Here is a 230686-nt window from a genome sequence, read left to right as displayed (position 1 = left end):
TGCGCTCCAACAAAAAGAAGTGGCGCCGCAAGATAGAACAGGCGTGTCAGTATGGCTGTTGTACGGCGGCGTTTCTTTTGCCGTCGCTCGGCATTTTGTAATTTTTTATATCACTGCTTTAATTTTTGTGCTTTTTACTAAAAGTGGGCTATCCTATAATAAATGAAATGCGTTTTTTTGAAAAAACCGTCCGCTGTAACATTTCGCGGACATTTTCCTGTTATACTATCTGCAAAAGCAGAGGAAGTGATGATATGAAGCAGATTTTAATTGTCGAGGACGACAGTTTTTTGAATAAGATGTTAGCCTATAACCTGACTGCAGACGGCTACGGTGTGACTTCTGTCCTAAATGCCAGAACCGCAGCCGAAGCCCTGCGCCAGCGGGAATTTGACTTAGTGCTGCTGGACATCAACCTGCCGGATGGGAACGGCTTTGAGCTGTGCAAGCTGATAAAGCCTCAGTACCCGGATACCATTGTGATTTTTCTGACTGCCAACGATCAGGAAAGTGACCAGATACGGGGCTATGAAGTGGGTGCGGTAGACTACATCACCAAACCCTTTGTGATCGGGGCCTTGCAGCGGAAAATCAAAGCCATGTTTTCCATGCTGGAACACTACAAGCCAGCAAAGGATATTTACGACGACGGGCGGCTGTTCTTAGACTTTTCGGAGCAGGCGGCTTCTTTAAACGGTAGACCCCTGACCTTATCCCCGATGGAATTTAAAATGTTAAACCTGTTTCGCAGAAACCCGAAGCAGGTGTTGACCCGTGGGCAGCTTTTGGAAAAGCTGTGGGATGTAGAGGAGAAGTTTGTGGATGAACATACCCTGACTACCTCTATCAGCCGGATTCGCAGCAAGATTGAATCGGACGGCGGCACGCCCTACATTAAGACCATTTACGGCATGGGCTATCAATGGACGGGAGGCGAGGCAAAATGAAGATAAAAACCCTTTCGGTAAAGCAGCTGTTTGGCTTGGTGGCAACGGGGCTTCTCCTCACTATGTCCGGGATTACCATAGCCCTGTTTCTTGTAACAAAGCAAACGGTGGTGCTGTTGACTGGCGGGGCGCTGCTGCTGTGCGCCCTTGTGGGGATTTTCGTACTGACGCAGTCGTTTGGAAAGCGGCTGTCGCAGTTTACCGCTGACCTGTGCCAGACCTTAGACCACATGATTGCCGGAAATGAAGCGCCAAAGCGCCCAGAGGACAGCGAAACCCAGCTTGCCAGAATCGGCCACCGACTGGCAAGACTCTATCAAATCATGCAGGAGAACCGCCGCCAGGTAGACGAGGAACGGCAGGAGTTACAGACCCTTGTATCGGATATTTCACATCAGGTGAAAACACCGGTAAGCAATCTGAAAATGGCGACGGACACGCTATTGGAAAAGCCCATGACTGAGGAGGAACGCACCGACTTTATCCAGGGAATCCGCAGCCAGACGGATAAGCTGGACTTTCTCTTTCAGGCGCTTGTGAAAACCTCCCGGCTGGAAACGGGCGTGATTCAGTTGGACTGTAAGCTGTGCCGTCTTTTTGACACCGTGGCACAGGCCATGAGCGGCATTGTGTATGAAGCGGAGAAAAAGGAAATCGCCGTGTCCGTGGACTGCACGGAAGATCTGACGCTTGCCCATGACAGCAAGTGGACAGCCGAGGCCCTATTTAACCTGCTGGACAATGCAGTGAAATACACCCCGGCGGGCGGGAACATTTCTGTGTCGGTGATACAGTGGGAAATGTATGTGGAGATCAAAGTGGCTGATACCGGCAAGGGCATTTCCGAAAGCAATCAGGCTGCCATCTTCCGGCGTTTCTACCGGGAGGAAGAAGTACACGACCAGCAGGGTGTGGGCATCGGTCTGTATCTGGCCCGCGAAATTGTAACGCGGCAGGGCGGCTATATCAAAGTGGTTTCGGAGCCGGGGATGGGTTCAGAATTTTCCATCATGCTTCCTGTAAAATAGAACGTGGCGGACAGTTATTCCCGGCTGTCCGCCGTAAATTTTTAGAAATGTCCGAGCGCTGTAACATTTCACCCTCATTTTCAATGAAATTTTTTGGCCGCTGTAACATTTCGCGGACATTTGGATTTTACAATATCCTTATCAACAGGCGGGAAGCCTTGAAAGGAGTTTTGAATATGTGCATTTTGCAAACTATTGATCTGAAAAAATATTACGGCACGAAGCCAAACATTACCCGCGCCCTTGACGGTGTGAACTTTTCCGTAAACGAGGGCGAATTTGTGGCCGTTGTGGGAACCTCTGGCAGCGGAAAATCTACACTGCTTCACATGATGGGTGGGCTGGACATTCCTACCAGTGGAACCGTGATTGTCCGGGGCGAAGAACTGGCAAAGAAGAACGATGAACAGCTTACCATATTCCGCCGCCGCAACATCGGTTTTATCTTCCAGAATTATAACCTTGTTCCTATCCTGAATGTGTATGAGAACATCGTCCTGCCGGTGGAGCTGGATGGGGACACCGTAGATCAAAAGTATCTAAATGAGATCGTTCACCTGCTGGGGCTGGAAGATAAACTGAAAAATATGCCGAACAATCTTTCGGGCGGACAGCAGCAGCGCGTGGCGATTGCCCGCGCCCTGATTACCAAACCGGCTATCGTGCTGGCCGATGAGCCAACCGGCAACCTTGACAGCAAGACCAGCGCTGAGGTGCTGGGGCTTATTAAGCGTACCAGTGCAGAGTTCCGGCAGACCGTCGTAATGATTACCCATAATAACGATATAGCCCGTCTTGCAGATCGGATTATCCGCATTGAGGACGGTAAGATCGTGGAGTAAGGAGGTGACAGACTATGATATGGCCTTTTGAGAATGATACCAGAGCCATTACAAAAAAGCTGGCAAAAAATAGCCTGAAGTCCGGGAAAATGAGAAACATTTTGATTGTCCTGACAATCTCACTTTCCATTGCACTAATGTCTGGACTGGCTCTGTATATTTCCTCTATGCATACCGCAAATACTCGTCAGTTGGAAAATTTGCAACAGGTATTTTTTTATGACATTACAGAGCAGCAATGTGACACCCTACGGCAGGACAGTCGGATTTCAGAGATGAGGGTGACAAAATACGGTAAGCGTTCCGAAATAGAAAACTATATGATCTGGCCGATGTATATTGAACAATCCGAGGGGAAAATTCAAGGTGCTGAAATTGCAGAAGGACAATACCCTATGGCTGAGAATGAAGTTGCTGTTGATGTTTCTTACTTAGAGCGGATTGGCGAAAATCTTAAAATTGGCGACACAGTTTCCTTTTCTTTTTATGATGGGACGCAAGAATCTTTTGTACTTTCTGGTCTTACAGATACTGGCTCTACTTCTGATGTGTACCCGATCTATTTCTCTGAACAGTATGCAGAAATGGGAAGCCAGTTGAAAGACACTTTATTTGTGGCTGCAGCACAGATACAGGACGCCCAAAGTATGACGGCAGATGAATTTCTTGATACCATTCATGCAATTGGAGCTGATTGCAGCATTGACCGCTCAAGTATTGGTGAAAACAGTGCTTTTGTCCAGTCCTTGACCTTTAATCCGAAAAATATGCTGATTGCCCTTTGTATTGGGCTTGTAGTGCTGTTCGCCGGTGTGATAGTGATATACAGTATTTTCTATATCTCCATCATTAACCGTATTCAGTATTTTGGGCAGTTGAGAACAATCGGAACCACTGGCAAACAGATTGAAAGGATTGTAAAACGGGAGGGAACTTTACTATTCGGCATGGGCGCACCATTGGGGTTAGTCATTGGCTCAATTTTTGCATGGATTCTCAATGCTGAGGGATGGTCATGGATAAACTTTCTTATTTTGGGCGGTTTGATTATTTTAGCGGAATATATTGCCGTGTTATATTCCATCAGTAAACCTGCCCAAATTGCGAGTAAAGTATCTCCTATTGAGGCGTACAAGGCAAAAGGAGTTTTACAAAGCTGCAAGACCACTAAACGTCAGACCAGAAAGCTCACGCCTTTTTCAATGGCAAAAATGAACACTTCCCGCAATAGAAAAAAGTTTCTTATGACTTCTTTTTCCCTGGCAATCAGTGGCATAATCTTTATGGTTGGCTCTACCTTTTTGACCTCTTTTAATCAGGAAGCATATGCACGAAACGGAATCATGGAGCATGGAGAAGTTAGGGTTTATTTATCTGAAAATGCAGCACAAGTAAATGAACAAGGGTATGCAGGGGTACAAGTCAACAATCCACTCAACGATACCTTTATACGGGAAGTTTCTCAAGTAAGCGGAGTAAAGGGAATCATACCGTTTGAGAAATTATATTGCACATTTGAATATAATGACCGCCGTGACGAAGATTTTATTGTTCCATTTACAGAAGAAGAATTTACACATCTGTCACGGTATATGGAAACAGAGGATAAGAATTATTCAGACATTGTAGAAAACAGAGAAATCTTTGTTTTAAAGAATGACGCGGTGGAAGAAATTTATGGCTGGAAATTCCAGCCCGGCGATACAATAAGGTTTGAATGGTTTGATGGTACAGAATACCATGAAGATACATTCTCTATTGGTGGAGAGATTACAAGTGAAAAAGCATACAGCGATCCAGAGTGTTTTACCGCGCTCGGCGTGTCCGGATGGTTTTTAATGCCGGATGAGCTTGTTCGTGCCATGCTGCCAAAGGGGTATAATATCAATTCAGAGGTACTTCTCTCGACAGAATGGGATTCCAAAGAAGCAGAAATCACCCAGCAGTTAAATACCATAATTGCCAGCTCAGATGATCTGCAGATGCGTACTTTGAGGGATTCTATCAATAGCAAGGCAGGAATGTATAACACACTTTTAACCTCAATTATTGGCATTAGCATTTTTATTATGATGTTCAGCTTGATTAGTCTTATCAATACGCTGGTGACAAATATTATGACCCGAAAGCAGGAATTGTCTGTTTTACAGTCTATTGGTATGACAAAGCGGCAGCTTGATCATATGGTACAATGTGAGGCCGGATTGATTGCTGTTTGGAACATCATTATTACCTTGTTAGCAGGTGGATTTTTAGGGGTTATGCTGATTCGCGGCCTGAACAGTATAGGAATGAGCTATTTGCATTGGGATTATCCGGTATGGTTTGCACTTTTCTANAAAGTCTATTGTAGAGAGATTAGGAGAAATCAAATAAAGTATTAAAAATATCTGAAAAATGCGGCGGCAAGCCTTGGTGGCTGCCCGCCGTAAAATATACCCTTGCAGGGCTGTCCTACATCAACCGGGAGAAAATCGACACTATCCGCGAAGGCGGTGAAAAAATAAAATTTTTTGAAACAGATTTGATATAGCGAAGTCTTATAGATGAACAGGAGGTGAGAAAGTGCAGACGCCCGATTTTGAAAAAATATACGCGGAATATTTTTCCGAAGTTTATAGATACATCTTGTCGTTATCTCAAAACGAAACAGTTGCGGAAGAAATTACGCAGGAAACATTCTTTAAAGCAATGCGCCACATAGACAAATTTAACGGCAACTGCAAATTATATGTGTGGCTCTGCCAAATTGCAAAAAACTCTTACTTTTCTTATTGTAAAAAAGAAAAGCGATTTTTCCCAGAGGTTGATACCGAATACCCTGATACTACATTTGATTTAGAAAAATCATACCTTGATAGTGACACAGCAAAAAGATTACATTATTTACTGCATAATCTTGACGAACCGTATAAGGAGGTTTTCACTTTGAGAGTTTTCGGTGAATTGCCATTCTCTCAAATAGGGGAACTATTTGGAAAGACGGACAGTTGGGCAAGATTGGTTTTTTATAGAGCAAAAAAAGAATTACAGGAGGAAATAAAATGAATATTTCATGTGAGATCATTAAAGATTTGCTTCCACTATATCATGACGGTGTATGCAGCGTAGATAGCACAAAAGCTGTTGAAGAACACCTTGAACATTGTGAAAGCTGCCGTGATGAACTAAGGGCTATGGATAGCAAATTGCCTATCGCAAACAGAACTGAAAACTTAGCAGAAGCCGAAGCAGTAAAAAAACTGTCTAAGCGTTGGAAAAAGGGAATGATTAAATCAGTTTTAAAGGGAGCATTTTTTACCCTTGTAACGGTCATTGTTGTTCTCTTGATAATTTACCTTTTTATTGGTATCGAAATAGCTTAATGGAGAATTGGAATGACAAATAATATTACAACAATCAACTATAAAAACAAAGAGATAACCCTAATCGGGACAGCTCATGTTTTACATGAAAGTGCGGAACTGGTAAAGCAGACGATTGACAGTCTTTTACCTGATACGGTCTGTATTGAGTTAGATACGGAGAGATATAAAAATCTCCAAAATCCAGAGGCATGGGAAAGCACTAATATCGCTGACGTTATCAAGTCAAAGAAAGTAGGATTGCTGTTTGCAAACATTATATTAAGCAGTTACCAAAAACGGGTTGCAAAAAAATTAAACGCTACTCCCGGTCAAGAAATGCTACAAGGAATTGAAAGCGCAAAAGAACACTCTTGTGAATTAGTCCTTGCAGATAGGAATATTCAGACAACATTTTTGAGGGTTTGGCGCAAGCTCTCTCTTTTTGAAAAATGCAAACTGTTTTCTGGTTTGCTTACAGAAAATCAATCGGACAGTGAAGATGTTGACCTTAATACGCTCATGGAAAAAGATAATTTAGAAGCAGCAATATCAAGTATGGGGAAAGAATTTCCTAAAATCACTGAAATACTTATCAATGAGCGTGACCAACATTTAGCTTATAAAATTAAAACTGCACCGGGGGAAAAAATTGTTGCTGTTGTTGGTGCAGCTCATGTTTCAGGAATACAAAGAGAAATATTGTGTCAACAGGATATAGAACGTATAACGTCCGTCCCGGCATCTAATCGTTTTTTTCGGGTGTTTGCATGGATAATTCCAATCGCTATTTTTCTCTTAATCGCTTACGGTTTTATTAGTAACTATCAAACAGGATTACAGCAGCTTAAATCATGGGTTTTATGGAATAGTGTGTTGGCTGGAATTTTTACAGCAGCCATGTTTGGACACCCTTTCAGTATTTTAACCGCTTTTATTTCCGCACCAATAACATCACTCAATCCATTTTTGGCATGTGGTTGGTTTGCCGGTCTTACCGAAGCTACATTCAGGAAGCCGACAGTTGATGATATAAACCGAGTGCCGGACGATATATTTCACATTACCCGTTTTTTTAAAAACCGCTTTTTAAAAGCTATAGCAATCGTAATATTCGCAAATGTAGGCAGCTCACTTGGTACACTTATTGCGGGAGCTGACATTATCAAAAGTTTATTTTAGGAGGACAGAAACTTGAATTGTAACATTTTAACTGGTGAACACATTAACAAAAAATATGGAAACACCACAGTCCTGCATGACGTTTCCATTCATATTAAGCAAGGCGAGGTTTACGGATTGATTGGGAAAAATGGTGCAGGAAAAACTACTCTGCTTCGTATACTATGTGGGCTTATTCCAAACTACGGAGGGAATATTACGCTTGCCAATGTTGGTGAGGGCAAATGTAAAATAGCGGCAGTCATAAACTCTCCTGCACTTTTTCTGAATATGACCGCATTTGAAAATTTAAAAGAACAATCTGCTTTATTAGGATTGCATACTGACACAAAAATTAAAGACATACTTAAAGTCGTAGGACTGGAAGATTATATAAATAAGCCAGTAAAAGGCTTTTCGTTAGGCATGACACAACGTTTAAAACTGGGAATGTCTTTGCTTGAAAGCCCTGATCTCTTGATTTTAGACGAGCCTGTAAATGGTCTTGACCCTACCGGAATTGCTGACTTACGCGATTTGCTGCACCAGTTAAACAAAGAATTTGGTATGACTATCTTAATTTCGAGCCACATTCTAAGTGAACTGGAACATACGGCTACTTGTTTCGGCATTCTACACGACGGTGTGATGGCAAAGGAAATATCCACACATGACATTCAACAAAGCAATACAACGTTGGAGAATCTTTATATGCAATATACAAAAGGAGGGCAAGAGCATAATGCTTAATATCATAAATGGTGATTTCTATCGTATCAAAAAAAGCATACTTTTTTATGGCGTAATTATCTTTGCAGGACTGATTTCATTTTTGCTGATGATACTTAATAGGCAAGATATTCGTATTGGTATCTCGATTTTTGGAAACTTAACAACTTTTATTTCACCAGAAGATGTAATTGCCCTTGGTGTTCAATATCAAAAAGGTCTTGGCATTATTGCTGCTGTCTTTATCTCTGTTTTTATTGGACAGGAGTATCAATGGAATACTTGGCAGCACAAGTGGCTTATCAGTAAAAACCGATTTGGTATGTATTTATCAAAAGCAATTTTATCCGCAATAGTATCAGCCCTAACTTTTCTCGTCTTTGAACTTTGTGCATTGTTATTTTCGGGACAAATAAGTGTCATGCTTGCAGGAGGCTATATCACGACCGTACTTTGTGGAAGTTTGATTTATATTGCTCTTGGAGCTGTTCTCTGCTTTATTTCAATGCTGATTAAAAACAACACAACTTCGGTTATTGTAACTTTGTGCTATATCCTGTTTAGTGAAACGATTGTGACTGTTCTGCAAAACATTGGGAGCGTTTCAAAAGCTACTGAAAACATTATTGCATGGTGCGTTCAACATTCAATTTATGGTATGTCGTCAGCCCTTGCAACCGCTTCTATGACCCCGGAGGTAATCAGCACCACTGTAATTAGTTCTTTTGTCATTTTTATAGCTACTACGATTATAGGTATGTTTCTTTTTCGCAAATATGAATTGTAATAAAAAGCGCTTTTGTTACCGGATTACTGCAGGATGCAGCGGCAACGAAAAATATTGACTTAAAGTTACACAAGAAAAAGAGATAATGTATTTGAAAAAGCGCCACATATTTTCAGTGGCGCTTTTTGTTTGTAAAAGAACGCAATGACAATGTAAGAAACTGCAAAGAAATGGGAGTAATACAAGCACCGGGTGCAGAAACTATGTGTAAAGAACCGGATCGATGGTGTGGTTCACCTTAGCCGGGTACGGTTAATTCCGAAAGATGCGGATAAACTGGCAAACGGATGTAGAAAAGAAATATTTCAAAAACTATTGACTTTGACGTTCCGTCATACCGTAGAATGAAGTTACAAAATATCGAAAGGAAGTACAAAATATGAGTAACTTAAAAGTACAGGCCGTTCGTTCTGACGGTATCTACAGAAAAATCATGGAAGCGCCAGTTTCTAAAAAGAATGATATTTATCGCTATGAAATGATGAAGCCTTTTGAAAAGAAATGGGCCTGCTACAATGTGCCAATGAAGGCTGCACAACCGAATGGCTATGATGTTATTATGGCAAGTGGTATGTTAGGCTTTCTTCTGCCGGAAAAAATTGATGAAACATGGTCCGAAAGTATAACACTGTTAGATGATAACCAATTTTGGGATAACTGTCAAAAGTCTATCGTGCGCTCCTTAAAGTGTTTTACTGATGCAGAAATTGAGTTGCCGATAAAAGAATATCTCTATACCATTTTGCTGGCTGATCCAGAGAACCCTTATATGATAATGAATGATAATTACTGTGGAGATGGAGGAATTCCCGGCTACATTTTTACATGGCTTGTTCCATCTGAACACACTAAGAGCAGACTTCCTGTAGCGTTGGCACATGAAACAAATCATAATGTCCGTTTCCAGTTTATTAAATGGCACAATGACATTACTCTTGCTGAAATGATGATAAGTGAGGGACTTGCTGAAAACTTTGCTACTTACCTATATGGTGAGGAAAATGTAGGGCCGTGGGTAAGTAAGACAGATTTGGAAACTTTGAATGGATATATCAAGCCTATCATTAAGGGCGGTCTTGATGTACAGGGCTTAGATAACCTGACAGCATATCTGTATGGTGATGAAATGGCAAAAATGCAAAATTATTTTCCTGTTGGTCTACCCTATTGTGCCGGATATGCTTGTGGCTATCATATGATAAAATACTATCTGGAAAAAACAGGAAAGTCTATCATTGAGGCTACCAAGATTCCTGCTGATGAAATACTGAAAGAAGTGGAGGGATTTTGGGATGAATCCTAAAAAAATGATGATTCACGAGGTTGCAAAGCTGACCGGCATTACGATACGTGCTTTGCATTACTATGATGAAATCGGTCTGCTGGAACCTACCAAAGCAGATAAGACAAAATATCGTTTATATTCTGAAAATGATTTAGAGAAGTTACAACAAATTCTATTTTACCGTGAAGTGGGGTTTTCTCTAAAAGAGATCAAGGCATTATTATCAGCGCCCGTATATAATAAACCTTCATTCCTAAATTTTTCTTGTAGAGCAGAAATTTCTGCATTTGAGAATGCTGTTTTATCGAACGTTGGGGCGGCACCCATGAGTATCTCACATGGAATGTTGCGGAATTTTTTGGTGAAGCAATTAAAGTCTATTGCTGTAATAGCTAATAAACTATTATATCTGTCCAGCGGCAAAAAAGAAAAACGCTGTTGGGCAGCTCCTTTCCCACACTCATATTACATTTTGCTGGCGGCGGCTCTGTTTTCAAAGCCGTCGTCCAGCATTTTGTAATTTTTTATATTACTGCTTTGATTTTTGTGCTTTATACTAAAAAGTGTGCTATCCTATAATAAATGAAAATAGTTAGAGCAGGTGGTGAAACGATGTTTAGGATAGGAGAATTTTCAAAGCTGGTGCAGGTATCTATTCGTATGCTTCGCTACTATGACGAGGTAGGACTTCTGACACCGGCAGAGGTTGACAAGTGGACAGGACACCGACTGTATTCAGTAAAGCAAATACCGCGTCTAAATAAAATTCTGTATCTGCGGGATAGTGGGCTGAATGTCTCGGAAATTGCGCTTGCCCTGACGATGGACGAGCAATCACTTCTTGCGCAGCTCGACAAAAAGCGCATAGAGATAGAAAATACAATACAGGCTGAACGAGAAAAACTGCGGAAGATCGAACTTACAAAAAGTGAAGTGCAGGGTGGTAAAGGAGAACTGCACTATAACATATCCGTTAAGTCAATCCCGGCGAATCAGGTGCTATCCTTGCGGAGAATTGTACCGAATTACTATTCTGAGGGCGACTTATGGAAAGAACTTTCTACTTTTACAGAAGCGCAAAAAATCGAAATAACGGGCAATACATTTTCCATTTATCACGATACAGAATTTCGAGAGACGGATGTTGATATTGAGCTGTGCGCTCCGGTAAAGAAAATGGGAAAGGCAAAAGAGCCATTTTGTTTCCACATGACAGAACCAGTCCCGTATATGGCTTGCACAATGGTCTATGGCGATTTTGCAAATATAAAAGGCGCCTACCTTGCCTTTGCCGAATGGTTGCAGACAAACAGCGAATACAAAATGTCTAACCCAATGCGTCAGATCGTGCATAGAGGTCCGTGGAATGAGAATAACCCTGAAAAATATTTGATTGAGCTTCAAATACCGCTGGAACATGCATGATTGTATAGACTTTGAAATGTCCTGCTAAAAATGCAGGGCATTTTTTATTTTTCCCCATTGCATCTCACATGATGTGAGGTCTTATACTGGTTTTACCAACAAAAGCAAGGAGGAAAAATATGACCTATCAATTAAAAGCTATTGGCAAAGTAAAAAATGATGAAAACGGCACATTTATTCAGTTAGAGCCGGAGTACATTCCCGGACTGCAAGCCTTAGAGGGCTTCAGCCACATCAATGTCTTTTGGTGGTTCAGCGATTGCGACAACGACGCAGACCGGAATGAATTGCAGACAGAACAGCCCTATAAAGGTGCACCCGAAGTCATGGGTGTATTTGCGACACGATCTCCTTCTCGTCCGAACCCTATTGCATTAACAGCGTCCGAAATTATTAACATTGATTTCACCAACGGCATAATTCGTGTTACATTCATTGACGCAAATGACAATACGCCCGTACTTGACATCAAGCCCTACACACCGAGTTTTGACAGAGTTGAAACGCCCGGTGTTCCCGTATGGTGCAGCGAATGGCCGAAAAGCACAGAAGCGTCCGGCTATTTTGATTGGGGACAGGTGTTCAAATTTTAAGAGGGGGTGGCTTATGAAATTACAGGATTATGCGCAGAATAAGCCTGTTCTTGAAACGGATCAACTTATCCTACGCCCTCTGCGAAAAGAAGATGTTTCAGATTTGAAAGAATGGTTGGGTGACAGTTCCATTTATCAGTATTGGGGAAAACGCCCCGGGAAAAGTGACTTAAACCCGGAATTGCTTTTTCAAAAGCCGGAGAAACCCACAAAAAGTTTTCATTGGGGTATTGTTCACAAACAAGATTATAAAGTCATCGGGGATATGTGGGTGTATCTCATTGAGAATGACCGCATGGCAAAAGTAGCATTTCGCCTTTCTCCTGCCTATCAAGGCAACCGACTTATGACAGAAGCACTGGCGAGAGTAGCTATCTTCTGCTTTGAAGAAACAGAATTGCAGCGTCTTTGGGCCGATGTTCACATCTGCAACATTGCGTCATTCAAGACTCTTGAAAAAGCGGGCTTCAAGTGTGAAGGGCTTATTCGTGAGGGAAAAATGGTAAACATCTACTGCGATTATTATTTATATGGCATGACAAAAGCTGATTACATTGAAGTGATGGATAAATTCCAGCACCACAGCCGGAACAGTCCGTGATCCCCGTTATGGGCAAGGATACTCCAGCCCGGCCTGCGCCGCAGGCTGAGGCCGAAATAGTGGAGAAATCCCCCGCGCTAATACCGGCGGTATGTATAGTGCTGGTCAGTCATGTGGCAGCAAGTGCTGCGGCAACTATATCGGAAACGATACTCGTAAAGAATAAGGAGAGCGTGAAAGCATAACGAAATTTTAATGCTTACTGCCCACAACACTATATTTTCTATTTATATACAAAGAATGATAGCGCATGATTCGACATGCCTTGGGGAAGATAGCAACATTATGTAAGAAAAAGTGATGCGCATGAGCTATAATGATATAATTAGAGTAACTTCGTGGAGGTGACTTATGGATAACTCTGATAGCAGAATTGTTTTTGACGAAAAATTGAAGATAGAGGTACTAACACTGACAGGAATGATAGAGAATCTGCCACCGCATTTCCATGATTACTATGAATTAGGTTATATCGAAAGCGGAAACCGACGGGTAATCTGTCAAGGCAAAGAGTATACAGCAGAAAAAGGTGATCTGCTCCTGTTTAACCCCAATGACAACCATACCTGTTTAGAGTTGAAAAAGGGACTGTTGGATTTTAGATGTTTTCACATCACGACTGAGCGCATGGAAGAATTGGTGCTGGAATGTATAGGATATTCCATATGTCCATATTTTGAACCGCAGATTGTTCACCAGAGCGATCTTATTCCGCAAATAAAAGAGTTGATTGACTTGATTGAAAATGGATCGTATTGCGATCTGCAAAAAGAAGAACTGCTTTATATGATCATCGGCGATTTGGTCGCAGGTCATGCTCAATCACTGGAATGCGAACAAATGGAAATTTCGGATAGTATAGAACGTGCCTGCGGGTATATTGAAAAACATTATGCCGCAAATATTTCATTATGCGATTTGAGTTCCTTTACCGGATTTAGTAAGTACCATTTTATTCGTATGTTTACGAAAGAAAAGGGCATATCCCCTTATCGTTATATCGAATGTATTAAAATGACAGAGGCCAAAAAATTGCTGAAGGCCGGGGAAGACTTATCAAATATTACCTATCAGCTTGGATTTAGCAGTCAGAGTCACTTTACTAATTTTTTCAAAAAATATGCCAGAGTGACTCCGAAACAATACAGCAAACTTTATAACGCTTAAAATGATTCTCTACAAAACTTGTATCAGCAAAATAAAAGAATGAATACCTGCATTGACGGAGGAGGTGATAACATGGGAAATTAGCTGTATTTGATATATCTGAATCGGGCGGTAAAATTGCAGAAAAACTGCTTGTGCTGTTAAATACCCGTCAGAGGCAGGAGTTAGTAAATTATCTTCTTGCTTCAAAAGGGCAACAGAGTAATCCGGCCGACAGCCCATGTGATATTCCCGAAACTTATAGGGTGCAGGCAGCCATTGAGGAACCTTTTACAGAGATTCGCATGGGGGATTTATATTTCTGCCAGGAGCAGCGGCTTGTATGTATGGGCGGACAGGTAATTGAATTAACCGCTAAGGAATTTGACATCCTTGCTTTGCTAATTACGCACCCGAAGCGGGTATTTACCTATGAGCTGATTATGGAATTGGTCTGGAATGAGGATCATTCTTATTACTCTCGCAAGGCAGTCAATAACCATGTAAGCAATCTGCGGAAGAAACTGAAAATCGCGCCGGATTCCCCGGACTACATCAAAAGCGTTGTCGGCGTTGGATATAAATTTGAAGTGCCGTAAATGACTATGGAATCAGATGACAGTTGGATACATCTAAGGTGTGGCTGCTATATCTATCTGTTTCGCTTAATGTAAGGAATCGTCAAGATTAGGAATGCGTTGTCTTGACGATTATCTATCATTATGCTGATAATGTAACAGCGTTTTGGTACATAATAAAGATAGATAGTTTGTGCAGGAAGGAGCAATGCAATGAATGAAAAAATTTTAGTGGTTGATGACGAAAAAGAGTTGGCAGATTTGGTTGAAGTCTATCTGAAAAACGATGGATATACCGTTTATAAATTTTACAATGGTACGGATGCGTTAAGGTGCATTGAGTCTATCCACTTAGATTTAGCCATATTAGATATTATGCTCCCGGATATTGATGGCTTTCAAATTTGCCAGAAAATCCGGGAGAAATTTTATTTTCCTGTGATTATGCTGACAGCAAAAGTAGAAGATGGGGATAAAATCATGGGGCTGTCCGTTGCGGATGACTATATCACGAAGCCGTTCAACCCACTGGAAGTGGTTGCCCGCGTGAAAGCGCAGTTAAGGCAGTATATGAGATACAGGCAGCCGCAGATCAAGCAGGAGGATGAATGCAGCGAATATGATATAAGAGGAATGACAATCAGTAAGAAAAGCCATAAATGTATCTTATTTGGAAAAGAACTTCAGCTGACGCCGACAGAGTTCTCGATTCTCTGGTATCTGTGTGAGAACCAGGGGGAGGTTATCTCAACGGAGGAATTATTTGAAGCGGTATGGGGAGAAAAATACATGGATAACAATAATACTGTTATGGCCCATATCGGCCGGCTCAGAGAAAAAATGAAGGAACGGGCAAAAAACCCGAAATTCATAAAAACTGTGTGGGGAGTGGGATATACCATTGAAAAATAGAAAGAAAACAAATTTTGAAAATGACTATTTGCTTTTTGAAAACAGATTATTCATGAAGATGCTGCTGATGATGGTATGTTCCCTTCTGGTTATAGCAGGTGTTTATCTGTTTATTTTAAAAGACAATTTTGCAAATGCCGTAGTTTATATTTTAGAGCATTTTATTTACCACGACCGTGATGAGGCCGCAGTCGTCTACCTGAAAACCTTCAAGAGGTATGAAATCTGGCTTTTCCTGCTGGCGATTTTGGGCGTGTTTTTTGTGGTTTTTCGTATATTTGTGGGCAATGTTTCAAAATACTTCAAGGAGATTAACCGTGGCATTGATTCTCTTGTGAATGAAGATGCCCACGATATTGCTCTGCCGGCAGAGCTGGCGTCAACAGAAAGAAAGATCAATTCCATACGGCATACCCTGACGAAAAGAAAAACGGATGCCGAGCTTGCGGAGCAACGGAAAAATGACCTTGTTATGTATCTGGCCCATGACTTAAAAACGCCGCTTTCATCGGTGATCGGTTATTTGACACTATTAAGGGATGAGGGCCAGATTTCCGATGAGCTCCGGGAACGGTATTTATCTATATCGCTGGATAAGGCCGAGCGCCTTGAGGATCTGATTAACGAATTTTTTGAGATCACGCGGTTCAACCTTTCCAATATAACGCTTATATACAGTAAAATCAATCTGACGAGGATGCTGGAACAGTTGGCATATGAGTTTAAACCGATGCTGGCCGAAAAGAACCTGAAACTGGAATTTGAAATGCAGCCGGATATTTTTATTTCATGCGATGCAAATAAAATGCAGCGTGTATTTGATAACCTGCTGCGAAATGCTGTCAGCTATTGTAACGCAGACACGAGCATTAAGATAGCTGCAGAGCAGATAGAAGATCATGTTTCAATCAAAGTCATGAATGAGGGAAATACCATCCCGCAGGAACGGTTAGAAAGAATATTTGAGCAGTTTTACCGCCTGGATGTATCACGAAGCTCTGCAACGGGCGGAGCCGGTCTGGGACTTGCCATTGCAAAGGAGATCGTTGAACTTCATCACGGGCAGATTACCGCCCGAAGTGAGGACGGTTTTACCTGTTTTGAGTTGTCATTGCCGGTCGTAGGAAAATCGTAAGAAAGTCCGTTAAAAATCATATATTATCCGCAAAGGAAAGCGAAAACATAAATCGCTCCATTCTGATATGCTATATATCGGGTGGAGCGATTTTTTTTACTTCCAGAAAGGAGTTTAAGATAACGATGGAATATCAAAACAATAACGGAAACTACGACAACAGGAACAGGAGAAAATCAAAAAAGAAAAAAAGAGTCTATTACAAAGCTGTATGTATTGTGCTTTGTTTACTTATAGCCGTTGCAGCATTGGGAATTGTGAATCTGATAAGGAGTGGCAAAGAATCCCCTATCCCCGAGAAAAAAGTTACTCAAAACAATGAATCTTTTTCTTTGGGGGATAGCGGACAAAAGGAAACGGTTTCACCCATCCTTGACTCTGATAATGCTCTTTCCGTGAATGTCACAGCAGCCAATGCGATTGTAATCAATACTGATACCAATGCAACATTGTATCAGAAAAATGGTACAGACAAAATTTCACCGGCCAGCACGGCTAAAATGATTACAGCTTTGACCGTATTGGACTACTGTTCCCCGGACGATGAAATGAGGGTAGGCGCAGAGATCGAAATGATGCATGATGATTCGTCAAGAGCATGGCTTATGAAGGGTGATACTCTGACCGTCAGACAGCTCTTAATTGCCCTTATGCTTCCTTCCGGCAATGATGCAGCGTATACGCTTGCAGTGAATACGGGAAAGAAAATTGACGGGGATAAGGGCCTGTCTGATACACAGGCTATTGATGTATTCATGGATAAAGTAAATGAGAAGGCAAAACAGCTTGGTGCGAAAAACTCGAATTTTGTAGTGCCAGACGGATATGACGCTGATGGACAGTATACCACGGCCTATGATCTTGCCATTATTGCAAAGGCATGTTTGGATGACCCATGTATTTCCGATATCGTGGCAACCTATTCGTCTTATGAAAGATGGACCAATGGCCGGGAGGTCACATACAAAAATACAAATGAACTTCTCAATCCAGACAGCAAATATTACCGGCCTGAAGTGATCGGTCTAAAAACGGGAACCAGCAGTCGTGGCGGCGCCTGTATCATTTCAGCAGCGGTCATTAACGGAAACACCTATATCTGTGCAGTCATGGGGTCAACTGAGAACGACAGATTCCAGGACAGCGTTGATATTATTGATGCAATTAAATTGCAATGAACAACTAAGGAGTGAAGCAATGAAGAAAGAGATGAATATTACTGTTTTTGGATGTGAGCCGGATGAGGCGGCGGTTTTTAATAGACTTTCCTTTGAATTTGGCGTTACGGTCTCACTCATAAGAGAAGCAGTATCAGAAAACAATGTAAATTTAGCTGATGGATGCCAGTGTGTCAGCATAAGCCATAAAGCGGAGCTGTCGGAATCCCTCCTTCTTGCGCTGAAAAACGCTGGCGTAAAATATATCTGCACCCGGAGTATCGGTTTTAACCATATTGATATACAGGCAGCCGGACAAATGGGAATGACCATTGGCACAGTAGCTTACTCGCCGGGGAGTGTCGCCGACTATACCATCATGCTGATGCTTATGCTGATGCGTGGAACAAAATCCGTAATGCACAGAGCAGAAACACAAAATTATTGCCTGAATGACCTTCGAGGCAAAGAATTACAGGATATGACGGTTGGCGTGATAGGAACCGGACGGATCGGACAGGCAGTTATGGAACGCCTGAAGGGATTCGGTTGTACGGTGCTGGCGTATGACTGCAATCACAAAGCCGGAGCAGACTATGTTCCATTATGTGAGCTGCTGCAAAGCAGCGATATTATTACACTCCATGTTCCGCTGTCAGAAGATACTTTCCATATGATTGGCCGTGAGCAATTAAAAATGATGAAGAAAGATGCGCTTCTTATCAATACGGCACGGGGCGCATTAGTGGACACAGAGGCATTGATAGATGAGCTGGAGGATGGGAGAATTGGAGGCGCCGCTTTGGATGTACTGGAAGGTGAAGAAGGAATTTTTTATTATGACTGTACGCAAAAGGTGTTGAAACATCCCTTTTTATCAGCCCTCCAGAGGATGCCGAATGTAATTGTTACGCCGCATACGGCCTACCATACGGACCGGGTGTTAGTTGACACAGTAAGCAATACGATTCAGAATTGCCTGAATTTTGAAAGGAGTCTTGGAAATGTATAAGATAAACGTTGCGGTCCTGTTTGGTGGCTGCTCGGAAGAACATACTGTATCTATAAAATCGGCAATGGAGCTTGCCGCAAACATGGATACGGAAAAATATCAGCCTTTTTATATCGGCATCACAAAATCCGGCATTTGGAAATTATGTGAAAAACCTTGCCTGGATTGGGAGCGATATGCAAAATATTCAGTCGTCTTTTCGCCGGGGAGAAATACGCATGGGCTGCTGATACAAAAAGATGCGGGATACGAAACCCAACTTATAGATGTGGTGTTTCCAATGATTCACGGCAAATTTGGGGAAGACGGCTCAATACAGGGTCTGCTCGAATTATCCGGGATTCCCTATGTTGGCTGTGATATTCAAAGCTCTGTGATTTGCATGGACAAATCGCTTGCTTATACCACTGTAAAAAATGCAGGTATTGAAGTTCCTGATTTCCAGATTATTCAGGACGGCGACAGCCCGGAAACAGAGAGATTTGGTTTTCCTCTTTTTGTAAAACCTGCACGCTCCGGCTCTTCTTTTGGAGTAAATAAAGTAGAGAAAGCGGAAGATTTATGCGCGGCCATAAACGAAGCAAGGCAATACGACAGAAAGGTATTGATTGAGCAGGCGGTTTCCGGGAGTGAGGTCGGCTGCGCTGTATTGGGAACCGGCACAGATCTGATTGTTGGTGAGATCGATCAGATCAGTCTGAAACACGGCTTTTTTAAGATTCATCAGGAAGCACAGCCTGAAAAGGGATCTGAAAACGCAACGATTCAAGTTCCGGCTGACCTGCCGGCAGAGGTAAGGAAACGGATTCAGGAAACGGCTAAGAAAATTTTTCAGGTACTGGGCTGCAGAGGACTGGCCCGTATTGATTTGTTTTTGCGGGAGGATGGGCAGATTGTGCTCAATGAAGTCAATACCATGCCCGGCTTTACTTCGTACAGCCGTTATCCCCGCATGATGACTGCGGCCGGCTTTACCCTTTCGGAGCTTATTGATCGTTTGATTGAACTGGCGCTCAGGAGGTAGACATGATGAAACAGAATTTTATTTTTTTAGACGAAATGCTGCCTGGCATTCGTTGGGATGCCAAATATGCCACATGGGATAATTTTACAGGCAAACCGGTGGACGGATATGAGGTAAACCGTATTGTGGGAACAAAAGAGTTGGGAGCTGCTTTACGCAAAGCTCAAAAACTTGCCAGGAAACAGGGATATGGGCTGCTCTTATGGGATGGTTATCGCCCTCAGCGTGCCGTGGATTGTTTTCTGCATTGGGCGTCACTACCGGAGAATAATCTGACGAAAAACCGGTATTACCCTAATATAAAGCGGAATGAAATGGTGACAAAGGGATATGTGGCCTCACAGTCCAGCCATAGTCGCGGAGGTGCGGTTGATCTCACGATTTTTTATATAGGTACCGGTACGCTTGTTCCTATGGGCGGAGATTTTGATTTTATGGATGAACGGTCCCATCATGCGGCAAGTGGATTGACAGAGGAAGAGTCAAGAAATCGGGATGTTCTAAGGCATATCATGGAAAGCAGCGGATTTGAAGCCTACTGCAATGAGTGGTGGCATTATGTTCTGGCAGATGAACCGTACCCAAATACATATTTCAATTTTTGCATTGCATAGCAGGATTGGCTTGAAGTAATCTTACAGAGACAAGCAGCGTAAGGTATTTCAAGTTTTTATATAGAATCACGATTTCCTGTATGTTCGTGGGTAAAATATAGAAAAATGATATACAGGAGGTCTATGATCATGAATCTAATAACAATGCAAAAGATACAGGCGTTTAAAGAAAGCCTGTATCTGAATGAGAAATCCAAAGCGACTGTGAGCAAATATCTCCAGGCCGTTCGGAAACTGGCGGAGTATTTGCGCGGGGAGGAACTTACCAAACCCCGGCTTTTGGAATACCGGGAGATACTACAAAGCCGGGTGAAGGCTCAAACTGTCAACGGTGCCCTGTCGTCCATCAACGCTTTTCTGGAGTTTTGCGGTTGGCAGGACTGTAAGATAAAGCTCCTAAAGGTACAGCGGAAAGCATTTCTGGATGAGACGCGGGAGTTATCTGAGGCGGAATACAAACAGCTCTTGGAAGCGGCTCAGGCCAAAGGAAATGAGCGGTTGTATCTGGTGATGCTGACCATATGCGGCACAGGCATCCGGGTCAGCGAACTGCAATATATTACAGTGGAAGCGGCCCAAAACGGAAGGGCAGAAATTTGCATGAAAGGGAAAAACCGCACCGTTCTTCTGCAAAAGGGGCTGCGCGGCAGGCTGTTGAAATACGCAGAGGAGCTGGGCATAGACAATGGCCATATTTTCCGAACCAGGAGCGGCAGGCCCCTGGACCGGACGAATATCTGCCATGATATGAAAAAACTCTGTGCCAGCGCCAGAGTGGATTCCTGCAAGGTGTTTCCTCACAACCTGCGGCACCTGTTTGCCCGCAGCTTTTATGCCATTGAGAAGAACTTGGCCCATTTGGCGGACATCCTTGGACACAGCCGCATTGAGACAACACGGATCTATGTAGCAGTCAGCGCCGCAGCTCATGAGCAGATTTTGAACAAAATGAGACTCATTTTATAAAAAAACCACAGATTGACTCATCTGTGGTAAATGCTATCACACCTGTACCGCAAAGTACGCTACAAGTACATATAGTATAGCGTAAAGTTCTTATGTTTTCAAGTGGTACATAAGTAAAATCAAGGGAAAATCCTACATAAAATAATATTTGCGCATGACAAGAAAGCCTGCATCTGCTTTTTTATATGCAGGCTTTTTTGTTGTGGCAGAAAGGGCGATTTGCAGTCAGGGCAAATCGTCTTTTTCTGTTTTCCGTATGAATTTTCGACCTGTAGTTATGCCAAAGTTACCACAGATGAGTCAATCTGTGGTATTCAGTCGTATGTTGGGCAAAGCTGGCGGCAGGCACAGCAACAAACCGCCGCCAAAGGAAGGCAGGTAATCGTATGGATTGTAGACTGAAACCGACTGCAAAAACAGGGAAGGTTTCTGCACTTAATACAGAGGCTTATGAGATACTGCTGAATGTGTCTCAAGCCTGCAAGATAGAACCTCTGCCTAATTGCCATGCATACTTTGAAAAAGGCGAGCCAGAAAGCTTTTCGGGAAGGAGGTGTATGAATGGGGTGAAAACAGGTGCAATGGGTCTGCTGGATATCCTGGCAGCCAAAAACGGCTGTATGTATCTGTCCAATCTGGCGGGAGCGGGATCAAATATGTTTTTGTTCCACCACCTGTATGAAATTAGTGCGCAGGATTTTAGCCTGCGGGAGTGGGAGGACGCAGTTTCCTATCTGACCGGGCAGAACCGAACCTTTGCAGACCCGGAACAGGCGAAACAATATTTATTCGGATGCACGTTGAACCAGCGTGCAGAAAACCATGAAAAGAGGTAAACACTATGAAACAAGCAAAAAAGAGCAGACTGCTGGCCATGCTGCTGGCGGTTATCATATTGCTGAGTATGCTTCCTACCGTGGCTTTTGCGGAAGAAAATGAAAGCAAACTGGCGGAGCAATGCACCGTCACCGAAGGCTGCACGCTGGAGGAGGGGCATGAAAGAGAGTGCGCTTTTGCAGAATCTGAAACGGAGTCTGCTGCAGAGCTGGCAGAAGCAGAAGATACAGAAGAGGCTGTTGAAGAACAAGTAGAAACTTTATCAGAAAGTGGAATCACTACGTTTGACGAACTGATTATGGCTATCAATAATGTTGAGAACGGTGGAACTGTTACACTTGCGGGCGATATTGCTGGTAATGTGGAGGTCTCGTCAAATAAGCAGTTTACATTGGACCTAAATGGAAAAACATTAAACGGCCAGATCAAAATCAGTAATGCAGATGCAAATGTATCTATTCAAAATGGTACAGTTACTCATAACGGAGAAAATTTAGCAGCTGCAACAATTTTAATATCAGCAGGGAAAGCAATACTTTCAGATAATCTGACAGTTAATGCAACTTCAACTAGTGGTAAATCAATTGCAATTGCTGTTGTATCTACTGGTGAGTTAGAAGCCAATGGGGTTAATGTGGGCTCTAATGATTGGGGTATAGGATTGTTAAATTCAGCACAAGCAAACCTCACCAATATGAATGTATTGACTGGCGGAAACCCGATTTCTACAAGTGCTGCTCAAAGTGACCCAAGCATGAATGTTACGATTGATGGCGGAACATATAAATGTACTAATGCAAATGGTAACTGGTCTTATGTAGGTATTTACTGGGCAAGTCATGGTACATTGAACATTAAGAATGGTACATTTACATCACTATCACCAGAAGCTGCTTCATTATTTGTGAAAAATGGAACTGTAAACATTGATAATGGTAATTTTACGGGAACAAAGGATGGATTAAAAATCACTTCCGAACAAGTAGACTCCACAGAGATTGAAGTAAATATCAATGGTGGAAATTTTGCAGGCATCAGATCAGGTTTGTATATTAAAACAACTGCCACCGGCAACGCTAAAAATGATAAATTCAGCGTAACTGTAAAAGATGGTGTTTTTGATAATATTTACACAAGTATAAAAGATTTTAGCCCACAAGTATCTTTTGAGGGAGGTTCTTTTATTAAAGGAGATGGATGGTTTTCGGATGAAACAAATCATTGGTATAATCGCAATGACAGCGATGCAATAGCATATAAAGCAGAACACATATTTAAGTGGATTGTTGACAAAGGAGCAACTGCCGCGCAAAATGGCAGCAAGCATGAGGAATGCACTCTTTGTCATTATCAAAAAGCAGCTGTAGAGATTCCTGCACTTGGACATGATTATAAAGAAGAATGGTCTTCTGATGAAACAAACCATTGGCATGATTGCAATGACTGTGATGAAAGAGCAGATAAAGCAGAACATATATTTAAGTGGATTGTTGACAAAGAGGCAACCGCTGTGCAGAATGGCAGCAAGCATGAGGAATGCACCGTTTGCCATTACAAGAAAGCAGCTGTAGAGATTCCTGCACTTGGACATGACTATAAAGAGGAATGGTCTTCTGATGAAACAAATCACTGGCATGATTGCAATGACTGTGATGGAAGAGCAGATAAAGCAGAACATATATTTAAGTGGATTGTTGACAAAGAGGCAACCGCTGCGCAGAATGGCAGCAAGCATGAGGAATGTACCGTTTGCCATTACAAAAAAGCGGCTGTAGAGATCCCTGCACTCGGCGGAAACACGGGCAATCCCGGCAAGCCGAGCGGCGGAAATACAAGCAATTCCGGTAAGCCGAGCGGTGGCAGCCCGCAGACAGGAGATAATAGCCATGTAGCACTCTGGATTTCTCTGCTGGCAGTTTCGTTGATCGGCCTGCTTGCAACACTTTTGGCAATGAAAAAGAAAAACTATCGTGGAAACGGAGAGAAATAATCTAAAGTACGGCGGTGTGGGAATGGCCCCGCACCGCTTTTCTAAAAATTTACAAAAAATAGAATAATATTAGGACAAATCAGGAAAGAAAACAGAATCCTCCCTGGTAGAATTTACTCAGCAAAAGCGGATGAGATCTGCCGCATAGTCAGGTAAATTGTAAGGGAGGAGGGGCTGTGTATATATAGAAGATAGAAAATCTCCTTACATCGTTGTCCGTGGTTCGGTATAAGTCTTACAATAGAATATTGTTTGGCGGCCTGTTCAAAAGCGTAAACAACAAATACACCGATGCCTGGTTTTATATTGGGTATCGGTGCTTTTACGTTATTGCTGTTCAGGATGAAAGGCGAGCCATTTAGCTTCATAAGTATCTAAATAAAACCGGTTTCCATACTCATTTTGAACGTAATGTTTTTTTACCTGATACCAACCGCGTAATTCCGTCCGCAGATCTGAGTCTGGAGAAATGGGTTCCAGCCATATCTGAGTAAATTGCCGGATCTCAGATAAGACAAGAGGCTTTCCGGATGGCAGACTCGGTTCGGAAAACAGCTGTGGCAGCGTAAACAGCTTTTGGGCATCAGAGAACGGAATGGTTTGCCCGTTTGAGAGCATCAGAGTATGATTGATGGTGTTGACCAGCATCCAACCATGCTTCGCGGACCAAACCGGTTTTCCGTGAAAAATTGGAAGCGACTCTGAAGGAACTGGTACAGATTGAACTGAGATTCCCTGCTCCGACCGTCCAAGAAGAAAATCGGTTGTAACGCCGTAGAGATCGGACATTTTCTCAAGTCCTTCAACAGAAGGGGATTTGCGTTCTCCCTCCCATGCACTTAGAGTTGGTTGGGAGATGCCGAGTTTTTCGGCAGCCTCAATTACTTTCAAATTATTAATTTGCCTTGCTTTCTTAAAATATCTCGGCATTTGCCCACCACCTTTATCTTAACAATCAGCTGTTATTCAAGAGTCCAGAATCTTCTTGCTTGCGAACGTTTTCTTCTTCGGCTTTTTGATTCGTGAAAATACTTTTGAATGTCAGTCTACTATGTACATATTATTGTAGATATCGAGAATCGAATCTTTGGAACGGGAAATACCGATATCTGTTAGTCTAATATCAGTTTCACGTATCTGTGCAATAAAGTTTTGGATGTCCTCTCCAACGGAGGATGGTACTGGAATCCTCAGGTCTTCCCGAATTAACGGAAAAAGGCGAAATACATCCAGACGATGCTTCCGAATGTCACGGGAATTCACATGGAATCCCTGCGCCTTTTTGTCTTTGAGATCAAGCCAAGCTTTCATTTTCAAGGGAATGATGTGCTCGGCATCTAAGATGGATATCCCATCCGTGACGGTTCGGCCATCTAAAAGAAAATGATAGTAGTCGTCATTAAGAAGAATTGCGGACAGACTGGATACCTCATCATCAATATGCAGGGGCATGAGATGGGTATCAGGCTGAAGCTCCACATGATTCTGCGGTCTGGAGAAAAGCTCTATCATCTTAGGGTAAGAGGGATTGGCCGGGTCAATGAAGCGGTAAAATTCAGGCTGTCCTGTGCTTCTCTGTCTGGCATGATAGCCTCCGGCTTCTATGAAATCCCAAAATGCTTTTGCAAATTCTGTTGTCAGTGCCTCCACGATAATTACCATGTCGATATCAACGGTCTGGCGGAAGTCAAGACCGGCATCTGACATAAGCAGATCGCAGGCAAATCCTCCAATAACCGTATACTGGTCTGTATAATTGTCGAAATGTTCTCTGAAAATATCTATTCCGTTTACCATGTGTATTTCTCCTTATTATTCCTCATGCTTGATTGGAAGTTCGTGTTTTTCTCTTATATCGTCCAGACCCATTTGAATCCGTTCATTTGGATTATCTTCTAAACTTAACAGCAATGAGATATCATCAACCCGCCCGTTATTTGCCAACAAAATCGGATCATAGCGCCATACTTCAAGAATGTGCCCTCCAAAATCCCGGAAATCCTGCTCAGAGATAATTTCTGCAGACGGGATTTGTGTGCCGGCTTTTTTTGAGATGGCAGTTGCCCCATCCTGTTCGTTTGCCCCAACCATTGAAATATCCGCCAAAGCAAGGATACCGCTTTTGGGCGATGCCGAATCATAGAAGGGGGTTCTGACGTATATAAGTCGTTCTACCGGTGATTTTAAGCGGGGATAACCTTTCTTTAAAAATTCAGGCTTTTGAAAGGATGGAGAAATCCATTTGTTTGTTCCCTCGGTCCTGTAAGTAATAAGGCCGGATACGGTGAGATCATCAATTGCTCTGGTGCAGGTAGCTTTGGAGAGCAGAAGATCTCTGGATATTTGCGTCAAATTGACTGTATCAGTAGTCTGCAAATAATACAGATACAGGAACACGAGCTGGGTTCCGGGCGCCATTTTGTCAGGAACAGTTGTTTCCGCTTTAAATTTTTCCCAAAAGGAACAGCCCCAGAATGGGAGATAAACCTGTTGGGATGGTGAAATAAATGGTATATTGCTTTCAATCAGGTTACGCCGCTGCTTGGATGTTATGTTTTCAAGACACAGCGCACAGGGGAATTCGCATATCTCCTGAAATTTAATTAACTGCTTTTTTAATGTTGGAAGTCTCCAGGAAGAATCAATGGGAGACAGCAGTATACACTGGCTTTTATTCCAGGACAGGCTTTGAATCTTATATCCGTCACGAATATAAAAAGGCGTTTTGGCCGGACAATCAAATTCTGAAACTTTTATATTGTCCCCAAATATCGTTTCCAAAAAATCAAACATATTTTTCCCCCTTTCAAGACTCTGGGAATTTGTTTCATTGAAAAGGCATTATACCACATATAATGAAACATGTCAAATACGAATGAAACAATATGGAGCTTTTAAGAGTCTTTAATTATAAAAACTCGACTTATATATTATGTGTAAGGCGAGCAGGGATTATCAGCCAAACAGTTTTTGTTTTTAAATACAGAACGACCTCGATATAATGCTAATTATATTGAACTCGCAGAACGAATGAGTGGCAAAGTCTGCTCTCAGTTAAACACAATCATAAAGATATCCTGCCTAAATGAGTTAAATATAATCAAATCGGTTGTAGATTGCCTTGATGGATCGTGTAATAACAATGAGGAGGCGAATCAAATGATCGAAGAATTTACTGCTCATCTGCAAAGCTTGGGAAAGTCTGAAAACACAATCCGGACGTACAGTCATGATGTAACGATGTATCTGCATTGGTGCCGGGACAGTTTTGGAGAGGAGCCACAGCTTTTATACCGTGCCAATATTTTGGATTACATTTCCTATATGCGAAATATTCGGGGTTATCATCCGCGTACCGTAAATAACCACCTTTCTTCCCTGAAGAGCCTAAATGAGTATCTGATTATGAGTGGGCGGCAGACGGAAGCTGCTGTGCTGGACAGCGATTTTATGAAAATCCAGATACAGTATGCCAGTCCCTGCACTGTGGAGAAAAAAGATGTAGAGGCATTCCGCCAACGCCTTCTGGAGAGTGGAAGTAAACGGGACTTTTGTCTGGTCACACTTTATGCCTATTCCGGTATGCGGCGGAGTGAATGCGTCAATCTCAAGCTGGATCAGGTTGATCTGACAGCAAAGGAAATCCGGATTGTCGGCAAGGGAGACAAGCACCGCCTGGTCTATATCAATGACAAAATTGTTTACGCGATTCGGGAGTACCTAAAGGTGCGTAATTCGGACAGCCCATATCTGTTCGTCAGCCGCCAGAGTGAGAAGCTGAATCCTTCCCGTATCAACCAGATATTTAACCGATACTCGGATGTCATTACACCGAAGACGCTGCGGCATTATTTCTGCTCCAATGCTCTGGAGAACGGATATTCCATTCACGAAGTCGCCAATCAGGCAGGGCACAGCAATGTGCAAACCACACTCATTTATAGTAACCCGACGGCAAAAGAAATGAAAGACAAAGCCAATCGACTGTGAGGTAAGAACATGAAGATAAAAAGGATTATTTGTACTATACTGATTTTGATATTTGCAAGCGGTATTGTGATAGGTGCCATCCAATTATATAAGCAGCACCGTGAGTATTCGGAAGGCGAGGACTCCTATACTGATATGGACCATTATGTGAAGCTGCCTGAAGAGCCTAAAGAACCTTCCCCATCTCCCACAGATGAAACTGAGTCTGGAGGACGGGAATGGCCGGTTGTAGATTTTGCTTCCCTGCAGGAAATCAATCCGGATATCGTGGGGTGGATTTATATTGAAGGAACAGAAATCAATTACCCGGTTGTGCAGGGCAGGGATAACCAGTATTATCTAAAGCATTTATTCAGCGGAGAGTGGAACGGATCCGGCTGCATATTTCTGGATAGCAGAAACAGATTGGATTTCTCAAATCGACACAGCATCATCTATGGGCATCATATGAAAAATGGCACCATGTTTTCCGGGCTGACGGAGTATAAGAAGCAGGAGTATTATAACAAACATCCCATTGCCCTGTTATTGACGCCGGATAAAAACTATGAGATAGAGATTTTCGGCGGGTATGTGGCCAGCGTTCAGGATAAGGCGTGGGAAGTGGCATTTCCCTCAGACTCAGATTTTACAGAGTGGCTGGATAAAGCCAGAGAGCGTTCATGTTTTACCAGTGAAATTACCCCGGCAGTCACAGACCAGATTCTGACGTTCTCTACCTGCAGTTACGAATTTAACAATGCCAGGTTTGTATTGCTGGGCGTATTAAGGCCGGAAGAGTAACTGATTCAGAGGAAAACAGAGTAATTGATTGAATCAGGAGAATGCTATTACGAAAAATGGTGCAATTCCCTGTTTATTCGTAATGGAGATTGACATTATTCTGCTCTTGAAAATCTGAAATAAATATGCTATACTTTTTACATCAGTATCAGTAATTGCTTTCGAGCGATTAGAGTTTTCCGGTTACACAGTGTCTGAGAGTATATACTTTCAGGCACTTTTTTTGTTTCTTTTGCTTCTTTACTAAGAAGCACAGAACGGGGAGTGCGGAGGCACAAATCCTCCGCCCATCTGTTACAATTTCATATCAGGCCCTCGGGCAATAAAGGCACTCAGAGAATTTCGGTTCTTTGGGTGCTTTTTTTATATAGATCGGAGCTTTTATGGCTCCCCTAATTTTTGTTCCGGGGAGCCTTTCGGCATACCCGTGTATATAGATAAAACCACGCAGGAATGCAGAAAGGAAATGCCTATGATTCTTTATTTGGATGCCAGAACCACCGTCAAGGATTTGATCATTGATTATATTGAGGTGGAATTGGCAAACGGAGAAACTGCATCTCTTAATTGGGATGAAAGCGAAATTGAGCGTACTGGCAATGGTTTCAGTGCCCGATACAAAGGGGTGTGTTTTGGAGAAGTCTATGCCAATGGCAGACTGGAGCAGCTGCAGGATATGAAAATAACCGATATCGGTTTGTATTCTGAAAGCTGTGATCCCCTCAATATCTGTATCACTTCAATGGAGTTTGAAGACGATGGCAGATTGTTGAAGCTTGAAGTTCCCATTTTACATGGGAACATTGTTTGCCAGAACGAAAGTGATGAGGTGATATCATGTTGAAACGTGGAAAATATATCGCCGAACACGATAACGGAATACTTGACCAATACCGGATTGTGATGTCCGTAAGGGAAACGGAGAAGTCATATGTTTTTGAATTGCTTGAGTATGTAAGCCGGTATAGTCCGGCACAGATGGATATGCTGTTAGACAAGAATAAAAGAGTCGTGATTTCAAAGTCCAAAGGTGGCCATGCCATGCGCATATGGAATGACCATGATTTTACACTTTACCCATATCAGGCCGGGATTCCGTTCCATTTTGAATGGGTCGGTGAAGGCGGCAATAAGGAAGGGAGTGTTAAATGTGGTTAAAAAGAAAACATATCAAGATGAGTTGGTTGATGAAATCAAGAATCTGGCGCAGTCACAGGGGTTGAATCATGTCTTTACTACCTTTTTGGAGATTGCAGCAAACTGTATCTCTGCGCAGATGGATCCGTCAAACGCAGAAGAGCGTGAGAAGCGGTATGAGGAGATGGCATCCACGATGGAACCTAAAATCCTTAACTGCTACGCGCGTATGCTTGCTCTGCTTGCCCTTGCTATTTATGAGCATGAGGAGGATCCCTGCGATATTCTTGGCAGTATTTATCATGAGCTTCGCTTAAATAACGAGTGGAACGGACAATATTTTACTCCGGATCATATCTGCCGGTTGATGGCTGAGATTGTAGATCCAGTGGATGAGCATTCAGAAGCGGAAGAACCTATCATGATCAACGAACCAGCTTGTGGCTCGGGTACGATAGTGATTGGTGCAGTATGGGCAATGAAGCGGAAAAATTTCGATTTTCGGCACAAGAGTTTTTTTGTTGCCCAGGATATTGATATCCGCTGCGTGTGGATGGCGTATATCCAACTCAGTCTGTACGGAATTCCGGCTGTGGTCATTCATGGCGACACTTTAGCAATGAAAGAATGGTCCCGGTGGTACACTCCATTGGCGTCAGTTCCTTTCGGAAAAAGGAAATGCACTGCCTATAGCACAGAGGAAGGGGTGGCCAAGATTGGATAATACAGAAAAATCATTGGACGCTTTGACCTTTTCTGATCTTCGGGTTCATTACGGAACCGGACGTGCTTTTCTGGTCAGACAGGAGGGCAGAAAGAAAATTTACGGATACCGAAAAGGCATTAAAACGGATGTGGGAGATCTGGAGGAAAAAGACTGGATACAGCTGGCTTCGGATTTGATTCTGAAAAGTGGAGAGCAGCAGATGCAGAAAAATCTGTTGGAATGGGAACAAGAGCATAATTATTGTCATAGTTCCCGAAAAGAGATGGAGATGACTGCACTGGAACTTCACATGGCCAGAATTTTTGATGATCCGCTCTGGGTGGACTACATCCCGTTCAACCGTAAGTATCGTCCTGAAGTTCTCCATGCCGCCAGACTGGTTTGGGTAAAAACAGAATGCTGCGGGATACCCGGGCAAATCACACAGGAACAGTTGGACAAATCTGCTGGAAATACTTTAGGAATTCCATGCCCCAATTGCGGTCGATGGTCTGCATTCCGGATCTGCTCGCCTAAGGAGGTGAGCGAAAATGGATAGACTGTTTATCATTGTGAAGGGCGGCAGCGTAGAGGAAGTCTACAGCACAAAATCATCAAATGAGCTATATGCGGAGGTTCTTGATTTCGATTCGACAGAAAGAACGGAAGAGGAGGAAAAAGCGCTTCAATTCCGGTATGAGGCAGTTCGGGAACTGATGCACAGAATTGACTGAAAGGAGAATGCACATGAGTGCAAAATATAAAACAAACCATGAGCGTATGCTGGAATTGATTGAGCAGCTCACAAAGGCAGACATTGCCTATTACCGGGATGATAATCCCATTATGTCGGACAGGGATTACGATATCCTGATGGATGAATTGAAAGACATTGAGAGCCGAACCGGGTTGATCCTTTCCGGTTCCCCGACTCAAAAGGTGTCCGGCGAAATATTGGAAAGTCTGGCTGAGGTGCGCCATAGTAAACCTATGCTTTCAGCGGATAAGACCAAATCTGTTGAAGATCTGGTGAAGTTTGCGGCAAAACAGCCGGTGCTGATAAGCTGGAAAATGGATGGTCTGACACTGGTACTCCGCTATGAGAATGGCGAGCTGATTCAGGCCATTACCCGTGGGCGTGAAGGCATTATTGGAGAGGATGTAACGCATACTGTGCGCAATTTTCTTAACGTGCCTCTTACCATACCCACTAAGGATTCATTTGAGGTTCGAGGTGAAGGCGTCATCTCATGGACAAACTTTGAGAAAATCAATTCCGGTCTGGAGGATCCCTATACTCATCCCCGAAATCTTGCATCTGGCAGCACGCGCAAGCTTGACGCCGGCGAGGCAAAAAAGAGATTACTTGAGTTTTGGGCGTTTGAGCTTGTGAGCGATTATCTTGAGCCGGAAAGTAAACTTGCTCAGCAGCAGTTTTTAGAGCATAACGGTTTTTCGGTTGTACCATACATTTATCTGGATGCACTTCATAATGAAACAATGATTCGTGATACAATTGCCGCTATGGATCCTAAGAAGTTCCCTTACCCAGTAGACGGAATTATCATGGAATATGATGATGTTGCCTACGGAAAAGGTCTGGGAGCCACAGGGCATCACGAAAACCGTTTGATTGCATTGAAGTGGGAAGACGAGCTGTATGAAACCACATTCATTGGTCTGGATGTGGCGGTCACTCGTACTGGGATGGTCAGTCTGACAGGTATCTTCGAGCCGGTGTCTATTGACGGCACTCAAGTCAGCCGGGCATATCTGCATAACTATGAGAATTATCTGGACCTTGCCTTGGGGCGTGGCGATAAGATTCGCGTGTATAAGGCAAACATGATTATTCCGCAGATTGCAGAGAATCTCGATAAGACCGGAACCTGCTGTGTTCCGCTCAGCTGCCCCTGTTGTGGTCAGATGCTGAGTTTTCGGAAAAGCAACGGCGGTATTCGCCAGCTATTCTGTGAGAATCCGCATTGTTCTGCCAAACTGGTGCGAAAGTTTGTCCACTTTTGTGAGAAAACGAGAATGAATATTGAGGGCCTGTCGGAAAAAACTCTGGAGCAGTTTGTAAGTCATGGCTGGATTCGGACGTTTGCAGATTTATATGCGTTGGAGCAATATCGTGATGAAATTGTCCAGACGGAGGGCTTTGGGGAGAAATCCTTTGAGCGGCTGCAGACATCCATTGAAAAAAGCCGCCATTGTACGTTAGCAAAATTTATTGCAGGCGTGGGAATTCCTATGGTGGGAAGACATGCCGGACGTGATTTGGACAGCTATTTTCATGGATCGTGGGAAGCGTTTGAACAGGCCATTGAGGACGGCTTCGACTTTACACAGCTTCCGGATTTCGGCGAGACGATGCACAACAACATTTATACATGGTATGCGGATACAGAGGAAGAAAAACTCTGGCGTCCGCTGCTTGAAAAAATTGAATTTGAAAAGGAGAATTTTGATATGAATACAAATACAACAAACCCATTCTTTGGAAAAATCGTAGTGGCAACCGGGAAACTGGAGAATTACACCCGTGACGGTATTCAGATGAAGCTGATGCAGCTTGGCGCCAAACCGGCAAGCTCGATTACAAAGAAAACAGACTATTTGATTGTTGGAGAGAAGGCCGGCAGCAAGCTTGCGAAGGCGCAGCAGCTCGGTATCAGGACACTGACAGAGGAACAATTTGAGGCGATGCTGGCGTAAATTCGTCAGAATAACAGTGGCGGGGCAGATTTTCTGCTCCGCTTTTCACTTTCATAAAGGAGGTAATGGATATGAACCCACAAAAAAGGAATCTTGAAATCACTGGCAGGCTTATCTGCCCATTAACTGTTGGAACTGCCGCTTTTATCGCCGAAAACAGAGGGATGCGCAGGACAAGTAAGGTTCTTCAGATGGAGAAGATTTCTCTGGATGAGATCTGTTTTGAAACGTGTAATACCAATTACCGCCTGCATCTTATCCGGCAGGAGGTGGCAGTATGAGCAGTGAAATCTTTTATGATAAGGCATTCATACGTGTCGGAGAAAAGTATATTCCTATCGTAAATCATGGATCATCAAACTGTTTTGATATTGACAGGCGAGGACGTGAGATTCCAGAAAAGCGCTGGTCGGTTCTGAACTATCCCCATACTGGGAGGATGCTGTTTACTGCAGAGGAAATGCAGGAGATAGCGTCCATCTATGAGGAAGCCAACATGAATAACCGGGGCGGGACACGCAAAAGCAGGAACCGCACTTTTGAAGAAGGCGAGTTCGGACGCTGGATTCTGGCAGGGATGAAATCGGCACATACCGTGGAGGACTACAGAAAACATGGGAATGCCGTGATAGTGGTTGATTATGACCATGAGTATTGGCAGAGGCACTATGTCGCTACAACAGAGGAACTGCTGGATAAGATTGATGAGCTTTCTGGCCATAGCATTACAGTATCCTTCAGGAATAACCGCCATGTTATCCATCCGCCCATGAGGCGCAAGCGGACCCCATTTGATTTCGGTACACTGTCGGAATTTTATGTGCTTCGGGCAGAGCAGGGATATTTTGTGAAGCGGAGCAGCCGGAAAATTTGGCTTGCGAGGATTCCGGAGCCGCAGTCACAGATAGTTCGGAAGTTCAAGACCGAAAAGGCGGCACAAGACTACTTGGACAGAAATCAAAAATTTTTTTCAGGATGTGTATTTGAAATTGAGTGTGTACAAAACGGAGGTGTCCTATCATGAGTGAGTCAAAACAGGATTACTTCCGATGTGTGGTGGAAACTCGGGATAATAAAATCCCCCAGACGGAATATCCGACTATTGTACTGCCTCTGCCGGACGGAACCAGTCTTAGGGCAGTGGCAATCGACGATGAGAATTTCCCTGCAATCAATGTGTACTGGGATACAGAAAAGCCGGAAATTGCCGAGCCAATCTGTTTTGCAGAATACAATCCTGAACGCGGCCCCTGCCACGAGGTTTGCATAGGAGCTTACCAATCTGACAAAGACGACACAGTTTATTACAAGCCATATATGGCAGAAAGGGAATCAAATGAGTAATTACACATATTGCCGTACACTCAAACTGGATTGGAAAGAAGCCTCCAGATTGATTGGAGAATGTGCAGGCAAAATTTTAGACAGAACGATTCATGGCATAGCGGGTTATGAAGATGATCATTACTGGGGATTTCAGGCCACCACTGATCGGTTTACCATTGCCGAGATAGATAAGCTTATCCGGTTTGTCAATGGGAATGAGGAGATGGAAAAGGAAGCAATTCCTCAAGACTCCGGAGAATCCGCTTCAATCGGTGAGAGTTTGTCTCGTGCACTGTTGGAAAAAGCTTTAAGGCTGTTCTGGTGTCATGAGAGTACCACGAAATCGGCTCTTTGGCTGGTCAACGTCCGGGAAAAACGGCCGGCAGTCTATAGACGGATTGTTGAGATCAGTCCGCATGATATTTGTTTGGATAACCTTAGGAGCAAAAGTGAATTGATTGCTTATCTCCACGAAAACGGTCCAACGCATTCCACGCTGATGGATTTCTGCGCGGATTACAGGGAGCGGTATCACAACGAACTCTGCTGGAACTATCCAATCTCTGATGGGCTGCATCTTGGCACGTTTTTCGTTCTCGTAAAGGAAGGCGTTCTGGCTCTTCCTTATGACGATGCAGATAAGGTGGACTATGAGCTGCTTTGTCTGGACGATGCCAAAATGTGTGACAGAGAATCTATGGAGAATCTCATAACTGAGTGGGATAGCTTCGACCGGGATTTACGCTCCGCCATGCAGGGCATGTTGGCGTTTTACCGCAGAGAGGAGGAGCAACATGGATCAGAAAATTGACTGGCTCATCCATCTGGTGGCCAATGGCGCCTGTGATGAATGTGGTGAGGTAGAAACAGACTTTTTGCCCTATATGTGCAATGCCCACACCCACGGGCTGGAACGCTATGGGCACTTGGATTTCCAAATGGTACTTTTTTTGCCGACGGAGGAGATTGGACGAATCCTCAATACTTTGGGGCTAAGAGTTCAGTCTGGAGAACGCTTCCAGTCTGGAGATATGGTTTCCGGAATTTATGAAGACTGCAATGTGCGCTTGGATGAGTATGAGGAAACCGGGCGCAAGGTTTTGCGGGTCATCATACCGGATGCGAACAATATCTTCCCAGGGGAAGGAGATTGTACGCTCCCATACTGTCTGCAGCTCTTGAAGACAGATGAGCTCTGCGCAGAAAGGGGGATACCATCGTGAAAATCACGTTGTATCAAATCATCCCGGAACCGGAAAACAGATACTTGATATTCAGCGATTTGAGAAGCGTCCGGGCGGTAAGTGGCGGACATGTCCCGGCTGAGATTTACGAAGCCGTATTCAGCGGGGATTTGGATATCGCCGTGCCCCGGAATGCCAAAAACAAAATGGATCAAGAACTTGCCGAACTGGAAGCGGTATATGTACGTTTTAACGTATCGCATCCGGAAGGCTTCCGTGGACGGTCCATGACCATGTCGGATGTAGTCGAGGTCATCCGTTCCGAAAAGGAAAGCAGATTTTTCTTCTGCGACCGGTTCGGGTTTGAGGAGATTGCATTTGAAAAGGAAAAAGCTGATTTTGGGCGCCTGTAGGGCGCAGAAAGGATACAATCATGAAGAAACTGATATTGAACTATAAAGGGCGCGACAGTTGGGACAGACCGGTTTATGAATCGGAAGGCTGTCTGTATGTGGATGTGGATCCACGCAAAGGCTGGAAACCGAATATCTGTACGAAATACAACAATGAGTTTGATGGAGAGCCGGATACGCCGATTGCCGAAGATACCGTTGTGGAGTTTGTTCCGTGCCGGGATATCTGGTAAGCGAGGAGGACGTATGAAAGGATTCATGACAAAAATGGTTCCTGTCAATCTGTCAGACCGATTTCCATTCAAATGCAGGATGTGCGGCGCTTGCTGCCGGCATGTCAGGGAAAGCGTGCCGCTGGAGAGTCTGGATGCTTTTCGGTTGGCTAAACATCTGAGAGACAAGGGTGAAAAAGTGAACAGTATGGAAGATGTGCTTGCTGCCTATGCGGAGCCTGTCTTGCTTAGTGAAAATGGATACACGGTATTTATGCTGAAAACAGTTGGAGCGGATGATGCGTGCATTTTTCTGAAAGATAATCGGTGTACGATTCATTCGGTTCATCCAAGGGCGTGCCGTACATATCCCATTGCTGTGGGACCGTATGAACTTGGCGGATATGAACAGTATCTCAGTATGGAACAGCCGCATCACTATTCTGGTCCGCAGATATCCGTGAAAAAATGGATTCAGAAGCGCTGCAGCAAGCAGGATTTTGAATTTTTGAACACGGATATCGGTTCGGTACAGGAAATCGAAAGATTACTGAAGAGAATTCCTGAGCAAAATCGGACCAGGGCCGTGATGATGTTCCTTTTCTACAAGTATTCGGATTACGATCTGGATAAGTCTTTCTTTCCACAGTTCAAAAGCAATAACGATAAGTTGCTGGCTGCTTTGCGCAAAATGGCAGATGACGGAGACAAATAAATTTTCAGGTCAGTATGATATAACAACAAGGCGTCGGAATTCGGCGCCTCTATTATTTTTAGGAGGAAAAACTATGGATACAAGATTAAAAAATATCGTTAATAATTTAGAAACAATGAAAATCGGTGTGGATGAGCCATTTCCGTTTCACTGCACTATGTGCGGTAAATGCTGCATCAATCGGGAGGATATTCTTTTAACGCCGAGAGATATTTATAACATGGCAAAGGAGCTTGGGATAACGACTAAAGAACTGTTTGAAACCTACTGCGAGACTTTTATTGGCTGCGACTCCCGTATGCCGATAGTCAGATTGAAGCCTCGTGGCTCCATAAGAAGATGCCCGTTGATGAAAGATAGAAAATGTTCTGTCCATAAGGCAAAACCAACGGTATGCGCGCTGTTTCCAATAGGAAGATGCCTTATATTTGAAAAGGATATAAATCCTTCGGAGAAAATTTCGGTAAGCCAGATACAGTATATTTTTACCAATCCAGGGTGCGGTGATAATTCTAAAACCCATACGGTACGTGAATGGCTTGAGGAGTTCGGAATGTCGTTAGAGGATGAGTTTTTTATTAAATGGCAGCAGACAATTGTGGAATTAGGGCAGTTTTTCCGTGAAGCGGAAAAGACAGCCAGTGAGCGTATTATGGAGCTTTCATGGACAGCGGCTTTTATCGGATTATATCTGCATTACGATGTGGATCAGGATTTTATGCCGCAGTTTGAAAAGAATGCACAAGAAATCACTGCATTGCTGCAACTGGCACCCATAAAGGAAGGCGGTGGAAAAAATGAATGAGGATCGTAACCAGCATCAGATTATCCGAAAAGATGCCCGCAATTGTTTTGTGGAGAGTCTGAATGATGCTTTTAAGATTGGAAAAATTCATCTCGCCTTTGCAACTTATGATTTGAGTCGTCCGACTGGACAACGGCAGACGAACAACATCCATATTTATATTGCGGTGGATGAGTTCTTGGAACTATGCCGCAAGTTGGAAGGTGGGGAGCTTCGTTATCTTCTGAAGAACAAGAAGACAACAGGGGATAAAACACCTCTTTATCAGTGCTTGGGCGGAACTTCTGCCGAGAAGCTTGCAAAATACGGACGTTCCCGTGCAGATGGGAAAAGTCTGTCCAGAACAGCACAGCTATTGGCAGGAAGCAAATCAGATTTCCTGTTTGTGGCGGATAGCGGGCCCGGCGAAACAGATCAGAAAGGCTTAATTGTGCCTAAATTCGGCAGTAAACCGGAAAATCATGTAGCAGTCAGTATGACATATGAGGTATTCAGTGAGTTATTACTCATGACAAGAATGCATTATACAGCATGGCTTAGTGCATGGTATGCAGATCAATATCATCAGGTCAATCAGCGAACAGCGCAGCCACAGGAGAACTCACAGTATCAGGAGAATGAGGGAGAAGCAGAATACGCTTCAGATCCAATGTTCTAAAGTTAAGAATGAAAATGCGGTGCAGTCTGATGATTGCGCCGCATTTTTTCTTGATAATGACCATGTGGTGAGATATTGCAGTGAAAAACTTCATTGGCTCGGTATGGCAAATAAAATGGCACAAAAGTGGCATAAGAAATGCCGATGACATGGAAAAGAAAAACTGTTATACTTATATCGTCTACAAGTGGGTTCTCAGGAATCTGCTTGTTTTTTTATTTTCAGGAAAGGAGTTCGATACTATGAAATACTGTCCATATTGCGGCGGAGAACTTGCAAATTCAGCAGCATCCTTTTGTACGGAATGCGGGAAATCGTTATCCCCTGTGACACCGGAGGTTGTTCCGGTTGCCGAAACGCACGGGGAGAAGAAAAAAAGAAGCAAGAAACATGTAAAGAAAAGAAGATATTCGGAAAAAACAAAAAGACCAGTTGCTCCTGCAAAAGCCAGTGAAGTATCTGATCCGGTGAGAGAAGATGACTATGATGGCTATTATGATGATGTCCGTCCCTTTGATGAAGGGGGAGGCCGTGAGGAGATTGACAAGACATTGGTTAAAAAGATTATACTGGTGGTGGCTTGTGTTCTGTTAATTGCCGGAGTCTGTGTTGCCCTTATGTACTTGATATAAGCAGCGTAATAAAATGTTGTAAATCACCTTATCCAATCGTGTAATGTAATTGAAAGGTCAAAGAGGTGATGAACATGATTTATTTATCCAAAGGGATTGTAAAAGAAAACTCTACGGAACATCTTCTCCAGGTGGTGAGATGTGGTCAGGAATATAGCTTATCCGGAGAACAGGCGGCGCTGTGGCTGAATGGGAGATTGGAATTTTCCCAGGCAAAAACAGAGTCGGAGAAGCGGACGCTTGGGCATTTAGTAAGAATGGGTCTGACAGAAACAGAAGCGGAAAATACGGATGTGGCAAGATACAGAATCCTGACACAGTGTATTTGCTGTCCGGCGGTTAATACAAAACCGGAGTTCTTTTTGGGTCATGCGGAAAAGGAAACGTTAACCTGGCTTCGGAATGCGGGACTTCGGTTGACAGTAGCAGAACTTATCTTTCTTAGAGAGCATAAGATCAGACCTGAACCCCGATATCTCCATTCTGAAAACCGACAGGCGTTGGTGGAGGCGATCTACACAAAGAATACCATCGTAGATAATTGTCTGGAGCAGATCATGGAATGTGCAGAATGCAGGGATGAAACCGTAAGGATATTGCTCGTGCTGTTGAAGAAAAAGAAACTAATAGTATTGTGAGGTGAAGCGGATGAAGGAGAGATTTTATGAGTTACCAGTGCCTTTACAGAAGCAGATTGCCATTAGACTTGTAGGGGGTGCTGTTTTTCTGCTGTTATTTATTATCATCTTACTTGGCTTCCAGGATTTCTATTTCAGCCTTCCCTGTTTGCTGTTGTCTGGGTTTCTGCTTATAAATGGGATTCGACTATGCTATAATAGCTTTGCGGGGAACTATATGTGCATCCAGGGAACCTGCGAGAAAATTGAGACGTCCGGGATCCGAAAAAGAACCAAAGGGATTTGGGTTCAACTGGAGGAAAACATAGTGAAGATTCCTATTCGGCAAAGAATGAAGACGCTCTCCATTGGTGATACTGTTATTATATACTTATCAGACAAAACCCCGGTATATGAGCATGAGAGCGGCTATATGATATGCAGCTACTATGCACTGGGAACAGAAAAGAGAGGTAATTAAAATGGAAGCAGATAAGGAGATGTTAAATCGGCTCTTGAATGAAATTCAGGAGTTAGTCAGAGAAAACGAAAATGAAGATGGCACCTACCGATTTGACTTGTTGAAGGCAGTCATTGCTTTGGATTTTGCAAAAACAGAGATTGAAAAAGCAATTTTCAAGTGATTTTTCGGATGGATTGACTATTGAAGCTGCATATGCTATAATATCTACATCAGTTTCAAGATTTCCAAAGAGGAATCATGAGTTTCCGAGTTTTCAAAGTGTCAATTAGCACAATTGTGCTGGTTGGCACTTTTTTTGTTTCTTTTGATTTCTACCTGCAAAGCAGGTTTGAAATAAATAATTTTTTATAGCAGGCAACCCCTGCAAGAAAGGAGATTTCCATGTTAAAAGTTTTTGCAACACAAGTCGTCGTATCCAAAGGTTATGACAACACGCCAGCTCTTCGCTTTTCTGAGAATGGAGATTCTGTGAGGTTCCGTATTGGCAAGAAGGTCTATGACCCTCATGCTGAAAACGACAGCCGCTGGATCAACCTTCCGGTTAAGGCGTTTAACGGCGTATGCGAACGCATCAAGAAGATGCAGCTGAAAGAGGGTTCTTATGTGAATCTGATCGGCAGACTGGACGAAGATTCCTGGGAAGATAAGGATACCAAAGAACTCAGAAAAATGATGGTTATCATTCTGGATGACATTGAGTATGCTTCCGGTGGAGGAAAGTCCAAGGAGAACCAGACAGCTGCAGGACAGCAAAATGCAGCTCCCCAAAATGCGGCTCCCCAGAATACAGCTCCGCAGAATGCTGCGGCAGCTCCTGCGACAGGTGCTGAAACGTCCGGAAATTTTACCGGATATGAGGCATTTGGCGGCGGATCATTCTTTGATGAAAACTGATTGGAGCAATAATTGAATCCGGCGTTTTAAGGCGCACATGAGTTACAGACATTGTATGCTCATGTGCGCTTTTTTGCGTTTTAAAGGAGGTGTCTTATGACAAATGAAACCTTTTGCCTTCTCTCTGAGGAGGAAAAACACACAAAATTTAAGGCTGCAATGAAGGGAAAGACAAGAGGATGTCTGAATGAAGAGGAACTTCATTGCATTCTGATGAAGATTTCTTTGAACAGACAGTATGCTATTTCGGTCTACCGTGATGGGGAGGAGTTTTGCCGTGTTTTGACAGCAACGGATGGTCTCAAAAGAAGAATCATTCTTGGTCAAGTAGCCGCAGGTATTGAAGGAATATCGGTAGAACAATTTGACTCATCGCAGGCAGCGGCAGTAATTTTGCATGATGCTGTTGATTGCAGTAATGCAAACTGTCTCTATATCTTTATCCCAAAGGAACGGAGTCAGAAAGGAATAGAATGATGAATAAGAAAGATCAAAAAAGGCACATGGCTTATGAGGCGCTGGTGCTGTTAGGTATGCTGGCTTTGCTTACTTTTATATGCCGGCTATGGCCCATCCTGTTACTGATTATTCTCGGTATTTTTGCAGCAGTGATAAGACTGCTTTTTCTTTCGTCCAGAAAGATTGAAGTAATCGCACCATTTCCTCTTTTACCGGAACCGGTAAAGGAAGCGACCGAGAAGGATGTGCAGGTGCTTGCGTATTCGGTCATACTCAGACGGGTTACAGAGCTTGTATTATCTGAGTATCCGGAAGCAAGATGGGTCTGGGAAGCGCCGAATGCTGAGAAACTTATTCGGGAAAACCAGGAAGTTTTTATTCTGCTCAATCGCGCGGGTGGATATCGGCGTGCTAAGGTTGTAATCCGAAATCTGCAGGTGGTTGGAATTGATTACAATCCACAGACTGAGGAGGAGGCAACTTTAGAGCCGGAAAATAATGTGCCGGATTCTGATGAAGAACCAGAGGTGCAGAATTACGAATTACTGGCCTTTGAGTGGGCAGATGCTCATATCTTTGAGCTGAATGCCAGATGCAATGAAGCAATTGGAGAAAATCTCTCAGAACTGATTTTGCTTGCGGAAGAACTTCCGGTCCGTGAGAGCTGGGCGGATATCTGCCGGGAATTGATAAGAGCCGGCCTGGAGGATGTCCAGTGTGTGCCTGAGGGAATCAAAATTAATCTTACGCAGTCAAATGCAGAAAGGAAATAACGTATGAGTGCATATATGAACAATATTTTCAATTACAGCCGTTCCTTACCGGAACCGTTTGATACGCTGACGAACAAAAAGGTGTCAGTGTCATCGAAATATGGAGATGGGACAAATGCAACTTTGTGTTCAACAGTCATAAAAGCGGTACATGCAGTTTGCCGCTGCATGGATGGCAGCGCCGAAGGAGCTGTCGGGGTCATCGACCACAGGACAGTTGCTGAATACAAATCGTCCATGGGGCCTGATGATTATCATCTGGTAGTATATGACAGCAATTCCGGTTCGTTAATGGCAAGTGTGTATGACAAGAACACGGAAACTTTTGAAAACTATGTGCTGAACACATCAGGGCGTGACGGAGCTGCCGTTATGATGGCACTATTTCCAGTGCTTATGAATGACGAGGAATTCAGTGATAATTTTGAATTGTACCGCGATCAGTTTAGTCATGGATTTTCAGATTTACCCTCGGCTATGGAGTATATGGCCATGCTTTGTGACAACGCTTACAGACGTATCAAGAATACCGCTTGTACAGCAGCCGTCAAGGTGAGTGTGGACAAGGCCGGAAATCTGATGCGTGTATCTCAGGTGCAGCTGGATTCCGGCGCTTTTGAGCCTACCCATGTGATTGCGGGGGAATTTACAATCTTTGCGAAGACAGAAAGGGTTACTGTAAAAAAAGCAGAGGAGATCGTTGAACACGCAGATTTTGTCGGAAAATATAAATTGCATTCAAGGACTATGAGCAGCCAGGAAAAGCAGCTCATACCGGTGCTCCCGGAATGGTACATCATTCCGCAGGAAGTCGTTGATATCTGTAAACATGCTCAGGCAACTACCGGGAAACCGACGCAGATGAGGAATTTCCTCCTCCGTGGACCGTCAGGAACCGGAAAGACCAGAAGTGCAAAAGCGATTGCAGCAGGACTGGGGCTTCCGTATATGGCATATACCTGCTCAGCAGGAACAGAGATATATGATTTCATAGGTCAGATTTTTCCGGATACCGATTCGGGTTCTACCGGGGATGCACAGCTTGATCATGAAAAAGCGATTTTGGCGAGTATGGGTGGAATCAACTATGCCAACGTATCCAAAATAATGAATCTGCCGGATTTGGATGATATGGATTATGATCCGGCGGGGGTATATCAGGCTCTAACTGGTGTAGAAAATGCAGCCGCAACATCTCAGGACTGTATGAGCATTGTGCTGGATCGCGTAACGGAGAAGGTGTGTGCCCTGTCCAGACGAGATGAAAATTCCAAGAGCAGTGGTCAAACCTATACTTATATTGAGACAGATTTTATCAAGGCTCTGAAGTATGGGTATGTCATTGAGATCCAGGAGCCTACGACAATTGTCCAGCCCGGCGTTTTGCCAGGACTGAATTCTCTGCTGGAGCAGACCGGGACAATCACGCTTCCTACCGGAGAGGTGATAGAGCGTCATCCGGATGCGGTGGTCGTAGTAACAACTAATGTCGGATATGAGGGATGCCGCAGCATGAACCAGTCTGTTATCGACAGAATGAGTCTGGTACGGGATGTGGAACTTCCGACGCCTGAAGTTATGGTGCAGCGCGCCATGGCCGTCACGGGCGCAACAGATGAGTATCAGATATCCCAGATGGTGCAGGTGGTCAACGATCTGTCGGAGTATTGCCGAAAGAACAGTATTACGGACGGCTCTTATGGTATGCGCAGCCTGATTGACTGGATTGTGAGCAGTGAGATTACCGGCGATGTATATGAGTCGGCATTGTACACGATTATCAGTAAAGCAACAACGGATGAAGTAGACCGTGAGGCGCTGATCAGTGCTGTTCTGGAACCGATTTTCACAAAGAGGCGAAGAAAAGCAATCGCATAAACGTATTTAGAAAGGAGGTCAACCCTGTATGGCGAGGGTGAATCATAAGTTAGTAAAACAGCGGCTCAATGAGCAGCGCAGTAAAATCTCAGACCGACAATTCTTCTCGTCCCGTCTTTTGGCGGGACATTTTGAAGATTTGGCGGCAGCACAGACGAGGCGGTATCGTTATAACCGACGGGTCCGCGTTAATCTTTACTGGAAACCGAGAGAAAAGCATGTGGCATCAACAGATAATATGCTTATACGTATCAATGCCGGGAATTCTATGGTCACGAAGGTAAAGGGGCGGGAAAACCGCTACCAGATCGTATGCGGCATGTTCGCACATGAACTGGGTCATGTCCTTTATACGGACTTCTTGGCGGCGCAGACACATACCAATTATTTGGGAAGTTACCGTTGGTATCCTTATCCGCCGGATCTGAAAACGACAGCGGATGCACGGAACGAAAAGGCATTCTGGAATTATGTGAAAACCGATCCAAAAAATCTTGAGATGGTGCAGATGGTTTCCCATTATATTTCCAATGTAATTGAGGATGGGTATATCGAAAACAGGATGTTGAATAATTTTCCGGGCACATTGGGATACGGCCTTGAAAAGCTGCGGGAGCAGCATTTTGAACATATTGAAACAGTGACACAGCTGATTGAAAATGAGGATGAGGGAAAGCATATTTTTGAAAGCGTCCTTCAGATTATGTTGTCTTATGTCAAATTTGGAGAAATCAAGTATGGAGACGAACCGCTAAGCGACGAAAGGATTCAGTCAGTGTTTGGCCTGATTACCGATATTGACAGTGCTTTAATGAGCAAGTCCGGAAAAGACCGGTTGAATGTCGTCAATATGGTACTGGTAAGGTGCTGGGACTATATCGAATCTTTTTGTGAGGAATGTAAAAAACGTCAGGAAGAGGCGGAAGCCTCCGGCGGTTCCACCAGTCTTGCAGAAACCTTATCGGAAGTGCTGGGAGCGATTGCCGGCGGTTCTGAAATGGGTGAAGGAAACAGCACACCGGTACCGGAAGCTTCTGGTGAGACAGAAGAATCTGCGACGGCAGACAAACGTGCACAGACCCATGCAGACGCCGAGAATGAGGATGATTCCCAGACTGACTCTGAAACGGAAGAAAATCCATCTGGGTCTGGGGAAAGCGATAATTCTTCAGATGAAGACGCAATCCCGCTGAATGGGAGGAATTCTGGTTCAGGAAAAGAGGAAACTTCGGATAATGAGCAAGGGCGTATTCCTTATCACCAGTCAGAATCGCTCTCAGAACCTGTTGGTGGTTCCGTGGAAAAAAACGAAGATTACGAGCGGGAGTATTACGACCGTGCGGCGGCTGATATTGAACGCCTTCTGGATAAAATGGCGGAAAAGGCGGCCTGCGCGCAGCTGGAGAATGAAAGGATTCAGGAGCTGAATGATGTCGCTCAGAACATTTCCTATGGGAATATCCATGAAGGAGTACCTATCCGAATCAACCGGATTGCCTCTGTGGATGAGGAGCTTATAGAACAGTATAATGCTATTGCGGGGCCCTTGATCAATATTTCCCGCCAGCTGCAGAAGAGTTTGCAGAAGCAGCTCAAGGAAAATCGAAGAGGCGGCAAGCTAACCGGTCTTATCATGGGCCGACGTCTGGATGTGCACGCATTGTGCAGGAACGATGGGAAGGTGTTTTACAAAAATAACCTGCCCAATGAAATTCCGGAACTGGCAGTCGGTCTGCTTCTGGATGAGTCAGGCTCCATGTGTTCCTGTGACCGCTGTACTTATGCAAGAGCCTCGGCTATCATTCTGTATGATTTCTGTCAGAGCCTGGACATTCCGGTAATGGTCTATGGTCATTCCACCGATTATACCGATGTTGGAAATACGGTGGCACTGTATTCCTATGCGGAATTTGACGGCTTTGACCACGATGATAAATACCGTATGATGGACATTGCGGCCAGAGGCAGTAACCGTGACGGAGCAGCGCTTCGTTTTGTAGCGGAACAGCTGTCTAAGCGGCCGGAAGCAGTAAAAATCCTCATACTGGTTTCAGATGGGCAGCCTGCTGACAGTGGATATAGCGGTTCTGCAGCTGAGGAGGATCTACGCGGCATCAAACAGGAATATCAGCGCAAAGGCATTTTATTTGTAGCTGCGGCAATTGGAGATGACAAGCAGAACATTGAGAGAATCTACGGAGACTCATTCATGGATATCTCGGATTTAAAACAACTGCCCACAAAACTGACCGCTGTAGTTAAGCGGCATATAAGGGTATAACGACATCAAATTATAAAAAACACAACGGGCAGCCGGATTTCTACGGCTGCCCTCTTGTTATCCAGAAAGGAAGGTAATTATGCACTTTTTAACATTAGCAATTTTAGAAATTCCTGAGGTAAGGGAAGACAAGGAACTGGACAAACAGATAGTGGAGGCCCTGAAGGAATTAGAACTTCAGAAACAAATAGAAACAAAGAACTTTATGCTGGACTTTACGATTGGGAGGTTTCAAAACCTTCAGTCATCATTTTCCCGTGCAGTAAATGACGGCGTTTCTGAGCTGATGTATCCTTATTGCGCATCGATGGAGGATCCGGAATATCTGGAGTTTGATGACCGGACAGAAAAACTGCGTGAAGAATACAAGAGTGCGGTTGACTGTATCAAACTTCCCCAAGGTACAATTGTGGAGCAATACGGCGATCCTCTCTGGGGCAGATTCATTATCCGTGACGGAAAAGTATTTCAAAGGGATGCGGGACCGCTTCACCATGAAAAGCGTACTAAGAAAGCAAAACGAATGATAGCTCTGTCCAATTATCCCCGCAGGAAACTTTATAAAAGTTTTGAGGAATATGCGGAAGAAAGATGCGGCTTTTCTTTTGACGAAAAGCATCAAGGCTATGGGTATTACTATAATCCAAATGCTATATGGGATTGGTATTCCATTGGCGGACGCTGGCCAGAGAGGTTTCTGGTAAAAGACAGCTGCCTTGAGTATTCCATTGGTGAGACAAGCTGGTGCAATTCGGGCGAAAAAGCTGAGGCGCCGGAGGGATACTTATGGGTATGTGCAGCCAGAAAAAAGGATATTGCGTGGGAGGAAATGCGGAATTGGAGAAATCAGAAAGCAAAAGAGCGTTTTTACAAGCTTGAACGAATGTTTTTGGCTGGTAAGACCGATTCCGACTTTGACGGAGAAATTGTTCCGGACGGAGTTATGCACTGGGGCAGATACGTTTACCGAAAAGGCTCTGCGCTGGAGGAATACCTTGAGGAGTATGGAATTCCAAACAGCTGGAAGTACCCGATAGGCTCACACGACATTGTGGATGCAGGCCAGTGGTTGAGTATTGAAGACAGCGTGTTGGATCCGGAATCCGGAAACTATGTTCCGGTAGACTGGCGCAGTTGCATTGACGGACACATTGATGAGATGGATGAGGATGCGGTATTGGCTGCCGTAGACTACCACATTTAAGGAGGACACAGATGAACACATATGTCGTTTGCATGGACTCGTCATGGGTTCGTGATTCACAAATGTTTGATATTGTTGGTCTGACAGATGATGAGCTGGCGGATCTGGATATGTGCGGTACAGACAACGAAGGAAGATGGCACGATATGGAGCCGACGCCGTTTATTGCAGTCATAAAAGCGGAGAACGAAGAGGAAGCCTGTAAGAATGCGGCTATCGAAATGCGCTATGATCCACGTTGTCTGTTTGCGATAAAAGTTTCGGAATAAAGGAGGTATTAAAATGATTATCAATCGAATCGGTGCTGAATTTGAATATGAAGGCACAACCTATGTTGTCGGCGCTCCCATTGTGGGAACGTCGGGAAGCGAGTATGAGGGCCTGTATGGAACGATTACGGAAATCCGTGATGGAGAGGATAAGGAAACGGAAAATGAAACGCCGGATATATACTGCTCTTTTGAAGTTCCAGCACTGCCCTATGAAGTAAAAAAGCTGGAAGATGTTTTTTCTGAACTGTATGGCCAGAAAAAGACTATTGACGACATCATTCTGGATTTTGTCATCATGGCTCCGTCTATGGTGGAGCCGCTTGATGATCTGAAAGAATGCCGTCAGCATCCGAGGATTTATATTCTTTTGGAAGATTGGGCGGTAGATGGCGAACAGGGAAATTCATCCGAAGTTTATACGGATTTTAACGATGCAAAACGCTTATTGGTACAGAAGCTGAAGGAAGAACAGGAAAGCGGTTGTATTCCCCAATGGACAGATAATGAGAAATTTGTGGAGTATTCCACGGAGTCTCTTTATGAATGTTACATTGACGGTGAACACTGCGAAAGCCACTATCATATTGCTATTATCTCTCAGCAAATCTGCGTATCCAGCCGGTTTGTCAGAGAGATGGCGGAGATTTACAAGACATCCTGTCAACTGGAAGATTTTGTATCTCAGATATCAGACTGGGATGAGCTGGATAAGCTTACCAATGAACAGTATAACCGTATGATTCAGGACCCGCATTTCCCAGAAAGACTTCAGAACAAACTGGGCAAAAATGATTCCTACTGGGAATCTTACTGGCAGACTGTATCAGAGGTTGCACATGAGTTTGTGGATGAGTATTTGAAAGAAAATACGCATCCGGATTGCTATACACCGGAACAGGACAATCCATACCCGCTGTGTGTCGGAAATGGAAGTGAAGCATGTAAAGAGTGCTGTCTGTATGCAAAAATGGAGGCCAGACCATGGGAACCATAAATACACAGAGGGAGGTGGCATTATGCCTTATAAAAGCGAATCAAGACCGTTGACCAGCATTGTTTCCTATCCGGAGCGTGGTGAGGGCGGCAATAACCGTTATCGGGGGAACTGCTCTCCCAGACTGATTGAGGATCTTCTGGGATTCTTCAGACCGGAAGAAATCTGCGACTATATGTGCGGCAGTGGGACGACCAAAGCAGCGGCGGACAAACTGGGTATTGGCAGCCATATTTATGACCTGCACAGCGGCTTTGACATCATGACCTGCGATATCCCGGAGCGTCCAGAATTTATTTTCTGGCATCCTCCATACTGGGATATTGTCACTTATTCGGATGTCATGTATAAAGCCTCAGATGTCCAAAAGAACTACGGCTATGACCCGAGGCAGCATGATCTGTCGCGCATACCGGACTGGGAATGCTTTGTTGAAAAAATGAACTACGCCATGATGAAACAGTTTTCAGCTCTTGAGAAGGGCGGCAGGATGGCGGTTTTAATGGGTGACATTAAGAAAAAAGGCGTGCTTTACAGTATGCTTTCCGAAATTATCAAGCCGGGGTCTTTGGAAAATATTATTATCAAAGCCCAGCACAATTGTTTTTCAGATCAGGTCCAGTATAGCGGTAAATTCATTCCGATTCTGCATGAATATGTGATGATTGTCCGAAAGGATTCACCGCTTCTGGTTCCTATTATTATGGCAAAGAAAGCGGAGGTCGATATCCGGGATATGCCGGGTGCAACATGGCGGGACGTAGTTGCTGCTGTTTTAGAACAATGCAGCGAACCGGTGACACTCACATTTCTCTATGAGAAAATAGAGCCGCATAAAAAAGCACAGGCAAACAAATGGTGGAAAGAAAAAATCCGCCAGACGCTGCAGATCAATCCCGCATACTTCTTTCATAATGGAAGAGGAATGTGGTCTATAAACAAAAAAGCAGCATAGTATCTGGGTCTGGGGGATGTCTTTAGGAGGCATCCCTCAGTTGCTTTAATAGAGATAGAAAAAGGATGATTCTTTTGCTATAATGCAAATATATTATATGAATAGGAGGCAAAATATGTCTGTTTATTATAATCCTGAAACGTATAAAAAGATTATCAGAGATGGAAAAGAATGCTGGGTATATGATTGGGGCAAAAACATGAGTATAGATAAGTTTAATTATATGCTTGACAGATGGGAAGGCGAAAACCAGCGGTTTTATTATAATGGCGATACCCAACAGTTTTTTCTCATCAACAAACAAGAACGCCTTGTAATGGAAATAATCAACCCTGCAGTTGTAAAATTTCTGAGTGAGAATATTTATATGGCGAATATTAATGAAACTTTTATTGAACTATTCACTCTGGTTGGCGGGTTCAAAGAAACTATATACGAGTAAAGCAGCGCACATTAACGTAGAAGTATAATAGCCAACTACGTGCTCTTTTTCAAATAGATTGACTATGGAGATAAATTCTGCTATAATATTTATACCAGTATCAAGTTTAGCCAAGGCTGAACACAGTTTAACAGAGTTTATCAAAGTGTCATTTGCAATTTTGCAGATGGCACTTTTTTGTTTTCCGGCCAATTTATATTTGGGCATAAGCCAGCAGTCTTTTTGGATTGCTGGCTTTTGTTATATATCAAGGCGGCAATCCCGCCAGAAAAGAAAGGAGCATGTAATATGCAAAAACAATGTCAGGATGGTTTTTACACCACATTCAGTTCCTATCGCAGAATGCTTGATTATCACCAGGAACAGTCTATGAACAGCCGTTGGGTGAAAGCTAAGGTCAGCGACCTTGAGATTCAGCCGTTGGGAAAAGGTTCTGTTCTGAGTACAAATCTATCAGCTTTTGCGGCAGGAACCACACAGGATGCTGTGGATGACACAGTTGAAAATCTTGGTCTGGCCATGCGTATTAATGGAGAACTTTTCCCGATACGTATGACGGCCTACAAAAGTCTGCTTGACCGGGCAAAAATCGGAGGCACAGCGCTGCCTAAGCTCAGTCGTGAGGCTCTGGCAGAGGTATTAAATGCCTGCATGGAACTTTATTCGTCAGAAGCGCTTCTTCTCATTCGTGATGAGAAGGTGGCAGCAGTTCATTCTGGAGATGCGGTTGATTATTCAGTGTTGCCAGTCGATGAACTTCTTGTTGCACTGAAGGGAAAGTTGGATGCACAATTCAACGGAAATGTATTCGAGTCTGGATACTGCGATCATGCCATGGTAAGCGCATCATGGACGATGCCGGATCAGAAAGAGGATTTACTGGAGGTGTATACAAAGCTGCTGGATTCTCAAGGGAAATCAGCGATGGCCTCCAAACTGACTCCGGGTGTTCGTTTTATGAGTTCGGATACCGGTGTGGCTTCGGCAAAGGTCTCTGCTCTTTTGGTGAGCGGAAAGCGCTCCATCCATATCGGGGGGTGTATTGCAGTTGACCACAGGCATCAGTCTAAGGTTTCCGATTTTGATGCGGCGTTGGATCAGCTCTTTGCCCAGTTTGGGGATAGTATTGCCAAATTACAAAAACTGCTGGAGGTTCATCTGGATTATCCGATAAACGCAATGACCAGGGTTTGCAAAAAACTGAGTCTGCCAAAAAAGGCTGCAGTTGAGGCCATAGCTATGTACGAGATGGCATACGGAGGTGGTCCGGCGACAGCCCACGACGTATTTCTTGCTATGCAGGAGATCCCGTTTATTTTGAGGACGGAGAACACGCCGGAAAGCAAGATGTTGGTCATAGAAGAAAATATGGCCCGTGCGCTCTCACTCAGATGGAGCGATTATGACCTTGCAAAGGCGGTGAGTTACTGATGGCAAAACCGATTATTCTTTGCGACACCGCCGGTATGACCAATGACAGATGGCTGGAATGCCGTATGCATGGTCCGAAAGGAAATATTCCCTATACTGTGGGAGGAAGTGATGTAGCAGCCATTTTTGGCGTATCACCATGGACGACTCCACTGGAGCTGTGGAAAATCAAAAAAGGGCAAATGAAGCCTGCTAAAAAAAACAATGCCAACCAATTGCAGATGGGGCATCTTTTAGAGCCGATTGCTGCCTATTGGTATGGTGCAAAGACAGGCAACACCGTTATTGAAGATACTAATCTGTATCAGCACGCAGATCATCCTTACGCTCTCGCCAATTTTGACCGGCGCTTTATACGGGCATCCGATAGCGAGCCGGGAATTTTGGAGTGTAAAAGCTGCACGTATCACAAAGCGGCTGAATGGGCAGATGGAGCAATTCCGCTCTACTATGAACTGCAGCTGAGGTTTTATCTTGCAGTAGCGGATGTAAATATCGGCGCCTTTTCCGTAGTTTGGGGAAACAATCCGGACAATGATCTGGCAATGCCAGAGATTATTCGTGATAAGGCGAAAGAGGATATGATTTTTGAACGTTTGGACGAATGGATCTGGAGCTTGGAAAATGACAAACCGCCGACCATGGCGGATGTTGCCCCAAAACTTGCTTTGGAGTCACTGGCAAGGATTTATGGTACGAGTCAGGCCGGGCTTCCGACAATAGAGTTTTCACGTAAGTACGAATCGCCTTTGCGCAGAATCGCAATGCTTCAGGGAAAAATCTCTGAATGCAATAAAGAAATCAAAACATATGAAAAGGAGATTGAAGCACATAGCGTGCGAATTGCCGAAGTCATGAAGGAGCATGAGCATGGCGTCTTAGAGACGAGCAGCGATAAGCTTCTGATTGATTTTGTAACCAAAACAACTCGCAGGCCCGATTCCAAAGCCTTAAAGGAAAAATACCCGGCAATCTATACCGATGTTCTGAAAGCCTCGGAAAGCCGCAAGGTAAAGGTGTCGGTCCAGCCAATTTAGGAAGGAGACTATAATGGAAAATATTTATCATGATTATTGGGAACAGGAATTGCTTTATCAGTTTCTGAAAAACGACAGGTGTAAAAAACGGGCGTATATCTGCTCGCCTCTTAGCGCAGTTACGGATGAGGAGATGGTAGAAAATATAAAAATAGCAAGAGCATATATGTATTATGCCATGAAAAAAATGGGTATGAATGCAAGTGCGCCTCATGCGTATCTTCCGATGCTTTTATGCGACAAAGTGCCGGCGGACAGATCCATCGCCCTTCAATTTGGATTGGAGCTGTTGGAAGAAAGTGATGTTTTGCTTATATGCGGGAATCGGATCAGCAGTGGGATGAGTGGGGAAATTGCTCATGCGGCATACCTCAAGATGCCTATGATGACCTTTGAGGAAAGCATATATCTGGAAGTGCAGAAAAATTTGACAAAGCAGGGCTATGATAAACACAGCGTCCATCTTGATCGAGAAAATGTTCTGATGGGTTGTTCTTCTCCCATGGCATATCTTGAAAAGGCGGGGATATTCTGATGAAAAAACAACTGACTGCAGCTATATAAAAAACTCCCATTGAATTTTTGAATACGATTCGGGAGTTTTTTGTATTTAAAACACGACTCAGAAAGGAGTAAAAATTTTGTTATGTGAATTTGAAAAACTCATATATCCGCCAAGCATTGCGACTGTTGATGATAGTGGTTATATGATTGCGCTCTACCACCCATGCGAAACGATTAAAGATAGCACAGGTAATCTGATTACGCAAGTGAAAGCAGTAGGATATTGCCTGCCTGTTTCGAGCAGCCTGCGTTACGACATGCGTGGACATTGGAGTAAAAATTCCAAATTTGGCCTTCAATTTGAAGTAGAGAGCTATAACGAAGTGATAGTACCGACGAAGGAAGGCATTATTGCATACCTTTCTTCCGGGCAGATTAAAGGGATCGGTTCCAAGATAGCGGAGAAAATTTACGAAGTTTTCGGTCAACAGTCTCTGGAGGTGTTGGATAAAGAGCCGGAAAAGCTCCTTGCCATACCAGGTATCAGTGAGATAAAACTGAAAAAAATTTGTGATTCTTATCTGGTCAATCGTGGTGCACGGGATGTGGTGGCGTTTTTGTCACCGCACGGCATTACGCCCAATCGAGCGGTGCGCCTGTATAAAGAGTATGGGGATAAGACGATGGATATTGTCAAAAAACATCCTTACCAACTCTGCGATATGGCCGGGATCGGTTTTAAGACGGCAGACCATATTGCTCTGAGCATGGGGTTTGACCATCTTTCAACAGAACGCGTGGATGAAGGAATCCTGTATACGCTGTCAGAGGCGGAAGGTAAAGGGCATCTGTGCCAGGAGAAACATGAATTTGTAAAAAACTGTCTAAAAACTCTGGATACGCCTGCACTGACGGCAGATATGGTGGCGAACCGTGCCGCCAGACTGGTTTTCAGCGGACAGTTGGTGTCTTATCAGGGCAAAGTGTACAGGGCAAAAACCGCATATGTGGAAGAACAGCTTGCCTATGCCATTCATCAACAGATGAAGCACTGGAAAATGCACAATTACGGAGATCTGGATGCTGCCATAGATGCGGAAGAGCAAAAGCTGAAAATGAAGTTTGCACCAGAGCAGCGTGAAGCAGTAAAAATAGCATTGACACAGGGGCTTTGCATTATCACCGGAGGACCCGGAACCGGAAAGACATTGATACAGAGAGCAATTTTGGATATTTACCAGAAAAGTAATCCGAAAAATGAAATCTGTTGCTGTGCTCCTACTGGAAGAGCAGCAAGGAGAATGGAGCAGGCAACTGGTGTTGTGGCTTCAACCGTCCATAAGGCTCTCGGCCTGATGGCAGATGAGGATGGAGACTACGATGCCCCTGACGCACTTACTGCAGATTTGATTGTGGTAGATGAGGTTTCCATGCTGGATATTTATTTAGCTGAATACCTGTTTAAAGCAGCGAAATATGGTGCCCAGATGGTGCTGATTGGAGATGCGGACCAACTGCCCTCGGTAGGGCCTGGCGCAGTGCTCAGCGAGATGATTGCCAGCGGGTGCATCCCGGTCGTGCGATTGGACAAGGTGTTCCGTCAGAATGCGGGAAGCCGTATAGCGGCAAACGCCAAGCTGATACGCCATGGGAATGTGGGTCTGGAGTATGGGAGCGATTTTCGGTTTATCAATTCTCCCAGGCTCGCTGATTCTGCCGAACTCATTGTAGATCTATATCTGCAGGAAACTGAAAAGTACGGTGTTGATAATGTGGCTTTGCTTACGCCATACCGACAAAAGACGGAAACCGGAGTCAATGCGTTAAATGAACGGCTGCGTGAGAAGGTAAATCCGCCAGATGCGCAGAAAGCGGAAGTTGTTTTTGGAAACCGAAAATTCCGGTGCGGGGACAAAGTCATGCAGATCAAAAACCATGATGATGTCAACAACGGAGATATTGGGTATATCAGAAAAATTATCCGTACCGGTGATGAAACTACGGTTCATGTGGACTTTGGTGATGGGCGTGTAAAAGAGTATGATTCCAGTGAACTGGAAATGCTGAATTTAGGTTATGCCTCTACCATCCATAAATCACAGGGATCAGAATACCAGTCTGTTATCATCAACCTTCAGTGCGCACACTCCATCATGCTGACAAGGCCGCTCGTTTATACGGCAATTACACGTGGAAAAGAGCGTGTGGCTATTGTTGGGGAGAAAAAGGCACTCTGCATTTCCATTAGAAAAACTGACACAGAAAAACGCGGCACCTGCCTCGCTAAGCGGTTGCAGGAGCTTACTTGAAGAAAGGAGCAGCTATGGCTACAATTTTAGATCAATATCTTGAGAAACAGAATACTATCAGGTCACAGATTGCTGAGAATAGTCTTCCGCCGGAAGACCTGTTGATTATGCAGGAGTTGAATTACCGCATTTGTGTCTTGGAGACATTTCAATCGTTTTGTAAGTCCGCACCAATTACTATGGATACAAAGGTCATGGGCTATCACTTTCAAATGGTAGATGCGTATGTACGTTTCACCTTAACTGAAAGACGATTCGGATTGAAAGCCGATGCAGAGGGTCAGAAACGTCGTGAAACAGCACTTAACTCTTTTGAGCATGTTGTGCAGGAGGGCAGAAAGCGGTTTTCCAGTTTTAAGGCAGGGACACAGGAGCAGTACAAAACAAGTATCAGTCAATATGTTCATACGATTTTGCCAGTTTGGATGCAGTATCGGAACACATATATCAATTTATAAGGAGGCTATGATTATGAGTCAGAATAACTCGAATGAGAAGGCGGCAATGCTCGCCAAAATCGAAACCATACATAAGGTGGATGGATTTGATCCGACGCCGTTTGCTGTGGATTATACGGATTTGGGAACTGGAGAGGTGCGTAAGCGCCTTCCGGTAATGATACAGATGGCGTGGTTTCGCTTGAAATATCCGGAAGGACGAATTGCTGTACAGGTGAATTCTGCAAAGGATTGTTTCGTAGCAACAGCTCGCGTGTATCCGAACTATAAGGATGCTGCTGACTGCTATCTGGCAGAGGCAACGGCCTCCAGAGGATACTGTGAGGAGAAACCTTCTGTTTCCCCACGGGAATGGGCACAGACAGCTGCTGTCGGAATTGCTCTTAGAAACGCAGGTTTTGGTCTTCAGTTTTCTATGGCAGGTGAAGATTTTGAGTCTGCTGCAGTGGATGAGTTGGGAATCACTGCTGCTCAGCCTCAAACAGAAGCTGCAAAGAAACAAGAAACATCAGAACAAAAATTGGAACCGGCGCAAGAGGAGTATACTGTAAACGAATCGGTGCAAAAGGAGCTGACTCCGGAAGAAAAGATGGCGCAGGCAATGAGTGTGCCTTGCCCAATCTCAAAATTCAATGGAAAAACGCTTGGAGAGGTATTAGCGTTGGATCCTGGCGCAATCAAGTGGGTGGCAACGAAATTCACCGGTGGTGAGGAAATTAAAGAAGCTGCCCGGATGATTTGTGAGTATGCAATGCAACAGGCGACGGCGTAACGGGTTTAAAAATAAGGGGGACGGCTTTTTTGGTCGTCCCCCAGAAAGGAGGCAGTATGGAGATATATCATATGTGGGATGTAATCTCACTGCTTGGAATACCGATGCCGCCGTCTGGAAAAAGTTCCTATTATGTTCAGTGTCCTTGTTGCGATGAAAATCCTCGAAAAAAACACTTGAACATCAATTTGAAAAAAGAAGTGTATCGCTGCCCGCGGTGCGGAATATCTGGTGGTATATTTGATTTATATTCCTTATATACCGGGATTCCGCGTGACAAAGTGCGAAAGGCTTTGGTGGAGAAACTGGGAATGCCTGATAACCGGCCAAAACCTAAAAAGAGGATACAGCCGCAGGCAAAACCGGAATGTCCAATAACGGATGTTGATACCCGTCACGCCACATACAGTGCGCTTCTTAGCAAACTGGCACTGGCAGCAGATCATAAAGAAAATTTGCTTGGCAGAGGGCTGTCAGAAGATGACATCCTCCGGCTTGAATACAGGACAACACCTGTGGTCGGTATGACAGCGATTGCCAGCAAACTTCAGTCTGAAGGGATGTACTTAGCTGGGGTTCCTGGTTTTTATAGGAATGAAAATAGCACATGGACTTTCATCCATGAAGAACGCGGTATCTTAATCCCAATGAGAGACCGGTTAGGAAGGATTCAGGGACTCCAGATACGCAGAGATAAAGTAAAAAAGAGAAAATTTCGCTGGGTATCCAGTACAGAGCGGCCGGATGGTTGCCCTGCCGAAGGATGGACGCATCTTGCAGGCCCGGTTAGATCTATGTTGGTACTGACAGAGGGACCAATGAAGGCCGATATCATACATGCACTGACTGGTTTGACGGTGCTGGCGGTTCCTGGTGTTAATTCCCTGACGCAGCTGGAGAGGACGCTCAGTGATTTGCGTGCAGAAGGGGTAGTAGAGATTAAGACCGCTTTTGATATGGATTTTGCAACGAACAGCCATGTGCAAAACGGTTATAACAATCTTCTCAGCCTTCTTGATATTATGGGATTCCGGTTTGGTACTTACCTGTGGGATCCACGCTATAAAGGGCTGGATGACTACATCTGGGAATATTGTTTTCAAAAGAAACGTTAAGAACTGGGGTGGAGCAAAATGCTTCACCCTTTTTCGTGTGCTTTTTTTAATCAAATGCGTATAAAAGTTGTAAATACGCATAGCAAATCGTGTAATGATAAGTATAAGAATAAACTTTGCAGGAGGTATACATATGTTAATCGCAATCGACCATGGCAATTACGCCATAAAGACCACAAACCACTCTTTTATTTCAGGGCTTTCAGAGCATACGGTTAAGCCGCCTATGACGGATGAGATTCTGGAGTATGGAGGAAAATACTGGACCCTGAGCGGACGCCGCCTAAGTTATATGAGAGACAAAACACAGGATGACCGTTATTTCATCCTGACATTATTCGCAATCGCCAAAGAACTGGAGAACAGAGGGCAATATACGCCGGTAGAGCAGATTCAGCTGGCTGTTGGTCTGCCGCCGGAGCATTTTGGGGTTTTAAAAGATAAATTCGCTCGTTATTTCAAAAGAGATGGAATTATCAAATTTGTTTATGGTGATAAGCCATACAGTATTAAGATAGACCGTGTCATGGTGTTCCCGCAGGCATATGCCGCTGTTATTCCCCAGAGTAGTTTGGTTGTCCATACTGTTCGTATGTTTGTCGTTGACATTGGCGGCTATACCACAGATGTGCTGCTCTTGAAGAATGGAAAACCAGATCTGCAGTTTTGCCGAAGTCTGGAAACTGGCATTATTACTATGAACAACGAAATCATACGAAAAGTTGGTGCACTTCATGATATGCGTATCGAAGATGAGCATATTAGTGCAGTTCTCCAGTCCGAGAATACCATTCTGCCGGAGGATGTCAAAGAGACAATTTGTGAAGCAACGAAGTTACATGCACAGGATATTCTGAATCAGCTTAGAGAATTGCAAGTGGATCTGCGTTCCAATCCTGCAGTTTTTATCGGCGGGGGAAGTATTCTTTTAAAACATTTCCTGATGAGCTCGCCTTTGGTAGCAAAGGCAGACTTTGTTGAATCTCCGAATGCGAACGCACTGGGGTATGAAATGCTGGGCAGGAAAACGCTTTCACTTCGTCCGCTTGGATAAGGGACGGAGGGATGTATAATGAAAAAGGATGGAAAATATCGCTTTTCGCTTCAATTTGGCGCAGATTCAGAGGAACAAGTAAAGGCTGGAGAGTTGCTTGAAAGGCTGGGAAACAAAAAAAGTGCAGTTGTTGTTGCAGCCCTTAACGATTATCTTAATTCTAACCCGGATTTGCAGGATACACATTGTAAAATAGAGGTCAAGCTGACGTCTGGCTATAATCGGGATGGAATTGAAGAAATCATACGGCGCATTGTTGAGGAGAGACTTGCAACAGTTCATCAGGACGAATCATTAATCGCATTTTCAGAGGGAAATGGGACAGATACTCTGGAGGCAGACATTGCACAGATGTTGGATAATCTGGATGTGTTTTCATAAAACTACAGTGCATCCGATAGGATAATGATGGTTATTTAACACACTTAATAATAGAAAAGTCCATGTGAAAAAGTTTATATTCCACTTATAGTGCGTGTATTGGAACGTTGAGTTCTTCAATTCCATTGCCAGATTGTATAAAATAAAAATGTAAGGAGAATGTAGAACCATGGACTATGTTATTTTAGGTAAGAATATTAGGAAGTACCGACAAATGCGCGGAATGCGCCAGGAAGATTTGGCGGAGCTTTGTGACTGTGGTAACAGTCATATCGGCCAGATTGAAAATGCGAGAGGAATTCCAAGCCTGGATATGATTGTACGTATTGCAAATGCTCTTTCTGTAACGGTAGATCAATTGCTCAGGGAGTATTATACAGAACCTGAGAAGGTCTATTTGCGAGAGATTGCAGAGCGCATCGAGAAGTATCCGGTAAAGCAGCGTGTATACGCTTGCGAAGGTCTGGCTGAATTTTTAAATACCATTGAAAAGTTCAGTCATACGGATGAATGATGAGCATATAACAAAACAGAAAAAGTTTACGCTTTATAGAACGGCTATGCTACATGAAAATGTAGTATGGTCGTTTTTTGTTATCTGAAAATAAGGAGGTGATCCCATATGGATTAAGCCATTGACAACTGTAAAAAGGTAACAAGTTGAAAATTAAGGCACGCCACTACGGCGTGTCTTGACTTTTGCCCTGGTGGTGTGCCCCGTAAGGAGGTACAAATATGAACCATCAGCAAAAGTCTGAACATGACGAGCTACGGGCCAGATTCACAGCATGGCTGGAAACAACAGTTTACCGCGCCAGACTCAAATATTTGGAACGGGAAAAACCCAAGGTAAATATAGTTTCAATTGAGGAATTGCCAGAGAGCGCTTTAGCTGTTTCTGAAAAAGCTGCATATTATGCGAATCCAAAATCCGCTTTTGACTTTGAAGAGGAACGGTTGGCAGAGGCATTTGCAAAATTGCCGATAAAGCGGCAGGAGATACTGACAATGCTGTTTGTGGAAGAGAGAAAACCGGAGGAAATTGCACGGATATTGAACTGTTCTCCGCAGCATGTTTACGACCAGCGCTATCAGGCATTGAAGAAGCTGCGCATAGCATTGACAAAGGACGGTGATAAACTATGAATCACATGGAATTTGAAAAGATGCTTCAGGCGGCAGTTTCCGGCAGTCATGAGGCGTTAGAGCAACTATTTCTACTGTATGCACCATTAATTGATAAGCACAGTAAGGTTGACGGGCAAATAGATGAAGATTTAAGACAGTATATTTTGATACATATTGCGCTCAATATTTCAAAGTTTGTCTTTTAGACGAAGGCGGTCTCAGATTTTTCTGAGACCGTTTTCATTTTTTTTTGAATTCTGTTCGAGATTTGAGAGATGATGAGGCTTTTTATAGGTAAAGGCATCCCCATGCCATGGTACCTTGACAATTTCATAGCTTCCAACTCTACGTTCCCGAACCGAGAAGCGGCTATCCGTTTGTGTGGCGAGCAAAACCAGGAGCACTGATATATGGGCGGCACCCATATAACGCAATGATCCGGCCGGGGATAATGATACTTCTGTAATTCGCAGCCCGGCCATAATGCAGGTGGGGAGATGAAATTTCTATGGACCTGACAGCCACAGGCGGAGAAGGGGGCATTTATTTTGATTTTAATAGTAAGGAGGCTGATTATGGGCTATAAAAGGAAAGACGTAGAGCAAACAAAGCAGTATGCAAAAAAGTTTGTGCGCTACAAAGAAGGAGCAGAGAAGTACAGCCTTGGGCTGACAAAGTTTCAAGAACTCGCAAAGGAAGCAAAAGCTGTTTATAAGATTGATGGCATTGCTTTAGTGAATTGCGAAATTTTTGAAAAATTTTTGGAGTCATTCCGAGAGTATTAAAGTAGGTGAGACATTATGGCTTTTTTATATAGAGGGACTTTAAGCACTTGGGGACTTGACTTTCTGTCTTACGATAAGTATAATGAAGACATGTGGAGGTAGCGATATGACAAAAATGGGTAGACCAAAGGAGGACAATGCAAAGCGTAAGTCCATTACGGTTCGATTATCAGAAAAAACCCATGCTGAGTTGACCAGGTATGCTGCTGAACACAAGATTACAATGACAGAGGTTGCCCTGCGAAGTTTGGAAGAGTATTTGTCCAAGCGAAAGTAAGTGCTGTGAGTCCCTTCTTCATTTTATGAAGGAGGTTACAGACATGGCAAAGACACGAAAAGATGAGCGGGGAAGAGCACTCAGGAAAGGAGAAGTACAGAGGGCATCAGATAAGCGGTATATGTACACCTATACTGATCCGTTGGGCAGGCGTAGGTCCATATACGCGCAGGATTTGGCAACGCTTCGAGAAAAAGAAAAGCAGCTGATGAAGGATCAATTGGATGGACTGGATCTGTATGTTGCAGGGAAAGCATCCATAAATGATACCTATGATCGGTATATCTCTACGAAGTATGATTTGCGGGCGACCACCCGTAGTAATTACGATTATATGTATGATCGTTTTGTCAGACATACATTCGGAAAGAAAAAAATCGCAGACATTAAGTATTCAGATGTACTCCAGTTTTATTGCTATTTACTTAAAGAGGAAGAGTTATCGTTAGGGACACTGGATTCGATTCACACCTTGCTGCATCCGACGTTCCAATTGGCGGTTCGAGATGAAATTATTCGGAAAAATCCGTCAGACGGAATTATGAAGGAAGTTAGCAAGAAGGCGGATAAGTCAAGAGGTGTGAGACATGCTTTAACGATTGAGCAACAGAGAGTATTTCTGGAGTATATATCCAATCATCCGGTGTATTATCATTGGTGGCCGTTGTTTACGGTTTTACTTGGAACTGGATGCCGAATTGGAGAAGCACTTGGTCTCCGCTGGGAAGATCTTGATTTTGATAATCAGATTCTTAGCATCAATCACAGTCTGGTTTATTACCCGGTTGGAAAATCAAGAAAGTCTGTTCTGCGAATATCGAAGCCAAAGACAGATGCAGGTATCAGAACGATTCCGATGCTTGATATTGTATGTGACGCCTTCCACATGGAGCATGAGGAGCAGGAAGAAACGGGATTCAATGAAACCGAGATCGATGGAATGACGGGTTTTGTATTTATCAATCGTTTTGGTTCTGTTTTAAATCCGCAGGCGGTGAATCGTACTATCAAACGGATTATCAGCGGGTACAATGCGGAAGAGGTCATCAATGCCAAGCGCGAGCGGAGAGAGCCAATTATTCTTCCAGATTTCTCCTGTCATCACTTGAGGCATACCTTTTGTACAAGACTCTGCGAACATGAAACAAACTTAAAAGTAATTCAGGCAATTATGGGCCATCGGAATATCGAAACTACGATGGATATCTATGCCGAAGCTACAGATCAAAAGAAAAAGGAATCTTTTGAAAACTTATCCAAATTGGACATCTTTTAGGAAGGGTTCTCAGTGTGAGTAAGCTGACAACAAACTTTCTGCGAAGACAACAATTTGACAACGATTTTCTTTTTTCCCTGATGTGATACGAAGCACTGTGAAGAATGGGAAAGTAAAGAAATGAAAGGATTTGAATCGTTATGACGGCATGTAAATTAGTTGGGAAACTTTTTCCTACTATGAAGACGCTGGGCGGTTCTGACGCTCCGAAAAAAGCAGAAAAGGTAGAAGCAAAGATAGAAGAAAAGGTTGACTTTTCTAATGTGAAAATCGAGCCGTTGTTTGAAGAGTTCGTTGATTTTGAGACATTTGCAAAATCTGATTACAGGGCCGTAAAGGTAAAAGCCTGTGAGGCAGTGCCGAAGAGCAAGAAGCTTCTGAAGTTTGTCTTGGATGACGGAAGTGGTACAGACCGTGTGATTTTGAGCGGTATTCATGAGTATTATGAGCCGGAAGAGTTGGTCGGAAAGACTTGTATCGCAATCACAAATCTGCCACCAAGACCGATGATGGGAATCGACTCCTGCGGTATGCTGATTAGTGCGGTTCATGAAGAAGACGGACATGAAGGACTGAATCTACTGATGGTGGATGACAGAATTCCGGCGGGTGCGAAGCTGTACTAGGAGAGTAAGAAATCTTCGTAATTTGACAACAAATTTGTATTCTAACATGAATCATCATGAAGAATGGTGGCTAGTTGTCAGTTAAACTACTCCAACAAGATTGATTGTTGAGGGCACTTTTTGAAAGAAAAATCTTTCAGAAAGTGCCCTTTTTGTGCGCCTTGCGGCGCACGTTTCTAACGCGTGAAAGTCCCCAATCCGCCCTAGTAGTGGGAAGGATACAGCCAAGACCAAGACCTGCTAAGATTTGTCAAGGTATAAAGGGAGATTTTTTCAAACTATTTTATGACACAACAAATAGGCTGCCTTGTTCGCCAGCCTTAAAAAAGATATGATCCCCCCCTTGCTGTTCGGTGGAATTCTTGTGCAAAGAAACTGGCTCATCGGATACCGAATTGCTGAGGAAGAATTGGGTGGAGAGGGGCGTTCAGAATATGGACTTCAAGTTATAAAAAAACTTTCAAAAGAGCTGACGAATCGCTATGGTAAGGGATATGATAAAGGCACTTTGTATCGTTGTTTGCGTTTTTATAGAATGTTTCCGGAGATTGTTGCCTCACTGAGGCAACAATCTAGAGTGCTACTTTCTTGGACATATTATCGCATTCTTTTACAAGTGGAAGATAAAAAAGCTCGTGCTTGGTATGAGAAAGAAGCCATAGAGCAGACATGGAGTGTCAGAACATTACAGCGTAATGTTTCTTCACAGTATTACTACAGTATGCTTCAGACGCAGAAGCAGGAACTTGTAGAAAATGAAATGAAAGAATTGACAGCCGAGTATCAAAACGACAAGCTGGAGTTTATAAAAAATCCGGTAGTAGCAGAATTTTTAGGATTAGCACCTAACACAGATTTTACCGAAAGTGACCTTGAAAGAAGCATTTTGACCAATTTGCAGAAGTTTCTTATGGAACTTGGCAAAGGATATGCTTTTGTTGCAAGGCAGCAGCATATTCATACCGAGAAAAAGGATTATTATATCAATCTTGTGTTTTATAATTATATTCTCAAGTGTTTTGTTTTGATAGACCTAAAAACAAAGGAAATTACACATCAGGATGTAGGACAGATGGATATGTACATTCGTATGTACGATGAACGCAAACGAAGCGAAGGAGATAATCCAACAATCGGAATTGTACTGTGTTCTGATACAGATGAAGATGTTGCAAAATATTCCGTGCTTCACGGAAATGAACAGCTATTTGCTTCCAAGTATAAACTGTATTTGCCGACCGAAGAAGAATTGAGAGCAGAGATTGAAACACAGAAAGCAATCTTCCTCCTGCAACAGCAGGAAAATGAGGTGGATGAATAAATTTTGGGAAGAGTAGTATGATATATTTATCTGAAACAGGTTGTATCAGAAAGAGAAAAACACGAGGTATGTCATTATGAGAAGCGAGAGCCAAAATTGATGGATAAGATATTGAAGTTTGCAGAAGAGCAGAAGCGTTCAGATTTCGAGAGTCTTGACTTATGAATATAAAATTATATAAAATATAGACTTGTTCGTGCTAATTATACCAATTTACAAAAAGATATTCACGAAACAACAGAGTACCTTGAGCTATTTCTTAGAAATCTTCTTTTGAATGAAAAGAATGAGCTAAACAATCGTAATCTACACATAAGTGGACTTTTCAGGGAGGGAAAAATAGACATTCAAAGTAAAAAAGTAGACATTGAGAGTATACTTTCACGAAAGGAAGTAGATTTCTCAGTTAAGACAATCACTCATATCCATAAAATGTTTGAAAAGTTTGGTTTTGATGAAATTTTTGGTAGGAGCGCAGTCGTGGAGTTACTTGAACTGCAAAATTCAAGTGCATCTAAGCTGATTTCCAAATTGGTGCGAGCGGGAATTATTGAACCTGTGTCAGGTCGCGGGAAAGGAAAATATAAGTTTTCAAAAGAATAGTTGAAATTGAGGTGTCGGCAAAAGCTGACACCTTTTTTCTGAATTATTAAAAAAGTATAAACATTTTAGCGTTTTAATAACTGTTTTTTCTTTTTTGTCGTTATTTGGTATATAATGGAAGAAAGTATTTAGGGGGAGGACGGATATGTTTGAATTTTTGAAAAAAATAACTCTGCGGGCGTCTTATGAGTGTCAAGAATCAGGTACTTTACCGGGGTATCTTGGCTCTACAGTAAGAGGAATTCTGGGGCATTGTATTCGTGATTTCTGTTGTGACCGACAGCAGGAACAATGCTTTCGATGTGAGAAACGGGGGACCTGCCTTTATGTCCAATGCTTCAGTAATACTGGAGGCGAAGCGGGAGCAGTAAATCCATATACACTGTATGTTCATGGACAAGGAAAGGAAAATTGGGAGAAGGGGGATGTGTGCACATTCGATCTTACGTTACTTGGAAAAGCTGCGGAACAGGCAGGTGTCTATCTGGATGCGCTGCAAGCGGTTGACCAAAAGGGATGGGGCGCTAAACGGCTATCATTTAGGCTGAGGCAGGTAATAGAACCGGAATCAGGAACTCTGATTTATGCCGGAGGGAAAAGCTGGATTCGCAATTTATACCCCAAGCCGCTCATGATAGCGGACAGAAAAGTTTCCTATGCATGTCTTACATTTGATACGCCGCTTAGAATCGTATCAGGTGGGGATTTATTTGAGACATTGCCGTTTGAGGTGCTAATGCAGTTTATGATTCGGAGAATATCATTATTGACGACAGCCTATACCGATTTTTGTATGGAGTGGGATGAGGAAAATTTGCTTGCACATGCGAAACAAATCAGAATCGTGTGTGAAGACTGGAAGGATGTGGAATTTTCCAGATACTCAATGAACCAAAAGACGGGAAAATTGGAGCTTCCGTCTAAAACAGGATGGGTATTGTATGAGGGGGATTTATCCGGTTTTGTGCCGATATTGGAGGTCGGACGGTATCTGAGAGTTGGGAAAGGGGCAACGATTGGATTTGGGCACTATGAGATATCATATGATAGATAGAAGGAGAAAATATGGAAAATACAAAGACTTACACAGATGTTATGAAGATGCTTGCTCAGAATTACGAAAAGATAGAGCATTCAATTGTGAATCAATTGATGCTGGACGTTTTCAATCATCATTTGACAGAAGGGATGTATCGGGAAAACGTATGGAAATCTTTATTTGAAAGGATTATACCTAAAAAGTATTGTATTGAACAAGGGGTATTCATTATTGACTCATATGAAAACAAATCAAGAGAAGTTGATTTGGCTATTTACGATGAATTATATACCCCCTACATTTTTAATTATGAAGGGGTCAGATTCATTCCCATAGAGGCAGTGGCTGCCGTGGTGCAATGTAAGAGTAATTGCATAGAACCAGAAGATATTTTAGAATGGGCGAAATCAATAGATAAACTTCTCACTTCATTGGATTCGGTCACAAGGATGGCAACGGGAATGGCAGATAATTATACGGACACAAGGGAGGTGACTCAGACAGCTACCCGCCCAATCAAAATTTTGTGCGCGCTGGCGGAAAATATTACAAATAAAAACTTAAAAAAAGAGTTTGATATCATACTGACAGTAGATAAAGATAAGAAAAAACTAATTAAATTTGTCAGAGAGGAAGAGGGCTCATTAAATACGTGGAATCGTTCCCTGAATCATGCAATGGAAGGAACAGAGCCGGAATCTCGTGAATTGAGAAAAGAGAAAGCTTGTAGACAGGCAAGAATATACAACAAAGATGAAACAAGCAATGCGAGACCGCGGCTTCTCCAAGATTTAAAAGTCGGACAGGCAAAAGAAGGCAAGGAAGGTGAAGTGGAAGAAAATGTCCTCCTTTCCCTGATTTTCCAATTGAACCAGCTCCTCATGGTTCTAAATAATCCGATGCTTTTTCCGCACCGGGCATATGCAGACATGTTTAATAGGATACTGAAAGGTTATGATAGAGAACAAGGAGAGGGGCAGGAAAAGGAACATGGACAAGAAAAGTAATGATTATATTTTAGCGAAATATGATGTGAGTGGGATTCAGAGCTATATATTTGCAACGAACCGTCTCCGTGAAAACGCAGGGGCATCCTATCAGGTAACAAGGATTCTGGAGGAATTTCTTCCTGAGGCAATGGAAGGGGCATTGTCTGATAAAGGTGAAGTTAAAACCGTAATAACTAAGTGGGACAGGCAGGATAGCCTAAGTCTTCCGGAGGATGATGGGATTCAGGCTGAGATTGTCTATATTGGCGGCGGCAATGCAGTCGTTTTATATAGAACAAAAGAGCAGTATATCAAGGTGGGGCAACGTTTGGGCAGAAAAGTAGCTGAGAACTGTCAGGGGCTTTATCTTGCGGCCGCTTGTATTGACACAAAGCTTATAGACTTTCGGTCTGATGTCAAGCGGTTAGATGATAGCTTGGCGGAATATAAGCAGAAAATGGTCCGTCAGCCTGTCTTGGCGCTGTTTCCCGTTGTGGAGCGGGATAATTCATCGCATCATCCAATTACACATAGTATATGTCATGTAAAAGAGGACGGGGTAAGCATTGAGTATTTGACTGAAATCCAATATCAGAAGCAGAATGCATATGAGCAGATACACGGCGTTCAAAAAGATGGAGAGCAGGAGGGCGATTCTTCCAGTTATGGCTTCAAGTGGCTATATCCTGAGATTGGGGAAGGAGCTGAATATGTATATCCGGAGGAAGCGGATATGCTGTGCAGGAAGACCGGGGAAGACAGCTATATTGCAGTAGTACATATTGATGGAAATGGAATGGGAGCGCAGGTTAAAGAGATAATGGATATGCACACGGAATATAAAGAAGGGGTTCCGTTGCTCCGTAAAAAGTCGAAAGAGATAGCCATGCTTTTCGGAAAAACCTATGAAGAAGTACTTCGGAAATTATGGGGGCATCAAAATGAATTGATGAAAGAAAGCAAAGAGGGGGAGAAAATACTGCCTATGCGTCCGATTCTGCTGGACGGGGATGATTTTACATTTATATGTACGGCAGATTTAGCAATCCCGATAGCCGCAGGATTTATGGAGCAGCTATCCCTTTTGCAGAAGGAAAAAACAAAAAAGATAACGGCATGTGCCGGAATTGCATTTGTGCACAGCCATTTTCCTTTTTATGAGGCATACAAGATTGCCGAAGAATCTTGTTCGAGGGCAAAGAAAAAGTGGTATAGCGAAAGTGGAAACCCGGAAGCGGGATATCTTGACTTCGAGGTGATTAAAGAAAGCCAGATAGGCGCGTTTCGGGGGAATGAGGAATGGCAGGCCAGACCTTATGCGGTCGGTGGACAGATACAAGAGACAGCGCCGGGAAGTCTGAATGTTTTGTACGAGGTGCTGAAAAGGATGGAAGACTGGCCTGCGAACAGGCTGCATAAGATTTATCATGCAATACAAAGGGGCAAAGAGGAAGTGGATAACTTACAAAGAGAGTATCTGTCTAGGGGATATCATATTGAGAAGCTGGCAGGAAACCTAAATTTGCAGGAATCGCCGCTGTTTGATGCTTTGGAAGTCAGGGGGATGTGCCGGTTGGATATACTGAAAGAATTTTTAAATATACAAGAAGAGGTAAGCCGATGAAGAGATGGGATTTAAAGATTGTGCTAAAGAGCGATTTATGTACGGCGACCGGTGAGAATGTGCCGGGGATTACCAATGTAAAGACAGCCTTGGAATATGGCATCCCTTATGTTCCGGCAAAAAGGATTAAGGGCTGTCTGGTGGAGGCGGGCCGGGAAATGGCTGACAATGGGATTATAGAAGCAGATGTGCTGAAGCAGCTATTTGGTGCTCCGGGCTTAGAATGTGAAAAGGGTGTATATATACAGGATGCCCATTTATATTCTGCGCCTAAGCATCTTTTTGGGTTGAATGAGGAAGGAAGCTTCATTATCAAAGACTATGAACAGTTTCGGAAGGCGGCAGAGAGCTGTCTGGAGATAGATGAAAGTTTTTTGGAGGAGGTATTTACCGGAAGGCGTGCGCGTACTGCTGTTGATGCAGAATTGGGGAGTGCACAGGCACATTCTCTGCGTACCGTCCAGACTGTTCCGGCAGGAATTGTGCTGACAGCCTGGCTGGAAGGTGAACTGAGCGATGAAGGTGAAAGGGCATTGGAACTTTGCGCTAAGGGATTTCGCCATATGGGGCTCGGGATTACCAGAGGGTTCGGGGAGGTACGATGTTCGTTAGAAAAGGTTTTTTCCGGAAATCAGGATTGTGCAGTGCCTGTGAAGCAGGATAAGAGAGAACTGCTAGAAAAATTTTCTCCGGAGGAGGAAGTAGAACTGGCGTATGAAATCAGACTGGATTCCCCCGTAATTGTGGAGACGGATTCCGAGGCGCAGATGGATTGTCTGCCGGGGACAGCGGTATTAGGGGCGCTGGCAGGTATGTATATCAGAAAATATTCGTTAGGAGCGAATTCGCATGAAGACGAGAGCTTCAGGAGAATATTTCTTAGGGATGGGGTACAGTTCGGCTATGGTTTCCTAAAAAGGGGAGACAAACAGTATGTACCGTGCCCGAAGGCATTGGCAGTGAAAAAGGATTCGCAAAGCGAATGGTTTAACATATGGTGTGAAAATCCCCGCAGGAAGGAGATTGGTGGCCAGATATTTTTGGAAGACAGCAAATTGCATGTTGCCGTACCGCAAAAAGAGATACACTTTCACCACGCACGCCCGGCAGACAGAGGAATTGCCCATGCATTAAATGACCGTGCAGAGGATACCACCCACCAGACGGGGCAGTTCTTCGAATATATTGCATTGTCAAAAGGACAGGTGTTTGCAGGGACTTGGAAAGGGATGACAAAAGACATCAAAAAACTTACGGAATGTCTGGCGGACAACGCATGGCGTCTAAGGCTTGGACGCTCAAGGACAGCAGAGTACGGGGAATGTACTTTCTGTATAAAAGGCATAAATCCGTCAGGGCAGGGGAAAGGCTCAGCAGTTACGGGGAAGGAATGGCTGGTATGGCTTTTGAGTCCAATGATTCCGGAGGATGATAAAAACAGCGGTCCTTTTATTGAATGGAGCAGTATAAAAGAACAGGCAGAAAAAATAATAGGATATTCGGTTAAGGGCTTTCAGTCGGCCTGCAGCTATACAGTGGTGAACGGTTATAACAGCAAGTGGAGGATGCCCTCCGTTTCCTATCCGGCATTAGCGGCCGGAAGTGCATTTTACATCACATTAGATACAGATAAGGAAATCAGGATAAGCGAACTGGAAGGGAAAAGATGGGGGCTGATGACCGGAAAAGGCTACGGACAGATAAAATTAGAGCCTTGGTCGAGCGTGAGTAAAGGGGGAAGTATCTGTAACTCGGACGAGGGACAGCCTCCTGTTCAGGATAGGTCAGAAAGCCAATTCGATGACGGCATGCTGGCACAGTTATGCAGTTATTGTGAAGAAAAGAAAAAATGCGAAAACCTTTCATTAGATAAACTGGATGAAATCCCCAAAAAAGAACTTCCGCCTTCTTCTTCCATAGAGCTTCTGTTGCAGATACTGCGTAGCCGGAATGGGGAGTCCGGACTTTATGAAGAGATGAAGTTACAAGCTGAGATGATAGTCAAAGAGAGCAAAAAGGAACGGGTGCTGAAACTGCTGGAGCCTTGTCAGGGCGAGTCCTATGAATTTATGAAGCATTATTTGGAAAATGCAAAGTGGAAAGCGAGAAGCAGGGATAAGGAGGAAAATGATGAATTACAGTGAGTCTTTTGGATATAACAAAATCTGCGGACGCCTTTGTATTGAACTGGAAGGAAGACTTGCATCTGCCTTGTCTGTCGGCTCAGGAGAACAGGAAGAGACGGATTCAGATGTGATACTGGATAGTAAAGGAAATCCTTTTATTCCGGGCAGCGCACTGGCCGGGGCACTACGGGCATATACAGGTGAAATCGGACGGGAAAAAGAAGCAAATCAGCTTTTTGGAAAACCGAAGGATGAGTCTCCGGGTGCAGAAAGTGACCGCCAGAGCCGGATATTCGTATACGATACGAAGATACAAAACGCACAGATGGGAATCCGTGATGGGGTAAGGCTTGGAGAGGCAAAGACGGCGGAGCCCAAATCAAAATATGAGATTCAGATTATCGAGAGCAATGCGAATTTTAAAATGAGGCTGGAATTTATAGAGCGGGAATCTCAAAAGGCGCAGAATGATTTAAAGCAGCTTATGGATGAGGATTTGCGGCTGGTATGGAGCTGGGTGTATGGGTTTACAACAGGGGAACTCCGGTTGGGAGCAAGGAGCCGGAGGGGATTTGGACGATTTCACATAGAAAAGGTTCGAATCAAAAAGTTTGATATGGAAGAACAAGCATCTTATTTGGAGTGGCTGGAATGGGATTGGGAGAATCCCGATGCATTTCTTCCGGAAGAATCCATAGATGTAACGAAAGGGGCAGAGGGGCAGTATGCCAAATGGCTAACCACAGAAGGGAAGGATGGAGCCCGAAAATTTACGCACTGTTTCGAAGTGCCTCTGGACATCCCTTACACGTTATTAATCAGGACATACAGCACGGCCTTTAAAAAAGAGGACGAAATGCCGGATTACGGACAGTTGACGACGACAGGGGGCAGCGCGCAAGCGGCATTGATACCCGGCAGCAGCATAGCAGGTGCGTTCCGAAACCACATAGCCAAGATAATAAAAGAGATTGCGCATCTTGAAAGTTGGGAAAAGGCACAGAGCAGGCTGAGCCCTTTCTTTGGCACATGGGTGAAAAGTGATGGAAAGAATGACGGGAATGGTGAGGATATCGTCGTCTCCAGAATCATATTTGAGGAGACGGTTGTAAATGGCGGAGGGGCGCTTCCGATATTTCGCAACGCCATTGACCGGTTCACAGGAGGGACTGTGGAAGGTGCCTTATATCAGGAGGTTCCTTGGGCAGGGGGGAACGTGCTTTTGAAAATCTTCTTACAAAAGGGCAGACATAAAGAGGGGACGCAGGATTCGGACGATATCATCTGCGGACTGTTGTTATGGGCGATTCTCGATTTGCAGGCAGGCATCCTTCCGATTGGCGGTGAGACGGCGGTCGGCAGGGGAATCTTTAGTGGTTCAGGTAAAATAGGAGAGGGAATCTTACTGGATGGACAGCCGCTGAGTGAGCAGGAAAAAGAAATGTATTTGCAAAGGGCAGTGCGATGGGCAAAGGAGACAGAGGATGAACGTACAGAAGGATAATGTCGGAGAAGGATATAAAAAGATAGAGTCAACATCAGAAGCGGAGATAAAGGAGACGGTTAAAAAATATTTTCCGAATGGAGCCAATCTTTATGTTGTGTTAGATTATGCGGTTGGTTTTGGGAAATATCAAAACGGAGAATTCTACGTAGGCTTAGGAAACCATACTGCGTTAGAGCCTCTTCCGTGGGAGTATACAAGGGAATTGCGTATTTTTGATGAAGCTGTAGAATTATGGCTGAAGCCGGCCGGAGACAAATGGAAAGGGCGGTTTCGCGGAAGTTCGGATAGGATACATGCGGTTGGGGAAACAGAAATTACTGACGGACTAAAATCCGACGAAGAGACAGAATATTACATGGATGAAAAGCAGAAGCTTTGGGGGGAAGTGAGAAAAGAAAATCAGGGAGGAATCTCCGGTTGGAGCCTGCTGACATCCGGCAGGGGGACACAGATACAGATACCGATGAAGCTTCAGAAACCAAAGAATCATGAAGTTTGTAACCGGGTTGGCGCTGCCATAGAGGTAAGACGATATATGCGGATTCCAAATGCTGAAAATCAGGAACTGGTTTATCAGACAGACATACGCATGAAGGGATTCTGCCAATGGGAGCATGAAAGGTGGATAGGGGGGATAAAATGAACAGATATAGCATAGATGAAGGTGAAATGCATAACAGAAAAAAAGATTCTAAAAAGAAAGACCCTATAAGAACAACTAACCCCTTCCCTGCAAATGTGGGAGGGCAAAAGAAAAATTATAAGAACAGAGGCAAAGAACAATCCTGCAAAAACGGAAATACACCTTACGGTTTAGCGCAGCGTAAGCCGGAAAAATATGAAGAAGGAGAACGGTTTGTAAATCCATATAATTTTATACCTTTTGAAGGACAATGTAAGCGTGAAAGTTTAGAAGGGAAAAAAGATATAGGCTATATGGGGTATTTTGACTGCAGCCTCCGCTTGTTGACACATTTGTTTATCCCTAACACATCAGCTTATAAAATTCTTACCAATAAAGATGAGGTAGATAATGCAAAGAATGATTCAAAAGACTATGTAGTAAAGGAGTATGATTTTTTTTCTTATGATGATTTGTCAAAAAAAGGACCGTATACAGATGAGCTACTGCTTCCGCCAAGCAATCCGGTAATACCCGGCAGTGAAATCAGAGGTGCTGTGCGCAGCGTATATGAAGCAGCTTTTAACGGATGTATGTCCTCCGTTGATGGAGAACGTGATATTTCTCGGAGGGTGATTGAGGTCAAACAGCCGGGGATTTTAAGAAAAAAATCAGGAAGGTGGTTCCTAAGACCGTGCAAAATGGCAAGGCTTCGGGTCGAGCAGGAGGAAGAGAAGAGAGAGAATCAAGAAAAAGCCAATACATCTAACAGAGGAAGCATGGTAAAGAGAACGGTTTATAACACATGGAAAGAAGGAAAGGAAATATGGGTTAAAACTGAAAAAAATAAGGTAATTCAATATAAATCTTACAATCCTAATTTAAAAGGAGCAGAGGCGTTTAAAAAGGGTTATCTTCATAAGGGTGAGTATATTAAAGAGAAAAAGCATGAGGCGGTTTTTCTTGAGGTTCAAAAAAATAGCGGGAAAGATATTCCGGTATTAGACAGGGATGTAAAACTATTACAAGTTTTGCTGGATGAGTATAGGAATGAAAAAAAGAACCGAAAGGCTGAAGGTGGTAAATGGTATAATGAGTATAAAGTATCAGAGAAGGGGACGCTTGTTTACTATGCAAAAACAGAGGAGGGGCGTTTGTACTTGTCGCCTGCTTGTATCGGGAAAGAAGTATTCACGAAAAAGATAAGTTCGATACTAAAGAAGAATGGGGAATATCAGCCTTGCGTAGGGGAAGCACTTTGCCCTGCCTGCCAGATATTCGGAATGTTGGAAAAGGCAGAGAAACCTAAAACATTTGCGTATGGCTCCAAAGTAAGAATAACAGATGCTAAATTGGCAAATCCCCCGGCAAATATAAAAGAAATATTCGAAGAACCTGTTGTTTTGCCGGAACTGGGAGAGCCCCGCCCAAGTGCCGTTGAATTTTATACACAGCCACCTTATCAGGAATCTGATGGTTGCAATATAGGGCAAGAAAAAGGGTATTGGACTTATGAATATAAGTATAAGTATGAGTATAACTGCTCGGAAAAGATTAAAAAAACAGAAAGGGTAGACTTGGATGATTCTCAGCCGAGAATTAGAGGCAGAAAATATTACTGGCATCATGATGTAAGGATGGAAGATTACAAAAAGGGTAACAGCCTTAATTCCATGAGACAGAGAATACGTCCGATGAAGCCGGCAGATAATTTAGATTCCGAACCTATCTTTCAATTCCGAGTTTATTTTGAAAGTCTCAGCAAAAAACAGTTAAATCAGCTAAAGTGGGCGCTTGATTTTGGAGACCCGGATTGCGCACATAAGATAGGGAGGGCGAAACCGCTGGGATTTGGCAGTGTAAGGATTAATGTTGACGAACTCCATATAAGAAAAATTGATGAAACTACCGGACGGTGGTATATGATGGATATTGGCGCAAATGGCAATGAGAGCTTCGAGAAATTCTTTGAAGATTCGCCTGTTGATATTGCCAAAGTGCCACAAGCACTTAAGGTGATGGCCAACTGGGAAAAGAGACCTGATAATGTCAGATATCCGTTTGGAGAGGATAAATCGAGAGATGTTCAAGGTAAAGAAAATGCCAGTGGTTCCCACCAATGGTTTACAATTAATAAAGGGGAAGATAATTTGCATCATAACTTTATCAAGATTCTACCTAAGGCGGAGGAAGAGATTGATAAAAATCTATGTGGGAAAAAGGCACTACGTGATTTAACTAGAAAGAGGAAATGAATGTCAGGTGCGAATGGGAAGTGGACATAAAATCCCCGAGAGATTCGCACCTGATAAACAGTAACAAAGAGGGAAATAAATAAGGTAGAGGGGGGATAATGGGTTGTAATGTTAATAGAAATGGTATAAAATATGGTAGAAAAGCATAATTTTGGATTGGAAAAATTGTGCAATTTTGCTGTCACTTCCTGTATGGAAGTGTGGATTGAAACATTATCGCTGTATAAATCTTCTAATCGTTTTTCGTCACTTCCTGTATGGAAGTGTGGATTGAAACATGAATGAAGACGGGACAGAATGGGAATGGTCGTCACTTCCTGTATGGAAGTGTGGATTGAAACACCAGCACGGAGGGAAGAAGAGACCGTTGCAAAAGTCACTTCCTGTATGGAAGTGTGGATTGAAACAATACCCAACTATTAGCCAATGGATTCCCAGAAGCGTCACTTCCTGTATGGAAGTGTGGATTGAAACGTCAAAAACAACTATCCGGCGATGGTGAAATATGTCACTTCCTGTATGGAAGTGTGGATTGAAACCCACCGTCCCGGACATTACCAGCGTGTACGATAACGTCACTTCCTGTATGGAAGTGTGGATTGAAACATGTGCGCTGCTATAAGGTATGAGTTAAACATAGTCACTTTCTGTATGGAAGTGTGGATTGAAACTTGTGTTACTTTTTCTCCTTCTTCATTTTCGCCCAGTCACTTCCTGTATGGAAGTGTGGATTGAAACTTCACTTTCTTTTGCTTCTGTAAGGTCGTCCTTGGTCACTTCTTGTATGGAAGTGTGGATTGAAACACTTAGGTTGTATTCTTCATCATAATCAAGTTTTGTCACTTCCTGTATGGAAGTGTGGATTGAAACGACTTGCTTCCCGTAAGTCATCCCGCCAAAGTGCGTCATTTCCTGTGAGAAAGTGTGGATCGAAATGCAAAAAAGTAATCATCAATAAGGAACTTCTTATGTCACTTCCTATGCGAAAGTCCGCCATGAAAAGCTGATGATAAAGTTACGCATCATTATTGCTGCAATCGGAAAAAACTATGTTCGACAGTAAATGCAAATTGACTGAAATAATCTGCGAGCATTGAAATTTCTTGAAGCGATTGACAGGGATAAAGTGAAATGATATATTTTAAGTTAGTGGAGTGTCAATATTATTACAGAAAAGGCAAAACTGTCGTGAGGCAGTGACGCAAAGCCACAGATCCTGTGTGTTGAGCAGGATGGCTGGGCCGCAGATGTACTAATGAGAGAAGTCCATTCTTTGTGGATGGCAGCTTTAATTAGGGGGTAGAACGGAATAAGGGGGATTCAGCTTTTTCTGGCTATCAGTGCGCATAAATCTGCAGGCGGTATCAATGCCTTTTTGATACCGTCTTTTTTGTTGTTTATTGAGGAGTAAAGTTATATTGAGGAGGAAAAGCATATGAGGAAAAAATTGGCATGGCTGTTGATATTGTGCATGACGCTGCAGTTGTCATCGGCCACCGTCTATGCGGAAGAAGAAGGGGCGAAGGCGCCTGAAGTGTCAACAGAGACAGTGACCGGGGAGCAAGAACAGCCGGAAGTGGATACGTCTGTAGAAGATGGGGAGCCGGGAGAAGTTCCGGAGGCAGAGACTGTTGGAGAAGCAGAGCAGACACAGGACGGATCTGTGGATGAGGAGCAGGTAAACACAATGTCCGAGCTGGGGGAAAAGCTAGGAAATGTAGCGATAGATCTGACCTGCAGCCTTCCTATCGCAGATTTGAAGGCTCGTTTAGAGCGTGTAAAAGTGGTGCTGTATCACGAGAATACAGAAGCGGCCAGAGGGAATTTAGCCGTATCTGAGAAAGAGGACGGTAAAGCATCTGTCGAGTTTAAAGGACTGGCAGAAGGAAACTATCGTCTGGAACTTGCCGGAGCAGGATTCGCCTACAGCCAGAATATTGACGTTCAGGTGATGAACCAGCAGATCCGTCTGGCGGACAGAACGACTGTCATCGATAAGGAAGCGGCACATCCCGGCACATATATTTATGGGGACATCAATGAGGACGGCGCTTTAAATGAAACGGACCGCGTACTTTTACTGGAGGCGCTGAGTGCAGTTTCCGAGGAGGCGGTTTATGATATCAATGGGGACGGCAAGGTGGATTTGGCCGATCTCCAATGTTTTACATACAGTTATGGGACCGAATCTACAGAGGCCACTGTGGTTAGGACTGCCTTGATCGATGAGGCCAAAGTGGAGGCGGAAGTAGGGCAGGGCACACAGCTTGCAAGTGAGGGAAGCGTGAAGGACGTCCTCACAGGTGCGGGAAGCATATCCGTAAAGCCTGCCTCTGACAAGGTGATTTCAAAGGATAATCCGGTGGAAATCAGTTTTGACTTGTCGGCACAGGAAGGGCTGTCGGCGGGCGGCATCACAATCGCTCCAGTCCAAGGCTCGGAGAATACCATAAAGGAAGGCTCCGTCGAGGTCACATATGAAGATGTTAATGGGGAAGAACAGACAGAGACTCTTATCATCGGAGGAAACAGGAAGTATCTGCGCACAAGGGCCGCTGCCGCGATTACGCAGGAGCCTGACGGCACGTTGGTGGTGAATCTTGGGAATCAGGTGGCCATAAAGAAAATCACGATAAAAGTGACCGATACCGGAAGTACAAAGCTCGCCGATATTGGCAAAGTAGAATTTTTAAATGATATGGAATCAAGGATTCCGGCGCCGGTCATGAATGTACCGGAGAAGCTTGCGGTGACGCCGGGTAATAAAAAGTTTACGCTTACATGGGACGCACAGCAAAATGTTTCCGGCTATGAAGTCGAGATTACATACGAGGGAAAAACTGTGGTGGTGCCGGCGTCGGTGAACCGTCTCACAGTCACTTCTTTCGGAAATGATAAATTGAAAAATAAAGAAGTATACCGGGTCAGGGTACAGTCGGTGAACGGCGAGTGGAGCAGCGGTTACAGTGACGCGGTGGATGCGGTACCGGTGGCGGACAAAGCGCCCGATGCGCCGGAAAATGTAAGTATCAAGGGCGGCTACCGCCTGCTTGACGTGTCATGGAAAAAGATGGAGGACACGGACTATTATACTCTTTACTACCGAGTAAAGGGCGAAGGCGAGTATCAGAAGGTGGAGAAAATCACCAAGACAAGCTGCCGGCTTACCGATTTGGAGACAAAAAAGACGTATGAAGTATATCTGACCGGGACAAATGAGTGCGGAACAAGTGGAAAGTCAGTGGTGTATATCGGAACTACTATAGATATTGAGCCTCCGGTCACGTCTAATTACAAACTAATCAACACGGATAACGGCGTTGGAAATGCCACTGCCCACATTACTAAGGTTGAATATCCGCATAACCGGCCTGAAAATGAGACGACGGTGGTGGATAATGACTACACCTCCTCTTGGAGCATCGACTCATGGGATGCGGGCGGATACAATTCCGGAAAACCGTCTCCGATCGTGGAATTTGATCAGGCCTATGAGATGAACCGGATTACAATCATTCCGGACGCGGGCCAGCAGGGTACCTATGCCTACTGTAAGACTCGCTACTGGGACGAAAACGGTTCGGTGAATACGATCGATGGTTTCCTCACTACGAAGACAAGCTCTAACGGGAAGATATATTATGAGCTGTGGTTTGATAAGCCATTTACCGCGAAAAAGGTACAGGTCAATCTGGCCCAATACTGGGTGGGAAATAAGAGTGTTTCTATAGCCGAGATGAAGTTCTATTATTACGACAGTCTGGACGAAGAAGTGGGGGCGTTGTATGCGGACAGCCTGCACTTGACTTTAGCGGAAGGCGTGACGAAAGAACAAATCAAAGCGCTGGAAGAGCGTGCCAATACAAAAGATGAGGTGAGCGGGGAATATCATCCGAGACGGGAACTTCTTCTCAGAGAGATTGAAAATGCGGGCAGGCTTTTGGCGGATGAAAATCTATCTGCGCCTATACAGGTGGATACAAGTATCATAAAATCAAAGGATAACGTGCTGAAGATTGCATCCGGTTTGAATTCCTGGCAGCCGCTGGGCGTGTCGGCCCACGAAGGGGAAGAACTTGCGGTTTACGTGGGAAGGCCGAATACGGCGATTGGTGCCAATACGCAGGTGCGTCTGATTGCCAGCCAGTACCATGCAGAATCCGGAAATTGGAACAAGGTGATAGTCGCCAACTTAAAACAAGGACAAAATATTGTGGTCATGCCGGCAATCAGCAGTCTTGACGTGGAACATGGCGGCAGCTTGTATGTTGAATTTATTGGGACGAACAGCAGCCTAAATATACAGGTGAGAGTGAGCGGAGGAACGAAGATTCCTATGCTGGATCTCTCAAGAGCAGACGGTGAAGCCGAGAAACGGGCCGCTGTAACTGCCTATGTGGAGGAGCTGAATGCCTATGTCCCGAAATTAAAAGAGATGCATGACAGCCAGCATTTGAATCAAGACGACAGCCACTGCAATTATAAATATGATAAGCAGAACTGTATTTTAGGCGCCACGGAGATTGTGCTGGACAAGGTGATGTACTCTGTCTCCGCAGAACAAATTTTGAAGGGCATTAGCAGTAAGGCGGAAAACGGTTCGGTGGAAGAACAGGCAGAGGTACTTTACCAGTCACTGGAAGCCATGGAACAGATGGTGACTCTGTTCTATCAGCATAAAGGATTGACCGATCAAGCAGTCCCTGAAAATTATGGGGCAGGCAACAGCTTCCCGGTGAGCAGGCTGAACATCCGTTATATGAGAATGTTTGCGGGGGCGTTCATGTACGCCGGAGGACTGCACATCGGTATTGAGTGGGGAAGCATTCCCGGGCTGGCCAAGTCACAGCCGGTTGTCAGCGACAATGGAAAGTATGTCAGTGGTCAATTGTTTGGCTGGGGCATCGCCCATGAGATCGGGCATATCATCAATCAGCCGGATTATGCTATTGCCGAGATTACCAATAATTATTTTTCGATTTTGGCACAGGCCGACGAGACCAACGACAAAGTAAGATTTAAGTATGCCGATGTATATGAAAAAGTGACTTCCGGGACAAAGGGGAGAGCATCCAGTGTATTCACCAGTCTGGCTATGTACTGGCAGCTGCATCTGGCCTACGATAATGGCTATAATTATAAGACATACGAGGATTATTCCGAACAGTTTGACAACCTGTTCTTTGCGAGGGTGGATGCCTACGCAAGAAATACGTCCATTGCGCCGGGAGGCCTGTCTCTTGCGGGTGCGGATACGGACAACAAGTTCATGCGTCTTTCCTGTGCGGCGGCCGGCAAAAATCTCCTGACGTTCTTCGAAAAGTGGGGAATGACGCCGAATGAGGATACTATAGTCTATGCGTCCCAGTTCCCGCAGGAGACGAGAAACCTCTGCTATATCACCGACGAGGCAAGGGTTTACCGAATCGAAGGCGGCGGGGACGTGGCTTCGGGAAGTACAGTCAATGTAGAGCTTCAAAATGAGACAAACTCAAAGCAGGTGACGTTGAAGCTGTCTAACACAGCTGCTGACCAGAGTGCAATGCTGGGTTATGAGATATACCGGAACGGACAGGTGATAGGTTTTGCCCCCGCGGAGGATGGGGAAACCCTATTTACGGACACCATCGCAACGGTAAATAACCGTGTATTCACCTACGAAGTGGTAGGATACGATAAACTGCTCAACACGACGGAGAAGGCAGTGACAGAACCGATTAAGATTTCCCATGACGGAAGCGTGGCAAAGAATCTCTGGTCGGCGACAACAAACATGACTTCGCCGGAGGATGTAAAAGGAGAAGGCTCCGATGAAAATCCGGAGCCGGAGACGGTATCGGCCATCGACAAAATATACAATGATGATTACGGCGACAGCTATATAGGGACGTCTGCCAACGAGCCACAGTTGACCCTCCAGTTTAATGAGACAATTGCGGCAGCCGGAATGAAGATTACGGCGCCGAAGGGAAGCGGTGACGCGATTAAGAAATATGAGGTGTATGTCAGCGACGATAATTCTCAGTGGGAGCTGGCAAAATCAGGAACGCTGTCCTATGATGACGGGACCGCTGTTGTATATTTCAGCAAAGAAGATGACAGCTGGATGTACACGTATGACGCTTCTTATCTGAAGCTTGTGGTAAAGGGACAAAAGAAAGTAGAGATTTCAGAGATTGATATCCTTGGGCCGGCGGGAGACAATGTAGAGCTGCTCCGGAATGGAATCGGTATTCTGAAGGCGGATTACATTTTGGATGAGAATGCCGAGGGCGGCAGCATTCCGGCAGGCTCGCTCATATTTACAGGAGAATACAAAGGCAATCCGGCCTATAACGCTGTGAAATTATACAATCAGAATAATGAGATCATAGCTGGAACGCAGATTATCTTTGCGGAAGTACCGGCTAAGGGAGAACTGGGAGAGATTTCTTCCGGCACTTGGATATACTATATCGAGCCTCAGAAATTGGCCGAGATGGAGAAGGACGGCACTCTGCCCCGGCAGGTAAGGGCGGAGCTCTACCGGGTAGACAACGCACAAAATAATAAAGGGGAGCGTCTGGTAAGCGATACGCTTTGGACAGAGCTGCCAGAGACACTGCCGGAAATAGAGATTCAAGATAACAAGTAGGAGGAGATGCACATGAAAAGAATAAAAAGGTTAATACCACTACTTCTGCTTGTGATATTCGGATATTGCATGCCGGTATCGGCAGAGGAAACCAAGGATGATTCGCTTATACAATGGAAGACGGATGAGGAACAGGTGAGCGCCGAACTGACGCTGCGGCCAGATAAAGACATGGTAGACAGCGGGGCTGCCGCGCTGCAGATTACGATGCAGGTCATGGACACTTCGGGTAATACACCCGGAGTGACGGTGACATTTGATGAGACGGCCGCCGCCTCCTACCGGATAGCAGATTATACATATAATCAAGAGAAAAAAGAGCTGAATATTTTTCTCTCAGATACAAAGCCGTTGTTTGATGAAGAAGAACAAAGTTATGTTATCGGGACTGTTCAGATTAGTACAGAAGCCGAAGATTATGAGATTAGCATAGTGCCACTCTCTGTGAAGACGGTCAGCCAGAGCAGGCAGACGGAAGAGTGGGAGGCACAAGAGCTGCAGGATATGAAGGTTACTTTCAGCAAGGGTGGCGAGACTGTAGAGCCGGAGAAGCCGGGGGATTCTGTCAGTCCGGAAACTCCACCGGTATTTGACAATGCTTCCGATGTGGTCAATGAGCTTTACAAAGGCTCCGCCTCGGAGGTAGTATATCAAATAGGGGCTGACGGCAGTCTTTCCAAGGAGGAGCAGAAAGTGGTCTTCGAGGCCTTGAAAGGAAAGGATAAGGCCGTGACATTTGCGGTAAAGGACGGAGAGAGGCTGCTGTATTCTTTCACCTTCCGCGGCGACCAGCTGGACTATGAATATATTGCTGTGATATGAAGCTGACGGTAGGAGAAAACAATCCGGATATAGAAAAGCTTATGCACAAGGACGGGAAGAACTTGATCCTTTCATTCGCGCACCACGGTAAACTGCCGGGAAAGGCAGAGGTAAAAATTTATGTGGGCGGAACCTACGCGGACGGGCAGGAATTGTATCTTTATTACTATAATCCGGAAACAAAGGCAATGGAGCCTGTACAGAAGGATATTGTAGTAGTAGATGGATATGTGGCCTTTGAGCTGGCGCACTGCTCTGATTATGTGCTTACAACCAAGGAAATCAAAGAGGCCGGAGCATTCCCTGTTCCGGGAGAACAGACTCCTTCTGGAGGGGCCGGCAGGAATAATGATTCCAAGCATAATGTGGCCGCTACGGGAGACAAGGCGCCGGTCACCATTTTAATCGTGGTGATGGCTGCGGCCGTCGTGGCAATCGCGGCCGTTATTTGGCGGAAACTGCGAAAATAAAAGTAAATATCAGATAAAGGAGGATATCGGAGAGTAGTAACAATGTGGCTGCCGAATGATATCCTCTTTTTGATTTCCTGTTTATTGCGAAGAACTGCCGACTGTGCTATGATAAACTGAGTTATATTTGAATAGAGTTAAAGGCGGAGGCCATATGAAAAAGAGAATAATTATCTTGAGCGTCCTTATTGCAGCGATGTCATTTGTCTTTCAGGGGTGCGGAGAGAAAAATCAAGTAGTGAATTATGAGGAAGCAGACGGGGAAACGGTTACAATTACGTTCTTTGGATTCAAATACGAACCGGAGAACGTCCGGATTATAGAGCAGATTATATCTGGTTTTATGAAGGAGAATACCGATATTAGAGTTTCCTATGAGAGCTTAAAAGGAGCAGAATATTTTGAGGCATTACAAAGGAGGATGGAGTCGGGCAAAGGAAACGATGTGTTCATGGTCAATCATGATGTCATGCTGGACTTAGAAAAGAAAGGGCAGGTCGCGGATTTGTCGGGACTAGACAGCATCTCCTCTTATACAGAGTTGATGAGAGACCAGATGGAGGAAGACGGAGAAATTCATTGGATTCCTACTACAGTTTCAGCCTTTGGACTTTACTGCAATATGGAGCTGCTTCAAGAACATGAGCAGAAGATACCTGAAAATCTGGGAGAATGGGAGGAAGTATGCCGCTACTTTGTGAAAAAAGGCATTACACCTATTATTGCCAATAATGATATTTCTTTAAAAACACTGGCAATTGGGCGGGGATTTTACTCTGCATATGAGAGTGGCAGACAGGCAGAAATTTTAAATGAGATTAACAACGGAGAGGAAAAGCTGGGGGATTTCCTGCGTCCCGGATTTTCCATTGCGGAAGAATTTGTGGATGAAGGATTTATAGACAGAGAGATGGCGCTGACCACGAAGAAGACGTCGGATGACTTGGAAGAGTTTGTAAAGGGAGAGGCCCCTTTTATGCTGACCGGCGCTTGGGCGGCAGGGCGTGTCAAGTCCATGAACCCGGAACTTGATTTTGAGGTTACGCCTCTGCCTGTTCTGGAAGAAGGCACTATGCTCGTTATCAATCCGGACACAAGGCTGAGCGTCAACGCGGACAGCGAGCATCTGGACGCTGCAATGAGATTTGTGGAGTACTTTACAAAGTCAGAAAATATTCAGAAATTCGCAGATCAACAATGCTCATTTAGCCCGATGAACAATGGAAATCCGTCATCTGTAAATGAGATACAGCCTTTGATTTCTGACTATACGAGTGGAAGGACCGTAATCGGGGCAGATGCATTATTAAATATTCCTGTCTGGGAAGTGACGGCAGAGGCTTCCAAAAAGATTCTGGAGGGTGAAGATTTGGATGAGGTAATAGAATGGATTGACCGTCAGACGATGGAGGGAATGGTATCGTGAAAGCAGAAAGGACGAAAGAAACAAAAAGGCCTATATTTTTGATAGCTGTCCTTGTGGCTGCCACGCTTGGTGTAATGATGTTTTCTTTCGTGGGAGAGGTACATGAGCAGCTTTGGCAGCAGTCTATAAATACCATTATGGAGAGCACCCAGCAGGCGAAAAATACACTTCAAGTCCAGCTCCGGAGCCAGAAAGAAGCTATGGAGAATATGGCTGTCCATTTGAAAGCATATAATAGGGCGCAGGGAGATGCCCTGAACGATTTATTGAAGGAATACAATTCTGTAGATAATGGAATGGCCCTGTATTTGACGAATGGGGACAGTTATTCGGGGGGAATGGAGGCAGACCGATTTGTGACTGACCTCTTGAGCGAACCGGGTGAGGAGCAGGGAGTCATCGATCCACATATAAGCACTGCTACGGGTGTCAATGTATTCAACCTATTTCTGCATGTGATGCTGGAGGATGGAACCAGCGGTTATCTTGTAAAGGAATACGAGATAGATAAGATTGTAGATACATTCAGCGTCTCTTTTTACAATGATGCCGGTTTCTCATACGTGGTAGGGACAAACGGTGATGTGCTGATTCGCCCGCCGCATCCCAATAGTAATAAAACAGTGCAGAACCTCTATGACATTTTGCGGGAATCAGACAATGACGCTGTCAGTATGGAGCGATTTGCGGAATCATTATCCAATGAAAAAACTGGCTGGGCGACCTTGACTTATCAGGGGGAAGAAACCGTCTTTTGCTTTACCCCATTGAAACTGAGCTCGGATTGGAATATGGTCTCCATCATACCTATGAATGTTGTCGAAGCACAGGTGCGTCAGATACTGTTGCGCACGTTCCTTTTGATAGGAGGCATCCTTATCGGAATCGCACTTTTGGTCATCTTATATTTCCGGTATGTGAAGAAGATGAACCGCGTGCTGCGCAATCAAGTCGACTATACGGCGCGCCTATATAACGCGGTACCCGAGGGGATAGCTCTGATGACGGTAGAAGAGCCCTACTATCTTCTACAGCTCAATGAGGAAGGGCGGCGTCTGCTGGGTTATCCTGAAGAAGCGGCCGACAATGCATTGGAAGGGCAGAACCTCCGGAGCGTGGTACATGAGGATGACTATGAGAGAATTATGCGCTTGTTTCAGGATGTGCAGGCCAATGGACATAAAAATATATTTGAAATTCGTATCAAAAGGACCGATGACACTTATTTTTGGGCGGCCGGAATCGTAGAAAAAACTTTAAATCAAGATGGCCTGCCCGTGTTTATATCGGCGATACACGATATCACAAAAGAGAAGCTTGCAGAGGAGGAGGAAGAGCGCAGGAGCCGGCAGGAGCGGCTGACGCTTGTCAGCGCTATATCCAACGCGTATCCGGTGATCATCAGTTTGAATTTGTCTCAGGATGCCCTGAATTTTGTCTATGTGAAGCCGGATTTAATGCTGCCGCTAGGCGGGCAAAAGACGTATAGTGAATTATATAATGATATGCTATTGACGGTACACGAGGATAACGCAGAAGAATTCAAGCGTCGTTTTTCGCTGGATAGTCTACGCTGCGCCTTAGAAGAGGGACGCAACGAGATATTTTTTGAATCAAAACAAAAGATGTCAGACGGCGTTTATCATTGGACTTCCAGCCAGATTATAGCGGTGGATAATCCGTATTCACAGGATAAGCTGGGGATTCTCATCTCCCGGCGGATCGATGAACAGAAGTATGAAGAAGAACAACAGAGAACCGCGCTGCAGAGCGCACTGGAGAGTGCGCAGGCCGCCAATATAGCAAAAAGCCAGTTTCTGTCAAACATGTCACATGATATACGAACTCCAATGAATGCTGTCATTGGAATGACGGCAATCGCGGCGGCACATGTGGGGGATACCGAGAGAGTTATGGACTGCCTGAACAAAATATCGCTGTCCAGCAAGCATTTACTCAGCCTCATAAACGATGTGCTGGATATGTCTAAGATAGAAAACAGAAAACTGTCATTGAGGGAGGAACCCTTTAATCTGGCAGAATTAGTATCGGATACAATCGAATTGGTTCATGCACAGACCTTGGCCGGCGGACTCGAACTGGATGTTCATATTGCCCTTCTGAAAGAGGAAGAAGTTATCGGGGATTCTCTGCGGATACGCCAGATATATCTCAATATTTTAAGCAATGCTGTGAAATATACACCTGCCGGAGGAAAAATCCATGTAGAAGTGAGGCAGGAAAACAAGCTGCACAAGGGATACTACGATTATGTATTTACTTGTACGGACACAGGGATTGGCATGAGCAGGGAATTTTTGGACAAATTGTTCCTGCCCTTTGAGAGAAGCCGCGATACAACCAGCAGCAAAGTAGCCGGGACCGGTCTGGGGATGGCTATTACAAAAAATCTGGTCGACATGATGAATGGGGATATTGTGGTAGAGAGCGAACCTGAAAAGGGCTCCGTTTTCACTGTGACAATTCCATTAAAACCGATGGAGGAAGAGCCGGAAAAAGTTCCGGAAGCTTGGCTTGGAGTCCGGAGCTTAGTTGCCGATGATGATTTATGCATTTGTGAAAATGCGGCAGAACTGTTGGAAACTATGGGACTTCGCGCCGAGTTCGTAACGAAAGGGAAGGAGGCCGTCCATAAGTTCTCGCAGATGAAAGATACTGAAGACCCGTATAATCTGGTCATCCTTGACTGGAAGATGCCAGACTTAGATGGAATAACGGCGGCACGGCGTATACGGGAAGAGGCAGGGCCGGATATTCCTGTGATAGTGCTGACAGCCTACGATTGGTCGGAAATTGAAAAGGAAGCCCGGAGCGCAGGGGTGACTGCGTTTCTCTCTAAACCATTCTACCGCTCTAAAATGTGTTATCTCCTTCAGGAATTGAGCGGAGAGAAGGAAGCGGTGAATACCGGAGACTACAGCGAATCAGATGATTTTGCCGGTAAACATGTTTTGCTTGCCGAAGATAATGAAATCAATATGGAGATTGCACGGACGTTGATCGAGGAGTCCGGGGCATATGTGACGGAGGCCCGCAACGGTGTGGAAGCGGTGGAAAAACTGTCTGAGTCCGCTGAAGGATATTATGACATGATTTTCATGGATATCCAGATGCCTCTCATGGATGGATATGAGGCGGCCAGAACGATTCGTGCTCTGGACAGGAAAGACGCAGCAGCAATACCTATTGTTGCTATGACTGCCAACGCGTTCGAGGAGGATGTGCGGGAAGCATACAAGGCGGGAATGAATGTCCATCTGGCAAAACCTGTTGATTTGACGGAGCTGAGACGGATACTCCATCTCTATCTGTCTGAGAATGAGGACTAAAATAACAAAGAAGTGAAGGGAGCGCTGCAAAATAGATGAGTAATCATCTATGAAGCAGCGCTCCACTTTCGTGCTATAAATCAGAAAAACGGTCTATATTTAATCAATATCCAATTCGGATACCACTTTCGGATACTCCCTCAATTCCTCCGCTTGGTGCAGGGGAGTCCACACTTGGGCGAAGAAGGGATCTCTCTTTGCCCGCTCTCCATAATTCCAGCTTGTCCTCTCGCACACCGGGCACCAGTGTCCACCCTCCAGAACCAGTCTTGGACTGGCTTCAAATGTATGCCCAAAGGCGCAGGAAAACGTAAGCTTCTGTGTCCAATTCCCTGTCTCCATTTCACTGGACAGGCATCTGCCGCCCCGAAATTCGGCAGCCTGTCTGATATCTTCTAAGTTCAACTCACTTTCGGGCTTACTTTCGTTGTAGCCGTGGTCCAAGATAATCACGTTGTCCCAGTCTGTGAAATGGCTCACATCGTCCAGAGAATCGGGAAGCGTTTCCCAAGCTTTCCGGCCTCCCCAGTAAGCCTCAATATAATCTTCCCTATTTTGATTCAAATAAGAAAGTGTTCCATGTTCCGTGAGCGCTAATTTTTTGAATTTCCTGCGCAGTACAGAACAGAGCAGCCTCTGGCCGCCCGGCAGCCGTCCAAGCGTCATTGCGAGGGACGCGGCGGCTTCAAATTCCTTGAGACAGCAGTCGTAAAAATATTGGATGGAATCATGGCGGAAATGAAGATAATTCTCAAGCTTGCCGGAGTCGAGATAATATTGTCCATGAAAATTGCGGGTGGCCTGCCATTTGGGATTCAAGACACGATTCAGATTGGATATGCCCATCATACCATAGGAGTTTTGGTATAAGTGATAGGTATCGATACGGCACGACTCGCCGCCTCCGATATTGTAGATATGTCCCCAAAAACTTGAACTGAGGCTTTGATTGATTTCAAAGACGCACAGGTTTCTTAGGAGTCTGCCGGAATCCCGGTCGGACACATATTCTAAAACATTGTCAAAACAATTGTGGAGCATAATGGCGTCCCAGATACGGCTCATGGCCGGGCCGATGATACCGGTCTGGCGCAGACTTACCCAATATCTGAGCCCTGATTCGATGACCAGACGCTCGGCTGCCACCTTGGAGACGGCGTAGTAATCGAACATGCTTGGCTTGATGGGATCTCCGACCCTGCCCCAGTGTATGGGAGGCAGCCGTTCGCCGGTCTCCGCCACAGTACCTATGTATACAAAACGTGTTTCATTCTCACGCCCGCTCTCCCGGACTGCGCGGAGCAGGTTGCGGGTAGAGCCGTAGTTGATCTGCATTGCTTTCTTGGGATTGTAGTCGGCAGCAGGGGAGACGAAGGCCGCGATGTGAAGGATGATGTCTGCGTCTTTCACACATTCTCTCACATAGGAATAGTCTGTAAGGTCTCCCCATTTTATTGTGACGGCATCCAGATTGATATAGTCTTTTAAGGCAATGCGGTTTTTGGAAGAGTCGCGGGCAGAAATGATGAGATGAAGCATATCTAAATCTGACGATAGCTGTTTCAGACATTCCAGCCCCATAGTCCCGGTCGCGCCGGTGATTAAAATCTTTTGTATATTCATCATATTCCCAGCTTTCTTTGAACAAAAGACATGTAAGGGTTATGTTAATTATACTATGATTTAACTAAAAGGACAATTCTTGTGGGACTAGTTGCTGCCGTAATAACACATCTCGTAGAAACGCTCTCCTTTTTCTATATCCATATCCGCAGGTGACATCTGGGTAGCAAAGGCCGGGATGGAAATTTCGGCCCAGACAGGCACATTTTGAAAATAAGCATCCTTTCCGACTCCGGCATCCTGAAAGTTGTTATGGATGCCGAGGCGGCGGTTGAACTCTTGTATATGACGGATGAGATGACGGGAAAGCTGGGCCGTGTCTCCGCTGTATCCCAGCCGTTTAGCGATAGCTGCATATTCTTCGGTGGGACCAATCAGTTCCATGGAGTGGGACAGCATAATGCCGCATACTGTGCCGTGGGGCAGGCCGAATGCCGGGCCGGGATGGTCGTAGGAATGGACAATTCCCGTACAAGAGTTGGTGATTGCGATTCCTGCCATTGTCGCCGCCATATGTAATTTCTCTTTTGCGGTCATGCGAAGATTCACGGGGGCAGAGTCGTTGGCCGCGATGGGGAGGTATTCCAGAATGTCGAGAGCGGCCTGAGTGGCGACTGCCTTGGTGAATAGATTCGCGTTCTTGGCGGTCGTGGATTCTATTGCGTGGCACAAGGCGTCTAATCCGGTGGCTGTTTGTACAGTGCTGGGAAGCTGATCGGTAAGGTCCGGGTCAAGGACCGCGTAATGAGGAATAAGGGTGTTAGATAATAAAAGCTTTTTGACCTGTGTTTCGCTGTCGATAAATACTGCCGCTGAAGAAGTCTCTGAACCTGTACCGCTGGTGGTGGGCACATGGATAGAAACGGCCCTTTTTCCTAGAACAGGGAGCGAGAAGGGCTTCAGGCTGTCATCAAAAGACATCTGTGGGTTTTCATAGAACAGGTGGAGGCCTTTAGCCACATCCATAACACTTCCTCCGCCGACGGCAAGAATCATGTCCGGCTGAAAGTCTGCCACTTGCCCGAGATTGTCATAGATATCACTTACCAGAGGTTCATGGTTGATGGTGGCGACATAAAGCACCTCGGTCTTTGAATCTTTGAAAATGTGTTCTGCCAGTTCTCTCACATGGTCGCTGTAACCTAAGACAGCGACTTTCTTTTTTTCTAATGTAGTGACAAATGATAGGGAGCCCCTCCCGCATATTATCGTGGGCATACATATTTTGCTGAAATTGTTCATCTGCATTCCTCCTAAAAAATATTTCGGAAATCTCTGCCGGCATGAGTCCGGCTGGTTATAGTTTCTTTATAGCATCAGGAACAAATAAAGTCAATAAAATATTCTAAAAATAGAATGATTTGTGAAATAATATCAAAAATCGGAAAAAACAAGGATAAATAGAAGAGTACAAGCTCAATTTTTTAGAAAAAATAATAAAAATACATAAAATAAACACGCAAAAACGCATGTCGAAAGATGACTTATTGTGAAAAACATACAAAAAATAGAAAGAAACGATAAATATATTGACAAAAACGATAAGTCGGAATAACATATGGATTAGATAAAACATTCGAAAAATAATATATTTTGGATGATGAGAGCTAAGGTACAGAAAGAAGGAGGTATTTTTATGAATCCGATGGATTACATCAGAAAAGAGCCATACCAGTTGTTTATTAATGGTGAGAGAGTAACGCCGGAAGTTGAGGACACATTTGAGGCTGTTAACCCTGTGAACAATGAGCCCTTTGCCGTAATCTACAAGGCAGGTACAAAAGAGACCAACGCAGCTATTGCAGCGGCAAGAGAAGCTTATGACAACGGACCGTGGGGGAGGATGTCCTGCAGAGAACGTTCAGATCTGCTCTACAAGGCCGCGGAGCTTTTGCAGGAGCGTCTGGAAGCATTTGCGGCAGTCGAGGCTTTAGAATGTGGAAAACTATATGGAAGCGCATATTACTTTGACGGTGACAAATCGGTAGACGCATTGAAATATTTTGCGGGTGTGGCCAGATGTATGAAAGGTGAGATTGTTCCGATAGATCATGATACTGTGAATATGGTACAGTGGTATCCTCACGGCGTAGTAGGCGAGATTCTTCCGTGGAACGGGCCTTTTATGATGGGGTGCCAGAAACTTGGGGCAATCCTTGCCGCCGGCAATACTTGTATCGTGAAGCCCTCTTCCTGGGCATCACTTACGATGCTGATGTTTGCAGAGCTTTTGCTGGACGCAGGTTTCCCTAAAGGAGTAGTCAATGTTGTCACCGGCTCCGGACGGATAGTAGGGGATGCCATTGTAAAAAGTGATGATGTAGATATGGTTGCCATGACAGGTGGAACAGACACCGGGAAGGCGATTATTGCTGCCTCCAATGAAACTGTCAAAGATATCGCACTGGAGCTTGGTGGTAAAAGCCCGAATATCGTATTTGAGGATGTAGATGTGGATGACGTTGTGAAATGGGCAAAATTCGCATTCACCCTCAATTCGGGAGAGGTGTGTGTGTCAGGCACAAGACTTATTCTTCAGCGCTCTATATATGAGGAATTTCTTACAAAGCTGAAAGTGGAATGTGAGAGCGCAGTGCCGGGAGACGGATTCGACCCGAAGGTCACACTTGCACCACTGATTCACAAAGAGCACTGTGACGAAGTATGGAAGTATATTGAATCCGGGAAAGCAGAAGGGGCCAGATTGATTTGCGGCGGCACCCCATACACCGATCCGGAACTTGCAAAGGGCAATTTTGTACCGATTACGGTGTTTGCCGACGTGACGCCGGAAATGCGGATTTTCCAAGAAGAAATCTTCGGGCCGGTACTTTGCGTGACTCCTTTTGATACGGAGGAAGAAGCCCTTAAGATTGCCAACGGCACAAAGTACGGTCTGGCCGGAGGTGTTTTTACAAAAGACATAAAGCGGGGACTGAGAGTGGCGCAGGCCATCAAAGGCGGTCAGATTTATGTGAATTCTTACTTCTCTAAAGCTATGGCAGAATCACCGGGAACTGGATGGAAACAGTCTGGTATCGGCGTGGCCGGCATTAAGAAATATATGATTTCCAAGACTATTTTCCTTGATACAAAGGATGGCAGCGTTCCGTTTTAGGGGGTTATCAGAGGCAGTTTGACTTTTTCATTTACTTTCTTACATATATAAGTTATAATTAGGTATTTGGAAGAAACAGGAAATATAAATGAAAAGGAAATAACAGTCAGGGGTAATCAAATGGGAGAAAATAGCAGCAATGATTTAGATATTGGAATGAAAATACGCAAACTTAGAAAGATAAGAGATATTACGCTTGAAAAGCTGGCCGAGGATACGGGAATGAGTTATTCGTATCTGTCAGAACTGGAGAACAACAAGCATTCTATCTCCATCAGCAATCTTCAGAAGCTTGCGGAGTATTTTGATATTGACATGATTCATTTTTTGGAGAAGACGGAGCGGAAAAATATATTGATCAGAAAGAAAGAGCGGAGCAGTCTCGTGACCGACGATGGAATTGTCTTTCAGGCTATTTCATCAGAAGATGCAGAAAATATGCAGATTACGTTTGTCACGCTCCCTCCGAATACTCCCAAAAAAGGACAGAGACACATTCATAAACACCCGCATGGGGAGGAATTCATTACGGTCACCAAAGGTGAGGTGGTTGTAATAGTGGAAGAAGAAAAGTATATCCTGAAGGAAGGGGATTCTGTGATATTCCCTTCCGAGAAGGAACACGTGATATTTACAAGAGACAAGGGCGGAGAGCTGGTCTTAGTAGGCGCGCCTCCTTATGGAAGGGACTATTTGGATAGTCTCTAGTTAAGTGCACGTAAAATTCTGAAACCTCCTGCTTGTGGGTCATCAAGTAGGAGGTTTTTTTATGAGTAATAATACAAAAGGGTTATCACCCAAGGCCTGTATCATGATGGCAATCGGAGGAATGGTTGGAAGTTCTATTTTTACCCTTTCGGGGGTAACGTATGGAATGGCCGGTTCGGCTGCGCTTGTCACATGGTTTTTAGCAGGGATTATCCTGCTTCTGTATGCGCTGAATATTGCGGAGCTTGCGACCACATTCCCGAAATCGGGAGGCGTCTATGTTTATCCCCATGAAGTTTTGGGGAAGACGCCGAAGGCAAAAAGTTTTGCCGGCTGGATTGCGGCTTGGTCATGGCTGAATGTCAGCATTTTTGGCACGACGTTTTCCGCAATTTGTGTCAGCACCTATCTGGGCAGCTTCTTTCCGGCGGTTTCGAACAGCAAAGTTCTGCAGATTCTGATTCCAATCGCATGGATTGCACTTACATGGTTCCTGAATGCCAGAAGTGCCAATGCATTCGGTAAAATACATAATAAGATTACATTTGCGCTTTTATTTGTTCTTGCAATCTATATCATTCTCGGTATTGTAAACGGCGACACTGCCAACATGCAACCTTTTGTTTCTGGTGGAATGGGAGCTACCGGTGTTGTTGCGGGAATACCGATTGCTATGCTCGGATATGGTTCCATTATAGCGGTGGCATCATTTGGAGGTGAGATCGAGAATCCGAAACACAATATACCGAAGATTATTGTTACGGCAGTTGTGGGTACTGTTATTGTTTATTGTCTCATTTTGTTCGCGACTTTCCGCATGACGCCGGTAGATGAATTGGTGTCGGCGAACGCCCAGTATTATCCGCTGGCATTCGCACTCGGCAGCGTGATGACGGGCAAGTGGGGCTGGATTGTATCGATTGTACCCCTTGCAGCGCTTTTGGCGCTGACCACCAACATGAGCATTATGATTATGGACGCGAGCCGTACAATTATGGCGACGGCACAATCTGGATTCCTGCCGAAAAAATTGGGAGAGATTCATCCACAGAAGAACACGCCAATCGCGGCGCTGTCTACGGTGGCCGTCATCTGTGTCATTATGTCCTTAAAGCCTGATTTTATCAGCATAATCATCAATGCGGGCTCTATCTGTTCTGCGATTACGGTGGCGATTATTTCCGTGACACTCATGACGCTGAGGAAGAAACAGAGAACCGGAGAGATTCCGGAAAAGGGAGAGTTTCAGGTTCCCGGCGGCAAGCTGTTCCCCATTATTACACTCGTTGTGATTGTCATAACGCTTGTGCTGTTATATTTTGGAGACGGTGGAACTACGGCCTATATCGTGGCGGGAGTATGGTATTTGATAGGTGTTGTCATTTTCCTGATTAAGAATGCGGCACAAAAATAGAAGGAGGAGTAGAAAAGTATGTTAAAGGCAGTTTATTATATCAATCAGTTTTACGCCGGAATCGGCGGTGAGGCTATGGCCGATGTGGGCTTGAGCTGTGAAGAAGGAGCGAAGGGGCCGGCCATGGCCGCAGAAGCCCAGTGGGGCGAGGAGATGAAGGTAGTCCGTACCATTATCTGCGGTGACAATTATGTGAATACGGACACGAAATACGAAGCTATGCTGGGGGAACTTAGACAGAGAATTCTGGAGGTACAGCCGGATGTGTTTGTGGCCGGACCTGCGTTTAATGCAGGACGCTACGGTGTGGCTTGCGCCAAGGTGTGCGATTATGTCAGAAGAGAACTGGGAATACCGGCTGTCACTGCCATGTGGTGGGAGAATCCCGCTATTGGAATGTACGGAAAAGATAATTATATATTCCCGACTACAGAGACAGCGGCGGGGATGAGAAAATCAATGCCCCCGATGGCGAAGTTTGCCTTGAAGCTGGCCAGAAAAGAAGAAATCGGGCCGGCCAGAACTGAAGGATATTTCCGCACAGGGCACAGATATAATGAATATCATGAAAAAACGGGGGCCGAGAGGGTGGTGGAGATGCTTCTCGATAAGCTGAACGGACGGCCCTATACCACAGAAGTTCCGCTCAGAGGATTTGAGCAGGTTGCGGCCGCGCCAAAGGTGACGGAGTTGAATGAGGCTGTCGTGGCGCTGATTACTACTGGAGGCCTCGTGCCGGTAGGGAATCCGGACAAGTTGAAACAAGCCTTTGCGGATAACTATGGTAAATACGACATCAGCAACTTAGATTCTTTGGACAAGGGTGTCTATGAGTCTATACACGGCGGTTACGATACCACAGATGCAAGCAATGACCCACATAGGCTGGTACCGCTGGACCAAATGAGGGAATTGGAGCGAGAAGGGGTAATCAAGAGTGTATTCCCATACTTCTACACGCTTTGTGGAGTGGGAACCAATGTGGAAAACAGTAAGGAGATGGGACAGCGCATTGCGGCTGATTTAAAAAAATCCGGTGTGACGGCTGCGCTTTTGACCTCCACTTGAGGCACTTGTACGCGTTGCTGTGCAACGCTGGCAAAGGAGCTTGACCGGGCAGGTATCCCGAATGCTCATATCACTGCGTTTACTTCAGTGGCACAAAGTGTAGGCGCTAACCGTATCGTTTTCGGAGGCGACTTCACTGCACCGTCAGGTAATCCGGAACTCCCAATTGAGAGAGAGAAGGCATACAGAAGAAAGATTATTGAAAAAGGAATCGAGGCTTTGATTCAGGACGTATCCGAGCCGGTGATTTTTACCGTTGATGATGAAAAGGGAGGTGGCGAGAATGCCTAAGATGAAAAAAGAGCTGACCAGACAGTATTTTGACGTTAAGGACGCAAAGTTCGGGGAGAAGACCGCATTCGAGAACGGGGTGCTTACTATCGCAAAAGAAGAATTGAAGGAAGAGGTGTCTTCTCTCATGCAGGCGGTGTCCGAGATTGATTTCGAGATTGTAAGGCCGGGTGAAAACTGCAGGATTATTCATCTCCTTGACACCATACAGCCTATGATAAAAACGGACGGGGAGGGGCAGCAGTATTCTGGATTTTTTGGAGATCCGGTTATGGCCGGGACAGGCACGACAAATGTGCTGAACGGATTCACGGTTATGGAGAGCGCTGCTCTTCCGTGGGATGAATCCAGCGCCTCAAGCGGACTGCTGTATCCGAGGGATGCGATTATGGATATGACCGGGCCGATTGCCGGTATCACACCATTTTCCCAGACTGTGAATTTAGTAATTCTGTATCAGTTGACCGAAGATAAGTCATCGGTTGAATATGACAATGAAATTCGTATGATAGGGATTAAGATATCCACATATCTTGCTGGATTTACAAAAGGACTTGAACCGGATTCCAGAGAAGTATTCTCCGTGGATGAAGTGAATCCTGAACTGCCTAATGTTGTGCTTGTATGGCAGTGCCAGAATCAAGGGCCTTATTCCAATACTTACCTGTACGGCCAGCCTATTGATGATATGGTTCCCACTCTGCTGCATCCAAATGATATGCTGGACGGATGTGTAGTGAGCGGAAACTATGTATGGCCTGCTTTCAAGGTGCCCACCTATCTTCATGTGAATCATCCGATTCTTTTGGAATTATATAGAAAGCATGGAAAGGAATTGAATTTCCGCGGCGTTATTTTCTGCAGGAGCCACAACCCTTCTAACTGGCATAAAACAAGATGTGCAAATATCGGAGTCAAAATTGCCCAGTATCTGGATGCGGATGGTCTAATTATGGCGTGGGAGGGCGGAGGCAATGCCGCCACAGACGGTATGCTGACTATCCAATGTGCAGAAAAGCATGGAATCAAAGCCTCTACCATCACCTTCGAATTCGGAGGCGTGGACGGTACAGAGGGCATCCTGCTCGTGGATGATGTGCCGGAGGCGGATGCTATCTGCAGCGGCGGCTCGATTGAGAAGCCTTATGTAATACCGGATGTGGAACGTGTCGTGGGAGGTGATACCTTCCGGCTGAATAAAGAATCCGGGGGATTCTTCCCACCGTCGGACAAGAGCCTTAGATTTGAACAGACAACACATTTTTACCTAGGAGGCAACCAGTCGGGAGCAAGTACATTATTCGCAGAAGCCTATTAAAAAGGAGGTGCGGAGATGGGGGATAAAAAAGGCAAATTGACAACAGTCAGCTGTGTGACCATAATGATGGGGGCGATGATTGGAAGTGCGATTTTCTCCTTATCGGGAGTAACTTATGCTATGGCCGGACCGGCGCACATACTTACATGGATAGCGGCGGCCGTGATACTCCTTATATACGGATTGATAGCGGCAGAGCTTGCCTGTATGTACCCGGTGTCCGGAGGGCTCTATGTGTACCCGCGGGAAATACTGGGGAAGACAAGGGCAGCTAAGGAATTTTGGGGATGGACAAGTGCGTGGGCATTTTTAAATACAGGGATTTTTGGCGCGGCTTTTTCTGCAATCTATGTCTCTACTTATTTGGGGAGAATCCTTCCTAAAGTGAATGAACATATGGTCCTCGCTGCTGTAATTGCCTGTGCAGCCTGTGGATTGCTGAACATTTTTAATATCTCTTTTGTAGGAAAAGTAAATTTAATATTGGTAGTCTCTATTTCCGTAATCCTTCTCATCTATTCGGGATTCGGGTTTACGGCCATTGATTCTGCTAATTTTGCACCCTTTTTCACACAAGGATACGCCGGCGGCGCGGGATTTGTCAGTGCAATACCCAATGCCATGCTGGCCTATGGAGGAATCGTAACGCTGGTTTCGGTGAGCGGCGATATCCATGAGCCGAAGAAGACCATACCGAAGGCTATGATTTTGTCGATTGCTCTTACTACGGTACTGTATCTGCTGGTAATTGGTACAACGGTAGGAATGATTGGGACGGAAGAATTTACAGCCAATCCTTCGCTTCAGTATTACCCGCTCTATGCCGCTATAGATAAAGCCTTTCCCGGTGTGGGGTGGCTTGGCGTATTGATTTCACTTTCGGCACTCTTGGCGCTGCTTACTACGCTGCTGGTGCTGATCATGTCGGTGGCAAATACCATCGCAGCAGCAGCTCAGACCGGATTTCTTCCGGCGTTTCTTGGGAAATACAATGCAAAGACCAAAACGCCAGTGGCTTCTATTACATTATCAACAGGTCTTGTGACTGTGATAGCATGTTTTCCGCAGTTTGTGACGGAGATAACCTCCACGGGAGCCGTGGCCATGGTGGTTACGGTGGCGCTTTTGTCTTATACACTTTTGGCGGCAAGAAAGCAGATGAAAAGCTCAAGGGAGGATTTTCATCTTCCGGGAGGCCGGATGCTGCCGGTGACGGTAGTAGTTGTACTTCTTTTGTTTCTCCTATTGCAGCCGATAAAAGCAATCATTCTATGTGCGGGTTGGTTTTTGGTAGGGTATGTAATATATGGAATTGCGATTTGGAAAGGTTCTGCCGCTGAATAAATTATTTTTGGTCCTCATCGGGATTGTCCCGATGAGGATTTTGCACGCTTGGACATTGACTTTTCGGAGCAGAATGATATATTGAAAGAAATAGGTTTTAAATCTTGAGAGTGGTAGGAGAGCGTATGGCGGATAAAACAAATAAATTGAAGTCTCGGAAACAGAAAACTATGAAGGGAAAATCAGAATCCATATCTGCGAAGCTTAGTATCAGGCTGCTGGCGGTTCTGTTTCCTGCATTGGTGATACTGATTGTTGTGTCGTGTCTGATGGCGGCTGCCAGTATCTCAAATCTCACTGATAAATTACTGCACAGTCAGGCAGAACATGCGGTTTCGATTGTCGATGACTTTTTCAGCGGGAAAACTGCGGCTGTCAGTATGTTCCAGCAAGACAGTGATTTTCGGGAATATTTTGAAAATGTTTCTGCACGCGAACAGATTGATACATATGGGGATAAGGAGACGCTGCTCCATATCTTATCCGGAGCACTGGAGCGCTTGTCTGGGGAAGGCGTCATGCAGGTGTGGGCGGCGGATGAAAGAACGGACTGCTATCTGCTGTCGGATGGGAGTCTGGTAGATGCCGGGCTGGCTGAAACGGCGTGGTATCAGTCTATCCTATCTAAAAAAGATGTTGTCATATCAGAACCATATCTTGACCCTGCGACCGGCAAAGAGATAGTATCGGTCGTGTCACCAGTCTTTACGGCTGGCGACAGTGATATAACAGGGATGGTCGGATTTGACATCAATGTGAATACTTTGAACGAGCTGCTGTCTGGGATTAAAGTTGGTGAGAAAGGGTATCTGGAGCTGCTCTCAAAGAGCTCGGATTATATATATAGTGAAGACCCGGATGCAAACGGTAAGAATGTAGAGGATTTGGATATTACGAAAGAGTACAAGCAGAAAGTGCAGGAAGTCTATAACGGCGATTTGAACTTTAGCTACAAAGGAATTGATTATACTGCCGTTTTCTGCAACAGTGAGACGACCGGATGGCTGGCTATCGCTACGCTTCCGCTTTCGGAAGTGAATGCCACTAGAAATAACCTGACAGCGGTGCTTACAATCCTATCTGCCGTGGTTCTGGCAGTCTTGATTATTGTGGTGATAGTTCTTATCCGCAGGATGCTGAGGCCGCTGGCCGGTATCAGCAGTAATATGGAAGCATTCTCCCACGGGAATCTTGCTGTGGATATCACTTTTGAGAGTGGGGATGAGATTGGTATCATGGCCGGCAGCGTCAGGGACGCTGTCCATTCACTAAAAGCCATGATCGAGAGCGTGTCCCACATATTAGGAGAGATGTCTAAAGGCAACTTGAATCTTACGGCAGAAGGAGAGTATATTGGGGATTTCAAGGCGATTCGTGAGTCGCTGGAGCAGATTATATATTCATTGAATTCCACGCTTGGACAGATTGACACATCCGCGGAACTTGTGTCGTCGGGAGCGGAGCAGGTAGCGGCCAGTTCGCAGGTTTTGGCGCAGGGAGCGGCCGAACAGGCAGAGACGGTGGAAGAACTGGCGGTGAGTGTGGAAGAGATTTCGCAGCAAATCAGAAAGAATGCCGAGAGTGCGTCGAATGCCAATGACGAGGTCATCGTGATTGGAAAAGAAGCGCTGGAGAGCAGCCGTCGCATGAAGGAAATGCTGAGTGCTATGGGGGAAATCAGGGAAAGCTCCCGACAGATAGCTAAGATAAATAAGGTGATAGAAGATATTGCGTTCCAGACAAACATATTGGCCCTCAATGCCTCGGTGGAGGCTGTGAGAGCAGGTGCTGAGAGCAGAGGATTTGCGGCTGTGGCCGACGAGGTGAGGAATTTGGCGGCAAAAAGTTCCGAGGCGTCTAAGAGTACTGCGCTGCTGCTGGCTGAATCACTGGAGGTGGTAAAGAATGGAGCAGAAGTAGCCAATGAAACTGCAAAAACTTTGGACAGTGTGGTCAGCAGGGTGGATGGACTTGTGGACTCTATGGATAAGATTTCTAATGCGTCCGGCGAACAAGCGCATGCAATCGAGGTGGTGACACAGGGAATCGGGCAGATATCAGATATTGTACAGATGAATTCTGCTACGGCTGAAGAAAGCGCCGCAGCCAGTGAAGGGCTGTCGGCGCAGGCTCAGCTTCTTAAAGAATTGACCGGTAAATTCAAATTAAAAGATTAACGGATAAATGCATCCGCTTCATTATGCGAGTAAGCTGAAATAGATAATGACGATGATACCCAGTATAATCCGGTATACGCCGAATATCTTGAAATCATGTTTCCTGATGTAGCTGAGAAGCATGCGGATCGCAAATATGGATACGATAAAGGAAACCAAAGTTCCTATCAGCAGCAGGAGCCATTCTGTTCCGGAGAACATGCCTACCTTGATAAAATACTTGATGAGTTTCAATCCGCTGGCCCCGGCCATGACCGGTATGGCGAGGAAAAATGAAAATTCACTGGCTACATAGCGGGAACAGCCCAGAATGACGGCGCCAAGGATAGTCGCGCCGCTTCGGGAGGTCCCGGGAATTGCGGCAAGAACCTGAAAGCAGCCGATGAAGAAGGCCGTCTTGTATGTCAATTCATTCAACGTTTTCATGGTCGGCCGGTTTTTGCGACTTTCGATTACGATAAACGCGATACCGTATAGTATCAAAGTTGCGGCGATGATGTAAACACTGGAAAGGTAATCTTCTAAAATCATGTCGAGGGGCAGGCCTACGACAACGATGGGGATACATCCTGCCACTACCTTTTTCCAGAGATGAAAGGTCTCTCTCTTTTCGCGGCGGCTTTTTCGTTTTGAAAAGGGGTTCAGTTTATGGAAGAATAATACGAGTACGGCCAGAATAGAGCCGAACTGAATCACTACTTTGAACACCTCAAAAAATTCGGGGCTGGACGCCATGGGCCAGAGGTTGTCAAATAGTATCAAGTGTCCGGTACTGCTGATGGGGAGCCATTCTGTGATGCCCTGTATAATTCCCAATATTATGGCTTTTAGTATTTCAATAAAGTTCATGTTTTTTATCTCCTTTTGTCTGTCTGCTCATTATATTGTAGTCGACCGGCATGAAAAATACAACTATCAAATATGACGTTTGCACAGAGGATAAAAGATGATATACTGATTTTGGAGTAGTAGAGCAGTCAATGAAAATAAGGAGGAGAAGATGGAAAAGACAACGGATAGATTTGAAAGAGTTTACAAACAGGGGACAATAACAACTACGGAAATCTGGGTAGATAAGGAGACGGGCGTGAATTATCTATACCATAGGGATGGATATTCCGGGGGGCTTGCTCCTATGTTAGATAGAGAAGGAAAGCCTGTCATATCGGCAGTTTCCTATTAAGAGCGGAGGAGAATCATGGCGGGAAAAATAATTGTGGCCGGGCATATATGTCTGGATATTACACCGGTATTCCCGGAAGAAAAGTCGCAGCCGCTGTCCAAGGTGCTTATTCCGGGCAAATTGATTCAGACAAAAGCGGTCAATGTGAATACCGGAGGCGCCGTGGCCAATACCGGTCTGGCGCTCAAGTTTTTTGGCGCCGATGTGAGCTTGATGGGGAAAATCGGCGCGGATGAGTTTGGGGCAATCATAGAGAAAAAGCTCAGAACGCACGGGGCGCAGGACGGCTTGATTGTCTCTCCCGGAGAAAGCACTTCCTATTCCATCGTGATTGCTCCGCCCGGCACGGACCGAATCTTTCTGCACAATCCGGGGGCAAATGAAACCTTTACTGCTGAAGATTTGGATTTTGAGAAAATCAAGGAGGCAGAGCTGTTTCATTTTGGCTATCCCACTATTATGCACAGTATGTACCGGGAGGACGGCAGGGAGCTGGAAGCGATGTTCAAGAGGGTGAAGGAGCTGGGCGTGCTTACTTCTCTGGACATGGCGGCGGTGGATGCAGATACCGAAGCGGGGAGAGCAGACTGGAAAGCAATCCTTGGCAGGGTGCTTCCGTATGTGGACTATTTTGTTCCCAGCATCGAGGAGCTTGGGTTCATGCTGGACCGGGGCAGATATGAGGAGTGGCTTAGAAAGGCAGATGGAGGAGATGTGACTTCCGTCATTGAGATTGACGCAGATGTGAGGCCTTTGGCCGATGAGCTGCTGCGCATGGGCGCGAAACATGTCCTGATTAAATGCGGGGCGCCCGGCATGTATTATCAGAATGATAAGTTTTCCATGTTTGAGCGGAGCTACAAGCCGGAATGTGTACGCTCGGGAACCGGTGCAGGCGATACAAGTATTGCGGCATTCCTGAAGGCAGTGCTGGACGGATATTCTATCGAGGAATGCCTGAAATATGCGGCCGCCACGGGAGCAAGCTGCGTGGAGGCTTATGATGCGCTGGGAGGACTCCGTTCCTTTGAAGAAATGAAAAATAAAATAGATGCGGGCTGGGAAAAGAACACTTCCATTCCACTGTAAAGAATCCCCCACGGCAGCGACCCATTCTCGCTGCTGCAGGGGATTCTTCTTCTAATACGTTCCGAAATCAAGCCAGTACAAGGAGTACTAACTATAATAATATTATATAAGACTTCAATAATCTTTACTACATTTAGGCCAGTAATTAGCACGGAAATGTGGTAATAAATGTCGATTATTGTCAATATAAGTCAAAAAACATAAAAAACTAACTTACTATTTGTCGTTTACAAAGACGAACTTCACTTCACCGTCCATACCGTCTGATATTCCGGAAAAGTTCTTATAGGATTTTGAGGCGTCCAGCATCGTGTTCAATTTTTCGAGAAGTCCATTGATGTCACCGTCAAAAATCCCGACAAGTTTCTCTATGCCCTCTTCGTTGAACTGAATCATTCCCTCATTTAATTTCCCTGCACCGTCTGCCAGCTGCTGTACACCGTCCAACAAAGCCCCGGAACCGGACTGCAGGGTACCGATGCCATTGGAAAGTGTAAGAGCGCCCGTATGAAGCTGAGAAGCGCCTGTAGACAACTGGGAAGCTCCGGAAGCCACGCTCTTAGCGCCGGAATGGGCGTCCGCCATTTTCTCATTAAGCATCTGGCTTCCTGCGTTTACTTCGGAAGCGCCTGCGGACAGCGTGTTCAATCCGTTGTTCAATGCTCCGATGCCGCCGGACAGTTTCTTGGAGCCTGCGTCGAGCTGGGCAATTCCGTCTGTCACTTGTGACGCTGAGCCTGAGATACTCTTTTGAAGGGTGTCAGCCCCCTCAGAGAGCTTGCCAATGCCGGAAATAAGGTTTGCGGTGGCAGAGGAGATTACCCCGGTGTAACCTTCAAAAGCGTTGGAGGCAGCGTTGGCAGCATCTACCACATCCTGAGCACTGGAGGCGGCGGAAGATGCATTGTCGAGCGCGGCCCTCTGGGCGTTGATTTCTGCGTCCAGTGTGCCGGCGGAAGTTTGTCTTGCCCCTTGATCGGACTGCAGGGCAGCGATGGCGGCGGAGACAGAAGCCTTGGCATCTTCGGGGATATCTTCCCTCGCAAGAAGTGCGTTCAAGGTGTTGAGGGCGGAATCTGTTCCGCCGTTGCCGTAAGCCACATCGTAAGCGCTTACACTTGTGCCATTTGTGCCTGATGTGCTCTGGGATAGATTCTGAGCCGCCGTCTTTACAGATTCGAGAGCATTCGTTACCGTGCTTTTGTTATCTTCTATAGCCGTTTGAAGACCCTTGGTGCCGTCGCTGATACCATGGATTCCTGTGCCAAGGTCTTCTACGCCGGTACTTAATTTTCCCAAGTTGTCGTTTAGGCTGATGCCAAGTGCGCCGATGCCTGAAGTCAAGTTCTCTGCACCCCGCGCCAGTTCGCTGTCTTTACCGGTCTGAGACGTAATGGAAGCAGCACCTGCGGCTACCTGCTGTGCGCCGTCTTTGAGGCCTGTGGTTCCCTCTAAAAGCTGGCCGGTGCCTTTGGCCAGAGAATTACTTCCGGAAGCCAGTGTTTTACTACCGTCCAGCAGCGTGCCGGCGCCGCTTGTGAGCGTATTGCCGCCGTCCGCCAGTGCGCTCACACCGTCGATCAGTGTGCCGGAGGAGGAGAGAAGTACATCGAGACCATCTTTCAGCTCGCCGGAGCCGCTGACAAGCTGTGCGGAAGCGTCCTGCAGCTGGCCCATAGAGCTTTTAAGGTCGGAAAGGCTGTCAAATTTGTCGGTCCCAATTTCATTGAACAGACTGTTGGTGGCGATGGTGATGCCTTCTACCGCTTCATACTCTGTGACGTCGGCCTCCACCTCAAAATAATCCGGAATATCCAAATCGTCCACGCCCAGATTTTCCTTCATCTGCGGAAGTCCCATTCCGACAGCCATATTACGGTCCCCGTCGGAGATGATTTTTCCATTGGTGATTGTCAGGTTACTGAATTTTTCAGAATCCATGATGAGGCCAGTCACCATCAGGAAGGGCACATAATCTTCGGTGTTGTCTTTCGTGGTGTTTTTGTATTCATAACGTATGGCGACATGCCCCGATTTACCTTCCAGTTCATCGGCCGTAATGTTCTGGCCGTCAAGTTTATAGGAAATTTCTATACCCACAGGCAGTGCTTTGTCCGTCGTACCCTGATAACAGATGTCCTTATTGTCAGGATTCCAGATCAAGGAGTCCCCTGATTCTGCGAAGACTTCGTCGCCCTTGACATTTTCGATGTCTTTCAGTACAGAAATATCTTTTACTTCGGAGAGGCTGCCGATGTTTTTCAACTGGTCGGACACAGTCACGGTTTTGACATTGCCGGCGGCGTCAACCTTGGCATAGACGGTTTCGTCTTTTAATCCTGCTGTATCACCGGTGGAAGAGGCGTTTTTCAATGTGGATTTGGATGCCTCTGCAGTGATTGTCTGATTTTCTTTGGCGTATGCGGTTCCGGAGACACCGCCCACACTTCCTGCTATCAGCGCCGTCATAAGCGCAATTGCCATTAATGCACGAAATTCTCTGTTTTTCATAATCGTCAAGACCTCCTAGGAATTTGCATTTGCCTGTAAGGCAGCATGTTTCAGTTTTAATTTCATACCCATTGTCGTAGCGCAGATGACCTTATCAAAGACCATCAGCATAGACGGAAGGATAAAGATAACGGTGACCATACTGATAATTGCCCCTCGTGCCATCAAGGTGCAGAGGGCAGATATCATATCAATATCGGAGTAAAGCCCCACGCCGAAGGTGGCTGCGAAGAAGCCCAGCGCGGAGACGATGACCGAAGAGATAGAGGTGGAAAGCGCAATCTGGATAGATTCTTGTTTAGATTTGCCTTTTCCACGCTCCTTTTTGTATCTAGTCGTCATCAGGATGGCATAGTCCACTGTGGCGCCCAACTGGATCGTGCCGATTACGATTGAGGCGATAAACGGCATTTTCACACCGGTGTAGAATGGAATCCCCAGATTGATAAAAATAGCGAATTCAATCACCGACACCAGAATGACCGGGAGGGCGAAGGACTTGAAGACTATGGCTATAATCAGGAAGATCGCGATGATGGAGATCGCGCTTACGACCTTGAAATCCTTGTCGGTAATGGTAATCAAATCCTTTGTACATGGAGCTTCCCCAATCAGCATGGCAGAGGAATCATATTTTTTGATAATCTTATTCAGCTCGGTACATTGTTTGTTGACTTGATCCGTGGCGACCTTGTATTCGGACTGGACAAGTATGAGCTGCCAGTCTCCCTTCTGGAGTGCTTCTGTGACCTCGCCGGGTATCATATCTCTGGGAATGGCAGAGCCTAGAAGACTGTCCAGACCGAGCGCGAACTTGACGCCCTTCACATCCTGCATCTCTGCCAGCATTGCTTTGGCGTCTTTAGAGGAAAGGGAAGCGTCTGCGAGTACCATGTGAGTGGCATTCATATCAAACTCTTGGGAGAGCTTGTCGTTGGCCTTGATGCTGTCCAGCGTCTTGGGCAGGGTGGCATCAAGGTTATAGTAGACCTGCGCGTGGCTATAGCCCCAGAGTGCAGGGAAAAGTATGATTAAAAATGCCGCTACGAATATTTTAAAATGCTTTGTGATGAAGCGTGCCGGCTTCTCCATGGAAGGCATGACCGACCGATGAGTAGTCTTCTGTATGGCCTTATCAAACACTAATATGAAGGAGGGGAGAATGGTGACACAGCTCAGGACACCGAATACAACCCCCTTGGCCATTACAATTCCTAAATCCTTGCCAAGCGTAAAGCTCATGAAGCAAAGTGCGATAAAGCCGGCTACCGTTGTAATCGAGCTGCCTACGACAGAGGAAAACGTGTTCGAAATGGCGTGTGCCATTGCGCGCTCCTTCTCACCGGGGAACCGCTGTTGATTTTCCTGATAGCTGTGCCAGAGGAAAATGGAATAATCCATCGTCACACCGAGCTGAAGTACCGCGCTGAGCGCCTTGGTAATATAGGAAATCTCCCCCAGAAAATAATTGCTTCCCATATTGTAGATGATTGCCATGCCGATACTCAGCATAAAGAAAACGGGAAGTATCCAGCAGTCCATAAATATAGAAAGGACGATGCAGGTAAGGATAACGGCAATCAGTACATAGACTGGGGTTTCCTTCTCGGAGAGTGCCTTGATATCGGTTACCACTGCGGACATACTGCTCAGATAACATTGCTTGTTTGTAATCTGCCGTATCTCGGTGATGGCATCCATGGTGCTGTCGGCGGAAGTCGTGTCATCGAAGAAGATTGCCATCAAGGTGGCGTTGTCTGTGTTGAAGACTTCTTTCAGCTTATCCGGGAGCATATTGATAGGAAGCGAAGTATCTGCCAGAGAGTCATACCAGATGACCTCCGCTACACCGTCCACCCCTTCTATTTTCTTTTTGACATCGGATACTTCCTTTGTATTCATGCCTTCTACAACCTCCATTGCGAAAGCACCTTTTCCGAAGTCTTTCATCAGAATATCCTGCCCCTTCATCGTCTCGATGTTGTCAGGAAGATAATATAAAATATCGTAATTTACTCTGGTCTTAAAATATCCCAGAGCTGAGGGAATCAAGAGCAGAAATCCGAGAATTAGAATTACCACCCTGTATTTCACTATTTTTTTCCCTATTTTAACCATGGTGTTTCCTCCTTTTCAGAATAATGACCAGAAGTCATTCTATGATGCTAAAAGTACTATAGCTCAAAAATGACTAAAAGTCAATAAAATCTAGCAAAAAGTTGACTTTTAGTCAGACGGTAATTATAATGTAAGAAAACCAAGTCGAAAAGAGGAACGAATTATGGGGAAAATAAAAGAAAATAAACAGCAGAAGTTAGACGCCTTGTTCCAGAGCGCATACGAACTGTTTTTGGGACAGGGGATCGCCAAGACGTCCATAGATGATATTGTCAGAATGGCGGGGGTGGCCAAGGGGACGTTCTATCTTTATTTTAAAGACAAGTATGAAATCAGAGATCGGCTGATTGCCCGCACCGCAGGCAGGCTCTTTACGGCGGCATACGCGGAACTTTTGAAAGCGGATATTCCTGTGTTTGAGGATAAAGTCATATTTTTGGTGGACTATATTTTAGATGAGATGCAGAAGAATAAACAGATATTGCGGTTTATTTCCAAAAATCTGAGCTGGGGGATGTTCCGTCAGGCGATTACAGAAAACGAGGATGGGGAAAGCCAGAACGTGATGGAGCTGTACAATGTTATGGTGGAAGAGAACCCTGAAGTGAAGCTTCGGGCGCCAAACACAATGATGTTCCTTATTATCGAACTGGCCAGCGCCACCTCCTTCAGCACCATTCTTGAAAATGACCCTATCAGTTATGAGGAGTTAAAACCATATTTGAATGACAGTATTCGGGCGATTATTCGTAATCATATAGCGGAATAGGTAGAGTGCTTGTTTTCTCCACAGAAGTATGAGATAATTTTAACAAATCACTTATGAGGAGGGAACATATATGAAAAAGAATTGGAAGAAGCTTACGGCTGTGGCCCTGATTATTGTTTTGACAATGCTTATGACGGCCGGATGCAAGAAGAAAGCTACACCAGAGAACCTTTTCGGCGATATGAAGAAGAATATGAAAGAAGTAGAATCTTTTGGGGCTAACATTAAGGCATCCGTTGCCATGGCGGATGCTTCAGATGCGATTTCTGCTGAGGTTGATTTGAACATTGAGACAGTCTTGAAGCAGGAAGCGGCGCATGTGGAAGGCAGCATCAAGATGAACATGAGCGGTACGGATGTGAGCACAGAACTGGAAATGTATCAGGTGAAGGAAAAGAAAGAGAACATCACCTATGTAAACGTTATGAACCAATGGGCGAAGACGTCCAGCGAGGACGACGGAGAGATAGCGGATTTAGAAGCTATCAATGACTTGGAAGACATGGCGGGTGCGTTTTCACTGGAGAAAGAGCTGAGCGAAGTCGAGGGAAAGAAGTGTTTCCGCCTCACCGCCGAGCTTAAGGGCGAGGAGTTAGAATCTATATTCAATCAGGATCTGCTGGATATGACAGGAATGGGCGAGCTGGTTGATGTGGACAAGCTGAAGGAATCTAAAATACCATGTACCATCGATATATATAAGGAAAAGATTCTTCCTGCCCGCATCCATATAGACATGGGCGGTGTGATGGAGAAGCTGCTTGAGGACAGCGCAAAGGTGCCGGACACAATTGAATACTATGTGGAAATGACCTACAAAGATTTTGGAGGCATAAAAGAAATCAAGGTACCGAAAGAAGTGGAAGAGACAGCGGTAGAGTCGGACGGAGACTTAGAAGATCTGGAGAGTAAGGGCGGAGATACTCCAAAGATAGCAAAGGCTGAACCGAGTTCTGAGTTGGGCGGAAAGTGGGACAGTTATACAGTCCAGATCAATGATAAAGTAGTGACACTGCCTTGTGAGATCGCCGACTTGGAGGCGGCGGGTCTTGCTATGGACACGGATTATACTCCGAAGGATTATGTGGTAAATGCGGAAGAATACGAGATTGTCTATTTTATGGATGAGAATGGAAACGAAATCATGGTGGATATGGTCAACGGTGACGATAAGGCGAAAAGTGTTGCCGAATGTGTCGTGGGCAGTATCTCTGTGACGGACTATGATTTGGAAGAAGGCGGCCTTGCCATCGTATTCCCCGGCGGGATTCAGATGGGCAGCGCGCTGGATGAAGTGCTTGCGGCTTACGGGGAGACGGATGACGTCTACGAAGGAGACAGCATGCACATGTATACATGGTACGATAAAGAGTCTTATACGAAATACTGTGAGATTGATTTTGCACCGGAGACGAGTAACGTAATCTCCATGACTCTGAAGGCTTACGATTTATAAAAAGAGCGGGCAGAATCCCGAGAATATAGGTGGACAGAGGCATCGCGGGGTGCCTCTGTTTTAAAGAAAGTCCTTGACTTTACAATCGCCGTATGATACACTATCCTAGCGAATGGAAGTATAGGTCTTTTTTTTATGCCTATTTTTAGACAGCCTCGCAAGCTGTCATGTAACTGAAAAAAAGAACATAAAAGCGAGGTGGAAGTTGTGCGTACAAGAATTACACTGGAATGTACAGAGTGCAAGCATCGTAACTACAACATGACAAAGGATAAGAAAACTCATCCTGAGCGCATGGAAACGAAGAAATACTGTAGATTCTGCAAATCACACACATTGCACAAAGAAACGAAATAGTCGTTGAAGGGAAGTGAATGTTATGGGAGATTCTTCTAAGGAAAAGGCTCAGAAGACACCTTTTTTCAAAGGATTGAAAGCTGAGTTCAACAAGATTATCTGGCCTGACAGGATTACACTTGCCAAACAGACAACGGCAGTCGTAGTTGTTTCTGTTATTTTAGGAGCGATTATCGCGGTGGCGGATATTATCGTGAAATACGGAATCGATTTATTAGTGAGGTAAAGGTGATTTTATGGCAGAAGCAAAATGGTATGTAGTTCATACTTATTCTGGGTATGAGAACAAAGTAAAAGCCAATATTGACAAGACAATTGAGAACCGTCATCTGGAAGAAGAGATCTTAGAGGTCCGGGTTCCGATGCAGGAGGTTGTCGAATTAAAGAACGGCGTACAGAAAGCTTCACAAAAGAAAATGTTTCCGGGCTATGTATTGATTCATATGATTATGAACGATGATACATGGTATGTCGTAAGGAATACAAGAGGTGTTACCGGATTCGTGGGCCCCGGTTCTAAACCGGTTCCGCTTACAGAAGAAGAGATGGCACCGCTTGGAATTCAGAAAGAGAATATTGTTGTGGAGTTTGCCGAGGGCGATACTGTTACGGTTATTGCCGGAGCATGGGAAGGCACTGTCGGAGTTGTACAGGCCATCAATCTGCCAAAACAAAGTCTCACCATCAATGTTGAGCTTTTCGGCCGCGAAACGCCGGTAGAAATCAGTTTCGCAGAAGTCAAAAAAATGTAACTGTTATGAAGAGATCATAACGAACACGTGGGAGGGAAATCCCCGCAAATACCACAAGGAGGTACTTTAAAATGGCAAAAAAAGTTTCAGGTTATATCAAATTACAGATTCCAGCCGGAAAGGCTACTCCGGCACCACCGGTTGGTCCGGCTCTTGGACAGCACGGTGTCAATATCGTTGAATTTACTAAGCAGTTCAATGCAAAGACAGCAGATCAGGGAGATTTGATCATTCCTGTTGTTATCACAGTTTACAGTGACAGAAGTTTTAGTTTCATTACTAAGACACCACCGGCTGCAGTTCTTATCAAAAAGGCTTGCAACATCAAGTCAGGTTCTGGTGTTCCGAACAAGACAAAGGTTGCAAAAATCACAAAAGCTCAGGTAAAAGAAATCGCAGAGCTTAAGATGCCAGACTTGAATGCAGCTTCTGTAGAAGCAGCTATCAGCATGATCGAAGGAACATGCAGAAGTATGGGTGTAACAGTCACAGAGGAATAGAGTACTTGACGAGGTCCTTTCGAGTCTAGTACGAATTCCGTTACCGAGACTAAGCGAGGTACTTTCGAGCGCTAAGTCGAGTGTAACTACCTTATTAAACTGTAAATTTGTAAACGTGGGAGGGAATTCCCGTAATCACCACTAGGAGGTATTTAGAATGAAAAGAGGAAAGAAATATGTAGAGGCTGCCAAGTTAATTGACAGAACAACCCTCTATGATAAAGCAGAAGCAATTGAATTAGTTAAAAAAGCTGCAGTAGCTAAGTTTGATGAGACAATCGAAGCACACATCAGAACAGGCTGTGACGGACGTCACGCTGACCAGCAGATTCGTGGCGCAGTTGTACTGCCGCACGGAACTGGTAAAAAAGTTCGTATCTTAGTTTTCGCTAAGGATGCAAAGGCAGAAGAAGCAAAGGCAGCCGGAGCAGATTATGTAGGCGGAGACGAACTGATTCCGAAGATTCAGAATGAAAACTGGTTTGAATTCGACGTAGTAGTAGCTACACCGGATATGATGGGTGTTGTTGGACGTCTCGGACGTGTACTTGGACCAAAAGGTTTAATGCCGAACCCGAAGGCTGGTACTGTAACAATGGATGTTACTAAAGCTATCAACGATATCAAGGCTGGTAAGATTGAATACAGATTGGATAAGACAAACATTATCCATGTGCCATTAGGAAAAGCTTCTTTCACAGAAGAACAGTTAGCGGACAACTTCCAGACGCTTATCGATGCAATCATGAAAGCAAAACCGGCAGCAGTAAAAGGTCAGTACCTTAAGAGCGTGACCCTTACTTCTACCATGGGACCTGGCGTAAAGCTTAACCCAATGAAGCTTGTTTAATCATTGTATTGAGAATAATATAAAAAACTCCCGGACTTCTCCGGGAGTTTTTGCTATAGTAAACGAGTAGGAGGGTCGTCATATGAAAGCAGCGGTAATATGTCCTAAAACATTTATGCCGAAGATGGAACATTTGATTCCTGAATTCGATACAATTCATTTTGAATTTTTATTGTACGATGAATATGAAGAAGTTGCAGACATTGTCAAGAACAGGCAGAGGCAATTTGACGGCCTCTTGTTCTCAGGCTTGATATCGTATTACATCGCCAAGGATTATCTGGACGCGGATACCTTATATGAAATCCTGCCGCGCTATGAGGGGGAAGTTATGTCCGTTCTGCTGAAAAGCAGCCTGCTGGGGTACAATGTAGAGCGGGTGAGCTTTGACACATATTCCCGTAAAACTGTGCAGGAGGCGCTGCGGGAGGTTGGTATTTTCAAAGAACTCGATGAGATTATTGGGATGAAAGAAGCGTATGACGACTATCAGAGCAACCGCATGATTTATCATTTTCATAGAAACGCATTTTTGGAGAAGCGTGCGGATGTGTGCGTGACCACTCATAATGAAGTGGCAAGGCTGCTCGAGAAGGATGGAATCCCTTGTATCAAAAGTGAGCGGACTTATGAGACGGTGCGCTCAGCGGTGCGGCGTCTGGAGCAGCGGTATCTGGATGTCCACAATACGCCTAAGGATATAGCCGTATTATGCCTGAAGATGCCGGAAGAAAAATCAATAGGAAATCTTGCAAATTATGAGTATCAATATCTTGTGGACCGGATGAAGGTGATGGAGCAAGTCTATCTGTTTGCCCAGCAGATAGAGGCGGCTGTCGTGGAGGGCAGCAATCGCAATGTATATCTTTTTACAACAAAAAAGGTGCTTGTGGAAGTGACGAAGCACTATACGAATCTATTGTTCTTGGAACAGTTAAAGAATAAAATTTTCTGTCGGATTGCCGTGGGTATTGGATATGGAAGCACGATGTTCGAAGCGAAGCAAAATGCTCTTTCTGCGATTCAATATTCTGTGCAGTATGACCGCAGTGTTATTTTTATCGCGTATGGGGAGGGCAAGACGGCGGGGCCGATTGAGACGAATAAGAGCAAGGCGGCAACTACGCTGCTGGCGGAGGAAAAGCTGGAAGAAATATCGGCAGACAGCGGCGTGAGCATGCGTTATCTGCTGAAAATCAAGGGGATGATGGAGGCATATAAGAAAGACACCTTCACCTCGAAGGAGCTGGCGGAATACTGCGGTGTGTCCGTCCGAAATATGGACCGGGTGATCGAGAAGCTGATGAGCAGTGGATATGCCTGTATTTCGGGGATGAGAAATCAGGCGGAGACGGGAAGGCCCAGCAGAATTTTGATATTCTACCTTTAAGACAAAGGCGATTGTGCAATTTATATAGTTTTGGACAACTTAAAGATATTTTATAGGCACTTATTTTTCTTTATAATCTAAATATATTCTACATGAGGAGGAAGAAAAATGAGTAAAGTTCATGAAAAGAAAGAGCGGGTAAAGAGAAAACCTACCACGGCACAAGCATTGTTTCCTATAGTGTTCATGTTTGTGATTCTTGCGGTGGGATACGGGTATCTGGGATTAAAGACAGAATTTTTGATGATTCTGGCAGCGCTTGTCGCTGGAGTTATGGCTTACTATCTGGGATTTGACTGGAAAGAAATGCTGGATGCCATCATTGAGAAGATCGGCAGCGCCATGCCTGCGACCTTGATTTTATGGTCGGTCGGCCTGTTGATAGGTGGATTGATGTTCTGCGGTGCGGTACCTATGATTATTTATTATGGTGTACAGATTGTGAATCCTAAATTTATGTTGGTAACGGCGTTCTTTGCATCGGCGCTTTTGTCGCTTGTGACCGGAACATCATGGGGAGCGGCCGGAACAATCGGAGTTGCTATGATGGGCATCGCCGGCGGCCTTGGCGTATCTCTTCCGGCTACCGCGGGAGCTGTCGTATCAGGAGCGTTCTTTGGGGATAAACTCTCACCGCTGTCTGATACAACCAATCTTGCACCTATGGCGGCAGGAAGTGAATTGTATGAACATATTGCACATATGCTCTATACGACCGTTCCGGCTACAGTCATCGCCTTGATAGTGTATTTCTTTGCGGGGCTTAAAGTCAGCGGATCTTTGGTAACTCCGGAGAGCGTTGAGGTCATGATGACCCAGCTTGATTCTATGTTCAATTTCAATCCGGTCATTCTTCTGCCTTTCGTTCTTGTAATCGCAGGTTCTTTTTTGAAATGGCCGACGATACCGACGATGGTAATTTCCAGCTTTCTGTGTGTGATACTTGGCATTGTAGTGCAGGGATTTTCGCTGGTAAATGGAGTGGCGTCTCTGATTTCCGGATTTGATTTGAGTATGACTGGCTTTGTAGGCGAGGCTTCCGAAGAAGTTATCAAGCTGATTAACCGTGGCGGTGTAAACTCGGTGACGGGAACGACCGTGTTGATTTTCTGCGCGATGGGATTTGCAGGGATTGTCAGTGTATCAGGAATGCTTGATAAAGTTCTGGATCTGCTTTTGAAGAAAGTGAAGTCAGTGGCCGGTCTTGTAGGCTCTACGATTGCAGCCTGCTTTACGGTCGCACTCACGACGGGAAGTTCTTACCTGACTATCCTCGTGCCAGGCGAATTGTTCAAGGATGCGTATGCCAAGAGGGGGCTGGCTGCGAAAAACCTTTCGAGAACACTAGAAGACTCTGGTACCGTGCTCGTTCCACTTGTGCCGTGGTCTGCGGCGGGAGCGTATATGGCGGTGACTTTGGGGGTAGACACACTTTCGTATCTTCCATGGGCAATCATGAATTATACCGGCATAATCATGGCTATTATCCTTGCCATTACCGGTATCGGAATCACAAAAATAAAACCAGAAGAATAGAGGGATTATGGTATGTTGATGATTAAAAATGCAGAGGTTTACGCGCCGGAATATAAGGGGCGGAAGGATGTGCTTATCTGCGGCGGTAAAATAGAATGGATGGAGGAGCATATACCGGATATGCCCGGTCACTGCCGTGTGATCGACGGGGAAGGACTCGTGCTCGCGCCGGGGCTAATTGACAATCATGTGCATGTCACCGGAGGAGGCGGCGAGGGAAGCTTTGCCACCAGAACACCGGAGCTCCAGCTCTCCGAGCTGATTGAAAGTGGCATCACAACGGTCATGGGATTGATTGGCACCGACGGATTGACGAGAAGTGCGGAGAATCTTTATGCCAAGACGAGAGCGCTGAACGAAGAAGGCGTCACCGCTTATATGTTCACAGGCTCTTATGGACATCCGGGGCCCACGATTACCGGGGAAGCCGACAGAGATATTGTTTTTATTGATGAAGTGCTGGGACTGAAGCTTGCACTTTCGGATCACAGGGCGCCAAACGTGCCTCTCGACGAACTGATTCAGATTGCCAGCAAGGTCAGAGTGGCGGGGATGATTGGCGGAAAGGCAGGCGTTGTGATTCTGCATATGGGAGATGCCAAAAGCGGACTGCAGCCGGTATTTGCGGCGATTGAACAGACTGCTATCCCGGCAAAGGTATTCCGGCCTACTCATGTGAACCGGAATCCGGCTTTGCTGGAAGACGGATATCAATTTATCGGCATGGGCGGTTATATTGATTTGACTTGCGGAACCAAGGGGCAGCCAAATCCGGGAGACTGTGTCCTTGAGGCGAAAAAGAGAGGACTTCCTCTTGACCATATTACTTTCAGCTCTGACGGACATGGCAGCTGGTCCAATTATGCACCGGACGGAAGCCTTTTGGAAATTGGCGTGTCAGGGGTGGCGAGTATTTACAAAGAAATCAAACGCATGGTGAAAGAAGTCGGGATGGGGCTAGACGAAGCACTGCCTTACCTGACTACAAATCCTGCAAAGGCACTGAACATTTACCCACAAAAAGGATGCATCCAAGAAGGCGCAGACGCAGATATCCTCCTGCTCGATAAAGACTTGAACCTTCACACCGTGATTGCCGGAGGAAAAGTAATGATGGAAGAAGGAAAACTTTTGCGCAAAGGGACTTATGAGAAATAACGTGGGATTTTTTTGAGGATGGGACGAAGAGCCGAAAGACGGCATCCCCTGTGGCGGGTGGCCGTCTTCCGACGCTTCTGCTCGTCTCAAAAGGGAAATGCTCGGAGGATGTATGTGGAACGTAGTTACTTTAAGTAAGTATTATTATTTACTAACAAAAACTGAATTGGTTTTGATGCGAGTAGAACTACGGCATCGGGGACTGAAAAGGATGGAATAAACAGAAATACGGGAACAGAGCCTTCCGGTGACACGGCGGCTCTGTTCCCGTATTGCGTCTTATTGTCAATTGCCTTTGAGGCCTACTTCTGAGATGCGTATGCTTGGAACGCTTCTGCTACGCGGGCCATGTCTTCTAAGCTGAAGCGTTGGTCGCAGCTTATGGACATGACGTGTTCGTAGATATATTGTGCGTGTGGGTATTCCTCTATATGTATGAATGGAGGAACCGGCCAATATACTTTTGGTGGTATTTGGTTAGCCGCCAGATGTTTCATCAGTGACTCGCGGTCATCGCAGAGGAAGGGGAAGAACATAGGGCACACATCTTCCGGCAGTTCTGGGAAGATGGGGCGCACGGCAGGATTTTTGGGCAGATGCTCAAGAAGCCATGCGTAGTTTTCCCTGCGCTTTTGGACTGCGGTGTCCAGTGGATAATGCTTGATGCGGTAGAGGGAATCGGCATCCCCTTCCTGCATGTCAAAGATTTCCCGCAGCATCCATTCGGCCTTCCAGAAGGCGTCGGCGCTTTCTTTATTTAAAGTCTCGTCACCTAGCTTTTCGTATTGTTCGCGTTTTGTCAATGCTTCCTGCCGGATGCTTAAGTGCTCCATGTCGGCGGGAAGGGGTGATACCTTGAAGGTGCCGTTGCGTTTGATAGCCAGACCGCCAGAGATGACTCCCATCCATTTGCGGAGGCTGACGGCGATATAATCTGCCTCCGGGCATGCCTCGTGGGGGGAGAACGCGGTGTGAGTGGTGTCCTGCATCACGGTGACCCCGCGGGAGTGGCATCGTTTTACAAAGTCCTCATCATAGGTCGAAAAGCCATAGTAGCCGCAGATGAGGAGAAAGCTGATTTCGCCTATCAGATTTTCGTCGAATATCGGAGCCAGATGTTCATCTACATCATAATAATAAATCCGGTAACCGGCTTTTACAAAACAGCCACTTACAGTCTCGCATGTATATGCGGGCAGGTAGGCAGCTTTTTTAGGGTCGGTGAGCAGGCTGTCTTGAAGACAGAGATAGATTGCGCACCTCCCGGACATTAAATGGCGTACGTCTCCGGCGTCCGGACATACTAAGTCAATATAACCATTTTCTTCTTTTTGTAACTCTTCATACGGGAAAAAACCACCAATTTCCATAAAAATCCCTCCGTTCTTTCACTTATGGTTAAAGTATAGCACATTTGCAATAGTGCCGCAATTAAGATGTGACGGGGTTGTAGTAGAGGGGAAAGTGTTATATGATAGATAATAGAACAATTGGAGAGATGGATGTCGAAAAGGAGGCATAAATATGTATCTTGGGAAGATGACTACAGCACAGGCGAAGGAAGCATTTACAAAGGATCCGGTTATTGTGATTCCGGTAGGAAGTACGGAGCAGCACGGGGCGCAGTGTGCGCTTGGGACGGATTATTTGATTCCGGCTTATTTGGCGGAGCATATAGCGGATATGGAGGATGTGATTGTGGCACCCACGGTTCCCTATGGAGTGTGCCCGTACCACTTGAGTTTTGCGGGAAGTATTAATATTGGTTATGAAGGTCTGTATATGGTGCTGCATGGAATTATGGATTCGCTGATGCAGCACGGGGCGAGAAGGTTTGTGGTGCTGAACGGACACGGTGGAAATACGCCGTCCATAGACAGGGCTGCGCTGGAGGTCTACCACAAAGGCGGCATTTGTGCCAGCATTGACTGGTGGAGTCTGGTGGCGGAGCTGGATGAGAAGTTCAAGGGCGGCCACGGCGATATTTTAGAGACCTCTGCCATGATGGTGGTGGAACCGGAGGCTGTTCATCTGGAGCTCGGCCAGCCTATGAATCCGCAAGACCCGTCTGAGAATGTGAAGGGCAAATATATTCAGGCAGTGAGCTACCGGGGCGGAACGGTACGGCTTGTGAGAGACACAAAGGAAATTGCACCGAGCGGCTGGTTCGGGCCTTTTGATCCGAAAGACTCCACCAGAGAGCTTGGACAGGAGGCGCTGGATATTTCTGTGGAATTTATTCGCGGATTTTTAGAGGAGATGAAGGGATTCGCCTGCACGTCAAAATAAATGTACATGAAAATGTTTGAAAATGCTTGACATTCATTATCAAACATGCTAAATTATCATAGTAACTGCCGAAGACAGTAGGTGCCGTAAGGCATAAGGATGAAAACGCCTACCGAGGAAGACAAGAATCATATGATTGAATTCTTAAACCTCTATGTTCCGGCATGGAGGTTTTTTTATAACATAGGGAACTTCGTTCCCGATGCTATAAAACCCTCCGGGGGAGGCGCACTCGCGCGAAGATGTAGTATGTCGCAGACGACCGCGCTCGGCGCAAGAATGTGCCTTGGCAGTTTTAAAAATATACAAGGAGGTGCACCATTCGTGGCAAAAGTTGAATTAAAACAACCTATCGTACAGGCAATCGCAGATGATATCGTTGACGCACAGTCTATCGTGCTTGTTGACTATCGTGGCTTGACAGTGGCTCAGGATACAGAGCTTCGTAAGCAGTTAAGAGAAGCGGGTATCATTTACAAGGTCTGCAAAAACACAATGATGAAAAGAGCTTTTGAAGGAACAGATTTCGCTCAGTTAGACGAGTATCTGGAAGGACCGAGTGCAGTTGCTATTTCTAAAGATGACGCAACAGCTCCGGCAAGAATCCTCTGCAAGTTCGCTAAGACAGCAGAAGCTCTTGAGTTAAAAGCAGGTGTGGTTGAAGGCACAGTATACGATATTACGGGACTTACAGAATTATCTAAGATTCCGTCAAGAGAAGAATTACTGTCCAAGTTACTTGGAAGCTTACAGTCACCAATTACCAATCTTGCTCGTGTTCTTAATCAGATCGCAGAGCAGGGAGACGCTCCGGCAGAAGCCGCAGCAGAAGAAGCTCCTGCAGCAGAAGCTGTAGAAGAAGCACCGGCAGAGTAGAGCATTTAGTATGATGCTTTTGCGTTTAGTGCGAACCCCATCCGGACACTTGGCGAAGTGTTGTCGAGCTTAGTGTAGCGGATGACTCATCAAAAAACTTAAAAATGGAGGAAAATAAAATGGCAAAATTAACAACAGCAGAATTTATTGAAGCTATCAAAGAATTATCTGTATTAGAATTGAACGATTTAGTTAAAGCATGTGAAGAAGAATTCGGTGTATCCGCAGCAGCAGGTGTTGTAGTTGCAGCAGCAGCTGGAGACGGAGCAGCAGCAGTAGAAGAAAAAGACGAGTTCGATGTAGAATTAGTTTCTGCAGGAGCTTCTAAAGTTAAAGTAATCAAAGTTGTTCGTGAAATCACAGGACTTGGATTAAAAGAAGCTAAAGAATTAGTTGACAACGCTCCGAAGGTAGTAAAAGAAGCTGCTTCCAAGGCAGAAGCTGAAGAAATCAAAGCTAAACTTGAAGGCGAAGGCGCAGAAGTTAACCTTAAGTAATTCGGTTGAACATAAGAAGCTTAACAGAAAAAGGTATCACCCAAGTTTACTTGCGGAGATACCTTTTCTAGTTGTCGGAATAGTTTCAGAATTGTAGAGGGGGACAGGTCCCAACGCGTTGGGACCTGTCCCCTTTGAGTTCCCTTTGAAAGTTTCTGAAAAAGTCCTTGACAAGCAAAAAGCCCATGTGCTATAGTAAAAAATGCGCTATTGTGGAAAACCATGCCATAAGTGCGCCCTAAAATTAGGCGTAATAATTACCCGAAAATTTATCATATAAGGAGTGAAACGTCAATGGAGAAAAACAGAATTCGTCCCATCACAAACGGAAAAAGCATGCGAATGAGCTATTCCAGACAAAAAGAAGTACTCCAAATGCCTAACTTAATCGAAGTCCAGAAGGATTCCTACCAATGGTTTCTGGATGAGGGATTAAATGAAGTGTTTGATGATATTTCTCCGATTTCCGATTACAGCGGTCATCTGAGTTTGGAATTTGTTGATTTTACATTATGCGAAGATGAAGTGAAGTATACGATCGAAGAATGTAAAGAACGTGATGCAACATTTGCAGCACCTCTGAAAGTGAAGGTAAGGCTTCATAACAAGGAAACGGATGAGATTAATGAGCACGAAATCTTTATGGGCGACCTGCCTCTTATGACAAAGACAGGTACGTTCGTTATCAACGGAGCAGAGCGTGTTATCGTAAGCCAGCTTGTTCGTTCCCCAGGTATCTACTATGCGGTTGCGCATGACAAGATCGGTAAAGAACTGTATTCCTGTACTGTTATCCCGAACCGCGGTGCATGGCTTGAATACGAAACAGACTCCAATGACGTTTTTTATGTTCGTGTAGATAGAACTAGAAAGGTACCGATTACCGTCTTGATTCGTGCCCTCGGTGTCGGAACCAACGCGGAGATTCTCGAATTGTTCGGTGAAGAGCCGAAGATTCTTGCGAGTTTCTCCAAAGATACTGCTGAGAACTATCAGGAAGGCCTCCTTGAATTATATAAGAAGATTCGTCCGGGCGAGCCGCTTGCGGTGGACAGTGCGGAGAGCTTGATCACGAGCATGTTCTTCGACCCGAGACGTTATGATTTGGCAAAAGTAGGCCGTTATAAATTTAATAAGAAGCTTCTCCTCAGAAACCGTATTACCGGACATGTTCTTGCCGATGATGTGGTGAGCCCGCTTACAGGCGAGGTGCTTGCTGAAAAGGGCAGGGAAGTGACAAGGGAATTGGCGGATACAATTCAGAACGCTGCCGTTCCGTTTGTGTGGATTGAGAAGGAAGACGGAGAGCGTAATGTAAAGGTTCTCTCTAACATGATGGTGGACTTGAAGGCTATCGTCGATATTGAACCGAAGGAAGTCGGGGTCACAGAGCTGGTATACTATCCGGTTCTGGCAGAACTACTGGAAGATACAGCGGGAGATATCGAAGAGTTAAAAGAGGCAATCAGGAAAAATATCCATGAATTGATTCCGAAGCACATCACAAAGGAAGATATTTTCGCGTCCATCAATTACAACATGCATCTGGAGTTTGGCATCGGTAATGACGATGACATCGACCATCTGGGCAACAGACGTATCCGTGCCGTTGGCGAGCTGCTCCAGAATCAGTATAGAATCGGTCTTTCCAGATTGGAAAGAGTCGTTCGTGAAAGAATGACAACTCAGGATTTGGAAGGGATTTCACCGCAGTCACTCATCAACATCAAGCCGGTGACGGCGGCGGTGAAGGAGTTCTTCGGTTCCTCACAGCTGTCACAGTTCATGGATCAGAACAACCCGCTTGGCGAGCTGACCCACAAGAGACGTCTGTCCGCATTGGGACCAGGAGGTCTTTCCAGAGACCGTGCCGGATTTGAGGTCCGTGACGTTCATTATTCCCACTATGGAAGAATGTGTCCGATCGAGACCCCTGAAGGCCCAAACATCGGTCTGATCAACTCTCTTGCATGCTATGCAAGAATCAACGAGTACGGTTTTGTGGAAGCGCCATACCGCAAGGTCGACAAGACAGACCCGCAGAACCCGATCGTAACAGACGAAGTTGTATATATGACTGCCGACGAAGAGGATAACTACCACGTGGCACAGGCCAACGAGCCTCTGGATGATGAGGGACACTTCATCCATAAGAATGTATCCGGACGTTACCGTGAAGAGACACAGGAATACGAGAGAAAGATGTTCGACTACATGGACGTTTCTCCGAAGATGGTGTTCTCCGTTGCTACAGCGCTGATTCCTTTCTTGGAAAATGACGATGCTAACCGTGCGCTGATGGGCTCCAACATGCAGCGTCAGGCGGTTCCGCTTTTGACTACAGAAGCTCCGGTTGTCGGAACAGGTATGGAAGTCAAGGCTGCGGTAGACTCTGGCGTATGTATCGTGGCAGAGCAGGGCGGTGTCATTGAACGTTCTACTTCTACCGAGATTGTCATCAAACAGGATGATAAGACAAGAAAGACATACAAGCTTACGAAGTTCCTTCGAAGCAACCAGAGCAACTGCTACAATCAGAGACCGATTGTAGTAAAAGGCGAGCGCGTAGAAGCAGGTCAGGTAATTGCAGACGGACCGTCTACTGCCAACGGCGAGATGGCGCTCGGCAAGAACCCGCTCATCGGATTTATGACTTGGGAAGGTTATAACTACGAGGATGCGGTACTTTTAAGCGAAAGACTGGTACAGGAGGATGTCTATACTTCTGTACACATTGAAGAATACGAAGCAGAATCCCGCGACACCAAGCTAGGACCGGAAGAAATCACACGCGATATTCCGGGCGTGGGCGATGACGCGCTGAAGGATTTGGACGAAAGAGGTATTATCCGCATTGGTGCGGAAGTACGTGCAGGAGACATTCTGGTCGGCAAGGTTACCCCGAAGGGAGAGACTGAGCTGACGGCGGAGGAGCGGCTTCTCCGCGCTATTTTCGGTGAGAAGGCCCGTGAAGTAAGAGACACTTCACTGAAAGTACCTCACGGCGAATACGGTATCGTTGTGGACGCCAAGGTATTTACAAGAGAAAACGGTGATGAACTGTCACCCGGCGTGAATCAGGCAGTCCGCATCTACATTGCCCAGAAGAGAAAAATCTCCGTGGGTGACAAGATGGCCGGCCGTCATGGTAACAAGGGTGTTGTTTCCCGTGTCCTTCCGGTGGAAGATATGCCGTTCCTACCGAACGGACGTCCACTTGACATCGTACTGAACCCGCTGGGCGTGCCTTCCCGTATGAACATCGGTCAGGTACTTGAGATTCATTTAAGCCTTGCGTCAAAAGCACTTGGATTTAACATTGCGACACCGGTATTCGACGGCGCCAATGAAAATGATATTATGGACACTCTGGATTTGGCCAATGATTATGTCAATCTGGAATGGGAAGAATTTGAAGCAAAGCACGGGGCAGAACTGCTTCCGGAAGTTTTAGAATATCTGTCTGAAAACAGAGAGCACAGAAAATTGTGGAAGGGCGTACCGCTTTCCCGCGACGGAAAGGTTCGTCTAAGAGACGGACGTACTGGAGAGTTCTTCGACAGTCCGGTAACTATCGGACACATGCACTACTTGAAGCTGCATCATCTGGTAGACGATAAGATCCATGCCCGTTCTACCGGTCCTTACTCACTCGTCACACAGCAGCCACTGGGCGGTAAAGCACAGTTCGGCGGACAGCGTTTCGGTGAGATGGAGGTTTGGGCTCTGGAGGCGTACGGCGCATCTTACACACTGCAGGAAATCCTGACTGTGAAATCTGATGACGTTGTCGGACGTGTAAAGACTTACGAGGCCATTATCAAAGGCGAGAATATCCCAGAACCGGGTATTCCGGAATCCTTTAAGGTTCTTTTGAAGGAGCTCCAGTCCCTTGGTCTGGATGTACGTGTGCTACGTGAGGACAACACAGAAGTAGAGATTATGGAAAGTGTTGACTACGGCGATACGAACCTGAACCATATTATCGAAGGCGAGAGCAGAAGAGCAGACAGAGAAGAGGACTACGGCAAACACGGTTACAGCCAGCAGGAATTTGCGGACGGTGAGCTTGTTGATGTGGAGGATGAACCGGAAGACGAGGATTTCGAAGAATTTACAGAAGATTTTGAAGAATTTGACGATGATGACGATATGGACTTAGAGTAGGGAGGATGCCGATATGACAGAAACTAAAAATGAAGCAACGTATCAGCCGATGACATTTGATGCGATTAAAATTGGTCTGGCATCTCCGGAGAAAATTCTTGATTGGTCCCGTGGCGAGGTTACCAAGCCGGAGACAATCAACTACAGAACACTGAAGCCGGAAAAAGACGGTCTGTTCTGTGAGAAGATTTTCGGGCCAAGCAAAGACTGGGAATGTCATTGTGGAAAATATAAAAAGATTCGTTATAAAGGGGTAGTCTGCGACCGATGCGGCGTAGAAGTTACCAAAGCCAGTGTGCGCCGTGAACGTATGGGGCACATTGCGCTGGCGGCGCCGGTTTCCCATATCTGGTACTTTAAGGGGATTCCGAGCCGTATGGGATTGATTCTTGACTTGTCTCCGAGAACATTGGAGAAAGTATTGTACTTCGCTTCCTATATCGTTTTGGATAAGGGCGAGACTGACCTTCAGTACAAGCAGGTTCTCTCCGAGCAGGAATATCAGGATGCAAGAGAGACTTGGGGAAGCGCCTTCCGCGTCGGTATGGGTGCAGAGTCTATCATGGAACTTCTGCAGGCAATAGATTTGGATAAAGAATACGAAGAACTGCAGACCGGACTGAACGGTGCAACCGGGCAGAAGCGGGCAAGAATCGTAAAACGTCTGGAAGTAGTGGAAGCTTTCCGTGAGTCAGGAAATAAGCCGGAATGGATGATCATGACCGCAATCCCGGTTATCCCGCCGGATTTGCGTCCTATGGTTCAGCTCGACGGCGGACGTTTTGCCACCTCTGACTTGAATGATTTGTACAGAAGAATTATCAATAGAAATAACCGTTTAAAGAGACTGCTCGAACTGGGAGCGCCTGACATTATCGTGAGAAATGAAAAGAGAATGCTTCAGGAGGCTGTTGACGCTCTCATCGACAACGGCCGCCGCGGACGTCCGGTAACAGGGCCTGGTAACCGTGCGCTCAAATCTCTTTCCGATATGCTCAAGGGTAAATCAGGACGTTTCCGTCAGAACCTTCTCGGAAAGCGTGTTGACTACTCAGGACGTTCTGTTATCGTAGTAGGGCCGGAGCTTAAGATTTACCAGTGCGGCCTCCCGAAAGAGATGGCAATCGAGCTGTTCAAGCCTTTCGTTATGAAAGAGCTGGTTGCGAACGGAACTGCGCACAATATTAAAAACGCCAAGAAGATGGTAGAGAGACTTCAGCCGGAAGTATGGGATGTGCTGGAGGATGTAATCAAGGAGCATCCGGTTATGCTGAACCGTGCCCCCACACTGCATAGACTTGGAATTCAGGCGTTCGAGCCGATTCTGGTAGAAGGTAAGGCTATTAAGCTTCATCCGCTTGTATGTACCGCATACAACGCCGACTTTGACGGTGACCAGATGGCCGTGCATCTTCCGCTTTCCGTGGAAGCACAGGCAGAGTGCCGTTTCCTTCTGCTCTCTCCGAACAACCTTCTGAAGCCTTCAGACGGTGGCCCGGTGGCCGTTCCATCTCAGGATATGGTACTCGGTATCTACTACCTGACACAGGAAAGACCGGGAGCCTTGGGAGAAGGAAAGTCCTTCAAGAGTGTAAATGAAGCGATTCTTGCTTACGAAAATGGTGCAATTACGCTCCATTCGAGAATAAAAGTTCGTGTCAACAAGATGGCGCCCGACGGGGAGTGCCTGACGGGGATTGTTGAGTCCACCCTCGGACGTTTCTTGTTCAATGAGATTATTCCGCAGGATTTAGGTTTTGTCGACCGTGAGGCTGAGGGCAACGACCTCCTTCTTGAAGTGGATTTCCACGTAGGAAAGAAACAGCTGAAGCAGATTCTGGAAAAAGTTATCAATACACACGGCGCTACTGCAACTGCCGAAGTATTGGATAATGTAAAGGCTATCGGTTACAAGTACTCCACAAGAGCGGCTATGACCGTATCCATTTCCGATATGACCGTGCCTCCGCAGAAGCCGGAGCTGATCGAGAAGGCTCAGGATACAGTGGATAGAATCACGAAGAACTTCAAGCGTGGCCTTATCACAGAAGAAGAGCGTTACAAAGAAGTAGTAGAGACATGGAAGGCAACCGATGATGAGTTGACAGAGGCCCTGCTTTCCGGTCTGGATAAATATAACAACATCTTTATGATGGCTGACTCCGGAGCCCGTGGTTCTGACAAGCAGATCAAACAGCTTGCCGGTATGCGTGGTCTTATGGCCGACACGACCGGACGTACTATCGAGCTGCCGATCAAGTCAAACTTCCGTGAAGGTCTTGACGTACTGGAATACTTCATGTCTGCACATGGAGCCCGTAAAGGTCTTTCTGATACGGCCCTTCGTACTGCCGATTCAGGATACTTGACAAGACGTCTTGTAGACGTTTCTCAGGATTTGATTATCCGTGAAGTAGACTGTGGTGAAAAAGAGGGCATGATTCCGGGTATGTACGTGCATGCGTTCATGGACGGCAATGAAGAGATTGAAAGCTTACAGGAGCGTATTACAGGACGTTATTCCTGCAATACAATCTGCGACAAGGACGGAAACGTACTTGTAAAAGCAAACCATATGATTACACCGAGACGCGCGGAGCGGGTTATGAAGTTCGGTGTGGATGAAAACGGCAATTCACCGCTTAAGAAGGTGAAGATTCGTACCATTCTTACCTGTAAATCTCACATCGGTATCTGCGCAAAATGCTACGGCGCCAACATGGCTACCGGTGAGCCGGTACAGGTCGGTGAGGCGGTAGGTATTATCGCGGCACAGTCCATCGGAGAGCCGGGTACACAGCTTACCATGCGTACCTTCCATACGGGCGGTGTTGCCGGTGATGATATCACGCAGGGTCTTCCCCGTGTCGAGGAGCTCTTTGAGGCGAGAAAGCCGAAGGGACTTGCGATTATCGCGGAATTCGGCGGCGTGGCAAATATCAACGATACAAAGAAGAAACGTGAAGTCATCGTCACCAATCACGAGACCGGAGAATCAAAGGCATACCTGATTCCTTACGGTTCCAGAATTAAAGTGATGGACGGAGCGGTACTGGAGGCCGGAGACGAGCTGACAGAAGGTAGTATCAACCCGCATGACCTGTTGAAGATCAAAGGACTGCGTGCCGCGCAGGACTACATGCTTCAGGAGGTGCAGAGAGTTTACCGTCTGCAGGGTGTTGAAATCAACGATAAGCATATCGAGGTGATTGTACGCCAGATGTTGAAGAAAATCCGTATCGAAGAAAGCGGAGATACCGAGTTCCTTCCGGGCACTATGGTGGATATTCTTGATTTTGAAGACGCCAACGAAGCATTGGAGGCAGAGGGCAAAGAACCGGCTACCGGCGAGCAGGTAATGCTCGGTATCACGAAGGCCTCACTGGCTACCAACTCATTCCTTTCAGCGGCTTCCTTCCAGGAGACGACTAAGGTCCTGACAGAAGCGGCTATTAAAGGAAAGGTTGACCCGCTGATTGGCCTGAAGGAAAATGTTATCATCGGTAAATTGATTCCGGCAGGTACCGGTATGAGAAAATACCGTGATGTAAAGCTGGATACAGAAGTCGGAATGGACGACGAGATTTTGTTTGACGAATTCGACGACGAAGACGGCGAGGCAGAGGATGTTATCAATGAGAACCTGCTGTCTGAGGACGACATTAATGTGGAAACAGATGTGGAAGAAGATTCAGCTGAATTTGCCGGAATGACAGAAGAATAGTATGATACAGGGGCATAGCGCTCCATGGTATATACAATCAAGAGAACCATGCACTGGATTTTACCGGTGTATGGTTCTTTTTTGTCCTTGCCTGAACAGGAAGAATATGCTATATTCATATAAAACAATAAAAAATTCATAATTATGAACTTTTGAAAAGGAGAAGCTATGAAAAATAAGTTGACTGACAGAGAAATTGTAGAGTATGACAAAAAGAATCTATACCTAGGCAATCTGAATACGGTGGAGTTTGATTTGAAGCTGCCATTGACTGGCGAATATGGCTCCAGCATCACATGGGAGTCTAACCATGAAGGACTTTTGAAGCCGGACGGAACAGTCAGGCGGCCAGCCTTTGGTATGGGAAACCGGACGGTAGAACTTACGGCCACTTTTGCCCACGGGGAGGTATCAGAGAAAAAGGTCTACGAGGTTACAATACTTCAGGAGAAGAAAGAGCTGCGAATCCGGAAAATCTATACAGTTCACAAGCAGGTAAAGGTGAAGGAAGATTTTTATCTGCCGGAATCTATACCGGTGGAGACAGAAGACGGGGATACGATTATGCGCAGTGTGAGCTGGGAAGGCGGGCGCAGGCAGTGTCTTTCCGATGTGGGGGAGACCAGCATAAAAGGGACAGTCGAGGGGGCGCTGCAGCAGGCGGAGGCTCTCGTTGATGCTGTGGAAGTTCTGGAGACGGCCCACAGAGACAAGACACCCAGACTGCAGAGCCTTGCGGCTCCTAATCAGAAAAGCAGAGTTTTTTTGGAATCGGGAAGCGTTTTTTATGATGCGCAGGAGAGAATGCATCAAGTTCTGCTGACGACAGACGACGATCAGATGCTGTACAATTTCAGAGAGGCGGCCGGACTGGATACGAAGGATGCACCACAGATGATTGGATGGGACGCACCCGATTCCCAGTTAAGAGGACACACTACCGGACACTATTTATCCGCGCTGGCACTGTGCTACCATGCCACTGCCGACGACAAGATTCTGGAGAAAGCGCGCTATATGGTGGGAGAACTTAAAAAGTGTCAGGATGCCTTTGCCGCATCGGGGAACACGAAATACGGATTCTTAAGCGGATACTCGGAAGAGCAGTTTGACTTGCTGGAGGTCTATACTGTCTATCCCACCATTTGGGCACCCTATTATACACTGCACAAAATTTTGGCAGGTCTCTTGGACTGCTGGAGATTTGCGGGCCTAAAAGAGGCTCTTGAAATTGCGGACAAGATTGGAGATTGGACTTACAATAGACTGGCCAGACTGACAAAAGAGCAGCGGGACAAAATGTGGAGCATGTACATTGCAGGGGAGATTGGAGGAATCAATGAGAGCCTCGCTGCCCTCTATGAAGAGACCGGTAAAGCAGACCATTTGGCAGCGGCCAGAATGTTTGACAATGAAAAGCTGTTCCTGCCTATGGAGATGCAGGTCGACGCACTGAGCGGACTTCACGCCAATCAACATATCCCGCAGATTATCGGTGCAATGAAGATTTTTGAGGTCACGGGGGAAAAGAACTACTACGACATTGCCCGGTATTTTTGGGACGCCGTCACAAAGGGGCATATCTATGCCATCGGAGGTACTGGGGAGGCGGAGATGTTCCACCCCGTAAAAGAGATTGGGAGACGCTTGACAAAGAGTTCCGCGGAGAGCTGCGCATCCTACAATATGCTGAAGCTGACACAGCAGCTTTATCAATACGAACCCGATGTCAAAATGATGGACTATTATGAGAGGACGGTGCTGAATCACACGGTGGCGTCGACGGATAAAGCGGTAACAGGAGCCAACACCTATTTTATGCCTCTTGCGCCGGGAAGCAGCAAGGAGTTCGACGACGAGAATTCATGCTGCCATGGAACCGGGTTGGAGAGCCAGTCTAAATATATCGATTCCATTTATTACAGAGAAGATGACGTACTGTATGTCAATCTGTTTATCCCTTCGAAGCTGGAATGGGAAGAAAAAGGAATCTGCGCGGAGCTTCAAACAGAGATGAAGAATCCGGGCAAGGTCTCTCTTGCCGTTTGGCCTATGGAAGCCAAGGCTATGGGAGATACCGTGATACGGGTGCGCAGACCGTCATGGAATGCAGACGAGTACCATGTTTTCGTGAATGGAAAACCAAGCCTTACATATGCGGAAGAAGACGGGTATATCCAAATCACGCTGGAGGCAGGCGGGGAGAAGCAGCAGATTGATATAGAATTCAGCTGCAATTTCCACATTGAGGCCACACCGGACTGCCCGGATATCGTGTCCGTATTTTACGGACCCTATATACTTGCGGCGCTGTCGGAAGAAGAGGAGATGATGGAACTGCCGGACGAAGAAAAACTTAGTGGAATGGAGTGGGTTCCGTTCTGCTGTGTGGACAAGGAAAGTTATCATTTGTATTTCAAGAAAAATGAAAGGCGGTAAGTATGGAAGAGCAGAGAGATGTAGAAGAACAGAATATCGGTGCGAAAATTAAGCAGCTCCGCAAGGAGAAGGGATATACCATCAAGATGATGGCGGAGTATACCGGATTGTCGGTGGGGTATTTGAGTACGGTAGAGCAGGATAAGACCAGCCTTACAATCAACAATCTCATGAATATATGTGAGGTGTTAAGAGTGGAGCCGGCATGGCTCTTGACGTCCAATACCACGAAGAAGCTGATTGTCCGGAAGGAGGAACAGCGGGTCGTCCAGATTCCTGAGTTGAATCAAAAGATGGAAATGATTGAATTTGGACGGAAACAGAAATACGAGTATATTACCATTGAACCGGGGAAACCAAGCCATACGGACAGTTTCCGTCATCTGTATGATGAGATGGGAACTGTGATTGAAGGGGTGCTGACCGTTGACATTGAGGGGGAGAAGCATCATCTAAAAAAAGGAGATTCCATCTATATCGAGGCCAACAGGCCTCATGCCATTATGAATGAGCATGAGGAAATCTGCGAGAGCTTTTGGGTGTACCAGATTCAAGGTATTTAGTCTGAGAACGTGGATTAAAACTAAGCGAAATATCCAAAAAAATAATAAATAATCAAAAAAATATATAACTATTGACAATGCTTTGCTCCAGTGATAAAATAATAAAAATCGTAGTTATGAAAAAAAGTTCATGTACACGAAAAAGGGACTACGGTGGTATATAGGTGGATGACACGAAAGGAGAAAGAAAAGGATGAGAAAGAAAAAACTTGGAGCAATCGCATTGGCAGCTACTCTTACGCTTACAACGCTGCTGACAGGCTGTGGAGGCTCGGACAAATCAAAAGAAACATCTGGCGGGGCCAAAGGAGACGAGGGACAAGTTATTGGCGCAATACAGATTGACCTTCGTACATTTGATACCGCACAGTGTAGTGATACTGCCAGTGCTACCATTCTGTCGAATGTCATGGAAGGATTGTTCCGTTACAAGATAAACGAGGATGGAGATGCCATTCTTGAAAACGCCGGAGCTTCCGACTGTACTATCTCAGAGGACGGACTTACATATACTGTTAAACTTCGTGAAAATAACTGGAGTGACGGAGAACCGGTCACAGCAGATGATTATGTCTTTGCAGTAGAGAGACTGTTAAATCCGGAACTTGTATGCAACGGTGCATTCTTCGCATGGGGACTGGTGGGAGCACAGGATTACTACGACGGTAAGACAGATGACTTCTCCACAGTCGGCGTTAAAGCGATTGACGACATGACAGTAGAATATACTTTGACTGCTGTGGATTCGGCATTTAAGGATAAACTGGCAAATGCAGTATTTTTCCCGCTCCGCAGAGACATTGTTGAGAGTGTGGGCGAGAACTACGGAACATCCATCGACGGCATGGTATTCTCCGGCCCGTTTAAGATTACACAGTGGAGCGACAAAGATACCGCCGTGCTGGAAAAGAATGAGGAATACTGGGATGCGGACAGTGTGAAGCTTTCCCAAATCGATATGACTTATGTAGACGAGGCGACAACAATTGACCAGATGTTCCTGCAGGGAGATTTCGTTTCCACACAGAATACATCCGGCGAGTATCTGGACAAATACAAAGAATTGGCCGAAAATGGTGAAATCACTCAGGTGCACAATGATAAAGTCGGACCGTGGTGGATGAGCTTCCAGATGAACGGTGGACCGAGCGGGCTGATGGGCAACGCCAAAATCCGTAAAGCAGTCGGATACGCTATCGACGGACAGGAAATCTGCGATACAATCTACGGAACTGGCACACAGGCCAATACCTTCGTACCGGAGAGTATCACCCTTGGAGATTCATCCTACCGTTCACAGGTAGGCGACGACGGGCTATGGGAGGATGAAGGAAAGGCATACCGCGGAAATAAAGAAGCGTTACAGGCACTCTTCAAAGAAGGACTTACCGAGCTGGGATTACAGACAGATGATTTGAGCAAATACACCATTTCCTACCTGTGCTACGGCGACACATCAAAGGCACTTCAGGTGCAGGAGTTCTATCAGCAGAGCATCGAGAAAATGCTTGGAATCAACCTTGAACTTAAGGTATTAGCTGACTGGGCACAGTACGGAACAGAGGTAAACGGCGAGGACTGGGATATCAGTGTCAACGGCTGGACTCCAGATTACAACGAGCCAATGACATACATCGATATGTTCGTAACGGGTGGAAGTTCCAACGTTCAGAAATTCTCCAGCGAAGAGTATGATTCCCTTGTTGAGCAGGCAAAATCAACGATCGACACCGCAGAACGTGCAGAGTTATATAGAAAATGTGAGCAGATATTGTGTGATGAAGCAGTTCTGACACCGATTTACGTTTCACCGATTGAAATCTTCCTTAGCAACGACTTTAAGGGCGCACAGATTCTTCAGGGAACACTTGGTCTTGACTGGGATTACAAATATGCTTATATAGAAGAGTAAAAAAGTAACGACAGCGTGCGGATAGCAGGGAAATGACAGGTTATCCGCACGTTTTTTATGAAAAAACAGGAGGTGGCAGGTGATGGGGAAATTCCTATTACGGAGATTTCTTTACATGATTATCACACTGTTCCTTGTATTTACAGGGACATTCTTTGCGCTGGCGTCTATTCCCGGCAATGCATTGACGGCTAAGATCGTCAAGCTGCCCAAGGCGGCGCAGGAACGTGTGATTGAAAAATACGGCTACGATAAGCCAGTAGTCGAGCGATATGTAGTGACGCTGAAAAATGCGCTCCACGGAGATTTCGGCGAATCTATCGTGAAGTCTGGAGATACGGTACAGAAGATTTTGGCAACAAGGCTGCCGGCGACGATACGTTTGAATTCACAGCAGATTGTGCTTGGTGTACTTATTGGAATCATGCTGGGCATCATTGCCGCTATGAAGCGGGGTGGGCCGGTGGACTACGGAATTTTGATATTCTGTATGTTCGTGACTTCGGTTCCGTCCCTTGTAATTGCGCTTGTTCTGCAGCTGTATTGTGCCGGGGACGCAGGGATTTTCCATCTGCCGATCATCGGCTGGCCAAAGGGCGTTGATATGTGGTTCGGAGGCTGGGAGTACACGATTCTTCCCACCATTGCGGGAGCCTTGTTCTATGTGGCAGGATATGCGCGTACTACAAAAATAGCCATGCTGGATTCGATTTATCAGGAATGTACGACGACGGCCCGTGCCATCGGTATGTCGGAATCAAAGGTAGTGCTCCACCATGTAGTGCGGAACTCGTTCATTCCGATTATCACATTTCTTCCCGGAACCATAGCGGGAGTGCTGGCAGGTTCTCTGTTCATTGAGAGCGTATTCGGAATACCCGGAGTCGGCAGTTATTATGTCAGAAGTGTTACGGGCAGAGATATCCCCATGATTTTAGGAATGACGGTATTTTACAGTACAATCACGATTGTATCTATCTTTATCACGGATATATTGTATGGAATCGTAGATCCGCGTATCAAGATTATCAATAAGAAGGATTAAGGAGGGGTACCGATGAATAGTAAGACGAATTCTGTAAAGCTGCCGGCATCCGAAAGATATGCGTTCGTAGATCAAGAGACACTGCAAGGTGATGAGGTGGTCCGCAAAAATATCGGATACTGGGCAGATGCGGCGCGGCGTTTCTATAAAAATAAGGTAGCCATGTTCTTTTTGGTTATCTTGGTAGTCATGATTATCATGTCCATTTTAGGACCGATTATATCCGGCAAGGATTACATTACCATAGCCGGGGGAGAGAAAAATATTGCTCCGAATTCTAAATACTGGTTCGGAACAGACTCCATGGGGCGTGATTTATTTGCCCGTGCGTGGGTAGGGCTTCGGGCCTCCCTGCTTGTTGCGGCAGTAGCCTCTGTGGTACAGCTTGTAATCGGCTGTCTGTACGGCGCCATTATGGCGACGGTGGGCGGTATCGTGGACGAGATTATGATGCGTATCGTGGAAGTATTAAGCTGTCTGCCCAACTTGATTTTGGTCACACTGCTCTTGGTCGTATTTGGAAATGGATACATACAGCTTTTGTTCGCACTCAGCTTTTCTTCTTGGACGGGCACTGCGCGGCTGGTCCGGGGGCAGCTTCTGAAACTGAAAGAAAGCGAATATGTGCTGGCATCTAAAGCGCTGGGCAGTTCCAATGCCCATAGAATCGTGAAGCATCTGCTTCCGAACACCGTAGGCCTTTTGATTCTGGAAATGGCACAGGCCATCCCCAGCGTTATATTCAGCGAATCCTCCCTTTCCTTCTTGGGAATCGGCCTGATGCCGCCCAACTTCAGCTTAGGCTCCATGCTGGCGCAGGGACAGACCGCTATGGCGTTTTACCCGTACCAGCTCGTAGTGCCATGTGTACTTCTGAGCCTTCTGGTACTTTCATTTAATGTCATCGGGGACGCACTGCGTGACGCGCTGGATCCCCAGCTTCGTAATTAGGAGGGAATATGATGTCAGAACAAAACGAAAAGAAAGAAATAAATAAGAATCAGCCCCTCCTTCAGGTGGAGGACCTTCGGGTTTCTTATTACACTTATGCAGGGGAGGTACAGTCTGTACGCGGGATATCCTTCGACGTAAAGCAGGGTGAAATCATGGCGATCATCGGGGAGTCAGGATGTGGAAAGAGTGTGACGGCACGCTCCATTATGTCCCTGATCCGCAAGCCCGGCAAGATTAAGGAAGGAAGCAAGATTCTGTTTGACGGAAAGAATGTGGCTGCCATGACTAAGAAAGAGTTGTCAAAATACCGCGGCGGAGAATGCAGCATGGTATTTCAGGACGCGCTGGTGGCCCTTGACCCTACCATGCGTGTGGGAAAACAGATTATGGAAAATCTTTGTATTCACGGATGGAGCAAAAAGGACGCCAAGGAAGAGGCAATCCGACTTCTCGGGGCGGTAGGGATTCCCAATGCAGAGCGCCGGTTCAAACAATACCCATTTGAATTCTCAGGAGGCATGCGTCAGCGTGCCATGATAGCGATGGCTGTTGCCTGTCAGCCACGGCTCGTGATTGCAGATGAACCGACTACCGCCTTGGATGTGACGATTCAGGCCCAGATCATGGAGCTTTTGAAAAAGCTGAGGGATGAAGACGGAACGTCCATAATATTGATCAGCCACGACTTTGGAGTGGTGGCCGGATTCGCGGACGTGATTACTGTCATGTACGCGGGAAAAATTATTGAGCGGGGGACAAAAGGAGAAATCTTCTATGAGCCTAAGCATCCGTATACATGGGCGCTGCTTGGCGCCGTGCCCCGTCTCGACTGGAAAAATAAGCAGGAGCTTCGGACTATCCGGGGGACGCCGCCGGATCTGGTGGCGCCGCCGAAGGGATGTCCGTTTGCGAAGCGTTGCGAATTATGCATGAATGTTTGTCTGGAAGAGGAGCCTCCGGTGAAAGCCTTCGGAGAAGACGGGACGCACAGCGCCGCCTGCTGGCTCTATGCGGAGGACGCGCCGCAGGAGGTTCTGGAGAAAGCCAAGAAATTTGCATTTACAAGAGGAGGCAGGACAAATGAGCAGTAAAGCACCACTGTTGGAAGTGACAGGTTTAAAGAAATATTTTCAGGTAGGCGGAAAAGATATATTGAAAGCTGTAGATGACGTTTCCTTCCAGATTATGCCCGGCGAAACGCTGGGAGTCGTAGGGGAATCCGGCTGTGGGAAGACGACCTGCGGACGGACTTGTGTGGGCATGTACAAGCCTACGGAAGGGAAGGTGCTCTACAACGGGAAAGATGTCCACAGCCTGAAGGGTGCGGAGAGAAAGGCATTTTCAAAGGATGTGCAGATCATCTTTCAAGATCCCTACGCCTCTCTGAATCCACGTATGACGGTAGCCGAGATTATCGGGGAAGGAATGGATATCCACCACCTGTATACGGGAAAAAAAGAACGTCAGGAGCGGATTGGAGAGCTTTTGCGTATGGTAGGTTTGAATCAGGAGCATGCCAACCGTTTTATCCATGAGTTTTCCGGTGGACAGCGCCAGCGAATAGGAATCGCCCGTGCGCTGGCGGTAGAGCCGAAGTTTATTCTCTGTGATGAGCCGGTTTCGGCGCTGGATGTGTCCATTCAGGCACAGATTGCGAATCTTTTGATTCGTTTCCAGCGGGAATTGGGACTGACCTATCTATTCATTGCCCACGACCTTGCCATGGTCAAACATATTTCAGACCGTGTCGCGGTCATGTATCTGGGGGCAGTCATGGAGCTGGCGGATTCCGAGGAGCTGTATTCCCACCCGATGCACCCTTATACAGAGGCGCTGATGTCCGCCATTCCGATTGCGGATCCGGATATCGAGACCGACAGGAAGCGAATCGTACTGGAGGGGGATGTACCCAGCCCGATCAACGCACCGGCCGGATGTAAGTTCCAGAACCGGTGCTCCAGAGCGCAGGAGTGCTGCAGACAGAAGGCGCCGGAATTGAAGGAGGTTGCTCCCAATCATTTTGTGGCCTGTCATTTTGCAGGTGAAACAGAGTTATAGAAGATTACGCAAAGGAGAAAAGCAGAATGAGTAAGAAGGAATTGGTATATAAAATGTGGATGGATGCGGCCCGCTGTATCGTAATCGGGCTGGGGCTTTCGGTGATTACCGGGATTATCGGAGCGCTTTTAGGACAAGTTTTCTATGACCCTTCCATGGTTCCTGTCCCGGCCGCACAAGGAGCAATCAGCGCGCTGCTGATCGCGGGAAGTGTGAGCATGCTCTTGTCTGCTTTTTTCTTTGCGGTCCGCAAGAAAGAGGCAAAGACAGTCAGTGAGAACTGGAAAAGGAAGTTTCAGTATTTTCGATATCCGGCTGTCTTTTTGACGGTCAGTATCACTGTTTTACTGATAGGAAGCTTATTTGACCTGCTATACTTTTCTTTGTTATAGCACATCGTTTTTAGAGGTAATATTATGGGAATTAACTATCATGAAGAGACAAAAGAATTCCATTTGTACAACGATAAAATCAGTTATGTGATTGCTATTCTGCCCAACGGGCAGGCAGGCCAGCTGTATTTTGGGAGAAGAATCAAGGACAGAGAACGATTCTCACATTTACTGGAATATTGCAGGAGGGACATGGCGGCCTATGTCCTTCCTAATTTTTCTATGGAGCATGTGAGGCAGGAATATCCGGTATATGGCAGAGGAGATGTGCGTCAGGCGGCAATGGTCTTAAGGCGCGGCAATGGAAGTCATGTGACCGGATTTTCTTTTGTGGGACATGAGATTTATGACGGGAAGAAGCCACTCCCCGGACTGCCCGCCACTTATATGGAGAGCGGGGAGGAAGGGCAGTCTTTGGAACTTCGCTTCCGCGATGAAAAGCTGGGGGCAGAATATACGCTCACTTATACGGTCTTTGCAGAAAGTCCGGCGATTGCCCGGAGCATGAAGATTACAAACTTTGGCGGGGAAAAGCTGGAGCTGGAGCGTGCCATGAGCATGTGTCTGGATCTACCGGACGCGGAGTATGAGATGATGGATTTGTGCGGAGCGTGGGCGAGGGAAAGAACGCCCCACAGCCATAAGCTTCATTGTGGAATCCAGAATATTGGAAGCATCCGTGGATGCAGCAGTCATCAATTCAACCCATTTCTGGCACTAAAGCGTCCGCAGACGACGGAGCACAGCGGCGAGGCGATTGGCTTCAGTCTGATATACAGCGGTAATTTTCTGGCGCAGGTGGAAGTGGATAATTTTCATGTTGCCAGAGTGATGTTGGGCATTCATCCTGAGGGGTTCTGCTGGACGCTGGGCCGTGGGGAGACCTTTCAGGCTCCCGAGACGGTGATGGTGTACAGCAGCGACGGGTTAAACGGCATGAGCCAAGTTTACCATGAGCTCTACAGAGAACGGCTGGCGAGAGGATACTGGCGGGATAAGGAAAGGCCTATTCTCATCAACAACTGGGAGGCCACTTATTTTCAATTTGATGAAGCCGAGCTTCTGCACATAGCGGATAAGGCAAAGGAGCTAGGCGTGGAGCTGTTCGTGCTGGACGACGGATGGTTCGGGAAGCGGAACGATGATACCACGTCGCTGGGGGACTGGCAGGCCAACCCGGAAAAACTGCCTGAGGGAGTGAAAGGGATAGCGGAGAAAATCACGGCCAAGGGATTGAAGTTCGGGCTTTGGTTCGAGCCGGAAATGATAAGTGAGGACAGCCAGTTGTATAGGATGCACCCGGACTGGGTGCTGGCGGATCCGGATTATCCCAAATGCGCCAGCAGAAACCAGTATGTACTCGACTTCTCAAGAAGGGAAATTGTAGATTACATTGGGGAACAGATGGGAAAAATTTTATCCGAAGCCCCCGTCTCTTATATTAAGTGGGATATGAACCGCAGTATGTCGGAGGTGTTCTCGGCGGGACGTGGACGGGAAGCACAGGGAAAGGTCATGCATGAGTATATCCTTGGCGTATATGCGCTTTATGAGCGGCTGACACAAAAGTTTCCGGAGGTGCTCTTTGAATCCTGTGCCAGCGGCGGCGCCCGTTTTGACCCGGGGATGCTGTATTATGCGCCGCAGGGCTGGATTTCAGACAACACGGACGCCGTGGAGCGTTTGAAGATACAGTATGGAACATCGATGGTCTACCCTCTATCCAGCATGGGAAGCCATGTATCCGCTTCCCCAAATCACCAGATGGGCAGAAGCACGTCCATCGATATGCGTGCAAATGTGGCGTATTTCGGTACCTTTGGATATGAATTGGACTTGAACCAGATATCAGCGGAAGAACAGGAAGAAGTGAAAAAACAGATTCAGTTCATGAAAACTTACCGCAAATTTATCCAGACCGGCAGGTTTTACCGTCTTTTAAGTCCTTTTGAAGGGAATGAGACAGCGTGGATGGTCGTGTCCCGGGATAAAAAGCAGGCGCTGGTCGGATATTACCGGATTCTGCAGCCGGTAAATACCGGGTATCACAGATTGTATTTACAAGGGCTCGATAAAGAGGTACTATATACAATAGATGGAAAAGATGGAGATTACTATGGGGACGAGCTGATGTTCACAGGCATGCGCGTCGCCGACTATGCTGCGGGAGAGACGGCCACGGATATCGGGCAGAAGGATTATAGCTCCCGGCTTTTCATCTTAAGAGCGAAAGAAAATTAGGAGGGATTGTCAATGAAAAACGAACAAAAATTATTAACATACATGGAGGAGCATGATCTGCCGGCATTTTATGTCAGCAGCCCGTCCAATGTGCGGTATATCAGCGGATATACGGGGGATGATTCATATTTGCTTTTGACGCAGGAGAAGAATTACTTTATCACAGACTCCAGATATACAGAGCAGGCGTCTTATGAATGCCCGGAATATGAAATCTTGAATTGGCGGGAAGCGGGGACTACGGTTGCCGGGACAATTGCCAAGGTAGTGGAAGAGAAGGGCCTAAAGGCGGTAGGATTTGAAGCGGATGAAGTGCTTTTCAGCAGTTACCGCCGGATGGAAGAGGTCATCAAGGCGGAATTGGTTCCGACTCAAAATGTAATCGAGACATTCCGGGCCGTTAAGTCGGAAGAAGAGCTTGCCTACTCCAGAATCGCCTGCGACATTGCGTCAAGGGCATTTGAAAAAATCATTCAGGATATCCGCGTCGGAGTGACAGAGAAAGAGCTGGCATCCAAGCTTTCCCACTATATGGTCATGGAAGGAGCGGACACGAAGCCCTACGGCGGAATTTTGATTTCCGGGGCAAGAACGTCCCTGCTTCACGGCATACCGTCCAGCAAAGCCATTGAATATGGTGACTTCGTACTGATGGACTATGGCTGCCAGTATAATGGATATCTTTCTGACATGACGCGAACCGTTGTCGTAGGAAAAGCAACGCCGAAGCAAAAAGAAGTATATCGTCTGGAGCAGCAGATGGTAGAGGATGTTGAGGCGGTGATGCGTCCCGGAGCAACGGGATTAGAAGCTTATGAAGCCTCTTTGAAAGCGATTAAGGGAACGGAGTATGAAAAGTATAATTATGGCGGAATCGGACATGGCATCGGGGTATTTGTACATGAGATTCCTTTTATGGGAAGTAATTCCACTGCCATTTTAGAGGAAGGCAATATTGTGACCGTGGAACCGGGAATCTATATTCCGGGCTGGGGTGGTGTCCGTATTGAGGATCAGGTGCTGATAACAAAGGACGGCATCGAAAACCTTATAACAGCCAGAAAAGAACTGATTGAATTGTAGAAGTTTGTGAAAAAAATAGCAGAGGTATTGACCTTAGCTAACATTAATGTTACAATAGTAAATGCTATCAAGGAGATGAAAAAAATTCACTGACATGAAAATGTGAGAATTTACTTTTCTATTCGGGACAGCTGTGATATAATGAACACAATGAGCCAAGCGCGAAGCATTTGGCGAATGTGCAATAATCATGAGCTATGCTCATGATATAATAAGCAAAAGGTACGAAGCATATCATTTGTGTGATAGGGCTTTCGTATTCATTGGAGGTCAAGAGCCAGAGAGCTTGCCGGATGAGAGATGCTTTCTTCTAATTTCACGAAGCTTTTCAAAAGACGGGACCTGCTGCTGTGATTACATATTGTTTTCATCTTGCCAGAATGCCTGACATGCCGCGGACAGCGGCCGTGATGAAAGAAAGAGAACGCCGAGGAAGAAAACTTCATAGGTATCGTACAATAAATCAGAGACGTCATAGCGTGAAATACTATGACTTGAGGAGAAGACAAAGACGTCATGAGGAATCATGGCGTCTTTTGCTATATGACTAGACTGTAGTCTAGTCTAGTTTTGAGAAAATCAGAGAAGATGCCCGATATTGGGGGTATCATTATCAAAAAATCGGACATGATACAGACTTGTCCGTGCATGAACTTCCGAATATTGGAGCCAGATGCATCCATATACTGGAAGAGAACAACCTTATAATGGTAGAACCGGGGATTTGTATACCGGGACGGGGTGGGGCCGGATGACGGACCAGGGACTTAACACCTCTGAAAGATACAAAGACCTGATAAGTGCTACAAAAAAGCTTATACAGCTATAGGCAGAAAGAGAGGAGATTTTTATGAAAAAGAGAGTTTTAGCAGCGCTTCTCGCTGCAGCAATGGTAGTCGGCGCGTTAGCTGGCTGCGGTACGCCAAAGACAAAAGAATCAAAAGAATCTACAGGTTCTGATTCAGGAGAAAAAGTATTCCGTTATTCTACGAGAACGGAGCCTACAACACTGGACCCGACAAAGAGTAACTGTATTCCTGATAATGAAATCCAGCATGCCCTTACAGAAAGTCTTGTAAGAAACACAGGAGGGGAAGTAACTCCGGGTGTTGCCAAGGACTGGACAGTTTCTGATGACGGCCTTGTTTACACATTTAACTTGAACCCAGACGCAAAATGGAGCGACGGAGAACAGATCAAAGCTGAGGATTATGTATACAGCTGGCAGAGACTGATGGATCCGGAAACAGCAGCGCCATACGCTTTCATCGGCGAGTACATCAAGAATGGTCTTGCAGTTGAAACAGGTGAGATGGAGCCTACTGAATTGGGAGTTGTTGCAAAAGACGATACAACTTTAGAAGTAACATTGGAGCATCCGACAGCATACTTCTTAAGTATGATTGGAGCACAGGCACAGTTCGCACCGCTTCGTAAAGATATTGTAGAGAAATACGGCGCAGAGTTCGCAGCAGACGCTGAGAAGAATGTTTACTCTGGTCCTTATGTCCTCACAAGCGCTAAGAATCAGAAATGGATATTTGAGCCAAACGAAAATTACTGGGATAAAGATTCTATCAAACTTGACCGCGTAGAGCTGAGCTATGTACAGAATCAGGAGACTGCTCTTGCAATGTACGAGTCAGGAGACTTGGATTATTCTGAAATTCCTTCAGCGGCAGTGCCGAACTACGAAGGCAAGGATAATAAGTTCCGTAACGGTAACGTTGACTACTATTACTTTAACATGGATGAGACAAAAGACTCTCCGATCACTAATAAGAATTTCCGTCTTGCACTGAACTATGCACTGGATAGAAATTCCTACAATACATTGGTTAACAATGATGTATACGCACCGAGCAACTCACTTGTATTCAGCGGACTTCAGGGTGCCGACGGCAAATACGGCGAAGAGTCTAAATTGAACTCTTATCCGTTAGAAGGCGATGAAGCAAAAGCAAAAGAGTATTTGGACGCAGCATTAGCAGAACTTGGCAAAGCAAGCGCGTCTGACATTACAGTTACGATTACAACATCTGATGCCGATTCTGCTAAGAAGCAGGCTGAGGTTTGTCAGGAAATGTGGACAACAAAGCTTGGTATCAATGTAGAAATCAACCAGATTACATATGCAGAAGTACTGAAACGTCATGAGACCGGCGATTTTGAAATTGCTTGGGGCGGATGGGGAAGCGATTATGACGATCCATACAGCTACCTTGAACTTTTCAAATCAGACAGTTCTTACAACTACAGCCACTACAAGAGCGATAAAGTAGATGAACTTTTGAAAGCTTCACAGACTGAGACAGATGCAAAGAAACGTATGGAGATGCTTCATGAAGCAGAGCAGATCATCATTGATGACGGCGCATTCTTACCACAGGCAGAAAGAGAAGTACACTACCTTGTGGATGATGATGTGAAGGGTCTTAACTTCTTCTACTGCAGCATCAACCTTGACTGGGTATATGCAGACATTCAGTAATTGAAATACATTATAAAATTAATCGCTGCCCGGAAATAAACCGGGCGGCGAATTTATTCGTTTACAAGGAGGATTAAGGATGCGGAAGTATATAGTGAAGCGTGTGATTGCTGCCGTTTTGACGATGTGGGTGTTGATTACCGCCGTATTTTTCCTGGTACGTCTGATGCCCGGAGACCCGTTTCAAAATCCAAAGATGACCGAAGAAGTAAGGGCAAATCTGGAGAGCTATTATGGATTTGACAAACCGCTTATCGTACAGTACGGTGTTTATATGAAGAACCTGCTTCAGGGTGATTTTGGATATTCGATGAAATTTACGAACAAAACAGTTAACACGATTATCGGTGAGACATTCCCATTCTCGGCGGACTTAGGTATCCGTGCGCTTGTGCTGGCGATATCGATGGGACTTGTACTTGGTATTATTTCGGCAAGAAACAGGGGAAAGAAGCTAGATTTCTTCTGCGTTGTCATTGCGGTTCTGGGAACCAGTATCCCCGATTTCATCATGGGAGCCATACTGCAGTATGGATTTGGAATCAAGTGGGGGCTGCTGCCGGTAGCGCAGTATAACGGCATAAAGTATACGATTCTGCCTGCATGTGCGCTGGCATTCTATACACTGGCGTCCGTTTCCCGTATTATGAGAGCGAGCATGCTGGAAGTTTCCCAGCAGGATTATATCAAGACGGCCCGCTCCAAAGGTGTGTCTGAGATGAGGATTACAGTGAAGCATCAGATAAGAAATGCCATCATGCCGGTTATGACAGTAATGGGCCCGACGGTTGCTTCTGTGCTTACCGGAACATTCGTTATTGAATCCATTTTTGCGATTCCCGGAATGGGTAAATACTACGTAGAAAGTGTGTCCAATAACGACTATTCCATGGTATTGGGGATGACAATATTCTACGGTGTATTTTTGATTTTCTGTAACTTGGTCGTAGATATTCTGTACGGCGTAGCGGATCCGCGTGTGCGCATTGGTGAAAGGTAGGTGGGAGAAATGGCAGAATTAAATAAAGAATCTTTTGTGATACGGGGAAAAGACACGACTCGCATGGAAAGCATCAGCAGGCCATCCCTCTCCTTCTGGTCGGACGCGTGGAGACGTCTTCGGAAGAACCGGAGTGCTTTTATCGGACTGTGCATCATTATACTTTATGCGATTATGGCTATCTTTGCGCCGATGTTCAGCCAGTACACCCAGTCTCAGATGGATGTAAATGCAAGAAATGCATTTATCTCCAGCGCGCACTGGCTTGGGACAGACTCCACAGGACGTGACCTCTGGGTGCGTATCTGGATGGGGGCCCGTGTTTCCCTTAGTATCGGTCTGATCGCGGCTGTCGTAAATATGTGTGTAGGAGCGGTAATCGGTGGACTCTGCGGATTTTATGGCGGAAAGCTTGATATGATCGTAATGCGTATTGTAGACCTTTTATACGGAATCCCAAGTCTTATTATTACCATTTTGGTCGTAATGGTGCTTGGTAAAGGTATTGCACCTCTGATCGTAGCCATGTGTGTTGTCGGCTGGATTGGGACCTGTCGGTTTGTGCGTGGTGAGGTCTATCGAATTAAGGAGCAGGATTTTGTCCTAGCGGCAAGAGTGCTCGGTGTACCGAACTTTACAATTATTTTGAAACATATGATACCAAATATTCTCGGAATGCTCGTAACCAATCTATGTATGGCGATTCCGGGGGCAATCTTTCAGGAAGCGTTCTTGAGTTACATCGGACTTGGTATTACACCGCCTAACTGTAGCTGGGGAGTTATCTGTAAAGAAGGAATCCAGTATCTACGCTATTCACCGCATCAGGTGTTGATACCGGCATTTTTTGTATGTACGACCATGCTGGCCTTGAACCTTCTCGGTAACGGCTTGCGTGACGCAGTTGACCCGAGACTGCGCGGAACAGAATAGGAGGAATCATAGAAATGGCAGATAAAGACAAGATTCTAGAATTGAAAAATGTTGTGTACTCCTTTCATACATACGGCGGCGAGGTAAAGGCCGTGCGTGACGTAAGCTTTGAAGTGAGAAAGGGAGAAATACTTGGTATCGTTGGAGAGTCCGGTTGCGGCAAGAGCGTTACGGCTCAGTGCATCATGAGACTGAATCCGGAGCCGCCGGGATTTTTTGAGGGCGGAGAGGTTCTTGTCAACGGAAAAGACGTTTTGAAAATGACGAAAAAAGAGTTGAGAAAACTCCGCGGACAGGACATCGGTTTTGTATTTCAGGATCCCATGACTTCTTTGAATCCGACGATGAAAGTTGGAGCCCAGATAGAAGAAGTATTTTTGGGACGCACGGATGTAACAAAGAAGGAAGTCAAAGAAAAAGCACTGGAGATCATGAAGCTGGTAGGAATCTCCGATGTTGAAAAACGTTATAAACAGTACCCACATGAATTATCAGGTGGTATGAAGCAGCGTGTTATGATCGCAATCGCTCTGGTAAGCCGTCCAGACCTTGTTATCTGTGATGAGCCGACCACGTCTTTGGACGTAACAATCGAAGCACAGATTCTTGACCTGCTTCTTGAGCTGAGAGAAAAGCTTGGAATGTCCATTATTATCATTACACATGACTTAGGAGTTATCGCACGTATGTGTGACCGTGTAGTTGTTATGTATGGTGGCAAGGTCGTGGAAAAAGGAACGGCACAGGAGATATTCTATAATACGGCACATCCGTACACAAAAGGTCTGATGGGTTCTATTGCGAAGTTGGATACGGCAAAAGGCGAGAAGCTGACGCCAATCGACGGAACACCTCCGGATCTGTTCTTCCCGCCAAAGGGATGTCCTTTCGCGGCGCGCTGTGAGTATGCGATGGATATATGTAAGGATAATCCGCCAAGCTGCTATAAAATATCTGACGAGCATGTGACGAACTGCTGGCTTCAGCATGAATTGGCTCCTGATACAGAAATGAAGAAAGAGAATGCAGAAGTACTTGAGGAAGGAGAGGTGAAAGCAAATGAATAATAACGAAAAACAGCCTCTCGTGCAGGTAAAGAATGTATGTAAGTATTTTAAGGTTGGAAAAAAAGCGGATTTGAAGGCGGTAGACCATGTTTCCTTCGATGTCTATAAAGGTGAGACAGTGGGCGTTGTTGGAGAGTCCGGCTGTGGAAAGTCCACACTCGGGCGTTGCATGATTCGTTTGTATGAGCCAACGTCAGGGGAAGTACTTTACGAAGGACAGGACATCACAAAGCTTTCAAGAGAAGAGCAGAAAGCGTTTTGCAAGAAAGTGCAGATGATTTTCCAGAACCCATATGCGTCTCTGAATTCCCGTATGACGGTGAAAGAGATTGTAGGGGAGGGACTGAAGCAGCATGGATACCCTAACAAAGAGATAGAGCAGCGGGTACAGACATTGCTGGAGACGGTAGGACTGAATAAAGATCATATGTCCCGTTTCCCTCATGAGTTCTCTGGTGGACAGAGACAGCGTATCGGTATTGCCAGAGCGCTTTCTGTAGAGCCGGATTTTATCATCTGTGATGAGCCGATTTCCGCTCTCGATGTGTCCGTACAGGCACAGGTCATCAACATGCTGAAAGAGCTTCAGCAGGAACGCGGACTGACCTACCTGTTTATCGCCCATGACTTAAGCGTCGTAAAATATATTTCAGACAGGGTTGTCGTAATGTATTTGGGAACAGTTGTAGAGACTGCTGAGACAGAAGAACTTTACAATAATACCTTGCACCCATATACGAAGGCGCTGATTTCCGCAATTCCGGAGGCGGATCCGGATAAGGCTAAATCAAGCCAGCGTATTCCGATTAAGGGTGAGATTCCTAGCCCGATCAATCCGCCGGATTGTTGTAGATTTGTGGAGCGTTGTCAATATGCGACGGACCGCTGCCGCAAGGAGAAACCGGAACTTCGCGAAGTGTGCCCTGGACATCAGGTTGCATGCCATTTGGTATAGTCTGGCGATTTTTGGATGTAATAAAATGTGCCGTTGTGAGGCACTCATAAATTAGCACAGGATTGTGTTTGGGGAACGGCATGGCTTCGGCTATGCCGTTTCTTCACAATCGCATTTATACCACTTCTGAAAAACTCAATATGATATTCAATATACTGGTTGTCAAAATACTGTTCAGCCTGATGAATGCCATAATACTTGAGCCTAAATTGATTGTCATAACCAAGCTTAAAGTAAGTACGGTAAAACAGTTGGTTATCTTTGATATGGCGAAATAGCCTTAGATAGTCATTGCTGTTGATTTTTTGCGTCGTTTCTGCTTCGTAAAGCAAATCGACTTCCTTTTCCAAATCCTCTTTTACTTTGTCAGCAGTAATTCGATAAAGGCCTTTTTTATACGCTCAATGGATTCACGGCGCCTCCGATTATTTTTCCTGTTCATGCTATCCTCCTTTATTATTCCAACACTTGTATGCGGATTGATAATCGTTTGTGTTTTTCAACACGATTATACTAAAGTTGTAAAGAAACAACAACTGTTGCCTTAATAATTTATGGAGGTACTTTCAAATGAAGAAAAGTCATTTTGTGTCTGTCGCGGTGAACAATGCGATACGCAAATTAGATTTACTAAATCTAACCTTCGCGCAGAAAAGTATTATCGGATATGGCGGGTATATGCCACAGGATGTGTCGGATGTAATATCTGTGATGAAAAGCGGTAAATGGGATATATCGTCTATCATAACGCATGAGTTTCCTCTCTGTGAGATAGAAAAAGCAATTCAAACAGCTGCTGACCCACACTGCGCTTTAAATGCCATAATAGGGTTTAGGGTATGTACATAACGGCAGTTTTGAAATTAATCAAAGCTGCCGTTTAAATATTGATAATAATCTTCGTCCAATATCATCTCGGAAACGGAGAACTTGTTATATACTATCGCGGACATATTTTCGATATATTCGTTGGACACTTCTTCCTCCCCCAGAGGTGTTACGGCTCCTGTGGCCGCATTATAGAAGCATTTACCTGATATGAAGCTTCGGTCAGGAAAGCATACAAGCTGTTCGGAATCCGAGAGAATATCCTGCCCGATTAAAAGGCGGGAGTCGTAGGGGATGCCCAGCAGGTTAGAAATGGTAGGAAGGATATCCACATCGTAACAATATTTTTCTACAGTGACAGGCGCTTCCATACTCCCGGACCAGATGATTAAGCTGTTCTCATACAATTCAAACTCAGATTCCAGCTCATGTCCGGCCAGTTCGTTGAGTACATCCACGTCATTGTAAGGAATATGGTCTGCGCCGAGTACGATGAGCGTGTGGTCGGCCAGACCGTTTTCTTCCAATGTCTGCAGCAGGAGAGTCAGAGCCTTCTCCAATTCCAGCTGTGAGGCCAGATAACCTTTGGCGGTATCGGAATAGGGAAGGTCCGCTACCGCATCTTTGTTGCGGGCGGACATGCAGTTGCTCTCGAACTCATACATCATATGCCCGCTGACAGACATGTAATAGGTAAGAAAGGGTTCCGAATGTATATAATCTTCCACACTCTGAGCGATAAGCTGTACGTCCGACTGCGGCCATAATTCATAGCCGGCATCGTTCGTTTCCGGCTGGAACCAGTTGCCAGTACCATGCCAGTTGTATCTCATATTGGGGTGGGACAAATCCCGCCCGTAATAAGTATAACTGTTGTTGTGGTAGGCGTTTGCAGCATAGCCGAGAGCGCTTAACCTGCGTCCAAGTGTGAAGTACATGTTGCTCTGCCGTGTCCCGGTCTCCTTTAGGGACACACGGCCGTCAGTGGGGAGGAGCCCTGTCAGATTCGCGTATTCTCCGTCGGAGGTGCTGGCATACCAAGGCGGGGTGTAATAGTGCTGGAATACGAACCCTTCATTGGTAAGTTTGTAAAGTGTGGGAGTGCGTGTCTCGTCTATGGCATATTTTGAAAACCCTTCTGCAGTTATAAAAATCACATTATACCCCTCGAACATTCCGGTGTATTCATTTTTCCGGCTTGGAAGCTGGCTCTGGAAATATTGCGTAAGCTGTACAACGTTTCCATTGGGTGCATTCGCTGTAATTTCATCGAAATCAATATTGAGAATGTTGGGCGAAGTGTCGATTTGCTGTTCCTCTTGTTCCGGAACGGAAGTTTCCGGAGCCGCAGTTTCCGGTGTCGTGGAAGATACGGCAAGTGTTTTGGAAGGGGCGCCGAACAAAGCGTATTTTCCGTCCAGACGCGTCATTGCACATACACCGAAGGCTTCTGCCGTCATATCGGAAGATACGTTGTGATAGTAGATGTCGTAATTGCTGTACAGGCTGTGGCTGCCGGTGTGAAGAAGGAGCAGCGCGCCGCCATGGAGCAGGACACATGCTGCCATGAGGGGAAGCACTTCCAGTTTGTCAATACGGTGCCATGTGATTTTTCTGCGGCCGAAAATCCCGTATAAAATAAGAGGCAGCAAAAACAACAGAAGGACTGCCAGTTTCAGGCCAATATTTTTCAGTATGACATCCATAAAATCAAGGGCTTGTCCAGCCACGCCCAGCATACTGAAAGGAGCAAGGAACTGCTGAAATACAGAATAATATATAATTTCAGCACAAAATAAGAATACGGCCAAGATTTGGACGATCCAGATCAATATGTATTGCGGTCGTTCCGGGAATAGGGAGATAACAAGACCGAGAAAAAGTCCTAACCCTAGAATCAAAAAGATACCCGGAAGATTCAAGAAGCTGCGAACACCAAAGACGGCGGCATGAAATATGACTTCCATATAAAGAAGAAATAGTGGTATATAAAACACGGAGTAGAATCGAAATTTAAAACGAGGCTGATGTATCATAACAGTATCCTTCCCTAAAACAAAAGTTTCGCATTTTCCTTTTTTATTGTATAATAAATGTGAAGTAAATAAAAGTGTAAAAGAAAGAGGAAAGAAAATGAATCTTGCAGATATTGTCATAGGAGCATCAATCGCCGGGGCGGTGATACTGGTGTGTGTAAGGGCGTACAGAAGGCGCAAGAGAGGGGAGACAGGCTGAGGATACGGGTGCGCCGGGTGCAGCCGGAGCAAGGGAAAAAAGTGTGGGAAGTCATCTGGACTATAGTCTAGTTGCTGTTGACATATTGTACAAAAAAAGATATAATGAAGCCAGCACATTGGGGAAATGCGCCAAACTAGCAAACTTATAGGAGGAGATTACAATGGACACAAACAAAGTGAGCCGCATCTTAAAATCTATGGAGGAGAAAGGGATTCCTCAGATGATCATTTCTGACCCGGTAGCTATTTTCTATTTGACAGGAAAATGGATTGCGCCAGGAGAAAGATTATTAGCCCTCTACTTAAATGTGAACGGAAACCACAAGCTTGTTATCAACGAATTGTTCCCACAGGAAAAGGACCTTGGAGTTGAGCTTGTATGGTATAATGATATTCAGGACGGCGTTGAGATTTTGAGCCAGTTTGTTGAAAAAGACAAACCGATGGGAATCGATAAGACATGGCCGGCAAGATTCTTGATCAGACTGCAGGAACTGGGCGGAGGAAGTAAATTTATCAATGGTTCTCCGATCGTTGATTATGTAAGAATGATCAAAGATGAAGGCGAAAAAGAATTAATGCGTATATCTTCCAAGATTAATGACAAAGTCATGGAAGAATTGATTCCTTGGGTAGGAAAGGGAATGACAGAAAAAGAGCTGGAAGCTAAAGTACGTGAACTTTACGCAGCTCATGGATGCGAGGGATTATCTTTCGATCCGATTACAGCATTTGCGAAGAACGCTGCTGACCCACATCATGTGACAGATGATTCCAAAGGAAAATATGGTGACTGCGTAGTTCTTGATATCGGTGGATTCAAAGATAACTATGCGTCTGACATGACAAGAACTGTTTTCCTCGGCGAAGTATCTGAGAGACAGAAAGAAATCTACAATATCGTGCTGGAAGCGAACCTGCGTGGTATTGCTGCCGCAAAACCGGGCAATAGAATGTGCGATGTTGACCTTGCATGCCGCAACTATATCGAAGAAAAAGGATATGGACAGTACTTTACTCACAGAACAGGCCACTCTATCGGTCTGGAAGACCATGAATTCGGTGATGTATCATCTGTAAATGAAGATATCATTCAGGTTGGACAGTGCTTCTCCGTAGAACCAGGTATCTACATAGCAGAAGAGGGAATCGGCGTACGTATCGAAGACCTTGTAATTATTACAGAAGACGGATGTGAAGTATTGAACGACTTTACAAAAGATATCATTGTAGTTCCGTTTGAGGGCTAATATAGCCGCTGCAGCGGTTGGAATAAAGACAGATGCCGAGAAATCCGGCATCTGTTTTCTATAACATGGAGAACTTTGTTCCCTATGTTACAAAAACCTCCGGGGATGCGCACTTTATTCTGAGCGGGAAGAAAAGCGGCGGAGGATATGAGAAGTCAGGAGGAAGATGAGATGAACAGAGAACAGGCCCACGGCATATTGAAAAAATATATGGAGGGTGAGCGATACCTGCAGCATTCTTATGCGGTGGAGGCTATTATGAGAGGAGCCGCGGAAGTTCTGGCTCCAAATGAAATAGAATACTGGGGGATTGCCGGACTGCTGCATGATTTGGATGAAGAGCAGTGCGATTGGGAGAACCATCCGGAAGTACATGGCCCCACATCTGTTGAATTGCTGAAAAAAGAAGGAGTCCAAGACGAGCGCCTGTTCCGGGCGATTTGCGCGCATAACCCTGCCAGCGGTATAAAAGCCGCTACGCCTTTGGAGTACGCGGTTCTTGCCGCCGATCCGATGAGCGGATTTTTAAAGGCGGTAGCTCAAGTATATCCGGATAAAAAAATAGCAAGTGTGAAACATAAGTCCGTGATCAAACGGTTCAATGAGGCCCGGTTTGCGGCGGGGGCAAACCGTATGTATATGGAAGCAATAGAAGACGCGGGGATAGATTTTGACGAGTTTGTCGATATCGCGTTGGAGCAAATGCGGGAAATAGCAGAAATTTTGGAGCTTTAACATTAAGGATTGTCTGATATTCAGATAGTATTAAGAATTGGCATCAGGGAAATACAGGAAAATACGTTGACAAGGAATAAAAAAAACGATATTATATAGGAATGTAATTGTAAACTAAGTGTCACAAGACCGTAATATTTTTGTAATAAATGAAAGTGGAGAGAGTATGGAACAAAAGAAAAGAAGGCCCGCGAACAGGGCCGGCTCCGGAAATGGCAGTTCAACCAGAAATGTGAGAAGCATGAATAACAGCCGTGAAGTCAGCAGACGCACGAAAGGAAAGAACCGTTATACACGTGAAGACGACAGAAGTGCTCAGACAAGATATTACGATGATGACGATTATTATAATCCGTCTGAAAAAAGACGGAAGACCAGTGCCGGTAAGACGAGACGGCCTGAAAGAGATGATATGAAAAGGTCAAGAAGTAATGGTTCTTACGACAATAGAAATCGGAAGAACAAGAGAAGAAGAGGAAGAAGAAAGAACGGATTCAGCAAGACGCTGGGGATAATTCTGACTATTCTACAGTTTATTCTATCAGCAGTGCTTGTTGTCAATATGCTGTTCTTTAATATGCTGCCGTCGACATATGTGCTGGTTCTCGTCGGTGTGCTCGTGATTCTTCTTGGAATCACTCTGTTGACCCAGTTAGGGGCAAAGGGCAAGGGCGTTGCGGGGAAAGTATTCTGTATATTTATATGTGTGATTTTGGGAGCAGGCTCCTTTTATATCGGGAAAGTGAATAACGCCATTGGCAAAATCACGGGAGCCAATACGAAGACAAACGCTATGGTCGCGGTTGTGTTGAAGGATAACAAGGCTAACAAAATAACAGACGCGTCTGATTATAATTTCGGGGTTCAGTATGCAACCGGAGGCGATCAGGTCAAATCAACAATATCTGAGATTGAAAAAGAAATTGGAACCAGTATACAGACGACGGAGTACGACAGTATGCTGGAAGAAGCGCAGGCTCTATATGATGGAAAAGTCGATGCAATCATATTCAATGCGTCTCAGGAAAGTATAATAAAAGATAAATATGATACTTTTTCACAGGATACAAGACAGATTTACAGTCATAAAATTGTCGTGTCAATTGATAATGACGTGACCGACGCAAGTATGAATGATGTATTTGCCGTCTATTTAAGTGGAATTGATGTGTATGGTGAGATTGAGCAGAACAGCCGGAGTGATGTAAATATTATTGCGGTCGTAAATCCTAAAATCCATCAGGTATTATTGATAAGTACACCGAGGGATTACTATGTACCGATTCCTGATATATCGGGCGGCCAGCGAGACAAGCTTACGCATGCAGGTACTTATGGTATTGACAGATCAATGGCCACATTGAGCGAGCTGTATGATATTGATATTGATTTTTATGGAAGAGTTAACTTTACATCCATGATTAATATTGTAGATGCACTTGGAGGGCTGGATGTGGAATCAGATCAGGAGTTCACGACTTCAGCGGACTCAGAACACATAATGGATGTGCAATTAGGACTCAATCACTTTAATGGTGAGGAAGCTTTGGCATTTTGTAGAGAACGTTATAATCTGCCGGACGGAGATAATGACAGAGGAAGACACCAGCAGGCGGTTATCACTGCTATCATTAAAAAGATGATGTCACCGGCCATGCTGCGGGCCGCCCCGGAGATTATAGATAGTGTGAGTGCAGGAATTGACACCAATTTTACTACCGAGCAGATTCAATCTTTAATTAAAGCCCAATTGCGGAGCAATGCCAAGTGGAATATCTATTCTGTTTCGGCGGAAGGCTTCGGTGATAAGCAGATGTGCTATTCATCAGGCAGTGAACTTTTATATGTAACAATTCCAGATGAGACGTCGGTTGCCAATATCGTCGAACTTGTAAACAAGGTTGAGGAAGGCGAGGTACTGGAAGGTTCCACTGTAGCTGAATAGAGAATGTGAAAAAGGTATTTCGGGAATATGTACCGGAATGCCTTTTTTGAATCATATATAAAATAACCTGTTTTGTATAGAAATCAAGGGATTCCGGCAAAATATTTACCGGAATCCCTTGACTTTTCTATGGCGATATACTACAATAACCTAGCGTGCAAAAAATGTATCGTTATTTTTGTGCGCATTTTAAACAGAAGATGTTTAAAACGCAACCATTACCAATATCATAGGAGGTGAAAGGAATGCCAACATTCAACCAGTTAGTAAGAAAAGGACGTGAAACAGCTGTTAAAAAATCAACAGCTCCGGCTCTCCAGAAAGGATACAACTCTCTGAGAAAAAGAGCTACTGATGTATCTGCACCGCAGAAACGTGGCGTATGTACAGCAGTTAAGACAGCTACACCGAAAAAGCCTAACTCAGCGCTTAGAAAAATCGCCAGAGTTCGTCTTTCTAACGGAATCGAAGTAACAAGCTACATTCCAGGAGAAGGCCACAACCTTCAGGAGCATAGCGTTGTTCTTATCCGTGGAGGAAGGGTTAAGGACTTACCGGGTACAAGATACCATATCGTAAGAGGTACTCTTGATACAGCAGGTGTTGCAAAGAGACGTCAGGCTCGTTCCAAATACGGAGCAAAGAGACCGAAAGACGCTAAAAAGTAAGCACTTAGCGAGCGGAAGCATTAGCGCACTGCGAGGTTAGTGCGAACTTTGTTCTTTGGAGCAAAGCGACAAAGAACTACACTATGAACTATCGTATCACAAACAGAACTATGATTATAGTTGGTTGCGGGTTGAATCCAGATAGAACGCCGGAGACGGCGGTACCGAGGAGTCCCCGTGAGCCGCGACACATAGAAAGACACATGTGAGTACCGATGAATTATTCACGCAAAGCAGAAGCTTTGCCACCATGTATAAGGAGGGAAGAACCGTGCCACGTAAAGGACATACTCAAAAAAGAGACGTATTAGCGGATCCATTATACAATAACAAGGTTGTTACCAAACTTATCAACAACATCATGCTTGATGGTAAGAAAGGTGTAGCACAGAAAATTGTATATGGCGCATTTGAGAGAATTGCAGAGAAGGCTGACAAGCCGGCAATCGAAGTATTTGAAGAAGCAATGAACAACATCATGCCGGTACTGGAAGTAAAGGCTAGACGTATCGGTGGAGCAACATATCAGGTACCGATTGAAGTAAGAGCAGAAAGAAGACAGGCTTTAGCTCTTCGCTGGTTAACATTGTACTCTCGTAAAAGAGGCGAAAAGACAATGGAAGAAAGACTGGCAAATGAACTTCTTGATGCGGCAAACAACACTGGCGCATCAGTAAAGAAGAAAGAAGATATGCACAAGATGGCAGAAGCAAACAAAGCGTTTGCACACTACAGATTCTAAGCTAGAGCACTTAACGAGGTGCCTCACGAGTTTAGTGCGAAGCTTGTTCTTCGTAACTTGGCGAGGTGTTTTCAAGCCTAGGCTAGAAGAACTACCATATATGTGTAACTATTTATAGGAGGAAAAAATCTTGGCTGGAAGAGAATATCCATTAGAGAGAACCAGAAATATCGGTATTATGGCTCACATTGATGCTGGTAAGACTACGCTGACAGAACGTATCTTATACTATACCGGTGTTAACTATAAGATTGGTGACACTCATGAGGGTACTGCTACCATGGACTGGATGGAGCAGGAACAGGAAAGAGGAATCACAATTACTTCAGCAGCTACGACATGTCATTGGACTTTGGAAGAAGAAACAAAGCCTAAAAAAGGTGCTCTCGAACATCGTATCAATATCATTGATACTCCGGGACACGTTGACTTTACCGTAGAAGTTGAACGTTCACTTCGTGTACTGGATGGTGCCGTAGGTGTATTCTGTGCTAAGGGTGGTGTTGAGCCTCAGTCAGAAAACGTATGGCGTCAGGCAGACACATACAATGTACCGCGAATGGCTTTCATCAACAAGATGGACATTTTAGGTGCAGATTTCTACAATGCAGTAGAACAGATTAAGACAAGATTAGGCAAGAACGCAATCTGTCTTCAGCTTCCGATTGGAAAAGAAGACGATTTCAAGGGAATCATCGACTTGATGGAGATGCAGGCCTATATCTATAATGATGAAAAAGGTGAAGATATCAGTGTTACAGAGATTCCGGAAGAAATGAAGGACGACGCAGAACTTTACCGTACAGAATTAGTAGAAAAAATCTGTGAGCTGGATGACGAACTGATGATGATGTACCTCGAGGATGAGGTTCCGTCTGTCGATCAGTTAAAAGCAGTATTAAGAAAAGCGACATGCGAATGTACAGCAGTTCCGGTTTGCTGTGGTACAGCTTACAGAAACAAAGGTGTTCAGAAACTTCTGGACGCAGTTGTTGAATATATGCCGGCGCCGACAGACATCCCGGCTATCGAGGGTGTTGATGCTGACGGCAACGAAGTAGTAAGACATTCATCTGACGATGAACCGTTCTCAGCACTGGCATTTAAGATTATGACAGACCCGTTCGTTGGTAAACTTGCTTACTTCCGTGTTTACTCAGGTTCCGTTAATTCAGGTTCCTACGTACTGAACGCGACAAAGGGCAAAAAAGAACGTGTCGGCCGTATCCTGCAGATGCATGCTAACAAGAGAGCAGAGCTGGACAAAGTATATGCCGGAGATATTGCGGCTGCAATCGGATTTAAGTTTACTACCACAGGTGATACCATCTGTGATGAGAGACATCCGGTAATTCTTGAGTCCATGGAATTTCCAGAACCGGTTATCGAGCTTGCTATCGAGCCGAAGACAAAGGCTTCTCAGGGAAAACTTGGAGAATCTCTTGCAAAACTTGCAGAAGAAGACCCGACATTCCGTGCTCATACTGATCAGGAGACAGGTCAGACAATCATCGCCGGAATGGGTGAACTTCATCTTGAAATTATCGTAGACAGACTTCTGCGTGAATTCAAAGTAGAGGCAAATGTTGGCGCTCCTCAGGTTGCTTACAAAGAGTCTTTCACCAAACCGGTGGATGTAGACAGCAAATATGCTAAGCAGTCCGGTGGACGTGGACAGTACGGACATTGTAAAGTTAAGTTCGAGCCAATGGATGTCAATGGTGAAGAACTTTATAAATTTGATTCCAGCGTTGTCGGCGGTGCGATTCCGAAGGAATACATCCCGGCAGTAGGAGAAGGTATCGAGGAAGCTATGAAGGCCGGTACACTGGGAGGATTCCCGGTTGTTGGTATTCACGCGACCGTATATGATGGGTCTTACCATGAAGTCGATTCAAGTGAAATGGCATTCCACATCGCAGGTTCTCTTGCGTTCAAGGATGCTATGAAGAAGGCTTCACCGGTACTTCTTGAGCCAATCATGAAAGTAGAAGTAACAATGCCGGAGGAATACATGGGGGATGTTATCGGTGACATTAACTCCAGACGTGGCCGTATCGAAGGTATGGACGATTTGGGTGGCGGTAAGATAGTTAGAGGATATGTTCCGCTTTCTGAAATGTTCGGTTACTCAACAGACTTACGTTCCAAGACACAGGGACGTGGAAACTACTCAATGTTCTTTGAGAAATATGAGCCGGTTCCGAAGTCAGTTCAAGAGAAAGTATTGTCTAACAAGGGTGCTTAGTCATTTTTTGTAAAGACAGTAAAAAAATGTGAAAAAGGCTTGAAAAACTGTAGTATTTGAAATATAATCAGAATTAGCCGAGTAAAAACATCGAAAATAAAAAAATGCCCAAAAGGGTGCTATATTAAGGAGGATATTCAAAATGGCAAAAGCTAAATTTGAAAGAAACAAACCACATTGTAATATCGGTACAATCGGTCACGTTGACCATGGTAAAACTACTCTGACAGCTGCTATCACAAAGACTCTTTCTGAAAGAGTTGCTGGTAATGCTGCAGTAGATTTTGAAAACATCGATAAAGCTCCGGAAGAAAGAGAACGTGGTATCACAATCTCTACAGCTCACGTTGAGTATGAGACAGAGAACCGTCACTACGCTCACGTAGACTGCCCGGGACATGCTGACTACGTTAAGAACATGATCACAGGTGCAGCTCAGATGGATGGTGCTATCCTTGTTGTTGCTGCTACTGATGGTGTTATGGCTCAGACAAGAGAGCATATTCTGCTTTCTCGTCAGGTAGGTGTACCTTACATCGTTGTATTCATGAACAAATGTGACATGGTAGACGATGAAGAACTTCTTGAATTAGTAGAGATGGAAATCCGTGAACTTCTTGACGAGTACGAATTCCCGGGAGATGACACTCCGATTATTCAGGGTTCTGCTCTGAAAGCTCTTGAAGATCCTTCAGGAGAATGGGGAGACAAGATCATGGAACTTATGGCAGCAGTAGATTCTTATATTCCGGATCCACAGCGTGCTACAGACCAGCCGTTCCTTATGCCTGTAGAGGATGTATTCTCTATCACAGGACGTGGTACAGTTGCTACAGGTAGAGTAGAACGTGGTGTTCTTCATGTATCTGAAGAAGTTGAAATCGTTGGTATCAAAGAAGAAACACGTAAAGTTGTTGTAACTGGTATCGAAATGTTCCGTAAACTTCTTGACGAAGCTCAGGCTGGTGATAACATTGGTGCTCTTCTTCGTGGTGTTCAGAGAGACGAGATCGAAAGAGGTCAGGTTCTTGTTAAACCAGGTTCTGTAAAATGTCATCACAAATTTACAGCTCAGGTTTACGTTCTGACAAAAGATGAAGGTGGACGTCATACTCCGTTCTTCAACAACTACAGACCGCAGTTCTACTTCAGAACAACAGACGTTACAGGTGTATGTAACCTTCCTGAAGGTGTAGAAATGTGCATGCCTGGTGACAACGTAGAGATGTCTATCGAATTGATTCATCCGGTAGCTATGGAGCAGGGTCTCCGTTTCGCTATCCGTGAAGGTGGACGTACAGTAGGTTCAGGCCGTGTTGCTACTATCATTGAGTAATCATTGATTTAGAATCAAATATTATTAAAGAAGCCCGCAATCCTTTGTTTTTTCAAGGGGTTGCGGTTTTTCTTTTTGAGAAAAAGTACAAAATAAAATTGTAAAAGATGTAAATTCATATATAATGAGAGTGAAGGATAAAAGGCGATTGAATAATAGATTGTGAAATTCTGTTCGGGCATTGGGGGCATGGTAGGCGTTAAAAGATTACAAATGATTAAAAGACCCAATTTATGGGTATATTAGTATACCGACGTAAGCAAATTATCAGTGAATTCATAGTAAATTAATCGAAGTCGTTTCGGCAGAAAAATTTGCCGGAGATGTGCCACGGGAAAAAACAGCGGAAAAGAGTGCGTTTTCGGAAGGAAGAAGAAATGAGTAATTATTCATTTAGAAAAGCAGAAAAAAAGGATATTGTAAGTATTTTAAAAATATATAACTCAAATACGAGCTTTTTAAAGAATCATTTAGGCAGTGCTAAAGTTGACGAGAGGTTTATAGAAAATGAGTTAACAGAAATGGAGAAGATGAATTTCTTGTCCTCGGTGATTGTCTCCAACGATACAGAACAAGTGATAGGTGTTATTGATTATAAAGCAGACGATACAGTTTATCTGTCTCTCATAATGTTAGACGCAGAATTGCAAAGGCAGGGTATCGGGAAAAAGCTGTATAATCAGTTTGAAAAAGAGATGAAAACTATTGGGAAAGACAAAATTCGTATTGACGTTGTAAACGATTATAATAATAATGTGATCCCATTTTGGGAAAAGCAAGGTTTTATATCACAAGAGACTATTGTGCTTGAATGGGGAAATAAGAAATCCCCTGCAATAGTGATGACAAAAAAATTGGGAGAACAGAGTAATTGACAATAAGATTAGTAACAAGCTTGGAATAGTAGCGAGCATAAACATGGAGAAGACATTAAGGTGTTATGAGAAGGAAGCACCTTTACCATTTACAGCATTTCAATTTGGAGCGCCCAAAGAAGTAAGAGTTTCAAATGTAATTGTGGAAGCGAGGCTGGAGCAGATATGCGATGTGTGTGGAATTAAGCTTCGCGAGGGAAAGAGATTAGGGGGGATTGGATGAATTCATGTAAATGCATCGCCCGTCCATGAGAAGCCCCATTTTCATGACAGGGTTTGGGCAAGAAAACTCGTAAGAATTTTACCCGGAGAAAGTACAATAACATTGACAAGGTCGCTCTCTCACTTTATAATATCCCTAGCTTTGACTTGTTTAAGAGAGGGGCATTAGATAAATGAGCATCCTATAGAAGACTTACAGTGAATGCAGAAGAATAGTGGAAGGAGAAATACGTTCGATGCCGAATATAATGGATTATCTACAATGGAGAGGGGATTTGACATTATCTCAGTCCCCATTTTGCGAGGTTGACAATCTGATTTTGTCATATTTATCTTATGTAAATTTAGATGGGATAGCGCCTGCTCCCCAGATGGGGGCAATGACGGTGAAGGAGGCGTCAGATTTGTTTTTTGACTTGTATTCTCCGGAGTGTTTGAAAGCGGACCGCTCTTTTATACGGCTGGCTCCGTATGTAATGGAGGCCATGGCTGGGTCTCCTAGATTTTGTAATGCCAAAATCCAGAATTATGTGAATGAACTGGCTTTTGATGAGCAATTCCAATTTGCGGCTTTGGAGGTGGTTCTGGATGATGGGACTTCGTACATTGCATACCGAGGGACGGATGATACGATTGTGGGATGGAAAGAGGATTTTCAACTCAGTGCGGGTGTGGTTCCAGCTCAGAGGAAGGCAGCTGATTATCTGAATGAGGTGGCCGGTAACAGCATGAGGAAACTGTGGGTAGGAGGACACTCTAAGGGCGGCAATCTGGCGGTATATGCGGCGGCTATGTGTGAGCCGAATGTGCAGGAACGGATTGAGGTCGTCTACTGTAATGACGGGCCGGGGTTTTTGGGCACCTTTTTGACTACTTCAGGCTTTCAGCGTATTCTGCCTAAAATACAAAGATTCGTGCCTGAAGCGTCTGTTATTGGAATGATATTGGAACATGGAGATGAACCGACAGTAATCAGCAGTTCTCAGAAAGGGATTCTCCAGCATGACGGCCTGTCGTGGGAAGTGCTTGGGGCTAGATTTTTGAAAAAGGAAAAAATTGACAGGAGAACGGAGATTTTTAACGATACATTACATAATTGGCTTGAAAATTTAGAGCCGGACATGAGGGCGGAAGTCGTTGGTGATTTCTTTTCTGTATTAGAGGCTACCGGGGCGCAGACGCTTACCGGCCTTCAGGAAGGCGGGCTGCGTTATGTTTCCGTAATGATGAAGAAGGCAGAGTCCCTCCGCCCGGAGACAAAGACTGCCGTAGATGACTTGTTGAAGAGTCTGTTTGGGCATTTGAAAGAATTAGTTCTGGATAGTGAAAAAGAGGGATAGTGGATATGAGGATTCTTGTTATAGGGGCGGCCATTTTGGATGTTCTTGCAGTGCCTGTAGAGCGGGAAGTCTTTCAAAGTGGCTCGTATCCGGCCGACAATATTCAAATGTCACCGGGCGGAGACGCGCTCAATGAAGCTGTAGTATTGGCGGGACTTGGGGCTGAAGTTTCGCTGGAGACGGTTGTGGGAGATGACATGGCAGGAGAATTGCTGCGGGACTACTGCGAAAAACGGGGCGTAATAATTGGAAGAGAGCAATTCAAAAGTGGGTTGTCCACTGGAATTAATGTAGTTCTTGTACAGAAAAACGGTGAGCGGAGCTTTCTCACCAACTCAAGAGGAAGTCTGCGCAGACTTCAAATCTCGGATATCCATATGCCGTTTCCGAAAGAGGCAAAGATTCTCTGTTTTGCCAGTATCTTTGTGTTTCCGAAGATTAAGACAGAACAGTTGGTGTCTCTTTTCTCTAAAGCAAAGGAGCAGGGGATGATTGTGTGTGCGGACATGACAAAACGTAAGAATGGGGAGACACTTGCTGATATCGCCCCTGCGCTGGCTTATGTAGATTATTTGTTCCCGAATGCGGAGGAAGCCGCGCTGGTGACAGGTGAAACAGAGATACGGCAGTCAGCTCAGGCTTTTTTGGAAGCAGGAGTCAAACACGTTGTTATCAAGTGTGGTTCCGATGGGTGTTACATAAAAAGTAATACCGAGGAAGCGCTGGTTCCAGCCGAGAAGGGGGTCAACTGTGTGGATACTACCGGAGCTGGGGATAGCTTTGTGGCAGGATTTCTTTTGGCCCTCTCTCGTGGAAAAGAATTGCGGGAGTGCGCAAAATACGCAAATTGGTGTGGAGCCCGCGCGGTGGAGAAAGTCGGTGCGACGACCTGGATTGATGGCATATAGAAGCGGGCGTTACCAGATACCTAGCAGACGCTGCATCAAGAGACTTACCCCGGTGATGCCAATCCAGCAGCACAAGCCCATGATGATTGGCTTTCCTCCGGTCTTCACCAATTTTACGATATTGGTATTCAGGCCGATGGCGCTCATGGCTAATACAATGAAGAACTTGCTCAGTGTCTTGATCGGGGCAAAAAAGTCCGGGGAAACACCGGCTTCAATCGCAACGGTCGTTATGACGGAGGCGAGGATAAAGTAGAGGATAAAGAAAGGGAAAATCTTTTTGAAATCTACTTTTTGTCCGTCGGCTTTTGCGTTTTTCGTGCGGATAAAAGCCAAAACTAAAGTAATGGGTATAATAGCCAATGTACGTGTCAGCTTGACGGTCACTGCCTTGTCCAGTGTGGCGGAGCCCAGCTGGTAGAGCGAATCCCATGTAGAAGCTGCCGCAGTCACGGAGGAAGTATCATTTACTGCAGTTCCGGCAAAGATTCCGAAGGCCTCCCCGCTCCCTGTGGAAAATCCAATCAGAGCCCCGAAGGCGGGGAATAATAAGGCGGCCAGAACATTGAAGAAAAAGATAACGGAGATAGCCTGAGCGACCTCTTCATCGTCGGCGTCAATGACCGGCGCGGTGGCCGCAATGGCAGAGCCGCCACAGATGGAAGAGCCTACGCCCACCAGAGTAGAGATTTTACCCGGTATGTGCATTGCACGGTGCAGGACATAGGAAATAATCAGCGAGGTGGAGATTGTGGCGATGATAATCGGCAGGGACTGTCTTCCTGTCTCTAAAATGACAGACAAGTTCAGACCAAATCCGAGTAAAATGACAGCGTACTGCAGCACTTTTTTTGATGTGAATGTGATTCCGTCTTGAAATGCGGTTTTATCTTTCAAAAACAATGTGATGACCATACCGGCAATGATCGCGAAGACCGGCCCGCCTATTATAGGAAATTTCTGGCCTAGCAGCCAGCATGGTACGGAGATGATAAGGCATAGGAGCATGCCTTTCCAATTTTTCTTAATAAAGTTCATAATAATCCCTCTTTCTCATCTTTATAAATCATTTGTAAACACTATCGATTATGCCATAGAGGCACACTTTCTTGTATACAATATCATAAAAATATAATCAAGAGAAATTATATATATTTATTTAATGATAAAAATATATTATAATAATGAAAAAGGGGGTAAGAGTATGCAGGATTTTAGGATGGAGACATTTCTGGCGGTATGTGAATATATGAACTTTACCAAAGCGGCACAAAAGCTGGGACTTACACAGCCGGCTGTATCCCAGCATATTCACTATCTTGAAAATGAATACCAAGTACAGCTTTTTTCATTGAACGGAAGGAGAGTCCAGCTTACAGAGGCGGGCAAGATGTTGAAAAGCGCGGCGCTCAGTATTAAACATGATGAGATACATCTCAAGAATAAAATGAAAAGAACCGGAGAAAAGAAAAAAGAATATCTTTTTGGGGCCACACTTACCGTGGCCGAGTATATTCTGCCCCAGAGGCTGGTAGAATTCCACAGGCTGCATCCGGAAAGTAAGATATCCATGCATGTGGGAAATACCAAAGAGCTCAGAGAGAAGATAGACTCCGGGGAATTAGATTTTGCCGTAGTAGAAGGGTATTTCCCGAAAGAAGATTATGAATCGATTCATTTTAGCAGTGAGAATTATCTTCCGGTATGTATCGGCGAGAAGGCGGAACGATATCGAGGCGCTGATATGAGGGAGCTGCTTGACGAGACGCTCATAGTGCGCGAGGAAGGTTCCGGGACAAGGGAAGTGTTGGAAAAAATATTGGCGGAACAAAGCCTTTGTATCCAAGATTTCAAAAATGTTCTAGAAATAGGGAATATTTCTGTGATAAAGATGCTCGCCATTGAAGGATGCGGGATAACGTTCTTGTATGAGGCTGCGGTGGCGGAAGAGATAAAGAGGCATAAGCTCCGCCGGATTGCCTTGTCCGATTGGAATTATTCTCATAACATTATGTTTATTTTCCGCAAGGGAAGTATCTTTAAAGAAGATTACAGAGATATATTTGAACAATTGAACGGCACCAAATAAAGGGAAAGAATTCTATGCACAGCGCCAATGCAGGAAGCGTGCTGCGGTAGGATTCTCTCCCTTCTTTTGCTTTTAGGCCATAGACTCTCTGGTCTTTTTAGCGTCGCGAATCAATTTGTCAAATTTGTCAGCATCCCAAGCGGCACGGCCTGTGAACAACCCGTCTATGGACGGCTGTACAATCAGTTCATTGGCATTGCCCGGATTTACGCTTCCGCCGTAAAGCACTGGAATTTCAGCAGACGCTTCACCGAAAATCTCCTGAAGGCATTCTTTGATTACTTTGTGCATCTCTTCGGCATAATCCGCGCTGGCCGGTGTGCCGTTTACTCCGATGGACCACACCGGTTCATAGGCCACCCAGATTTTGCCTATATTATCGGCGGATACACCATAGAATCCTACCTTCAATTGTGTGCGCAGTACTTCGGGGCTGATGCCGAATTCTTTTTCTTCGGCTGTCTCGCCGATGCACAAAAGAGTTGTGAAGCCATGGTTCAAGGCGGCTTTTACCTTTTTATTTTCCTCCGCGTCCGTTTCTCCGAAGACATGGCGTCTCTCGGAGTGGCCGATCATCACTAAATCAAGCCCCAGCTCTTTTAACATAAGAGGAGAGATTTCCCCTGTGAATTGTCCCTGATCTTCCCAACACATATTCTGTGCGCCGAGCATTACATAATTTCTGTCTACATTCTTTGTGGCGCTCTCCAGCGTAGTATAAGACGGAATAATAAAAAGTTCAATTTCGTCCCGGCTTATATCCTTTGTGTTTTCCACCAGTTTCTGCAAATAAGCCACGGTCTCTTCGATGGTCTTATACATTTTCAGATTGCTGCCAAAGTAAAGTTTTTTCTGCATAGTCTCCTCCTTTAATGAATCCTTGTCTTAGGGATTGGATTGTATCCAATGAAATTATACTACGATAGGAAAAGAAATACAATATTTTTAACAAACGAAAAAACGAAAGAAAACGAAAAATACTTGGAGAATATTTATTTAAAATGCATAAAAATGAGGAGCGAAAAATGGGTATACTAACAAAATTACAAAAAACAGTTGCGGAAACGATAAATAGGAGATAAAATTAAATTACGAACAGAAGTAAAACGCAACTATAAACGAAAATAAATGAAAGGAAGAACGTAAATGAGCGAAATGAGATTCAAACCAGTCACAGCTATCACCATGGGGGACCCGGCCGGCATCGGGCCGGAGATTGTGGTCGGCACCATGCTGGCTCAGGAGATCCATGAATGCTGCCGTCCCTTCGTCATCGGGAGCATTGCCATCATGGAGCGGGCGGCCAAGGTACTCGGCAAAGAGCTGAAGTACAACAAGATCCAAGACCCGGCGGAGGCCAAGTATGAGTTCGGGACCGTGGACGTGCTGGAGACCGGAGAATACGACACGGATTCTATCCAGTGGGGACAGGTGCAGGAGCTGGCCGGCCGGATGGCCATCGACTGGATCATGAAGTCCATCGAGCTTGGCATGGCAGGGAAAGTGGACGCGGTATCCACCGCGCCTATCCACAAGGGGGCCATCAAGCTGGTGGGCATCAAGGAGCCGGGGCATACGGAGATCTACCAGCACCAGACCAACTCCCCCTACGCACTGACCATGTTCTCCTGCCACAAGCTGGGGGTCTTCTTCGTGAGCCGCCATATGTCGCTGGTGGACGCCTGCCACTATGCCACCAAGGATGTGGTGCTCGAGAATGTCATCAACATCGACAAGGAGCTGCGCAAGGTGGGGATTGAGAATCCGTATATCGCCGTGGCCGGGCTGAACCCCCACAACGGGGACAACGGGCTGTTCGGGACGGAGGAGATTACCGAACTGGAGCCGGCCGTGAAGGCGGCGCAGGAGATGGGGATCAACGCCGTAGGGCCGTGCCCGGCGGATTCCGTGTTCCATATCGGGAAATCAGGGAAGTACGACGCCATCCTTTCCCTGTACCACGATCAGGGGCATATCGCCTGCAAGACACTGGACTTTGAGAAGTCCGTGACCCTGACCTTCGGCCTGCCCTTCATCCGCAGCTCCGTGGACCACGGGACTGCCTTCGATATCGCGGGCAAGGGCATCGCGGGCTGCGTGAGCCTGATCGAGTCCACAAAGGTGGTGGCAGAGTACGCGGCGAAGCAGCATGAGAGCAAGGTAGAGTAGAGGAGGTAGGGCTATGCCATTGATTGGTTCCGTAGCAGATGACCTGACCGGAGCGACCACCACAGGGGTGCTGCTCGCCCGGAGCAAGGCAAGGACCGCAGTATTTTTTAATGTAGAAGCAGCCCAGAAGGGCGAAGGGGTGGAGGAGCTGGACGCCATCCTCATCAGCAGCAACAGTCGGGCCCTCCCGGCCAATGAGGCCTATGGGAAGGTGAAGGCTGCCACGGACGCCCTGAAAGAGATGGGCGTGAAGTATTTCCAGAAGCGGATCGACACGACCCTGCGGGGCGGTGTGGGCGTGGAGATAGACGCCATGCTGGACCAGCTGCCGGAGGGGACCGTGGCGGTGGTAGTGCCGGCCATGCCCCAGTCCCGGCGGATACTGGTCGGGGGCTATTCCGTGATAGACGGCGTGGCGCTGATCAACACGCCGGTGGCGAAGGACGTGCGCACCCCGGTGAAGGAGAACTATATCCCCCGCCTGCTGTCCGGGCAGACGAGAAGGAAGGTAGGGCTGGTGACCTTGGATAAGGTGCTGGCAGGGGATGAGGCCATCCGGGAAGCGCTGAAAGAGCAGCGTGGGGCAGGCTGTGAGGTCATCGTGGTGGACGGCATCACGCTGGAGGATGTGGAGAACATCGCACAGGCCTGCATCTCCCTGAACTGGAATGTGGTGACCGTGGACCCGGGCCCCTTTACCGCAAAGATGGCCTATTACCGGGATCTGATCCAGGAGGAGGAGCCGAACCTGCCGCCCGAGGCAGAAGAGGCGGGAAAGACCGTGCTGATCGCGGCGGGGAGCGCCACCCCGGTGACAAAGAAGCAGATGGGCATCCTGTGCGAGGACGCAAGGCATGTGCGCATCAGCGTAGAGCCGCTGCCGCTGATCGAGGGCGGGGACGAGGCGCTGGATGAAGTATACCGCGCGGTACATAAGGCGGTGGAGCTCCTGAAGTCAGGGGAGCAGCCCCGCGCCATCCTGTTCGAGACGGCGCTCCACGGGGAGCTGCTGAATCTGGATGAGGAGGACGCGAAGCGCCACTATGCAGGGGGCATGAGCGCGGACCGGATCAATGCAGGTCTGGGCATGATCATCGCCCAAGTGCTGGAAATTGTAGGAAGAGAGCGGATCGCGGGGCTCTACACGACGGGAGGGGACACGATGGTGAACGTGTGCTACCAGCTGGGCGTAGAGTGCATTGAAGTGATGGACTATGTGATACCGCAGACGGACGTGGGACGGCTGGTAGGAAGCCCCTATGACGGTCTGCCGGTAGTAGGGAAAGGCGGCCTCACGGGGAACGACAATACAGCCTGTGATATCGTGACAAGGTTATTCAGAGAAGCAGCCAGAAAATAAGTCTCAAGGAGGAGAGAAAATGGGAGAAAAAGAAGTAAAGGTTCAGAAAGAGCAAAAAGATTTTGACATCTTGAATAAGATGAAAAACTTACCCGGCGGTTTGGTCATTATACCGCTCGTTATCGCCGTAATCATCGCTACATTTGCACCACAGGCATTTCAAATCGGCGGATATGTAACTGCATTATTTTATGAAGGAAACTCTTGTATGATGGGATTCTTCCTCATCGTTTGCGGTTCTATGATTAATATCAAGCAAGTCGGCATGCCACTCTATAAAGGTGTGGTAATGACTGGCTCCAAGTTTTTGCTGGGCGTTATCTTGGGACTGCTGGTAGGCAAAATCTGCGGACCCGACGGATTCCTTGGAATCACACCGTTCGTAATGATAGCAGCCATCACGAACTCCAATGGTTCCCTTTATATCTCACTGTCATCACAGTTTGGTAATGCCACCGATACAGGAGCGATTTCCATTCTGTCCTTAAATGACGGGCCGTTCTTTACCTTGGTCGCACTTGGCGCGACAGGGCTTGCGTCTATTCCGTTCAAGTCCCTGATTGCAACGATTATTCCTTTGCTAATCGGCTTTATCTGGGGAAATCTTGACAAGGGCTTCCGTGACGCTTGTAAGAGTGCACAGCCGATTGTTACGTTCTTTATGACTATCTCAATCGGTGCGAAGACAGATATTTCTACAATCGTAAAAGCAGGGGCATCCGGTATCGTGCTAGGTCTTATCTCAGCGGCGACGGCAGTTATCTTCTTCTTCATCATCAACATTCTTCTTCCGAAGAAAGAGAGAAACGCGATGGGCGCGGCTGTCGGAACAACGGCTCTCAACTCTGCTATGACACCGGCTGCTGTAGCTGAGGCGGATCCGTCCATGGCGCAGTATACAAGTATGGCTACCGCACAGTGCGCTACGGCATCTATTATTACATTGTTCCTTTGCCCGTTTATCACGGCTGCATTTGACAAATATATGCAGAAGAAACAAAAAGGTATCTACAGTCCGGAAGGCTGGGCACATGATAAAGTAGCTGCCAAAGCAGAATAATTCATATGAAAAGTACATAGAAGAATGGCAGAAAGTCCCCGCATATGTTATAATCATAGTCGGGGACTTTGTTGTGAACTCTATGCTTGAACAGGAGGACATTTATGGAAGAAAAGATTATAGCCCACATGACTGCGGAAGCTTTATATGACTTCACATTGTATCACACCTATTCAAAGTTCGCTGGATTTCTCACCAATGTTCTGGGATTGGCGGTAGGGTTTATGGGAATTATATTGGTGGTGACGGGAAAATCACCGGCAGTTTCTCTTGTGTTCTACTTGCTGGCATCGGCAGCGTTTCTTTGCTTTACACCCGTACAGCTGAAGCTGCGCGCGAAGAAGCAGGTACAGCTCAATCCAGAATTTAAAGGAGAGACGGAATATACCTTTGACGAAGAGGGAATCACGTCCCTGCATGACGGAAAAGAACTTTCGTATTCTTGGGGACAGATGAAGAAGGTGGTAGCGACTCCGAAGACCATCGGTTTTTATTATGAGGCAGACCGGGCGCTTATTATTCCGAAAATGGATTTTAAGGACAGATTTGTTCCTATTATGAAGCTGGCGGTAGAGCATACCGTTCCCGGCTGTGTAAAAGTAAGATAAATTTAAGGAGTATAATAACGTGATGATGCAGGAAAGACGACTGGCAATATTGCAGGAGCTTGAGGAGAACGGCAGAGTGAGAGTGGCGGACTTAAGCGCGAGGCTGAATTGTTCCGAGGTCACCATAAGAAGTGACATCAAGAATATGGATAAGGAAGGGCTGCTGAGGAGGACTCACGGCGGTGCTATCCGCTTAGATAAAGGAGTGGAGCGCAAATATTCAGCGGAGACGATTTACCGCCATACAGACAGGAAGAAGCAGATCGCGGCCTGTGCGTATGAATATATAGAAGATAGGGACACTATCATTATAGATGATGCATCCAGCAGTTTTTATCTGGCGCTTCATATCAAGCATCATCCGGAGAAGCGTCTGGCAGTCGTCACCAATTCTCTTTTGGTCGGCAATGAATTGGCAGACGCGAGACATGTGGAGCTTTACATGATAGGCGGGCATGTGGGAGGCCATTTGGCGGCCACCATGGGTGAGGCAGCCCTGCAGAATATGGAGCAGTTCCATGTGGACAAGGGATTTATAGGTATTCACAGCATTAACTTTGATGTGGGACTGACGTCCATTGCCACGCCCCAGATGCAGGTGAAGCGGGCCATTTTGAAGTCGGCGCAGGAAGTGTATGTGCTGGCCGATTCCAGTAAGTTCGGCGGCGGATACGTGTCTGTCATCTGTCCGGTCAATCAAGTGCACAAGATTATCACGGATTCCGAGATAGATAAAGAGTATGTAAGAAAGGCAGAGCATGAGCAGATACCGCTCGTGATAGCAAAACAATGAAATATGAAAGAATCAGAAAGGGGCGTTTTATAAAACGCCCTAATCGTTTTATAGCCCATGTGGAAATAGATGGAAAAGAAGAAATAGTCCATGTAAAAAATACCGGACGCTGCGCCGAATTATTGGTGCCGGGTGCGGTTTTGTATTTACAGGAATCAGACAATCCCGACAGAAAGACAAAGTGGGATTTAATCGGAGTGGAAAAAGGAGACCGGATGGTCAATATGGACTCGCAGGTCACCAATCAGGTCGTGAAAGAATGGATAGAGGAAGGGAAGTGGTTTCCGGAGGTGACCCTGCTACGTCCGGAGACGACCTATGGTAATTCACGTTTTGATTTGTATGTGGAATACGGCGGAGAGCGGAGAGCATTCATTGAAGTCAAGGGGGTAACGCTGGAGGAGGAGGGAGCGGTACGCTTTCCCGACGCGCCCAGCGAACGGGCGGTCAAGCATCTGGAGGAGCTTGGAAAAGCTGTGGAGGAAGGATATGAAGCCTATGTTTTCTTTGTGATACAGATGGAAGGGGTCCGCTATTTTACGCCGAACCGCAGAACCCACGCCGCTTTTGCGGACGCTCTTGTGGCGGCAGCGAATCTGGGGGTGAAGGTTCTTGCCTATGACTGCAAGGTGGGGGCCGACTCCATTGAAATCAAGGAGGAAGTGCCGGTTGTGCTTCAAAATCCTGAGCTGTATGAAGCTGCGGAAGCGCTTGTCCCATGGTTCCGTGAGAACAAACGCGATCTGCCTTGGCGGAAGCACGTCAGCGCCTACCGTGTGTGGGTTTCGGAAATCATGCTGCAGCAGACTAGGGTGGAGGCGGTAAAGCCATTTTACCAACGATTTATGGAGGCGCTTCCCACTGTGCAGGATCTTGCGGGAGCCGAGGAAGACCTTCTGCTTAAGCTCTGGGAAGGGCTTGGATACTACAACAGAGTGCGCAATATGCAGAAGGCGGCGCAGCAGATTATGGTAGACTACGAAGGGGAATTCCCGGGCACTTATGAAGAAATCCGCTCTTTGTCCGGAATCGGCAGCTATACGGCAGGGGCGATTAGTTCTTTTGCTTTTGGCATTCCCAAGCCTGCGGTGGACGGGAATGTCCTGCGGGTAGTTTCCAGACTGCTGGCAAGCGAAGAGGACATTATGAAGGTGTCTGTGAGGGGGAAGATAGAAAATGCCTTAGAGCAGGTGATACCGAAGGAATGTCCTTCTGATTTTAATCAAGGTTTGATTGAGCTGGGAGCTATCGTCTGCGTGCCCAACGGAGAACCAAAGTGTGATATCTGCCCGCTGTCAGGCTTCTGCAGGGCGAAGGAGCTTGGAATCCAGAATCGTCTGCCGGTCAAGAAAAAAGCCAAAGAGCGCCGTGTCGAGGAGAAGACCATCTTGATATTTCAAGACGGGGAGACGGTGGCCATAAAAAAACGCCCCAATAAAGGGCTTCTGGCGGGGATGTATGAATTTCCGAATCTGGAGGGAAAGCGCTCCATGGAGGAAGTTGTAAGCTTCAGCAAGTCCATCGGACTGACACCGCTGAGAGTGCGTGAGCTGGGGGAGGCAAAGCATATTTTCAGCCATGTGGAATGGCATATGAACGGCTATGCCCTCCGGGTAGATGAGTTGGAGAAGCACTGTACGGAAGAGATGATATTCGCGCATCCTGAGGAGATTCAGAAGACATATTCCATGCCAGCAGCCTTTGAAGCGTACACTAGATATGTGGACATCAGGCTGGGGCAGGAAAAGTACAGGAATTAAGGTCAGACGCGCTACAGGTTTGCTATGATTAAAAGCCCAATCAAGCCAACCATGAACACAGTTCCTATCAAGGCCAGTATATTCATGATTTGAAGGGACTTACCCTTGAAAAGTCTGGCAAACACAAAGTAAAGACCGATACCGATGATACCGCCCAATGTATTGCCGATCAGGTCGGTTATGTCTGTGGCTCCTATCGCAAAGATAAACTGCAGGGTTTCAAAGGCGAGACTGGTTAGAAAAATAGGAGCAGCCTTTTTAAAAAAAGACCAGTCAGGCTTCAACATACCCATGTAAATCCCAAAGGGCACAAAAATGAGAAGGTTATAGATAATTTCACTTATATCCAACTTTCCGTTGACGATGACCGATTCGCCGAAGGGAATCAGATTCAGGCTTCGCTGGGTTACAACGGGGATCAACTGCATCTTGAATAGAATTATCCATATGATTGCAAGAACATATACGGTAAATAACGCCGTGGTGAGACACTTTTGTTTTTTGCCACTCATTTTCTCAACTCCTTTTCCTGTTATCATAATAGAAATAAAGGCCGTGTTCCTGCAAGAACACGGTCCTTTTTGGTGTTTAGATTGGTTTATATTGTCTGCCGGGCTAGTTTAGGAGACTTTTCTGTCTCAGGTTCATACACGAGCCGGTATAACAGATAGGCCATTACAAATGCTGCCACCACATCTATAATAGAATGCTGCTTTAAGAACATAGTGGACAGTACAATCAAAGTAGTAAGCGACAAAGAGCTGTACTGTACCCACTTATACTGCCGCAGTTTTTGGCTGCTGGCAATTGCGATGGAGACGCCGATAGAGTTATAAACATGAAGGCTCGGAAGTACATTCGTCGGTGTGTCCGTCTTGTACAAGACTCTTACCATAGATATAAATATATTATCGCCTTCAAAAGTGACAGGCCTTAAGTTCAACCCATTTGGGAAGACCGTAGATATAATGAGGAAAATAGTCATTCCGGTAAACAGCAGCTTGGTGGCTCTGTAGAATCCCTTTTTGTCGGTGAAGAAGAAATACAGCAAAACAACGGCGATATAGGGGAACCAGAGCAGGTATGGTACGATGAAATATTCACAGAAGGGAATATAATCATCAAATACGGAATGGATGACGTAATAATTTGTAGTCACTGTCTTTTCCAGCCAGCAGAACCATGGCATGTAGATGAGTGCGTATAAAAATACCCATGCATGTCTGTATTTATAAAATAAATGTTTAAAGTTGACATTAATTTTTTTCAACGGATACCAGTCCCTTCTGACGACTTGAAAATTCCAGACGGTCTATTTTATACTTGGATTGCTTCGCTAAGATTATATCACTAATCGGAGGTGGGTACAACTAACTTCATAGAACCTTCATAAATTATTTTGTTTATTTTTCAAAACATTTTCGAAACATTTTACATTTTCTTCGTGCTCAAAAATATACATATCATAATTCTCTACAGCCTTCCGGCAGGCCTTCTCCGTGCGCAGTGTCCAGACGGCAGCCGGGGTCTTGAATACTCTGTGGATGAGCCTCAGAGAGGGATTTCCGGCATCGGCCAGTTTATAAGATATAAAATCAGGACGGCAGAGAATATTAGTCAAAAGGTGCTGCACGCAGAAACGTACGATGTAGGGATTCTCTTTGTTTGATTTTGTCAGGGCAGAAGACAACTGGCCGCGCAGTATATCAGATGCATTCTGTTTAAACCAACGCATGCCCAGACTGTTGAATGACTGTACCAGATATGCCCCTTCATATTGCGAGAGAAGTTCCATCGCGTAAGAACAAAGCCTCATATCCTGCGTTGGAAGCTTCAGCTCTATCAGTAAGGGGACGCGTCCATCTATATAATCAAGCACTTCCTTGAAGAGGGGGATATGTTCATCTGTGTTGAGGAGGTGAAGCATTCTTAGTTCTTCGTAGGTGGAATCTTCTACTGTCCCGGGCACGCCGCAGACGCGCTCCAAGAGCTCGTCATGAAATACGACCACCTGATTGTCCCGGGTGAGATGAATATCTAGCTCTATAGCAAGTTTATGCCTAACGGCCTCTTTAAATGCATACATTGAATTTTCTGGTATCAGCTTCCGGGCATCGTGCAGTCCACGATGGGCAAATGCCAACCCAAGAAAGGGCTTCATGGCCTCTCTGTGAGAAAAATTAGGCATAAGCAAGATGATATAGAAAATAATAAAAAATATGACAATTCCAATTATAACGTACCAGTGCATAAGTGAACTCCTAAGGTATTATTATTTTCAGACGCTCCGGCTCCAATGCCATAGTGAGCTTCCGCTGCAAAAAGACCGGCTCCCCGTCCGTATGTATGGGAAGAGGATTGTCTGAGACAATCTGGGCTTCCCGGCATTTTACGATATGTACCCCTTTCATATGCGTATGCCCGCCAGAAAAAACAACCGGAAGAATTGCAAGAGCACGGTACTTGGGAACATCGGCGATGACAATGAGATCGAGCAGACCGTCGTCACAGAATGCACCGGGGCAGAACTTACACCCGCCCCCTTCGTAGGGGAGGTTCATAGCCGCCGCGAAATAGGCCCTCTTATAATGAAACTCTTGGCCCGAATCCAGCCGAACGGTCATACCGGCAGGGCGGCAGTGATATAGTCTGTCCAGCGATACTCCCACATAGGCAAGCTTGCCAAGCTTAATTTTATTTAGAAACACTTTTAATTTTGAGATGCATACCGTATGGCAGATAGCAGCGTCATACCCGATGCCCGAGCTGACGGCAAACCTGCGTTTTTTATTTCTGTATCGTATCGTACCGATATCTATCAGTTTAGAATGCCCGGAGTGGAGGACGGAAGTGACTGCTTTTTTGATATCGCATGGAAGTCCCAGTCCCCTTGAAAAGTCGTTGCTTGAACCGGTCGGAACATATCCCAGAGTACACTTATCTAAATATTTGATTCCGTTAATAACCTCGTTGATTGTCCCGTCCCCGCCGAGCACGATAAGAGTGTGCTCTTTACCATCTTTGGTGATTTCCTCGGCTATGGAAGTAGCATGGCGGCGGTGCGCTGTAAAGTGCACTTCGTATGTTATATTCTCTTTTTTTAATTCCGTCTCCACTGTCTTCCAGATAGAATGTCCTTGACCAGAGCGGGAGAGGGGGTTCACTATAAAATCATACATAGCAGTTCCTCATCTTCTGTGTTCTTATTGTTATTCTATCATCTGGTGCCTGATTTGAGTAGTGATTCTTTCAAATATGTTTTACAGATTGAATAAAAGGAGCAGCTTTCGCTGCCCCTTGCTGGTATAAAAATCTTGATTATTCGTGAATCAAGCTGTATTGTCCGTCCGGAGGTGTCTCCTCCAGCATTTCTAAGGCTTCTTCTACCAGCTTCTTCCGGTAAGCGGCTTCTTGTGTTTTCGGAAGCGAAGGATTGCCGAATACATGTAGCACGCTGTTGCCCCGAAGAATGCGGTGGGTACCAATTCCCTCAGAGATTTTTGTGAGATTTGTGACATGGACAATTGGAATTCCTGCACGCTCGATTTCTTTTGTCATCACTGCACCGCAGCGAGAGCTGGTACCTCATGTGGAGGTGAGGATTACGGCATCTACCTGATTGTCCAGCAGTTCTTTGGAGATCTCTTCCCCGAATTTTTTACCCATCTCCATAGGAGTCATGACTCCGGCGGTGGTATAATATGTGGTCAGTACATCTCCGATTTTGCCTTCCTTTTTAAGTGATACAGCAGCATCCACCGGGACAAGGCGGTTGGGGTCTTCTAATACGAAAGCATTGTTATAGCCTTGATGGCTGACCTCATAAGAGGCGGCGTCCAATTTCTCAGTGTCGCCGAAGGAATAGCTTTTGTAGTATTTAGAATTGGTGGGAACCATGTTGTCGGGATTGCCCTTGGGAACCAATCCGCCGTCCGTGACGAGGGCCAGCCTGACGTCATGCAAAGGTTTGCTGAGTACGGGAACCGGGATATCCTCGTGGTTTGGCATCACGACTTCTGTGTGGAAGTTGCGGTGGTAATATTTATCCAAAAGCATATTAAGGCCACGCTTGGAAGCGGGGGTGCCATAGTCTATCTCGATAGCGGGACCGCAGCCGTGATAACCTTCTTTTCGCCCGTCGCCGATAAAGTCATTTTCTGCAAGGCGGACAGCAAATGCAGCCACCTGCTTCATTGCCTCCTTCATTTTAGCGGCATTGTTTTCTGTCTTTAGAATATAGGCGCGGTCTTTGTACAGATCGGTTCCGGGGTTCTCAGAGTAAAGTGCTGTGACCGCCGGAATCTTGAGTTTTTCTGTCACCGCAGCAGTGGCCGCACCGCAGCCCATGCCGTAGCGGCCTGCGTTAAAGCCCGGTCCGGCTATAAAAAGCTGCGCCTCATACTTTCTTACGAGATTCACGAATTCTTCGCAGACTTCTTCGATATTTTCTGCGATGTGATTGTCGCCGCAGATAATCGTGGCGACGATTTCATACTTATCGCCAAGCAGGCCTTTGAGCAGAAGCCCCGGGCCCACAGGCTCTTCCTTTACGACAATTCCCATACTTGCCGTGTCTTCTCCGCCATAGCCGCCGTAAAATTGATTAATATAATGAACTACCCTGATTTTGTCTGACATAATTAACCCTCCTTCTGCGCAAAGTCCGGAGCGTCCGGCAAGTCTGCGTCTGTCGTAACATAACAGTCTCCAAGCTGCGACCAGATTCCCTGATAGGCAAAGTTTGTGGTGTGAGTAAATGGCCCATCCACGTCATACCCCATCAAACTCGGAACATTGGAGTCCCTTCCGATGACCCGGTCTACTTTTGGATGGTGCAGGTCATAGTTGCGCCCGCTGTTGATGACGGCGTCTATCTTAGAATCCGAGATGACAAGCATATCCCCCGGCTTATCGTTCGACACGGCCGACAGGTTCATGACGCAGGGCATTCCCATTTTCTGTGCCCAGTTAAAGGCAAGCGCAGAGTCAAGCTGACAATGGCCCATGCCGGATTTATTGACGATTACGCAGTCTGCTTTCAGTGTCTCTTTACAGAGCGTGGCAGCCATCATGCCCATGGTATCTTTTCCGTCAATTTTCATGACATTGTTCGCCATCACCATACCGACGAATTCAATATCCTTGCCATGACGGCTCATCAGTTCCTTGATATAGACTTCATTCTGGAGGTAGTAGTTCGGCTCCCAGTATCTCCAGACCATAGCCCCGTCCAAAATCTCGGTGGGCTGGAGGATTGTGGGCAGAAAGCCGATGGCGCTCTGCCCGTATACGAGGAAGTTCCAGGTGTCGTGGGAGGCCATATGTGTTACCAGATAGGCAACCTTAGGCAGAGGTTTCCCATCTGGTCCCGGGCCTACCGGACCCAGTTCGAAAGTTTCGGTTTCGTCCGGAGTCAATTTGACTGCCAGCTTTGCGAGATATACATTGAGTGTAAGAGAAGCATACTTTAAGGCTTCGGCATAGCTGGCGTCACTGATTCCGTCCGCTGGTTTTGCGTCCAGAATGATGTGATAATGTTTGGAAAAATGGGTATATTTGGCACAGGGGCCGCCCATATCCATATAGTACTTAATATTACATTTCGCGTAGTAAATATCTGAGATAACGACACCCTTCAATGCGACGGTGCGTCCTTCGCCCATGGGAGCGAGTTTTCCCCAGATACCCGGATAGGAAGTTTCCGGGGCATCTGCCTTACAGCGCGGCTGCATGATATCGTGGATACCAAGAATACGGCAGCTTTCTCCTGGAACTGCAAGTTTAATATCAAGCTCACTGAACAGTTCACTTTTCACCAGATCGATCAACTCCGTTTTATTTATTGTCAGCACGCCGTCTTTCAGTCCCGTGATTTCACCAAATTGGACTTTTTTTACGCGGACATAGTCAATCTGCAGTCTTTTACTCATGACATTTATTCCCCTTTCTAGGTTAAAGTATTTGATTGGTATTGTAATGCCGGAATTCTACTACTGTCATTGTAGAATCCCGGCGGTCATGGTACAACACACAAATAAAAGGTTTGTTTAAAACTGGTACATTTGGGAAAAGTGTGCAAAAATTATGAGAGTTATTATTGGCAAGATTTTTCTTCCAGCAGATGGCAGGCCTTGGCTGCCAGTTCTTTTCGATAGAGGTATTCACTTTTTTCAGGCAGTGCCGGGGCACCGAAAGGATAGCAGACATTGCTTCCACGAAGGACTTTTGTAAGTCCGGTGTCGGAAGCTATTTTAGTAAGGTTCGTAATCTGTACGGTCGGGATGCCGCTCTGCTCAATGGCCAGACCGATGTAGGAGCCGCAGCGTGTACTGGTGCCGCAGGCCGAAGTGATGAGTACCGCGTCTACGGGCTGGTCAGACGTGTAGGAAGCGATTTCCTTACCAAGCCGGATACTCTTTTCTGTGGAAGTCATAACGCCTGTGGTGGACAAAAAAGTATCAAACAGCTTTCCAATGATACCTTCCCTCTCCAGTTCGCGCAGTGCGTCCACCGGAAGAAGACGGTTCGGATCCGCCTCCACAAAGGAATTGTCATAGCCTTGATGACTAATCTCATATTCGTCAGGGGAGAGGGACGCTGCGCCGTGCAGTGAATAGATGCCAAAACGGTCGGAGCTGGATGAAGGAATCCGGTCCGGATTGCCTTTCGGTACAAGCCCGCCGTCTGTTATCAGCATAATCGTAGCGTCCGAAAGCCTCTTTTTGAGAACGGGGAGCTGCTTTTTCTCAGGGGATACCATGACGACTTCACTCTGATAGGCCCTGTCATAATACTTGTTCAATAACATATCAAGGCATCGCTTTGGAGCAGGGGTACCATAATTGATAAAAGGTACCAGATTATTCTCTTTTCCGCCCTGAGGTTCACTATCTGGGTTTGAATAAATCATTTCTGCGGTTTTCAGCATGCTTTTGTACACTTCTTTCTAAATGAGTTGTCAGCTGGCTCCTCCTGTTCAGGCCGGAGCATCTTTTGGTCCGACAGAATTGCGTAGCCGGAAGACTCAAAATCAAGAACAGTCCGAATCTGTTCAAAATAATTCATATAGTTGTCATGCATTCCATCTCTTACCCAGTCAGAAATAATACCTACCAGAGCATGAGACTTCAATTTTGCCATCACATTCAGCTCGTCCTCAGTGAGCTTAAAGCCGCTCTCTGTATAACGTACATCGATATTGATTTTCCACAGCTCATAATAGAAATCAAAGAGGTATTCATAGAGAGAGTTCTGCCCCACGTACTGGAAGCAGGCCAGATAGAATTTGCGGTTGGTATATAAACACTTGCAGACATTTACGAAACTGTCAGTCAGCTTGTTTGGATCGTTGAAAGAATTAACGTTCTGCAGCATGTCGGAATAGAAAATCCAGTTTATCAGTTCATACTTGTCCTTAAAATGATAATAAAACGTATTTCTGCTGATGTTGCAGTAGGTCGTAATACATTTTACTGAAATCTTTGAAAGTGGCATTTCTTTCAAGAGAGATTTCAATGCACCTGCCAGAGCTTCTTTGGTGATTAAATTATTTGCCATGAACAGCACTCCTTTCCAGTTGGTTGACTGGTACAATATGGGCAAACAATTGGAGTTTGTGACTTATGTACAAATGTGTTGTCGAAAACAGACGAAAGATATCCAATGTTTACAAAGTAATTATATGATAGGAAAAATAGATTAACAACATGGAAAACGCAAAAAAACTTGTGCAAAATATGGAAAGTGTACAAGTTTTGTGCACTTCCTTTTGGCAAGAATATGAAACTGCCCATATTTTTAACACTGCATAAATTCCGTAAGGCGAAATCTCCGGCCGCACCTGTTAGGATGAAGTCATAGAACAAGTGTCGGAAACTACTTAAAAATATGTAGAATGGAGAGTGATGGGGAAAATGTATGCTATTATTGCAGCAGTGCCTATTTTGCTGACGATTGTATTTATGGTCGGACTGAACTGGCCTGCAAAACGTGCCCTGCCGGTTGCGTGGCTGGCCGCCTGCGGGGTGTCGGGAATTGTTTGGAAGATGGGGGCGCTGGAAATCGGGGCACGCACTATCGCGGGATTCTTAAGTGCATTCGAGACACTGTGTATCATATTTGGAGCAATCCTGTTGATGAATGTGTTAAAGCAGTCAGGGGCCATGACAGCCATCAATAAAATTTTTTCAAACATTACCAAAGACGCGAGGATTCAGGCGATTATCGTAGGCTATGTGTTTGCGGGATTTATCGAGGGCGCGGCTGGGTTTGGCACGCCGGCTGCATTGGCTGCCCCAATCCTGATCAGTCTGGGATTTCCGCCCCTTGCGGCGGCGTCAGTCTGTTTGATTTACAATTCTACCCCGGTCTGCCCCGGCCCTGTAGGGGTACCTACATTGACCGCCTCCAGCACCGTTGCTTCTGCCGTGGCAAAGCTTGGGGGAGACCCAGATAAGTTTACGCAGCTTTTGACCAAATGGACGTGTATTCCGCATATGATTGGCGGATTTGCGATTATCATTTTGGGAGTATGCATTTTATGTAAAGTGTTTGGAAAGAGAAAGACATTGCGGGATGTACTTCCGGTGATACCTTTCTGCCTGTTTACCGGAGTGGTGGTAGGTTCTATATATATCGTTATGGCGCTGTTCACAGGGCCTGAGCTGGTATCAATGACCGCGTTCCTCGGGGCACTGCCGATTTTGATATTTGCGGCAAAGAAGGGATTTTTGATGCCGAAGGAGGTGTGGACCTTTGAAGGTATGGAAGAATGGGGCGACCCAACTTGGATGTCTTCCCAGAAAGTCAGGAGTTCAAAGGATAAGGGAATGAAGGCCGCGAAAGCATGGCTGCCGTATATTTTTATCGGTATCCTTTTGGTTCTCACGAGAGTAGCGGTTTTTGGACTGAAAGAAATTCTGAATAATGAGCCATTTATTCTTCATGTCAATCATATATTAGGTTTTGAAGACATCAACTGGGACTTCAAATTCCTCTGGAATCCGGGGATTATGCCCTTTATACTGATAGCTTTAATAACCGTGATATTACATAAGATGACGAAGCAGGAAGCGGCGGTGGCCTTGAAGGATTCTTTCAAGCAGATTTCCGGAGCGGCGGTCGCGCTGCTTTTTGGAGTGGCGATGGTCAACCTCTATCGATTCACGAGCAATGGAGATATTGGAGCGACCGTGGCGGCAGCAGGATTCTCGGGAGAATTCACCTATGCCAACAGCAGTATGCTCTACATTATGGCGCATGCACTGGCCAATATATTCCACGGCGCATACTTCCTCGTCGCGCCGCTGATCGGAGTGCTGGGAGCCTTTATGTCAGGTTCTTGTACGGTGTCAAATACACTGTTCTCATCCCTTCAGTTTGAGACTGCGACCCTGCTCGTGATGCCTCAGGTTCTGATCGTAGCACTTCAGAACATGGGCGGAGCGATTGGAAATATGGTCTGCGTCAACAATATTGTTTCGGTGTGCGCAACTACCGGAACAAGCGGAAATGAAGGAAAACTGATACGGACCAATATTGTTCCGTGCATCATATACTGCGTCATTGTGGCGGCGGTGGTAGGCATTTTCATTGCGGCCGGAATCAATCCGATGCCGGAGATTATGCCGAAGTAAAACCTGTCGGAATAAAATAGTTGTGCACCCTCTTGCAAGTGCATAAAAGTGGTACACTTTAGGTTTTTGAATACTGCGGGTCAAAAATGAAGTATGTTATAATATTATCAAATTAAAGGAGCGTTTCCAACTCACGATTGGGTGTGGAGAAGGAAATAATAAAATTATAATTTTAGACAGGAGGATAATGAAGATGTGGGAAAAATTTGAAGGCGACCGTAATAAAGACGGCATTATCGTTGAAGAGGGGCGTATGATCGACATCACAGATCCCAAATGGGGACATCCAGACGGGAGTGATTTCTGGGATCTTGACCCGAAGTTGAACGAGGGAACCGCGATGCTTTACAGTCCGTCTGTTCCTCAGGAAGAAAAGCTGGCGGCAGGAAAAGCGAGACAACAGGCTTATATGGAGCAGTGGTGGTCAAGCGAACATACCTGCGAGGTGGAAAAATATTCTGTGCCGGGCTGTGAAGAAGAGCCGGATACTCCGGTGGAAGTATGGGTCATCAAACCCAATAATTTGAAGAAAAGAAAAAACAGGGTACTCTTTTATGTGGTAGGAGGCGGGCTGACTGGCCTGAATCCAAATGCTTACCCAATTGAGAGAATGTGTGAACAGCACAAATGTGTAGCGATTGTTCCGATTTACCGGCTGTCATGGGAAGCGCCTTATCCGGCGGCTATCAATGACCTTCATGCCGCTTACAAGTGGATGGTTGAAAATGCGGACGATTTGGGCATTCATGCGGACAAGGTCGTGATGAGCGGCTCCTCAACAGGCGGACATCTTGCGCTGTCAACGGCGTTCCGTTTAAAGAGATACGGCTATAGTCCGAGAGGAATCGTAGTAGTAAGTGCACAGACAGACGACAGAGAAAAAGACGGCGATTCCTTATACACCGGTATGTGGGATGCCGTAGAGCAGCATGACGGACTTTACAACTGGCTGGGAAGAAACTTTAACTCTAACAGAGTTGGGCCGGAAGCACTTCCGAATCATGCCACAGTAGAGGATTGCATCGGATTCCCGCCGACATTCATGTATCAGGCGGAGATGGATCCCGATATTTTACAGAATGTGGAATTTTACACCAAGCTGTTAAAATCTCATACTTTTGTAGAGTACCATGTATACGGCGGCGCCCACCATTCCAATTCTATCTGGGCGGTTATTAAAAACTGCGGCGAGCCGAGCGAGTATTCTCAGAGAGCAGCGGATTCCTTTGACAGCAATATTGAAGACTGCTTCAAGTATGACCTCCGCCGCCCATGGGTAGTGGATGATTATAAAGCCGCATTCAAGAGACGTTTTGGTGAATAGGGGGAACTGTGATGAATGTAGAAGTATATGATTATAATGGTCTCGGAACTATCATTGATCCGGAAAGTGATACCAAGGTGATTACCGTAATCTTGATTGGAAAGCAGACAGTTAAGTGCAATCCACGTCCGGGAATTATCTACATAACCGGAGGAAAAGTGACGGAAAACTGTGCGGAAATCGAGGCGTTAAAGACATATTGCGCCGAGAACAAGGTTGTTTTAATCTGCCCGAAGGCGGTAGATGAAGAAGAACTGGGAAAGACGTACCAGTATGTGTATAACAAATATAAGGATTTGAATATTGATATTGAGCAAGTTACCATCAAAGCAGACGACGAGCATATGGACGCGGCAGAAGAGCTGGTTGAATATGTGCTGGACGAATTTGATACGGAACTTGAAGATGCCAGCGTATTTACAATGTAACTTCATATAATAAAGGAGGAAAGAAAGATGGGATTAGAAAAATTTAGGGTACGTGACGACGTGAAATGGGCACATCCGGAGCTTGAGCAGGCATATTCACTGATGGGATGCTCCGTCGGATATGCAGAGGTTCTCTTAAATGACGACCTTTCATTTGAAGAGAGAATGAAATTCGCTGAACACGCAGAGGATGGATTCAAAGACTATCTGCCGGATTACGACTGGTCACGTGTAACAGAATACGCAGCGCCGGGCTGTGTGGACGAACCGGATGCACCGCCGGTAAAACTGCTTGTCGCAGTTCCGAGAGAGGGCAAATGGCGCTATAAGAGAAACAGTCCCTGTATCTTGATTATTCCGGGCGGCGGACTTACGACCTGCTTCCGTTTTACAGCGGCGATTGAAGACTGGGCGGATAAATTCGGTGTACCGGTAGCGACTTTTAACTACCGTACTTTGACAATGGGAGCGAAGTATCCGGAGCCGATGAATGACTGCGAAGCGGCTTATAATTATCTTGCAGAACATGCAAAAGAGCTGAATATCAGCGCAAATAAAATCATTCTTCACGGAAACAGTTCAGGTGGGCATCTTTCTCTGGCGCTTTGCCACAGATTGAAAAAACGCGGCATCACACCGCGCGGATGTATGGTATGGGTTCCGATTATCGATGACCGCCCGCTTCCTGAGTACCGTTCCCTGAGTATTAATTCTGCGTTCTGGGGCGGATCTGACGCGGCGACCTCCGCACGCCAGTATTTGGGGAAACTGAATAACAGTGTAGATGTTCCTGCGGAAGCATTTCCGGGACGTGCAACGGTAGAAGAATGTGTAGGCCTCCCGCCCACATTTATCCATGCGATGGCAAATGATAATGGTACAGATCAGGCGTATGCATATGCAAGTAAATTAGCGGCGGCAGGCGTTTATGTAGAGCTTCATAACTGGGGCGGAAGCCAGCACTGCTCACTGACGACATCGGCAAATGTTTTGGATAAAGACGATGAGACGGCAGAGTATGCGCAGCTGTTCAACGCGGTTTGCGAAAAAGAAATCAGAGACATGTTCGACAATGACCTCAGACGTCCATGGACGGTGGAAGAGTTTAACGCTTAATTCAAAAATGCAGAGAAGGAAAAGGTGAAGAAATATGGTAGAATTTACAGAATATCAGGGACTAGGATATCTGGTCGATCCGGAAAGCGAAACGAAGCAGGTGTTTATTCCGTCTCCTCCGACCATGGCTACAGTGAAGATTAACCCGAGACCGGGAATTATCTATGTTACAGGCGGAAAAGTTGTGGAAGGATATGAGAAGCTGGACGCATTGAAAACTTATGCAGAGGAAAATAAAACAGCTATTTTCTGCCCGTCTTCCACAGAAGCGGAAGAAATCGCTAAAACATACGAATATATCCAGAAAAGCGGCAAAGTACTCAATGTAAAACGTGACGAGCTTGCCGTTATGGGAGATGCAGACAGCATGGAAATCGCACAGGAGGCAGTAGATTACCTCGTGGATGAATGCGACGCAGATATTGACGATGCAGAGGAATTTGAATTTTAGTACCCATATTTAACGAAGGGATGTCTTAAGACATCCCTTTTATATATGCCGATGTGCTAAGAGTGATAGACAATATCTATAAACGAAACATCATATGGGAATAAGCAATTGGATTTTTGGACGGCCTGATGTTATAGTAAATACAGATAACGGTAACCCAATACCGATTATAGAAAGACGTTCCCTTCATTAAAGACCTTTCAGTGTGCTTGGCTGAAAGGTTTTTTGTTGTATTAGGAGAATTGGTCTCTTATATATAACAAAATACCTCCTAAGTAGATTGAGGTTAGTTACCTTGTCTACCTAAGAGGTATCTTATCATTTCTTGAACTGTCTAACTATCCTCTCGGCATCTCCCACGCATTGTGGTCTGTATGCAGGAGCATATGAGCCTTGTGGGACAGTGGTTTCTCCATAAAGTCTTCGTACAGTTTGAGTACGTCCGGATTTTCATGTGAGAATCTGATGTCTGCGTTCTTGTCGAGGAAATATAAGTTCTCGCCGCGCACATGAGCCAGTTCTTCGCCGTCGTGGATCGGCTGTCCGCCGCCGCCTACACAGCCGCCCGGACATGCCATGACTTCTACGAAATCATAGTGTACTTCACCGTGCTCGATCGCTTCAATCAGCTTACGTGTATTGCCAAGTCCGCTTACAACAGCCGCGCGGATGACCGCGTCGCCGATTGTGACCTCGGCCTCAATGACACCTGTTCCGAATGCGGGACTTCTGACAATCTTAAATGCGTCAGGGTCCGGATTCTTGCCGGTTACCAGATAGTGAGCGGAGCGCAGAGCCGCCTCCATAACACCACCTGTAGCGCCGAAAATGACGCCGGCGCCGGAGCCTTCCTTCATAAGCGGGTCGCACTCACGGTCTTTGAGTGTTGCAGGGTCGATGTGAGCGGAGCGGATCATTCTTGTCAGCTCTCTCGTCGTAAGAACTGTATCAATATCATTTCCCGCGTATTCACCGTAGTACAGCTCCATGTTGCGTTCGCCTTTTTTCGCTACACAAGGCATCACGGATACGGTGTATATATCTTCCGGCTTCACGCCGATCGACTGTGCAAAATAAGTCTTCATTACCGCGCCGAACATCTGCTGCGGTGATTTGGCTGTAGATAACTGCGGTACCAGATGCGGATACTGGGATTTGATGAACCGTATCCAGCCCGGGCAGCAGGAGGTAAACATCGGGCGCAGCTTCAGCTCACCCTTTGTAAAGCGCTCGAGAAATTCGTTGCCTTCCTCCATAATCGTAAGGTCGGCTGAGAATGTGGTGTCAAAAACATAGTCCACACCAAGCCTTTTCAGCGAATCCATAATCTTTCCGATGGTGGCCTCTTCTCTGGAAAGCCCCAGAGCCTCGCCCCATGCAGCTCGAACAGCAGGAGCGACCTGCGCGACCACAACTTTTTTCTTGTCGGCGATAGCGTCCCATACTTTTTCTGTATCATCGCGTTCACGGAGCGCCCCTACCGGACAGTGGGTGATACATTGTCCACAGAGTGAACAGGAAACTTCGCTGATTTTCCGGTTTCCGTAAACATTGACGGTACTTCTGGAACCGGTGCTTGACATATCCCAAATATGTAAATCCTGTATCTTATCACAGACTTGGATACAGCGCATACATTTTACACATTTAGCTGAGTCACGGATCAGAGGGAACGTCTTATCCCAAGGAGCCCTCTCCAGCTTCTCTTTAAAAGGAAGGTCGATGATATTCAAATCATTGGCTACCGTCTGAAGCGTACAGTTCCCGCTTCTCACGCAAGTCGCACATTTGCAGTCGTGCTGGGAGAGAATGAGCTGTACGGTCTTTCTTCTGTCGGCCCGCACTTTCGGGCTGTTAGTGTATAAGACCATGCCTTCTTTCACTACATTGTTACAGGACGTAATCAGCTGATCCATCCCTTCCATCTCAACAACGCATACACGACAGGCTGCGATTTCATTGATATCTTTCAGATAGCAGAGCTTTGGAATCGGAATTCCAAGTTCCTTTGCCGCTTCCATGATGGTTGTGCCTTCGGGCACAGTAATTTTCTGATTGTCTATTGTAATATTTACCATAATGTTTCACGACCTCCTTTGAAAATGCCGTAGCCGAAGTGGTCGCATCGCAGACATCTGCTGGCTTCCTGTTTCGCTTCTGCCTCGGTCATGCAGTTTTCTACGCCGTTAAAGTCACAGACACGTTCACCAGCTTCGCGTTCTGTCATGTTGACTCTTCCGCACGGCGGGCGGTCAGCGAGGCGGGCCTCAGGAATCTCCACATCACAGCTGATTTCGTGGCGGAATCCGAGATACTCGTCGATATTGGCAGCTACCACCTTGGCGGCAGCAATTGCTTTAATTACAGATGCAGGCCCGGAAGCACAGTCGCCTCCGGCAAATACGCCCGGAATATTGTCAAATCCACCGTAGTTCTGGGTCACGATTTTGCCCCGTTCAACCGGCACGCCGGATTCTTCAAAGTGCTGATACTCGATATCCTGACCGATAGCTACGATTAAAGTCTGGCAGGGGATGAAGATGTCTTCCTCGCCGGTAGGCTTCACACTTGCACGGCCGTCTTTGATACGGCTGATCATTTGAGGTGTCACAAAAATACCTTTCACCCGGCCGTTCTCGTCGGTCTCGATACGTGAAGGTGCTTTCAGAGTCTGCACTTCTATACCTTCTGCCACAGCCCCTTCGATTTCGGCGGGAAGGGCAGTCATATCCGCGGTACGGCGGCGGTAAACGATGCTTACCTTCTTAGCGCCGAGGCGTTTTGCGGTGCGGACAGCGTCCATGGACACATTGCCGCCCCCGATGACACAGACTTCCTGTCCGGTAAGGTCAGGATTCTGGTTCTTTCCTACGTCCCGAAGAAATTGTACCGCAGAGAGTACGCCGTCTGCGTCCTCACCCTCGAGGCCCAGTTTCTTGTCCGTGCTCGCACCAATTGTGATAAGCACGGCATCATATTCTTCACGCAGGCTTTGGATTGTCATGTCTTTTCCAATCCGCAGTCCGTGTTTCACTTCAACACCTGTCTTTAAGATTGCGTTGATATCATCGTCCAGACGATCCTTCGGAAGACGGTAGTTTGGGATACCGTAACGAAGCATTCCGCCAAGCTGTGGAAGCATCTCGAAAACAGTCACTTGGTGGCCCATCAGCTGCAGGTAATAAGCTGCGCTTAAGCCACCGGGGCCTCCGCCTACTACTGCGATGCGTTTGCCTGTGGATGGTGCACATGCCGGCGGGTCTACTTCGCCTGCGTAATCGGCTGCCATTCTCTTAAGTCCGCGGATATTGACGGCGTCGTCCACCATATTACGGCGGCAGCGGGCCTCGCACGGATGCTCACAGATAAAACCACATGTGGTAGGGAATGGATTATCCTTGCGGATGAGACGGATAGCGTCTGCATAGCGTCCCTCGCCTACGAGGGCTACATAACCCGGGATATCCACATTGGCCGGACAGAGGGCAACACACGGAACCGGCTGAGTATACTGACATGTACATCTTCCCTGCTGTACATGCTCTTCATAATCATCGCGGCAGCCGATTAGGCTTTTGTATACCATGCGTGCGGCTTCATAGCCAATGGCACAATCGGCAGAATCCATAATGGAAACTGCGAGTTCCTCCATCAAGTCCAGAGTCTCTAAAGTTGCTTCCCCGTTTAATACATCAGTCAATAGATTCTTAAGCTGCCATAAGCCGATACGGCAAGGTACACATTTGCCGCATGTCTGTGCATGGCATAATTCCAGAAAAGCTCTCGTAATGTCCACCGGACATAGTCCCGGAGGACTGGATTCAATTCTGCGTTCCAGATCCTTGTAAAGCCCTTCAATAACAAGCTGGGCTTTTCCAGGTGTTGGAATTTCTAGTCTGCTCATAATTTCATTTCTCCCTTTTAGAATATTATTGGACACACTTATATGTATATTGTAAAGGATGTGGGAAGGCCTTTCAAGTAAAGTTAATTTATAGTCAAGCTAGTTAATTATCTGACAATCTCATAGAAAAAAACTAATAAAATTAATATCTCCGCAGAGAGGTTTTGGGACGGAAAGGCTTGCTAAATCTTCTGGGGTTACGTATACTGAAAGTGCGTAGTGAGAATGGGTAAAATAATATCAAAAAATAAAGAAAGGTAGTGCAGAATATGAAAGTGACTGATTTTGGAGTGACGTCAAAAGGTGAAGAGGCCAGACTGTTTACATTGAGCAATGCTTCCGGAATGGAGGCCGCTGTGACAGATTATGGCGCGGCTCTTGTCCAAGTGATTGTGCCGGATAAGGAGGGACATCCCTGCGATGTAGTCTGCGGTTATGACGAAGCGGCGGCATATGAAGAAGGAGACTTGTTCTTTGGGGCCACGGTGGGTCGTATTGCCAATCGAATCGGCGGGGCATCCTTTGAACTGAATGGGAAAACGTATAAACTGGAAGAGAACAATAATGGGAACAATCTCCACAGCGGCATGAATTTTTATTGTCATCGTATGTGGGAAGTGAAGGAGACAGCGGATGACCATGTTACCTTTGCGCTGGAAAGTCCCGACGGCGATCAGGGATATCCGGGAGCTGTACATATCGAAGTGACCTATACTCTCACCGAGGATAACGGAGTCAAGATTACTTATCGGGCAGTGCCGGAAGAGGATACGATTATAAATATGACGAATCACAGCTACTTTAATCTGGACGGACATGCAGCCGGTGAGGTGTTGGAGCAGGAAGTCTGGATTGACGCAGACGCTTTCACCAGAGCGGATGCGGAATCTATTCCCACAGGAGAGATTACACCTGTTGAGGGCACACCTATGGATTTCCGGACGAAAAAAGCGTTAGGGCGCGATATAGAGACAGACTATGAGGCGTTGAATTTTGGCGCGGGATACGATCACAACTGGGTGCTCAATAATAAGGGGGAATTCGCTAAGGTGGCGGAGATGTCCTCAAGTGAAAGCGGAATCACGATGGAAGTTTACACCGACCTTCCGGGCATGCAGCTCTATACAGGGAACTTTATAATAGAAGCGACAGGTAAGGGCGGAGCGGTTTACCATAAGCGTCAGGCATGCTGTTTTGAGACGCAGTATTTTCCAGACGCAGTGAATAAGGCGAATTTTGAGGGCCCTGTCTATAAAAAAGGTGAGGTTTACATGACAGAGACTATGTACCGCTTTTCAATTGCACATTAATACTTTTTGTCCCGAAATAAGCAGAGTCAGATAAATCTTTGGCGAAAATGGAATGGTTCATTTAATCATTGACAAGGATAACTGACTCTGCTGCTTTCGGTTATCCTTAAAATCTTACGTTATCTTAAGTAGTTCAGAAGCAATGTACTCCATATTTCCAATAAGCTGTTTTATTCTTCTTCACCAATGTGTTTGAGCAATTCTATATTTGTATCTTTGACGAAATCTTGAGATGTCCAATCGTATGTTTGTATCCAGCCAGAATTTATAAGCAACTTTGCAAGACTACGGACTTGCAGATAATTTTCAAACATCGAGGCGATATAAAACTTCATTTGCAATTCCTCCCAAATTTCATATTTCTTATAGTTTTAATGATATCATATATCAATACTATATTGGAAATTAACAGCGTAGCAAGTAAGGAGAAAGAGTTGTCAGAAACATTTGACAAAACAGTTACAGAGTCTTATAATACAGATAGTGAAGAAACTAAACCATATGAGAGGTTTAGCCAGAAGGATGGTGGTATGAATGAAATATGATTTTACAACGATTATAGACAGACACGGGAAGGATGCTATTGCCGTCGATCTGCCGGATCATTTCTCCCCATACAAAAGAGGAGTGCAGTTAAAGGAAGGATTTGACCAGATACCAATGTGGGTGGCCGATATGAATTTCCCGGCGGTCCCGTCTATTCCGAAAGCAATCATCGCAAGAGCAGAGCACACTACATATGGCTATTTTGAGGCGTCGAAGGAATACTACGATGCTATTATCAATTGGCAGAAGACGAGAAATGGTGTGGAAGGACTGGAGAAGGAGCACATTGGATATGAGAATGGCGTTCTTGGGGGCGTTGCCAGTGCACTTAGAGTATTCTGCTCACAGGGGGATAAGGTGCTGGTTCATGCACCAACATATGTTGGATTTACTGGAACCTTGACGAACAACGGCTTTGACATTGTTCACAGCTATCTTGTAAAGGATGAAGACGGTGTCTGGCGCATGGACTATGAGGACATGGAGAGAAAAATCAAAGAGCAGAAGATTCATGCAGCTATCATGTGTTCTCCGCACAATCCGACCGGGCGTGTGTGGGAGCGCTGGGAGCTGGAAAAGGCCATGGATATTTTCAAAAGAAATGATGTGTTTGTCGTTTCGGATGAAATCTGGTCTGACATTATTTTGTATGCAAACAAACATATACCGACACAGTCTGTTTCGGAGGATGCGAAGAATAGGACTGTGGCAATCTATGCGCCGTCCAAGACCTTCAATCTGGCGGGACTTGTGGGCAGCTACCATATTATTTACAGCAAATATTTAAGAGACAGGATTGCCAAAGAATCATCTCTCTGCCATTATAACTCCATGAATGTGCTCTCCATGCATGCGCTGATCGGCGCGTACGGCGAAGAGGGCGCCGAATGGGTAGGTGAATTAAGAGAGACAATTGGACAGAATGTGCAGTATGCGTGTGATTATATAGCAGAGCACTTCAAAGGCGTAGAGGTCTCGAAACCTCAGGGTACTTACATGCTGTTTCTTGACTGCAGCAAATGGTGCGAGGAGCATGGAAAGACGATTGATGAGGTTCAGCGCGCCGGATATGAGGTCGGTGTTTTATGGCAGGACGGACGGGCTTTTTTCGGGCCGTGCGCAATCCGCATGAATCTGGCGTTACCACTTTCCAGAGTGAAGGAGGCCTTTGACCGCCTTGATAAATATGTATTTAATGCGTAAGGTGCATTAAAGAAGATACTTTTCACTGTGTTTAGGACTATACTTTATAAAATTCAATCAGAGTGAGAAGGAGAAAAAATGAAATATGATTTTGATCAAGTTATTGATCGACACAACACAAACAGTATGAAGTGGGATTGTGGAGAGATGATAAAGGAGTTTGGGGTCGACATCGATTTTGATGAAGACACCATCGCGATTTTCACGGCGGATATGGATTTCCGCTGTGCCCAGCCGATTATCGATGCTATGGATAAGGTGGTTCAGCATGGTATTTTCGGATATTCGGGGTCTTTTGGCAATCCGGCATACAAAAACGCAATTATTCGCTGGTTCAAGGACCGGCATGACTGGGAGATCGCTCCCGAATCTATCTCGTTCATCAATGGAACGGTGGAGGCTACGAGTATAGCTGTTCAAGCATATACCAAGGAAGGGGAAGGCGTACTGATTACCCGTCCGGTATATGGGCCGTTTACCGGCAGCATTGAGGAAAATAACCGCCGCGTGGTAAACAGTGAACTTATCAATACGGACGGCTATTATACCATGGATTTTGACGACATTGAAGAAAAGGCGAAAGCGCCCGATGTTACGATGTTCCTGCTGTGCAGTCCCCACAATCCCACCGGAAGAGTGTGGACAGTGGAGGAGCTTAGCCGTCTTGCCGATATCTGCGAGAGAAATGGACTTGTACTGGTATCGGATGAGGTGCATTGTGATATTTTAAGAAAGGGCGTTACCTTCACTACGGCCGCAAAGGTTGGAAAGCCTGAAAACACGGTTGTGCTGAATGCAATCAACAAAACATTCAACTGTGCAGGACTTCAATGTTCCCATGCCATTATACCTGATGAAGTCCTTCGCGAGAAATACAAGGAGGTCTGTGGCTGGCGTATGCCCAATCCATTTGCTATTGAGGCAACGATTGCCGCGTATACAGAGGGAGACGAATGGCTGGATCAGGTTCTCGATTATATTGACGGGACCTTTGACTGGGTTCTTGCGTTCCTTGCGAAAGAAATGCCAAGGGTAAAGGCACGCCGTCCGGAGGGAACTTATGTGCTGTGGATGGATTTCAGGGGGACGGGCCTTACGCCGGAGGAAATCCATGACCGTATTTATAAGAAAGCCAATGTCTGTCTGGAGTCTGGAGCTATGTTTGATCCAGAGTTGGGAACAGGTTTTGAACGTGTGTGCCTGCCGTCTTCAAGGACGTTGATAGAGAAAGCATTCCGGAGAATCGCGGCGCAATTTGCAGACTGTAAATAAAAGTCAAAGGGATATCTTCGGACTGCGTCACTTGACAAGTGAGTAAAATTATGAAATTATAAAATAAAAACTTAAGGGTGGCACTATGAATAAGAGGATAATAAAAGAGAATTATACTCCGTATCAGATGTCGGATATTTTAGAGCGGATGATATCTATGAATCAGACGACAACGCCGATAGATTATGGGACGGGTGAGAAATTCAACTCGGTAGAAGTGCATACGCTCAGCTACATCGCAGACTATCCGGGGATATCCGCATCAGAGATTGCAAGGGACTGGAACCGCACCAAAGGAGCCGTTTCGCAGATTATTAAAAAGCTGTCTTCCAGAGGATTGATTGAACGTCAAAAGAAGGAAGGCAACGATAAGACAGTGTGCCTGTATGTGACGAAGACGGGAGAAGAGTTGGATAAGGCGCATCGAGCATATGACACAAGGAATTATGAGCGTTTTTTGAAATTGATGGAAACGTATTTTACCAAGGAAACCATTGCGGAAGCGTTTCAGGTGATGGACACTTGGATAGAGCTTTCAAAAGACTGGAATCCATATTAGAGAATAAACAAGGATGTAAAATAATTACGTGCAAATCGTAAGAGTTTTACATCCTTTTTTTGATTGTGTCAAAAAACAAATGATAAAAAATTAAAATAAGAAAAAATTAACAAATATTTTAAATAAATTTTGAATATAATGACGAAAAATGCAAAAAAACCAAAAAAACATTGACAAGGGTAGGAAACAGGTTTAGAGTCCTAACTATAAAGTATAGCTTCTAAACAATGGTGCAAGGACACAAAGAGAATTGGAGGGTAAAAGATGGATACAATAAAAATTATGAATGGCTCAATTTGGGTATTTGCGGTCATATTGATTGCGATGGTAATCGTGCAGTCACTGATGTTTTTGAGGCTTGCATTGAACTACAACAAGAAACATCAGGTTTTGACAAGAGAAGAGATTAGTCAGGCGACAAAGACTGGCGCTGTATCGGCTGTAGGCCCTGCGTTTTCTACATTGACGATTGCCTTGTCACTGATTGTTATGGTAGGCTCTGGGGCAACATTTATGAGATGTGGTGTTATCGGGGCACCTGTCTGGGAGCTTATGATGGCTCAGTTCTCTGCCTCCGCGGCTGGTGTGGAATTCGGAAGTGCGGCATTTACGCCGGCAATTTTCACACTATGCCTGTTCGGTATGACACTGGCCTCCACACCTTATTTCCTAAATACAATGATTACATTGAAGCCGCTTGATAAGGCGTTGGTAAAGAGCCAAAAGAAAGAAAACGGGCGCAGTTTTATGCCTTATATGTCCAGTGCGGCTATGATGGGCCTTCTCGGATATTCAATCGTTGATTATTTTGGGAATGTTGCAAGTATTGTAGCGGGGATTGCCGCAGGCATTGTTATGTTCCTGATAGGAAAGCTTGCGAAGAAATTGAAGAATAACACGCTGTCCAGCTTTTCCATGGCAATTGCAATGATTTTTGCAATGATTGCTGGTCAAATAGTCACTGTAATGATGGGATAAGGAGGGAAAGCACATGAATGAAAATATGAATAAAGCAGCAGAAGTTGAAATAAACACTGGTTCGGAGGAAGCGAAGAAGGATTATGCAGAGCATTTTATGCCGGCCGTACATCGCATTGGCCGGGGGACGATGGGGATTTCTTTAGTACTTGTATTCTTGCCGGTTCTGTATTTTGTATTGATAAAGGGCTATAGAGCGCCACTCTCAAGTTATATCAGTGTATTAGTCGGTATCAGTAGTATTGGTATGGGAATGTGGCTGACGGAGCCGCTGGCATATTGGCCGGTATTGGGCAGTGCCGGAACGTATATTGGATATTTGTCCGGCAACGTCGGCGCGATGAGATTTCCGGTTGCTGTAAATCTGCAGTCAACTATGAAGGCGGATATCAATACACCGAGAGGTCAGGTAGTTACGATTGTAGGGATTGTGTCTTCTGTGTTTGCGAACCTGATTCTTCTTTTGATTTTTGTACTTGGAGGAGAATGGCTTATCTCTGTTTTGCCGGAAGTTGTGATGGCGTCCTTTGCCTTTGTTATGGTTGGACTTTTAAGCTCGATGATGGTGATGCGCTTCAGTGGCAATAAAGAGGGCTTCGTCAAAGGATTTTTAGAAGCATTTCCGTATCTGGCACTGGCGATAATTCTTAAGTTCGTCATAGGGAAAATCGCGGTTCTCGCTGCATGGGGAATGGCAATTACTGTCGCGTCATGTATTCTTCTCGGATACATATTCTATAAGAGGGACTCTAAAAAAGATGCTGAAAATGCAGCAAAATAAATAAAGAAGGAAGGATGATAGTATGCAATTTATTGATATGCACTGCGATTCGCTGATGATGCTTCTGTTCAGGGATGCGGAAGAAGCTGATTTATACACATCCAAAGTGACTTCTGTAGATTTCAAACGAATGAGAGAGGGCGGGCAGCTGGCACAATTTTTTGCGGTGTTCCTCCCCATGAAAAGTGCGTATGAGATGTTTCATATGCCGGCACTGTCCGATGAAGAATATATTTCCACGCTTCATGGATACTTGATGAAAAATGTGGAAGCACATCAGGACATGATTGCATTGGCTCATAATGGTTTTGAAATAGAAGAGAATTTAAGGGCTGGAAAGATGTCGGCGGTTCTTACTATGGAAGACGGCAGGGCAGTGGAAGGGAAAACGGAGAATCTGAAAAGATTCTATGATATGGGATTTAGAGCCTTGTCGCTGACATGGAATGAGTCGAACTGCTTCGGCGCGCCAAATTCCAAAGATTCGGCGGTTATGCAAAAGGGACTGACCACATTTGGGAAAGAAGCGGTCGCCTACATGCAGGACATAGGAATGCTGGTAGATGTATCCCATCTGTCGGACGGAGGTTTTTATGATGTGGCGGACATATGCAAAAAGCCGTTTGCGGCCACACACTCTAACTGCCGTGCGCTGGGGCCGCACCAGAGGAATATGACAGATGATATGATTAGAGTCTTGGGGAATCACGGCGGCGTTGCCGGAATAAACTTTGGCCCCGAATTCTTGAATGCCGATGTCACATGCAAAGACAGCACAGCGGCGCTGATGGCAGAACATGCCCGGCACATGGCTGATATAGGTGGAATTGACTGTGTCGGTATCGGTTCTGATTTCGACGGAATCATGGGAAATCTGGAAATTGCGGACTGCGCCCATATGGATATTTTAGAACACGCACTGGCTGAAAGAGGATTCAGCGGAGCAGATATTGAGAAAATTTTTTATAAAAACGTGCTCCGTGTGATGAAGGATACCATGAAGTAGAACGGCAGGACTTTCAGAGAGAAGGAGAATATAAGAAATGGCTAAAAAGGTAATTGCGACGGAAAGAGCGCCAAAGGCAATCGGTCCCTATGCCCAAGGCTGGGCGGTAGATAAAATGGTATTCACGTCCGGCCAGAAGCTGCGTACAAGTGGCGAAGCTGCCCATGGGCGGACTAGTAGAAATCGAATGCATCGTTGTAAAGTGTTGACCGCTTAAGACGATGTTAGGCTTATAGCATAAGAACAGACACCTCGGTGTCAGACAATTCTTGAAATTGTAGAAGGGGACGGGTCCCAACGCGTTGGGACCTGTCCCCTTTGAATATCTCCTTTGAATAAAATCAGAAAATCCCATCCATATAATGCCCCAGAGAACGTCTGATATTTCCTTCAAAATCTGTATTGCCTTCATGCAGGCACCATTCGAATACATTTCCGATGACTAACATACGGATATCCGTGGAAATATCGGACAGAGGAATCTTAGGTGTCACGATTCCTGCGTCAATTGCCCGCCGGAGATAGGTCTCTACCGTTAAAATAGGATAGGGGCGCTCCGTCCGTATGGTAGGGTTGAGTGCTTGATTTTTCGGTGTATAATAATTAGATATAAATTCCACGCCAAGCTCCCGGCAGTATTCGGCATAGTTGAGATAGACGTGGATGATTGCAATCTTGGCCTCGTCCGCATTCTCAGGAAGGTCCAGAAGATCAGGGTTGATTCCCGGCTGTTCTTCAATATAATAGGAAAGCAGGTCATCCTTCGTCTTAAAGTGGTGGTAGAAACTTCCGTTGGATACGCCAGCCTCCTCACAGATATTCTTAATTGAGAGCTGTTCATAACCTTCTCTTTGTAAAATGGTTTTTGCTGCCCGGAAGATTCTGCGCTTCGTCTCACGGGACTTCATCTGCTGTTTAGATAATGGCTCTTTTTCCATTTCATTCATTTCTATCGAACTCCTTGTGTATATATATCCGCAGAATAAAACGGATTATCTTGTCGGTTACGATGATTCTGTTTACCAGTATAGCATATTGAAGTGGAAAATTCAAGAAAACAGAGTGGGCTCTAAAATTAAACTCCAAATTACAATTGATACGGCAGACGTTGAAAATTATTTTCAAAGCCTTGCCGCAATTCTTTTTATATAGATTTAAAAATGATATAATAGTAAAAATTGGAAGAAAGAAGGTGATATAAGAGTATTGACTGTTGTGTACATTATATAAAATTAGTTCCTGCATTATATTTAGATTAATAATAGTTGACAATAGAAGATAAAAATGCTACTATTTACTTGAAAATAGTTTTCATAAATAATTATTACATAAAAATAGTTAACAGAAAAGTATTTTCAGATGCAGGAGGGTATATGGAAAAATTAAACAATACTGCAACACCGGAAGTCATAATTAAGATGAAAGGCATGATACCTCAATTAAGTCCCGCTATGCAAAAATTGGCAAAGTTCATCATTGATAATTTTGGAACATTGGATGGCATTCAGATTCAACAGCTGGCAAAACTCAGTGGTGTTAGTGAGGCTACTATTACTAGATTTGTGAAAGAAATAGGATTCCGCAATTATCAATCCTTTTTAATACATATTGCTAAAGTCAATACCAGCCACGTTCAGCCTAAGTTAAGTTACAGTAGCATTATGGAAGACGACGATGCTGAAGCTGTTTGCAAAAAAGTGTTCGCCATGAATCTGCAGACGATTACAGACACCCTGAGCATGATTCATCCGGAAGAGGCGATGAAGGCGGCAAAAGCCATAACCGGCGGGGATAGAGTCATGATTTTTGCGCAGGGACGTTCCGGAGTTACGGCCAGCAGCTTGCGGCAGAGACTTCGAAGATTGAATATTTTTGCAGATTTATTTCTGGATCCACATGAAGCGGTGGTCGCATCCAGTTTATCACGGGTGGGGGATGTAGCGCTTGGCATCAGTACTTATGGCAGGTCCCGCACGGTAGTAGAGAATCTCAAAAGAGCGAAGGAACATGGGGCGGTCACTATCGCAGTGACAAGTTACGAGAACGTTCCCCTTGAAGAGTACGCGGATATCATCTTAAGGACAGTTAATAATGAGAATCTGACTTTCGGACTTGAACCGTCCTGTGCCACTATCACACAGATGGTTATGCTGGACTGCGTGTACATGCTTATTTATTTACTAAATAAAAAGCAGTCAGACGCATGTATCGAGGCGCCAATCAAAGCCTTGGATAAAGAGAAAATATAAAGATTATGATGCAGGAACTCATATAATGTACGGAAGTAAGCCTCAGACGTCAAGGCTTAATATAACTTCACAACAATAAGTCAATATGAAGGAGGAAGAAAAATGAAGAAGCGAATGATGGCACTATTGCTGGCTGCGGCAATGGTCATGTCTCTGGGCCTGACGGCCTGCGGGGACAAAAAGGAGAGTTCAGGAGAAGACAAAAAGACAGAGAGTGAAGAGAAGAGCGGGGGACGCAAATTCGGATTTACCTGTATGACCATGAACAATCCATTTTTCACAACAATTGAATCATCTATCCGTAAAGAAGTAGAAGCGAACGGCGACGAATTGATAACTTTGGATACGAAACAGGATATTGCCACACAGATACAACAGATTGAAGACATGATTAACCAAGGAATAGATGCATTGTTCCTGTGTCCCGTCGATTCAGAAGGAATCGCACCGGCATTAGATATGCTAGAGGAGGCAGACATTCCGGTTATCAATTTTGACACAGATGTTACAGATAAAGATAAAGTAGAGACTATTCTCGTATCAAATAATGAATATGCTGGTCAGGTCGTCGGGGAAGCTATGGCAAAAAAATATCCGGATGGCGGCAAAATCGCTATTTTGGACGCACCGTATGCAGAAGCCTGTGTACAGCGTGTAGAAGGATTTATGAAGGGACTTGGAGACGCTAAGGATAAATTTGAGGTTGTTTCCCAGCAAAATGGTAAGGGAGATACGGCCGAATCTTTACCGATTGCTGAAAATATTATTCAAGCTAACCCGGATTTGGTTGGATTCTTCTGCATCAATGACCCGTCTGCATTGGGCGCATATTCTGCGATAGAGTCGGCAGGACTCACTGAGCAGATTGCAGTTTTTGGCTGTGACGGCTCACCGGATGCGAAAAAGTCTATTGCCGAGGACGGCATGGCCGGAACTGGGGCACAGTCACCGATCAATATCGGTAAACAGTGTGTCGAGGCCGCTCAAAAGATTTTAGCAGGTGAATCTGTAGATAAAGAAATCAAAGTCGATACCTTCCTGATTACAAAAGAGAATGTAGAAGAGTACGGAACAGATGGTTGGCAGTAAGGTTCAGTAAAGAATGGTTGCCGTCAGCATAGAAGCTGGCGGCAGCCATTTCTACGTTTAGAAAACAGAAGGAAGGTGGATTTTGTTGAGTGAAGCAGCATTGGAGATGAAAAATATCCATAAAAAATTTCCGGGCGTGTATGCTCTTAAGAATGCCGATCTGCGGGTGGAAAAGGGAGAGGTACATGCATTGCTGGGAGAAAACGGAGCCGGGAAATCAACATTGATTAAAGTGTTGGGGGGAATATACCAGCCTGACGAAGGTGAAATTTACATCGACGGACAAAAAGTACGGATGAATAATGTCCGGGACGCACAGGCCAATGGTATTAGCATTATTCATCAGGAATTGCTTCTTGTACCTCAGATGACTGTGGCGGACAATATGTTTTTGGACGCGGCGCCTCAAAAATATGGTTACATCAACCGGAAACAATCCAAAAGGGATGCACAAAAAGCATTGGATGCAATGGGAGTACAAATCGATGCGGGAGCACTGGTCGCTACACTTAGCGTGGCACAACAGCAGATAGTAGAGATAGTCAAGGCAGTAAGGCTTCAGTCTAAAATTATTGTTATGGATGAGCCGACTTCTTCCCTGTCAGATACTGAGATACAGATGCTATTTGAAATTGTAGAAAACTTGAAGCAAAATGGCACGGCCATCATTTTTATTTCACATAAATTGGAAGAGCTGTTCGCAATTACTGACAGAATCACAATTATGAGAGACGGCGAAGTCGTTAAGACCGTGGAGACTAAAAAAACTGGAAATGAAGAGCTGATTGCGCTGATGGTCGGCAGGGCGTTGGACAATTATTATGTCCGTGATGATTTCCCCAAAGGGGAGATTATTCTGAAGGTAGAGAATCTAAATCAAGCCGGCGTGTTGAGAAATGTAAGTTTTGAATTGAGAAAGGGTGAAATATTAGGCTTTGCAGGACTTGTTGGCGCAGGAAGGACAGAGCTGATGAACGCAATATTTGGAATTACCCAGATGGACAGCGGGAACATTTATCTTGAAGGAAAAAGAGTACACATAAAAAATCCATTATCAGCTATGCGGGCAGGGATTGCTCTGGTGCCTGAGGACCGAAAGCTACAAGGCCTCATATTAAAAAATTCTGTAGGATTCAATATGACCATTACAATATTGAGAGAATTTATGAAAGGGATTTGTGTTAATAAGAAAAAAGAATACGAATTGATGGACAAATATCAGCAGCTATTGCGAATAAAGACACCATCCTATGAGCAGAAGGCAGGTAACCTGAGTGGAGGGAATCAACAGAAAATTGTCATCTCAAAATGGCTGGCGGTAAACCCAAGCGTACTGATACTCGATGAACCTACAAGAGGGATTGACGTCGGGGCAAAAGCGGAGATTTATGCTATCATGAATAATCTGACAAGAAACGGAATGTCGATTATTATGATTTCTTCGGAAATGCCAGAAGTCATGGGAATGAGCGACAGAATTTGTGTTATGAGTGAAGGCAGGCTGACCGGAATAGTAGATAAACATGAATTTTCACAGGAACGGATATTATCTTATGCACTGGAGGGAAAAAAGGATGAAAAGTAAAGGAATCAGTAGAAAAACAGGGAAAAAATCCTTTCTCAGGGAGAATATAGCGATTATCGGAGGACTGCTGGTATTGTGTGTTTTTTTGACTTTTATGTCTGACTCCTTTTTGACCCAGAGCAATCTAATGACATTATTAAGACAGATGACCAACAATGTATTTCTGACGCTGGGAGTCATGATGTGCATTATTATCGGAGGAATCGATATTTCAGTGGGTTCCGTGTTTGCTCTGGGAGGCACGGTGGCGGCAGGGATGATTGCCCATTATAATATGCCCATTGCAGTCAGCATTTTAATTGGACTGCTGGCGGGAGCAGCATGCGGGGCGTTCAACGGCTTTTTTGTTTCTGTAGTAAAAGTTCCGGCATTTATCGCGACCATGGCCATGCTCAATATCGCCAGAGGGATTTCTTATTTGATGACAAATGCAGAACCGATCCGCTGTACTGAAAAGGCATTTACAAAACTGGGGACCGGCAGGCTGGGAATTTTGCCTCTGCCTGTTATCTATGCCGTAGTCTGGATTGTTATTGTCTGGTTGTTCTTGAATAAAACAAGAATGGGCCGGTATGTATATGCGGTAGGGGGAAATATAGAGGCCGCAAAGTTTTCCGGCATTAATATTAAAGTGGTTCAGTTCACGGTCCATACCATCTCGGGATTTCTGGCAGCATGGGCGGGAATCGTGATGGCGGCTAGAATGTATTCCGGACAGCCGGCAGTTGCATCTGGCTGGGAGATGGACGCGGTGGCGGCCAGCGCGCTCGGCGGCGTCAGCCTTATGGGCGGTTCGGGAAGTGTAGTCAGCGCTATGATAGGCGTCATGATTATTGGCGTACTGAAAAACGGGCTGAATCTGATGAATGTCAATTCATTCTGGCAGCTCATAATACAGGGACTTGTAGTTCTTGCGGCGGTATCTGTTGATATGGTGAAGCAGAGGACACAGAAATAAGAGAGAGGATTCTAATTTGTGAATCAAATTTTACATAAAGTGCAATCAGGAGGAAAGATATGTTAGTAAGTTTAAAAGAAATGTTACAGGAAGCAGAAAAGAATAACTTTGCAATCGCGTCTATCAATACGCCTAACCAGATCTCATTACGCGCGGTCATTCAGGCGGCGGAGGATACGGGGATGCCGGTGACGATCAACCACGCGCAGACCGAACAGAGTGTAGTACCTATTGATATTGCAGTTCCATTGATGCTGGATTACGCAAAAAAATCTACGGCGGCAATCTCTGTGCATGTGGATCATGGATATGACTTTGAGCACTGCATGAAAGCAGTACGGCTGGGGTGCACATCGATCATGTACGACTGCTCCAGATTTCCATTGGAAAAAAATATTGAAGAAGTTAAGCGGTTTGTGGAAATTGTAAAACCATTGGGAATTGGGGTCGAGGCAGAATTGGGGGCCATGCCTAACAATATGCCAAGCGACGTACATGGGCAGGAGACAAGCGATCTGTCCGATTTGAGCGTATACTATACCGATCCGGATGAAGCAGCTCTTTTCTGTGAAAGGACAGGGGTAGACGTATTGACGACCTCCTTTGGAACAGTGCATGGTATGTATGCAGGAGAACCTAATCTGGATATTGAGCGTATCAGAAAGATAAAGTCTCAAGCCGGGCAGGTACATTTAGGCATGCATGGCGGTTCAGGAACACCATTTGACCAGATACAGCAGGCCATTGATGCCGGAATTAAAAAAATCAATTATTTTACGGCGATTGACACAGCTCCGGCGCCCTATCTGCTCAAAACGATTCAAGAATCTAAAAACCCTGTTAATTTCTGCAATTTGGCAAATCAGGCCATGGAGATTATTTACCAGAAAACGGTGGAGATACTTACTGTGTTCAAGAACGCAGGGAGATAAAGAGGTGTAATACATGTTTTTGGGGATTGACATAGGGACATCGGGGGTTAAGGCTACTGTGACAGATATCAGAGGCAAGGTCATAGCGAATGCGTATCGAGTGCTCAACACCTATGGACAAGAAGAAAAAAAGAGGGAATTAAATCCAATTGAAGTAAAAAATTATGTATTTGAAATTTTGAAGGAAGTTATACAAAAGAGCAGGCCGGCAAAGATATCCATGATTACGGTATCTTCGCTGGGCGAGGCCGTTATACCGGTCAGCCGTGGAGGCGAAGCTCTGAGCATGAGTATAATCGGCTCTGACCCGAGAGGGGCCAGAGAGCTGGAATGGATAACAGAGCAGATAGGGGAGCAAGAATTGACGGACATCACGAAAGTGAATTTAAGCTATATTTACTCTATAAATAAAATTTTATATATAAAGAAACACTATCCGTCAATCCATCAAAATACGTGGAAATACATGTGCTTCTCAGATTATGTGGGATATCTGCTGACCGGAGAGACTAAGATTGACTATTCTATGGCCTCCAGAACTATGGCTTTTGATATTCATACAAACTGCTGGTCAAGAAAGATACTGGAGACTGCCGGGATAGAAGAAGGACTTTTTTCGAACCCAGTGCAGGGAGGCAGCATTATTGGAACTTTGCTCCCATCCGTGAAGCGGTTTCTGGGAATTGATTATGAGATTCCCGTTATGGCTGGGAGCCATGACCATATATTCAATGCGATTGGAGCGGGAGTGACCACGCCGGGGAGCTGTTCGAATATTGTAGGAACTACAGAAGGAATTACCGCGGTTCTGGAGCGGACTTTGAGCACACAAAATATCAGCGCAGAGAATATCTCTTGTGAGCCGTTTGTTCGTGCCGGACTCTATAATACTGTGGCGTGGCATAATGCGGCGGGAGCGATGGTAAACTGGTATATAGACACTTTCTGGAAAGAGAAAACGATGTCAAAAGGTCAGATTTTGGATTATCTGAATCATACTTTGGACAGTGAACCCGGAAATCTTATGGTTTTGCCACATTTTGCAGGCGCTACGGCCGGCTATATGGACGAGAAGGCAAAAGGGGCGTTCATCGGCCTGACTATGATGACGACGAGAGAGGAGATTTTTAAATCTATTTTGGAGGGCGCTTCTTACGAATGTAGGAGAATTCTTGAATCACTTGCAAATTCGGAAATCCCTATCGATAGAATCATTGTCAGCGGGGGAGGAAGCAATTCAAAGCTATGGTTACAGTTGAAAGCCAATATTTTAGGGCGGGAAATATATAGATCCCCTTATTCTGATACAGGAGCTCTGGGAGGCGCGGTTGCTGCGGCTTCTGCTCTGGGGGAATATCCTTCTTTAGAAGAGGCGGCCAAGGAGATGCTTGGAGAACCAGAGCTGATTGAACCGGATATGAAATGCCATAGGGTGTATCAGGAGAGATATGAAGCGTATCAGGAATTATATAGTAAATTGAAAAATGTGAATCATATTTTGGATTAAAATTTATCTTCATGACTGCGGACGGATTGCCGCAGTCATTTTTAATTTGGAATGGCACGCCAGTATGTATGAGTGCAAAAGACCAACAGTGGCCCCGACTTAGAGATATAGGGATTATCAATATATGAAATGAAATATAGAAAAAAGTAATTTAAGGCTTATTTCATAATGTGATACACTTTAACTTATGATTAGTGTTAGCAATGAAAGTGAGGATAAGGGTATGACAGAAGAACAGATTAGAGAAGAGTTTATAAAAGGTTATGATTGCTCACAGGTGGTACTGCGTGCATTTGCGGGGGAGCTTGGTATATCAGAAGATGAGGCCAACCGTGTGGCAGCCTGCTTTGGGGGCGGTATGATGCTGGGAGAAGCCTGTGGCGTGTTTACCGGAGCGATGATGGCAATCGGTTTGAAATACGGCCACAGTAATCCGGAGAATCTGATGGAACAGAAGGAAATTATGATGGAAAAAAGTGCCCAGTTCAGGAGAGAATTCCTCAAACGGCATGCAACTGTTGTCTGTAAGCCGCTGCTTGGATATGATGTATCCAAACCTGAGGGGCTTCAGGCAGCGCTTGAGAGTGGGCATATGCTTGAATTTTGTCCAATGCTGGCAAAGGAAACGCTGGATATCCTGCGGGATATTTTGTAAGACATGAAGTATAAGAAATTAATAATATTTGGCATGCTGGCGGTTCTTATTTTCTTGGGAAACGCTGTGTTCGGGTGGTCGGATTTACTTGGGAATGTGAATAATCTCCAATTTTTAAATGATATGGTTCAAAATAATTTGGCGGCGGCACTTGGAATTTATATCGTTCTGACTGTTATAGGCTGTGTAGTGCTGGCATTGCCGGGGATAACATTTGCGGTACTGGCCGGCGTTTTGTTCGGCCCATGGGTCGGTACGGCAGCGTGTTCTGTCGCTTCGACGGCCGGAGCTATGGCGGCCTTTCTGGCAGGCAGATTTTTTTTGAAGGATAGTATTAAACCTTTGGTGCAGAAAAACAAATATCTGAATAAGCTTTTGTTCAGCGGGGAGCAGAAAAATGAAGTATTGCTTCTCATGATTACTCGCCTTGTGCCTGTATTTCCTTATAATCTTCAAAATTTTGCTTATGGAATTACGGACATGAAGTTCGGTATGTACTCTCTTCTTTCTTTTTTATTTATGGTACCGGGCACTGCCATGTATACGGTGGGGGCAGCAGGAATCACAGACGGGGAGAACCGGATGTTATATCTGGCAATTGCCGGCGGCCTGGCGGCTGTGGTTCTTGGAACGGGTTTTTTTATGAAGAAGAAATACGTCGGATTGGAGAGGGCGGAAGAGGAAAATGAAAAGTAAGACAACAGATATATCACAGTGTATACACTGCGGGAAATGCCGGGAACACTGCTTGTTTTTGGATAAATATAAGATGGATCTGAGTGAGGGGGAAAAGCTCCGTGAGCTTGCGTATCACTGTTTTCTCTGTGGACGGTGCGGGCAGGTGTGCCCAAAAGGAATTGACGGGCGGGAAGTGATTCTTCAGTACCGCCGGGAATGTGTCGAAGAAAATCAAGGGGTGGTGCCTGAGAAGGGATACGGGATGCTGCTCCGGGAAAAAAGTTCTTATCTTTTTAAAAATTACCGGCATGCATCTGCAAAACGGATACTGTTTCCGGGATGTAATTTTCCTTCTCTGTACCCGGAGACGCTCACGAAACTCTCCCGTATGCTGGAAGAGCAGGCTGGAATCGGAATGGTACTCGATTGCTGTGGAAAGCCTGTTGCTGAATTGGGACTTGAGAAAGCCAAGGAGCGCATTATAGGAGAAATACAAATGGCTCTGGACAGATATGGTATTGAGGAAGTGGTTATGCTCTGTCCAAACTGTTATTATTTTTTGAAACCGCAGCTCAGGCAGAAGGTGACCAGTATCTACGAGGTTTTACGGGAGCTTGGAATCGGACGAAAGATAAAGGCAGGAATCCCTCTTTATATCCCATGTCCCGACCGGGAAGATGAAGAATGGGTGAAGACTCTGAAGCCGTTTTTGGAGGAGGACATCAAGCGGACAGAGGGGATACAGTGCTGTGGTTTGGGTGGCTGTGCCGGTGTGAAGGAGCCTGAGCTTGCGGGGGAACCAAGCGTTATCTTGAAAGAAGCGGGTTGTACAGAGCTATATACATACTGTGCGTCCTGCTGTGGCCAATTCAGGAGAAACGGAATAGACGCAAAGCATCTGCTCCCCGAGATTTTGCAGACGGGAGAGAAACCGGATGTGGCGAAATCGTTATTTAACCGTGCAAAATGGAAATTAAAGTAGAGGGTATGGGATGATGAAGACAATTTTAAAAAGTCATTGGAAAAAAATAGCGGTTCTTGTGTGTGCGGGGGTGGTGCTTTTAGTCTGCCTTTGGGTAAAGCCGGTCAATCAGATGATTCGGCAGATACTTAAGATGTTTGCCAGTGGAGACTTTACGGTAGTGAGAGAGTTTATAAAATCATATGGAGCATATGCGGTACTGATTTCTTTTCTGCTCATGATTTTCCAGTCGGTGGCTGCTCCGCTTCCAGCTTTTCTAATTACCTTTGCCAATGCCAGTTTATTCGGATGGTGGAAGGGGGCTGTTCTGTCCTGGACAAGTGCCATGGCAGGCGCTGCACTGTGTTTTTACATTGCAAGAATTCTTGGGCGGGATTGGGCGGAGAAGCTCACGAGCAAGGCAGGACTACGACAGATAGATTCCTTTTTTGAGCGCTATGGAAAGAATACGGTTTTAGTATGCCGCCTTCTCCCTTTCGTGTCCTTTGACATTGTAAGTTACGCGGCGGGACTTACGTCGATTTCTTTTCTCAGTTTTTTCATTGCCACCGGAATCGGACAGCTTCCGGCCACCATTGTCTATTCTTACGTGGGCGGAATGCTGACAGGAGGAACAAAATTCTTGGTGACAGGCTTGATGATTCTATTTGCACTCACGGTGTTGATTATGATGTTCAAAAAAATTTATACGGATAGAAAACAGGAAAAGGAAGAGCAGATTGAAGACTAAGATGAAAAACGCCGTTATTATTTTTACTAGAATTCCGGTTCCGGGAAAGACAAAGACGAGGATGATGCCTTATCTGACGGGAAGAGCCTGTGCATCGCTGCACACTTGTTTTCTTAAAGATATCTGCCGGGAATGTGAGAAGGCGGGCTATGATATATTTGTGTATTATGCGCCGGAGGGAGAGAAAAGCACGCTTGTTTCTATTCTTGGAGCAGATAAAACGTATAGAAAACAGGAGGGAGAGGGTCTTGGGGAAAGAATGCTCTCCGCTCTCCGGGAAGTTCTGGCAGAAGGGTATGACGCCTGTCTGCTGACCGGAACCGACGTGCCAGAGCTTGACGCAGAGATATTGACGACGGCAGTATCAAAGCTTCGGACAAAGGACATTGTGTTTGGGCCGACTATTGACGGGGGATATTATCTGGTCGGGATGAAGAAGAGCCATGCGGAAGCCTTCACGGGACAAACCTACGGACATGGCAGTGTGCTCCAAAATACGGTGTCTCACCTAAGAGAGAAGGGGCGTTCAGTGGGATATGTCCGTACACTTCAAGACATGGATGAACCGGCGGATTTGAGAGACTATAGGGGGCGCATGAAAAGGAACGCGGGTCTGAGGGCAAAAGCAACGGGACAGTATCTTATGCGCAACGTGAAGATTTCTATTATTATCCCGGTCTACAATGAAGAGAAGACGGTAGGACATATGATGGGGCAGCTGTCTCCCTTGAAATCCCGCTGTGAAATAATTTTTGTAGATGGACAGAGCAGTGACAGGACAAGAACGATTATAGGAGACGAGTATAAAGTGATTGAAAGTCCCAAGGGGAGGGCTGTACAGATGAATGCGGGTGCAGCAGAAAGTACGGGGGATGTTCTATTGTTTCTCCACTGTGACAGTGAGCTCCCTTCAAGGCCGTTGGAAGAGATTCGGTATGTAATGAGAAAAAACCGGGCGGGCTGCTTTGGGATTGGATTCCACTCTATGAATTTTTTTATGTTTACCTGCCGGCTGATTTCCAACATAAGAGCGTTTGCCGGGAGAATTATGTTCGGGGATCAAGGGATTTTTATCGAGCGGGAGTTGTTTTTTGAGATGGGAGGATTCCCGGAAATCCCTCTGATGGAGGATTATCAGTTTTCTATCAATTTGAAAACGAGAGGAATTGCAGTAGGTATGACACCGCACCGCATCTATACTTCCGACAGAAGGTTTCCGGAGGGGACTGCGTCCAAGCTGAAAGTCATGTGGGAGATGAACCGTCTGCGAAAATTGTACCGCGGCGGCGTCCCGGTCACCCAGCTGACAAAATATTATAGAGATATCCGATAGACAAGATATAGAATATATCTATAAATAGAGGGAAGATATTTACATTATTGATTGGACAACTATACCGGCAATGATAGATTATAGTATATGGAAATTACAGACAACAGGAGGAACAGCAATGAAAAAGAAATGGTTATGCGTATTGCTCTGTACTGGTATGGTTGTTTCGATGGCGGCAGGGTGCGGCGGACAATCGGACGACAAAAAAACAAAGGAAAAGACCGAGGATACAGGGGAAAAATCAGATGTTAAGGCAGACTCTGTGGAACAGAAAAAGGTCTATGTGTCACCGGAATGGGTGCAGAGCGTGATAGATGGCAACCAGAAAGAGTCGGAGGACTATGTTATTCTGGAATGTGCATGGGGAGAAGAAGAGGACGATGCGGCATATGGGGAAGGCCATATCAAGGGAGCTTACCATATGAACACGGATAGCGTAGAATCAGAGGAATACTGGAATATCAGGACTCCTGAAGAGATAGAGGCTCTGGCGGCGGAATATGGAATCACAAAGGACACCACAGTCATTTGTTATGGGGACAGCGGGACGAATTCTGCAGACGACCGTATCGCCTTTACCTTCCTCTGGGCGGGCGTAGAGAATGTGAAGTGCTTGGACGGCGGTCTGGAGGCATGGACGAAGGCGGGATTTAGTACAGAGACGGGAAGCAATACCCCCGAGGAGACAAAAGAAGCCTTTGGCACCACAGTTCCTGCACACCCGGAATATATTCTTTCTATTGATACCGTGAAAGAAAAACTGGAAAATGACGATAACTTTAAGCTTGTGAGCATCCGCAGTGAGGCGGAGTTCCTTGGCGAGACAAGTGGTTATGGATATATCGACAAGGCTGGTGAGCCGAAAGGGGCAATCTGGGGACATGACACGGATGACGGTTCTTACAATAACAGTGACGGGACGACTGTAGGCCTTGATGTGGTGGAAAGTTTTCTGAAGGAATCAGACGCGTCTCTTGACAACGAGCTTTCTTTCTACTGTGGAACAGGCTGGAGAGCTGCGATTCCTTTCCTAATCTGCTACGAGAACGGACTGACAAATATTTCAATGTATGATGGAGGCTGGTATCAGTGGCAGATGGATGATACACTTCCGGTACAGGTAGGGAACCCTGCAAGTGCGGACTGCGTATTTACTACGGTAGGAGAACTTTCTACGGATAAAGCACCGAAATAATGAAAGAATCTGGAAGCACTGCATTGTCTATTTAATGCAGTGTTTTCTTATAACACAGGATATCTTGCCGGTGGAGGGATAGATGAAAAAGATATTATATATTATTGTCACCGTGTTGGAAACCGCCTGTTTTGCAGGCGCATATATTATCAATTATTTTACTCGGAAAAGGATGGGAATGGCCCGGTATGTAGTCTATAAAAATCAAGGCTGGCGCACGGGCTATCCGCTTGAAACGATGACTTATGCAGTAATCGTTCTCGTGGCTGTACTTGCGGCATTTACAATCATACTCTATATCAGAAGGAGAAAAGAAGCCGGCAGCCGGTTGCTGGCCATGAACATTGTAATGCTGCTTTTGGATTGCTGGTACATTTGGTTCACTCTGGTCAATTCGGCGGATACGCTGAGGGCCTATTATTTTATGAGCCTGTTGTTTGCGCTTACAGCTATCCTGCAGACTATGAAAACCTGCGCTGCTGTTTTAAGTTATAAAAAAGCGGAATACACAAGAAAATAGGAGGAAAAAAGATGGAGACATACTACAAACCAGAGGATTTAGGAAAGTTCGGGACAATCGGGGAGGAAGCACCGGAATTAGCAGAGAAATTTTTCGCATATTACAATGCGGTGTTTGAAGAGGGAGAGCTGACGGCCAGAGAAAAATCCTTGATTGCGCTTGCGGTGGCACACGCGGTTCAGTGTCCATACTGTATAGACGCTTACACCAACGACTGCCTGAACAAAGGAGTCAGTGAAGCACAGATGACAGAGGCAGTGCATGTGGCTGCGGCAATCCGGGGCGGCGCGTCTCTTGTCCATGGGGTACAGATGAAAAATATTGTGAAGAAATTGGAGATGTGAACATGAATCGGGCAATGGAAAACTTGAATGCATTACTGACTATTCCGGCATTCAAATCCATGATTAAAGATGAAGAGCTTAGATGTACCTCCGGGAGTTTGGAGGTGATGCAGATTAATGTAGGAAAACGGTGCAATCTGGCATGTAAACATTGTCATGTGGAGGCGGGCCCTTCCCGCACAGAAGTGATGGGAAAAGAAGTAATGGAGGCCGTGCTGCAAGTGTGCCGGGAACAGCAGGTGCCTACGATAGATATCACCGGAGGGGCGCCGGAGATGAACCCACATTTTGAGTGGCTGGTAGAAGAGGCCTGTTCCATATGCAGTCATGTTATCGTGCGTACCAATTTGGTAATACTGACGGAAAGAAAATACAGGCATCTGCCTCAATTTTATGCGGAACATCAGGTGGAGGTTGTCTGTTCCCTGCCTTACTACCGGGCAAAGGAGATGGACCGGGTGCGTGGGGACGGCACCTTTGATAAGGCCATATCTGTTATACAAGAATTGAACGAGCTTGGATACGGGAAAAAGCCGGAGCTTGTCCTCAATATGGTATATAATCCTGCCGGAGCGTATTTTCCTCCGGCGCAGAGTGCCATGGAGAGGGAATATAAAGAAAAGCTTAGGGAGGATTATGGGATTGTATTCAATCAGCTGTTTACCATAACGAATAATCCGACCGGAAGATTTGCCGGCTTTTTGATGAGAAGCGGCAACCTGCAAAGTTATATGGAAAAACTGTATGGGGCATTCAATAGCGCGACCTTGCCGGGATTGATGTGCAGATACCAGATGTCGGTGGGGTATGACGGGACCGTGTATGACTGTGATTTTAATCAGGCAGCCGGGCTTCCCGTTTTATCGGAAAAGAAAATATTTGATTTTGTCGGAAAAAAATATAATAAAAGAGAAATCTGTTTTGGAAAGCACTGCTATGGATGTACGGCAGGCCAAGGTTCTAGCTGTGGCGGAGCCACAGAATAAAGGGAGAAAAATTATGGATACGATTGCAGGGCTCAAGGAGTATGTACAGTGGAAGGGATACAGGGAGAAACTCCACCTTCCAGAACAACAGAACGAAGAATACATACTGCTGGCACAGGGAGAATATAACCGGAACTATTTGTTCACGCATCCTGACACCAGAAAAAAGCTTGTTCTCAGAGTGAACTGCGGTTCTCAGATGCATCTGGAGCATCAGATACAGTATGAGTACGATGCACTTTGCCAGCTTTCCGGCTCCGGCAGGACACCGCTTCCCATCTATGTAGATGACAGCAGGGAACGGCTGGCGCAAGGGGTGCTGGTCATGGAATACCTTCCCGGCCGGGCACTTTCTTATACGGAAGACTTGGACAAAGCAGCAGATTGTCTGGCAGAAATACACAGTACATCCATTGAACGGCCGGAGGTATTTATAGCGCCGGACAATCCGGGGCAGGCGATTCTGAAAGAATGTGAGGAAATGTTCAGCGTCTACGAACATGCTCCTCAGGCAGATGCCAAAACGGCCGGACGAATCAGGCGGATGCTGGATAAAGGCTGGGAAGGCTGGGAAGGCTGGGAAACCGTGTCCTTTGCAGACGCGCCGCGCTGCTGTGTCAATACGGAGCTGAATTCTACCAATTTTCTCGTAGAGAAAAACCGTGCCTGTCTGGTGGACTGGGAGAAACCGCTCTGGAGCGATCCGGCGCAGGATTTGGGGCATTTTTTGGCGCCTACAACAACATTTTGGAAGACAGATATTATTTTAAAAAGGGAGGATATCCGCCACTTTTTAGCATGTTATAAGAAGGGGGCAGCGGGAAGTCTTGCGGCCAAAACTTTGGAGGAGCGGGTGGATGCCTTTTTGCGTATTACCTGCCTTAGAGGGATAACATGGTGTGCTATGGCGTGGGTGCAATATCAGAATCGGGATAAACTGCTTTACAATGTATCCACAGCCAGAAAGCTGGAGCAGTATCTGGAAGATAGTTTTCTGGAAATCATTGAAAAGGGATATATAGATAGAATAAATAAGTGACATATCCTCATTGGAATTAACGATTTAATGTTTTGGCAGAAAGGTGCTAGTATAGTAACCATATAAAGGGAAATTGTGGGATATGAAAAGATGATAAGTATTGTTTTATGTACCTATAACCGTGCGCATACATTGAAAGAAACAATAAATAGCATATTGATGCAGACCTATCAGGATTTTGAACTGATTATTGTAGATGACGGATCTACGGATAACACACTAGAGCTTCTGGAGGAATACGAGGATCAAAGGATACGGATTTTCCCAAGAAAAGAGAATCAGTATTATTGTATAGCGGCAAATTATGGGATTCGACAGATGAGGGGGGAATATCTGGCGTTTGCGACCAGTGATGATACATGGGAGCCACAGAAGCTGGAACAGCAGGTGGCTTTGCTCACTTCTACGTCGAATTATGCTGCATGTTTTACTTTTTCGGATATTATTGACGAAAATAGTCATCCTGCTGACAATGAATTCGAGATGCTGTCGGGCTTGCTGATGAAGAATTATACGGAGCAAAAAGACTGGATACAGCACTTTATATTTGAGGGGAATTGCCTCTGTCATCCCTCGGCTGTCATAAGGCGTGAGGTTATTGAAGAAGTCGGCGGATTCAATCTGATTTACTGCCAGGCAGGAGATATGGAGCTTTGGCTTAGGATTATCAGAAAATATCCTATCTATGTAATAGAAAAGCCATTGGTACATTACCGGTGTTATAAGAATCCAATGGAGCAGGTAAGCGGGGCAGATGAAATGAAGTCAGCCCGGTTTTTTAATGAGCATATGTTGATAAGGCGGAATTTTATAGAGGATTTAAGTGATGATGAGATGCTGCGTTTTTTTCAAGACTGCTTTTGGAAGAAGGACGCCCAATCGCACATGGAACTGGAAATCGAAAAAGCGCTGCTTCTCATGAACTGCACGCACCATCTACCGGATTTGAGGATATTGGGAATTGAGAAATTTGAAAGGCTGCTGCGCGATCCCGAAGTGCTGGAAGTTCTGAATGAAAGTTATCATATCACTATCCATGATATATATGAGTGGAATCGTGGGCATTTTTATGTGGACTTTGGGATACATGTGAGGCTGGCCGAGCAGGACAGGACTTGTGAAAAATTGAGAGCCGCAGTGGAGATGCAGCAAGGCGCATTAGAAGAAACGAAGGCAGTTGTTGAGGCACAGAAGCGGACAATAGGGCAGCAGGAACAGGAGAATGTGAGCAAAAGAAAACGTATCCAAGACCTGGAAGAGCTGGAGCAAAGGCTTGAAGAAACCATAAAGGAGCAGACTTATACACTTACGGTGGCGAAGAAAGACCGGGAAAAGAGTGCACAGGAGCTGGAAGAGCTGGAGAAGCTTCTTGAAGAGGCGGTGCTGGATAATCTGAGAATAAAAGAAGAGGCATCGGGGAAGCGCATGAGGAAGAGGAGATAGAAAATGCAGGTGAAGAAGAGGGCGGGCATAGGCACGCTGTGTATAATCTGCGCCGTGGCGGCGGTACTGGGAGGCTGCCGGTCCTCGGACAGGCAGAAAGTGACAGAGGAAGGGACAAAGAATGCCTTTCAAGGTGAGTATATCATCAGTGCTGAAGATGCCTTGAAAAAAGCAGGGGACAGTGAGGTGTTGTTTTTAGATGCCAGAGGGTCTAAAAAGGCATTTTTGGGAACAGTAAAGGGTGCAGCTGCCACAGACTGGCAGGCGCTTTCTACTTGTGATGAAGGAAAGGCCGGCGATGAAGCGTGGGGGCTTGTACCGGAAGAAGCAGAGCTTGCGAGACGCCTTGGCAGTCTTGGAATCCAAAAGGACACAGAGATTATTGTGCTTGGACAGCCTGAGGACGGCTGGGGAGAGGATGGCCGTGTCCTCTGGGAATTAAGGCAGGCGGGCTGTACGAATGTAAAGATGGTGGACGGGGGCATCAGCGCCATGAAAGATTTGGGGCTATCCACAGTTCTAGGCGCGTCAAAGCCTGAGAAGGCAGAGATGGAAATTGAATCCTTAAACAAGAGCCATGATATATCAACAGAGGAATTACAGAAAAATTATGAAGATTATAAGATTGTTGATGCGCGGACAAAGGAAGAGTACGACGGGGCAGTCCTTTATGATGAAGCAAAGGGAGGGCATCTTCCGGGAGCTGTTCACTTGGCTTATACGGAGCTGTTCCGTGAGAATGGAACGCTAAAAAGCAATGAAGAGCTTACAAGGCTGTTTGAAAAGAAAGGACTGGAGAAGGAAGATAAAATTGTAACATATTGTACCGGTGGAATCCGTTCCGCATATATGCAGCTGGTGATGGAGATGTGCGGGTATCAGACTACATACAGTTATGGGCAGTCCTACTGGAGATGGGCTGTTGTAGGGGATGTGGAGTAATAATCAGTGAATAGAAATATAGAAATCTTTGCGTAGGAAAGAGATTATAATGAAGGAGGAAGAAAACGTGAGGAAAAAAAGAATTGCAGCAGTCATTCTGTCATTTATGCTTGCTATGTCCTTAACTGTGACATCGTTTGCGGCAGATATTCCACAGAATGCAGAAGTCCAGACAGGCAGTGAAACGACAGTGGAAGGCGGCACAGCTGATCTGGAAAATATCCAAGGAGAGGAGGGGACGGTTTCATCGGAGGACGAAGAGGCTCCTGTTGTGGAGACCCCGGATACTGTAGAGGAATCTACGGGAGAACAAGAGACAGACGAGACGGATGAAGGTAATGTGGCTGTGGCTTCAGAAACCTCGTCGGAATGGACGTCTTCTGATTTCGTCTACACAGAGCTGTCTCAGACTCTGAATGGCTGTGACTACACAAGGCAGTTTACAATTACAGGACAGGCCATTGCGGGATTTTCAGAAGCCGGAACTAAGAAACTGGAGAATAATAAGAATCTTGTACTTCCGGCAGTGGACGACAAGGGCGAAAAATTAGTCGGTGTTGCCGATGGGGCTTTTAAATCAAAAGAATTGGAGTCCGTAAGATTTCCTGAGGGAATGATGGTGGACTATGACGACACTGTCACGAATGTGGTTACAAGACGTGGAAACTTTATCATTGGCTCAGAAGCATTTGCCAAAAATAATTTGAAATCCGTGTATCTGCCGGAGGGCGTAATCGCGGTAATGCCTTCCGCGTTTAAGAACAATCAGCTGGCCAGTGTATCACTGCCGCACACCATCTGGTGGATTGAGAACTCCTCTTTTGCGTACAACAGTCTGACAACAGTGGGATTTCCCAAGACGTGTGATTTTCAAGTGCAGATTCATGCATTTGCTTTCGCGCACAACAATATTAAGTCTGTGAGACTGCCGGATTACACGGAAGTAGTGGAGATGAAAGCATTTTACTGGAATCCGGGCATGGAGGAGTGCCCTGCTGATGCGCCGGATAAAGAGCAGACATATGGCGGCGTAGTTTATATGTATACGGATAACCCGCAGCTCGCCAATATGGAGAGGATTCATCATATTGAGCGGACGGCGTCGTCCCAGAAGTCATGGCATCAGAGACTTATCGTTGGAGAACAGCCGGCAGGAGAAGGTGCGTGGAACACGGGAGACTTTCTGATAAGCGATACGACAATAACCGGTTTGTCAGAAAGCGGTAAGGAAAAGAGAAAGATAAACAAAGATTTAGTGCTGCCGGATAAAAATGAGGCAGGGGAATATATTACCGCCATTGCGGGTACAAGTTATGCGTACGGGCTCTTTGCAGAAGAGACGGAAGGGTTTGACAGTGTGACACTGCCGGTTCGTCTTGAAATAATCGGACAGAAAGCATTTTGTGCAAACGGTTTATCTACGATTACAAGTTTTCCGTCTACACTCAAGCAGATTGATTTGGCGGCATTCCAGAACAATAATCTGACCAGCGTAATACTTCCTGACAGCGTTACCTATGTAGGTGGAGGCGCATTTGGAACAAATCCCAAACTGGAAGTTATCGTGTTATCGAAAGGCTTGACAGAGATAACAGCAGGTGCGTTTGGCTGCAGCACACGGGATGAATATATGACGAACCTGACAGAGCTTACGATTCCCGAAGGTGTTACAAAGATTGGGAACAATGCGTTTGCAGGTAATAACATTAAAAATCTTGTGATTCCGTCCAGCGTGAAAGAGATTGGGAATTATGCATTTTCTACAAAAAATTATTTAAAAGATGAGTGTACATTGACATTAAATGAAGGGCTTGAAAAAATTGGCTCCAGAGCATTTAGAAATAAGGTAATCAAAGAAGTGGAACTGCCGTCCACGGTTACTGCATTGAATAAAAATACTTTTGAAAAGGAATATTCTGATGAAACAGAGGCAGGAAAGACAAAAGTATATGTTAATAAGGTGCAATATGCGGATAAAACAAATTTCCCGGACTCAGATTATCATGAATATGCCTTGAAGATTGACCCGAACGATACAGAATGGGATGCATATGACTTTACATATGCGACGTGGCAGGATGCGGGAGTGAGTGAAGATGAGATAACACTGTATCCGGCTCATGAGACAGAAAAAGTTGTGAAATTAAATCCATATTTAATCACGGGTTTATCGGAATCAGGTAAAGCAAAGCTGGAAGTAAACAAAGATATGATTATCCCCTCCGAGGCACCGGATGGGACAAAGGTGACCGGCATCGGGGAAAAAGCATTCTATAAACTTGGCATTACTTCTGTAACATTTCCGCAGGGTGTGATGACAACGTATGATGGGCCTGCGGATATTATAGCGGAAGGAATCACCGAGCGGGGGGATTTCGTAATTCTAAGCAATGCATTTTTTGGCAATGCGCTTACTTCCGTTGAACTGCCGGAAGGCGTTATCCGTATAGGAGGAAATGCGTTCGGCTCGAACAAGCTGACTTACGTGTCGCTGCCCCATACTGTCTGGACAATCGGAGCCGCGGCTTTTGCGAAAAATGCGATCGTGACGGTCGATTTCCCGGAAGACTGCGACTTTAAGCTGAATCTGGATAAGCAGGTATTTCTCAACAATCAGATTAAGGCGGTACAGCTTCCGAAACGCGTCGAGAAGCTTGACCGATATGTATTTATGATGAATACCGGCATGGAGCCAATTGATTCATCGGCGCCTAATAATTGGGGAGCGGCAAAGGGATATGGCGTTGTCTATATGTATGCCGATGCCTCGGCCGGCAGTGAGAGCTTTATCGACCATTTGGAAAGTTCAGGAAACCATAAATCTTATGCACAGAAACTGGTTATAGATGAACAGATGCCGGAAGAACTGAAGCCATGGAACGCCAATGACTTTACATATTCAGAAGACGGTGCGACGATTACCGGACTTTATGAATCCGGTGCGGCAAAGAGAAAATCTATGCCAGATATGGTAATGCCGGATATGAATCCAGATGGTGTAGTGATTACACAGATTGCTGACAGTACAGAGACATACGGTTTGTTCGGAGCTAAAGACGAACCAATCACAAGTGTCCGACTGCCTGCAAACTTAGTGAGAATCGGGGATAAGGCATTTTCATGGAGTGGAATCGAAAAAATTCATTTTCCAGAAACACTGGAGGTAATTGGAATGTCTGCTTTTCAGGCAGATAATCTGGTGGAAATCATTCTTCCCGACAGTGTGGCGACAGTGGGATCCGGCGCATTTGCATCGAATTTCACAGTAGAAAAAGTTAAGATTTCCAGAGGAATGACGGAAGTCCCTGCAGGATTTATCAGCTGTTCAGGACAGTCTGCTGCTGAAAATTTCAAAGAGCTTACGATTCCGGAAGGTGTCACTACGATTGGGGCGAATGCATTTGCAGGCAACAATCTGAAGAGTGTCGTGATTCCGGCCGGAGTAAAAAGTATTGGCGGTTCTGCGTTTGCACAGACACAGGCCACAAGAAGCCTAGAGGAGATTCATCTTCCAGAGGGCTTGGAGACTATAGAACGCTGGGCATTTCGATACGCAAAGGTAAAAGAGGTGATTTTACCGTCGACAGTGACGGCTTTACATAAGGATGCTTTCAGAGATTGCCCGGATGCCGGGGAGAAGGTGAAATTATATACGTTGAATAAAGAACAGTTGCAAAATCATGACAGCTTTGTGGCAAGTTCTACTTACCATGAGACGATTTATAATAACCTTATTGGAAGCGGCTGGGAATATGACGATTTTACTTTTGACGGGAAAACGGTCACCGGATGGTCCGACAAAGGTAATCAGACTAGATTACAAAATAAAAATTTGGTGATACCGGCAATAAATCCGGATACACGGGAAGAAATTACTACAGTTGGGGAAGCGGCGTTTAAGATTCCGGATGCTGAAGTGACACAGCTCAAGGACAGTGTGGAATCTCCCAATGGCATGCAGTCGGTTGTAATTCCGGAGACGGTTACAAAATTAGAGAAGAAAGCTTTAGAATATAATAGTCTTGTAAATGTTGAATTTTCAGCTAATATTACAGAGATTGGGGAATCCGCATTTCACGGCAATAGACTGGCAAGAGTGATTCTTCCCGATAATATTACGAAGCTAGGGGGAGGCGCTTTCTCCCAAAATGATATAACAGAGCTGACTTTATCCAATGGACTTTCGAAATTAGAGCAAGGTGTCTTCTCTATGAATATTCGTTTGGAGCAGGTTACTATTCCCAACACGATTAAAGAAATTGGAGATATGGCGTTTGCGGGAGCAAGACTTACAAGTCTGACTATTCCGGAATCGGTGACAAAGATTGGCAGAAAAGCCTTCCACCTGCACCATATCACAGATTTGGTAATCCCCGGCAACGTAAAAGAAATCGGCGATTCTGCCTTTGAGGGAACCTTCAAAGCAATCACGCTCAAGACGCTTGTTCTGGAGGAGGGTGTCGAGACCATTGGGGCTCTGGCCTTTAAAGAAGGATATTTGGAGAGTGTACAGCTTCCACAGTCCTTGAAATCATTGGCCGCTGACGCCTTCGACTCTAATGCAGGAACGAACAATGACCACATTGTTGTATGTTATACAAACAATATTGATCATTTGAACTTTACGGGGACATCTTTTACTGTTGTGTTTGACAGTGAGTGGGATGTGGACTGTTTCACGTACGAGGGGACAATTATTACCGGACTGAGCGAGAAAGGTAAAGTTCTCGTTGGAGCTAATAATCAGTCCGGAGCGGTAGTCAATGTGAATAAGGAAATGATTATCCCGGACGGCACTCCATCCGGAGAGATGGTGACCGGAATAGCGGCCGGAGCATTCAAAGGTCTGGGACTTACGAAAGTTATACTGCCCAAGCATCTTGAGACTATCGGAGAGGAAGCGTTTGCAGAAAACAATCTGACAAGCGTTACACTTCCGGATTCCATTATAAAAGTTGCGGCAAATGCGTTTGCTGATAATGCACAGGTGGTGGAGCTGGTAGTGAAAAATCAGGAAGCGTCTGATAATTTAAAGGATACAGAGTTTGAAGGAGCGACGCTGGTTGAAAAGATAGAAAAGCCATCCGAACCGGATAAGGAGCCAGAGAATCCGGGAAGCACTGAAGATGGAAATAAGGGCAAAGATTCACCCAAGAAAAACGGCGCGGTTAAGACAGGGGATGAAGCTCCCGTTCTTCCGTTCGCTGCATTGGCGGGGGTATCCTTGCTGGCAATTGCTTTGGTGCTGAAGAAGAAAAACAGAACGGTATAGTAATGTGACCGTATAACAGGAAGAGAGGGTGTCTTTTGCAGGCGGGGAAGTCCGCCGCAAGAGGCACATCCTCTTTTTTCTGCGTAAGAAATATTTCCGGCGTTTCACGTAGGATAGATTAGAAGAGAAGGGAAGAGATGGGGACGGAGATGAAATACGGGCCATTACTGTACGAACTGGTTTTAAGAGATATCAAAATTAAATACCGAAGGTCTGTTCTGGGCGTTTTTTGGACGGTCTTGAATCCGCTGCTCATGATGATGATATTATATGTGGTTTTTTCTAAGCTGTTCCGGTTCGAAATAGACAACTACGCTATCTATATTCTCAGCGGGCAGGTTCTTTTTAATTACTACCAAATGGCTACTACGGATGCCATGATGGCTATTTTAGGAAATGCCTCTTTAATTAAAAAAATATATCTTCCCAAATATATCCTTGTATTGGCGAAAATTATGTCCGGCGCGGTCAATCTGGCTGCCTCCTTTGCCGCGCTTATGATTGTGATTGTGGCAACGGGAGGGAAGATTACTCTGATATTCTTTCTTGCGGCGCTCCCGCTTATCTGTTTGATTTTGTATGCTATGGGAGTGGGGCTGATTTTGGCATCCTATACGGTACGGTTCCGGGATATCCAGCATCTGTACAGCGTATTTTGTATGGGCTTGTTTTACCTGACTCCGGTCATTTACCCGTTCTCTATCCTGCCGGATTATATGAAGCGGGTCATATATTATAATCCATTGACCCGTATGCTTGACACCTTCCGAACAATCGTTATGGAAAACCAGTTTCCGGCTGCCGAAGATTTGGTGTTTTGCCTTGTGAGCGCGGCAATCGCTGTTTTGGCAGGCGGCCTGATATTCAGAAGGAGACAGAAAAAGTTCATACTGGAGCTGTGAGAGGAAGAAGATGCAGATTATCAAAGCAGAACATATTTCCATGCAATTTAATATGGCATCGGAAAAAGTGGATAATATAAAAGAATATTTAATACGGAAGATAAAGGGACACATATCTTATGATATACTTTGGGCGCTTCAGGATGTGAGTTTTACAATGGAAGCGGGAGAGAGTGTGGCCTTGGTTGGGCTGAACGGAAGTGGAAAGAGTACATTTTTAAAAGTTCTGGCGGGGGTGCTTGAACCTACAGGGGGGACGATAAATGTTCGTGGCTCTATTGCACCCCTTATAGAGCTGGGGGCGGGATTTGATATAGACTTGACCGCGAAGGAGAATGTCTGGCTGAACGGGGCTATCTTGGGATATCCGCGCCCGGTCATGAGAACGTATTATGATGATATTGTGGCATTCAGCGGGCTTGGCCAATTTATGGATGTCCCGGTCAAGAATTTTTCCTCTGGCATGCTGGCCAGACTTGCCTTTTCTGTTATGACCTTTGGCACACCGGATATCTTGATTGTGGATGAAGTGCTGGCTGTCGGGGACTTTACTTTTCAGGAAAAATGCCGCAGAAGGATTGCCGAGATGCAGAGAAATGGGACGGCAATTTTATTTGTCTCACATAATATGGAACAGGTGAGGGAGATATGTACAAGGGCTGTGTGGCTGGAAAAAGGAAAGGTCATGGCGGACGGTGAATGCTGCCAAGTCACGGAACAATATATGAAAAAAGGAGAACAGGCTGGTGGAGAATCAGTTTTACCTTGAATATTGTAGATTTCATGCAGCCGATAGACAGAAGCTGCTGGTCTGCGGACATTGGAGAGAAAATTTAGAGCAGAAGAGACGGCTTCTTATTTCACTTGACTATGAACGGCTCTCCTATACAATTGAGCGGCAGGAGAAAATCCAAAATATCCGTATGTACATGGAAACCGAGCGAAAAGAATTGATTTGGATAACGCTCCCGGAGAATTATGAAGATTACAAGGAGCTGCGTATTTTTGAGCGGCGGGGGATTTCATTACTCGAAATCTTTTACATAGATGTGAAGAAATTGCGTGAATTATGGCAGGATATACCGGGGCATATCGATGAGGTCAAGAGGACAAAACAGGGTGTGTCGGTGTCGGGCTGGTATATCGCTAAAGAAAACGCGGACATTCAACTGAATCATACAGGGAAGAGAGCAAAGATTACACGGATACAAACGCAGAGACGCCCGGATGTTGAGCGGGCTTACCCCGAATGTCCAAGAGAATGGGTACACGGTTTCTGTTTACAGACTATGTGTGGTGCGCCGGGAGGGGTGCGGGTGCATATCCAATGTGGGGACAGGGCATGTGAGTTTATTCTTTCCCGGCTCCATGGTATTTTAGGAGGCCGTTTTACAAAACTGAAGCGGGGCCTCAGAAAAGCGCAGGTGTATTACCAGCAGTTCGGGGTGAAGCGTACTGTTTACCGTTGTCTGGAAAAAGCCACAAAGAGAGAGACCACGACCTATGAGATATTCAGGATGAAATATATGCCGGGGCCGGCAGCGCTGGAGCGGCAGAAAAGTGAAAGGTTTGAATATGAGCCGGAGTTTGCGGTGGTCGTGCCCCTGTACCGGACACCGGAGTCGTATTTGGATGCAATGGTGGACTCGGTGCGGAGCCAGACTTATGGAAATTGGAGACTATATTTGTCGGACGGAAGCGGAGAAGCAAGTCCTTTGGCAGAGAGGCTTTCCTTATATGAACGGAAAGATGAGCGGATACAGGTTATCCGTAATCAGGAAAGTCTACGGATTGTAGAAAATACTAACCGGGCGCTTGAGCGGGTCGGAGAGGATTACATTGTCTTTCTGGATCATGACGATATGCTTGCCCCGGATGCCCTCTATGAGTGTGTAAGAGTACTGAATCAGGAGAAAGAGACGGAGATTATTTATACCGATGAGGACAAGATTTCTTCCGACGGCAGGAAGTATTACCAGCCTCATTTCAAGCCGGATTTTAATCTGGATCTGTTGCGCAGCGCCAATTATATGTGCCATTTGTTTGTCGTGGGCAGACCACTTTTTGAGCGTGTCGGGTACCTGCGGGCAGAATATGAAGGTTCGCAGGATTATGATTTTATCCTGCGCTGCATCGAAGCAACGGATAAGATTGTCCACATCCCGAAAATTCTCTATCACTGGAGGATTCATCCTGACTCTGTCGCGGGCAATCCGGACAGCAAACGCTATGCCTACGACGCGGGAAGAAGGGCCATACTGGCTCATTATGAACGTACCGGGATAGTGGCGGATGTACAGTTCATGTCCCCGGGGTATTACCGCTCTGTGTATGGAATTGCCCGTGAGCCTTTTGTTTCAATCATCATAGCGAATAAAGATCATAAAGAGGATTTGCGGAAATGTATAGAATCTATTTTGAAACATAAGGCTTGGACGAACCTTGAGATTTTGATTGTGGAAAACAACAGTGAGCAAAAGGAAACGTTCTCTTATTACAAAGAATTAGAGACGAAGTTTCAGAACGTCCGTATCCTACATTATGAAAAGGAATTCAATTATTCTTCCATACAGAACTTTGCCGCAGGGTATGCGCATGGAGAGTATCTCCTGCTTTTGAATAATGATACCTGCATGGCGGACAGTGACGGTATCCGTGAACTGGCAGCTTACTGCATGAGGGCTGATGTGGGAATCGTGGGGGCAAAGCTTCTATACCCTGACGATACAATTCAACATGCAGGTGTTGTGGTTGGACTTGGCGGTGTGGCGGGGCATGCTTTTTTGGGAGCGGCTGAAAATGACCCGGGATATTTCTGCCGTATTACCTGTGTGCAAGATTATAGTGCAGTGACGGCGGCCTGTATGATGGTGAAGAAAGAAGTATTTGAACGGGCAGGGGGATTTGATACCGAGCTTCAAGTGGCTTTTAACGACACGGACTTCTGCCTCCGGGTGGGAGAGCTGGGATATCGGATTGTATATAATCCATTTTCTGTCTGGTATCATGATGAGTCTAAGACAAGGGGAGCAGAGGACACTCCCGAGAAGGTAGAAAGATTCCAGCGGGAGATTGCGTTTTTCCAGAGAAGATGGGGGCAGTTTCTTGAGCGGGGAGATCCTGCTTACAATCCCAATCTTACACTGGACAGGCATGATTTCTCGCTAAGGATTTAGCAGGGGAGATGGCGACTTACATACTGTGCAATATAAAAAAAGCTGCTTTGGACGAGCCATGGTTCGGTACGTACAAAGGAAGAGAAAGATTGTTTAAACGTTCTTTTTGGCGCAGGCGTGCAAATTGCGGTGCGCAGGCCGGCAAAGCATCCGGAGACGTAAGCCGCTCCCAGTCCACGCCGTCGGAAGAACAGGTATTTCAATATAGTTCCGGCAGTCTGAGCCGGAAGGTGAAGAAATTTTTGGAGAAAAGTAAGGTTTTTCTGACAGAGCAGTATATTGTTCTTGGCGGAATGAAAGACTTTGAAAGCCGTATATTTAGCGGAGGTAGTTCCGCTGCCTACATGATAGACGTAAGCGTTAGGACAGTGCACATTGGATAGTCCGAGCCTCCTTGCCCGAAAACCGATGTCTACATCTTCCAGATAGGCGAAGAAGCGCTCGTCAAACAACCCTGTCTTCTCCAACAAACTTCTGCGGTAAATGACGGCGCAGGCACAGTTGGTAAATACAGGGTATATCCGGTCCGGGAGGGTATCCGTCTTAAGCCCTTGCCCCCTGCAGAACGCATATCCAAAGATATTGTAATAATCTCCCCCGGTGTCAATCAGGCCAGAGGATGAGGCTTTCACTATTCTTGCGCCGGCAGAGAAGGCATATGGCACATTCTCGATGCAGTGCATCAGATGCTCAATACAATCCGGGGCAAGTGCAGTATCGTTGTTTAACAGCATGATATAGGGAGTATTAGAAGAACGAATGCCAATATTTGCAGCCTTAGAAAAGCCTGTGTTTTGAGGAAGAGCAAGAAGCCGTACCTCGGGACAGTGCTTTGTGATAAAATCAATGCTGCCATCAGAAGAGCCATTATCGACAATGACAATCTCAAAATCTGAGAATGTCTGCTGAGCAAGGGAGGAGAGACATTTTCGCAAAAAGCGAAGACCATTATAATTGGGTATAATAATACTTAATTTCATGATAGTAATTCCTTTGCAGTAAGCTGTGGGCAGGGTATGTGCCCGATGCAATTATTATAACAGATAGTAGAGGGAAAGGAAAGGACGGCAGAATGGATACGGTTGATGTCATGATTCCGGTGTGGAGACCGGACGGCCGCCTCGAAAAGTGTGTGGAGATGCTGTTGAAACAATCTTATCCCATTAGAAGTATCACACTCATCTTAAGCGTGGAAGAGAACGAGGAAGACGGCTGGGTGGAGAGAACCGGGTCGCGCTTTAAAGGAGTTCCCGGTATAGCAATTACAAAAATAAAAAAGCAGGATTTTAATCACGGAGGAACCCGGCACAGGTGGGCATCGGAAAGGGATGGGGATATTCTTCTTTTTATGGTTCAGGACGCGGTTCCGGCCGACAGAAAGATGCTGGAGCATTTGGTGGAGGCCCTGAAAGAGCCTGAAAGCGCGGTGGCTTACGGCAGACACATCCCCGACGGGAGGTGTGGCCCGGTGGAGACCTTTACACGGTACTTCACCTATCCGCCAGCAGGGCGTGTGAAAAGACGGCAGGATATGGAGCAATATGGTATAGACGGGTGCTTTACATCGAATGTGTGTGCCGCATACCGCAGAGACTGGTATGAAAAAGTGGGAGGATTTGAGCAGCGGATTCTTTTGAGCGAGGATAGCGTGTTTGCGGCCAGAGCACTCACGCAGGGGGCATCAGCCATATATGCAGCCGATGCAAGAGTTGTCCATAGTCATCGGTTCTCTTATAAGATGCAGTGGAGGAGAAACTTTGATATTGGGGTGGTACATAAAAAATACGATAGCATATTTGGCGGTATGGCTCCCACGAAACGAGGGGCAAGGCTGATAAAAGAGACGGCTGGATATTTAATGAGGCATGGTGAAGCTGCGTGTATACCCAGACTTTTCTCTGTGAGCATTGTAAAGGCAGGGGCGTATATTGCCGGAAAGCATTATAGAAATATACCAAAGTTTCTAGTGAAGAGGTGGACTTTAGACAAAGTATATTGGGAGGAGACGTAATGGAAGAAAGAAAAGAAGAGAGTAAAGTAAAAAATAAGAAGAAACTTATCATTATAGTGGCTGTTGTGTTGATTTTAGCCCTTATAGCGGTAGTGGGAATTTATGCTGCGAATAAATGGGGTAAAATTAAAAAGACTGATTTGAAAAAAGAGAATCTGGAAGTCTCTAAGGAGGTGGAGCAGGAGCTGGATGGAGGGTATCTGAATGTAGCTCTTTTTGGGGTTAATATGAAGGCGGAAAATGACACTACGGTCGACAGTGACGCTATTTATATTGCCAGCATTAATCTGGATACGAAGAAGATTCATTTGGTATCTGTTTATGGGAACACGATTCTTGGCACAGGCGAGAAAACGATTCGGATGAAGGACGCCTATGCCGAAGGTGGGCCGGAGAAGGCCATCGCGGTTTTGAATGAAAGTCTGGACTTGGATATACAGAAATATGTGTCCGTGAATTTTAAAGCTATGGCAGATGTAATCGATCTTCTCGGCGGTGTGGAAATTGAAGTGTCGGAGGAGGAGGTACCCCATGTGGACGGTTATGTCAGGGATATGGCGGCTCTTCTGGAAGAGAAAGAGACAAAGCTGGAAGGCCCGGGAAAGCAGACACTGAATGGACTGCAGGCGGTTGGATACTGTAGAATCCGTATTACGGAGGGCGGAGATGTCAAACGAGGAAGCCGCCAGCAGACTGTAATACAACAGATGCTGAGAAAACTGGAAGATGCAAAGTTTGCCCAGATAGATAAAATTATGGACAAGGTTTTTCCTGAAGTAGAGACAAATTTCAAATTTGAAGAAGCAGCTGGTTATGGAAAGGATATTGCCGATTATAAATTAGAAAGCATTCAAACATTTCCGGTGGAGATAAAGCCCCAGACACGTGAGGGGGGAAAAGAGGGGGATTATGCAGAGACAGTGGAATGTGCAGATTATGAAAACGATGTAATAAAACTGCATGAATCATTGTTTGAAGGCGTTGCATATGAGAGTTCGAAGCGTGTAAAGGAACTTGCCGAAATACTAAAATAGCCAGAATCAAAGAGCTTCCTGCCACAGCACATTGAGTGCCGGACAGGAAGCTTTTTGGTTATTGATGGTTTGACTTCAATTTTATTACTTTGAAGAAAATGACCACGGCTGCCGAGACGGATACGAGCAGATAGAACAAAGCGCCTGAGGTGTCACCTGTCTTAGGGATTTCCTTATCCGGAGGAGCGATTGTATTCTGAGTATCATCGGGAATGGGGGTGTCGGTGGGAGTACCGGCCGTTTCCTTTGGTATCATGAATGTGGTTTCTGAAATTCCATCAGAGAATACAAAAGTAATGGTATGTGTACCTTCGGACAATGTGCTTAGAAATTCGGTTTTCAGAGATACTACGGTACTTCCTTTTGACAATGTATAATATTCTTTTGGTACTTCAGTGCCGTCTACAAGGAGATTTAGGAATGTCTCTTCTGCCGCATCGATGCGGAATACAAGATTCGTATCCTTGGCTGCAGTCTGATTTCCGCCTTCCAGTACAGCATATTGTTTTTGAACCTGTAAGGTTACATCCATAGGGGCAGCGTCCGAGTAACCGTGGCTGTACTGGTAGGTTATATCTGTAATAGATGTATTTGAAATTGTTACGAGGCCGGTTGTTTTATCATAGGAGTAGTCTGGGCTATCTGTAACCGTAACTTTGGATAAGTCAGATACACTAGTGCCCAAATCTAAAGTCAGTTTCTGCCCGTCAACTTTAAAATATGCATTCCGCTTCTGTGGGGAGAGCGTACACTCCAGCCACATATCTTCTGCGGAGGACAAATCCAGCTCTGTCAGCGCATTTTGAGAGCAATTCAGTCCATATACAGTGGCTGGGAGCTTCAAGGATTTGACATTTGCATTCACACAGTAAACTTCTTCTAGATTTGTATATCCTGAAAAGTCTAAAGTCTCCATAGTTGTATTGCTGCAGTTGATGTATCTTAATTGGCTGTTTGCGCTAAGGTCGAGATTGGAGATACTTGTATTTGCGTATTCAAGGCGCTGCAGCAGGGTGTTTTTACTTATATCCAAAGAGGACAAATCAGTGTCAGAGCAGTTGAGTCCCACGAGATTCATGTTGCTGCTCAGATTCAAATCAGAGATTTTTGTGTTGTGGCAGTCCAGTGTACGGAGCCCGGCAAACTGGGTTACGTCCAGTGATTCGATATTGGAATCATAGCAAAAGATTTCGAACATCTCAGGGTTATTGCTCAGATCCAGTGACTGAAGCTCAGTACCGTAACAATAGAGTGCGGCAAGCTTGGGATTGTGGCTTACGTCAAGGGTAGTCATCTTTGTGCCGGAGATGCGGATATGTACTAATTCCGGATTATGGCTGTAGTCCATAGTTTCCACGGGTGTGTTGGTAATATAGACTTCATAGAGCTTTGGATTTTGGCTGATGTTCAATTCACTGACTGAAGTATCTTCACAG

General features: G+C 45.5%; 210 protein-coding genes, 1 pseudogene, 1 CRISPR repeat array, 1 riboswitch and 1 other annotated feature (1 of these 214 cut by a window edge). Of the genes and pseudogenes, 184 read left to right on the top strand and 27 right to left on the bottom strand.

Annotated elements, in window-relative coordinates; translation table 11 throughout:
* Positions 1 to 254 precede the first annotated feature (254 nt).
* The 26 genes from BN6465_RS07485 to BN6465_RS07360 all read left to right on the top strand — a co-directional run bounded on the left by BN6465_RS07485 (position 255) and on the right by BN6465_RS07360 (position 24113).
* On the top strand, positions 255 to 947 hold the full coding sequence (locus BN6465_RS07485) for a response regulator transcription factor (RefSeq protein ID WP_025641504.1): 693 nt from the start codon (positions 255 to 257) through the stop codon (positions 945 to 947).
* Complete coding sequence (locus BN6465_RS07480; RefSeq protein ID WP_025641506.1) at positions 944 to 1975, top strand: sensor histidine kinase; 1032 nt, start codon at positions 944 to 946, stop codon at positions 1973 to 1975. Before BN6465_RS07485 ends, BN6465_RS07480 begins: the two co-directional genes overlap by 4 nt.
* 176 nt (positions 1976 to 2151) lie before the next feature.
* Positions 2152 to 2817, top strand: coding sequence for an ABC transporter ATP-binding protein (locus BN6465_RS07475; protein ID WP_025641507.1), 666 nt, complete (start codon positions 2152 to 2154; stop codon positions 2815 to 2817).
* Between the two features lie 14 nt (positions 2818 to 2831).
* On the top strand, positions 2832 to 5201 hold the full coding sequence (locus tag BN6465_RS07470; RefSeq protein WP_066733213.1) for an ABC transporter permease: 2370 nt from the start codon (positions 2832 to 2834) through the stop codon (positions 5199 to 5201).
* Between the two features lie 181 nt (positions 5202 to 5382).
* Entirely contained in the window at positions 5383 to 5865 is a 483-nt protein-coding gene (locus BN6465_RS07465; RefSeq protein ID WP_025641509.1) for an RNA polymerase sigma factor, read from the top strand.
* Positions 5862 to 6182 (top strand): zf-HC2 domain-containing protein, encoded by a 321-nt coding sequence (locus tag BN6465_RS07460; RefSeq protein WP_025641511.1) that lies wholly within the window; start codon positions 5862 to 5864, stop codon positions 6180 to 6182. The genes BN6465_RS07465 and BN6465_RS07460 overlap by 4 nt, the downstream gene beginning before the upstream one ends.
* A gap of 12 nt (positions 6183 to 6194) precedes the next feature.
* Entirely contained in the window at positions 6195 to 7343 is a 1149-nt protein-coding gene (locus BN6465_RS07455; RefSeq protein WP_025641513.1) for a TraB/GumN family protein, read from the top strand.
* Positions 7344 to 7355: 12 nt separating this feature from the next.
* Entirely contained in the window at positions 7356 to 8072 is a 717-nt protein-coding gene (locus tag BN6465_RS07450; protein ID WP_049947330.1) for an ABC transporter ATP-binding protein, read from the top strand.
* Positions 8065 to 8838, top strand: a complete 774-nt coding sequence (locus BN6465_RS07445) for an ABC transporter permease (protein ID WP_044955050.1) — start codon at positions 8065 to 8067, stop codon at positions 8836 to 8838. Before BN6465_RS07450 ends, BN6465_RS07445 begins: the two co-directional genes overlap by 8 nt.
* A gap of 379 nt (positions 8839 to 9217) precedes the next feature.
* Positions 9218 to 10141 carry a DUF2268 domain-containing protein gene (locus BN6465_RS07440; RefSeq protein ID WP_025641516.1) on the top strand — a complete coding sequence of 308 codons (924 nt, stop codon included), beginning with the start codon at positions 9218 to 9220 and terminating at the stop codon, positions 10139 to 10141.
* Positions 10131 to 10643, top strand: a complete 513-nt coding sequence (locus tag BN6465_RS21425) for a MerR family transcriptional regulator (protein WP_029467256.1) — start codon at positions 10131 to 10133, stop codon at positions 10641 to 10643. Before BN6465_RS07440 ends, BN6465_RS21425 begins: the two co-directional genes overlap by 11 nt.
* 92 nt (positions 10644 to 10735) lie before the next feature.
* On the top strand, positions 10736 to 11548 hold the full coding sequence (locus BN6465_RS07430; RefSeq protein ID WP_025641521.1) for a MerR family transcriptional regulator: 813 nt from the start codon (positions 10736 to 10738) through the stop codon (positions 11546 to 11548).
* 119 nt (positions 11549 to 11667) lie between these two features.
* Entirely contained in the window at positions 11668 to 12141 is a 474-nt protein-coding gene (locus BN6465_RS07425; protein ID WP_025641523.1) for an SAM-dependent methyltransferase, read from the top strand.
* A 13-nt stretch (positions 12142 to 12154) separates the two neighbouring features.
* A complete protein-coding gene (locus BN6465_RS07420) occupies positions 12155 to 12742 on the top strand; it encodes a GNAT family N-acetyltransferase (protein WP_025641526.1) in 588 nt (195 codons plus the stop codon).
* 8 nt (positions 12743 to 12750) lie between these two features.
* Positions 12751 to 12927 carry a hypothetical protein gene (locus BN6465_RS07415; RefSeq protein ID WP_154670218.1) on the top strand — a complete coding sequence of 59 codons (177 nt, stop codon included), beginning with the start codon at positions 12751 to 12753 and terminating at the stop codon, positions 12925 to 12927.
* A gap of 166 nt (positions 12928 to 13093) precedes the next feature.
* On the top strand, positions 13094 to 13909 hold the full coding sequence (locus BN6465_RS07410) for an AraC family transcriptional regulator (protein ID WP_025641529.1): 816 nt from the start codon (positions 13094 to 13096) through the stop codon (positions 13907 to 13909).
* A gap of 134 nt (positions 13910 to 14043) precedes the next feature.
* Positions 14044 to 14487: a winged helix-turn-helix domain-containing protein gene (locus BN6465_RS07405; protein WP_025641531.1), complete on the top strand. Its 444-nt coding sequence runs from the start codon at positions 14044 to 14046 to the stop codon at positions 14485 to 14487.
* A 192-nt stretch (positions 14488 to 14679) separates the two neighbouring features.
* Positions 14680 to 15378 carry a vancomycin resistance response regulator transcription factor VanR-D gene (vanR-D, locus tag BN6465_RS07400; protein ID WP_025641533.1) on the top strand — a complete coding sequence of 233 codons (699 nt, stop codon included), beginning with the start codon at positions 14680 to 14682 and terminating at the stop codon, positions 15376 to 15378.
* Positions 15368 to 16513, top strand: coding sequence for a vancomycin resistance histidine kinase VanS (vanS, locus tag BN6465_RS07395; protein WP_025641535.1), 1146 nt, complete (start codon positions 15368 to 15370; stop codon positions 16511 to 16513). The genes vanR-D and vanS overlap by 11 nt, the downstream gene beginning before the upstream one ends.
* Before the next feature lie 125 nt (positions 16514 to 16638).
* Positions 16639 to 17691 carry a transpeptidase-like D-Ala-D-Ala carboxypeptidase VanY-D gene (gene vanY-D, locus BN6465_RS07390; RefSeq protein ID WP_025641537.1) on the top strand — a complete coding sequence of 351 codons (1053 nt, stop codon included), beginning with the start codon at positions 16639 to 16641 and terminating at the stop codon, positions 17689 to 17691.
* Between the two features lie 19 nt (positions 17692 to 17710).
* A complete protein-coding gene (vanH-D, locus tag BN6465_RS07385; RefSeq protein ID WP_025641539.1) occupies positions 17711 to 18682 on the top strand; it encodes a D-lactate dehydrogenase VanH-D in 972 nt (323 codons plus the stop codon).
* A complete protein-coding gene (gene vanD / locus BN6465_RS07380) occupies positions 18675 to 19706 on the top strand; it encodes a D-alanine--(R)-lactate ligase VanD (RefSeq protein WP_029467253.1) in 1032 nt (343 codons plus the stop codon). Before vanH-D ends, vanD begins: the two co-directional genes overlap by 8 nt.
* Positions 19707 to 19711: 5 nt before the next feature.
* Entirely contained in the window at positions 19712 to 20320 is a 609-nt protein-coding gene (gene vanX / locus BN6465_RS07375; RefSeq protein WP_025641541.1) for a D-Ala-D-Ala dipeptidase VanX, read from the top strand.
* Between the two features lie 129 nt (positions 20321 to 20449).
* On the top strand, positions 20450 to 21286 hold the full coding sequence (locus BN6465_RS07370; RefSeq protein ID WP_025641543.1) for a tyrosine-type recombinase/integrase: 837 nt from the start codon (positions 20450 to 20452) through the stop codon (positions 21284 to 21286).
* A 386-nt stretch (positions 21287 to 21672) separates the two neighbouring features.
* Entirely contained in the window at positions 21673 to 22122 is a 450-nt protein-coding gene (locus BN6465_RS07365; protein WP_025641546.1) for a hypothetical protein, read from the top strand.
* 5 nt (positions 22123 to 22127) lie between these two features.
* Positions 22128 to 24113, top strand: coding sequence for an LPXTG cell wall anchor domain-containing protein (locus BN6465_RS07360; protein ID WP_025641547.1), 1986 nt, complete (start codon positions 22128 to 22130; stop codon positions 24111 to 24113).
* Positions 24114 to 24440: 327 nt separating this feature from the next.
* Here BN6465_RS07360 and BN6465_RS07355 read toward each other — a convergent pair whose 3' ends face one another.
* The 3 genes from BN6465_RS07355 to BN6465_RS07345 all read right to left on the bottom strand — a co-directional run bounded on the left by BN6465_RS07355 (position 24441) and on the right by BN6465_RS07345 (position 26906).
* Complete coding sequence (locus BN6465_RS07355) at positions 24441 to 25043, bottom strand: helix-turn-helix domain-containing protein (protein ID WP_049947325.1); 603 nt, start codon at positions 25041 to 25043, stop codon at positions 24441 to 24443.
* Between the two features lie 111 nt (positions 25044 to 25154).
* Positions 25155 to 25910 carry a hypothetical protein gene (locus BN6465_RS07350; RefSeq protein WP_025641549.1) on the bottom strand — a complete coding sequence of 252 codons (756 nt, stop codon included), beginning with the start codon at positions 25908 to 25910 and terminating at the stop codon, positions 25155 to 25157.
* Positions 25911 to 25925: 15 nt separating this feature from the next.
* Positions 25926 to 26906, bottom strand: coding sequence for a MarR family transcriptional regulator (locus BN6465_RS07345; protein WP_025641550.1), 981 nt, complete (start codon positions 26904 to 26906; stop codon positions 25926 to 25928).
* Positions 26907 to 27272: 366 nt separating this feature from the next.
* Here BN6465_RS07345 and BN6465_RS07340 point away from each other — a divergent pair, with 366 nt between their 5' ends.
* The 62 genes and pseudogenes from BN6465_RS07340 to BN6465_RS07040 all read left to right on the top strand — a co-directional run bounded on the left by BN6465_RS07340 (position 27273) and on the right by BN6465_RS07040 (position 88586).
* Positions 27273 to 28103 carry a tyrosine-type recombinase/integrase gene (locus tag BN6465_RS07340; protein WP_025641551.1) on the top strand — a complete coding sequence of 277 codons (831 nt, stop codon included), beginning with the start codon at positions 27273 to 27275 and terminating at the stop codon, positions 28101 to 28103.
* 9 nt (positions 28104 to 28112) lie between these two features.
* Complete coding sequence (gene srtB, locus BN6465_RS07335; protein WP_074017774.1) at positions 28113 to 28886, top strand: class B sortase; 774 nt, start codon at positions 28113 to 28115, stop codon at positions 28884 to 28886.
* 472 nt (positions 28887 to 29358) lie between these two features.
* A complete protein-coding gene (locus BN6465_RS07330; RefSeq protein ID WP_025641552.1) occupies positions 29359 to 29730 on the top strand; it encodes a hypothetical protein in 372 nt (123 codons plus the stop codon).
* Complete coding sequence (locus tag BN6465_RS20955; protein ID WP_025641553.1) at positions 29724 to 30044, top strand: hypothetical protein; 321 nt, start codon at positions 29724 to 29726, stop codon at positions 30042 to 30044. Before BN6465_RS07330 ends, BN6465_RS20955 begins: the two co-directional genes overlap by 7 nt.
* Positions 30037 to 30747, top strand: a complete 711-nt coding sequence (locus BN6465_RS07320; RefSeq protein ID WP_029467246.1) for an N-6 DNA methylase — start codon at positions 30037 to 30039, stop codon at positions 30745 to 30747. Before BN6465_RS20955 ends, BN6465_RS07320 begins: the two co-directional genes overlap by 8 nt.
* The gene (locus tag BN6465_RS07315; protein WP_029467244.1) at positions 30740 to 31288 is read left to right on the top strand and encodes a hypothetical protein; all 549 of its coding nucleotides are present in this window, start codon (positions 30740 to 30742) and stop codon (positions 31286 to 31288) included. The genes BN6465_RS07320 and BN6465_RS07315 overlap by 8 nt, the downstream gene beginning before the upstream one ends.
* Positions 31281 to 31463 (top strand): hypothetical protein, encoded by a 183-nt coding sequence (locus tag BN6465_RS07310; RefSeq protein ID WP_025641554.1) that lies wholly within the window; start codon positions 31281 to 31283, stop codon positions 31461 to 31463. Before BN6465_RS07315 ends, BN6465_RS07310 begins: the two co-directional genes overlap by 8 nt.
* Before the next feature lie 13 nt (positions 31464 to 31476).
* Positions 31477 to 33447 (top strand): NAD-dependent DNA ligase LigA, encoded by a 1971-nt coding sequence (ligA, locus tag BN6465_RS07305; protein ID WP_025641555.1) that lies wholly within the window; start codon positions 31477 to 31479, stop codon positions 33445 to 33447.
* Positions 33448 to 33518: 71 nt separating this feature from the next.
* Positions 33519 to 33728 (top strand): hypothetical protein, encoded by a 210-nt coding sequence (locus BN6465_RS07300; RefSeq protein WP_025641556.1) that lies wholly within the window; start codon positions 33519 to 33521, stop codon positions 33726 to 33728.
* The gene (locus tag BN6465_RS07295; RefSeq protein ID WP_025641557.1) at positions 33725 to 34471 is read left to right on the top strand and encodes a hypothetical protein; all 747 of its coding nucleotides are present in this window, start codon (positions 33725 to 33727) and stop codon (positions 34469 to 34471) included. Before BN6465_RS07300 ends, BN6465_RS07295 begins: the two co-directional genes overlap by 4 nt.
* On the top strand, positions 34468 to 34791 hold the full coding sequence (locus tag BN6465_RS07290) for a hypothetical protein (RefSeq protein ID WP_025641559.1): 324 nt from the start codon (positions 34468 to 34470) through the stop codon (positions 34789 to 34791). Before BN6465_RS07295 ends, BN6465_RS07290 begins: the two co-directional genes overlap by 4 nt.
* On the top strand, positions 34784 to 35584 hold the full coding sequence (locus tag BN6465_RS07285; RefSeq protein ID WP_025641561.1) for a hypothetical protein: 801 nt from the start codon (positions 34784 to 34786) through the stop codon (positions 35582 to 35584). Before BN6465_RS07290 ends, BN6465_RS07285 begins: the two co-directional genes overlap by 8 nt.
* On the top strand, positions 35568 to 35996 hold the full coding sequence (locus BN6465_RS07280) for a DUF4262 domain-containing protein (protein ID WP_025641562.1): 429 nt from the start codon (positions 35568 to 35570) through the stop codon (positions 35994 to 35996). The genes BN6465_RS07285 and BN6465_RS07280 overlap by 17 nt, the downstream gene beginning before the upstream one ends.
* Positions 35993 to 36370: a YodL domain-containing protein gene (locus BN6465_RS07275; protein ID WP_025641564.1), complete on the top strand. Its 378-nt coding sequence runs from the start codon at positions 35993 to 35995 to the stop codon at positions 36368 to 36370. Before BN6465_RS07280 ends, BN6465_RS07275 begins: the two co-directional genes overlap by 4 nt.
* Before the next feature lie 20 nt (positions 36371 to 36390).
* Entirely contained in the window at positions 36391 to 36603 is a 213-nt protein-coding gene (locus BN6465_RS20950) for a hypothetical protein (RefSeq protein ID WP_025641566.1), read from the top strand.
* Between the two features lie 13 nt (positions 36604 to 36616).
* On the top strand, positions 36617 to 37297 hold the full coding sequence (locus BN6465_RS07265) for a YkgJ family cysteine cluster protein (protein WP_025641568.1): 681 nt from the start codon (positions 36617 to 36619) through the stop codon (positions 37295 to 37297).
* Between the two features lie 73 nt (positions 37298 to 37370).
* Positions 37371 to 38102 (top strand): YkgJ family cysteine cluster protein, encoded by a 732-nt coding sequence (locus tag BN6465_RS07260; protein ID WP_025641570.1) that lies wholly within the window; start codon positions 37371 to 37373, stop codon positions 38100 to 38102.
* Positions 38095 to 38760: a hypothetical protein gene (locus BN6465_RS07255; protein ID WP_025641572.1), complete on the top strand. Its 666-nt coding sequence runs from the start codon at positions 38095 to 38097 to the stop codon at positions 38758 to 38760. Before BN6465_RS07260 ends, BN6465_RS07255 begins: the two co-directional genes overlap by 8 nt.
* A gap of 242 nt (positions 38761 to 39002) precedes the next feature.
* Complete coding sequence (locus BN6465_RS07245) at positions 39003 to 39392, top strand: hypothetical protein (RefSeq protein ID WP_154670217.1); 390 nt, start codon at positions 39003 to 39005, stop codon at positions 39390 to 39392.
* Positions 39393 to 39466: 74 nt separating this feature from the next.
* Positions 39467 to 40030 carry a hypothetical protein gene (locus BN6465_RS07240; RefSeq protein WP_025641576.1) on the top strand — a complete coding sequence of 188 codons (564 nt, stop codon included), beginning with the start codon at positions 39467 to 39469 and terminating at the stop codon, positions 40028 to 40030.
* Between the two features lie 307 nt (positions 40031 to 40337).
* The gene (locus BN6465_RS20715) at positions 40338 to 40490 is read left to right on the top strand and encodes a hypothetical protein (RefSeq protein WP_154670216.1); all 153 of its coding nucleotides are present in this window, start codon (positions 40338 to 40340) and stop codon (positions 40488 to 40490) included.
* A gap of 1 nt (position 40491) precedes the next feature.
* On the top strand, positions 40492 to 40653 hold the full coding sequence (locus BN6465_RS20710) for a hypothetical protein (protein ID WP_154670215.1): 162 nt from the start codon (positions 40492 to 40494) through the stop codon (positions 40651 to 40653).
* A gap of 221 nt (positions 40654 to 40874) precedes the next feature.
* Positions 40875 to 41387, top strand: coding sequence for a single-stranded DNA-binding protein (locus tag BN6465_RS07230; RefSeq protein WP_025641580.1), 513 nt, complete (start codon positions 40875 to 40877; stop codon positions 41385 to 41387).
* 96 nt (positions 41388 to 41483) lie between these two features.
* Positions 41484 to 41864 (top strand): hypothetical protein, encoded by a 381-nt coding sequence (locus BN6465_RS07225; protein WP_025641587.1) that lies wholly within the window; start codon positions 41484 to 41486, stop codon positions 41862 to 41864.
* Entirely contained in the window at positions 41861 to 42619 is a 759-nt protein-coding gene (locus BN6465_RS07220) for a hypothetical protein (RefSeq protein ID WP_025641589.1), read from the top strand. Before BN6465_RS07225 ends, BN6465_RS07220 begins: the two co-directional genes overlap by 4 nt.
* 3 nt (positions 42620 to 42622) lie before the next feature.
* Positions 42623 to 44497: an AAA family ATPase gene (locus BN6465_RS07215; protein ID WP_025641591.1), complete on the top strand. Its 1875-nt coding sequence runs from the start codon at positions 42623 to 42625 to the stop codon at positions 44495 to 44497.
* A gap of 28 nt (positions 44498 to 44525) precedes the next feature.
* Positions 44526 to 46778 carry a vWA domain-containing protein gene (locus BN6465_RS07210; protein ID WP_066733204.1) on the top strand — a complete coding sequence of 751 codons (2253 nt, stop codon included), beginning with the start codon at positions 44526 to 44528 and terminating at the stop codon, positions 46776 to 46778.
* Between the two features lie 79 nt (positions 46779 to 46857).
* Positions 46858 to 47982, top strand: a complete 1125-nt coding sequence (locus BN6465_RS07205; RefSeq protein ID WP_025641593.1) for a hypothetical protein — start codon at positions 46858 to 46860, stop codon at positions 47980 to 47982.
* Between the two features lie 11 nt (positions 47983 to 47993).
* On the top strand, positions 47994 to 48251 hold the full coding sequence (locus BN6465_RS07200) for a hypothetical protein (RefSeq protein ID WP_025641595.1): 258 nt from the start codon (positions 47994 to 47996) through the stop codon (positions 48249 to 48251).
* 13 nt (positions 48252 to 48264) lie between these two features.
* On the top strand, positions 48265 to 49248 hold the full coding sequence (locus BN6465_RS07195; protein ID WP_025641597.1) for a hypothetical protein: 984 nt from the start codon (positions 48265 to 48267) through the stop codon (positions 49246 to 49248).
* Positions 49249 to 49270: 22 nt separating this feature from the next.
* Positions 49271 to 50203 (top strand): hypothetical protein, encoded by a 933-nt coding sequence (locus BN6465_RS07190; protein ID WP_044955071.1) that lies wholly within the window; start codon positions 49271 to 49273, stop codon positions 50201 to 50203.
* Between the two features lie 115 nt (positions 50204 to 50318).
* On the top strand, positions 50319 to 50645 hold the full coding sequence (locus BN6465_RS07185) for a hypothetical protein (RefSeq protein ID WP_025641601.1): 327 nt from the start codon (positions 50319 to 50321) through the stop codon (positions 50643 to 50645).
* A gap of 288 nt (positions 50646 to 50933) precedes the next feature.
* Positions 50934 to 52076: a hypothetical protein gene (locus BN6465_RS07180; RefSeq protein ID WP_025641603.1), complete on the top strand. Its 1143-nt coding sequence runs from the start codon at positions 50934 to 50936 to the stop codon at positions 52074 to 52076.
* Positions 52076 to 53113 (top strand): YqaJ viral recombinase family nuclease, encoded by a 1038-nt coding sequence (locus BN6465_RS07175; protein ID WP_025641605.1) that lies wholly within the window; start codon positions 52076 to 52078, stop codon positions 53111 to 53113. The genes BN6465_RS07180 and BN6465_RS07175 overlap by 1 nt, the downstream gene beginning before the upstream one ends.
* Before the next feature lie 13 nt (positions 53114 to 53126).
* The gene (locus BN6465_RS07170) at positions 53127 to 53648 is read left to right on the top strand and encodes a DUF7768 domain-containing protein (protein WP_025641607.1); all 522 of its coding nucleotides are present in this window, start codon (positions 53127 to 53129) and stop codon (positions 53646 to 53648) included.
* A 106-nt stretch (positions 53649 to 53754) separates the two neighbouring features.
* Positions 53755 to 55926: an SF1B family DNA helicase RecD2 gene (recD2, locus tag BN6465_RS07165; protein WP_025641608.1), complete on the top strand. Its 2172-nt coding sequence runs from the start codon at positions 53755 to 53757 to the stop codon at positions 55924 to 55926.
* Positions 55927 to 55940: 14 nt separating this feature from the next.
* The gene (locus tag BN6465_RS07160) at positions 55941 to 56384 is read left to right on the top strand and encodes a hypothetical protein (protein WP_040197905.1); all 444 of its coding nucleotides are present in this window, start codon (positions 55941 to 55943) and stop codon (positions 56382 to 56384) included.
* 13 nt (positions 56385 to 56397) lie between these two features.
* On the top strand, positions 56398 to 57156 hold the full coding sequence (locus BN6465_RS07155) for a hypothetical protein (RefSeq protein WP_025641610.1): 759 nt from the start codon (positions 56398 to 56400) through the stop codon (positions 57154 to 57156).
* 56 nt (positions 57157 to 57212) lie between these two features.
* Positions 57213 to 58271 carry a DUF3854 domain-containing protein gene (locus tag BN6465_RS07150; protein ID WP_066733202.1) on the top strand — a complete coding sequence of 353 codons (1059 nt, stop codon included), beginning with the start codon at positions 57213 to 57215 and terminating at the stop codon, positions 58269 to 58271.
* A gap of 133 nt (positions 58272 to 58404) precedes the next feature.
* Entirely contained in the window at positions 58405 to 59325 is a 921-nt protein-coding gene (locus BN6465_RS07145) for a ParM/StbA family protein (protein WP_025641612.1), read from the top strand.
* 18 nt (positions 59326 to 59343) lie between these two features.
* On the top strand, positions 59344 to 59706 hold the full coding sequence (locus tag BN6465_RS07140) for a hypothetical protein (RefSeq protein ID WP_025641613.1): 363 nt from the start codon (positions 59344 to 59346) through the stop codon (positions 59704 to 59706).
* Between the two features lie 169 nt (positions 59707 to 59875).
* Positions 59876 to 60220, top strand: a complete 345-nt coding sequence (locus BN6465_RS07135) for a helix-turn-helix domain-containing protein (protein WP_025641615.1) — start codon at positions 59876 to 59878, stop codon at positions 60218 to 60220.
* A gap of 221 nt (positions 60221 to 60441) precedes the next feature.
* The gene (locus BN6465_RS07130; RefSeq protein WP_025641617.1) at positions 60442 to 60852 is read left to right on the top strand and encodes a sigma-70 family RNA polymerase sigma factor; all 411 of its coding nucleotides are present in this window, start codon (positions 60442 to 60444) and stop codon (positions 60850 to 60852) included.
* The gene (locus BN6465_RS07125; RefSeq protein WP_040197901.1) at positions 60849 to 61040 is read left to right on the top strand and encodes a helix-turn-helix domain-containing protein; all 192 of its coding nucleotides are present in this window, start codon (positions 60849 to 60851) and stop codon (positions 61038 to 61040) included. The genes BN6465_RS07130 and BN6465_RS07125 overlap by 4 nt, the downstream gene beginning before the upstream one ends.
* Before the next feature lie 369 nt (positions 61041 to 61409).
* The gene (locus BN6465_RS07120) at positions 61410 to 61619 is read left to right on the top strand and encodes a DUF6462 family protein (RefSeq protein WP_025641620.1); all 210 of its coding nucleotides are present in this window, start codon (positions 61410 to 61412) and stop codon (positions 61617 to 61619) included.
* Positions 61620 to 61725: 106 nt separating this feature from the next.
* Complete coding sequence (locus BN6465_RS20705; protein ID WP_154670214.1) at positions 61726 to 61896, top strand: toxin-antitoxin system HicB family antitoxin; 171 nt, start codon at positions 61726 to 61728, stop codon at positions 61894 to 61896.
* A 43-nt stretch (positions 61897 to 61939) separates the two neighbouring features.
* Positions 61940 to 63172 carry a site-specific integrase gene (locus BN6465_RS07115; RefSeq protein ID WP_025641622.1) on the top strand — a complete coding sequence of 411 codons (1233 nt, stop codon included), beginning with the start codon at positions 61940 to 61942 and terminating at the stop codon, positions 63170 to 63172.
* A gap of 167 nt (positions 63173 to 63339) precedes the next feature.
* A pseudogene (locus BN6465_RS07110) lies at positions 63340 to 63798 on the top strand (lysine--tRNA ligase); the annotation flags it as partial.
* Between the two features lie 364 nt (positions 63799 to 64162).
* Positions 64163 to 65119, top strand: coding sequence for a PDDEXK nuclease domain-containing protein (locus tag BN6465_RS07105; protein ID WP_242868061.1), 957 nt, complete (start codon positions 64163 to 64165; stop codon positions 65117 to 65119).
* A gap of 273 nt (positions 65120 to 65392) precedes the next feature.
* Entirely contained in the window at positions 65393 to 65722 is a 330-nt protein-coding gene (locus tag BN6465_RS20135) for a hypothetical protein (protein WP_074017773.1), read from the top strand.
* A 145-nt stretch (positions 65723 to 65867) separates the two neighbouring features.
* The gene (gene cas6, locus BN6465_RS07095; protein WP_066733198.1) at positions 65868 to 66776 is read left to right on the top strand and encodes a CRISPR system precrRNA processing endoribonuclease RAMP protein Cas6; all 909 of its coding nucleotides are present in this window, start codon (positions 65868 to 65870) and stop codon (positions 66774 to 66776) included.
* 11 nt (positions 66777 to 66787) lie between these two features.
* Positions 66788 to 67768: a DUF6602 domain-containing protein gene (locus BN6465_RS07090; protein WP_066733197.1), complete on the top strand. Its 981-nt coding sequence runs from the start codon at positions 66788 to 66790 to the stop codon at positions 67766 to 67768.
* Complete coding sequence (locus tag BN6465_RS07085) at positions 67752 to 69374, top strand: Cas10/Cmr2 second palm domain-containing protein (protein WP_066733196.1); 1623 nt, start codon at positions 67752 to 67754, stop codon at positions 69372 to 69374. The genes BN6465_RS07090 and BN6465_RS07085 overlap by 17 nt, the downstream gene beginning before the upstream one ends.
* Positions 69371 to 71518, top strand: a complete 2148-nt coding sequence (locus BN6465_RS07080) for an RAMP superfamily CRISPR-associated protein (protein ID WP_066733195.1) — start codon at positions 69371 to 69373, stop codon at positions 71516 to 71518. The genes BN6465_RS07085 and BN6465_RS07080 overlap by 4 nt, the downstream gene beginning before the upstream one ends.
* A complete protein-coding gene (locus BN6465_RS07075; protein ID WP_066733192.1) occupies positions 71505 to 73004 on the top strand; it encodes an RAMP superfamily CRISPR-associated protein in 1500 nt (499 codons plus the stop codon). Before BN6465_RS07080 ends, BN6465_RS07075 begins: the two co-directional genes overlap by 14 nt.
* Positions 72985 to 73650 carry a type III-D CRISPR-associated protein Csx19 gene (csx19, locus tag BN6465_RS07070; protein ID WP_066733190.1) on the top strand — a complete coding sequence of 222 codons (666 nt, stop codon included), beginning with the start codon at positions 72985 to 72987 and terminating at the stop codon, positions 73648 to 73650. The genes BN6465_RS07075 and csx19 overlap by 20 nt, the downstream gene beginning before the upstream one ends.
* On the top strand, positions 73647 to 75884 hold the full coding sequence (locus BN6465_RS07065) for a TIGR03986 family type III CRISPR-associated RAMP protein (protein WP_227183611.1): 2238 nt from the start codon (positions 73647 to 73649) through the stop codon (positions 75882 to 75884). Before csx19 ends, BN6465_RS07065 begins: the two co-directional genes overlap by 4 nt.
* 180 nt (positions 75885 to 76064) lie before the next feature.
* A CRISPR array of direct repeats spans positions 76065 to 76820; the repeat unit is 32 nt; unit sequence GTCACTTCCTGTATGGAAGTGTGGATTGAAAC.
* A gap of 230 nt (positions 76821 to 77050) precedes the next feature.
* A riboswitch (cyclic di-GMP riboswitch) is annotated at positions 77051 to 77133 on the top strand.
* A gap of 186 nt (positions 77134 to 77319) precedes the next feature.
* On the top strand, positions 77320 to 82518 hold the full coding sequence (locus BN6465_RS07060) for a fibronectin type III domain-containing protein (RefSeq protein ID WP_066733188.1): 5199 nt from the start codon (positions 77320 to 77322) through the stop codon (positions 82516 to 82518).
* A 12-nt stretch (positions 82519 to 82530) separates the two neighbouring features.
* Positions 82531 to 83340: a hypothetical protein gene (locus tag BN6465_RS07055; protein ID WP_066733180.1), complete on the top strand. Its 810-nt coding sequence runs from the start codon at positions 82531 to 82533 to the stop codon at positions 83338 to 83340.
* Positions 83337 to 83810, top strand: a complete 474-nt coding sequence (locus BN6465_RS07050) for a hypothetical protein (protein ID WP_066733178.1) — start codon at positions 83337 to 83339, stop codon at positions 83808 to 83810. The genes BN6465_RS07055 and BN6465_RS07050 overlap by 4 nt, the downstream gene beginning before the upstream one ends.
* Positions 83811 to 83964: 154 nt before the next feature.
* The gene (locus BN6465_RS07045) at positions 83965 to 85236 is read left to right on the top strand and encodes an ABC transporter substrate-binding protein (RefSeq protein WP_066733176.1); all 1272 of its coding nucleotides are present in this window, start codon (positions 83965 to 83967) and stop codon (positions 85234 to 85236) included.
* 74 nt (positions 85237 to 85310) lie between these two features.
* Positions 85311 to 88586: a response regulator gene (locus BN6465_RS07040; protein WP_082891677.1), complete on the top strand. Its 3276-nt coding sequence runs from the start codon at positions 85311 to 85313 to the stop codon at positions 88584 to 88586.
* A 99-nt stretch (positions 88587 to 88685) separates the two neighbouring features.
* On the opposite strand, the gene BN6465_RS07035 is transcribed toward BN6465_RS07040, so the two are convergent.
* Positions 88686 to 90212: an NAD-dependent epimerase/dehydratase family protein gene (locus BN6465_RS07035; protein ID WP_227183615.1), complete on the bottom strand. Its 1527-nt coding sequence runs from the start codon at positions 90210 to 90212 to the stop codon at positions 88686 to 88688.
* An 84-nt stretch (positions 90213 to 90296) separates the two neighbouring features.
* Complete coding sequence (locus BN6465_RS07030; protein WP_066733172.1) at positions 90297 to 91451, bottom strand: iron-containing alcohol dehydrogenase; 1155 nt, start codon at positions 91449 to 91451, stop codon at positions 90297 to 90299.
* A gap of 394 nt (positions 91452 to 91845) precedes the next feature.
* Here BN6465_RS07030 and BN6465_RS07025 point away from each other — a divergent pair, with 394 nt between their 5' ends.
* The 7 genes from BN6465_RS07025 (at position 91846) to BN6465_RS06990 (ending at position 101647) form a co-directional block, all read left to right on the top strand.
* Positions 91846 to 93327 carry an aldehyde dehydrogenase family protein gene (locus BN6465_RS07025; RefSeq protein WP_066733170.1) on the top strand — a complete coding sequence of 494 codons (1482 nt, stop codon included), beginning with the start codon at positions 91846 to 91848 and terminating at the stop codon, positions 93325 to 93327.
* Between the two features lie 120 nt (positions 93328 to 93447).
* Positions 93448 to 94035 carry a helix-turn-helix domain-containing protein gene (locus BN6465_RS07020; RefSeq protein WP_066733168.1) on the top strand — a complete coding sequence of 196 codons (588 nt, stop codon included), beginning with the start codon at positions 93448 to 93450 and terminating at the stop codon, positions 94033 to 94035.
* Between the two features lie 61 nt (positions 94036 to 94096).
* Complete coding sequence (locus BN6465_RS07015; RefSeq protein ID WP_066733167.1) at positions 94097 to 95449, top strand: APC family permease; 1353 nt, start codon at positions 94097 to 94099, stop codon at positions 95447 to 95449.
* Positions 95450 to 95467: 18 nt separating this feature from the next.
* On the top strand, positions 95468 to 96808 hold the full coding sequence (locus BN6465_RS07010) for a glycine/betaine/sarcosine/D-proline family reductase selenoprotein B (RefSeq protein WP_154670213.1): 1341 nt from the start codon (positions 95468 to 95470) through the stop codon (positions 96806 to 96808).
* Positions 96801 to 98126: a glycine/sarcosine/betaine reductase component B subunit gene (locus BN6465_RS07000; RefSeq protein ID WP_066733163.1), complete on the top strand. Its 1326-nt coding sequence runs from the start codon at positions 96801 to 96803 to the stop codon at positions 98124 to 98126. The genes BN6465_RS07010 and BN6465_RS07000 overlap by 8 nt, the downstream gene beginning before the upstream one ends.
* Positions 98127 to 98141: 15 nt before the next feature.
* Complete coding sequence (locus BN6465_RS06995) at positions 98142 to 99470, top strand: APC family permease (protein ID WP_066733161.1); 1329 nt, start codon at positions 98142 to 98144, stop codon at positions 99468 to 99470.
* A gap of 125 nt (positions 99471 to 99595) precedes the next feature.
* Positions 99596 to 101647, top strand: a complete 2052-nt coding sequence (locus BN6465_RS06990) for a methyl-accepting chemotaxis protein (protein WP_066733159.1) — start codon at positions 99596 to 99598, stop codon at positions 101645 to 101647.
* A gap of 21 nt (positions 101648 to 101668) precedes the next feature.
* Here the strand turns inward: BN6465_RS06990 and BN6465_RS06985 are convergent, their stop codons facing one another.
* Positions 101669 to 102496, bottom strand: coding sequence for an undecaprenyl-diphosphate phosphatase (locus BN6465_RS06985; protein WP_066733154.1), 828 nt, complete (start codon positions 102494 to 102496; stop codon positions 101669 to 101671).
* Positions 102497 to 102647: 151 nt separating this feature from the next.
* Between BN6465_RS06985 and BN6465_RS06980 the strand changes: the two genes are divergently transcribed.
* Entirely contained in the window at positions 102648 to 102830 is a 183-nt protein-coding gene (locus BN6465_RS06980; RefSeq protein ID WP_066733153.1) for a DUF6440 family protein, read from the top strand.
* Between the two features lie 15 nt (positions 102831 to 102845).
* Positions 102846 to 103919 carry a carbohydrate kinase family protein gene (locus BN6465_RS06975; RefSeq protein WP_066733151.1) on the top strand — a complete coding sequence of 358 codons (1074 nt, stop codon included), beginning with the start codon at positions 102846 to 102848 and terminating at the stop codon, positions 103917 to 103919.
* Between the two features lie 216 nt (positions 103920 to 104135).
* On the opposite strand, the gene BN6465_RS06970 is transcribed toward BN6465_RS06975, so the two are convergent.
* Together BN6465_RS06970 and BN6465_RS06965 are read right to left on the bottom strand one after the other, a co-directional pair.
* On the bottom strand, positions 104136 to 106430 hold the full coding sequence (locus BN6465_RS06970) for a YhgE/Pip domain-containing protein (protein WP_066733149.1): 2295 nt from the start codon (positions 106428 to 106430) through the stop codon (positions 104136 to 104138).
* 15 nt (positions 106431 to 106445) lie between these two features.
* On the bottom strand, positions 106446 to 108548 hold the full coding sequence (locus BN6465_RS06965) for an efflux RND transporter permease subunit (protein WP_066733148.1): 2103 nt from the start codon (positions 108546 to 108548) through the stop codon (positions 106446 to 106448).
* Positions 108549 to 108711: 163 nt separating this feature from the next.
* Between BN6465_RS06965 and BN6465_RS06960 the strand changes: the two genes are divergently transcribed.
* From BN6465_RS06960 to iadA, 10 genes are all read left to right on the top strand, one after another.
* A complete protein-coding gene (locus BN6465_RS06960) occupies positions 108712 to 109317 on the top strand; it encodes a TetR/AcrR family transcriptional regulator (protein ID WP_066733146.1) in 606 nt (201 codons plus the stop codon).
* 70 nt (positions 109318 to 109387) lie between these two features.
* Positions 109388 to 110773 carry a DUF6612 family protein gene (locus BN6465_RS06955; protein WP_066733144.1) on the top strand — a complete coding sequence of 462 codons (1386 nt, stop codon included), beginning with the start codon at positions 109388 to 109390 and terminating at the stop codon, positions 110771 to 110773.
* A gap of 207 nt (positions 110774 to 110980) precedes the next feature.
* A complete protein-coding gene (gene rpmG / locus BN6465_RS20130; RefSeq protein WP_074017771.1) occupies positions 110981 to 111130 on the top strand; it encodes a 50S ribosomal protein L33 in 150 nt (49 codons plus the stop codon).
* A gap of 22 nt (positions 111131 to 111152) precedes the next feature.
* Positions 111153 to 111356 (top strand): preprotein translocase subunit SecE, encoded by a 204-nt coding sequence (secE, locus tag BN6465_RS06950; protein ID WP_066733143.1) that lies wholly within the window; start codon positions 111153 to 111155, stop codon positions 111354 to 111356.
* 10 nt (positions 111357 to 111366) lie between these two features.
* A complete protein-coding gene (gene nusG / locus BN6465_RS06945; protein ID WP_066733142.1) occupies positions 111367 to 111882 on the top strand; it encodes a transcription termination/antitermination protein NusG in 516 nt (171 codons plus the stop codon).
* Between the two features lie 71 nt (positions 111883 to 111953).
* A complete protein-coding gene (gene rplK / locus BN6465_RS06940) occupies positions 111954 to 112382 on the top strand; it encodes a 50S ribosomal protein L11 (protein ID WP_066733140.1) in 429 nt (142 codons plus the stop codon).
* A 157-nt stretch (positions 112383 to 112539) separates the two neighbouring features.
* Positions 112540 to 113232, top strand: coding sequence for a 50S ribosomal protein L1 (rplA, locus tag BN6465_RS06935; protein ID WP_066733138.1), 693 nt, complete (start codon positions 112540 to 112542; stop codon positions 113230 to 113232).
* Between the two features lie 82 nt (positions 113233 to 113314).
* A complete protein-coding gene (locus BN6465_RS06930; RefSeq protein WP_066733136.1) occupies positions 113315 to 114622 on the top strand; it encodes a hypothetical protein in 1308 nt (435 codons plus the stop codon).
* A gap of 108 nt (positions 114623 to 114730) precedes the next feature.
* Complete coding sequence (gene nhaC / locus BN6465_RS06925; RefSeq protein WP_066733134.1) at positions 114731 to 116158, top strand: Na+/H+ antiporter NhaC; 1428 nt, start codon at positions 114731 to 114733, stop codon at positions 116156 to 116158.
* A 12-nt stretch (positions 116159 to 116170) separates the two neighbouring features.
* Positions 116171 to 117316, top strand: coding sequence for a beta-aspartyl-peptidase (gene iadA, locus BN6465_RS06920; RefSeq protein WP_066733132.1), 1146 nt, complete (start codon positions 116171 to 116173; stop codon positions 117314 to 117316).
* Between the two features lie 302 nt (positions 117317 to 117618).
* Here iadA and BN6465_RS06915 read toward each other — a convergent pair whose 3' ends face one another.
* Complete coding sequence (locus tag BN6465_RS06915) at positions 117619 to 118686, bottom strand: DegT/DnrJ/EryC1/StrS family aminotransferase (protein ID WP_066733123.1); 1068 nt, start codon at positions 118684 to 118686, stop codon at positions 117619 to 117621.
* Between the two features lie 154 nt (positions 118687 to 118840).
* On the opposite strand from BN6465_RS06915, the gene BN6465_RS06910 reads away from it, so the two are divergent.
* The 21 genes from BN6465_RS06910 to BN6465_RS06815 all read left to right on the top strand — a co-directional run bounded on the left by BN6465_RS06910 (position 118841) and on the right by BN6465_RS06815 (position 148002).
* Entirely contained in the window at positions 118841 to 119605 is a 765-nt protein-coding gene (locus BN6465_RS06910) for a creatininase family protein (RefSeq protein WP_066733119.1), read from the top strand.
* A 50-nt stretch (positions 119606 to 119655) separates the two neighbouring features.
* Positions 119656 to 119791, top strand: a sequence feature (ribosomal protein L10 leader region).
* A 138-nt stretch (positions 119792 to 119929) separates the two neighbouring features.
* Positions 119930 to 120481, top strand: a complete 552-nt coding sequence (gene rplJ / locus BN6465_RS06905; protein WP_066733112.1) for a 50S ribosomal protein L10 — start codon at positions 119930 to 119932, stop codon at positions 120479 to 120481.
* 119 nt (positions 120482 to 120600) lie between these two features.
* Positions 120601 to 120978 (top strand): 50S ribosomal protein L7/L12, encoded by a 378-nt coding sequence (gene rplL, locus BN6465_RS06900; protein WP_066733104.1) that lies wholly within the window; start codon positions 120601 to 120603, stop codon positions 120976 to 120978.
* A gap of 294 nt (positions 120979 to 121272) precedes the next feature.
* Positions 121273 to 125145: a DNA-directed RNA polymerase subunit beta gene (gene rpoB, locus BN6465_RS06895; protein ID WP_066733102.1), complete on the top strand. Its 3873-nt coding sequence runs from the start codon at positions 121273 to 121275 to the stop codon at positions 125143 to 125145.
* A gap of 13 nt (positions 125146 to 125158) precedes the next feature.
* Entirely contained in the window at positions 125159 to 128869 is a 3711-nt protein-coding gene (rpoC, locus tag BN6465_RS06890) for a DNA-directed RNA polymerase subunit beta' (protein ID WP_066733101.1), read from the top strand.
* Between the two features lie 168 nt (positions 128870 to 129037).
* On the top strand, positions 129038 to 131308 hold the full coding sequence (locus tag BN6465_RS06885; protein WP_066733099.1) for a beta-L-arabinofuranosidase domain-containing protein: 2271 nt from the start codon (positions 129038 to 129040) through the stop codon (positions 131306 to 131308).
* A 2-nt stretch (positions 131309 to 131310) separates the two neighbouring features.
* Entirely contained in the window at positions 131311 to 131871 is a 561-nt protein-coding gene (locus BN6465_RS06880; RefSeq protein WP_066733096.1) for a cupin domain-containing protein, read from the top strand.
* Between the two features lie 193 nt (positions 131872 to 132064).
* Positions 132065 to 133783, top strand: a complete 1719-nt coding sequence (locus BN6465_RS06875) for a peptide ABC transporter substrate-binding protein (protein WP_066733094.1) — start codon at positions 132065 to 132067, stop codon at positions 133781 to 133783.
* A gap of 115 nt (positions 133784 to 133898) precedes the next feature.
* A complete protein-coding gene (locus BN6465_RS06870) occupies positions 133899 to 134828 on the top strand; it encodes an ABC transporter permease (RefSeq protein WP_227183621.1) in 930 nt (309 codons plus the stop codon).
* Positions 134829 to 134840: 12 nt separating this feature from the next.
* On the top strand, positions 134841 to 135779 hold the full coding sequence (locus BN6465_RS06865; RefSeq protein WP_082891620.1) for an ABC transporter permease: 939 nt from the start codon (positions 134841 to 134843) through the stop codon (positions 135777 to 135779).
* Between the two features lie 11 nt (positions 135780 to 135790).
* On the top strand, positions 135791 to 136873 hold the full coding sequence (locus BN6465_RS06860) for an ABC transporter ATP-binding protein (RefSeq protein WP_066733089.1): 1083 nt from the start codon (positions 135791 to 135793) through the stop codon (positions 136871 to 136873).
* Positions 136863 to 137840, top strand: a complete 978-nt coding sequence (locus BN6465_RS06855) for an ABC transporter ATP-binding protein (protein ID WP_066733088.1) — start codon at positions 136863 to 136865, stop codon at positions 137838 to 137840. Before BN6465_RS06860 ends, BN6465_RS06855 begins: the two co-directional genes overlap by 11 nt.
* 26 nt (positions 137841 to 137866) lie before the next feature.
* Complete coding sequence (locus tag BN6465_RS06850) at positions 137867 to 138232, top strand: hypothetical protein (RefSeq protein ID WP_066733086.1); 366 nt, start codon at positions 137867 to 137869, stop codon at positions 138230 to 138232.
* Between the two features lie 24 nt (positions 138233 to 138256).
* Positions 138257 to 140473: an alpha-galactosidase gene (locus tag BN6465_RS06845; protein WP_066733084.1), complete on the top strand. Its 2217-nt coding sequence runs from the start codon at positions 138257 to 138259 to the stop codon at positions 140471 to 140473.
* A gap of 12 nt (positions 140474 to 140485) precedes the next feature.
* Positions 140486 to 141556: a M24 family metallopeptidase gene (locus BN6465_RS06840; RefSeq protein WP_066733080.1), complete on the top strand. Its 1071-nt coding sequence runs from the start codon at positions 140486 to 140488 to the stop codon at positions 141554 to 141556.
* Between the two features lie 578 nt (positions 141557 to 142134).
* Positions 142135 to 142311: a M24 family metallopeptidase gene (locus BN6465_RS21690; protein WP_154670248.1), complete on the top strand. Its 177-nt coding sequence runs from the start codon at positions 142135 to 142137 to the stop codon at positions 142309 to 142311.
* Positions 142312 to 142406: 95 nt separating this feature from the next.
* The gene (locus tag BN6465_RS06835; RefSeq protein WP_066733078.1) at positions 142407 to 144047 is read left to right on the top strand and encodes a peptide ABC transporter substrate-binding protein; all 1641 of its coding nucleotides are present in this window, start codon (positions 142407 to 142409) and stop codon (positions 144045 to 144047) included.
* Positions 144048 to 144126: 79 nt separating this feature from the next.
* Positions 144127 to 145047, top strand: coding sequence for an ABC transporter permease (locus tag BN6465_RS06830; protein WP_066733076.1), 921 nt, complete (start codon positions 144127 to 144129; stop codon positions 145045 to 145047).
* 9 nt (positions 145048 to 145056) lie between these two features.
* The gene (locus tag BN6465_RS06825) at positions 145057 to 145980 is read left to right on the top strand and encodes an ABC transporter permease (protein WP_066733074.1); all 924 of its coding nucleotides are present in this window, start codon (positions 145057 to 145059) and stop codon (positions 145978 to 145980) included.
* A 14-nt stretch (positions 145981 to 145994) separates the two neighbouring features.
* Positions 145995 to 147047: an ABC transporter ATP-binding protein gene (locus tag BN6465_RS06820; RefSeq protein WP_066733073.1), complete on the top strand. Its 1053-nt coding sequence runs from the start codon at positions 145995 to 145997 to the stop codon at positions 147045 to 147047.
* Entirely contained in the window at positions 147040 to 148002 is a 963-nt protein-coding gene (locus tag BN6465_RS06815; RefSeq protein ID WP_066733072.1) for an ABC transporter ATP-binding protein, read from the top strand. Before BN6465_RS06820 ends, BN6465_RS06815 begins: the two co-directional genes overlap by 8 nt.
* Positions 148003 to 148046: 44 nt before the next feature.
* Here BN6465_RS06815 and BN6465_RS20455 read toward each other — a convergent pair whose 3' ends face one another.
* Positions 148047 to 148352 carry a hypothetical protein gene (locus BN6465_RS20455; RefSeq protein WP_227183623.1) on the bottom strand — a complete coding sequence of 102 codons (306 nt, stop codon included), beginning with the start codon at positions 148350 to 148352 and terminating at the stop codon, positions 148047 to 148049.
* A 220-nt stretch (positions 148353 to 148572) separates the two neighbouring features.
* Here BN6465_RS20455 and BN6465_RS06805 point away from each other — a divergent pair, with 220 nt between their 5' ends.
* Positions 148573 to 148851, top strand: a complete 279-nt coding sequence (locus BN6465_RS06805; protein WP_066733069.1) for a hypothetical protein — start codon at positions 148573 to 148575, stop codon at positions 148849 to 148851.
* Between the two features lie 14 nt (positions 148852 to 148865).
* Here the strand turns inward: BN6465_RS06805 and BN6465_RS06800 are convergent, their stop codons facing one another.
* The gene (locus BN6465_RS06800; protein ID WP_066733067.1) at positions 148866 to 150866 is read right to left on the bottom strand and encodes an LTA synthase family protein; all 2001 of its coding nucleotides are present in this window, start codon (positions 150864 to 150866) and stop codon (positions 148866 to 148868) included.
* A 362-nt stretch (positions 150867 to 151228) separates the two neighbouring features.
* Between BN6465_RS06800 and BN6465_RS06795 the strand changes: the two genes are divergently transcribed.
* From BN6465_RS06795 to BN6465_RS06745, 11 genes are all read left to right on the top strand, one after another.
* A complete protein-coding gene (locus tag BN6465_RS06795) occupies positions 151229 to 152317 on the top strand; it encodes a M24 family metallopeptidase (RefSeq protein ID WP_066733065.1) in 1089 nt (362 codons plus the stop codon).
* 171 nt (positions 152318 to 152488) lie between these two features.
* Positions 152489 to 153052, top strand: a complete 564-nt coding sequence (locus BN6465_RS06790; RefSeq protein ID WP_082891617.1) for an HD domain-containing protein — start codon at positions 152489 to 152491, stop codon at positions 153050 to 153052.
* Positions 153053 to 153218: 166 nt separating this feature from the next.
* Positions 153219 to 154997 (top strand): LCP family protein, encoded by a 1779-nt coding sequence (locus BN6465_RS06785; protein WP_066733061.1) that lies wholly within the window; start codon positions 153219 to 153221, stop codon positions 154995 to 154997.
* A gap of 245 nt (positions 154998 to 155242) precedes the next feature.
* A complete protein-coding gene (gene rpsL / locus BN6465_RS06780) occupies positions 155243 to 155665 on the top strand; it encodes a 30S ribosomal protein S12 (RefSeq protein WP_066733059.1) in 423 nt (140 codons plus the stop codon).
* Positions 155666 to 155936: 271 nt separating this feature from the next.
* Positions 155937 to 156407: a 30S ribosomal protein S7 gene (rpsG, locus tag BN6465_RS06775; RefSeq protein ID WP_066733056.1), complete on the top strand. Its 471-nt coding sequence runs from the start codon at positions 155937 to 155939 to the stop codon at positions 156405 to 156407.
* 130 nt (positions 156408 to 156537) lie between these two features.
* Positions 156538 to 158655 carry an elongation factor G gene (gene fusA, locus BN6465_RS06770; RefSeq protein WP_066733054.1) on the top strand — a complete coding sequence of 706 codons (2118 nt, stop codon included), beginning with the start codon at positions 156538 to 156540 and terminating at the stop codon, positions 158653 to 158655.
* 142 nt (positions 158656 to 158797) lie between these two features.
* A complete protein-coding gene (gene tuf, locus BN6465_RS06765; RefSeq protein WP_066733052.1) occupies positions 158798 to 159991 on the top strand; it encodes an elongation factor Tu in 1194 nt (397 codons plus the stop codon).
* 377 nt (positions 159992 to 160368) lie between these two features.
* Positions 160369 to 160866, top strand: a complete 498-nt coding sequence (locus BN6465_RS06760) for a GNAT family N-acetyltransferase (RefSeq protein WP_066733047.1) — start codon at positions 160369 to 160371, stop codon at positions 160864 to 160866.
* Positions 160867 to 160909: 43 nt separating this feature from the next.
* On the top strand, positions 160910 to 161089 hold the full coding sequence (locus BN6465_RS20940) for a hypothetical protein (protein ID WP_066733045.1): 180 nt from the start codon (positions 160910 to 160912) through the stop codon (positions 161087 to 161089).
* 235 nt (positions 161090 to 161324) lie between these two features.
* Entirely contained in the window at positions 161325 to 162428 is a 1104-nt protein-coding gene (locus BN6465_RS06750; protein ID WP_066733043.1) for a DUF2974 domain-containing protein, read from the top strand.
* Between the two features lie 5 nt (positions 162429 to 162433).
* Positions 162434 to 163336 carry a carbohydrate kinase family protein gene (locus BN6465_RS06745; protein WP_082891616.1) on the top strand — a complete coding sequence of 301 codons (903 nt, stop codon included), beginning with the start codon at positions 162434 to 162436 and terminating at the stop codon, positions 163334 to 163336.
* 9 nt (positions 163337 to 163345) lie between these two features.
* Here the strand turns inward: BN6465_RS06745 and BN6465_RS06740 are convergent, their stop codons facing one another.
* The gene (locus BN6465_RS06740; protein ID WP_066733039.1) at positions 163346 to 164374 is read right to left on the bottom strand and encodes a YeiH family protein; all 1029 of its coding nucleotides are present in this window, start codon (positions 164372 to 164374) and stop codon (positions 163346 to 163348) included.
* A gap of 166 nt (positions 164375 to 164540) precedes the next feature.
* On the opposite strand from BN6465_RS06740, the gene BN6465_RS06735 reads away from it, so the two are divergent.
* Complete coding sequence (locus BN6465_RS06735) at positions 164541 to 165425, top strand: LysR family transcriptional regulator (RefSeq protein ID WP_066733037.1); 885 nt, start codon at positions 164541 to 164543, stop codon at positions 165423 to 165425.
* Between the two features lie 72 nt (positions 165426 to 165497).
* On the opposite strand, the gene BN6465_RS06730 is transcribed toward BN6465_RS06735, so the two are convergent.
* Positions 165498 to 166283, bottom strand: coding sequence for a triose-phosphate isomerase (locus tag BN6465_RS06730; RefSeq protein ID WP_066733033.1), 786 nt, complete (start codon positions 166281 to 166283; stop codon positions 165498 to 165500).
* A gap of 288 nt (positions 166284 to 166571) precedes the next feature.
* Between BN6465_RS06730 and pdxA the strand changes: the two genes are divergently transcribed.
* The 6 genes from pdxA to mutY all read left to right on the top strand — a co-directional run bounded on the left by pdxA (position 166572) and on the right by mutY (position 173175).
* A complete protein-coding gene (gene pdxA / locus BN6465_RS06725) occupies positions 166572 to 167594 on the top strand; it encodes a 4-hydroxythreonine-4-phosphate dehydrogenase PdxA (RefSeq protein WP_066733028.1) in 1023 nt (340 codons plus the stop codon).
* 13 nt (positions 167595 to 167607) lie between these two features.
* Positions 167608 to 168954, top strand: coding sequence for a four-carbon acid sugar kinase family protein (locus tag BN6465_RS06720; RefSeq protein WP_066733026.1), 1347 nt, complete (start codon positions 167608 to 167610; stop codon positions 168952 to 168954).
* Between the two features lie 19 nt (positions 168955 to 168973).
* Positions 168974 to 170014 carry a 2-keto-3-deoxygluconate permease gene (locus BN6465_RS06715; RefSeq protein WP_066733024.1) on the top strand — a complete coding sequence of 347 codons (1041 nt, stop codon included), beginning with the start codon at positions 168974 to 168976 and terminating at the stop codon, positions 170012 to 170014.
* 104 nt (positions 170015 to 170118) lie between these two features.
* A complete protein-coding gene (locus BN6465_RS06710; RefSeq protein ID WP_066733023.1) occupies positions 170119 to 170622 on the top strand; it encodes a YcxB family protein in 504 nt (167 codons plus the stop codon).
* Positions 170623 to 170644: 22 nt separating this feature from the next.
* Positions 170645 to 171415: a DeoR/GlpR family DNA-binding transcription regulator gene (locus BN6465_RS06705; protein WP_066733021.1), complete on the top strand. Its 771-nt coding sequence runs from the start codon at positions 170645 to 170647 to the stop codon at positions 171413 to 171415.
* Positions 171412 to 173175 (top strand): A/G-specific adenine glycosylase, encoded by a 1764-nt coding sequence (gene mutY, locus BN6465_RS06700; RefSeq protein WP_066733019.1) that lies wholly within the window; start codon positions 171412 to 171414, stop codon positions 173173 to 173175. Before BN6465_RS06705 ends, mutY begins: the two co-directional genes overlap by 4 nt.
* A gap of 11 nt (positions 173176 to 173186) precedes the next feature.
* Here the strand turns inward: mutY and BN6465_RS06695 are convergent, their stop codons facing one another.
* From BN6465_RS06695 to BN6465_RS06655, 8 genes are all read right to left on the bottom strand, one after another.
* Positions 173187 to 173687, bottom strand: a complete 501-nt coding sequence (locus tag BN6465_RS06695; RefSeq protein ID WP_066733017.1) for a VanZ family protein — start codon at positions 173685 to 173687, stop codon at positions 173187 to 173189.
* 86 nt (positions 173688 to 173773) lie between these two features.
* On the bottom strand, positions 173774 to 174445 hold the full coding sequence (locus BN6465_RS06690) for a phosphatase PAP2 family protein (protein WP_330384767.1): 672 nt from the start codon (positions 174443 to 174445) through the stop codon (positions 173774 to 173776).
* A gap of 117 nt (positions 174446 to 174562) precedes the next feature.
* Positions 174563 to 175426, bottom strand: a complete 864-nt coding sequence (locus BN6465_RS06685; RefSeq protein ID WP_066733015.1) for a glycerophosphodiester phosphodiesterase family protein — start codon at positions 175424 to 175426, stop codon at positions 174563 to 174565.
* A gap of 10 nt (positions 175427 to 175436) precedes the next feature.
* Positions 175437 to 176354 (bottom strand): diacylglycerol/lipid kinase family protein, encoded by a 918-nt coding sequence (locus BN6465_RS06680; protein WP_066733013.1) that lies wholly within the window; start codon positions 176352 to 176354, stop codon positions 175437 to 175439.
* A 139-nt stretch (positions 176355 to 176493) separates the two neighbouring features.
* The gene (locus BN6465_RS06670; RefSeq protein WP_227183736.1) at positions 176494 to 177813 is read right to left on the bottom strand and encodes a glycine/betaine/sarcosine/D-proline family reductase selenoprotein B; all 1320 of its coding nucleotides are present in this window, start codon (positions 177811 to 177813) and stop codon (positions 176494 to 176496) included.
* 2 nt (positions 177814 to 177815) lie between these two features.
* Positions 177816 to 179105, bottom strand: coding sequence for a glycine/sarcosine/betaine reductase component B subunit (locus BN6465_RS06665; protein ID WP_066733007.1), 1290 nt, complete (start codon positions 179103 to 179105; stop codon positions 177816 to 177818).
* Positions 179106 to 179269: 164 nt separating this feature from the next.
* On the bottom strand, positions 179270 to 180103 hold the full coding sequence (locus tag BN6465_RS06660; protein ID WP_066735134.1) for a glycine/betaine/sarcosine/D-proline family reductase selenoprotein B: 834 nt from the start codon (positions 180101 to 180103) through the stop codon (positions 179270 to 179272).
* A complete protein-coding gene (locus BN6465_RS06655) occupies positions 180097 to 180732 on the bottom strand; it encodes a TetR/AcrR family transcriptional regulator C-terminal domain-containing protein (protein ID WP_066733005.1) in 636 nt (211 codons plus the stop codon). The genes BN6465_RS06660 and BN6465_RS06655 overlap by 7 nt, the downstream gene beginning before the upstream one ends.
* 347 nt (positions 180733 to 181079) lie before the next feature.
* Here BN6465_RS06655 and BN6465_RS06650 point away from each other — a divergent pair, with 347 nt between their 5' ends.
* The 5 genes from BN6465_RS06650 to BN6465_RS06630 all read left to right on the top strand — a co-directional run bounded on the left by BN6465_RS06650 (position 181080) and on the right by BN6465_RS06630 (position 186129).
* Positions 181080 to 182810: an L-lactate permease gene (locus BN6465_RS06650; protein WP_330384766.1), complete on the top strand. Its 1731-nt coding sequence runs from the start codon at positions 181080 to 181082 to the stop codon at positions 182808 to 182810.
* Positions 182811 to 183003: 193 nt separating this feature from the next.
* Positions 183004 to 184134, top strand: a complete 1131-nt coding sequence (locus tag BN6465_RS06645) for an alpha/beta hydrolase (protein WP_066733003.1) — start codon at positions 183004 to 183006, stop codon at positions 184132 to 184134.
* Positions 184135 to 184145: 11 nt separating this feature from the next.
* A complete protein-coding gene (locus tag BN6465_RS06640; protein WP_066733001.1) occupies positions 184146 to 184562 on the top strand; it encodes a hypothetical protein in 417 nt (138 codons plus the stop codon).
* Positions 184563 to 184589: 27 nt separating this feature from the next.
* Positions 184590 to 185678: an alpha/beta hydrolase gene (locus BN6465_RS06635; RefSeq protein WP_066732999.1), complete on the top strand. Its 1089-nt coding sequence runs from the start codon at positions 184590 to 184592 to the stop codon at positions 185676 to 185678.
* Positions 185679 to 185712: 34 nt separating this feature from the next.
* Positions 185713 to 186129, top strand: coding sequence for a hypothetical protein (locus BN6465_RS06630; RefSeq protein ID WP_066732996.1), 417 nt, complete (start codon positions 185713 to 185715; stop codon positions 186127 to 186129).
* Positions 186130 to 186467: 338 nt separating this feature from the next.
* On the opposite strand, the gene BN6465_RS06625 is transcribed toward BN6465_RS06630, so the two are convergent.
* Positions 186468 to 188207 carry a [FeFe] hydrogenase, group A gene (locus tag BN6465_RS06625; RefSeq protein ID WP_066732994.1) on the bottom strand — a complete coding sequence of 580 codons (1740 nt, stop codon included), beginning with the start codon at positions 188205 to 188207 and terminating at the stop codon, positions 186468 to 186470.
* Complete coding sequence (locus BN6465_RS06620; RefSeq protein ID WP_066732992.1) at positions 188201 to 190033, bottom strand: NAD(P)-binding protein; 1833 nt, start codon at positions 190031 to 190033, stop codon at positions 188201 to 188203. Before BN6465_RS06620 ends, BN6465_RS06625 begins: the two co-directional genes overlap by 7 nt.
* 269 nt (positions 190034 to 190302) lie before the next feature.
* Between BN6465_RS06620 and BN6465_RS06615 the strand changes: the two genes are divergently transcribed.
* A complete protein-coding gene (locus BN6465_RS06615) occupies positions 190303 to 191343 on the top strand; it encodes an aldose epimerase family protein (protein ID WP_066732990.1) in 1041 nt (346 codons plus the stop codon).
* Positions 191344 to 191513: 170 nt separating this feature from the next.
* Here BN6465_RS06615 and BN6465_RS20695 read toward each other — a convergent pair whose 3' ends face one another.
* Entirely contained in the window at positions 191514 to 191678 is a 165-nt protein-coding gene (locus BN6465_RS20695) for a hypothetical protein (RefSeq protein ID WP_154670211.1), read from the bottom strand.
* A 199-nt stretch (positions 191679 to 191877) separates the two neighbouring features.
* On the opposite strand from BN6465_RS20695, the gene BN6465_RS06605 reads away from it, so the two are divergent.
* From BN6465_RS06605 to BN6465_RS21775, 7 genes are all read left to right on the top strand, one after another.
* The gene (locus tag BN6465_RS06605; protein ID WP_066732986.1) at positions 191878 to 193092 is read left to right on the top strand and encodes a MalY/PatB family protein; all 1215 of its coding nucleotides are present in this window, start codon (positions 191878 to 191880) and stop codon (positions 193090 to 193092) included.
* Positions 193093 to 193170: 78 nt separating this feature from the next.
* Complete coding sequence (locus BN6465_RS06600) at positions 193171 to 194364, top strand: MalY/PatB family protein (RefSeq protein WP_066732983.1); 1194 nt, start codon at positions 193171 to 193173, stop codon at positions 194362 to 194364.
* 85 nt (positions 194365 to 194449) lie between these two features.
* Entirely contained in the window at positions 194450 to 194923 is a 474-nt protein-coding gene (locus BN6465_RS06595; RefSeq protein ID WP_066732981.1) for a MarR family transcriptional regulator, read from the top strand.
* Between the two features lie 264 nt (positions 194924 to 195187).
* The gene (locus tag BN6465_RS06590) at positions 195188 to 195901 is read left to right on the top strand and encodes a DUF5058 family protein (RefSeq protein ID WP_066732979.1); all 714 of its coding nucleotides are present in this window, start codon (positions 195188 to 195190) and stop codon (positions 195899 to 195901) included.
* A 13-nt stretch (positions 195902 to 195914) separates the two neighbouring features.
* Positions 195915 to 196682 (top strand): hypothetical protein, encoded by a 768-nt coding sequence (locus BN6465_RS06585; RefSeq protein WP_082891614.1) that lies wholly within the window; start codon positions 195915 to 195917, stop codon positions 196680 to 196682.
* A 22-nt stretch (positions 196683 to 196704) separates the two neighbouring features.
* Positions 196705 to 197688 carry a dipeptidase gene (locus BN6465_RS06580; protein WP_066732977.1) on the top strand — a complete coding sequence of 328 codons (984 nt, stop codon included), beginning with the start codon at positions 196705 to 196707 and terminating at the stop codon, positions 197686 to 197688.
* Positions 197689 to 197725: 37 nt separating this feature from the next.
* Positions 197726 to 197905, top strand: a complete 180-nt coding sequence (locus BN6465_RS21775) for a hypothetical protein (protein ID WP_066732975.1) — start codon at positions 197726 to 197728, stop codon at positions 197903 to 197905.
* Between the two features lie 124 nt (positions 197906 to 198029).
* Here the strand turns inward: BN6465_RS21775 and BN6465_RS06570 are convergent, their stop codons facing one another.
* Positions 198030 to 198635: a TetR/AcrR family transcriptional regulator gene (locus tag BN6465_RS06570; protein ID WP_066732973.1), complete on the bottom strand. Its 606-nt coding sequence runs from the start codon at positions 198633 to 198635 to the stop codon at positions 198030 to 198032.
* Positions 198636 to 199061: 426 nt separating this feature from the next.
* On the opposite strand from BN6465_RS06570, the gene BN6465_RS06565 reads away from it, so the two are divergent.
* The 22 genes from BN6465_RS06565 (at position 199062) to BN6465_RS06460 (ending at position 226205) form a co-directional block, all read left to right on the top strand.
* The gene (locus BN6465_RS06565; protein WP_066732971.1) at positions 199062 to 199937 is read left to right on the top strand and encodes a MurR/RpiR family transcriptional regulator; all 876 of its coding nucleotides are present in this window, start codon (positions 199062 to 199064) and stop codon (positions 199935 to 199937) included.
* A gap of 102 nt (positions 199938 to 200039) precedes the next feature.
* Entirely contained in the window at positions 200040 to 201026 is a 987-nt protein-coding gene (locus BN6465_RS06560) for a sugar ABC transporter substrate-binding protein (protein WP_066732962.1), read from the top strand.
* 106 nt (positions 201027 to 201132) lie between these two features.
* Positions 201133 to 202611 (top strand): sugar ABC transporter ATP-binding protein, encoded by a 1479-nt coding sequence (locus BN6465_RS06555; protein WP_199882828.1) that lies wholly within the window; start codon positions 201133 to 201135, stop codon positions 202609 to 202611.
* On the top strand, positions 202601 to 203569 hold the full coding sequence (locus BN6465_RS06550) for an ABC transporter permease (protein ID WP_066732960.1): 969 nt from the start codon (positions 202601 to 202603) through the stop codon (positions 203567 to 203569). The genes BN6465_RS06555 and BN6465_RS06550 overlap by 11 nt, the downstream gene beginning before the upstream one ends.
* Before the next feature lie 59 nt (positions 203570 to 203628).
* Positions 203629 to 204501: a class II fructose-bisphosphate aldolase gene (locus tag BN6465_RS06545; RefSeq protein ID WP_066732958.1), complete on the top strand. Its 873-nt coding sequence runs from the start codon at positions 203629 to 203631 to the stop codon at positions 204499 to 204501.
* Between the two features lie 13 nt (positions 204502 to 204514).
* Positions 204515 to 206008, top strand: a complete 1494-nt coding sequence (locus BN6465_RS06540) for an FGGY-family carbohydrate kinase (RefSeq protein ID WP_066732956.1) — start codon at positions 204515 to 204517, stop codon at positions 206006 to 206008.
* 223 nt (positions 206009 to 206231) lie between these two features.
* Complete coding sequence (locus BN6465_RS20685) at positions 206232 to 206663, top strand: C-GCAxxG-C-C family protein (protein WP_066732954.1); 432 nt, start codon at positions 206232 to 206234, stop codon at positions 206661 to 206663.
* Between the two features lie 3 nt (positions 206664 to 206666).
* Positions 206667 to 207359, top strand: coding sequence for a TVP38/TMEM64 family protein (locus tag BN6465_RS20680; protein ID WP_066732952.1), 693 nt, complete (start codon positions 206667 to 206669; stop codon positions 207357 to 207359).
* Entirely contained in the window at positions 207349 to 208323 is a 975-nt protein-coding gene (locus BN6465_RS06525) for a (Fe-S)-binding protein (protein ID WP_066732950.1), read from the top strand. Before BN6465_RS20680 ends, BN6465_RS06525 begins: the two co-directional genes overlap by 11 nt.
* Before the next feature lie 10 nt (positions 208324 to 208333).
* Positions 208334 to 209053 (top strand): TVP38/TMEM64 family protein, encoded by a 720-nt coding sequence (locus BN6465_RS06520; protein WP_330384765.1) that lies wholly within the window; start codon positions 208334 to 208336, stop codon positions 209051 to 209053.
* 1 nt (position 209054) lies between these two features.
* Complete coding sequence (locus BN6465_RS06515; RefSeq protein WP_066735121.1) at positions 209055 to 210386, top strand: TIGR04283 family arsenosugar biosynthesis glycosyltransferase; 1332 nt, start codon at positions 209055 to 209057, stop codon at positions 210384 to 210386.
* 118 nt (positions 210387 to 210504) lie between these two features.
* Entirely contained in the window at positions 210505 to 211581 is a 1077-nt protein-coding gene (locus BN6465_RS06510; RefSeq protein ID WP_066732947.1) for a sulfurtransferase, read from the top strand.
* A gap of 82 nt (positions 211582 to 211663) precedes the next feature.
* Positions 211664 to 212101 (top strand): hypothetical protein, encoded by a 438-nt coding sequence (locus BN6465_RS06505; RefSeq protein ID WP_066732945.1) that lies wholly within the window; start codon positions 211664 to 211666, stop codon positions 212099 to 212101.
* Between the two features lie 11 nt (positions 212102 to 212112).
* Positions 212113 to 212445 carry an arsenosugar biosynthesis-associated peroxidase-like protein gene (locus BN6465_RS06500; protein WP_066732943.1) on the top strand — a complete coding sequence of 111 codons (333 nt, stop codon included), beginning with the start codon at positions 212113 to 212115 and terminating at the stop codon, positions 212443 to 212445.
* A 2-nt stretch (positions 212446 to 212447) separates the two neighbouring features.
* Complete coding sequence (arsS, locus tag BN6465_RS06495) at positions 212448 to 213431, top strand: arsenosugar biosynthesis radical SAM (seleno)protein ArsS (protein WP_066732941.1); 984 nt, start codon at positions 212448 to 212450, stop codon at positions 213429 to 213431.
* Between the two features lie 13 nt (positions 213432 to 213444).
* Entirely contained in the window at positions 213445 to 214470 is a 1026-nt protein-coding gene (locus BN6465_RS06490; protein ID WP_066735119.1) for a phosphotransferase family protein, read from the top strand.
* Between the two features lie 90 nt (positions 214471 to 214560).
* A complete protein-coding gene (locus BN6465_RS06485; protein WP_154670210.1) occupies positions 214561 to 215913 on the top strand; it encodes a glycosyltransferase in 1353 nt (450 codons plus the stop codon).
* A gap of 3 nt (positions 215914 to 215916) precedes the next feature.
* Positions 215917 to 216855, top strand: a complete 939-nt coding sequence (locus BN6465_RS06480; RefSeq protein ID WP_082891613.1) for a sulfurtransferase — start codon at positions 215917 to 215919, stop codon at positions 216853 to 216855.
* A 67-nt stretch (positions 216856 to 216922) separates the two neighbouring features.
* Positions 216923 to 222127: a leucine-rich repeat domain-containing protein gene (locus tag BN6465_RS06475; protein ID WP_199882801.1), complete on the top strand. Its 5205-nt coding sequence runs from the start codon at positions 216923 to 216925 to the stop codon at positions 222125 to 222127.
* Between the two features lie 137 nt (positions 222128 to 222264).
* The gene (locus BN6465_RS06470) at positions 222265 to 223029 is read left to right on the top strand and encodes an ABC transporter permease (RefSeq protein ID WP_066732935.1); all 765 of its coding nucleotides are present in this window, start codon (positions 222265 to 222267) and stop codon (positions 223027 to 223029) included.
* 10 nt (positions 223030 to 223039) lie between these two features.
* Positions 223040 to 223798 carry an ABC transporter ATP-binding protein gene (locus tag BN6465_RS06465; protein WP_066732934.1) on the top strand — a complete coding sequence of 253 codons (759 nt, stop codon included), beginning with the start codon at positions 223040 to 223042 and terminating at the stop codon, positions 223796 to 223798.
* A complete protein-coding gene (locus BN6465_RS06460; RefSeq protein ID WP_066732932.1) occupies positions 223776 to 226205 on the top strand; it encodes a glycosyltransferase in 2430 nt (809 codons plus the stop codon). Before BN6465_RS06465 ends, BN6465_RS06460 begins: the two co-directional genes overlap by 23 nt.
* On the opposite strand, the gene BN6465_RS06455 is transcribed toward BN6465_RS06460, so the two are convergent.
* Entirely contained in the window at positions 226202 to 227185 is a 984-nt protein-coding gene (locus tag BN6465_RS06455; RefSeq protein ID WP_066732930.1) for a glycosyltransferase family 2 protein, read from the bottom strand. The two genes, BN6465_RS06460 and BN6465_RS06455, sit on opposite strands and share 4 nt — an antisense overlap.
* A gap of 92 nt (positions 227186 to 227277) precedes the next feature.
* Here BN6465_RS06455 and BN6465_RS06450 point away from each other — a divergent pair, with 92 nt between their 5' ends.
* A complete protein-coding gene (locus tag BN6465_RS06450; RefSeq protein WP_066732928.1) occupies positions 227278 to 228216 on the top strand; it encodes a glycosyltransferase in 939 nt (312 codons plus the stop codon).
* Positions 228216 to 229250: an LCP family protein gene (locus BN6465_RS06445; RefSeq protein ID WP_066732927.1), complete on the top strand. Its 1035-nt coding sequence runs from the start codon at positions 228216 to 228218 to the stop codon at positions 229248 to 229250. The genes BN6465_RS06450 and BN6465_RS06445 overlap by 1 nt, the downstream gene beginning before the upstream one ends.
* 58 nt (positions 229251 to 229308) lie before the next feature.
* Here the strand turns inward: BN6465_RS06445 and BN6465_RS06440 are convergent, their stop codons facing one another.
* Positions 229309 to 230686 carry the 3' portion of a hypothetical protein gene (locus BN6465_RS06440; RefSeq protein ID WP_066732925.1) on the bottom strand. The gene runs 575 nt beyond the window's last position, so only the last 1378 of its 1953 coding nucleotides appear in the window; the start codon falls outside the window, past its right edge — the gene reads right to left on this strand; it ends in the stop codon at positions 229309 to 229311.

It is taken from the genome of Bariatricus massiliensis (genome assembly GCF_900086725.1).
In the GTDB taxonomy this organism is placed as follows: domain Bacteria; phylum Bacillota; class Clostridia; order Lachnospirales; family Lachnospiraceae; genus Allocoprococcus; species Allocoprococcus massiliensis.
The sequence above is the reverse complement of the archived record's forward strand: the minus strand, read 5'-3'. Positions and strand labels throughout refer to the sequence as shown.

What these genes read in the sequence shown, in the direction of transcription:
- BN6465_RS06990 (WP_066733159.1), top strand. Translation starts at nt 99,596, where the DNA reads ATGGCGGATAAAACAAATAAATTGAAGTCTCGGAAACAGAAAACTATG.
- BN6465_RS06655 (WP_066733005.1), bottom strand. Translation starts at nt 180,732, where the DNA reads ATGGCAAATAATTTAATCACCAAAGAAGCTCTGGCAGGTGCATTGAAA.
- BN6465_RS06975 (WP_066733151.1), top strand. Translation starts at nt 102,846, where the DNA reads ATGGCGGGAAAAATAATTGTGGCCGGGCATATATGTCTGGATATTACA.
- BN6465_RS07345 (WP_025641550.1), bottom strand. Translation starts at nt 26,906, where the DNA reads ATGTTTGATTTTTTGGAAACGATATTTGGGGACAATATAAAAGTTTCA.
- BN6465_RS06855 (WP_066733088.1), top strand. Translation starts at nt 136,863, where the DNA reads ATGAGCAGTAAAGCACCACTGTTGGAAGTGACAGGTTTAAAGAAATAT.
- BN6465_RS06520 (WP_330384765.1), top strand. Translation starts at nt 208,334, where the DNA reads ATGATGAAGACAATTTTAAAAAGTCATTGGAAAAAAATAGCGGTTCTT.
- BN6465_RS07150 (WP_066733202.1), top strand. Translation starts at nt 57,213, where the DNA reads ATGGAGATATATCATATGTGGGATGTAATCTCACTGCTTGGAATACCG.
- BN6465_RS20680 (WP_066732952.1), top strand. Translation starts at nt 206,667, where the DNA reads ATGAAGTATAAGAAATTAATAATATTTGGCATGCTGGCGGTTCTTATT.
- vanY-D (WP_025641537.1), top strand. Translation starts at nt 16,639, where the DNA reads ATGGAATATCAAAACAATAACGGAAACTACGACAACAGGAACAGGAGA.
- BN6465_RS06450 (WP_066732928.1), top strand. Translation starts at nt 227,278, where the DNA reads ATGGATACGGTTGATGTCATGATTCCGGTGTGGAGACCGGACGGCCGC.
- BN6465_RS06730 (WP_066733033.1), bottom strand. Translation starts at nt 166,283, where the DNA reads ATGCAGAAAAAACTTTACTTTGGCAGCAATCTGAAAATGTATAAGACC.
- vanH-D (WP_025641539.1), top strand. Translation starts at nt 17,711, where the DNA reads ATGAAGAAAGAGATGAATATTACTGTTTTTGGATGTGAGCCGGATGAG.
- BN6465_RS07245 (WP_154670217.1), top strand. Translation starts at nt 39,003, where the DNA reads ATGAAATACTGTCCATATTGCGGCGGAGAACTTGCAAATTCAGCAGCA.
- BN6465_RS06910 (WP_066733119.1), top strand. Translation starts at nt 118,841, where the DNA reads ATGTATCTTGGGAAGATGACTACAGCACAGGCGAAGGAAGCATTTACA.
- BN6465_RS20695 (WP_154670211.1), bottom strand. Translation starts at nt 191,678, where the DNA reads ATGAAGTTTTATATCGCCTCGATGTTTGAAAATTATCTGCAAGTCCGT.
- BN6465_RS06540 (WP_066732956.1), top strand. Translation starts at nt 204,515, where the DNA reads ATGTTTTTGGGGATTGACATAGGGACATCGGGGGTTAAGGCTACTGTG.
- BN6465_RS06640 (WP_066733001.1), top strand. Translation starts at nt 184,146, where the DNA reads ATGAATGTAGAAGTATATGATTATAATGGTCTCGGAACTATCATTGAT.
- BN6465_RS06680 (WP_066733013.1), bottom strand. Translation starts at nt 176,354, where the DNA reads ATGTATGATTTTATAGTGAACCCCCTCTCCCGCTCTGGTCAAGGACAT.
- BN6465_RS06660 (WP_066735134.1), bottom strand. Translation starts at nt 180,103, where the DNA reads ATGCTGAAAACCGCAGAAATGATTTATTCAAACCCAGATAGTGAACCT.
- BN6465_RS06685 (WP_066733015.1), bottom strand. Translation starts at nt 175,426, where the DNA reads ATGCACTGGTACGTTATAATTGGAATTGTCATATTTTTTATTATTTTC.
- BN6465_RS07265 (WP_025641568.1), top strand. Translation starts at nt 36,617, where the DNA reads ATGAAAGGATTCATGACAAAAATGGTTCCTGTCAATCTGTCAGACCGA.
- BN6465_RS06860 (WP_066733089.1), top strand. Translation starts at nt 135,791, where the DNA reads ATGTCAGAACAAAACGAAAAGAAAGAAATAAATAAGAATCAGCCCCTC.
- BN6465_RS06630 (WP_066732996.1), top strand. Translation starts at nt 185,713, where the DNA reads ATGGTAGAATTTACAGAATATCAGGGACTAGGATATCTGGTCGATCCG.
- BN6465_RS06650 (WP_330384766.1), top strand. Translation starts at nt 181,080, where the DNA reads ATGGGGAAAATGTATGCTATTATTGCAGCAGTGCCTATTTTGCTGACG.
- BN6465_RS06490 (WP_066735119.1), top strand. Translation starts at nt 213,445, where the DNA reads ATGGATACGATTGCAGGGCTCAAGGAGTATGTACAGTGGAAGGGATAC.
- BN6465_RS07330 (WP_025641552.1), top strand. Translation starts at nt 29,359, where the DNA reads ATGATTCTTTATTTGGATGCCAGAACCACCGTCAAGGATTTGATCATT.
- BN6465_RS07210 (WP_066733204.1), top strand. Translation starts at nt 44,526, where the DNA reads ATGGCGAGGGTGAATCATAAGTTAGTAAAACAGCGGCTCAATGAGCAG.
- BN6465_RS06985 (WP_066733154.1), bottom strand. Translation starts at nt 102,496, where the DNA reads ATGAACTTTATTGAAATACTAAAAGCCATAATATTGGGAATTATACAG.
- rpoC (WP_066733101.1), top strand. Translation starts at nt 125,159, where the DNA reads ATGACAGAAACTAAAAATGAAGCAACGTATCAGCCGATGACATTTGAT.
- BN6465_RS06930 (WP_066733136.1), top strand. Translation starts at nt 113,315, where the DNA reads ATGAAAGCAGCGGTAATATGTCCTAAAACATTTATGCCGAAGATGGAA.
- BN6465_RS06605 (WP_066732986.1), top strand. Translation starts at nt 191,878, where the DNA reads ATGAAATATGATTTTACAACGATTATAGACAGACACGGGAAGGATGCT.
- BN6465_RS07195 (WP_025641597.1), top strand. Translation starts at nt 48,265, where the DNA reads ATGATTATCAATCGAATCGGTGCTGAATTTGAATATGAAGGCACAACC.
- srtB (WP_074017774.1), top strand. Translation starts at nt 28,113, where the DNA reads ATGAAGATAAAAAGGATTATTTGTACTATACTGATTTTGATATTTGCA.
- BN6465_RS07300 (WP_025641556.1), top strand. Translation starts at nt 33,519, where the DNA reads ATGAACCCACAAAAAAGGAATCTTGAAATCACTGGCAGGCTTATCTGC.
- BN6465_RS07365 (WP_025641546.1), top strand. Translation starts at nt 21,673, where the DNA reads ATGGATTGTAGACTGAAACCGACTGCAAAAACAGGGAAGGTTTCTGCA.
- BN6465_RS06455 (WP_066732930.1), bottom strand. Translation starts at nt 227,185, where the DNA reads ATGAAATTAAGTATTATTATACCCAATTATAATGGTCTTCGCTTTTTG.
- BN6465_RS07230 (WP_025641580.1), top strand. Translation starts at nt 40,875, where the DNA reads ATGTTAAAAGTTTTTGCAACACAAGTCGTCGTATCCAAAGGTTATGAC.
- BN6465_RS06915 (WP_066733123.1), bottom strand. Translation starts at nt 118,686, where the DNA reads ATGGAAATTGGTGGTTTTTTCCCGTATGAAGAGTTACAAAAAGAAGAA.
- BN6465_RS20685 (WP_066732954.1), top strand. Translation starts at nt 206,232, where the DNA reads ATGACAGAAGAACAGATTAGAGAAGAGTTTATAAAAGGTTATGATTGC.
- BN6465_RS06820 (WP_066733073.1), top strand. Translation starts at nt 145,995, where the DNA reads ATGGCAGATAAAGACAAGATTCTAGAATTGAAAAATGTTGTGTACTCC.
- BN6465_RS06740 (WP_066733039.1), bottom strand. Translation starts at nt 164,374, where the DNA reads ATGAACTTTATTAAGAAAAATTGGAAAGGCATGCTCCTATGCCTTATC.
- BN6465_RS06965 (WP_066733148.1), bottom strand. Translation starts at nt 108,548, where the DNA reads ATGGTTAAAATAGGGAAAAAAATAGTGAAATACAGGGTGGTAATTCTA.
- BN6465_RS07125 (WP_040197901.1), top strand. Translation starts at nt 60,849, where the DNA reads ATGAATCACATGGAATTTGAAAAGATGCTTCAGGCGGCAGTTTCCGGC.
- BN6465_RS07360 (WP_025641547.1), top strand. Translation starts at nt 22,128, where the DNA reads ATGAAACAAGCAAAAAAGAGCAGACTGCTGGCCATGCTGCTGGCGGTT.
- tuf (WP_066733052.1), top strand. Translation starts at nt 158,798, where the DNA reads ATGGCAAAAGCTAAATTTGAAAGAAACAAACCACATTGTAATATCGGT.
- BN6465_RS06980 (WP_066733153.1), top strand. Translation starts at nt 102,648, where the DNA reads ATGGAAAAGACAACGGATAGATTTGAAAGAGTTTACAAACAGGGGACA.
- BN6465_RS07090 (WP_066733197.1), top strand. Translation starts at nt 66,788, where the DNA reads ATGGAAAATACAAAGACTTACACAGATGTTATGAAGATGCTTGCTCAG.
- BN6465_RS07000 (WP_066733163.1), top strand. Translation starts at nt 96,801, where the DNA reads ATGCCTAAGATGAAAAAAGAGCTGACCAGACAGTATTTTGACGTTAAG.
- BN6465_RS06880 (WP_066733096.1), top strand. Translation starts at nt 131,311, where the DNA reads ATGGAAGAGCAGAGAGATGTAGAAGAACAGAATATCGGTGCGAAAATT.
- BN6465_RS06470 (WP_066732935.1), top strand. Translation starts at nt 222,265, where the DNA reads ATGGGGACGGAGATGAAATACGGGCCATTACTGTACGAACTGGTTTTA.
- BN6465_RS06825 (WP_066733074.1), top strand. Translation starts at nt 145,057, where the DNA reads ATGGCAGAATTAAATAAAGAATCTTTTGTGATACGGGGAAAAGACACG.
- BN6465_RS06645 (WP_066733003.1), top strand. Translation starts at nt 183,004, where the DNA reads ATGTGGGAAAAATTTGAAGGCGACCGTAATAAAGACGGCATTATCGTT.
- BN6465_RS06785 (WP_066733061.1), top strand. Translation starts at nt 153,219, where the DNA reads ATGGAACAAAAGAAAAGAAGGCCCGCGAACAGGGCCGGCTCCGGAAAT.
- BN6465_RS07145 (WP_025641612.1), top strand. Translation starts at nt 58,405, where the DNA reads ATGTTAATCGCAATCGACCATGGCAATTACGCCATAAAGACCACAAAC.
- rplK (WP_066733140.1), top strand. Translation starts at nt 111,954, where the DNA reads ATGGCAAAAAAAGTTTCAGGTTATATCAAATTACAGATTCCAGCCGGA.
- BN6465_RS06445 (WP_066732927.1), top strand. Translation starts at nt 228,216, where the DNA reads ATGGAAGAAAGAAAAGAAGAGAGTAAAGTAAAAAATAAGAAGAAACTT.
- BN6465_RS07120 (WP_025641620.1), top strand. Translation starts at nt 61,410, where the DNA reads ATGGGCTATAAAAGGAAAGACGTAGAGCAAACAAAGCAGTATGCAAAA.
- BN6465_RS07185 (WP_025641601.1), top strand. Translation starts at nt 50,319, where the DNA reads ATGTCTGTTTATTATAATCCTGAAACGTATAAAAAGATTATCAGAGAT.
- BN6465_RS07485 (WP_025641504.1), top strand. Translation starts at nt 255, where the DNA reads ATGAAGCAGATTTTAATTGTCGAGGACGACAGTTTTTTGAATAAGATG.
- BN6465_RS06585 (WP_082891614.1), top strand. Translation starts at nt 195,915, where the DNA reads ATGAATGAAAATATGAATAAAGCAGCAGAAGTTGAAATAAACACTGGT.
- BN6465_RS06510 (WP_066732947.1), top strand. Translation starts at nt 210,505, where the DNA reads ATGAAAAAGAAATGGTTATGCGTATTGCTCTGTACTGGTATGGTTGTT.
- BN6465_RS06875 (WP_066733094.1), top strand. Translation starts at nt 132,065, where the DNA reads ATGAGAAAGAAAAAACTTGGAGCAATCGCATTGGCAGCTACTCTTACG.
- BN6465_RS07030 (WP_066733172.1), bottom strand. Translation starts at nt 91,451, where the DNA reads ATGAACAATTTCAGCAAAATATGTATGCCCACGATAATATGCGGGAGG.
- BN6465_RS07310 (WP_025641554.1), top strand. Translation starts at nt 31,281, where the DNA reads ATGGATAGACTGTTTATCATTGTGAAGGGCGGCAGCGTAGAGGAAGTC.
- BN6465_RS07255 (WP_025641572.1), top strand. Translation starts at nt 38,095, where the DNA reads ATGAATGAGGATCGTAACCAGCATCAGATTATCCGAAAAGATGCCCGC.
- BN6465_RS07200 (WP_025641595.1), top strand. Translation starts at nt 47,994, where the DNA reads ATGAACACATATGTCGTTTGCATGGACTCGTCATGGGTTCGTGATTCA.
- BN6465_RS06735 (WP_066733037.1), top strand. Translation starts at nt 164,541, where the DNA reads ATGCAGGATTTTAGGATGGAGACATTTCTGGCGGTATGTGAATATATG.
- BN6465_RS06555 (WP_199882828.1), top strand. Translation starts at nt 201,133, where the DNA reads ATGAAAAATATCCATAAAAAATTTCCGGGCGTGTATGCTCTTAAGAAT.
- BN6465_RS20955 (WP_025641553.1), top strand. Translation starts at nt 29,724, where the DNA reads ATGTTGAAACGTGGAAAATATATCGCCGAACACGATAACGGAATACTT.
- rpsL (WP_066733059.1), top strand. Translation starts at nt 155,243, where the DNA reads ATGCCAACATTCAACCAGTTAGTAAGAAAAGGACGTGAAACAGCTGTT.
- csx19 (WP_066733190.1), top strand. Translation starts at nt 72,985, where the DNA reads ATGAACGTACAGAAGGATAATGTCGGAGAAGGATATAAAAAGATAGAG.
- BN6465_RS07430 (WP_025641521.1), top strand. Translation starts at nt 10,736, where the DNA reads ATGTTTAGGATAGGAGAATTTTCAAAGCTGGTGCAGGTATCTATTCGT.
- vanX (WP_025641541.1), top strand. Translation starts at nt 19,712, where the DNA reads ATGAAACAGAATTTTATTTTTTTAGACGAAATGCTGCCTGGCATTCGT.
- BN6465_RS06865 (WP_082891620.1), top strand. Translation starts at nt 134,841, where the DNA reads ATGAATAGTAAGACGAATTCTGTAAAGCTGCCGGCATCCGAAAGATAT.
- BN6465_RS06560 (WP_066732962.1), top strand. Translation starts at nt 200,040, where the DNA reads ATGAAGAAGCGAATGATGGCACTATTGCTGGCTGCGGCAATGGTCATG.
- secE (WP_066733143.1), top strand. Translation starts at nt 111,153, where the DNA reads ATGGGAGATTCTTCTAAGGAAAAGGCTCAGAAGACACCTTTTTTCAAA.
- BN6465_RS06815 (WP_066733072.1), top strand. Translation starts at nt 147,040, where the DNA reads ATGAATAATAACGAAAAACAGCCTCTCGTGCAGGTAAAGAATGTATGT.
- BN6465_RS06480 (WP_082891613.1), top strand. Translation starts at nt 215,917, where the DNA reads ATGCAGGTGAAGAAGAGGGCGGGCATAGGCACGCTGTGTATAATCTGC.
- vanD (WP_029467253.1), top strand. Translation starts at nt 18,675, where the DNA reads ATGTATAAGATAAACGTTGCGGTCCTGTTTGGTGGCTGCTCGGAAGAA.
- BN6465_RS07060 (WP_066733188.1), top strand. Translation starts at nt 77,320, where the DNA reads ATGAGGAAAAAATTGGCATGGCTGTTGATATTGTGCATGACGCTGCAG.
- BN6465_RS07290 (WP_025641559.1), top strand. Translation starts at nt 34,468, where the DNA reads ATGAGTGAGTCAAAACAGGATTACTTCCGATGTGTGGTGGAAACTCGG.
- BN6465_RS06665 (WP_066733007.1), bottom strand. Translation starts at nt 179,105, where the DNA reads ATGAGTAAAAGACTGCAGATTGACTATGTCCGCGTAAAAAAAGTCCAA.
- BN6465_RS07180 (WP_025641603.1), top strand. Translation starts at nt 50,934, where the DNA reads ATGCAAAAACAATGTCAGGATGGTTTTTACACCACATTCAGTTCCTAT.
- BN6465_RS06600 (WP_066732983.1), top strand. Translation starts at nt 193,171, where the DNA reads ATGAAATATGATTTTGATCAAGTTATTGATCGACACAACACAAACAGT.
- BN6465_RS07175 (WP_025641605.1), top strand. Translation starts at nt 52,076, where the DNA reads ATGGCAAAACCGATTATTCTTTGCGACACCGCCGGTATGACCAATGAC.
- BN6465_RS06580 (WP_066732977.1), top strand. Translation starts at nt 196,705, where the DNA reads ATGCAATTTATTGATATGCACTGCGATTCGCTGATGATGCTTCTGTTC.
- BN6465_RS07170 (WP_025641607.1), top strand. Translation starts at nt 53,127, where the DNA reads ATGGAAAATATTTATCATGATTATTGGGAACAGGAATTGCTTTATCAG.
- BN6465_RS07045 (WP_066733176.1), top strand. Translation starts at nt 83,965, where the DNA reads ATGAAAAAGAGAATAATTATCTTGAGCGTCCTTATTGCAGCGATGTCA.
- BN6465_RS06500 (WP_066732943.1), top strand. Translation starts at nt 212,113, where the DNA reads ATGGAGACATACTACAAACCAGAGGATTTAGGAAAGTTCGGGACAATC.
- BN6465_RS06760 (WP_066733047.1), top strand. Translation starts at nt 160,369, where the DNA reads ATGAGTAATTATTCATTTAGAAAAGCAGAAAAAAAGGATATTGTAAGT.
- pdxA (WP_066733028.1), top strand. Translation starts at nt 166,572, where the DNA reads ATGAGCGAAATGAGATTCAAACCAGTCACAGCTATCACCATGGGGGAC.
- BN6465_RS06625 (WP_066732994.1), bottom strand. Translation starts at nt 188,207, where the DNA reads ATGGTAAATATTACAATAGACAATCAGAAAATTACTGTGCCCGAAGGC.
- BN6465_RS07285 (WP_025641561.1), top strand. Translation starts at nt 34,784, where the DNA reads ATGAGTAATTACACATATTGCCGTACACTCAAACTGGATTGGAAAGAA.
- BN6465_RS06485 (WP_154670210.1), top strand. Translation starts at nt 214,561, where the DNA reads ATGATAAGTATTGTTTTATGTACCTATAACCGTGCGCATACATTGAAA.
- iadA (WP_066733132.1), top strand. Translation starts at nt 116,171, where the DNA reads ATGTTGATGATTAAAAATGCAGAGGTTTACGCGCCGGAATATAAGGGG.
- BN6465_RS06615 (WP_066732990.1), top strand. Translation starts at nt 190,303, where the DNA reads ATGAAAGTGACTGATTTTGGAGTGACGTCAAAAGGTGAAGAGGCCAGA.
- ligA (WP_025641555.1), top strand. Translation starts at nt 31,477, where the DNA reads ATGAGTGCAAAATATAAAACAAACCATGAGCGTATGCTGGAATTGATT.
- BN6465_RS07355 (WP_049947325.1), bottom strand. Translation starts at nt 25,043, where the DNA reads ATGCCGAGATATTTTAAGAAAGCAAGGCAAATTAATAATTTGAAAGTA.
- BN6465_RS06830 (WP_066733076.1), top strand. Translation starts at nt 144,127, where the DNA reads ATGCGGAAGTATATAGTGAAGCGTGTGATTGCTGCCGTTTTGACGATG.
- BN6465_RS07295 (WP_025641557.1), top strand. Translation starts at nt 33,725, where the DNA reads ATGAGCAGTGAAATCTTTTATGATAAGGCATTCATACGTGTCGGAGAA.
- BN6465_RS06750 (WP_066733043.1), top strand. Translation starts at nt 161,325, where the DNA reads ATGCCGAATATAATGGATTATCTACAATGGAGAGGGGATTTGACATTA.
- BN6465_RS21775 (WP_066732975.1), top strand. Translation starts at nt 197,726, where the DNA reads ATGGCTAAAAAGGTAATTGCGACGGAAAGAGCGCCAAAGGCAATCGGT.
- BN6465_RS06795 (WP_066733065.1), top strand. Translation starts at nt 151,229, where the DNA reads ATGGACACAAACAAAGTGAGCCGCATCTTAAAATCTATGGAGGAGAAA.
- BN6465_RS06590 (WP_066732979.1), top strand. Translation starts at nt 195,188, where the DNA reads ATGGATACAATAAAAATTATGAATGGCTCAATTTGGGTATTTGCGGTC.
- BN6465_RS06960 (WP_066733146.1), top strand. Translation starts at nt 108,712, where the DNA reads ATGGGGAAAATAAAAGAAAATAAACAGCAGAAGTTAGACGCCTTGTTC.
- BN6465_RS06995 (WP_066733161.1), top strand. Translation starts at nt 98,142, where the DNA reads ATGGGGGATAAAAAAGGCAAATTGACAACAGTCAGCTGTGTGACCATA.
- rplA (WP_066733138.1), top strand. Translation starts at nt 112,540, where the DNA reads ATGAAAAGAGGAAAGAAATATGTAGAGGCTGCCAAGTTAATTGACAGA.
- vanR-D (WP_025641533.1), top strand. Translation starts at nt 14,680, where the DNA reads ATGAATGAAAAAATTTTAGTGGTTGATGACGAAAAAGAGTTGGCAGAT.
- BN6465_RS07080 (WP_066733195.1), top strand. Translation starts at nt 69,371, where the DNA reads ATGAAGAGATGGGATTTAAAGATTGTGCTAAAGAGCGATTTATGTACG.
- BN6465_RS06715 (WP_066733024.1), top strand. Translation starts at nt 168,974, where the DNA reads ATGGGAGAAAAAGAAGTAAAGGTTCAGAAAGAGCAAAAAGATTTTGAC.
- BN6465_RS06805 (WP_066733069.1), top strand. Translation starts at nt 148,573, where the DNA reads ATGAAGAAAAGTCATTTTGTGTCTGTCGCGGTGAACAATGCGATACGC.
- BN6465_RS07115 (WP_025641622.1), top strand. Translation starts at nt 61,940, where the DNA reads ATGGCAAAGACACGAAAAGATGAGCGGGGAAGAGCACTCAGGAAAGGA.
- BN6465_RS20950 (WP_025641566.1), top strand. Translation starts at nt 36,391, where the DNA reads ATGAAGAAACTGATATTGAACTATAAAGGGCGCGACAGTTGGGACAGA.
- BN6465_RS20710 (WP_154670215.1), top strand. Translation starts at nt 40,492, where the DNA reads ATGGAAGCAGATAAGGAGATGTTAAATCGGCTCTTGAATGAAATTCAG.
- nhaC (WP_066733134.1), top strand. Translation starts at nt 114,731, where the DNA reads ATGAGTAAAGTTCATGAAAAGAAAGAGCGGGTAAAGAGAAAACCTACC.
- BN6465_RS06465 (WP_066732934.1), top strand. Translation starts at nt 223,040, where the DNA reads ATGCAGATTATCAAAGCAGAACATATTTCCATGCAATTTAATATGGCA.
- BN6465_RS21425 (WP_029467256.1), top strand. Translation starts at nt 10,131, where the DNA reads ATGAATCCTAAAAAAATGATGATTCACGAGGTTGCAAAGCTGACCGGC.
- BN6465_RS06595 (WP_066732981.1), top strand. Translation starts at nt 194,450, where the DNA reads ATGAATAAGAGGATAATAAAAGAGAATTATACTCCGTATCAGATGTCG.
- BN6465_RS06635 (WP_066732999.1), top strand. Translation starts at nt 184,590, where the DNA reads ATGGGATTAGAAAAATTTAGGGTACGTGACGACGTGAAATGGGCACAT.
- BN6465_RS07220 (WP_025641589.1), top strand. Translation starts at nt 41,861, where the DNA reads ATGATGAATAAGAAAGATCAAAAAAGGCACATGGCTTATGAGGCGCTG.
- BN6465_RS07055 (WP_066733180.1), top strand. Translation starts at nt 82,531, where the DNA reads ATGAAAAGAATAAAAAGGTTAATACCACTACTTCTGCTTGTGATATTC.
- BN6465_RS07205 (WP_025641593.1), top strand. Translation starts at nt 46,858, where the DNA reads ATGCACTTTTTAACATTAGCAATTTTAGAAATTCCTGAGGTAAGGGAA.
- BN6465_RS07420 (WP_025641526.1), top strand. Translation starts at nt 12,155, where the DNA reads ATGAAATTACAGGATTATGCGCAGAATAAGCCTGTTCTTGAAACGGAT.
- BN6465_RS07415 (WP_154670218.1), top strand. Translation starts at nt 12,751, where the DNA reads ATGGGCAAGGATACTCCAGCCCGGCCTGCGCCGCAGGCTGAGGCCGAA.
- BN6465_RS07190 (WP_044955071.1), top strand. Translation starts at nt 49,271, where the DNA reads ATGCCTTATAAAAGCGAATCAAGACCGTTGACCAGCATTGTTTCCTAT.
- cas6 (WP_066733198.1), top strand. Translation starts at nt 65,868, where the DNA reads ATGTTTGAATTTTTGAAAAAAATAACTCTGCGGGCGTCTTATGAGTGT.
- BN6465_RS07160 (WP_040197905.1), top strand. Translation starts at nt 55,941, where the DNA reads ATGGCTACAATTTTAGATCAATATCTTGAGAAACAGAATACTATCAGG.
- BN6465_RS06565 (WP_066732971.1), top strand. Translation starts at nt 199,062, where the DNA reads ATGGAAAAATTAAACAATACTGCAACACCGGAAGTCATAATTAAGATG.
- BN6465_RS07135 (WP_025641615.1), top strand. Translation starts at nt 59,876, where the DNA reads ATGGACTATGTTATTTTAGGTAAGAATATTAGGAAGTACCGACAAATG.
- BN6465_RS07440 (WP_025641516.1), top strand. Translation starts at nt 9,218, where the DNA reads ATGAGTAACTTAAAAGTACAGGCCGTTCGTTCTGACGGTATCTACAGA.
- BN6465_RS07280 (WP_025641562.1), top strand. Translation starts at nt 35,568, where the DNA reads ATGGATCAGAAAATTGACTGGCTCATCCATCTGGTGGCCAATGGCGCC.
- BN6465_RS07260 (WP_025641570.1), top strand. Translation starts at nt 37,371, where the DNA reads ATGGATACAAGATTAAAAAATATCGTTAATAATTTAGAAACAATGAAA.
- BN6465_RS07020 (WP_066733168.1), top strand. Translation starts at nt 93,448, where the DNA reads ATGGGAGAAAATAGCAGCAATGATTTAGATATTGGAATGAAAATACGC.
- BN6465_RS06870 (WP_227183621.1), top strand. Translation starts at nt 133,899, where the DNA reads ATGATTATCACACTGTTCCTTGTATTTACAGGGACATTCTTTGCGCTG.
- BN6465_RS07410 (WP_025641529.1), top strand. Translation starts at nt 13,094, where the DNA reads ATGGATAACTCTGATAGCAGAATTGTTTTTGACGAAAAATTGAAGATA.
- BN6465_RS07455 (WP_025641513.1), top strand. Translation starts at nt 6,195, where the DNA reads ATGACAAATAATATTACAACAATCAACTATAAAAACAAAGAGATAACC.
- nusG (WP_066733142.1), top strand. Translation starts at nt 111,367, where the DNA reads ATGGCAGAAGCAAAATGGTATGTAGTTCATACTTATTCTGGGTATGAG.
- BN6465_RS07050 (WP_066733178.1), top strand. Translation starts at nt 83,337, where the DNA reads ATGAAGCTGACGGTAGGAGAAAACAATCCGGATATAGAAAAGCTTATG.
- rpoB (WP_066733102.1), top strand. Translation starts at nt 121,273, where the DNA reads ATGGAGAAAAACAGAATTCGTCCCATCACAAACGGAAAAAGCATGCGA.
- BN6465_RS06525 (WP_066732950.1), top strand. Translation starts at nt 207,349, where the DNA reads ATGAAAAGTAAGACAACAGATATATCACAGTGTATACACTGCGGGAAA.
- BN6465_RS06695 (WP_066733017.1), bottom strand. Translation starts at nt 173,687, where the DNA reads ATGAGTGGCAAAAAACAAAAGTGTCTCACCACGGCGTTATTTACCGTA.
- arsS (WP_066732941.1), top strand. Translation starts at nt 212,448, where the DNA reads ATGAATCGGGCAATGGAAAACTTGAATGCATTACTGACTATTCCGGCA.
- BN6465_RS06570 (WP_066732973.1), bottom strand. Translation starts at nt 198,635, where the DNA reads ATGAATGAAATGGAAAAAGAGCCATTATCTAAACAGCAGATGAAGTCC.
- BN6465_RS07035 (WP_227183615.1), bottom strand. Translation starts at nt 90,212, where the DNA reads ATGATGAATATACAAAAGATTTTAATCACCGGCGCGACCGGGACTATG.
- BN6465_RS06705 (WP_066733021.1), top strand. Translation starts at nt 170,645, where the DNA reads ATGATGCAGGAAAGACGACTGGCAATATTGCAGGAGCTTGAGGAGAAC.
- BN6465_RS06885 (WP_066733099.1), top strand. Translation starts at nt 129,038, where the DNA reads ATGAAAAATAAGTTGACTGACAGAGAAATTGTAGAGTATGACAAAAAG.
- BN6465_RS07340 (WP_025641551.1), top strand. Translation starts at nt 27,273, where the DNA reads ATGATCGAAGAATTTACTGCTCATCTGCAAAGCTTGGGAAAGTCTGAA.
- BN6465_RS07225 (WP_025641587.1), top strand. Translation starts at nt 41,484, where the DNA reads ATGACAAATGAAACCTTTTGCCTTCTCTCTGAGGAGGAAAAACACACA.
- BN6465_RS06835 (WP_066733078.1), top strand. Translation starts at nt 142,407, where the DNA reads ATGAAAAAGAGAGTTTTAGCAGCGCTTCTCGCTGCAGCAATGGTAGTC.
- BN6465_RS06840 (WP_066733080.1), top strand. Translation starts at nt 140,486, where the DNA reads ATGAAAAACGAACAAAAATTATTAACATACATGGAGGAGCATGATCTG.
- BN6465_RS07015 (WP_066733167.1), top strand. Translation starts at nt 94,097, where the DNA reads ATGAGTAATAATACAAAAGGGTTATCACCCAAGGCCTGTATCATGATG.
- BN6465_RS06970 (WP_066733149.1), bottom strand. Translation starts at nt 106,430, where the DNA reads ATGAAAAACAGAGAATTTCGTGCATTAATGGCAATTGCGCTTATGACG.
- BN6465_RS07215 (WP_025641591.1), top strand. Translation starts at nt 42,623, where the DNA reads ATGAGTGCATATATGAACAATATTTTCAATTACAGCCGTTCCTTACCG.
- BN6465_RS06955 (WP_066733144.1), top strand. Translation starts at nt 109,388, where the DNA reads ATGAAAAAGAATTGGAAGAAGCTTACGGCTGTGGCCCTGATTATTGTT.
- BN6465_RS07130 (WP_025641617.1), top strand. Translation starts at nt 60,442, where the DNA reads ATGAACCATCAGCAAAAGTCTGAACATGACGAGCTACGGGCCAGATTC.
- rplL (WP_066733104.1), top strand. Translation starts at nt 120,601, where the DNA reads ATGGCAAAATTAACAACAGCAGAATTTATTGAAGCTATCAAAGAATTA.
- BN6465_RS06745 (WP_082891616.1), top strand. Translation starts at nt 162,434, where the DNA reads ATGAGGATTCTTGTTATAGGGGCGGCCATTTTGGATGTTCTTGCAGTG.
- BN6465_RS07025 (WP_066733170.1), top strand. Translation starts at nt 91,846, where the DNA reads ATGAATCCGATGGATTACATCAGAAAAGAGCCATACCAGTTGTTTATT.
- BN6465_RS07445 (WP_044955050.1), top strand. Translation starts at nt 8,065, where the DNA reads ATGCTTAATATCATAAATGGTGATTTCTATCGTATCAAAAAAAGCATA.
- BN6465_RS07040 (WP_082891677.1), top strand. Translation starts at nt 85,311, where the DNA reads ATGATGTTTTCTTTCGTGGGAGAGGTACATGAGCAGCTTTGGCAGCAG.
- BN6465_RS07370 (WP_025641543.1), top strand. Translation starts at nt 20,450, where the DNA reads ATGAATCTAATAACAATGCAAAAGATACAGGCGTTTAAAGAAAGCCTG.
- BN6465_RS07140 (WP_025641613.1), top strand. Translation starts at nt 59,344, where the DNA reads ATGAAAAAGGATGGAAAATATCGCTTTTCGCTTCAATTTGGCGCAGAT.
- BN6465_RS07065 (WP_227183611.1), top strand. Translation starts at nt 73,647, where the DNA reads ATGAACAGATATAGCATAGATGAAGGTGAAATGCATAACAGAAAAAAA.
- BN6465_RS07085 (WP_066733196.1), top strand. Translation starts at nt 67,752, where the DNA reads ATGGACAAGAAAAGTAATGATTATATTTTAGCGAAATATGATGTGAGT.
- BN6465_RS06505 (WP_066732945.1), top strand. Translation starts at nt 211,664, where the DNA reads ATGAAAAAGATATTATATATTATTGTCACCGTGTTGGAAACCGCCTGT.
- BN6465_RS06720 (WP_066733026.1), top strand. Translation starts at nt 167,608, where the DNA reads ATGCCATTGATTGGTTCCGTAGCAGATGACCTGACCGGAGCGACCACC.
- BN6465_RS06790 (WP_082891617.1), top strand. Translation starts at nt 152,489, where the DNA reads ATGAACAGAGAACAGGCCCACGGCATATTGAAAAAATATATGGAGGGT.
- BN6465_RS07475 (WP_025641507.1), top strand. Translation starts at nt 2,152, where the DNA reads ATGTGCATTTTGCAAACTATTGATCTGAAAAAATATTACGGCACGAAG.
- BN6465_RS06620 (WP_066732992.1), bottom strand. Translation starts at nt 190,033, where the DNA reads ATGAGCAGACTAGAAATTCCAACACCTGGAAAAGCCCAGCTTGTTATT.
- BN6465_RS06850 (WP_066733086.1), top strand. Translation starts at nt 137,867, where the DNA reads ATGAGTAAGAAGGAATTGGTATATAAAATGTGGATGGATGCGGCCCGC.
- BN6465_RS20940 (WP_066733045.1), top strand. Translation starts at nt 160,910, where the DNA reads ATGGAGAAGACATTAAGGTGTTATGAGAAGGAAGCACCTTTACCATTT.
- BN6465_RS06800 (WP_066733067.1), bottom strand. Translation starts at nt 150,866, where the DNA reads ATGATACATCAGCCTCGTTTTAAATTTCGATTCTACTCCGTGTTTTAT.
- BN6465_RS06710 (WP_066733023.1), top strand. Translation starts at nt 170,119, where the DNA reads ATGGAAGAAAAGATTATAGCCCACATGACTGCGGAAGCTTTATATGAC.
- BN6465_RS07425 (WP_025641523.1), top strand. Translation starts at nt 11,668, where the DNA reads ATGACCTATCAATTAAAAGCTATTGGCAAAGTAAAAAATGATGAAAAC.
- BN6465_RS07350 (WP_025641549.1), bottom strand. Translation starts at nt 25,910, where the DNA reads ATGGTAAACGGAATAGATATTTTCAGAGAACATTTCGACAATTATACA.
- BN6465_RS06515 (WP_066735121.1), top strand. Translation starts at nt 209,055, where the DNA reads ATGAAAAACGCCGTTATTATTTTTACTAGAATTCCGGTTCCGGGAAAG.
- BN6465_RS06550 (WP_066732960.1), top strand. Translation starts at nt 202,601, where the DNA reads ATGAAAAGTAAAGGAATCAGTAGAAAAACAGGGAAAAAATCCTTTCTC.
- BN6465_RS06845 (WP_066733084.1), top strand. Translation starts at nt 138,257, where the DNA reads ATGGGAATTAACTATCATGAAGAGACAAAAGAATTCCATTTGTACAAC.
- BN6465_RS07155 (WP_025641610.1), top strand. Translation starts at nt 56,398, where the DNA reads ATGAGTCAGAATAACTCGAATGAGAAGGCGGCAATGCTCGCCAAAATC.
- BN6465_RS07460 (WP_025641511.1), top strand. Translation starts at nt 5,862, where the DNA reads ATGAATATTTCATGTGAGATCATTAAAGATTTGCTTCCACTATATCAT.
- mutY (WP_066733019.1), top strand. Translation starts at nt 171,412, where the DNA reads ATGAAATATGAAAGAATCAGAAAGGGGCGTTTTATAAAACGCCCTAAT.
- BN6465_RS06545 (WP_066732958.1), top strand. Translation starts at nt 203,629, where the DNA reads ATGTTAGTAAGTTTAAAAGAAATGTTACAGGAAGCAGAAAAGAATAAC.
- BN6465_RS20705 (WP_154670214.1), top strand. Translation starts at nt 61,726, where the DNA reads ATGACAAAAATGGGTAGACCAAAGGAGGACAATGCAAAGCGTAAGTCC.
- BN6465_RS07240 (WP_025641576.1), top strand. Translation starts at nt 39,467, where the DNA reads ATGATTTATTTATCCAAAGGGATTGTAAAAGAAAACTCTACGGAACAT.
- BN6465_RS07075 (WP_066733192.1), top strand. Translation starts at nt 71,505, where the DNA reads ATGAATTACAGTGAGTCTTTTGGATATAACAAAATCTGCGGACGCCTT.
- BN6465_RS07480 (WP_025641506.1), top strand. Translation starts at nt 944, where the DNA reads ATGAAGATAAAAACCCTTTCGGTAAAGCAGCTGTTTGGCTTGGTGGCA.